Raw genomic sequence first — 173,983 nt, 5'->3', positions numbered from 1 at the left:
TGGCTTAGCCTGTCTTCTGTGCTTCGCTTTAGAAGCGGGTGCAAAGGTAAGGACTTCCTTTCTCTTTGCAATACTTTTCAAAACTTTTTTTTTATTCACTCTCCGCCCTTCCGGCAAGAGAAGCGATCCGTTTCACAGCCGTTAGGCTTGTCATTGAAGCGGGTCGCAAAGGTAACAAGAAGCTTCCTTTTTACAAGCGGTAAATCGAAGTTTTTTTTCTTTTCTCGCTAACCCTGCCGGTCAGCGAGCCTCCTTTCGGAAGGGAGTGCAAAGGTAAGGAATCCTTTTTGCTTTGCAATAGGTGAGGGAAACTTTTTTTCTTTTCCCTTCTAAACTAGGTTGGTCTGGCATTATCCCCCTCCCCTGCCGGGCGGGATGCAAAGGTAGGCATTGTTTGACGGTTTCCAAACGAGACCGGGTAAGTTTTCCTTTTAAGGGGCTTTGCAACCGCAGCCTAGATGGGAACCACCTTCAGGGCCAGGCAGTTCCAGATTTAGGAAATATTCCCCGCAAGGACTCCCTTTCGGAGCCTTGATTAGGATCAACCTAGGCCGCCAGAAGTTCCGCCTACCTAAAAAACAAAGGGAGGGAAGGCGGCTCCGCCTTCCCTCCCTTTCTACTAAGAACAATCAATTATTTTACCAGAGTACTCTTTCTATCTGGGCCAACGCTGATAATGTTTACGCTTACGTTAAGCTGTTCCTCCAAGTACGCTACGTATTCCAGAACCGCTTTAGGTAAAGCATTATAAGATTCATACTTTCTCAGCTCTTCTCCCCAACCTTTCATAGTAATATAGACTGGGGTGATATCAGTTTTATCTAGATCATGGGGAATCTGGTCTGTCACTGTGCCGTCGGCTAACTGGTAATGGGTACAGATACTGATCTCATCAAAGTCATCCAAGACATCGGCTTTCATCATGTTTAATTGGGTTACCCCGTTCAACATGATGGCATACTTCAACGTGGGCAGGTCTATCCAGCCACAGCGACGAGAACGACCTGTCGTAGAGCCAAATTCTCTGCCTGCCTGGCGAATCTTCTCCCCTACTTCATCATGCAGCTCAGTAGGGAAAGGGCCGCTACCCACGCGGGTACAGTACGCTTTGAAGATACCATAGACTTCGCCAATATGACGTGGAGCAATTCCTAAACCGGTGCAAGCTCCCGCTACTAATGTATTGGAAGACGTTACATAAGGATAGGTACCGAAATCAATGTCCAATAGGGATCCTTGAGCGCCTTCGGCCAGAATCTTTTTGCCTTCTTTGATTGCCTGGTTGATCATGTACTCAGAATCTACCAAGATGAACGTGCGCAGGAACTCCACGGCACTGAAGAATTGCTGCTCCAGTTCTTCTAATTCAAGCTCTTTTTGGTAAAAAGAGGCTATTTTCTGATGCTTCTCAACAGTGGCCTGGTAACGTTCCTGGAAATCTGGCAGCAGGATGTCTCCTACCCTAAGTCCGCTGCGACCAATTTTATCCTGATATGCAGGTCCTATCCCTTTTTGGGTGGAGCCGATTTTAGAGGTTCCTAAGGCTTCTTCAGAGATTCTGTCCAGGCTTTTGTGCGAAGGCAGAATCAACTGGGCTTTCTTGGAAATGTAGAGGTTACGGGTGGCATCTACTCCTCTAGCCGTGAGTTTCTCCACTTCCGTCCGGAATACGATTGGATCTAGAACTACTCCGTTGCCTATGATATTGGTAATGTGCTCATGGAAAATACCGGAGGGTATTTGATGAAGGACATGTTTAGTGCCTTCAAACTCCAGGGTATGTCCGGCATTGGGGCCACCCTGGAAACGGGCTACCACATCATATTGAGGAGCAAGTACATCAACGATCTTACCTTTTCCTTCATCGCCCCACTGGAGGCCTACTAGAATGTCAACTGGCATTTAAACAGATTCTTTTAGAAGTTGAACGGCGTTGGAATCATCTTCGGCAATGGTGAAGATGGCGTTCAATTTTGTGATGATTAATAACTTACGAATGTGCTCTGATGGATTGATGAGGATCAGTTCCCCGCCCCTGTTCCTGAATTTGGTTAACAGGGAAACCAAGACGCCAATACCAGTGCTATTGATAAACCGCACGTTAGATAAATCTACGGCTGAAAGCAGCATGGAGTCATCAATAGTGGTGTTGGCCAAATCCATGAGGCGCTGGGTTTCTGGCCCTCCAATCATATCGCCCTCTAACCTTATAAACAGGATGTTATTTTCTAACGTGTGGTCAATTTTCATGGAAAGGTGCGTTTAATTTAGCCTGGCAGTCGCCACAGATGCCGTACAAATTTAGGGAATGGTGCAGAATATTAAAATTCAGCAATTCTCCTACCATGGTTTGGATGTTGTGCACCCGGGGGTCACAGAACTCCACCACTTTGTGGCAATCCGTGCAAATCACGTGGTCATGCTGCCTACGGCCGTATGATTTCTCATATTGGGCCAGATTACGGCCAAATTGGTGTTTGCTTACCAGATCATTTTCTACCAATAGATCAAGGGTATTGTATACGGTAGCCCGGCTCACCTGGTAGTTCTTGTTTTTCATGCTGATGTACAGGGACTCTACATCAAAATGACCGGTGCGGGAATAGATCTCCTCTAAGATAGCATAGCGTTCCGGGGTTTTCCGGAGACCCTTGCTTTCTAAATAGGCGGTGAAAATCTTCTTCACCTCCAAAAATTTCGCTTCATCTAGTGCCATACGCCTTCTTCTGCTACAAACTTAACAGTTTTATGTGGGAATGCTAAAAACCTACCCAAAAAGGGAATCCTGAAAAGCTAACCCGCTAAGCATCTTTTTAAACCGAACGCAAAAGAAATGCTCTTCCACTAAAAGGGAACCGCAATAAAAGCTATTGTCCAGGATCACTTCCCTCCTTTGTTAGCAGAACACTTCCAATGCCTGTTTTAGGTCATTTTTTGTAAAATCAGGCAAAAAACCGGCAGAAGGCCATCCTTTCCGGCGCCCTGCTACTCGGGGAAAAACAAGATTCTCAGGGCTTTTTCTGGCTGTACATGGGGCAGAAGGATATTGGTTCTCTAAATTTTTCAAGGAAAAAGTAGGGGTAACTTCTTTTAACTGTGTCTAAAGAAGCAGGAACAGAAATAAGAATTGTTAAGAAAGGCCTTTCAAACATTCTCATAACTCTCGCATTCATTTTAACCCCTTCCACACATTTTTTTACCCTTTCTGAAATCACAGTTATGAAAAAGTTAACCTTTTTGCCAGGATTGCGCGCACTTACCTTAACCGGTATGGTATGTTTGGCATCACTTAGCGTTTCTGCGCAAACCAAAACAAAAACGTCTACCCCGGCAGTGCAGGCAAAAGCGAAAACCGCATCTGCCACCGCTTCCCCTGCAAAAGCAAAGTCGGCTACAGTGGCATCGGCGAAGCCGAAAACGGCCGCTACGGCTTCAACGCAGAGAAAACCAGTGGCTCCAACGGCTGCTACCCAGAAAAAAACCACGCCTCCGGCAGTAGCCGTTGCCCCTGTACAACAAGCAGCAGTTGCAGAACCCGTAACCACCGTAGCAGAAAGCCCGACAGAAGTGAAAAAACAGCCTTCCGCGGCATTTTCTGGAGGCACCAACGTAGTAGGCATCGGCTTTGGATTGGTAGACAAGATAGACACCTACGGCAGCGGCGCAAACACCCTCAAGCCCCTCACCTTCTCCTATGAGAGAGGTTTGAATGTGGCCGTTGGGCCGGGCGTAATTGGCGTAGGCGGGGTTTTCTCCTACGCACACGTTAAATGGGAGGAAGATTTCAAAGTTTCCTTCATGTACATCGCCGCCAAAGGAGCCTATCACTACAACTTCACCCAGAATGAAAAATTAGACACGTATGCTGGTTTGACGTTGGGGTACGCCAGATCAAAAGCTGACTGGGATGATACATTTTTGTCTGACTATGAAGAAAGTACGGGCGAAGTAAAAGTAGGCGTTTTGGCCGGTGCCCGCTATTACTTCACCAACAACGTAGGAGCGCACGTAGAACTGGAGAGCGGCCCCATGTCAAACATCACCATTGGCTTAAATTACAGATTCTAATTACTAGAGGCTATATAGAATAAGAAGTTATAACTATTCGAGTCTCACATTTCGGCATAGCTAAGCAATCAATTCCACTTGATCAGCTTTTAGAGCAATTACATAACAGCCTTTTACAGAGTTTTCTGCCTGTTTCATAAAAACAGGCAGAAAACGGCGGCGCCGGCAGCTTGCGGCAGTGTACAGATAAACCACCTGTTTAAGGCCTGTTTTCATGAAAGTAGGCGCAAAACAGAGGCCACTATTGAGGCATTTACGTTGAAACAGAAACGCCCACCTACGTTAGGTGGGCGTTTCCGTTTTTAGCTCTATTTTAGAAACTATGAGTCAAAACGATCAACGCTTAAGACCCCGTTCACCTTCAATAATTTCTGGATCAATTTCTCCAACTGGGCGGTGTCATTCACGAAAATCATCAGCCTACCTTCAAACACCCCATCATGAGAGTCAATGGTGATGGAGCGCATGTTCACTTTGAGGGAGTTGGAGATAATCTTGGTCACGTCATTCACCAGCCCTACCCGGTCTGTTCCTTTGATGGCAATACCAGCCAGGAAAGAAAGCTCTTGCTGCCCTGTCCACTTGGCTTTCACAATGCGGTGCCCGTAGTTTGACATCAGTTCTACCGCTTTGGGGCAGGTAGTGCGGTGAATAGTGATGCCGTGGTCTACCGTCTGGAAACCGAACACATCATCGCCCGGAATGGGGTTGCAGCAGTTGGCCAGTTCGTAGTCAATCTTGTCAGTGCCGCCGCCAATCACCAGTAACTGCGAGTTGATGCCGCGTATTTTCTCCACCTCTTTGTCAAAAGAGGAGCCTTGCAGCAATGAAGCAGGACGGTATTTCTCGCTCTGCGGATTGAAGATGTATTCTTTGATTTCCTTCAGGTCAATCAGGTTCACCGCCACTCTATAATAGAAATCCTGCAGTGACGAAGCATTGAAATAAGCCGCCAATCTATTCAAGTTGGCGGGCGACTCTTCAATAGATATCTGTTGTAGCCGTTCTTCCACCTGTTGCTTTCCTTCTTCGGCCTTGCTTTTCCGTTCTTCGCGCAGATACTCTTTTATCTTAGACCGGGCTTTGGAGGTTGTCACAAATTTAAGCCATTCGCCGGTTGGTTTCTGCTTCTGGGAAGTCAGGATTTCGACCTGGTCACCGTTGTGCAGCCGGTAACTGAGTGGCACCAGTTTTTGGTTCACCTTCGCGCCCAGGCTTTGGTAGCCAATGTGCGTGTGAATCTCAAATGCGAAATCCAAGGCGGTGGCGCGGTCAGGCAGAATGATCAACTCGCCCTTGGGCGTAAACACGAACACCTCCTCCACAAACAGGTTAGTCCTGAATTCATCCAGGAACTCAATGGCGTTGGTGTTGTTCACGTCCAGCATGTCGCGCACCTTGTTGATCCAGTTGTCCAAGCCAGACTCAGAAGGGCCGGTGCTGCCGGTTTTGTATTTCCAGTGGGCGGCGTAGCCTCGTTCGGCAATGTCATCCATGCGTTTGGTTCTGATCTGCACTTCCACCCACTGCCCGGTCTTGCTCATCACGGTGGTGTGCAGCGCCTCATACCCGTTGGCCTTGGGCGTGCTGATCCAGTCGCGCAGGCGGTCTGGGTTGGGTTGGTAGAAATCTGTCACAATGGAATAGACGCGCCAGCAGACGGGTTTTTCCTGCTCATACGGCACATCCAGAATGATTCTAATGGCGAACAGATCATAGATTTCCTCAAAGGTGACGTTCTGCTTCTTCATCTTCTTGAGGATGGAGTAAATAGACTTGGGACGTCCTTTCACCTCAAAATTCTGGAAGCCTTGCCGTCGCAGCTCCTCCTCTACCGGGCCAATGAAATCAGCGATGAATTTGCTGCGGGCCGCCTTCGTTTGCCTGATTTTGTTGGAAATGTATTTGTACGTCTCGGTGTCTGTGTACTTGAGGTGCAGGTCTTCCAGCTCAGACTTTATAGCATACAAACCTAATCTATGCGCCAAAGGGGCGTACAGGTACATGGTTTCAGAAGCGATCTTGAGCTGCTTGTCACGGGCCATGCTGCCCAGCGTCCGCATGTTGTGCAGCCGGTCGGCGAGTTTGATCAGGATTACCCGCACATCATCTGAGAGCGTGAGCAGCATCTTCCTAAAGTTCTCGGCTTGCTGCGATGTGCCGTATTCAAAAACGCCGGAAATCTTGGTCAGGCCTTCAATGATCTTGGCCACGCGCGGCCCAAAGTCGCGCTCAATGTCGGCAATTTCCAGGTCGGTGTCTTCCACCACGTCATGCAGCAGCGCGGCTACAATAGACGTGGTGCCCAGGCCAATCTCCTCCACCGCAATCTGGGCCACGGCCAAGGGGTGCAAGATGTACGGCTCGCCAGATTTGCGGCGCATGTCTTTATGGGCCTCTAAGGAGGTATTGAATGCTTTCTTAATGATCTTGGCGTCATTGTCTTTTAAGAAAGGCTTGGCGTGGCGCAGCAACTTTCTGTAATGACGCAGGATCTCTTTTCGCTCGGCTTCGTGATCAATCATGTGGGTAGGTACATCAAAATACGGGGTCTGGCAAGCGCCCATCCGTTTTTGAGGTGTTTTTTATAAATTTCAACAAAAAAAACGAAAGAGAGTTGCATAAACAAAAAAGTGTTTGCTACATTTGCATCACCAAATACAAAAACACATTGATGCGGATGTGGCGAAATTGGTAGACGCACTAGACTTAGGATCTAGCGCTGCGAGGCATGGGGGTTCGAGTCCCTCCATCCGCACAAAAGTCAAACCCTCAATCCCAACCGGGGTTGGGGGTTTTTTCAATTTAACCGTAGCACAATTAAAACCTGATAGCTTTGAATATCACCCTGAATCAAACCGATGGCCAGAATGCCAGCCTAAAAGTGAGCCTGCAAGAGGCTGACTACGCTCCCCGTGTAGACGAGCAAATCAAAGAATACAGCAAGAAAGCCAACATCAAAGGCTTCCGCCCTGGTAAGGTTCCGGCTGGTTTGATCCGTAAGATGTACGGCAAAGGCATCTTGGTGGAATCCATCAACCAACTTCTGCAAGAGTCTGTCAACAACTACATCAAAGAAAACAAACTACGTATTTTAGGCGAGCCGCTTCCTGACCGCCAAGACGAAAACTCCATTGACTGGGATACCCAGAAAGAGTTTGAGTTCAGCTACTCGGTGGGTCTGCTGCCAGAATTTGAATTGCCGTTAAGCGAAGTTTCTGTGCAGAAATATGACATTGAGGTTGACCAAACCACCGTTGACGAAGCCTACGAGCAGATGCAGCGCCAGTTTGGGCAGACTACCAACCCAGAGGTTTCTGAGGCCAATGATTACCTGTACGGCGACCTGAAACAAGTAGAGGGTGAGTTCGAAACCAAAACCTTGCTTCCTATCAACAAAGTTGTTTCTGGCGTAGACACGTTTGTAGGCGTGAAACCCGGTGACACCATCACCTTTGACATCCGCGCAGCGTTTGGCGACGATGCCGCTTTGGCGCACGTAACCGGTCTGAGCAAAGACGTAACCAAAGACCTGAATGGCCAGTTCTCGTTCACGGTAGAGAAAATCAACCGCACCCAGAACGCCGAGATGAACCAGGAGTTCTTCGACAAAATCTTCGGGCAAGGCAACGTGACCACCCAGGAAGAGTTTGACGCCAAAGTACGCGAGGTGATCAAAGAAAACTATGACCGTGAGGCCGTAAACGTGCTAGACCGCGACGTGATTGACCAACTGGTGGAGAAATCTTCCATTGAGATTCCTACTGAGTTCTTCAAGCGCTGGTTAGCCGTGACCAACGAAGGCAAAATCACCGCTGAGCAGATTGACGAGTTCTACGACCAATATGTGAAAGAGCTGAAATGGTCTATGATCCGCAACAAAGTGGTGGAAGAGAACGACCTTAAAGTAAGCAACGAAGATGTGGTGAACAGCGCGCGTCAGAAAATGATGGCCCAGTTCAACATGCCGGAGATTCCTGAGGAGATGGCCGATACCTTCAACAACTTCCTGGACAACCATTTAAAGCAAAACAACGGCAAGAACTTCGTGAATGAGTACGAGGCGTTGGTTGCTGAGAAAGTGCTGGAATTTGTGAAAGACAAAATCACCATTACTGAAAACACCATCACGGCTGACGAATTCCGCAACAAAGTAGGTGCGTAGTTGTCAGAAATGGTTGTAAATAAAAAAGTCCTTAGCAGATGCTAAGGACTTTTTTATTTACAACCATTTCTGACAGGTCACACGTAGTGGCTATCAGGTATTAAGACCCTTTCTTAATTTCATTATCAGCATAGCTACGAAGCTGTTTAGAGTTTTGCGCCTGTTTTTATAAAACTAACCTTAAAACGAGGTATGAGCAGATGCTTGCGGCAGTGTACAAGTAAACTTCTTGTTTTTGGCTTGCTTTTATGAAATATAGCCTAAAAACTCTGGTGCAAACGGAAGCTTGCACCAGAGGAATTGCTCTAACTGCCGGTTAATGAAAAACTCTAAACAGCTTTTACATGAAAACACCATGAGTCATTAAGTAAATACTTTTATCTTGATACCTGATTCACGATACATGATACCGTTATTCGGCCATAATGGCAGTTAAAAGTCCCTTTTCGTTTTTGGCCTGATTTTAGAAAAACAAACCCGAAACAGGCAAGCTCCGTTTGCCCCTTTCGCTTAAATCTTGTAACCAACGCGTTTCTTTTTAAGTTAAGGCATCTAAACAGAACCCTTATGTACAACAAAGACGAATTCAGAAAATTTGCCGTACACGGCCTTGGCATGAGTGGCCTAGGCGTTGACCAATACCTGACCCACCTGGAAAGCAAAACCAACATGCACCCCACCAGCATGACGCGTTCCGTGATTGAGGAAAGACCTACCAATTTCCGTGAAATTGACGTGTTCTCCCGCTTAATGGTAGACCGCATCATTTTCCTGGGCACGCAGGTAGATGACTATATCGCTAACATCATTACCGCCCAGTTACTGTTCCTGGAAAGCGTAGATGCCAAGAAAGACATTCTGCTGTACATCAACAGCCCGGGTGGCTCTGTGTATGCCGGTCTAGGAATCTATGATACCATGCAGTACGTGCAGCCTGACGTGGCTACTATCTGTACCGGTTTGGCCGCCTCCATGGGCGCCGTGTTGTTGTGCGGTGGCGCCAAAGACAAGCGCTCTGCCCTACCCCATGCCCGCGTGATGATTCACCAACCCATGGGTGGTACCCAAGGCCAGGCCTCAGACATTGAGATCACCGCGCGTGAAATCCTGAAGCTGAAGAAAGAACTCTATGAGATCATCTCCAGCCACAGCGGCAAGCCGATTGAAGATGTAGACAAAGACAGCGACCGTGACTACTGGATGATTGCCCAGGAAGCCAAGGAATACGGGTTGATTGATGAGGTGTTAACCCGTCATAAATCATAATTAGCCCAAACGTTATAGTAGAAAAGGCCCGCTTTTAAGCGGGCCTTTTTTTGTATTCTAATCCCTTACACAATCTTACAGCCTTCTTTTCTGAGAGTTAAGCTGTAGCCGTAAAAACAGGTAAAGAGTAATTGATAAGCCATTCATTCAAGCTGTTTTAAGGCTAATTTTTAGAAAGAAGGCTTAAAAGGCTAGCACCTTTCACCTTGTTCTTAAATTCTTTTGATGTATTTTCTTACTAAACAGAATGTGTATTTTTCTCATTTAGCTAACACAGTGCATTCTCCTTCAATCAGATACAACATATACTATATTTTATAATCACCTAATGCCCAATCACTTCCTGCCCTACTCTGGAAAACTTGTGTAAAAATATTTTGGCGTAGTGCTTAACCTATTTTGTAACTTTGCCGTAGCCGTCCCATCTTAGGGCCGGAAATAGAATATCCCACTCTCGGTTTATGGCAGAAATCACGTGCTCCTTTTGCGGAAAAAATAAAAAAGAGGTGTCTGTAATGATCTCAGGCATTAATGCGCATATCTGTGAGCGTTGCATTGGGCAGGCCCAGCAGATTTTAAATGAGGAGAACCGCTTACGTGCTACCAACCGTGCGCCTAAATTCAACCTAATGAAGCCGCGCGAGATGAAAACCTACTTAGATCAGTTCGTGGTAGGTCAGGACGAGGCGAAGAAGGTGATGTCGGTGGCGGTGTACAACCACTACAAACGTCTTATGCAGAAGCCTAAAACAGATGACGTGGTGATTGAAAAATCAAACATCATCATGGTAGGCGAAACCGGTACCGGGAAAACCTTTTTGGCCCGCATGCTGGCCGGCGTCTTGCAAGTGCCTTTCTGTATTGCAGATGCTACTGTTTTAACCGAAGCCGGTTACGTGGGCGAAGACGTGGAAAGCATCTTGACCCGCTTATTGCAGGCCGCCGATTACAACGTAGAGGCCGCCGAGCGCGGCATTGTGTATATTGACGAAATTGACAAAATAGCCCGTAAAAGCGATAACCCTTCCATCACCCGTGACGTGTCTGGCGAAGGCGTGCAGCAGGCCTTGCTGAAATTACTGGAAGGAACCTCTGTCAACGTTCCCCCGCAAGGCGGACGCAAGCACCCGGAGCAGAAAATGATTTCGGTGAACACCGAGAACATTCTCTTCATCTGCGGCGGCGCCTTCGTAGGTATTGACCGTCTCATCAAGAGCCGTCTGAACACCAAACCCATCGGGTTCTCCTCTACCAACCTGGACGAGAAACTGGACACCGAGAACTTCCTGCGCTACATTACCTCACAAGACCTGAAATCCTTCGGGTTGATCCCGGAATTGATTGGTCGACTGCCGGTGGTGACGCACCTGAACCCGCTGGACAATGAAACCCTCCGCCTGATTTTAACAGAGCCTAAGAACTCGCTGGTGAAGCAGTACAAGCGCCTGTTTGAGATGGAGAACATCAACCTGGACTTCGCCGAAGACGCGCTGGAATACATTGTAGAGAAAGCCGCCGAATACAAGTTAGGGGCCCGCGGCCTCCGTTCCATCTGTGAAGGCATTATGACCGATGCCATGTTTGATCTTCCGTCTGAAGAGCAGGAAGGCGGCAGCACTGACCTGGTCATCACGCTGGACTACGCCCGTGAGAAATTTGAGAAATCGGCGGTGAAGAAACTGAAAGTAGCCTAAACAAAATTTAGCTATATAAAAGAGAAGGCCTCCTTTACATCATGTAAAGGAGGCCTTCTCTTTTATATAGCACTCTGAGCGGTTTCAGGGCTGCTTTTCAGAAAGTAGGGCTAAGACGCACTCTCCAAAGTCTTGCTGGTGTCTGGGGTGGTTTTTCCTTCGCGCAGGTATTCCACCATCAATTTGGCCGCGGTCTGGGACGTGTTGAAATCACCAATGAGCGATTGCACGTGTTTGTAGCCTTCCAATTGAGCCGCACGGCCTTCAGGGTTCTGGAGGATGTTCTTCAGTTCTTTTACCAGGTTCTGCGCATTCATGTTGCCCTGGATTAATTCTGGCACTACTTTGCGGCCGGCAATCAGGTTCACTAAGGAAATGAAAGGCACTTTAATGACGGCACGGCCAATCCAGTAAGAGACGGCGCTGGTACGGTAGCACACCACTTGCGGCACGCTGAACATAGCCGTTTCTAAGGTGGCGGTTCCGGAGGTTACCAGAGCGGCCTGGGCGTTGGCCAGGAGATCGTACGTCTGGTCGTAGACGATTTTGATGAAGGGCTTCCGGTTGAAGTTTTCGTAGTATTCCTTAGAGAAATTGCTCACGGCGGCTACCACAAATTGGTAATCCTGGAAAGGAGGCAGAATACTGAGCATGATGTAGAGAATGTTCTCTATCTCCTGCTGCCGGCTGCCGGGCAGTACCGCAATAATGGGCCTGTCATCCAAACCATTTTCCTGCCGGAAATTAGGGTTTAGTTGGTGGGCCGCCACGGCATCTGAGACTGGATTCCCTACATAATCGGTTTTGTAGTCAAACTGTTGGTAGAAGTCTTTCTCAAACGGCATGATGACAAACATCTTGTCCACCAGCTTTTTGATGGTGTGCACGCGTCCCTGGTTCCAGGCCCAGATTTTGGGGGAGATATAATAGAATACTTTGAGGCCGTGCGCTTTCGCGAACTTGGCGATGCGCATATTGAACCCGGCGTAGTCCACCAAGATCACCACATCGGGCTGGAAGACGAGCAGGTCATCTTGGCACTCTTTCAGAAAACGCTTGATTTTGAAAAGGTTTTTGGCGGCCTCCAGAAAGCCCATAAAGGCCATTTCCTGGTAGTGCTTCACCAATTCTGCCCCGGCCGCTTCCATCATGTCACCGCCCCAGCACCTGATGCTGGCCTGGGGGTCTTGCAGATGCAATTGTTTGATCAGGTTGGAGGCGTGCAGGTCGCCGGAGCGTTCTCCGGCAATAATGTAATATTTCATTGAATGTGTCTGAACGGTAACGGGGCTATGACAATGAAAAGCCGATATAAACCCTTCAACACAAGGTTTGTGCCAAAACGCTACTAATCAACAATTATTGTACTTTATATAAAATATATTTTGCCGGGTTGTTCGTCCGTTAGGAGTGTGAGGGGTTTCTATTCACCAAAATATTCCACAAAGTTACGGGGCGTCTCGTATAATTTCAGGCTGTGCAGCTGTGCACCAGATATACGAGGAATGAGGGGGTTCAGGATGTTCCAAAATTCCATCACCAGGTTTTCTGTGCTGGCCAGTTTGCCTTCCATAAAGGCGACATCCATGTTCAGGTTCTTATGGTCTACTTTTTTGATGATATGCTCCCTGATGAGCGTGCTCAACTGCTTTAAATCAATCACGAACCCTGTGTCTGGGTCTGGCTTTCCCTTCACCGTTACTATCAGTTCATAGTTATGCCCGTGCCAATTGGCATTTGCGCAGGGCCCAAAAACTTCTTTGTTCTTAGCCAGCGACCAATTGGGGTTATGCAGCTTGTGCGCCGCATTAAAATGCTCTAATCTGCTTACGTATACCATTAACTGAATCGGTAGTTCTTTCTTCGCAGCAAATATACGAAGAAAGGCACACCAAAGAACGAAGTTACGATACCAACTGGCATACCGGCGGGCGGATAAATCCATCTGGAAATCAGGTCACAGACTACCAGAAACAAACCTCCGGCCAGGGCGCAGGCCATTAAGTTAAACCGGTTGGTGGTTCCCAGCAGGGCGCGCGTAATGTGCGGCACCATTAACCCCACAAACCCTACCGGCCCAGAGAATGCCACGGCAAACCCCGTCACCACAGAAACCGCAACCAACATCACCCACCGGATAAGCCGTACATCTACGCCCAAGGTCTCAGCCCGGTCTGCTCCCAGCAGAAGCACACTCAGATGCCGCTGCAAGAAGAAAAACAACACCAGCCCTAACGCCAAGGCCGTAGCCGGATATGCAAGGTTAGACCAATCTGCCTTCTCAAACCCACCCATGCTCCAGAATACCACAGATTTCAACTGACTTTCAGAATCTGACAGAAACATAATCAAACTGACCAGGGCCGTGAGCAAAGAACTCAACGCCACCCCTACCAACAACATCTGGCTGGGAATCAACTGCCCTCTTCTGGAGCCCAACAGCACTACCACCAAGGTCACGGCAAAAGAACCCACCAAGGCGAAGAACGGCGGCAGGTACAGCCCCATAAACGTAAGGTCAGTGAACAGGAAGAAACTGAAAGAGGCCCCCAAGGAAGCTCCCGAGGCGGTGCCCAGCAGATAAGGGTCAGCGAGGGCGTTGTTGACTAAGGCTTGCATGAGATACCCAGAGAAAGCCAGCGAGGCACCCGTCAAAAAAGCCAGCAATAACCGGGGCAATCGCAAGTGGATGATGCTGTAGTGCGTGGCATTGGTGGGCTCATAGGCAAAAAACGCATCGGCTATTGTGGCGAATGACGTAGGAAGGCTCCCTACTTTCAGGCCCAGGAGAAACCCTACGGCCAATAGCACCAGCAGGAACAGCAGGAACGGCAATGCTTTTCTCACCTTAGCACGGCTTTAATTTCGGCAATGCTTTCTACCACGCGCGGACTGGGGCGGGAAGTCAGGTCATCATCCAGATGATAGATACGTTTCTGCCGGTAGGCTTTGATGCGGCGCAGTTCTGGGTACAAAGAGAAAAACGTTTTCTCCATCTGCTCAAAATCGCCCCCAATGATCACCTCCGGATCCATTTTCAAAATGTACTCGCGGGTAAGGGCGGGGTACGGTTGGGCAAACGTTTCCGTGACGGCGTTTTGGGCCCCGGCGTAGCGGAGTTTGTCGGTGAAAAGGGTATTGCGGCCGTACACGTAAATGGGGTCTCGCCAGGTAATGGCCAATACGCTGGGGCGGGCTTTCCCGGCAGAATCAGCAGATAATTGGTTTAGCTGGTGTTGGAGGGAATCGGCTACGGCATTGGCTTTTTCTTCGCGGTTAAGCAGAAAACCCAAGGTTCTGAGTCCGCGCAGAATATCGGCCACACTGTCATACGCCTGGAAATAGATAGGAATGCCTAGTTTCTGTACCTGCGCCGCAGTCTCCATAGAGATAATGCCTTCGGTGGCAAATACCACGTCTGGCTTTAGGGAGAGCAACCGTTCATAATCCATGGGGTAATTATTGACGACTGGCTTGGGCAACACGGCGGCCGGATAGTCACAGTTCTGGGTGCGGCCTACAATAGTGGCGGTGTCGGCTACGGCGAAAAGCATCTCGGTCATGGAAGGTGCCAAAGCCAGAACGCGGCGCGGCTGTACCGGGAGCTTTATTTTCCGGCCCAGGTCATCGGTCACCGTATGGAAAGTGGCGGAAGCGGTGGCAGCTGGTTTCTTGTTTTCGCAGCTTGAAAAAACCAGCGCACAGAAAAGCCACCAGAAAAGCCTTTGTTTTTGAAAAACGCACCTAAAACCCGTGCGTGTCACAGAGAAGTTGTTTGTCATAAATACCATGAGTGGCAGGACGAATTAGAATATCCATTTTGTCATCCTGAAAGGATCTTGTGGGCGAACTAGAAAAGCAGTACATAAACGCCGTTGCCGTTCGCCACTAAGATCCTTTCAGGATGACAAAGAGAGAAGAAAAGTATAGTTATTTCTGTCCAATCACTTAGCATCAAAGATACAGAATTGGATGGAAGCTAAATTCCAGCACTTCCCTCCTATTTTCCTGTTTTAGAGCTTCTTTTCCAAAATCAGACCGAAAACAACAACTCAAGGCAAAAATGTTTAGAAGCTGTTTTCAGAAAAACAGCGTTAAAACGAAGGTTTTCGCGCGGCGCTGAAGTGGGCAGCGAAAGACCTACCGTTCAAAACTTTCGTACCTTTGGGTAGCTTTGCACCCAACTTAAACCCCTATTTGCATGATAGTAGTCACCGGAGCTGCCGGTTTTATCGCCAGTTGCCTTGTTTCCCGTCTCAATGCCGCCAATTTCAATGACATAGTGGTGGTGGACAACTTTTCTGTGGCGAAAAAGCTGCCTAACGTGGAAGGCAAAAAAATAAAGGAGTTTGTAGACCGCCATGATTTCTTCACCTGGCTGGACACGCACTACGAAGACGTGGAATTCATTTTCCACCTGGGTGCCCGCACCGACACGACCGAAACCAACCGCGAGGTTTTGGATCTGCTGAACCTGGACTACTCCAAACAAATGTGGAACGCCTGCTGCGAGTACCAGATTCCGCTGGTGTACGCCTCCTCGGCGGCCACGTACGGCTCCGGAACCTTGGGGTATGACGATGACGAGTCTTTGATTTCCCTGCTGCGGCCGCTCAACGCCTACGGCGATTCCAAAAATGAATTCGACCAATGGGCGCTGGAACAGACCGCCAAACCTTTCTTTTGGGTAGGGCTGAAGTTCTTCAACGTGTACGGCCCCAACGAGTACCACAAAGGCAGAATGGCCTCGGTGGTGATGCACGCGTTCAACTCTATTAAAGACACGGGCCGTTTAACCTTGTTCCGCTCGCACAACCCAGACTACGAAGACGGCAAACAGATGCGCGACTTCGTGTACGTGAAAGACGTGGTGGACGTGCTGTACTGGCTCATGCACCACCGCAAAAACTCGGGCATCTATAATCTGGGCAGCGGCGAGGCCCGCACGTTTTTGGATCTGGCCTTCAACACCTTCACTGCCATGGGCGCTGACATCAACATAGATTTCAAGGACACCCCCGAGGATATCAGGGACAAATACCAGTATTACACCCAAGCCAACATGGCCAAACTAAGAAGCATTGGCTATGACAAACCCTTCCATACGCTGGAAGAGGGCATTCAGGATTACGTGCAGCATTACCTTTTATCAGGTTCCTACTATTAAAAATCAGCAGAGCAGATGTACCGTCTGCTCTGCTGATTTTTACGTGATTTAGAGAAAACAGCCCTTAAACGGCTATTTCTCCACAAACCTGCACGTGGGCAAACAACCGGCCATGCCCCTTTCGTATTAGTACTTAAACGCTTGAATTAACCCGTAATCTGTTACCGCACCAGAACTCCCATGGCCTACAACATCGTAGAAAACGACATGAGTGAAGAAGCGTCATCTGCCTCATTGGCCATGCCCAATGACTTACGAATTGAAACCTGGGAAGAGCTGCAGCGTGAGCTTTTCAGGGATTCCTGGGATGATAAGCTAAACCGTTACCGTTCTCCTTATGTGTTCAGGGGCTTATGGAACAAAGGCTATAATCTGAAAACCAGCCTTATGCGTATTGGCGGAGATTACCAAAAACTGGAACCGCACCTTCTCCGGAACTTCCGCAAATACTCCCGGGGCACCATGGAAGTGGGCGAATCTTTCTGGAACTGGCTGGCCGTAGCCCAACACCATGGCTTGCCCACCCGCTTGATGGACTGGACGTATTCACCATATGTTGCGCTGCATTTTGCCACCTCAGACCTCAGCAATTTCCATGAAGACGGAGTTATCTGGTGTGTGAACTACGTGAAATCAACGGAGTACCTGCCCGAGAAACTTCAAGACGCTATCCGGCAGGAAGGTTCCAATGTATTCACCCCAGAGGTGTTGGAACCTATTGCCAGTTCTCTTAATAGTTTAAGCGAATTTCAGGAGAAACCCTTCGTGCTGTTTATGGAACCGCCTTCCTTAGATGAACGCATTGTGCACCAATACGCACTTTTCTCCATGATGTCTACGCCAGCCGCCATGCTCTGCGACTGGCTTTTAGAGCACCCAGAACTTTATTACCGCATCATCATTCCGGCCAAACTGAAATGGGAGATCAGGGACAAACTGGATCAAGCCAACATCACCGAGCGGGTTCTCTTCCCCGGCCTCAGCGGCATTAGTGCCTGGCTCAAGCGGCATTACACCACCACGTAATTAAGAATCAGGAATTTAGAAATAGGAGTGGGCATTTGCGTTTAGGGGCTGCTTTTGGAAAAACAGCCCCTAAACGCAAGTAGCACGTATGATTTTGCAGTAAAAAAGCTATCTTTCTATTCTCTACTTTCCTTATTATACAATGCTATGGGTGACAACCTTGAACCAAAGCCGGTACTTGTTTTTTCTGGCAATGCCATGGAGGCAAATGTGGTGAAGAGCATGCTGGAGAACGCCAACATCCCAGCCTTCCTGCAAGACCAGCACATAGGTTCTATTGCTCCCTGGCAAGTGTCTGCCGGTGGCGGCGGGGCCGTAAAGGTGATTGTCTCTTCGTTAGACCAGGAAGAAGCCCAGGAAATTATTGCGCGCTATGAAAGAAATGAAAACCAGTAGATTGGTGACAGCCTAGGTTTTCCGTCTTTGCTTTCTACTTATGCAATGGTACTGAAATCACTACATCTTCTTCTCTCTTTGTCATCCTGAAAGGATCTTGGTGAAAACAGTACTGGCGTTTATTTACAGCTTTTCTAGTTTGCCCACAAGATCCTTTCAGGATGACAAAGAGATATTCAAAGTGTCTGCCGCGTAGTTTCTGAAGACTAGCTTAACTGCTGATGAGCTTTAAAAAAGAACCGAAACCTGCATACGGCCGGTGTGAATAGTTCTGATGCCCTGCGGTTTACGGCCATCATAATCTACGGTAATGTTGAGGCCGCTGCTGAGGCGTTGTTGCAGGGCCAGGTTCCAGGTGAGGTTGTTGCCGGCCCTAAACCCGTTCAGCATTTCATAGGCCACCGGCGAAGTGTCTAACCCGGTGTAGTCTATTTTGATGTACCGCACAATTCCGGTGACGGTGCGTTTCCCTACCTGGCTCAACCGGGTTTCTGTGCCTAGTTCATGGAACTGCGCCCGTTCCTGCGCGCCCTGTTCATTTTCTTTGTTCATCCACTGGTAGGTGCCGGTAAACCGGATGGTGGGATTGGGCTGGTAAGAAAGCTCCGGCATGGCCTCCCAGGAGCGGATCAGAAAGTTTTTGGTGGTAAGGTAATTAGAGGCGCTTTCGCGTTTAGAGCGGGTCACGTTTAACTGGCTGGAAAAGACTTCCGTTAAGTTCACCCGCGCCAGCACCTGCTGGCTGGTGTTATTGCGCACATCGGTACCGTTGGTAAGCAGGATCTTCTGCAAGCCTTGCTGAAACGTCCACTCAAGGCCGTATTTGGGGTTACTTCGGTTAAAATAGAGCGTATTCCGGTAAGACCTGTTGAGGGCCAATAAGCTGGTATCGGCAAAGCTCAGGCTGAAGGGATTAAAGCGGTGGCGCAGATTATCATCAGTAGTGCGTTTGTCAATGGTCACAAAAGACAACGCCGAAAACTTGGAGACAATCCGTTTAAATCTGGCCTCTGCCGTTTGCCAGGTGCGGGGCAGACTGCTGTTCAGCCGAAACGTGAACTGGTTGGTATAGGCTATCACGTATGCATCCGTAGGAATGAATAGCCTGATGAAGTTTCGCCGGTACGGTGGGTCTGACGGCTGCGACTCAAAGAATTCATTCAGATCCTGCCGGCCATCCTGGTTCAGATCCTCAAAAAAGTGTGTGCCCTGCCCCGGAATGGTTTCTACAAACAGATATTCCCGTTTCAGTTCGCGGCCGGTTCCAATGGCATAAGACATCTCAGACCGCAGGTGCCTATCCAGGAAATCACCCGTCCAATCTACTTTTGAGAGCACCGTCGTTTCCCTAAGGCTATCCCGCGCCTGAAGGTTGCGGAGGGTGATCAAGGCCGTCACCTGATGACTTTTCCTGATGACCGCGGCAGTACTGAAGTTGAAGGTGTTGGCAATCTGTTTATTGCCTAATTCTCCGTTTTCAGGCCTGAAATCAACCCGGCGGCTGTACTCGGCGCGGTACTTGAAACTGGCGGTGTCGCGGCTTTCTATGTAAAACAGGTGGTCATCAAAGTAGTTGGCCGAACCCAGCAACGCCTCATTGAGCTTGGAGGTAATCCGGTTTTTGTCAAACCGGTACACGTAACCCGGCGTAAAGAAACGGGTAGGATATTGGATGCCTACTTCGCCCCGCACCCAGTCAGAAGTACTTTCGGCCTGCTCGTTCTTCAGTAGAAAGAAGTTTCCGCGGAGTTCCAGTCCTTTGATTTTCTGCGCCAGTTCCACCACATGCTGCACACCGTCTACCTCCGTGGGGCGGTACCGGCGACTGATACGGTAATTGATGAAATGCAGCGCGTCTTTCACCCCGCCCACCGTGAACGTGAAAATATGATCCTCAATTCTGGATTGTCTGGCCAATGTGGTATTGGTGGGGCTGCTCCAGTCACGGTCAAACTCAATGTCGCGGTAGCGGTCAATGGGCGTAAAGTTCGGATCAGTGTACTCATAGGTCATGGTACTACGGAGTTTGTAGTCGCCTAAAAATTTAACGGTACGGTCATTTAGCTGGTACCCTACCCTAACGCCTTTCCCCTGATCATCGCCAGAGTCCAGATTAGAGTAGCGGTTCAAGTCGTTTTTAGAACCGGCCACTTCCAGGAACACACTACTTTTCTCATCTAAAGACCAGACTCCGCCCAGGGTCATCATCTGTTTCTGGATGGGCGTGGGCAGAATGCGTATGGCCTCGTAATTTCCCTTCGGAACCCCGTTCACCGGTTCCACCCACTGGAAAACGCGCCCGTTCACGGTGGTGTTCTGCAGAACATAATTTCCGCCGGTCGCTACTTCGGTAAAACTGACGGCATAGTAGGCCTGGGTAGAATCAGTGGAATACTGGAAGATGTTGTAGGTGCCGCTGGCGGTCACCGTGTCTTTGCGCTGGTACAAGACCTGGTTGCGGTCAAAGCGTACCGAGTCTCCGCTGGGCGTGGCGGCTAAGTCCAACCGGTCGCCAATCTGGGAGAGCAGGCGTTTCTCATCGGTGCTCAGGTTGAGCGTAAGCGGATTGTTGGGATTGTCGGCTTCGTTGTAGAAGTTGCCGTACACGTTGAACTTACCCATTTTCTGGTAGTGGCTGGCATGCACCACGCTGCGGGTGTAGTTTAGGTCTGAATATTCAAAATCAACCCGTATTCGGGAATTTCTGGTGATGATCCATTTGGGCGTGAACGTGATTTCGGCCTGGTTGTAGTCAATGACATAGTCGTAGTCAAACCCCCGCACCAGCAGTTTGCCGTCTAAGTACACGCGTTCTGAGTTGGCCAGCACAATAATGAAGCGCTCGCCGTTGGGGCCGCGCAAACGGTAAGGCCCCTGCACACTCTCAAGGGGCGTGATGTTCTCTGACGCGAATTTCCCCTTCGCCACCGAGGCCGCCACCGTGGTCGCGCTTTCCCAACCAGGTTTGCCCCGGTTTATCTCCAGCGCGCCGCCCTGTACGTTTTTGTAGAACCGTAGAAAGTGCGAGGTGGGGCGGTTGCGCAGCACCACATCTCCGCCGGTCAATGTCCAGAGCCGGTGCTGCAGCGTAATGAACACCCGGTCAAACTCCTGTAGCTGTTGCGTATTGCCTTCGGGCTGGAACGGAATATTCTGGTCGGTAATGGAGGCGGTGAGGCTTATCTCGTCCGTCAGTTTTCCCTCCAGCTGTAAATTCAAGGCCGAATTCACAAACACGTTCTGGGTGTTCCCAATGGAAACGCCCCGGGAAATGCTTCCGGTTTTGTTTAGGCCTGGAGTTTTGAAAAGCTCCTCGCGCGGAGCCGCCTGGTTAAGAACGTACGAGCGTTCAAACGAAGTAGAGTCCCAGGTACGGATGTCGCGCTTGAAGCTGGGCGAGGCCATATTCAGCGGCAGCACCCTATAACACACCAGCACCGAATCTATTGTAGGGCTGTTTTTAGAAAATCTGGCCGAAAACGCACCGCTACTGTCTACGGCAATGCTATCGGGCCGGAAGGCGGGCGTGGGTTCTGCTTCGGGTACCCCGATGAATTGGAATAGATTGGAAACCGGATCATAGTGGAAACCCAGCGGACGACGGATCTGCCGCCTATCCAGAATTTCAATGGTGTTTTCGGCAATGGTGAGAGAATCCAGCTTAAAAACGCCCGGCTGTACTGTCACCCATTGGCAACGGCGGTTAGACAGTTCCTGCCCCTGGGCTTGCCCTGCCCCCAGAAGTACTGAAACTAAAAAGAATATGACTCTCCAGCACCTCATGCGGGCATCACAGGCAGTTTCAGGAAAAAGGTAGTGCCCACATTCTCCTCCGTCTCAAACCAAATAGAGCCGCCAATGGCTTCCACGCCTTTTTTCACTACTGCCAACCCAATGCCAGACCCCGTGTATTTGGTGCTGAAATTGGGGATAAAGATCTTGGGCTGCACCTCTTCGGGAATACCGGTTCCGTTGTCCTGCACCGCCACCAACGCCCATTGCGGACTCACCAGTTCCAGGGTTACTTTTATTTCTGGGGTTCGCGAAGAAGGAACGGCCTGTAGTGCGTTTAGCAGCAAGTTGTTGAAGATTCTTATGAGCTGGTTTTCATCGGCGCGTACGTACACTGGTTCCTGGGGCATGGTGACCGTTACCCGGTGCTGTTGCGGGTTCAGGTGCAGATCTGTGGTTCTGCGGATTAACTCCTTCAACTCCAGCGTTTCCAGTTTCAAATCAGGCATGGCCGTAAAGTTGGAGAACGAGGTAGCAATATCGCTTAGTACATCAATCTGGGTGATAATGGTGTTGGAGATTTTCTCAATGAGGTCTTCCAGGTTGCCGCGCCCTTCCTGCATGGCTTTGCGCAGGTACTGCAACGAGAGCTTCATGGGCGTAAGCGGATTCTTGATCTCATGCGCCACCTGCCGGGCCATTTCTTTCCAGGCCGCCTCTTTTTCCCGCAGCGTGAGTTCCTGCTTGCTTTCCTCCAGCTTTTGCAACATTTGGTTGTACTCGTGCACCAGCAAGCCAATCTCGTCACGGGACTGGTACACCAGTTTCTCGTTGCTGCCCGTCAAAGAAGTCCGTTTCAGACGCTCGGTTAAGAGTTGCAGAGGAACCGTGAGCGCGCGGGTAGCCATATAGCTCATGAGCACGAACAACAGAAACAGCACCGTAAAGATATTGAGAATGGTAGTGATGAGCTGAATGAGCTTGGTATCCAGTTCTTTCTGGGAATCAAAGAAAGGGATGCCCAGGTAACCCTGCGGATTGGTGGTGGGGCTTGACCGTAAGGGTACGTAGATGGTGCTGTACGGCAGTTCACCAGCCTTTTCCTGCAACAGAATACGGTTGAGGCCTTGCTCCTTTAGCACTTCATACGCTTGGGGGTTCAGCCTGGTAGAAAGAACCCCGGCCTCAAACAGGGCGGGCTGGCTGGAAATACGCAGCACTCCATCGGCATTGTAGATATTCAGCTCGGCTTGGGCAATCACGGCCAGTCGGTTTACCCGGCGGGTCAGCGAATCTGCTCTTCCCTTGAACAGGTTGGCGCCCCAGTTACTGGTAAGAATGTTTTGCCGCACAAACTCGCCTTGGTCGGTGTAGCCTCTGATTAGATCCTGGCGGTAAGAGTTGGTCACCAGACTGCCTATGGTAAGGCTGACCAGCACCAGGGGCACCAACACGCCCAGGTTCAGAAACAGCTGAATCTTAGTGCTGAACGTAGACATGATGGTTTCAATGAGCTGCCCCCGGGAGAGCATCACCAGCAACAGCAAAGAAAACAGCGAGAAGGTGTGCAGCAGAAAAAGGAAAGAGAAATTAGACAACCATGAACGCCCGCCATACGAAGGCGTACTCACCAAAGCCACGGTTCCATTTGTTGCCCGGGCCCCCAAATGGTGATACCCTTCAATGGTCAACCCTTGGGTATACAACTGCGGAACATTGAAAAGCCTGGGAGGAAACTCTTGTCCGTACTCAAAATACCCTTCTGCTTTGAGCCAGCGGTTTCCTTTCCTGAGCGCGTAGCTACTGGACGGAATGGTGTTTACCTGAGAGTTTCTGCGTTCTACCAATAATTCTGGCAACACACTGTTGGGAGCGGTTATTTTAGGGCTTACCTCCAGCACCACCGTGACCCACTGCTGAAAATTGACGGGCACCTTTATCTCCTGCAGGTAAGTAAACCTCCCCGGGTCAGTCTCAGAACCCACCAGCAATTGCCCGCGTTGGTTTGTGTTTCTGGCTTTGGGGGCCCAAGCCTGGGCATACGACCGCAGATTGGTGAGACTATCTTCCCGGTACTGGAAGCTTTCGCCGTTAACATCAAATAAGCGCACCATCACCGCGTAGTTCTCAGTGATATTGCGCAGGTGGTGCCGCTTGATTTTCTGCTCCACCAGATTCAGATTGCCCCAGGGCGCACTCACCACGTACTGCACCAACGGATCATGCCCTATGTCTTCGGCGGCCTGCGCCAATAAATACTCGGTGAGATCATCCCGGTCTTTGAGTAGCTGCGCGGCAATCCGTTGTTTGTCGGCCCTAAGTTGCACTGTGTAGAGATCATAGAGCGCCGCTGCCCCTAAACTGGCACTCAGAATATTCAGCAGAAAAATACTGGAATAGATACCGGCCCGCTGCCCTAGTTTGCGGTGCAGTTGTTCCCAACCCACCAGCGCGGCACTCGCGAACAACACCACCCAATTTCCGCTGGGAGCATCGCGCCAGAAAGCCCATCCTAAGGCCAGCACCAGAACCGTTATCCAGGCATACGCGAACGGGAGTTTCCCATGGGCGGTAAACGGAAGCGCGTTCAGCAAGAGCCGCAGAATCCAACTGAGGGCGAGCGTGTGCAACACCATGACCAGGTATAGCAACAGCTTCTGGGGGCCAATCTGAATGTTCTGGGTGATGTCAAAGCTAGGTTGGGAGTTGACAAACAGGCTTCGGTACGTTTCATACCAGCTAATGATGAGCACCGTGATCACCACCCCTGTCACCACGCATATCCAAAGCCGTTTCTGTGCCATTTTCTGAAAAACAGCACAGAAACGGGTGGCTCTGGCGAAACGATACACCAGTACGGACATCACCAGAAAGCAAACCTCGTTGAGCAAAAGGTCGCCCAAAGATGGCGACCACCAGGCGGCGGCGTACACCCGCGGGCTAAACAGTTCCAGTTCGTACACATTGTTTGGGAACTGCGATAACAGCATTACCAACCGCAGCAGCAACAAACCCAAAAGGAACGTCCATAAGGCCGCCACTTCCTTTCCCGTGCTTTTAAGTTTCTGGTAAAACGTCACCAGGCATAGTACCCCCGCCATGATAGACAGCAGATAGAGCACCAACGCTAACTTGCCGGCGTGCAACCACTGACCGGGGTCTAAGGCACGTAAAGAAAAAAGGTAATTGCCTTTGGCGTCTATAATAGGAATGGCCCCGCCTCCTGGCTCCAGTTGCATAAAGGCGACATGCTCTTCAAAGATCTGGGGATTGAGGCCGCTGCGCAGATAGGCATTGCTGATCCCGTACCTGATCTCCAGCGGAATAACCGCCAGCACATGATACTCCGGTTTGGGCTGCTGGTGCAATACTATAAAACGCCCGAACCGGTTTTCTACCACCTGTTGCGCTTTTTCTAAATACCGTGGGTCAAGTTCGGGGCGCAAAGAATGCTCTGACCAGAACACCAGTTTGTTCTGCCGGTAGATAAAAAGAGGGGTGCTGGTTTTGGGGAGATTTCTGGAAAACAAGCCAGAATCTGGCGACAGGTTCTGGGAAACAAAGGCCATTTCCTGCTCAGCCTGCTGCACAAGACCTTGCAGCCTGTCCTGTACTTCCTCCACCATCTTCTTTTCTGGAGCCGCCAGCAAGTCTCGCTGCACACTCAGCTGCAAAATAGCCGCCCCTCCCCAACAAAGAAGAGAGATGAATAAAAAAAGGAAGGGAAGGATGTACCTGAACTTCAACTCTGTTTTTTTACGAATTTAGCCATAATACGCGCAAAAATCCCGCCAGCACGCTAAAAAGTAAAATGATTAAGTGAAAGATGCCGTTTTAAGCCTGTTTTAGGGAAAACAGCCCTAAAACCAATGCGCTACAGGTTACCCGCAGGTAGAAACGTGAGGAGGAGAATTGATTCTGGCAGCCCAGGCTTGTTTAGGACTGCTTGTACTTGGGGTCAAAGGAAACACTCCCGAAGAAATAGAGCATCATCACCCTGGCATACCTAAAAAGTAGGGGAGTAAACAGAATGACCACAGTAGCCACCGTGGTGAGGTACACCCAGGTAGGCGGGTCGTTGGCGAGGAAATAAAGGGTAATACCCACTAAAAATACGATGACCACCGAAAGCCCGTAACTCATGTACATGGCTCCCCAATAGAAACCCAGCTCAATTTCATACCGGAAACCGCAGACCGGGCATTTCTCGGGCATTTGATCAAACTTGCTCAGGTTGAGAGCAGAATGGGAAAACATAGGCCCTTGATGGCAACGCGGGCACTTCAGTTGCAGCCCGGCGGTAAGATGCTCAATGGCACCCACTATTTTTTCCGGCTGTACTTATACCAGAAAAACCCCACGCACCCGGCAATCACGTACGGAATAGCCATCAGGTAGAGAATTCCTTTGTTCAAGCCATTGGCAATGCTGTCACCAGACTCATTGCTGGAAGATTGAACCGAAGCGGTACACATAGCACATTGGGCTTGTACGGGTTCAGCCTGCAGCGCTAGAAGCACCATTAAGCAAAGGGCACCCAGCCAAAAAATATGTTTCTTCTTCATCTCTCTCGCCTTAACTCTCTTTTATGAACACCTTTGTCACCGTAAAGTTTCAACTATAATACGGCGAAATCATCAGGTACACGACTACACCGGTAATAGCCACGTACAGCCACAGCGGGAACGTCCATCTGGAAACCTTCCGGTGCCGCACGTACTGCTCAGACACCGCGAAATAAACCGATAACAGCACCAGCGGCACAATGATCGCGGCCAGAATAATGTGCGTGATCAGAATAAAATAATAGAGGAGTTTGATGGTTCCCTCCCCCCCGAACGACGTTGGCGCGGCCTGATAATGGTACGTCACATACGAAATCAGGAAAAAGGCCGAAAGCACAAATGCCGTGGTCATGGCAAAACGGTGCCCCCGCCGGTTCTGACGCTTGATCTGGTAATACCCAACCATTAGGGCAAGAGCCGTAAGCGAGTTGAGCACCGCGTGCAGCTTAGGTAAGAAAGAAACGTCCAGGTCACCCAGTTTCCCGGTTTGCGGCATGAACAGCAGAAATGCCACCAGCAGTGGCACTATAACTGAAAGTACGGCAATAATGATCAGGTAACGAGTATCGTTGGGGTTGCCTATGGCTTTATTTTCCATTGTCAATGTTGTACTCAGAAAGGAGTACGTTAATCTCTGTAATCAATCTGTCAACGTCGGCAGGGTCGGTTCCATTGTAGATTCCCCTCACCTGTTTTTCCTTGTCTACCAGAAAAAGACGCTTATCCTGTTCAGAAGATGTGTCTTGGGAGGGTAAATAAAATGCTTGGGCTACCCTCTGGAGCTGTTCTTTTGGCCCCGTCAGGAAAATCCACTTAGTAGGCTCGGCCCTGAAACTCTCTGCGTACTGTTTGAGCACCTCGGGCGTATCTTTCTCCGGGTGAATGGTATAGGACAAGATTCTTACGTCCGGCCTCAGTCTGAACGCATCCTGCACTCTGGAGAGTTGCGTGCTCATCTGTTTACATGGCACACCGCAGGAAGTATCAAAGAAGTTGGCCACGTAGATTTTCCCTTCCAGCTCTTGCTGCGAGAAAGGAACCCCGTTTTGAGAAATGAGGCGGAAATCAGGCACTTGATGGTAGGTGGTATCATACCGCCACTGCCCCTCTACCATAGTAGAATCTACCGTAGCCGGAAAATAAGTTCGGAGTGAAAATCTATTCACTCCGAACATCTTCAGAAACAAAAACGCCAGTACGGGCAACAACAAAAGTGTACCCAATACCAGCGCCTTTTTGGGACTCATTAATCGAAGTAATTGAAAACAGACTCTCCGTAGAAAGTACCTTCTACCAATAAGGCTACCAGTAACCAAATCAATAACACCGTAGGTACCAACACTGCCCAGATGAGGCCTTTGGTTTCATGCTTCAAGTGCATGAATTCAGCTACTATGTAAAATGCCTTGAAAAGGGTAAGGCCAATGAAGATTGCGTTACGCAGAGAACCGGGCTCCATCATGAAAGCGAACGCGAATTCAATGGCGGTTAACCCGCAGAGAATAAAGAACGTCTTCCAGATAACTCTTGTCTGCGGCTTTGGTATTTCACCAGAGTGGGCAAACTCGTCAGTATGATGTGAATGCGATGCCATGTCTATTCCGTTTTAATCAATTCAACAATTACACTAAGTAGAAGAAGGTGAACACAAATACCCACACTAAGTCTACAAAGTGCCAGTAAAGACCTACTTTCTCCACCATTTCATAGTGTCCTCTTCTGTGGTAAACCCCGTTCACGGTATTGATGAAAATCATGATCAACAATACTACCCCACTGAATACGTGCGTGCCGTGGAAACCCGTGATGAAGAAGAACAGATCTGCAAACAAGGGTGGCCCATATTGGTTTACGATCAGATTGGCCCCATGGATTACACTGCCGTCTGCCAGCTTCATTCCTTCCTCTGTACCAGCAATAAAGTGAGACCACTCCCATGCCTGGCAGCCAAGGAACATTGACCCAAACAAGATCGTCCACAACAACCATTTCTGCACATCGTTTTTATCCATTCTGTGTCCTGCTTCCACCGCCAAGACCATGGTCACGGAAGAAAGAATGAGAATCATGGTCATTAAGGCAACAAACGCCAGTGGCCAGTCTACCCCATGGAACCCAGGGAAGGCATTGAAAACTTTATCTGGGATTGGCCACCATTCCGTGGAAAAAGTGAACGCGTCAGCTGTTCCTTCATAGGCTCTGTGCCGATGACGGGCCAAACCATAGGTTGTAAGAAAAGCCCCAAAGGTGAAGGTGTCTGATAAGAGGAAAAACCACATCATCAGTTTACCATAACTTACCTTGAAAGGCTCGTTCCCTCCATCCCAGGTGCCGGTGTTCGGCTGCTCAAAGGTTGTTGTTTGCGACATATGTGTTACAGGATTATTAATGGTTCAAAACTAAGAATACGTATAAGTAGATCCAAAGGGCCCCTAAGAAGTGCCAGTAAATGGTGCACAGTTCAATACGGGTCAAATTCCTGGAATGCACTTTGTAGCTGAGGGCCGAAATTACTACAATAATTAGAAAAATTAACCCCGTGACCAAGTGAAATGCGTGCACACCGGTTAATACATAAAGAAAAGAACCAGATGGATTAGCCGTGCTTCCTCCAAAAAAGACATTGTTGCGCACCAGTTCTCCCCATCCCTGCCATTGCCCAATAAGAAAAGCAGTACCGGCCAGAATGGTTAGCACCAAAGCGATCTTCAGGTTCTTCAGGTTGTCGCGCTTGGCAGAGACGTACGCCCACTGCATAAAGATACTGCTCAGCACCAGCACTACCGTATTGAGCAATAAGATCCATGGCAAGTCAAACTCAAGCCAGTTTCCTTCTTCACGGCGCACAATGTAGGCACTGGTGAAAGCTGCAAACATCATGACAATGCTTACTATTAATAAGATCAGCATGAACTTCAAGGGATTCACCCGTCGTTGCTCTGCCTGTATTTCGGGATTCATTATCATTCCTAACTCCTTTATAAGCTGTCTACCACAAACGCAATCTGCACAATAGGCAAGTATAAAAACGAACCAAACATGATGTTCATGGCTGCCCTTTTAGAGCAGGTATGCATGAGATAGAACGTCTGCATCAAAAATAAAACACCACATACTACCGCTATAAAAGCAGAGGTTTTCCCTGCCATCCCAAACTGCATGGGCAGCAAGCCCAGCGGAATAAGCAGTAACGTGTAGATCATGATCTGGATGGCGGTTTTCAGGTTCTTGCCCCCGGCCATGGGTAACATCCTGAATCCGGCTTTCTTGTAATCATCGTCCAGCACCCAGGCAATGGCCCAGAAATGCGGGAATTGCCAGATAAACTGAATTCCAAATAGTATCCAGGCCTCTACTCCTATATAACCGGTTCCGGCTACCCAACCAATAAGGGGCGGTAAACCACCGGGTATTGCTCCTACAAATACACAGATAGGAGAAAGCCGCTTCAAGGGTGTATAGAAGAAGCCGTACAGAAGCAGCGATAGAAAGGACAAGGCGGCCGCTAGCCAGTTGAAATACAATCCCAATAACCCTACGCCAGCCAGACAGAGCAAGACACAATAGATAATTGCTTCCTGCACAGAAACCGCGCCGGTAGGGAGAGGACGCTTAGCGGTTCTCTTCATCAACTTATCCAGGTCTTTCTCTAAAATCTGGTTGATGATATTGGCAGAACCGGTTACTAATAAACCACCCAGTATCACAAAAGCAGTATCCATCCAGGCAGCATCAGGTCTGCCTAAGAGAAAGCCAATTGCACTGGAGAAAGCTACCGTGGCGGAAAGCCTGAACTTCAAAAGTTGAAAATAAGCGGTTGCTTTACTCATAGCCGATGATGCCTGGGCACTGGAAGTTACGTCTTGTACGTACATAAACGTGTTTATGCCACCAATTCGGGTGTAGGTTGATTAGGTTTCTGAGCGTAATAATACATCATGAGCAGCAGAAATTGCAGCCCAAACAAAAGGGTTCCAAACAGTAAATGAAGCGGTTGCGCAAAAGCGGGCAGTGCCAGATAAGCGAGCACGATCCCTAAAAGAATCTCCGCTGCAATTACCCCTAGTATAGACTTCACAATCATCATCAGGCTTGGGTTCCCTAGCTTCTTCACAGAAAAATACAGCCCCACATTAAGAAGAACCAGCAAGATTGAAAGCGAACGGTGCACGTAAAACGAGGTGCCTAATTGCTCAATCCAGGTTTCTCTCGCTTGATTATTCAAATCAAAGGCTACCAGATCTACCTCCTCTCTTACCTGGGTTCCAATGATTACTTGCACAAAAGTAATGGCAAGCACGGCTACCAATAAGAACTTTAAGCTGCCAGAGGCGAGTGCAAAATGACCATACAATTTCTCGCGTTGGACTCTCACGACAATGTAGATCAGAAAAGCCAACAGTACCAAAGCCAGCGCCATGTGCAACGTTACCATCTCTGGAAGCAGGTTGGTTGATACCACAAGTGAACCAAGCCATCCCTGGAAAAGAACCAGCACAAAAGAGGCAACTGCTCCCCAGAAAATCTTTGGGTCTGTTTTAAGAAAGGGAAACGAGTAAAGAACTGTCAAAAAAATCAATAGCCCTATTACCACTCCTACCAATCTATTCACATATTCAATCCAAGTTTTAGTGGCATTGAATTCCGTCTCTATGTACTGAGACGGATGAGCAAAAATTTTCTGGGCAACTTCAGCAAAGCCAATCTCCTGAAGAACTCTGCCTATTCGTTCATTCTTCTGAATCCGCTTTTCTTTGTATACCTCCAGGTAATCAGAAGGTAACTGTTCTAAACTAGTGGGGGGGACCCATGATCCGAAACACTTCGGCCAGTCTGGGCACCCCATCCCGGAACCTGTGCTGCGAACGATCCCCCCTACTAAGATTAAAATATAAACCGAAGCAATAGTAAGTACTCCTATACGCTTAAACCTTTTATCAATAAAAGATTTATCTCTCATTACTATTCAGTGTCTCTCTCATGCGGCAAGTTAGATGACTGCGTCTGAGAGTAAGGTACGTTCTGCGGAATAAAATCTTGAGGCGCACCTGGTTTGCTATAGTCATAAGGCCATCTGTACACCACTGGTAGCGGACCTGGCCAGTTACCGTGGCCCGGGTTCACTGGGGTTGTCCATTCCAATGTATTTGATTTCCATGGGTTTTCGGTGGCTCTTCTGCCTCTGAAAATGCTGTAGAAGAAATTAAATAAAAAGATGAACTGGGCAGCAAACGCTATAATGGCGGCTACGGTAATGAACGTGTTCATGTCCATGAACTTGTTGAAAGTCTCAAATCCAGTCCAGGAATAATATCTTCTCGGGAAACCAGCTATCCCAATATAGTGCATCGGCATAAAGATCAGGTACACGCCCACAAAGGTAATCCAGAAGTGCACGTAGCCTAGTTTCTCATCAATCATGCGACCAAACATCTTAGGGAACCAGTGGTACACCCCGGCAAACATACCGAAGAACGCGGCACTCCCCATTACCAAGTGGAAGTGAGCCACCACAAAGTACGTATCGTGTAACTGAATGTCCAGAGCAGAGTTACCTAAGATGATACCTGTTACCCCCCCAGAGATAAACAGGGACACGAAAGCAACGGAGAACAGCATGGCTGGGGTGAAATTGATATTACCCCGCCAGAGCGTAGCCAGCCAGTTAAATACTTTCACCGCTGACGGTACTGCAATAATCAACGTTAGGAACATGAAGACAGAACCTAAGAAAGGGTTCATCCCAGAAACGAACATGTGGTGGGCCCATACAATAAAGGAAAGCAGGGAAATACCTAGCATTGATCCAATCATGGCGCGGTATCCGAAGATAGGCTTACGGGCGTTGGTCGCAATCACCTCAGAAACGATACCAAACGTTGGCAGAATCACTATGTACACTTCAGGGTGACCTAAGAACCAGAATAAGTGCTGGAACAATACAGGGCTACCACCAGTATTCGTCAATGCTTCACCAGCCACATAGATATCAGACAAGAAGAAGCTGGTACCAAAAGAGCGGTCAAAAATCAACAGCAAAGCGGCAGACAACAGCACGGGGAAGGCTAACAAGCCTAATACAGCTGTCAGGAAAAATGCCCAGATGGTTAAAGGCAGCTTAGTCATGGATAAACCACGCGTTCGCATGTTGATGACGGTGGTAATATAGTTTACTCCTCCTAACAACTGTGACACAATGAAAAGCGCCATACTTATTAACCACATGGTCATACCGGTTCCTGAGCCTGCTATTGCCTGTGGCAAAGCACTTAACGGCGGGTATACCGTCCATCCACCACCGGCGGGGCCAGTTTCTAAGAACAAAGAGTAAAACATGATCACACTGGCCACAAAGAAAAACCAGAAGGACAGCATGTTCATAAAGCCGGAGGCCATGTCACGGGCTCCAATCTGCAACGGAATTAAGAAGTTACTGAAAGTACCACTTAACCCGGCAGTAAGCACGAAGAATACCATGATGGTTCCGTGCATGGTGACCAAGGCCAGATAAAACTCTGGATTAAGCTTTCCTCCGTCTACCCACTTACCCAGAAGTGGCTCCATGAAAGTGAACGTAGCCTCTGGAAAACCAAGCTGCATCCGGAACAAGCTGGAGAGAAGCCCTCCAATGATTGCCCAGAAAATACCTGCGAACAAGAATTGCTTCGCAATTACTTTATGATCCTGGCTAAAGATGTACTTCTCTAGGAAGCTCTGATCATGATGATCATCATGATGATCGTCATGTTCTAAGTGAACATCTTTATGTAAAATATCAGTACTAGACATACAATACTTTTAAAAGATTATAATTATTGTTTTGATGCAGATGCAATTGCTCCTGCGGCACCAGAAGTGGAATTCACAGCCACAGCGGCGGTGCTGTCAGCAGGTGCTGCCTGTAACTGAGTCGAGAAAGTTTTCTTCTGTTGGCTAGCCACCCATTTCTGATACTCTTCGGGCTCATCTACAATCATCGTCATCTTCATGGCGAAGTGACCACGACCACATACTTCTGTACACGCTAACTCATACTGAAAATTCGCGTTTCCAGTTTCTGACTGCATTTCAGAAGTAGTTTTTGTAGGAATGAACCAAAATGAAGTAGGCATACCGGGTACAGCATCCATCTTCACCCGGAAGTGAGGCAAGAATACGCTGTGAATGACGTCTCTGGCTCTGATTTTCAATAACACCGGAGTTCCTTTTGGCACGTGGAACGCACTTGGTTCTCCCGGGAAATCGTCTTTTGCGTTCTGGTCATTCAAATCAAGACCGAACTCGTTAGTGGCATCAATCAAGGTGTGCTTCACGTGACCTAGCTTGTTATCGGCACCAGGGTAGCGAACCAGCCAGTTGAACTGTTTTCCCATTATTTCCACCACTACGGCGTTCTCTGGCGCAGGGCTGGTGATTTTGGCCCAGGTTTTCCATCCTGAAAACACTAACAGAGCCATCACGACCGCTGGAATAACCGTCCAGATAATCTCTATTTTATTATTATGTGGATAGTAGTATGCTCTCTTACTTTCTTGGTGCTGATACTTATAAGAGTAAATAAACAACAAGATGTGAGTCAGGGCGAATACGAATCCAATCACCGCCATGGTCAGCCAGAACATGCTGTCAATGTCTACACCATGCACAGAAGCAATTGGAAGAACCATATCATCCCATGAATCCATGAAAGACCAGACAAAAAGGGCTCCCATAACGAAGAGAAAAACCAGCATTAGTATGGCATTCACTTTATTGCTCTTACCAATGTCACGTCTATAGCTCCCTTTGAAGATAGAAGCCAATACCTGGATCCTAAATAAAAGGTATAGGACGACCAGTAAAAGGAGGATTGATAGTGCTACTACAATTGTAATCATTATCCGTATCTTTAAATGTAAGTCTTAAACGTGGTGGTGAATACTTTCTTCCAGGAACGGATGGTTTACAGGAACCAACGAGGCCTTGCTTAATTCTTTTGTGAATCTCAGCAAGAAGATACCCAGGAAGGTTAATGCCGTACCAACCTCAATTAGCCCAAAGCCACTCTCTCCGCGCATCGTTCCAGGCATGATCATCAAATAGAAGTCAAACCAGTGACCAATAAGGATAGCGATACACACGATCTTTAGCATGATCATTTGACGCTTTGCATCTCTTGTCATTAAAACCAGGAAAGGGAACGCAAAGTTTATAACAAGGTTAAAGAAGAAAATCCATGTATAATGGTTGTTGTTCCCTCCTAGACGCTCCTGGAAATAGATTACTTCTTCTGGTATGTTGGCGTACCAGTAAAGCATGAACTGAGAGAACCAGATATACGTCCAGAAAATACTGAAACCAAACAGGAACTTTCCTAAATCATGCAAGTGGTTAGAAGTAACCATCTTCATGTAGCCCATTTGCTTTAGGAAAATGATGGTCAATGTAATAGCAGCCAGGCCAGAAACCCACCAGCTTGCAAATACATACCATCCAAACATGGTACTGAACCAGTGTGTGTCAATTGACAAAACCCAATCCCAGGCAGACATAGAGGAAGTAACCCCAAAAACAACCAGGAAAGTAGCTCCTAATCTAATGCTTTTATTATAGTGATCTAAACCGCCGTTCAAATCCTCAGCCATTGATTCTTTTCTCAACCACTTGAAGAACAAGAACCATAAGGTGAAATAAGCGACCATTCTAATCACATAGAACGGAATGTTCAAGTAACCGCTTTTACCAACAATGATTGGATCATAATTCGGGTTTCCTACTTCATGAACAGAATGATCTGTCCAGTGGAACAAGGTGTTATGTCCGGTGAAAATGATTGGTAGTAAGAATACCAATAACATAATCACTCCACCCACTAACAAATAGCTTCCTAACGCTTCCGGAACACGCTTTATCAATACGGACCAGCCCGCATAAGCTACATATTGAATGGCTACGAATAACACTCCTACAACGGCAATACCAGTAAAGTACACGTTGTTCAGCCAGAGGTTAGCTAGTAAGCGCTGTCCCCAGCCAGCGGCATGATGTCCTGCCGCTGCCCCGTGTGCTTCTCCATGTCCTCCGCTGAAATTTGCAGCGATGATAAGACCGGCTACTAAGAGTACCAACCCAATAGCTATCATGTAGAAGAACCGCTTGGTGGCTCCTGCAGGGATACTTAGTCTTTCTTCAGTTATCATTTCTAAAATACCTTTTTAGGTTAGTTACGCGTGTCCTTGGTTGGGTCTGCCGTAGTACCTGTTACTGGATTTGTATTCTCGGTCGTACTTGCGCCAGCTGGAGCATCGGTAGATTGAGAGCCTGTATCTGTCGCATCAGCTCCGCTGGCATCTGTGATGCCCTTTTGCAACTGCTGCACATACATGGCAATCTTCCAACGTTCCTGTGGATTCACCTGGGTTCCGTGGGGCATCATACGTCCACGGCCATTTGTGATCACGTGAAAGATATGGCCTGCAGGTAAGGTCACGTAACGTCCTTGGGCAAAGTTTGGCACCCCTTTGAACTTGGCTCCTACTAGTCCATCGCCCTGACCTGTTTCCCCGTGGCACGGCGAACAGAAGCGGAGGTAAAGTGTCTTGCCTTCTTCAATGTTTTGTGTGCTTCTGGCTATAGGGTTCACCAGTTCACGGCCTGCTGCTTCAGCACTATCTTTGGAAATATGGATGTAATACCCAAGTTTCCCTCTTGCGATAGTATTAGCCGCTGGAACCCGCATGTTCAACCCACCTGGATTGATGGCGTTTTTATTGTCCGCTAACTGCTTCAGTGGCTCATATGAGACGGGATAATACATATCCGGTGCGTACTCAAGCCCAGGGTCCTGATCGTTATTGCCACAAGAAGCAAGAAGAGCAGAAGAGAAAAGAATCAAGGAGGCCTTTGCCCCTGTTCTAAAGAAATTGTCCATTATTTAACTACCTCCTTCTCGTTAACTTCAATAGCCCCGTTTGAACGGAGAAGATCATTCAATTTACTGATATCAGTCCCTTCTTTCAACTCAATTGCCATCACGTATTTGTCATCTGTAGACCGCACATCCATTACCGGTACTTTCAAGGTAGGACGTAAGCCACTTATGATGAAGAACGTAATTACCATCCCAAAAGCCGCAAAAAGTACCGTTAACTCAAAGGTTACCGGAATAAAGCTTGGCAATGCAATGTGTGGCTTTCCACCAATAATCATTGGCCAGTCAAACCCCAGCATGTAAATTTGCATCCAGAGGGCGAATGACGTCCCGCAAAGCCCACAGAAGAAGGCTACGATGGGTAGTCTGGAGCGCTGGATTCCTAACACATCATCAATTCCGTGAATAGGGTAGGGTGAGAATACATCGTAGATCTTAGTGCCTGCCGCGCGCGTTTTTTCAATGGCGTCCAGCAGCACATCCTCGTCTTCAAATACACCGAGTATATATTTCTTACTAGTCATGTTTGTGAGAGTTATTAGGTGCTGTGCCATGCAAGGATGCGCCAGGGTTATGCGTGTGGCTCACCCCAGAAGATGACTTCAAAATAGATTTCACTTCGGCCATGTTCACCACCGGGAAGAACTTGGCGAAAAGAAGGAACAAGGTGAAGAACAAGCCTATGGTTCCTACATATACTCCCACATCAATGCTGGTTGGGGAGAACATTACCCAGCTAGATGGTAAGAAGTCACGGTGCAGAGATGTCACGATGATCACGAAGCGTTCAAACCACATCCCTATGTTTACGAAGATGGAAATGATGAACGTAGCGGTTAAGCTCCGGCGGATTGATCTGAACCAGAAAAGCTGCGGTGTGATTACGTTACAGGTCATCATAGACCAGTAAGCCCACCAGTATGGGCCGGTTGCCCGGTTGATGAACGCGTACTGCTCATACTCTACCCCTGAATACCAGGCGATGAAAAACTCTGTGATATATGCCACCCCTACAATAGAACCCGTTAAGGTGATTACCTTGTTCATGGACTCTACGTGCTCTAACGTGATGTAATCTTCCAGTTTGAACACTTTGCGGGTAATGATCATCAACGTCAATACCATCGCGAAACCGGAGAAGATCGCACCTGCCACGAAGTAAGGGGGGAAAATAGTGGTGTGCCAACCTGGAATCACGGAGGTGGCAAAGTCCATAGATACAATGGTGTGTACCGAAAGTACCAGTGGGGTAGCCAGACCAGCCAGGATCAGGGAAACGGTCTCATAGCGTGACCAGTGTTTGGCAGAGCCTGTCCAATTCATGCTTAACAAAGCATAGGCTCTGCGCGCGATGGGCCCGGTAGCTCTGTCACGAATGGTAGCAAAGTCCGGGATCAAACCAATGTACCAGAAAACAAGAGACACAGAGAAATAGGTACTGATCGCGAACACGTCCCAAAGAAGCGGGGAGTTGAAGTTCACCCACAGGGAACCAAACGTGTTAGGAAGCGGCAATACCCAGTACGCCAGCCAAGGACGGCCCATGTGCAGTACCGGGAACATGGCCGCGCAGATTACCGCAAAAATGGTCATCGCCTCAGCGGCGCGGTTGATGGAGGTTCTCCATTTCTGACGGAACAACAGCAAGATAGCGGAGATGAGAGTACCGGCGTGGCCAATACCCACCCACCATACGAAGTTGGTGATGTCCCATGCCCAACCTACCGTTTTATTCAAGCCCCACTCCCCTATACCAAACCACAGGGTACGGTATACGGAGTAGAGAAAGACACCTAGAAAAACCAGAGAAACCCCCAGGGCCATCATCCAGCGCACATTCGGCTTGGCTTCCACCTGCCGGCATACGTCTTCCGTGATGTCTGCATAAGTTTTACCCCCAGTTACTAAGGGCTCTCTTATCGGAGATACGTGCTGCATATATCTTTTTGAGTTAAATTAAGCTTGGTTTCTGATTTTGGTTAAGTAAGTCACGTTGGGTTGAGTGTTCAACTCTTCCAGTACGTGGAAAGCACGCTCACCTTGCTCGCGTTTCAAAATTTGTGATACCTGGCTGTTTGGATCCAGCATATCTCCAAAGATGATGGCGTTGGTTGGACAAGCCTGCGCACATGCGGTCACGATTTCACCATCAACCGGACGGCGGCTTTCTTTCTTCGCCTCTAATTTACCATATTGAATACGCTGAACGCAGAAAGAACATTTCTCCATCACCCCGCGTGAACGTACGGTTACGTCTGGATTCAACACCATTTTGCCGAGGTCGTTGTTCATTTGGTAATCGAACTTCTCGTTGTTGGCGTAGTTGAACCAGTTGAAACGACGTACTTTATACGGGCAGTTGTTTGCGCAATAGCGGGTTCCTACGCAACGGTTATACACCATTTGGTTGATACCTTCTGTGCTGTGCATGGTTGCAGCTACCGGGCATACCGTTTCACATGGCGCGTGGTTACAGTGCTGGCAAAGCATGGGTTGGAAAATAACCGATGGGTTCTCAGAAGGATTCTCCATCTTCTCGAAGCCGCCGTCTTCACGGGTTGCATCACTGCTGTAGTAACGGTCAATACGCAACCAGTGCATCTCGCGACGGTTCAGTACCTCTTGCTTTCCTACTACCGGTACGTTATTTTCTACCTGACAGCTGATGGTACAAGTACCGCAACCAATACAAGAGTTAAGGTCGATGACCATCCCCCAATGGTGGTTCTTGTACTCGTAGTCTTGCCAGAGCGATATCTTCTGAGGCTTTTGCGGCCCGTCTGGAGTAGCGATGCGGATGTATTCAGTGACACTCTTAGGATCTTTCTTGTAGTTTGCAAGGGTGTTTTCCTGCACCACAATACGACCCATTACCGTGTGGTGCGTCTGCGTCTGGGCAATTGGCTTATCAGCACCTACCTTGGTCAGTTCTACCGTGTTGGAGAACAGCAAGCTGTCTCCAGCTACAGCTGCCAACGGATACACGTTTGCTCCTACATTGTTGGCGGCCTGTCCGGCATGCGTACGACCATACCCAATAGCAATAGCGATGGTGTCAGGGGCTTGACCCGGCTGAACAAGAGCTGGCAACTCAATTGATTTGCCTTTCGCTGTTACTCTTACAACATCATTCTGCTCAATCTCTAATCTCTTAGCCGTGGCAGGTGAAATGGCAACATAGTTGTCCCAGGTAGCTTTAGTAGTTGGATCAGACATCTCCTGCAACCATGGGTTGTTGGAATGTTGGCCTGCTCCTATAGCTACTTTCTCATAGATTTCCAGTTCAATGGCATTGCCTCCGGTTCTACCTGCCCTGTTAAGGCTTACCGCAGCAGCGGCTAAGGTCATAGGGGCAGCAGGCGCCGTTGGCTCGTTGGCCCCGGTAGTGCCAGTGGCTACACCATCATGTGCCGCTCTATCCCAGGCGGCACCTCCGCCTACAATACCAGACCAGGTACGCTGAATAACAGTGTAGAAATCAGAAGTAGAGCCAGTCCACTTCAACAATGAATCCTGAGCCTGTCTTGTATTGAAAATAGTGGTAATAGTTGGCTGAGCCAAGCTTAAGAAACCTCTCTTGGGTTCATAGTCATTCCATGACTCTAAGAAGTGGCTGTCTGGGCAAACATAATCCACCAGACTAGCTGTCTCATCTACTCTGTCTGCAAAAGAGATTTTTACACCTACTTTCTTAAGACCATTTACTACTTGTTGGCTAAGTGGGTGATCATATACCGGGTTAGCACCGTAGAAGATCACTGCACCAACGCCACCATTGTTCATGTCATTGATGAGGCGCAACATGCGGGCATCATCTCCCTGACGAACATAGGAAGGGGCAGCGGTATTGATGGTAGTTCCGTTTGCCCCTAAAGCACCATTGATAGCGGTTACCAAGGTTTGAACAGCTGGGTCGTTAGAGTCAGAAACCACCAAGGCACCCCCCCGGTTAGCCAGCAATTCATTGGCGGCGGCATCAATTTGTTTGGCTACTCTGATAGATGGCGCCTGAATAGCGGCTCCACCGGTTCCACCGGCTACTCTGTTATATAAGGCAGCTATGACCGCCCCGTATTCAGAGGGCTTAACAGGCACTCTAACATCAGCGTTAGCACCAGTCATAGACAAAAACGTCTCAAACTGGTAATGACGGGACATAGTTGGCTTGTCAGCGGTTACTTTACGGTTAGTGATGTATTGTCTTGAATACTCTACGGGAGAAATCCAGGTTCCCAGGAAATCAGCGCCAATTGATACAATTACTCTGGCCTTGCTGAAATCATAGCCTGGCACAAGTCCGCCGTTTGCTCTAAGTAATGCAGAAGCAGAATTAGCATCATACGTAACGTGCTCAAAAGCCGGGAACTGAGCGCCGAAATCACGAATCACCGCTTTTGTACTTGGGCTGATGATGGTGTTGGACACCAGAACCACTCTTCCTTGTACCCCGGTTAAGCGGGTGCGGATCTCCTGGTCAATGGTTTTCCACGAAGTTTCCTTCCCTTTGGCAAGTGGCCCTTTCAAGCGGTTATTATCATACAGGCTCAACAAAGATGCCTGTGAACGCGCGTGTGTACCGCCCCCGGTAATTGGGGAAAGGGTGTTCCCCTCTATTTTGATAGGACGGCCTTCCCGGGTTTTCACCAACACCGGGTTGTAGATATCCCCCATGAAATAAGTAGAGGCATACCAATTAGGAATACCTGGCTCTACTTCTTCTGGCTTGTTCAGGTACGGGATAGCTTTACGCACCGGTGCCTCGCAGGAAGCCAGCGTAGCTGCTGCCACACCAAAGCCTAGTAGTTTTAAGAAATCTCGTCTTGGAGCCACTGGGGAAGAGGTATCCCCTTCACTGGTCTCACTTACTGGCAGGAACTCAGGAAACTCGTTATGAGCATGCTTCTGGAATTCCGGAGTATTGTTTAACTCCTCTACCCCTCTCCAGTATTTAATTGTTTCTTGCATATATCTCAAAAACTCAAATTCAGGATATGGAATTAATTAGTAGTGGCACTTAGAACATTCTGTACCACCCTGTGACGCAACCACGAATGCGCCTTTAGATTGCTTCTCATGCAACTTCACTAAGTTGTCATAGTAAGCGTTACCTTCGGTATTAAGAGGGGTATTCCGGTGACAGTCAATACACCAGCCCATGGTCAATGGCGAGTATTGGGCTACCACTTCCATGGTTTCAATAGGGCCATGGCAAGTCTGGCATTCTACGCCACCCACTTTTGTGTGCTGGGAGTGGTTGAAGTATGCCAAATCTGGAAGGTTGTGTACCCGCACCCACTCAATTGGCTTGTTGTTCTCAATTGCACGATAGATTTTCTGGATTTCGGGCGATTCTTTTTTGATCTGGCTATGGCAGTTCATACAGATGTTCGCCGAAGGAATATTGGCACTGGCACTCTTATAGACAGAGGTGTGGCAATAGTTACAGTTGATCTGGTGGTCACCAGCGTGCAGTTTATGGGAGAAAGCGATGGGCTGTCTTGGCGCATAGCCTTGCTGAATACCAACCCCCATTACTTTATCAATGGAAATATCTACCAACACTACTACAAAAATAAGCCCTACAATAATTCTTACCGCTTTAGACTTATAGATATTGGCAAAGTTAGTTCTACGCTCCAGCATCTCTTGCTCAGCCCCGGTTAAATCACCTTTGCTTTTGAGGTAATTCTTAAGAACGGAGGCAATAATCAATAGGGTAATCACCAGCACGATCAACACTACTACCAACACTATTAGCAGAAGGTCTACGGTACCCCCCACATTGCCTACCGCGTCAGTACCCACATTTTGACCTGCCTCTGTGTCTGGCCCGCCAGATGGCGCAGCGGACACCTCTGCCGGGGTGGCACTTTCGCTGGCTATGTAGGCGATAATAGACTTAAGCTCCTCATCAGAGAACGCGAACGCAGGCATCTGCTGCTTGCTGTACTCGTTGAAAATGGCAACCGCATCTTTGTCTCCGCTTTGGATGAGCGCGCTAGGATTCTTGATCCATTTTATGAGCCAGGCCTCTGATCTCCTTTTGTGCACATCATGCAAACCGGGCCCCACCACCACATCTGTTCCCACTGAGTGACACTGGACACAGTTGTTTTTGAAAAGAGTCATGCCGTTGTCAATAACACCGGCGTCTGCACCGCCTCCTGCGCCAGCCGCCGGCGCTGCCGGAGCCGGAGTCACACCAGCCGTCCCTTCAACCCCCATCTCTTGCGTCCCTTGCGCGAAGGCAGATGAAAGGACAAAGAAGATAAAGAGAAAAGGGAGTAGGAAAGTATATTTTGCTCTCTTTTTACAGCTAATCATAGCTAAATTGTAGTGTTTAAGAATAGTGAAAGTACATTACGGCCACAAACTTACTATCCGCACACCATTAATCAAACACAATATTCCTTATTTTAGGGTATTAAAACCCTCTGGCAAAAAGCTGTTTTTCTAGCATAAACCTTTGTTACAGCCTATTTAAGCCCTATTTAGAAACTTTATAAATTACTACTACTATTCAGCAGCAACCAAGAAGACAGTGATCATGCGGTGGTGGGCCAAACTCTTCTACTCTTAATTATTGGTTAAGTTTTATGGTTTAAATCATATTATTTTCTTGCTATATTTTAGCGTATAACTACGTACCCTCCTATAGGTATATAAACTCTACCATAGTATATACCCGCGCCCTCTTTCTTCTTCCTTGCGGAGGATTGATTCATTTTCACTTCTGTGCGGTTCTCTTCTTTCTTCCCCTATCCCTTTGAATACTTCTTCCTGCCCCGGCACTACTCACTCTAAATAGTTCTATCAATCGTTTGTAAGGAGGTTCCGTCGCTTTCATCCCGTTTCTTGCCTCCAAGATCATTTTTAGTTTTACGATTAGGCATCATCCTTTTCGGCAGTCTATGCCCCTTTACAACTATGGTCTATAATAGGATTACTAGGTAGAGTTGTGTAGACTCTATATTAGTAATTGATCTTGTACAGGAGATGATGCGTTTGGGGGCTTTTTTGCGGAAAACGGGCTCAAAACACATCACCTGTGAGGCATCCAAGACCTCACGGGTGTAAAGTAAACTGGCGCGAGTCTCCAGACTCGTCGGAGCCTCCGGCAGGATTGCGTGGTCAGTTGTAGAGCCAAGACAGCACAAAGTTGGCAGGCTACATATATAAACTTTTAGAGCGGTGCCCCTAGTTTTCTGGATACCACCTGTCTCTTATTCCATTAAAGACAGAGCAATTTTTATCAGTGGCTCTCCCCTTTTAATTGGTTTGCAGTTTTCCCTTAATTTCTAAAAAACAGCGTTAAAACAGTCTTGGAGTAAGCCCATCTTCTCTGACGCACTTTATCTTACCCCTTTCTTGGTTTCTGTTGGATATTGCCTTACCTTTGCCCCTTCGAACCAAAATCATTTTTTCAAATGACTTTAAAAAATTACGAAGTACTCTACATCATGACCCCGTTGCTGAACGAGGCGCAGATGACAGAGACGGTCGAGAAGTTCAGACAGGTGCTTAAGGAAAATGGCGCCGACATTATTCACGAGGAGAACTGGGGCCTAAAAAAACTGGCGTACCCAATTCAGAAGAAGAACACAGGCTTCTATCACCTCGTTGAGTTCCAAGGCCCTTCTACTATTGTAGATGCATTGGAACTTGCTTTCCGTCGTGATGAAAAAATCATCCGCTTCTTGACCACCGCCCTGGATAAGCACGCTGTTGCTTACAATGCGCGCCGCAGAAACGGTGAATTCAAATCATCTAAAAAAGAGAAGGAGGCCCAAGCGTCATGAGTTTAGTAAACGAAAAAATCCACAAGCAAGACACGCGCAAGAAATACTGCCGTTTCAAGAAAAACGGAATCCAGTACATTGACTACAAAGACGGTAACTTCTTATTGAAGTTCGTGAACGAGCAAGGTAAATTATTACCGCGCCGTTTAACCGGAACCAGCTTAAAGTTCCAGCGTCGTGTATCTCAGGCGGTTGCCAGAGCACGCCACTTGGCTATTTTGCCTTACGTAACAGATTCTTTAAAATAAGGAGGTAAAAAGAGATGGAAGTTATTCTTAAAGATGACGTGAAAGGCGTTGGCTACAAAAACGACATTGTCAAAGTAAAGCCAGGTTTCGGCCGTAATTATTTGATCCCACAAGGCTTAGCCGAAATGGCTACCCCTTCTGCCCGCAAAGTGGCGGCTGAGAACACCCGCCAGGCGGCGCACAAAGCAGAGAAATTCCAGAAAGACGCGCAAGACTTAGCCAACCGTATTGGTGACACTGTGTTGGAAATCCCTGCCAAAGCAGGTGAGTCTGGCAAAATCTTCGGTGCGGTGACCACCTTGCAAGTTTCTGAGGCCCTGAAAGCCCTTGGCTACGATGTAGACCGTAAGCGCGTTGATTTTGACCAAGAGGTGAAATCATTAGGCGAGTACACCGCTACCTTGAACCTGCACAAAGAAGTGAAACACCAAGTACGTTTCAATGTGGTAGCCGCCTAGGTTCACGCAACTTCTTATCCATTACAGACATCCTGCCGCACTCCGGCAGGATGTCTTGTTTTATGCCTTCTCCAGTTTGCCAAAGATTTACAGAAAACACCCCAGAAACGGATCTCCTAAAGCCAGTCGCCCCGTTTTTTATCTATTTTCAGGAAAACAGCTTAAAACCGCTGTATCTGAAAGATTTACTGGCCGCATTATAAAGCCCAGCAAACAGCTCAACAACAAAAGCGAGTGCGCTGGAGTATTGGGTTGTTTACTCCTTTCTTCTTTTCTATGCTTCCCTACCCTGTAGTCATCTTTGATTTTGACGGTACTTTGTGTGCCACAGAGAACGCCATTCTTTATTCTTTCAAGCAGGCGTTTGACCAGAAAGGAATCACGCCGCCATCACCAGATGCCATTAGACAAGCCATTGGTACCGGCGGAAACCTTTCAGAACTATTGCCCTTGTTGCATCCGCCGCTGCAAGGCAACCCCGAGGAACTGGAAGATTGGGTACTTCATTACCGTCATATCTATGACACCGATGGGGGCCGGCTTACCACCTTGTTCCCGGGGGTGGAGGAACTGTTGCCTCGTCTGAAGAAAGAGGGAATTGCCTGCGTGGTCATCAGCAACAAAGGCCAGCGCGCCATAGAAGACTCCCTGGAGCGCTTCCATCTTCGGCAGTACTTTGACATGATTGTGGGCGATAATCCTAAAAAGCCGCTCAAAAAGAAACCAGACCCAATGGCGTACGAGCAGGTGATAAAGCCGCATTATTCCCAATGTTCTGCTTCCCAGATGCTGATGGTGGGCGACACCGAACCTGATTTGCTTTTCGCGAAAAACGCCGGGCTTGCCTCTTGTTGGGCCGCGTACGGGTACGGAGCAGAAGAAATCTGTTTAGCCGCCCAGCCCACGTATACCATTCATTCTTTAGAAGAACTGTACCCGCTGGTGGCAGCCAAAGCGTAACAACAGAAATAACTATCTTCGCGGGCCACTTCGCCCCTCCTGCCTATGCAGTTCCGTACCGAATTAAACGTCCCTACCGCTCCTTCCCGGTTCTCCCGCACCAAAGGAATCTTCACCATCGGGTCTTGCTTCGCCGAAGTCATGGGCCGAAAGCTTCAGGAAGTAAAAGCCAATACGCTGGTGAATCCGTTCGGGACTATTTTCAACCCTTTGTCCATCCATAAACTGTTGCGGGCCGCGCTTACCCAGGACGAAAGCAAGTTAGAAGCCGGATTGGTAGAGCAAAACGGGATTTGGTACCACTATGACTTCCACTCGTCCTTCTCCCATTCTCAGCCAGAAGCGTTGTTACAGATGCTGCGCGCGCAGATACAAGAGGCACACACCTTCTTGAAACAGGCCCAGGTAGTGATGCTTACCTGGGGAACTGCGTACATCTATGAACGCCAAGACACCGGCGGTTTAGTAGCCAATTGCCATAAAGTACCCCAAAAACAGTTCACCAAACGGCTTCTCACCCTAGCCCAAATAACCCATGATACCCAGCAGACGCTAAAACTACTGCAAACCCATTGCCCAAGTTTACAGGTACTCCTGACGGTAAGCCCGGTGCGCCACCTCAAAGACACCCTTCCCCTGAACAGCGTCAGCAAAAGTCTGCTGCGGGTGGCGGCGCACTTAGCCATGGAGCAGCACCCCCGCATCACGTATTTCCCCGCCTATGAATTATTGCTGGACGATTTACGCGATTACCGGTTTTACGCGGCAGATTTGCTCCATCCCTCAGAAATGGCCGAGAACTACATCTGGGAGAAATTCGTCCAGGCGTACGCCGACCAAGCCTTTACCAACTTCATAGGTCGTTGGGCAGAAGTACAGCGCGAATTAGCCCATAAATCCTTCCACCCAGATAGTCCCGCGCACCAGCAGTTCCTTCAGAAACTCTTACAGAAATTAAAAAGCATGACCCCGGAAGCCGATGTACAGGCCGAAATTGACACGGTTCAGCGGCAGCTGCGTATGAACTAACGCCGTTTCAGGCCTTATTTCTTAAAAAGAGGTCTGAAACACTCATCATCTCACATTTAGAAAAATGGAAAGAAAGTCCAACCGCCTTGCTCAGGAGTCTAGCCCGTATCTGTTGCAACATGCCTATAACCCGGTAGATTGGTACCCTTGGGGAACTGAAGCCCTGCAGAAAGCCAAAGATGAGCAGAAACCTATTCTGGTGAGCATTGGGTACGCGGCCTGCCACTGGTGCCACGTGATGGAGCATCAATCCTTTGAAAAAGAAGAGATTGCCCAGGTCATGAACCAGCACTTTGTCTGCATCAAGGTAGACCGCGAGGAACGGCCCGATGTTGACCAGGTGTACATGGATGCCCTTCAGGCCATGGGGGTACAAGGCGGCTGGCCCCTCAACGTGTTCCTGAACTCAGACGCGAAGCCTTTCTACGGGGGCACGTATTTCCCGCCCCAGCACTGGAAACAGTTGCTCCAAAACATAGCGGAAGCCTACACCAAAAGCCGCCGAGAGTTAGATACATCTGCCGAACAGTTCGTGCAGCATTTACAGCAGAGTGAACTGGCAAAATACGGCCTCCGGCAGGGCAATCCTGACTTCAATTCAGAGGCTTTTGAGCAGATGTTCACCAACTTGAAGCGCCGCTTTGACTTCAAACGCGGTGGCACCAGCCAAGCCCCCAAATTCCCCATGCCCAGTATCTGGCGCTTTCTGCTACGCTATTACCATTACAGCCAAGACCCGGCGGCGCTGGAGCAAGTAAACCTCACGTTGGAAGAAATGGCCTTCGGCGGAATCTATGACCAGATTGGCGGCGGGTTCGCCCGTTATTCCACCGATGAGGAATGGCTGGTGCCGCATTTTGAGAAGATGCTCTACGATAACGGACAACTCCTTAGTCTTTACGCCGAAGCCTACCAGGTGACCCGCAATGAACTATACCGGCAAGTAGGCATGGAGACCATCGGGTTTGTGGAACGGGAACTCACCAGCCCCGAGGGTGGCTTTTACTCGTCGCTGGATGCCGATAGTGAAGGCGAGGAGGGCAAGTTCTACGTGTTCACCCAAGCCGAACTAAATGAAATACTAGGCGCAGAAGTTGAAGTAGCGAGCAAATACTACCACACCTCTGAAGAAGGAAACTGGGAAAACGGCATCAACATTCTGCACCGCCGCCAAACCGATGAAGCCTTCGCCGCCGACCAGGGACTTTCTCTGGAAGAACTGCAGGAGCACGTCCAGAACTGGAAAGACACGCTTCTGCAAGCGAGAGCCCAGCGCCCCAGACCGGGCCTGGATGACAAGATTCTCACCTCCTGGAACGCCCTCCTGCTCCTCGGCCTCACCGATGCGTACCGTGCCTTCGGTGAAGCTAAAATATTGGAACTTGCCTGCACCAACGCCCATTTCCTCCTGAATAACTTAAAAAAAGGAGACCGACTCTTCCACAACTACAAAGAAGGCAAAGCCACCATTGACGGTTTCCTGGAAGACTACGCCCTCCTGATTCAAGCGTTGCTGGGCATGTACCAGGTCACTTTTGACGAGATTTGGCTAAAAGAGGCCAGAAACCTCACGGATTATACGCTCACCCATTTCTTTGATGAAACCGAAGAGCTTTTCTTCTTTACCAGCAACGCAGGGGAGCAACTGATTGCCCGCAAAAAAGAGATTTTTGACAACGTGGTACCCGCCTCCAACTCAGTGATGGCCATGAACCTGCACGTTTTAGGCTTGTTTTTAGAAAAAGAGCGTTATTCCAGCCTGTCAGACAGAATGCTCTCCAAAGTGCGCGACCTGGTAGTGCAAGAACCCTCCCACCTAGCCAACTGGGCCTCGCTCTACTTCCTTAAACTGAAACCTACCGCCGAGATTGCCATTGTGGGCCCGGAAGCCCATTCTTTCAGGAGCCTCTTGCAGCAGCACTTTCTACCCAACGCCCTTCTGGCCGGCACCAAAGAGGAAGATTCCTCCACCCTGCCTTTATTGGAAGACCGCACCGCGCAGGGCGGACAAACCACCATCTATGTCTGTTACAACCGTGCCTGCCAACTGCCGGTACAATCCGTGGCCGATGCCCTGGAACAAGTCCGTCGTATTTGAAACAACATTTGACAATCAACACCCAAAGTAAATTTTTCCTCAACATACAGAACTGGCAATAGACTGCTGTTGTTGCTAGCCGAGAACCTAAACCCAAATTACGTACGTGAAGAAATTATTGATACTAGGCGGCCTTTGGCTTGCCTGCTCGGCTTCGGCCTTTTCCCAGAACGGAGACGGTTATTGGAAGCGGTTACAGAAAACCCATCCTGAAACCACCTTAGAAGCCTTACAGAACGTTACCCCGGCGGTTTCCCAGGTTCCCTCGGGCCAGCCGGAGCTTCCAGCCTGCCGTTTATCGCTGGTGTACGGTGGCAAGACCCGCAATATTTCAGAGGAGAATATTCAGGTGATGAAGAAAAAGGGTTTGAAGGCAGCCATTATCCGGCAATTCCGGAAAGAGATGCTTTTCACCTCGGCGGAGAAGGAAGTTTGGCTGCCGGTAAAAGAAACGCTGGTAGATCAGATTGAGATAGAGGTTGGCGCAGACGAACCCGTGTTGCTGTACACCACGGTGTTACAGAACCCAGACCCTCAGCACAATCATATCACCTTATTGGTAGAAGACTACCAAGTGAAATAAGGAAAGTTTCCGTTTACGGCCTGTTTTTCCGAACTTTGGCCCAAACCGGACGCTTTTGACACCAGAATTAGAATTTCATATTCCAGCTGATGACGTCCCTGAACGAATCACCTTGTTCGCGGACGTCATTTTACCGTTACCGCTTCCCAAGCTTTACACGTACCGGGTTCCTTACCAGATGAGTGACGAGGTGTTGGTGGGTGCCCGCGTACTGGTGCAGTTCGGCTCCAAGAAAGTACTGAGTTGTGTGGTGGCGCGCGTGCATGAGCAACCCCCCAAAGAGTACCAGGCCAAATACATTCTGGAGGTCATTGACGAGAAACCGGTAGTGACCGGCCCGCAGTTGCGCCTCTTCCTCTGGATGGCCGAGTATTACCTCTGCACCCTGGGCGAAGTCATTAATGCGGCCCTTCCCTCGGCCCTCAAACTCAGCAGCGAATCTAAAATTCAATTGCACCCGCAGTTTCAGCCGGAAACCAATGAATGGCCCCTTACCGGCCACGAAGAAAAAATCATTTTCGCGCTTCGTCAGAGACAGCACCTCACTTTTACCGAGGTAGGCCAGCTGCTGCAACTGACCAGTTTCCATAAAATCATCAAATCGCTGTTACTCAAAGATGTCATCATCATCTACGAGGAAATAGCGGAGAAATACGCCCCCAAAGTAGTGAAAAAGGTGCGTCTCGCCCCTTCTTTCGTGACCGATGAGGCTACGCTGGAAGAGCTATTCAATCAGCTCGCGGCCAAGCCGAAGCAACTGGATGTATTGCTCAAATACGTGCAGCTCACGCCCATTCTGCAAAATCTGCGCATGAACGACGAAGGCCTGGAGAAAAACGTACTTACCTCCAATCCGCATTTGTCTCTTTCGGCCATCAACACCTTGCTCAAGAATGGCGTTCTGGAGCAGTTTGACGTGGTGGTGAGCCGCTTCCCAATGGCGGAAGGCCGGGGGCCATATTTAAGTTCTGACTTATCACCGGCCCAAGCTGCGGCCCGCGATGAGGTGCTGGAGATCTTCAACGAAAAAAGCACGGTGCTGCTGCACGGCATCACGGGCAGCGGTAAAACTGAGATTTACATTGACCTCATACAGAAAGCCGTGGAAGCGGGCGGACAGGTACTCTATCTCCTTCCCGAAATTGCGCTCACGGCCCAGATTGTAACCCGCCTGAAACGCGTTTTTGGTGACCGTTTGGGCGTGTACCATTCCAAATTCTCAGACAATGAGCGGGTGGAAGTCTGGAACGGGATTCTTTCGGGCCGGTTCCAGGTAGTGGTGGGCGTACGGTCATCGGTGTTTCTGCCGTTCCATTCGCTTTCGCTCATTATTGTGGATGAGGAGCACGAACCGTCTTACAAGCAGCACGAACCCGCGCCGCGCTACAATGCCCGCGAGGTGGCGTTTATGATGGCGCAGTTCCAGGGCGCGAAAACCTTGCTGGGATCGGCCACGCCTTCCATAGAATCATATTACCACTGCCAGAGCGGCCGCTGGGGATTGGTGAACCTGCACGAACGTTACGGCGAGGCTACCTTGCCGCAGGTAGAATTGGTGGACACGCGGCAGGAAAGCCTGCGCAAGAACATGCTCAGTCACTTTTCCAATAGGCTGGTACATGACATTGAAGACACGTTGTTCCGGCACGAGCAGGTCATCTTGTTCCAGAACCGCCGGGGTTACGCGCCTTTCATAGACTGCAATGACTGCGCCTGGATTCCCAAATGCCGGAACTGCGCCGTAAGTCTCTCCTACCACAAGTTCTCCAACGAGCTCCGCTGCCATTACTGCGGCTACACCGAGCGCAAACCCAACGATTGCCCCGCCTGCGGTTCTACCATGCTGAAAACGGTGGGTTTTGGGACGGAGAAAATTGAGGACGAGCTGAAGCTGATTCTACCGGATGCCCGCATCCAGCGCATGGACTTGGACACCACCAAAAAGAAGAACAGCCACCAGCAGATCATTGAGGACTTTGAACAGCAGCGCACCAATGTACTGGTAGGCACCCAAATGGTAACCAAAGGGCTGGACTTTGAGCACGTAAGCCTGGTAGGAATCCTGAGCGCCGACAGCATCATCCACTTCCCAGATTTCAGGGCGCATGAACGGGCCTACCAGTTGTTTGTGCAGGTGAGCGGCCGGGCCGGCCGGAAAGGCAACAAAGGAAAGGTACTGATCCAGACGGCCAACCCAAACCAACCCATCTTCCAGCGGGTGATAGAAAACGATTACCAGGGCTTGTACGAGCAGGAAATCGCGGAGCGGCAGAAATTCAGGTATCCGCCTTTTGTGCGCATGATAAGGTTAACGGTCAAGCACCCCGAGGCCAAGCCCTGTGAGGGTGCCGCTATTTTACTGGCCAAAGAACTGGTAGACCGCTTAGGCAGAACCGGCGTTTTAGGCCCCGAGGCCCCGCACATCTTCAAGATCAGGAATCAGTTCCTGCAGGAAATTCACGTGAAACTAGACCGCGACAGTGGTCACTTGCGTGCGTCTAAAGTCCAGGTACTGGAGGCAGTGCAGGCCTTGCTGCAAAACAAAGAACTCAAACAGATTAGGGTAGTCATAGATGTAGACCCTTCCTGATCGCTCACGTTTACCCATCTGTGAACCCTTGCTTGTGAAAAAGAGACTTTCTCTTCCACAAGCAAGGGTTCTCTTTTAATATCACTAGTATAGGTGCTTACTTGCACCTGAACAGTACCTGTTTTCACTCCCATAAAACAGGTAAAAACCGAAGTCCTTTTCATCCTCAAAAACTTCGGGCTCAGTTTCCGTATCATCGGCTTCATCCTCATATTAAGCCTTTTAAGAAAACAGTAACATACAACCAAGCAACGTTTTGCCCAACTTTGCATCTATATAATCAAAAGGGCTACTCCAGAATGGACGCACTCTTGCTCTAACGTTAAAAAAATATAACCATAAAAAATCATGAAAACTCAATTCACCACCGCCTTCTTTTCGGTTTGCCTTTTGTTGAACATGGCTCCTGCCTTCGCCGGAAACACGCCTTCCAACGGATCGGCTCCCCGCTCCCCCAAAGTTTTCTCTCACGTACTGAAAACGAACAACCTGCGCATCATGTCTCTGGAACTGAAGCCCGGTGAGTTCCTGGATTTCCATGCCTCCCCTGAGCAGGAAGCTTACGCCGCCTCTGACGGAACCTTGCGTACTGTGACCGCAGATGGTCAGGAGAAAACCCTACACGTGAAAGCCGGCGACCGTCTGTGGATGGATCTGACTCAATTCCAAAACTGGAACACCGGAGAAAATACGCTGAAAATAATGCTCCTGGAGCGCCCTACAGAGGTTCTTGAAAAAAAATCTAATTTTTCTTTCTACTCACTTAAACCTTAAGGTTTTAGCCCCGTAAAAACTGATACATTCACACTCTATTTCAGCTTAAAAGTAGTCTGCGTCTATCCGCTTGCGCTCTGGTTCTAGACTACTTTTAAGTATTTTTACTCTTACTTTTTTATAGCCATTCTTCCCAGAATGGCTTTTTTTTTGCCCCACGGCCAATTTTCTGAAGGGAGAAGATGTTCCGGTTCGGTCAGGCTTTTCCCGGTTCACTCCTTCTTTATCAGGCTTCAGTTAGGAAAAGGCGCGCTTCTTCTTATTTAGGTTGTGGTAGGCGTTAAGTCACTGCATATTTGTATCATCAATCAGCACGAAAGCGGTTGAGTCGCCTACAAAAGGCAGATTCCCCATTAGACTGGTTGCCCGCTGCCTAGAGCAGCAGTTCTGTAGAATTTAGGTTTTGTTTGTTAGTTTGGTGTAAGGGGCCCGGTCTTTCCGGGCTTTTTCATGCCCGGCACTTTCCCGTTTGGGAACCTTAGAAAGTAATAAGAACACTCGCTCGCGTCCCGCGAGGGTGAGCTACCTGCGGCGTCCCGCCGCTTTATGATTACCTAAGTAGCGGCCAGCGTCCGTGCGTATCCCACCCTCGCGGGACGCGAGCGAGTGTTCTGTTTTAGGTTATCATTACTTTTCCAGGACTACCTCCCGTTTCATTGCTGCCCGTTTATAGGCTCTTTTCAAAAAAACAGCACAGAAACGGACTTGGGATTTTTTAGATGATTGAACGTGACACGGTGGTAAGAAATAGAGCGGTCGTCCTCATTCCAGGTAGGCCGTAAGCGGTCTCACTCCTGTGCTTTCCACTTCACTCCGGCTTTGTCTAGGTTCAGACAGGAAAAAGGCCGCTTCCTCATCTTTGGGTTGGTCATGGAGGAAACCCGCTGCATCTTTGTATCACTAAACGAGACCACAGCCCCTGAATCCCTCTCAGCCCGCTGCTTTTCCAGGTTCTTGTTTGGTATTTAGGTTTGTTTAAAGTTTTGTTTGTTAGTTTGGTGTAAGGGGCCCGGTTTTTCCGGGCTTTTTCATTTTACAGCTTTTTCAAACCGCTCTAGCCGTTTTCAGGCTGTTTTCTATAAACTGGGTCTAAAACAGCTTCGCTCTTTCCGCGTACGCACTCCTATGCAATGGATTAAACTCTTTGACAGTGAGGCCGAGGCCAAAAGCCAGATTCCGGTAACCCGTTCCAAGGCCGTGGTAGTGGCCGGAAAGGAAATCTGCCTCGCGCATACGCCTGCCGGACTGTACGCCGTGGAGAACGTGTGCCCCCACCTGGGCGATGCGCTTAGCCGGGGAACCATCAATTACCTGAACGAGATTATCTGCCCCTGGCACAGCTACCGGTTCCATCTGGTCACGGGCGAAGAATGCAAGGGCCGGACGCGACCTTTGAAACGGTTCCCGCTGGAAACCAGGGCAGACGGGGTCTACGTGCAGCTACCCGATTAAGGCACGTTTCCATCAAAACACTTCAGAAACGGAAATCAGGGGCTCCCTTACGCAAAGGCAGTTTGCTTCCCTTTTCCTGAAAACAGGCCAAAAACGCAGACCATTAGGTACTAGAACTCTTATTGTGCCCTATTCCTTGACCGGCACCAACCGGTAGATGACGCCTGGGTTCTCTACCGCAATGTACACGTACCCATCGGGACTCACGCGCACATCGCGCACCCGACCGATGTCCTGGAGCAGGCGCTCTTCCTTGACAATGGTGTTTCCTTTCACGTCTAAGCGGCTCAAAAACTTGAAGCTGAGCGAACCTACCAGCAGGCTGCCCTCCCACCCTTTGTAGCGGTTTCCGGTCACAAACGCCATCCCCGAGGGGGCGATGGACGGCACCCAGATTTTGATAGGGTCGGTGATGCCGGCTTTCTGTTTCAGGTCAGAGATTTTGGTGCCGTTATAGTCAATGCCGTGCGTGACATCGGCCCAGCCGTAGTTAGCGCCTTTTTTGATGATGTTCACCTCGTCGCCGCCTCTGGGGCCGTGCTCGTGCAGCCATAGTTCTTTGGTAGCGGGGTGGCGGGCCATGCCCTGGGCATTTCGGTTCCCGAAGGTGAAGATGGACGGCATGGCGCCTGCCTGGTTCACGAAGGGATTATCGGCGGGGATGGAGCCGTCTTCTTTGATGCGGTGGGTTTTACCGGCGTGTACGGTCAGGTTCTGCGGATTCACTTTGGTGCCGCCCCTGTCGCCCATGGTGAAATACAGCAAGCCATCTTTCCCGAACTCGATGCGGCTGCCGTAGTGGTGGCGGGTTCTGGCGTACGGCTGCGCCTCGAAAATCACCTTCTGGTCTTTCAGGCTGTTGCCGTCCAGGCGGGCGCGCATGATGGCGGTGGTAGAAAGCGTCTGCCCCCCATCTTTTTTGACCGCCGAATAAGAAAGGAAAATCGTGTTGTTCTTGGCAAAATCCGGGTGCAGCTTGACATCCAGCAAACCGCCCTGGCCTTGCGCCAGCACCTCGGGTGAGCCTTCAATCTTAACTAAATCTCGGTTCTGGGTGAGGCGGTACAAGGTGCCGGACCGCTCGGTGACCAGCATGTCGCCGTTGGGCAGGAACGCCATCGCCCAGGGCACATCTATGCCGGTCAAGACGGTTTCCAATTGGAAGTTGAGTTTCTCTGAGCGGTGCACCGTGGCGTTGGTTTTGTCCTTGGGCTTGTCTTTCTGGGCCACCACTCCCTGCTGGATGAAGCTGACCAATTGGGTGATTTGCGCATCAGAGAAGGTGCTGGCGTAAGCGGGCATGCCTTGGTCGGGGTAGCCGTGCTTGATGCTTTTGAACATCGCCTCGGGCGAATTCCCGTGCTGCCACTTGCGGTTCACGAACGTCTCCAATTCCCGCCCGTGACACCCGCCGCAATAATTGACGTAGTTGCTGCGGGCATCGGCTACCTGCGCACTGGTTAACTGCTGTTCCGTCGCTAAAGGAGCACTCCCGGCTTGATTAGCCGTGGAGGAAGCCGTTTTGGTACAATTGGTCAGGCTGACAAGGCCCACCAGAAGAACGGACGCAAGTTTGAACGCAGAGTGCATAGGGTATCGGGTTAGCGGTTCATGGATTTCGCTTCTAAATTTAGAAGGAAACCATTGAAGTTTCATACGCACAAACGTCTTTTGAGGCTGTTTCCTAAAAAATGGCTCATAAACAGGAACGCCCGCAAGTGGCGGGCGTTCCTGTTTGATTGATTACGCCGTAGTAACTAGGCTATTCTAATTACCCCTTGTCTGCACGTAAAGCTCTGGCGTTTGTACCGTTATTTCAGCTTTCTTATAATCTTTTATATTTCTAGTCAGTAACGTGGTCAAGCCTGCTTCTATAGCTGTGAAGTACTGAATGGCATCTTCAAAATCTTTAAAATCAGAATGTAACGCTAACTCAATCACTTTATCATCAACAGGTAGAACTTGCACCAATACTTTGAACTTGCTTAAAACCCTTCTCGCCTCCGGCATAGAAAACTGTCTGGAAAGCAGGTAGTTTAGATTTGAGAAAGAAAGGGAAGAGACAAATAAGGTAAGTTCGCCTTTATCTGCCAACGTGAACAAAGTAGCCGCGTAGGCATAATGAGGCTCCCTTTGGGCTAATAAATCCAGACAGACATCGGTGTCAATGAATACCTTAGTCATTCAGATATTTTTTTGCTAAATGGCTAGCATACGCATCTTTATGACTAGAATTTTCAGGAATAGAGATAACGCCTGAAAGGCTTTTTACCAAAGGGGAAATTTCTTCCTTCGATTTTTCTTCTGCCGTAATTCTGTCCAGGTAAGACTCTATCAACTTTGATAAACTGGTCTTTTTGGTAGAGGCATACAACTTAGCTCTTTCAATAATATCCTTGTCTAGTAGCAACGTTAGCTTAGTATCCATACGTGTAAAATTATATAATTTAATACGTATAAAAGCAACTGAAAGTTCTTTTTACGCTTGCTTACTGCCCCACCAGGAACACGGCATTCCCGAACATCAGCTTACCGCCTTGCCAGAACGCTCTGAACAACGGATTGTCCACCAGGTACACCACTTGTCCGCGGCCCAATTCCTGCACGCCCAGCACCAGGCCGTTCTGCAGGTTGCGCTGCACTTTGGAGCCCACAAAGCCGGTGGCGGGCGCTTCATTTTTCACCACGCCCACGTTCCAGCCGTCTTGCAGGAACTGCGGCAAGGTACTGGTTCTGATTAAGGCCGGATAGGTGGTGCCGTAACCGAAGGCCAGCGGATGGGTGTTGTCCAGGTTGATTCTGAACACACTGCCCTGCACTTCCTCAGAAATGGATTCGCGCTCGCGGTTGCCATACTTTTTCAGGTCATCGGCCGAAGGGCCTTTTTTGGCGTTAGTGGTATCAACGGTTTTCTTCTTGACCGCGAAGTCTGGTTTGTCAGCTAGAAAGGTGACGGCGCTTTCCAGGGCGATCAGTTTGCCGCCGGCGCGTACCCAGTCTTTCACTTTGGTCAGGGTTTTCTCTTCCAGAATGCGGCCGTAGTTGCCGGTGGGCAGAATGAGCACGTCAAACTCCGTGAGCGGCACGTTGGCGAAATAGTCGCCGCCCAGCACCGTGACTGGATAGCCAATCTGCTGCTCAAAGTAGTGCCAGATTTCCCCGAAACCGTACGCCGACACGCCTTCGCCGGTGAGCAAGGCCACACGGGGTGCCTTCACGTACCGGATGCTGCGCGACCCGAAATCGGCGCCGTTGGTCACAAAGCCGGTGGTGGTAGATGCCAGCTGGATGCCCAGTGAATCGGCGGCGCGGGTCACCAGTTGGTCAAATTTAGCGCCTAAGCCTTCGTTGCCGGTGCGTGTGATGATGAGCGTTCCTGGCGCGTATTTCACCTTGTTCTGCTCAAAAGGCACCTCAGAGTAGCGCACGCGCACTTTTGATCTCAGCAAGGCGGCCAGAAACTTCAGGTCTTGCACGCCGTTCCATTTCGCCAGGTACGCGTACGCCGCCGGGGCCGCTGTGTTGGTGATGGCTGCGGTGGCTGGTTTGGCCTCGTTTAGGGAAATTCGGCCCGTAAACGCGGCTCCTTTTAAGCCATAGGCGTAGGGCAACGACCACGCGGTAATGTCATACGTCACGGAGTCTTCCAGGCGGGCCGAGGGCTCAAACAGCACGTTCAGCAAGGTAGATTTGGGTTGATACGCACTGATGACCAAATCCCCACTCTCGTACTTCACCGATTCGGTTTTGCCGGTCTGGTAATTAAAGCCCTTGCTGCTTCCGGCGGCTTTGGCATACCCGTACCGGATTTGCTGCCGCTCCAGATAATCGGTCAGGTCTTTGATGCGGCCTTCCTCGCCTTTCACCTTGAACACGTAGCTGCGGTACTGCCCGAAGGGTTTGGCTTGGGCATCAGCGTAAAACTTCTTGAATTCGGTTACCACCTGGTCGGTTTTGTCAGAGATGGCTTCTACCGTGGCCAGGCTGGCGGCGTGGTGGTGAGCGATGCGCTGGCGCAAGGTCAGGCTGTCGCCGTCGGATTTCTGGATGACCACTCCGGCCCGGCCCGACCCGCCTTGTTCGTAGGTCATCGCAATGGCGCCCTGGTAGGTGGGCCAGGTATCGCCGTAGCTGGGATAAAACAAATCAAAGCTCTCGCGCGTGAAGTACAGCCAGTTGTTTTTGTCAAAGTACTTGCGGTTGTAATCACCGATGATGCCCTGGAACTCGCGCTGCCACGGCGTGATGGCATCGTGGTAGGGCTTCGCCGAGGGCGCAAAATAATACGGGTTATCTACGCCCTGCTCGTGGAAATCGGCGTGCAGTTGCGGCATCCACTGGTTGTAGACTACGGCGCGCTGCTTGGACTCAATCTGCGTTTGCCAGGCCCAGTCGCGGTTTAGGTCAAAGTAATAATGGTTGGGCCGCCCACCCGGCCAGGGCTCCTGGTGCTCCCAGGCGTACGGCGAGGCATTGGGGGTCTGGTTGCGAACCCGGTTGTACCACTGGGTGTAGCGTTCGCGGCCATCGGGATTCACACATGGGTCAAGCATCACCACCGTATTCTCCAGCCACTTCTGGGTTTGGGCGTTGTTGGGGTCCAGCAAGTCATACAACACCTGCAGCACGGCCTCAGAGGAGACAGATTCATTTCCGTGAATGTTGTAGCTGAGCCACACAATGGCCGGTTGCTTCCCTCCGGTAGGCTGACCGCTCAGGAGGCCGGTATTCTTCAGGTTATTGGTTCTGATTTCCTCCAGGCGCTGCATGTTGGCCGGGGAGGAGATGGTGGCGAGCAGCAGCGGCCGTTTCTCATAGGTCTGGCCGTAGGTCTGCACCTGCATCTTGCCCGGGTTCTGGCTGGCCAGATACCGCACGTAGTCTACAATGCGGGCGTGGTAGGTAAACTGGTCGCCCAGACGGTAGCCCAGGAATTGCTCTGGCGTCTGCAAGGGGATTGTCTGGGCGTGGCCCACCGACATCCCATAGAAAAGCCCCCCCAGACAAAGGGCATGCTTTACGAATGATTTCAACATAATGATTGGCTTGTGTACGCGGAACCCGGGTGTTACGCAATCTCCAAAGTTTAAAAAAATAGGCGAAAGAATAAGGTGCGGCAGGTGCGTTTTGGGGCTGTTTTTTAAAAAATACCCTAAAAACGCTTTCCCCTAAACCCTCCTACGGCTGGTAAAAGAATCTGCTTTTTATTTCAGGGCAGATCATGGTTGGATGGCGAAGAGGATTTCATTCCACCTCTCCTGCTTCTGTCGCCTTTAGATTATACAGATGTTGCTACAGATAAATATAACTAAAAAAAGTTGGGATAGCATTAGGGGTAAAGAGAAGTCACTGTGTCTATACTCTTGAAAATGCATAAAAGCGCTTTGCATCTCATTCAAAAAAAGACAATTCACTTCTTACTCAATTTTACACTACCATGAAATTCCCCAAATTACTTTCCATCTTCTTTGCTCTTTCTCTGTTTGTTTTAGGCTCCTGTTCTGAAGATGAAGACACAGACCCCATCACCGGCATCAAATCTTGCCAACCGGTTAAACTAACTGATGATGAGGGTTTTGCCACTATCACCTACACTAATGATAAGATTGCCAATTTCACAAACGAAGAGTACGGCACCGTAACGGTTCAGTACCACTCCAATGGCAACAAAGCCGGAAAGCCCTCCAAGATGATCTTTGGAGACGGTGAAGAAGGAGGCTTAGAGTATTTGTATGACGAGCAAGGCAGATTGATTGGCACTCTTTTGTCGTCTTCAGATCTTGGGGGAGCCGCCCAGATATCTGAATTTGAATATACCAATAACCGCATCTCTAAAACCTCCTACTTCCTGGCATTCCCGTCTGAAGAGGAAGGGGAAGACCCCACCTTTATTTCCACGGGATTCACCACCTATGAGTATGATTCCAAAGGAAATGTGCTGAAAGCAAAAGTATACTACGACAATCCTGCTACGGAAGAAGATGAGTCTACGGTTGTCCAAAGCACCACAGACTACACCTATGATACAAAAAACAGCCCTACCTCCGCTTTTCAAAACCTCTTTGTGGGTATTCCCAGCATGAACCCTGCCGGGGAGAACAATGTGCTGACCGAGATTCGCAGAGAAGGGAACACCGTTGACAAAGATCTTTCTTTCTCCAATGTGTATGTTTTCAACGAAAACGGGTACCCCACCAAGACCACCAGAACATCTCAGAACGGTGACGTTTCCGTCATCAACATTGAATACAGCTGTAAATAGGCCTGTACTAAGCTATAAAACAGAAAAGCCCGGGTATGCCGGGCTTTTCTGTTTTATAGCTGGTTCTCCGTTTTGAGGTTGTTTTTCTGAAAACAGCCCCCAAATAGATGTTGTCTCCCGCCGGTAGATTCTCTAATTTCCCGTACCAAATCACACCAAACAAACACGTATGAAACCAAACCTCTGGCAATGGCTCTTGTTGGTCATTTTGTGGCCTTCGCTTACTGCCTCTGCCCAAACCCTTTCAGATTCAGCCTACATTCGGGAGAACTACACCAAGACCGAGCACCAGGTGGCCATGCGCGACGGCACCAAACTCTACACCATCGTGTACGCGCCCAAAGCCAGTAACCAGAAATACCCCATCATGCTCAACCGCACGCCTTACGCCATCGGGCCGTACGGCGAAGGCAAATACAAAACCAGCATCGGGCCGTCTTCAGACATGCTGCGCGAAGGCTACATTTTCGCCTACCAGGATGTACGCGGCAAGTTCATGAGCGAAGGTGCGTTTGTGAACATGGCCCCTCTCAAAACCAAAAAAGGCAAAAATGACTGGGACGAAAGCACTGATACCTATGACGCCATCGCCTGGCTAGTGAAGAACATCCCCAACAACAACGGCCGTGTGGGCCAGTGGGGCATCTCGTACCCCGGATATTACACGTCCGTGGGTCTGGTAAACAGCCACCCTGCCCTGAAAGCCTCCTCCCCGCAAGCCCCGGTCACCGACTGGTTCTGGGACGATTTCCACCACCACGGCGCGTTCTTTCTGCCCCACGCCTTCAACTTTCTGGCCTCGTTCGGGCAACCACGTCCGCAACCCTCTCCTACCGGCGCCCCACGCTTCAACCACGGCACCCCCGATGGCTATGACTTCTTCCTGCGCATGGGGCCGCTGAGCAACGCCAACACGCTGTATTTAAAGAACAACGTCTCTTTCTGGAACGATATCATTCAGCACCCCAACTATGACTCCTTCTGGCAAGCCATGAACATCCGGCCGCACCTGAGAAACATCAAGCCCGCCGTGATGACCGTGGGCGGCTGGTTTGATGCCGAGAACCTGTTCGGGGCCTTGGAAACGTATAAAACCATCGAGAAAAACAACCCGAAGACGTACAACACCATCGTGATGGGGCCGTGGTTCCACGGTGGCTGGTCGCGTTCTACCGGCGAAAACCTGGGCAAGGTCTCGTTTCGGCAGAACACGTCTGAGTTTTACCGGCCCAACATCGAGGCCAAGTTCTTCCGGCACTACCTGAAGGAAAACGGCAAAGGTACCCCAGCTTTGCCCGAGGCGTACATGTTCAACACGGGTGCGAACCATTGGCGCGAGTTTGCCGCCTGGCCGCCTAAAAACACGCAGGAACGGAACCTGTATTTCGGGCCGAACGGGAAACTCAGTTTCGAGCAACCAGCCGCAACCAGTGGCACCGGCTTTGACGAGTTCATCAGCGACCCAAACAAACCCGTGCCCTTCTCGGAGGAAACCACCGTGGGCATGACCCGCGAGTACATGACCGATGACCAGCGTTTCGCCAGCCGTCGCCCAGATGTACTAGTCTACCAAACCGATGTCCTGACGGAAGATATTACGTTAGCGGGAGAGATTTTATCAGCGCTCAACATCTCCACCACCGGCTCAGACGCCGACTGGGTAGTGAAGCTGATTGACGTCTACCCTGACACCGCCCGCCAGAATGCGCATAATCCGGCCAGCGTGAAAATGGGCGGGTACCAGCAGATGGTGCGCAGCGAGGTGATGCGCGGCCGCTTTAGAAACAGCTACGAGAAACCAGAGCCGTTCACGCCAAACCAAGTGACGCCCGTGAACGTGCCGCTGCAAGACGTGCTGCATACTTTCAAGAAAGGCCACCGCATCATGGTGCAGGTGCAGAGCACGTGGTTCCCGCTGGTAGACCGCAATCCGCAGAAGTATGTGCCCAACATCTATGAAGCCAAAGCCGAGGATTTCCAGAAAGCCACCCACCGCGTGTACCATAACGCCCAGCAACCTTCTTATTTGAAGGTGAAAGTGCTGTAAGTAGAATTTACTTTAAACCAGAAAGGCCGCTCTTGTATAAACAGCGGCCTTTCTGTTTCAAAGCCGTTTCCCAAGAAATGTGCCTGAAACGAAGCTTGGCGTGTACCACTTGCGTCCTGCATCCGTAAATTCCTACTTTCGTGCGCACCAAAATCAGAAAACATGAACGTAGGATTTATAGGATTAGGCATTATGGGCAGCCGCATGGCCGCCAATCTGCAGAAAGCAGGACATACGTTGGTGGTCTACAACCGCACCCCCGGGAAGGCCGAAGCATTGGTTTCCAACGGCGCTACCTTAGCCGATACTCCCGAAGAAGTGGGAAGGCAGTGCCGCGTAGTGTTCACCATGCTGGCCACTCCCGAGGCGGTGGAAGAAGCCGCATTAGGCCAACACGGCTTCCTGAAAGAACTTCCCGGCCACTCCCTCTGGATTGATTCCAGCACCGTAAACCCGTCGTTCAGCCAACGGATGGCACATGCGGCCCTTAAAATGGGGCACCGGTTTTTGGATGCTCCGGTTTCCGGCTCGCTTAAACCCGCTGAGACCGGTCAATTGATATTTCTGGTGGGCGGCGAGGAAAAAGATGTGGAAGAAGTTCGCCCGTTGCTGGATACCATGGGCAAAGCGGTGCTGCACATTGGGGCGCACGGCCAGGGGGCCAGCATGAAAATGGTCAACAACATGCTCTTCGGGCAGATCATGGCGGCGTTCGCCGAGGCTTTGCGGTTGGGCACGTCACTGGGCATTACCGAAGAGGTGCTGTGCCAGACCTTGCTGAACGGCCCCGGCGGCGCACCTTTCCTGAAGCTGAAGGAAAACAAACTTCTCACCCGCGACTTCTCCCCGGAGTTCCCGCTGGAATGGCTGCACAAAGACCTGCACTTGGCCGCAGTCACGGCATACGAGCAAGGCATCGCGCTGCCCACGCTGGCCACGGTGAAAGAACTCTTCGCGCAGGCCAAACAAGCCGGACATGGGCAGGAAGATTTCTCGGCTGTTTATCAGTTCGTGAATCCTACATAGGCGCTTCCTGTTTGGGGCCTGCTTTCAGGAAAACAGGCCCCAAACAGAAGTTAAATCAGATCCTGTAGGTGCAGGATGGTTTCAAAAGACTTGTACTGCCTGCTCACTTTCAGCTGTAGCCGCCTACGAGGGTATTTCTGGAACATCTCCAGTAGTTCGCCCAAGCTTTGGTCAATGCATTGTACGCCGTTGATACTGAGAATGGCATCGCCGGGCTCCAGTCCGGCGCGTTCAGCCGGAGAGTTAGGCATTACCACGGCAATGGTGTAAAAATTAAACCCTGGAATGGGGCTAAGGATCTCTAAGCCGCTTAAGTTGTAATAAAATGGTTTCTTGAACTTGTGGTTAGGCCGAAGAAGCATTCTGGAGTTGGCGTAGTCAAACACCACCTTGAACCGCTGCAGCACATCGGCCCCTAGGTTTCCGTTGCGGTTGTTGAGCCCCAGCGCGTGCCTGATGGACATAGTATCTGGGAAGCTGGCCGGTGGCTTCTGCAACGTGAATTCCCCTAGCTGCAAGGCCTCTATACGGGCAATCTCACCGTGAATGTCTCCGTTCAGCCCCCGGCCCAGGTAGGCCTCAATCTTTTTCTCGGGTATTCTGGCGTCTGGCAAGGTAGGCGGGTACAGCAGCATAGACGTACTCATGCCGCTGTCCACAATCAGCCGTAAGGCATGCTTGGTACCATCTGGGAAACTTGCCTGCGCCCTTACGTACGGCTTGGAGGCCTCAATTTCCAGCGGCACCACAGAGCTTTTCCTGGCTTTCCGCTCGGGGTAAGTGCCGGGTTTATACAAGGTCATGATTTTGTGCTCGTAATCAATCTCCACCACAAAATCTTTGAAAAGCGGGTACCCGATGATGCCGTGCACCTCCATTCCTAGCCGGGAGGATAGGTTGAAGATGTTTTCCTCCAGCATGAGCACTTTCTGGTTTTTGGCTTCTACCCCAGAGAAATTGACGCTGTTGCCCGAAGACAGCATGGCCTGAATACCGGCTCCCCTCCCCAGTCCGCGCAGGAAAAGCTTTTCTACGTTGTTGAGCGTGATGGTGTCAAACTGCCCTATTTGCATGAGCAGGGTTCTGTCTACCCCCGTATCTACCACAAAATTGAGCGGATTGGAATTATTGATCTGAATAGGGATGATGACCAAGTTATGAACCAGTTTAAAGGGTATTCTAGTCCTGTTCCGGCCCAACTGAAATTTCATACCATCCTCGTCCGCCGGTAGTTCCTGTCCCCAAAGCAGCATCGGAAACAAAAACATAGCGCAGCAGAAAACAAGGATCCAAAATCCTGGGAAAGAATGGTTCTGCAGAGACATACCCATACCTGGCTTATTCAGTCTTAGTAAGTTAGGCAAAATAATGCGTAGGACAAGGCATCGGTTTTTTTGTTTTTTCTGAGGAAAATGCCCTTCTTACTCCCATGCTCTTATTAAAAATAATAAGTGACCCGTGCATTTTTGTAAATGGGCGTAGAGAGGGCGAACCCCGATGATGCGTTTTAAGCCTGTTTTGCAGAAAATAGGCTTAAAACCATTTGATAGTTGTGCGTAGAGTTAGCGCGAGCGCTCTACGCACCCTTGGACAGCCAATCTCCTGATTGGCGAGCTATCGGCGCAGACACCCGCAGGTCTAAAGACGCTGCGAGGTCTTCTGGAGCGAGTCTCCAGGCCCCCGGGAACCACCGGCAGGTGGCGTAACGTCAGGTATGAAATCTGCTTTTTTGACAAAGCTTCCGCTTTCCAGCACTTTCCCTATCACCCAAATGGCGTTTTATGCCTGTTTTCGCGAAAACAGGCATAAAACGCACGCTTTCTTTTCCTAACTTGCCGTAGTTTCATTTGTTTTGTGCCAGTGTTATGAATACCTCTCTTTACCAACAGCTTCTCTCGCACACCTTTCCGCCCGCCGAAGCGGCGTGGCACCAGAGGCTCTCTCCGTTATACCAGGAGTTGGAAGATGCGTTGAAAGAGGCCCGCCCGGGCCGGAAAAGCCAGGAAGAAGTGAGTTTCAGGTTTGAGCGCCTCCGGTTAGGCGTAGGGATTACCCTGTTACAGTTGCTCACAGATCTGGGAGGCGACGAAGAAAGTGCCCAGGTGCGTGACCTGCTCCAGGATGCCCTGGAGGCAACCACCGTGCAGGGCATAGATGGGGTCATCCAGAAGAAAAGCCACCTGTTTGAGGAACTCTACACCGACCTGTACGTGAACGCCGACGCTGAACACGTGCTGGCTTTGTTTGAGGAAACCCTCAACGCCTCCACCAAAGACGAAATGGACGATTTGATTGACCGATCCCTGGACATTGCCGAAGACCTGGAGTTTCAGCCCGAAGATGACACCTCGCCCGAAGAGTAAGAGCATGTTTACTTTTGAGGTTTGCTGGCTCAACTAGTCAGAGAAAGGTTCTGCGGAAGCGTTTTTTGAGCCGCGTAGCAGCGCTACGGGGCAACGCAACCATGAACGCAGGTTCTTTTTTTGGCCGTTTGCAGCGCAGAGATGAAGTGTAAACAGGCTCTAAGCCCACCACCTATTCAGCCCCGCTTTAATTCACTGCCATGGAAATCACGCTTACCACTCCTGCCCTGCTGTTTCCGGCGCTTTCACTGCTCCTGCTGGCCTTCACCAACCGGTTTCTGTCTTTGGCCAAACTGATCAGGGATCTAAAGCACGTGTACAAGGCCAGCCACAGCCATCTGGTGTACGGGCAAATCCAGAATCTCAGAACCAGGCTCGTCCTCATCCGCAACATGCAGGCCTTCGGGATCGCCAGTATGTTCTCCTGCGTGCTGTGCATGTTCATGATCTATGCAGGCTGGCAAACGGCGGCCGAGGTCATCTTTGGGGCGGGTTTGCTTTTGCTGATGGTGTCCATGGCGCTGTCTTTATGGGAAATCCAGATCTCGGTGAAAGCCCTGGAACTGGAGCTTAGCGACCTGGAGCATGACGAAGAAATAGCCCCGGTTAGTCCTTCTTGAGGAAAAACTTGTTCTTAACCGTGTTTTTAGCACAAATTTTAGAAAACAGTAGTAAAAAGGAGTACCTTTCTGCCATTAGAATTGTCTTTGAAGGCATTGCCATTCTTTGCTTAGGTTAAATAACAGCAGTTATCCTTACCAAAGAAGCTTAAACAAAGTATGGTTATTCATGTTCTTGAGGGCAATGGCATTCATAGGAAATACCCCCGCATTTCCATCTGTGTTTCAGTTCTGGTTTTCATGGAAACCACTATTTTCCTGCTTTCTATTTAGTGATGCCGGGGTACGCTCCTTTATCTTTGTTTTCCATAGTGCTTGACGTTCATGCCTACTAATCATCCAAGACAACTGTCCATTTCAGACTATTCGTATCTCCTTCCGGAAGAAAGAATTGCTCAGTTTCCGTTAGAGCAGCGCGATCAGTCTAAGCTTCTGTTGTATAAGAAAGGGCGCATCTCAGATGCACAATTCAAAGATTTTCCTTCGGCCTTGCCCCCTAACACGCTGTTGGTCTTCAATGACACCAAAGTAGTACAGGGCCGTTTACGGTTTCAAAAACCCACGGGCGGCACAATTGAATTATTCTGTCTGGAGCCTCTGGAACCGGTGCGCGAAGTGCAGCAAGCCATGCAGCAAACCTACTCCGTTATCTGGAAGTGTCTGGTGGGCAACAACAAACGCTGGCGCGATGGCCGCCTGGAAATGCCCCTGGGCCCTTTCCCCGCCGACGGTTCGCTTTGGGCCGAACGGCTTGCCCCCGCCGAAGAAGGATTTGCCATTCACTTTACCTGGTCTCCCGGCCATAAAACCTTCGCCGAGATCCTGGAGCTGGCGGGTTTGCTTCCGCTGCCCCCGTACATGAACCGTGATGCCCAGGAAAGCGACCAGGAGCGTTACCAGACCGTGTACGCCGCTGAGGCCGGTGCCGTAGCGGCGCCCACCGCCGGATTACACTTTACGCCCCAGGTTCTGGATAACATTGCGGCCAAAGGGCACCAACACGGCTTTGTAACCCTGCACGTGGGCGCCGGCACGTTTAAACCCGTGAAAGCGGAGTTGATGGAGTACCACTACATGCACGGGGAGCAACTCTCGGTGAGCCGTGCGTTTGTGGAGAAATTATTATACCATGGCCCACATCCGGTAATCGCCGTAGGCACCACTTCCATGCGCACCCTGGAAAGCCTGTATTGGCTGGGCACCGGCATTTCTCTGGGCATTCTGCCCGGTGAAGGAGACGACCTCTACGTGCCGCAATGGTTTCCGTATGACGTACGCACCAACCTCTCAGTGCAGGAAGCGCTGGAGGCTCTCCTGTACTACCTGGACTGCCACAAACTCACCCACCTGCACGCCACCACCCACATCCTGATTGCGCCCGGCTACCAGTTTAAAATCTGCACCGGTTTGGTGACTAACTTCCACCAGCCGCAAAGCACGTTGCTGTTGCTGGTCTCGGCCTTGATTGGCCCCTCCTGGCAGAAAGTGTATAAGCACGCCCTGGCCAATGGCTACCGTTTCCTGAGCTACGGAGACAGTTCGCTCCTGCTGCCGTAAGCAGGTCGTTTTGGGGCTGCTTTTAAGAAAACAGGCTTGAAACGGAAAATAGCTCTCTAAAAGGAGCGCCTTGAAAGTCAAGGCGCTCCTTTTATTTTAGGGGGAAGTGAGCCTGTTTAAACTTTGTCTTCTGTGTTGCAAACGGCCCAAGTGAGAACCTGCGCCCGCGCTTTTACCGCCTTATCAACGCTGCTACAGGGCTATAAACCAATCTGCAGAACCTTACTCCTGCCTGTTGAGCTTACGAATTCAAAAGTTAAACAAACTCTCCGTTGTTAGGCGATGCTGCTGCTTTTCCTTAATATTACACCTGGAAAATTTTGCCTTAAAACTGTAAGACATGAAAAAGATTTTAACCCTGAATTTGGTATGGGCGCTTGCGTTTGCCATGTTCCTGATGGGCCCTGCAGCATCTGCTCAAATCAAGATGCCCGCTGCCAGCCCCGCCGCCACGGTGAAACAGACCGTTGGCTTAACTGATGTAACCGTTGAGTACTCGCGCCCCAGCACCAAAGGCCGCAAGATCTTCGGAGATCTGGCTCCCTACGGAAAACTGTGGCGCACCGGGGCCAATGCCTCTACCAAACTGACCTTCTCAGATGAGGTGATGCTGGAAGGAAATAAGGTTGCGGCCGGTCAGTACGCGTTGTACACCATTCCGGGGGAGAAAGAGTGGACTGTAGTCATCCACAAAAACACCAAGCACTGGGGCGAGGGCGGAAACAACTACAAAGCCGAAGAAGACTTGGTGCGTTTCAAGGTGACCCCTAAAAAACTGAGCGCTAAAGTTGAAACATTCACCATCGGCTTCGCCGATCTGACCAACAACGGCGCCACCCTCCAGATTATGTGGGAGAACACCCTGGTACCGGTAAAAATCACCACTGAGGTAGATGCCAAAGTAATGAGCCAGATTCAGGAGAAAGTTGTAAACGGAACCAATGTAACCCCCGCTTTGTATGCGGCGGCGGCCAATTATTACGCTGAAAACAACAAAGACATGAAGCAGGCGTTGACCTGGATTAAACAAGCCAACGAGAAAGACCCTAAGTTCTACACGCTGCACCAACAAGCCAAAATCCAGGCACAGTTGAAAGATTACAAAGGAGCTGCTGCCACCGCTCAGAAATCCATTGAACTGGCCAAAAAAGAAAGCAACGCAGACTACGTGGCCTTGAACGAGAAGCTTCTGGCAGAGATCAAAAACAAGAAATAACGTTTTCGGCCTAGTTTCAGGAAAACACCCTAAAAATCGACTCCCCGCGGAAGAAGCTCCTTCCGCGGGGAGTCGATTTTATATTATAATTGCTGTGCCGGTGGTTCCCGGCGAGTCTGGAGACTCGTTTCATCCTGTGTCACGAGACTGGCGTCTCGCGCCAGTACTTTTTTCCAAAGCCCGCCTCCGTAGTACCGCTCGTTCCAAAGACCTCGTAGTGGGCACAGCTCCTACGAGCGTCTGCGCCCATGCCGTTTACGGCCCGATTCCCGCAAGTTACATCCACCGCACTTTCTCGGGGAGGGGCGTCAATCTTTTACCGGCTGTTTCAGGGTGGTCTGAGTAGCCTAGATACAGAACGCCTAACACGGTATCTTCTTCCCGTAGTTGCAGCATTTCTTTCATGGCTGGTTTGTAGGCCATGCCGCCGGAGCCCCAGTAAGAAGCAATTCCCAGGGCGGTGGCTCCCAGCAACAGGTTTTGGATGGCGCATGAGGTAGCGGCAATCTCCTCCAGTGCCGGAATCTTAGGCAAATCGCCGCGCTGCATATAGGCCACAATCACGTGCGAGGCCTGGTCGCCCATGTGCAGCAGCTTTTCATAGTTTACCTCCATAAACTTCTCTGGGGCAGTATGTGCCCGGTAGAGTTCAGCGTGGGCAAGGCAAAAGTCTTTCACCTTCTCGCGGGCATACACCACAAACCGCCAAGGCTCGGTGTGGCCGTGGGTGGGGGCCCAATCTGCCAAGGCCAGCATCTCCTTTATTTGCCCATCGGGAATAAGGCCGCCGTTCATTTTGGGCGGCTTTACGGTTCTCCTGCTTTGAATAATATGCTGTAAGTCCAAAAATGGCTGGTTCATGTAAAAGTAGATACAGGTGACACAAAAAGAATAAAGCTTATGCCGGTTTACGCAACAGGGGCTGTAGCAGGAATCCCAAACTCACCACCAGAATAGTCCCAATGAGATTATACCAGAGATAGGCGATACTGGTGTACTGATATAAGAGAAAAATGATGATCTGCGTAAGCACGGCGGCCCAGAACACGGCATTCCCCCTCAGCCGCTTGAAATAGAAAGCGGCGATGAAAATCCCCAGAATGGTGCCGTAAAACAAAGAGCCCAGGATGTTGACCGCCTGAATGAGGTTTTCGAGCTGCGAGGCGAAAAGGGCGAAGAAAATAGAAACGGCTCCCCAGCCCACCGTAAACCAGCGCGAGGCCCGCACATAATGCCCGTCTGACGCGTTGGGCCGCAACGAGCGTTTGTAGACGTCTACCACCGTAGTGGAAGCCAAGGAATTGAACGCCGAGGCGGTGCTTCCCATGGCGGCGCAAAGCACCACGGCCAGCAGCAAGCCCACCAAACCACGGGGTAATTGCTGGGTCACAAAGGTCAGGAACACGTAATCGGTGTCTTTCAGGTCGGTGCCTTGGTTGTAGGTTTTCACCAGAAGCTGGGCTTCCTGCCTAATTTCTTTGCGTTTTGCTTCGGCTTGCTGCATCCGGTGGGCCGCCTGTTCCTCTCCGGGCTTGTTTTCGGTTTGGTAGGCCTCTACCAACGCCAAGGTCGCTGCTTTTTTCTCCTGGAAAATTTGCTGGCTGCTGATTTCCAAATCGCGCCAGGCGGGGGCTGCCTCAGAGGCTAACACGTTACTGGCTTGCTGTTGGTTGAAGTAAAGCGGCGGCGCGTAGAACTGGTAGAACACAAACACCAGCACGCCTACCAATAGAATCAGGAACTGCATGGGCACTTTCACCAGCCCGTTCATGAGCAAACCCAACCGGCTTTGGGCAATGGTCTCGCCCCCTAAGTAGCGTCCCACCTGAGACTGATCTGTCCCGAAATACGACAAGGCCAGAAAGAAGCCGCCAATCAAGCCAGACCAAAGGTTATAGCGGTCATTGGGGTCAAAGCTAAGGTCTACGAGGTTCAGTTTCCCGGAGGTTCCGGCCACGGCCATCGCCTCAGGAAAACCCACGTTGGCGGGCAACAAACGCACCACCACAATGGCCGCTGCCAGCATGCCGCCCAGCATCACGGCCATCTGTAGCCGTTGGGTCTGGCTTACGGCTTTGGTGCCTCCTACCACGGTGTAAAAAGTTACTACCACGCCAATAAAGAGAATGGTAGCCGTGAGATTCCAGCCCAGAATGGCGGTGAGAATGATAGCCGGGGCGTAAATGGTGATGCCGGTGGAGAGCCCGCGCTGGAGCAAAAACAGAAGCGCGGCCAAGGAGCGGGTTTTCAGGTCGAAGCGGCTTTCCAGGTATTCATAGGCGGTGAATACCTTCAGGCGGTAGTAGATAGGAATAGCCGTAATGGACAAAACCACCATCGCCAGAGGCAACCCGAAATAGAATTGGATGAAGCGCATGCCGTCATCAAAGGCCTGCCCCGGCGTGGAGAGAAAGGTAATGGCGCTGGCCTGGGTAGCCATGATGGACAAGCCCATCATCCACCAACGTTCGGTGTTATCGGCCCGCAGGTAGGCGGACATCTGCTGGGTCTTGCGCGTTTTCCAGACGCCGTACAGCACAATGAACGCTATGGTGCCAATCAGCACTCCCCAATCCAAACCGCTCATGTATATGCCCGGGTAATGAGATAAAACAACAAGATGAACCCCGCCAGCACGCCCAACACCAGCCAGTACATAGAAGTCCAGCTTTTGAAGAAGGGGGGCGGGTCAATATCTCCTTTGGTCATACAGAATGAGTTGAATACGGTAGGTCTACTTCTACAACGCTACAATTTACTTTTGGTATAATTTTGAAAAACGAGGCGATAATCAGGTTTGAAAAACTGATATTCGTGATTCCTTTACTTCAATCAGGTTTTCTTTTACTGCCCTGCTATAGTGCAGATTTTCGTCCTTCCAGTTCGCCCACAAGATCCTTTCAGGATGACAAAAGAGTTTATGAATTTCTTTGTCTTTACGCTTACAAACTGTTTCAAGGCTATTTTTACAAAAACAGCCCCAAAACACTACTTCCCTAAAGAGAGCAGGTTCACGAACAAGCGGTACGCGCCCGGCACACCCGCAGGTAGTTCCCGGAAGAAGGAATAGCCGGTGTACACGTAATACCCTTTCCCGTATTTGGCCACCAGCAACCCGCTGTCTTTGGGCGTTTCGCCGGGATCGTTAGACGAAAGAATTGCCTCATATTCCGGGGCCCACTGGCCGGGGAAATACAGGCCGCGCTCCTGCACCCAACCTCTGAAATCCTGCTGGGTGATCTTGTTGGGCGTATTGAGTACCGGATGGTTGGGTTTCAGGAAACGTACGGCAGCGTCTTCCACCGTTACCCGGTCATTGGACAGCTTTATGGGGTACGGCCCTACGTTGGGGGTCACCAGACCGTTGCTCACATTGTACTGCACCACCAGGGTACCACCGTTCTGCACGTACTGCAGGAGCTGCGGCTGCTGGAATTTAAGACGATCCAGGGTGTTGTACGCCCGCACCCCCACCACCACGGCATCGTATTTCTGCAGCGTCTCCGCCGATAAAGCCTCTACGTGCAGTTGGTCTACGGCATACCCAATCTGTTGCAAACTGGCAGGAATTTCATCACCGGCCCCCATCAAATAGCCAATGTGCTGCCCTTTGCGTTCCAAGTCCAGTTTCACCGCTTTGGCCACGGCCTCGGGGAACAAGGTTTGGGTAGGAATATGCGGATAGGTGATGGCGCTAAAGCTTTGGGAATAAGTCCTGCCCCGGGTAGTCACCACGGCGCTGATGGCACTTTCGGTTTGGGCGGTGCCCGGATGTACCATAAACGTGAAACTCTGTTCCTCGCCTTTCTGGGTTAGCTTGAAAGTTCCGGTAGCAGGTTCAGAACGCCAGCCTTCGGGCAGACGCAGTGCCACCGTTCCTTCCATCTGGTCTTTCCCGGCGCGAACGCGCACCGTGACGGGCTTGGGCTGGGCATCGGCGAAGACGTACACTTTCTCCGTGATGTTCACGAAAACGGGCGGGGCAATCTCGAACGGGCGGTACTGCTCCCCCTCCACGGGGTCGGTGCGTTTGTAGACCACCGGCAACGTGTAAGAAATGGGCTGCCCCTGCACGGTAAGATGTACCCTCAACTGGGCGGCCGCCGGGTTTTCAGGCAAACCAATCAAAGCGGGATCATCTACCCGGAACATCCCAGTGGAGCCTGGCACACGTAACCAATACGGCTGGGAATAAGGAGTAGCCAACGGGATAGTTCTGGAGGTTCTGATAAACAGCGGTTGGTTCAGTTCCAGTTTCTGCTGCAGGGTGGTGTCCTGATGAACGAACAGGTATTCTACTTTGGTGAGCGTCACCGGAACGGCAGAACGGTTGGTTGCTTCCAGCGATACCGCCACCGGTTCGCCCGGCGACACCGAATACTCCCTCACCGATGTCGCCTCCAGGTACAGACCCAGGCAGTTCTTGATGACTTCCTGCAATTCCTGCTCTTTCAGGTTTTTCCAGTAAGAAGCCGGCAGTTTGGCCAAGGCCGAATTCGCCTTTAATAAGGTGGGCACCGAAGCAGCCGGATTAGCCGAATTATAATTTTTCAGCGCCTCCTGCAAGAGTTTGTCTACGTCTTTGCTGCCCGGCACGCGGCTCCAGGTAGTGTTTACGCCTTCCAGCACATCTTTTTTGGCGGGAGCGCCTTTCAGGAATTCAAAATATTCTACGGCCTCACCCCTGGTGCCGCTGCTCCCAAATCCCTGGCTTTTGTGCATGCTTCGGCTCTGGGCCGAAATCTCATTATAGGATCTGCCCAGCAACGGGTTGTAGCCTCCGGCGTCTAGCATGATCTTATCTGAAGCGTCAAATTGCTGCCCCTGTCCGTAGAAAAAAGAAGACGTATTCCAGAGCAGGCGTTTGGCTTGCCACGGCTCCACCGCTTTCAGTTGCTCGGGAAAGCGTTTGGGGTCAGCGGCGGCATCAAAGGCTTCCAGGGCAATCATGGCCGAGGCGGTGTGGTGCCCGTGCGTGCCGCTGGGCTGCGGCGAGAAACGGGTAATGATGACATCAGGGCGGAACTTACGGATGATCCAGACGGCATCGGCCAGTACCTGTTCTTTGTTCCAGATGGTAAACGTCTCGGCGGGGTGCTTGGAGAACCCGAAGTCATTGGCCCGGCTGAAGAACTGCTCGCCACCGTCTATGCGGCGGGCCTGCAGCAGTTCCTGCGTCCTAATAATGCCCAGTTCTTCGCGTATTTCGGGGCCAATCAGGTTTTGGCCGCCGTCGCCGCGCGTGAGGGACAGGTAACCGGTGCGCATTTTCCGTTCGTTGGCCAGGTAGGCAATGAGGCGGGTGTTCTCGTCATCTGGGTGGGCGGCAAAATAGAGAACGCTGCCCAGCACATTCAGCTTTTCCAGCGCCAGCCTGATATCAGCGGCATTGGGTTTCTTGGGAGCCTGGGCCATTGAGGTGGAAGTTCCCAATCCCCAGACCAGGAGAAAGAAGGCCACTAACACACGTACAGGGGTCATGTCAATCAATAGAAGTTCAAATTAACCAGAGGATTCCGGAAGCAATATTTACCCCAGGCATCCCACGGTAAAGCTATGGAATTTTACTGCAAGTGCGGAAAGATTAAGAGCTTGTTTAACTCAACGCCAGACGGTGCCAATCTTGCTGGTGGTTCCCGGCGAGTCTGGAGACGCGCTTCCTCCTTAGGCACGAGACTGGCGTCTCGCGCCAGTTCATTCTAAACCGATGAGGTCTTGGAGACCGCACAGGTTTCTTCGTTTTGGGGCTGTTTTCCGCAAAACAGCCCCAAAACGAAGAAACGGAACTCCCCTCTCCGTGGGAGAGGGGCTGGGGGTGAGGTTTCTCCGCAAGGCTTCCACCACCGGAGGAAAGAGGCTGGAAGTGCGTCTCCTGCGGAAGGTCAGTTTTCAGTCGTTTTCAGAAAAAAAGAGCGGAAACCGAAGCCGTACCCTAGCTATTATAAATTGACAACACCCCTCTTTTATAAGGATGGATTAAATCTAACATAAGAGAGCGGTCTATGTCTGGCTGTTTATAACTTTTTTGGGGTTTTGGCAGTTAGAGAATCTATTAAAGCGCTCAAAAACCGAAAGACGATGAAAAAGCTACTCATGATATTGGCGATGGCTGGCATGACCAGTTTTGTTGCCTGCAATTCGCAAAGCGGAGGAAACACGAACGCGGGTACCACCGAGGCAGAACAGAATTCTGATAACCCCAACAATAACAGCAGTGTGGTTAATCCGAACCCGAATGACACTACCGGAGCAACCGCCACAGAGATCACCCAAAGCCGGGTAGGGAATTCCCAATCTCGTGGTGAGGAGAACAACTCTAAGTCCAGAACAACTGAAAACGTCACGTTGAGAGACAGCGTAGACTAGTAGAACAGAGGGGCGTTTTCTGGCTAGTTTTTGTGAAACTAGCCAGAAAACGCCCCTCTTACTTATTCAATATTATTGGGAATTGTCCAAAGCCCTCCTCCGCTTGGGCTACTAATTCCTACTGTTTCCTGGCTTTTTGCTGCTCCTTGAACTCCTGCCCCGACCGCAGGGTGTGGAATTCCCCAATCAAGGTTCTGATTTTGATTTCGTCCAAGGTAGTGAGTTTTTCTTCTACCGCGGCTTTGCGTTTGCCCAGGTTCTGCAAGATATAGTCGGCGTAGTCCCAGTCGCGGGAAGTCCAGGCCTGGCGTTTGGCCCGTACGTTCTGCATGAACCTGATGTAGGCTTCGCGCATGTGAATGGCGCTGATGTTCTGCACATTCCCGAAGGAGCCCAATAATTCTTTCTCTCGCAAACGCACTTCCTCGGCCTGCAAAGGCACCTCGTCGGCCATTGGCTTGGCTTCCAGTTCCTGGAAACGGGTTTTCAGCTCCAGGAAATCGCGTTGAGAAGTCTCAGACAAACTCTGGAAACTGTTTTCAATTTTATTGGCTTGCCGCGCGAAGTCACTTTTGATGGTGGGCCATTCTGCGCGGGTGGTGGTGGCAATTTTGTCAGACTGGGTCTTCATCCACTCCTTGAAGTTCCGCAAGTCCTGTTCTGCCGGAGATTCCTGGGTTGCCTTGGTTTTCTCCTGCTCCTGGGCCCAGGAAACAGATGAAAATGAGGTTATTATCCCCAGAACCAATCCTATGATCTTTCCTTTTTGCATGGTTTGTTTTTTCAATTTAGAGCATGTCTCTTCAAAGGTAAAAACTTTCCTGAAGGGACAACTATCCTGCCTACTGCAAGAACAACGCCAAAACCGGCGGTGCATTATACCTTCTAGCGGGCAATATCCTTTTTACCCTATATTACTAAAAACAGGCCAAAAACAAAAGCCCTGCCCAGATATTTCCAGCAGAGCCCATCAATGAATCAAGAACGATACAGGGTAGTAAGTAATTAGACAGAAGTAATTTAGCTTCTTCCCTCCCTGTCATCTTGGAAGGATCTTGGTGGCGGGTGGTAATGGCGTTTATTTACCGCTTTTCTAGTTCGCCCACCAGATCCTTTCAGGATGACAAAAGGAATAGTTTAGTTTGCCCTGCTACTTAGTTCTGCTCCAGAATCTGGAAGAGCTCATCTAGTTTAGGCGTGAGGATGATCTCTGTGCGGCGGTTTTTCTGGCGGGCATCGGCGGTGGTGGCTGGGTCAACGGGCACGTACTTTGACCGTCCGGAAGGGGTTACGCGCTGCGGGGCCAGGCCTGCCTGCGTGAGGATGCGCGTGATCTCAGTAGCCCTTAGCACGCTCAAGTCCCAGTTGTCCTGCATACCGGCCGTACCACGGGAAACCGGCACGTCATCTGTGTGGCCTTCCACTACTACATTCACCTCTTGCTGGTTTTGCAACGCGGCGGCCAGTTTCTTGAGGGCTTCCTGCCCCTGGGCGTCTACTTTTGTAGAACCAGACTTGAAGAGCAACTGGTTAGACAAGGACACATACACTTTTCCGTTGCGCACTTCCACAGATAGATCTGAGGCTTTGAAGCCCAGAAGCGCATTGCTCACCACTTGCCGAAGGTTATTCACCGCTTTGTCTTTTTCATCCAAAATGCGCTGCATCTCGGCCAGGCGGGCTTCGCGGGCCTGCAAATCGGCGCTGAGTTTGTCTACCTGCTGGTTTTTGGTGTTGAGGTTGGTACGGAGCGAGGCTTCGGTAGAGGCTTTTTCAGTGGCCAAATCTGCTTTCTCCTGGTTCAGGCGTTCTTTGTCTTGCTGCAGGCGGGCCCGTTCGCTTTCCAGTTCGGCTTTCTGGCGGGTAAGTTCATCCTGCAACACCACCAATGAGCGGTTTTCGGCCAGGGCCGCCTCGTATTTTTTGGATGACACACAAGATCCTAGCAAACCCATTGCCAGCATGGCGGGTAACAACACAGGGGTCAAAAAGCTTTTTTTCATAGTCTTCTTAGATTTTAAGCAGTGATTTAAAACACAAGCCTAGTATTTATACGTACGTAGCGGCGGCTACCCAGGTTAAAACACCGAAAAAAATAGGCTACTTGCAAATCTAATTGATTGTTCCTCCCCTACTTTCCAGAACTTCCCATCCCGTGACACCGACCCCATCTCTGGTTTTGGGGCGGGAAAGAAGGGCAAGTTCTAAGGCAAGAACCTGCCCATGGATGAAAAGCTTTGGGCAAAAATACTATCTTTGAATCGAGGCAAACCTGCTTTCCTGCTATTGAGCCAGGACTGACCGCGTTCTTTGTCTCCTGAGAGCATATTTAAATTTCATCTTTGCGCTGCAAATGACCATAAAAACGCTTCCGCAGAACCTTTCTCTGGTCATTTTCGCTTGCGAACCTCAAATGTAAACATGCTCTCATCTATTTACCGTTTTACCTCTATTTTTTTAAAAACAGCATGAAAACCAAAGTAACCGTGAACAATAACGGCTCCCTGAAGCTTGAAGGTGAGTTTATCATCGTAGATCCGCAAGGCAACGAGTACAATCTGCAGGGCCGTGAAGTGGTCTCTATCTGCCGCTGCGGCCTATCCCAGAACAAGCCTTTCTGCGACGGCTCACACAAAGGTCACTTTGAGCACAATGCCGTGGCGTTTGACTTACCACCGCGCAAGGTTTAGCTATACAGTCTTGAGTCAAGGCTAGAATAAAGAATTGAGCGGAGGATTGGTCTTCGCTTTCTTTTAAGTAACAGGGCTACTTAAAATATCTATTTTTTTCCTGGAAGGATCTGGCGGGCGGACTGTACAAGCGGTGAATAAACCGTATTGCCATTCGGCGCTAAGATCCTTTCAGGAAAACAAAGAGAGAAGTTCTGCCCTATTCCTTACCCCAATCCTTTTTTCATCTTCCTTCCCTATTACGTCCACTTTCATCCGTTTCTATGTCTGATACCTCTACGGGATTTAAGCGCGAGATCAAATTATTTGATGCCGTCATGTTGGTGGCCGGATCCATGATTGGGTCTGGTATCTTTATTGTGAGTGCCGATATTGGCCGATCCGTGGGCAGCTCGGGCTATTTGCTGCTGGTGTGGGCCTTGACCGGATTGATGACCCTGGCCGGTGCCTTGAGCTACGGTGAGCTAACCAGTTTGATGCCCCGGGCCGGTGGCCAGTACGTGTATCTGCGGGAGTCTTACGGCCCCTTGGTGGCTTTTCTGTATGGCTGGACGCTTTTTCTGGTCATCCAGAGCGGCACCATTGCGGCGGTAGGCGTGGCTTTTGCCCGGTTTACCGGTGTTTTGGTGCCCTGGTTCTCAGAAGACAACGTGCTGCTGGATCTGGGCTTCTTCCAATTCACCTCGGTGCAATTGCTGGCCATTTCTTCTATTGTGCTGCTCACGTTGGTGAACCAGCAGGGGGTGAAAAACGGAACCATTATCCAGAACATCTTCGGGAGCACCAAGATCATTGCCTTGTTTGCGCTGCTGGGCTTCGGGTTGCTGCTGGGCACCAATCCCGAGGTGATTGACCTTAACTTCTCCAACTTCTGGGAGGCGCAATCGGTGGTGGTGGACAAGGAAACCGGCGCGGTTGCCCGCACCACTCTGTCTGGCTGGGCTTTGATGGTAGGCATCGGCACCGCCATGATTGGCTCTCTCTTCTCTTCTGATGCCTGGAACAACATCGGGTTTTCGGGCGATGAGATTGTCAACCCCAAACGCACCATTGTGCTGAGCATGGCTATTGGCACGGCCATTGTCACTGTTTTGTACGTCTTGATCAATGTGGTCTACCTCACCATTCTTCCTTTGCAGGGAGACCCGGCGGGAACAGACGCCTTGAGCCGGGGACTTCAGTTTGCCAGCAATGACCGCGTAGGCACGGCCGTGGCCGAAGTCATTGGCGGCGCCCCGGCCACTATTGGGATTGGTATTTTGATCATGGTTTCCACGTTTGGCTGCAATAACGGCGTGATTCTTTCGGCCCCGCGGGTGTATTACGCCATGGCGAAAGATGGCTTGTTTTTCCCCAGCATGGCCAAACTGAACAAGAACGGCGTACCGGGCGCGGCTCTGGCCATCCAATGCCTGTGGGCCAGTTTGCTGTGCCTTTCGGGGCGTTACTCAGATTTGCTGGATTACGTGATTTTTGCGGTCTTGCTGTTTTACATTCTCACCATTGCCGGTATTTTCATCCTGCGCCGCACCATGCCAGATGCGCCCCGGCCGTACAAAGCCGTCGGGTATCCGGTTTTGCCGGCACTGTACATAGCAATGGCATCGTTTATCTGCACCATCCTGCTTGTTTACAAGCCTAAATACTCGTGGCCGGGATTGATTCTGGTGGGTGTGGGCATACCGGTGTACTACCTGGTTGGCAAGCGCTTCAAGAAAATAAAGGACTGAGTGCTTGTTTGAATTGGAGTCTTAACCTGATTCTTTGTCGTGCTGCCTGGTTGCTTGAACCAGGCAGCACGACTTTGTTTTTAGCCTGTTTTACAGGGAAAAGGCTAAAAACGAGAAAAGCCTTCCCCGTCTGGGAAGGCTTTTCTATATTGATTAAATAAATTCTAGCCACTACTCCTGATGCGGCTTTCGCCTTTGTCTTACGTTGCGTACTGCTCCCGTATCCCTTAAAACTAAAACCAGTTCGGCTTCTATTGTTTAAGTTTCAACGCCAGCGTTTCCGCTTCGTGTCTACGGCATCTTTTTTCGTGACATTATTTAACCAACTTATATGCCTTCTTTAACGACTGCAAAAATGAAAGGTTTCAGGTTTATCGTACATTTACGGTGGTTGTTTCTCACGGCAGGGTAATAAAGTCTGCCTTGGCTAGTTCGTTCACCAGTCCCTTTCAGGATCACACTAGGGCAAATACGTTGTCCTCAATAGTCGCCTTTAAGGAAGATCTTAGAATATACAAAGAATCAGATGCTTCCAGGGCCCAAGGCTTTATCCTTCCCGTGTCTTTCGCGTATCTTTCTCACCTAATTCTTCATAGTCGTTTATTTGCATGAAAAAGATTTTGTTGTTGGTAGCCGTGGTGCTGTCTTTTGTGGCGGCGGCCGAGGCGCAAACCAGGCTGGGCATTAAAGGTGGGCTGAATGTTGCCACCATCCGGTTTCCTAACACCGACATTGATCCCCGGCTTGGGGTGCACGTGGGCGGGTTCGCCTCCACGCCTATCTCCAGTAGATTTGCCATCCAGCCCGAAGTGGTGTACTCGCAACAGGGCGTAGAAACCGGTGAAACCAAGCACACTTACCATTACCTGAACGTTCCGCTTATCTTCAAAGGCACCATTTCGGGCGGACTGCACGTGCAGGTAGGGCCCCAATTTGGCATTTTGCTCGCCGCCAATGAAAGAAAAGGCAACGTTACCGTTGATGTCACTGAATCTAAGAACCGGTATGATGGAGCCATAGGCCTGGGCTTAGGCTATGATGTATCTGGGTGGCAGATTTCTGCGCGGTACAACCTGGGCCTGTCAGACACCCGGGATGACAGCGACAGCGGAATCAATTTCGCCAACAACGTCTTCCAATTATCGCTGGGCTACAAATTCAGATAAGCAGAGTGCCGTTCCCCCGTTACAACATTGATTGATTGATTGATTGATTGATTGATATTCGCCTTGGAAGGGGATATTGGAGCGCAAGAACCCACCCCCTCCGAGGAGGGGAATACGCCTTTGCAGGGGAAAGGAATGCGTGGCAGGGAAGTTCCTTTCGTGACTTTTTATAAAGCTTCAGTAAGTCACGGAAGTAAATCCGCGCCATAGTAAATGTGAGTTCTCGAACAAACTTCTGCTCCTTCCCCAGTTCCAGTCTTCCCCGAGCGCGCCTCGCTTTTGGCCCTGGACAGACCTCAGCTAAGAGCAAAGGACTTCCCAGGCCGAAAGGGCAGTGCGAGAGGGGAAGACGGGGCCCCGCGGCCGTGAGCGCTTAGCGGAAACTATGAAACAATACCGCACCTGCACCCACGCAAAAAGCGGACAATCCGAGGGAACAGCAATAGGCGTGCACTTACTAATACCAGAATAATCGGCTAAACCCAAGGACACCGCAGGGCATACACCTGCTAACTGTTCCAAAGAAGCCAACTCTAAGCAGAGACCAAGCGCAGAAACCAACCAACACCGGTATAATTTGGCAAAAACGCTTCCTATGCAGCAAGGCTCCTGCTCCATTCACTCGGAAGGCGGCAGGAGCCTTTTCATGTATTGACCAGCGTTTTTGAGGTGGTTCTGCCAAAAATAAGTAAAACCATTTCCCACTTCCTTCGTCCTTCACTCAAACCGGCCCCTTACAGAAAACCGAAGGAAAAGATTTTCCTGGAGCCAGGGGTTTACCAAATTGTCTCTGTCTATTCTATAACCCTATAACTCAAAAGGCTGTCCATCAACACAATACCTATTGGAACGGTTTCTCACCTGTGAAATCTGCCCAGCTAATTTCCTTTACGCACCTATGACTCCGCTTACCTCCCCCACCCAACCCAGTACCATTGAAACCACCACAGACACTGCTATCATCCATGCGCTAGCGCACGCCACGTGGTATCCTACGTACGCCAACATTCTCTCTCCCGAACAGATAGACTTTATGCTCACGGAAATCTACTCTCCGGATTCCTTGCAGCGGCAGATGGAAAGTGGCCAAACGTTTCTGCTGCTGCGCTACGGCGGTACCCCGGCCGCTTTTGCCGCGTATTCACTTCTAAATGCCGAGCACCAGCATTTCAAATTAAACAAACTGTACATCCACCCTGCCTGCCAGGGCTTGGGTTTAGGCAAAAAACTCCTGCAAGAAGTGATACAAACCACAAAAGCACTAGGAGGTAAAAAATTGGAATTAAACGTGCACCGCCAGAACCCCGCCCAACACTTTTACTTCAAGCACGGCTTTAAAATTTCTAAAATTACCAACATCCCTTTTGCGCAATTCACGCTTAATGACTACATTTTGGTTCTAAATCTGGCCCAAAGCCCCTGATTGGCGATAGAACTAGATTTAGCAAAAGCTGTTATATCCATTTTGTAAAATAGTGATATTATCTAAATCTATGTTTTGCCACCGCATCAGGAAAATTCTATTACTACTGGCATTTATTTTTACTGCACCCATTTCTGGATTTTCCTGGGGATTCTTCGGCCATAAAGTGATTCAGCAATTGGCTATTTACGGGCTGCCCAAAGACATGCAGGTGTTGTACCACCGGCACATGGCGCTGCTGGTGGAAACAGCTGTGCGGCCCGATGAGCGCCGCAACGCAGACCCCAAAGAGGCCCCGCGCCACTTCATAGATTTAGAGGCCTTTGGGGAGCACCCGCTGGAGAACATGCCGCATGCCTGGGACGCGGCGGCCGCCAAATACAGCGCAGACACCCTGCAGAAATACGGGGTGGTGCCGTGGCAGGTCATAAAACTGAAAGAACGCCTCACCCAAGCCTTCTTCCGGAAAGACCTGGACAGCATTCTGTATTACTCGGCCGACCTGGCACACTACATTCAGGATGCCCACGTACCGTTACACACCAGCCTGAACCATGACGGCCACCTCACCGGCCAAACCGGGCTCCACAGTCTCTGGGAATCTAAACTGCCCGAGCAGAACCTGTCTGCGTACAACCTGAAGCACCGCAAAGCACAATACCTCAAAAACCCCGAGCAGGAGATTTGGGAAGTTGTGCGGGCCTCACACGTATTGGTGCCGCAGCTGCTGGCCATAGAGAAACAGGTGAGCCAGAATTTCACCCAGGACACCAAGTACACCGTGACCGAACGGAACGGACGCAGCCGCAAAACCTACACCGACGCCTTTGCCACGGCCTACAACCAGGCGCTGGGCACTATGGTGGAAGACCGTATGCGGGCCGCTGCCGAGCAAACAGCCTCGTTCTGGTATACCTGCTGGGTAGACGGCGGCAAACCCAAACTAGACCGCTTGCTCGCCACTCCGCGCACCAAGGCCGAAAGCAAGCAATTGCAGCAAGAGCAGAAAGCCTGGAAAAAAGGCACCTTGCAGGAAAAAGACCTGCTCCTCACCAAAATCAGGATTTCGCTCATGAACGTGGTGGAGTGGGTGAGCAGTCCCTTTGTCTAGGCCGTCTGCCACTTCCTGTTTTTTCCCCCGGTCTGAATACACTGCCTGAAATCTGGGGTGAAACGCGTACTTTTGCCCTCCGCGTTTAACAACAGTAAAAGAGCACATGCATATTGCAATAGTAGGCAACATTGGGGCCGGCAAAACCACCCTGGCCACTAAGCTGGCCCAACATTACAAATGGGAGGTTTTTCTGGAAGCCGTAGACAACAACCCGTACCTGAAAGACTTCTATGAAGACATGCCCCGGTGGGCGTTTCACCTGCAGGTTTTCTTCCTGAACAGCCGTTTCAACCAGGTCCTGAAGATCAATGAGCGCACCACGGGAGTTGTGCAAGACCGCACCATTTACGAAGACGCCTACATCTTCGCCAAGAACCTGCACCATTCAGGCATGATGAGCGACCGCGATTTCCAGAACTATTTCAGCCTGTTTGAGTCAATGACCAAGATGGTGAAAGCCCCCGATCTGCTCGTTTACCTGAAGGCCGATCTTCCTAAACTGATAGGGCAGATCCAGAAACGCGGACGCGATTACGAAGACAACATCTCGCTGGCTTACCTGAAGAACCTGAACGAGCACTACGACCAATGGATCGCCAACTACAAGCAAGGCAAACTGCTGGTCATTGATGTCAACCACATGGATTTCGTGCAGAACCCCGAGGATTTGGGCCTGATCATTGACCGCATTAACATTGAACTGTTCGGGTTGTTTTAAACTTCCGCCACTAGAGCCTCCTATTTCAACCCCCGGTTCTGTTTCGGGGCTGTTTTAAAGAAAACAGCCCCGAAACAGAACCGGGGGTTTGCTTTGCACAGCCCACGGGAAGTATCGTTTCCAGAACATTTCCTTTCTTCCGTTTTCAGGCTATTTTATGAATTCTATGCCTAAAACACCCTCTTTGAAGACAGGCCATTCCCTGAGAGAACCATCGTTCCCCTGAATCTTGCGTATACATAGGAAAAAACCGATATGATTCCTACCCCTACAAAGTTTCTGGCCACCGGTGCCCTCCTGCTCACGCTGTTGGGTGGCACCTCTTGCGAGCGCACTTCCTCCAATGAGACCAATGACCAACCCCGCACCCGGGCAGAACAAGACCTGGCCGAACTACGGGAATGGATGAAAGACAAAACCGACAGCACCAAAAACCCAGATACCAGATGGCCGCAGGTCAAAGAGGAGTTCAAGGAGAAAACCGCCCAACTAGATTCCAGGATGGACAGCCTCTCGGCCAAATCCAAAGAAGAATACAAAGAGCTTAGAAGGGAATACCTGAACTGGGAAGCCCGCAACCAGCAAAGAGTAGAAATGCCGCTGAGCCCAGAGACCTTGCAGCGCTTTGAAGAAGAACTTTTTGGGTCTGCCAACGCCTTGGACGCTACTTTCACCGCCCCGCAGATGCGCGAAGCCTACACCCAGTTCCTGCAGAACGTACGCGCCCGCCGCACTACCTGGACCGCCGCCGACTGGGATTACGTAGATGAACTCTACAGCCGCCTTAACCAGAAGAAAAATCTGGTAGAAGACCAGATCTCAGCCAAAGACAAACTCAGAATCAAAGCCCTGCAAGCAGAATTCCTCGCGCTGGAAGCCCAAAAAGACGCCAAAGACCTCTACAGGGAAATAAACCAGTAATGGCTGCTTTCAACCAACCTAAGCATGCAGACAACATCCGTTTGAAGGAGATGGTGGAGAACCAGAACCCACCCCTCCCGGGAACTAATCCTGTAGGGGAAAAGGAAGTCCTTGGCTTGTCCCCTGGCAAGCCAAAATCCATGGATTGTAGCCTAGGGCGCTTTTCTGCCGTCCTGTAGGGGGAAGCGGGTTGGTGCGTTTTAGGTTCATTTTCCGCAAAACAGGCCCAGAACGCGCAAAACACATCCCCACTCTTTTGGAGTTCCACTCCGCAGCAGCGACATCAGCAAAAGTTTTCCTATAAGATGAGCTGAGGAGGGGAATACGCTTTTGCAGGAGAAGAGGGGCTATACAGCTAGTACAACCCTAAATCACTACCCTTGCTGCTCGGGAGTTCCTTGCTGTTCGGGAGTTCTACTCCCGAACCTACCTGCTGCGGAGTTCCACTCCGCCGGGAACCACGGGCAAAAGAAGGGGAGTAAAACTCCGGAAAAGCGGGATTGGGTATAATAAGATTGGGTATACTAACTGCCTGCTATTACTTTATCTAAGTACGGAGACAGCATTACGTTATACTATTTGTCATCTGAAAGGATCTTGAGGACGAACTAGAATAGCTTTGATGGAGCGCTATTGCTGTTCGCCACCAAGATCCTTCCAAGAGGACAACCAAAGAGTAGGACAAACTATTTTGTCCGCATACTTACTTTCCCCAGTTCCAGTCTTTCCCGAGCGCGCCTCGCTTTTGGCCCTGGACAGACATGAGCTAAGAGAGATAGACCTCTCAGGCCGAAAGGGCAGTGCGAGAGGGGAAGACGCGGCCCCGCGGCCGTGAGCGCATACCGCCAAAGATGAAACAACACAGCACTTGCACCCACGCAAAAAGCAGACAAGCCAAGGGAATAGCAAACTGCGTGCACCTGCTGATACCCACACTAAAGCGGACAAGCCAAGGAAACACAGAAGGCGTGCACCTACCAATCTCTCCAAAGAACCCAGCTCCAGCCGGATACTAAACCAATACCAATATATGCGCTTTTCTAGTCAGCCCACAAGATCCTCTCAGGAGAACAAGGCAGCGTACTACAAACCTATCCTGCTACTTAGCAAGTAAGCGTCTGCCGTATATCTGTGGGTTTAGGGCCTGAAAGCCATTGGGTAGCGGCAGCCAGATCACAGAACAGCGCCACGCTACAGACAGAGGAAAGCCTGCGCTGCAGCTCCTGGGAGGAAGTTTGGTCATGCATGTCATGGGAGAGCACCAGGGCGAGATACTGCAGGCCGGTTTGCTCTACCTGCGGCATCCATTCAAACTGCAGCCAGTAGTTGGCCTCCTCCCACTCGCCGGTAACCTCGCTTTTGTCGTTCAGAAGCTTGGGACACCGTTTCTCCTGCTGCAGTTCCAGATACGTTTGGGCAACGGCAACCACCTCATCTGAGTTGATGTGGCCGCTCCATTTCAAATAAAACCAATCCTGCTCCTTTACATATTCAAGGGAGATGCAGGAATGCGCGCTTTTGACTGTCCATAATTCGGCCATATAACATAACATTCGTTTGCCTGGGACTGATGGAAAAGGGTATGGTCAGAAGCGTTGTTTGTCTTTACAAAAGTACGTGCCAGGCAGGTGAATGTTCAGCCCGTCTGGGAGGCAATGCCTTACCGCGTGACTTCGGCCGGAATCCAGCCGGTGGTGCCGTTGGTATCTCTCACCAGCCAGTACTCGTCCTGTTTGGCCAAAACCCGCACGGTAGAATCAACCCTCAGGCTTTTCTGCGGAGCGGCCTGGGCCGAAGAGGCATCCAGCAGCGGCGCTTCCTGGCGCAGCCTAACCGATTGAATGGGTGTATCCAGCGTTTCCACCAATGAGGCCGCTAAGTACCCTTGCTGGCCATTGGAGAGCATGACTCTATACCAGGTGGCAGACCCCGCCAAAACTTGCAGGGGAGTGTGCTGCGGAAGGGTTTGCAAAGCAGTTGCCTTGGAAGAAGCTGCCTCCCGCAAAGAAGCGTTTGACTTGGCCACCCGCACCCAACTTCCCAGCTTTTTCTCATCGGCTTGCAGCGGGGCGGGTTTGGTGCGATCCTGATGCACGTACGGATAGGGATCAACCGCCCCCTGGCCAAACCGGTAAATCCCGAAGTGCAGGTGCGGCGCAGTGGTTTTCGCGTTACCGGTATTGCCCAGCAAACCCAAGGTATCACCAATGGAAACGCGTTGGCCGGGTTGCACCAGTTGGCTGTCCAGGTGGGCGTAATACAGGCTTTGCTGCCTTTTCATGTCTGAGAGCCACACTACCTTGCCGCCAATGGGCGTGGTGTTGACGCGGGTCACCACCCCTTCCACGGCGGCCACTACGGGCGTGTTGCGGGGCGCAAAGATGTCAATGCCTTCGTGTCTTCGGGCACCGGCATCACGGTCTTGGCCCCAGAAACTCTGCACGGCCCGGCTGTCTTTGCCCTGCACCGGGAACGCGAGCAAGGGCATGGTCTCAATGGTGACGGTGTACTGTCCGCTTCTCAGCAACTCGGGCTGCACGCGCAGGAGATGCGGCACCTCTTCGTCAATCTCATACTCCAGGCTTTGGGAAGTGGTGTCTGCGTAAGCAACCTGTTTGGGCTGGGCCGGATTGTCTGGGTCCGTTTCAAACAAGTCAAGAAACACCTGCGCCACTTCTTGCCCCTGGGTCTGTACTTTCACGGCCACTTTCTGGCCCTGTTTGACCGTAAACCGGTAACTGGCCGCCAGGGGCTTGTCTGCCGGAAAGTAGCCGGTTTCCCTAAAAGGAAGCGTCACGGGCACCGATTGCTGCAAGGCCCGTTCGCCGGCGGCCATCCATTGCTGCCCCAGGGCTGTCTCGTCCAGTTTGGCGGCCTTCAACCCTGCCTGGTACTTCTCATACGGAGACTGTTTCTTGAACACGCCCCGTAACGTGTTCTGCGGGCTACAGGCCGTGAAAAGCAGAAGGCCCCAGACTAAAAGAAAAACCTGTGCTCGTACGCTACTAGAAAATACAGGATAATGCATCTTTCAAACCTCTTTAAAGAAATAACCCGCCCATGCCCCCGAAGGTTCTAAGGGAACAGGATCGGCTTATACTACGCAGGAAGTTCTGCAAAGTGTCCTATTCGTGCTGGTGGCTCCCGCCGAGTCTGGAGACTCGCTTCATCCTTTGTCACGAAACTGGAGTCGCGCGCCAGCTGATTTTAAACCTGTGAGGGCTCAGAGACCTCACAGGTTTCCGCGTTTTGGGCTTGTTTTCCAGAAAACAGGTCTAAAACGCAGCAGCGAGGCTTCTTATAGGGAAAAGGAAATGCTTTTCTTGGCTTGTTCCCTGGTAAGCCAAAAAGAGGAATGGCAGGCTGAGACGCTTATTCTTCCGGCCTGTCGGGGGACAGGCCGGGGAGGTGTGTAAGGTTCAAGCGTTTCGGGCCTGTTTTCCGCAGAACAGCCCCGAAACGCCCCAGCCCCTCATCGCGGGAGAGGGGCTGGGGTGCGGCTATCTCCGGCGGAAGGGCGGATTCTTTATTCTTCTTCCTGGCGCTGGTGCGGATGGGCATATTCTCTCGCCGCCGCTTCTTCAATCACCTCATAGTGGTCTAGCATCAGGTTCAGGTTCCCCGAGTTGGTTCCTTTCACAAATACACCTTCGGGGGTGTGGTAAATAGCGTAGTTGTGCAGGCCAAACGGAAACAGATTGTTGCTGCGTAACTCCTTGGCGTACGTGAGGTCTATCTCTTCGCCGGTGGCGGCAGTTACTAAGTAGCGGCTATGTTGCGTCATGTTGCGGTTTACAGGTAAAGTTGGGGTTGATGCCCTAAACGCTGCGCTTGGTTTGCTGCGTCAGCCAATGTTTTGCTTCAGGGGCCGAGTAGAAGTGCCGGTTCAGGCAGATTCCTTTCCCGTTTGAGATGTCCTCAATGCTGGTCACCGCTAGTTTGGTGAAGATCTTTTCAGAGACCAGCAGGGCAATGTACAGGTAGTTGCCGGGCGCATTTTTAGCCAGTTGCAGCACAATGGTATTCCCCACCCATTTCTGGTCTTCGGGCGATATCACCCCCATGCCTCTAACATCAACAAACAAACGGTGCGAGGGGAATCTGGCAAGGGTGCTCACCAACCTGGTATTCGCCTCCCTGAATTCAGGCGAGGTGCCCTGGCGCTTGTAGACCAGGTAAGCCGCTTCCAGCACCTGGTCATAACCGGTAGTAGCGTAATCATTATCAGTGTGCACCATTCAGCAGGAAGCGTAAATTGTAAAAAGCGAAGGCAATTTACATGAGAAGTACAGTCTCTGCAAGCTGCCCGCTAGCGGCACGTTTTTAGCCTAGTTTTTTTAAAAACAAGCCAAAAAATCACGAAAGGGCCCCGCCCCTTTTCCTGAGTAGCTTATGAACCGGCTTCCATGATAGAGATACGGTCTCCTACGGAGACAGTGCCCGTTGAGAGCCCAATCAGGTTCATGCCGAAGATGACTTTGTTTCCTTTCGCCTGATACGTGGCCAGGGTTTTCAAGGGTTCTGCACCGGCCTGGGCGGTGTTCTGGTCAATGGTGGTCACGTTGCAGCGGCCGCAGGGCTTGGCGCCGTAGAACAGGACATCGCCAATTTTAAAGGTTTTCCATTTCTCCTCGGCGTAGGCCTGGCCCCCGGTAAACACAAACGTAGGCCTGAAACGGTTCATGGGCACCGGCTCTTCTAACCGGCTGTTCAAATCATTCAAAGACTCTTGCCCAATGATGAGGAACGGGTAGCCGTCAGCGAAACTTACTTTCTCGTTGTGCTTGGCGTAGTTGGGGTCAATGAGCCGGATGGAGTTTTCTGGCATGTACACCAGGCGGCAACTGATGCCCAGCGCCTCAGAAAACCAGGCATTCGCCTCGGGGCTCACCAGGTAGGCAAAGCAGATATCGTCCCAGACGGTGACCAGGGTTGAGCGGGTGCTGTTGGATTCATAGGGCACCAGCAAAGGCGTTAGTTGCCGGGTTTTGTGCGTTACCTGCAAGCCTTCGGGCGTGAGGGCCACCTGCAGCAGGGCCATTTCGGCTAGCTTGCGTTGGGTCAGGAAAATACCACTGTCATCAATCAGCATCCAGCGACGGTCATATTGCAAGCCCCGTTCCTGCACCTGGGCAGAAGTCAGGGAAATGCCACCTAATGATTTAATTGGGTAAATGTAAATCTCGCTGAGTACTAGTGTTGACATAGAGTAGTATGGATGTGCGTGGTTCCTGAAACCTTCTAGCAATAAAGGTAGGAATGATTCTTAGAACGGGAAGACCCCTTGCAAGGATTTGTACTTTTAGAACAAATTCACCTGATTCAGAACCTAATCTACCCATAAGGTACAAACCTACTCTTCTTCAGAAGAAAATTCTTACTTTACAGAGCTAAATAGTTTTCTATGCGTCTTATAAAAAAAGTAAAGAAGTACATGGCTATCCACTTCCCCACGGAGAAGAACGCCACTAAAAGGGTTATTTCGTTCTGGGAAAAAGGAGGCCCTGATTTTGAGTACTACGCAAGCGCAGATCAGGAAGATTGGATTAAGGTCTTTTGGGAAGAAAATACGGTATTCTGCAAGCTGTTTCAAACGTTAGATTTAAAATACACCCTTGAAATAGCGTGTGGAACCGGAAGACATTCTGCGCAAGTTTCAGATAAGATAGAAAAGCTGTATCTCTTAGACACTTCTAAAGCGGCTTTAGATTTGGCAGAGCAGAGATTTGGCAACCAAAAAGATGTAGAGTACATCCATCATCAAAGTGGCCTTGGGATACCGGTGGACAGGATCAAAGACAACGCGCTCACGGCGGTCTTCTCGTATGATGCCATGGTTCACTTTGAAAAAGAGGCCGTAGAATCTTACCTAGCTGATAGTTACAGGGTACTCAAGCCTGGCGCTTATGCCCTATTCCACCATTCAAATTATGACAAAAACCCTGGAGGTAAATTCTCTGACAACCCAGGCTGGAGAAACTACATGACCAAGTCTTTGTTTTGCTCTCTCTCTGAAAAATACGGGTTCCAGGTAGTTCACTCAGAAGTCTTCTCTTTCTCCACCACAGACTCAGACTGCGTTACCTTATTGAAAAAACCTTAGAGCATGTTTGAATTTGTCCAGGTTCCAAAATCTAGCACCAAATCATTCTGGCTTTAAAGCTTGTTTAAATTTGAGGTTTGCCGGCGAAGATGACCAGAAAAACGCTTCCGCAGGCTTTTCCCATGGTTGTTTGCAGCGCAAAAATGAAATTCAAACATGCTCTCAGCCTAGGCATCAGAAATCAAGTAAAATTGCTTTACTTAGAGGAAGAACCGTACTTGGTGTACCGTCACTTGCCGAGGGCTAAAAGAGCACAAGCAAAATGCTTAAATTTTTAGCAAAATAATTGGCGGCACACATAAAAACCGTAATTTTAGCACACTGAAATAAAGAGGAGCGCACACGGCATGGGGACAAATTTTCAGAGGAGCAGGGAAGAGATTTCGTTTACCGTAAGTACCAACAGGCCTTTCACGCTCTACGAGTTCAACCGGAGGTTGCGCGAGGAGATTGAGAATGCCCTGCCCAACAAGTACTGGATTATTGCGGAGATCTCGGAGGCCCGGGTGCACCACCAAAGCGGCCACTGCTACCTCACCCTCACCGACAAAGAACCCGGCTCCAAAAGCACCCTCACGGCCCAGGCCCGCGGCACCGTCTGGAAACGCCAGTACCAGGAGATTGCCCAGTACTTTGAAGCCCAAACCGGGCATCCGCTCAGGGCTGGCCTTAAAATCCTGTTCAATGCCAGCCCCCGGTTCCATGAACTGTACGGGTTCAGCCTGGACATCCATGACATTGATCCCACCTATACCTTGGGTGATTTGGCCCGGCAGCGGCAGGAAACCATTGCCCGCCTGCAAACCGAAGGCCTCTTTGACCTGAACGCCAAACAAGTGCTGCCCCAGGTGCCGCAACGGTTAGCGGTTATCTCGTCGCCCACAGCGGCCGGGTACCAGGACTTTGTAGCGCAACTCCAGAACAACCCCTTCGGCTATGATTTCAAGCTGACCCTTTTTGAGGCGAGCGTGCAGGGCATGGAAGCGGTTTCTTCCGTCAAGGCAGCTTTGTCTAGGGTGAGTTTGCAGCGGCAGGCGTTTGATGCGGTAGTCATCATCAGGGGCGGCGGTTCCCAGACCGATTTGCTGTGTTTCGACCATTATGAGCTGGCTTCGGCCGTGGCCCAGATGCCTTTGCCGGTGCTCACCGGCATCGGGCACGAGCGCGACGAATCCATCACCGATTTAGTGGCCCATACCCCTTTGAAAACCCCTACGGCGGTAGCGGCTTTCCTGATTGACCAGTTAGCGGTGTTTGAGGCCTCTGTGGAGGAAGTGTTTTTACAGATAAGAGACGCGGCCACGGCCTTGGCAGTCGCCGCCGAACGCCGGGTTGCCTTATTGGCCGCGCAGGTGCAGCAAAACACCAACCTGTATTTACACCGCAAGCAGCACCAATTGGAATGCCAGACCCGCACCCTGTCTGACAAGCCCCAGAAATTCCTGACCGAAGAGCAGCGGCACGTGATGTGCGAAGAACTGCGGCTCACCCATTCGGTAGAGCAATTGTTGCGGGTAAAGGAAACCAAACAGCAGAAATACCTGGTGCACCTGGAAACCAACAGCCTCAAAAAACTGGAAGCGGGCCAGCGCAAACTGACGCACGTAGAGCATTGCCTGCAACTGTTTTCCAAGCAGCGCATTCAGAAGGCCCAGATGATTTTCCAGAAAAACCAACAGCGTTTGTTGTACGGGGCCAAAGACCAGTTGCAGATCAAAGGGCACCAGTTGCAGCTTCTGGAGATGGATGTCAAATCCCATGACCCCGAGATCATGCTCATGCGCGGCTACACGCTCACCTACGTCAACGGCAAACTGCTGCGTTCCCTGGATCAGGTAACCCCCGGCAATGTCTTGCAAACCCGCCTATTGGCCGGCTCCGTGCTCAGTAAAGTCACCAAAACCAAAGAACCAGACCTTTTTGACTAACCGTAAATAAATCAGGAATTAAGAATTAAGAATCGGGCATACGCTGCTACAAAGCATCCATTACCACTTCAACACTTTTCTAGTTCTTAATTCCTAATTCTTAATTCTTAATTACCTAGCCATGAGCAACCTTACCTATAAACAAGCCACCCAGGAATTAGAGACCATCTTAAAAGCCATTGAGAACGATGACGTTGACGTAGACGAACTGACCCAAAAAGTACAGCGGTCGTCAGAACTGCTTAAGCTGTGCAAGCAGAAGCTCCGCAACGCCGAAGACGCCATCAGCCAGGTATTCAAAGACATCAACTGCGAAGACCCCAAGGCGGAGTAAAGCGTCGCTGGTTTTAGGGCTGTTTTCAGAAAAACAGCCCTAAAACCAGCGACGTGGGGCATGAAGCGTGTTTGCAAAACGCTAGCACCTCTTTCACTTCTTCTGTTTTGCCTCTGTTTTCTCAAAAAGAGCCCAAAAACAAAAGGCCGCCCTTGGTTCAGGGGCGGCCTTTTCAATGAAGCTCGAAAACTATAAGTGAATGATGGGATCTGCGTTACCGTCTGGGTCATTTTTCACAAAACCACTGGTGGTTGGCTTACCGCCCGTGAGCAGCATGACGCCCGCCGCGTGCGGCGTGGCCATAGACGTACCACTGATGGTATTGTACCCACCAGCTTTCCAGGTAGACTTGATACTGACACCAGGTGCGCAGAAATCAACGGGCGGGTTGCCGTAGTTGGAGAACGATGCCCAGGTATCGGTGTTATTCATGGCCGAGATGGTGTACACGTTCACCCCGTTGGCCCGGGCCGGAGAATGGTTGTTCGCATCATCGGTTTCGTTGCCGGAAGCCAGGCAGAAGATGACCCCGCCTTTGGCCGCGTTTACAACCGCCGCATCCAGAGCAGTAGAGACGCCGCCACCCAGGCTCATATTGGCGACATCGCCGGGTTTCCCGTTAGCGCCTACATAGTCTATACCGGCAATCACGCCAGAGTTTGAACCACTTCCCTGGGAGTTAAGCACCTTTACGGCTACCACGGTAGCCCCGAAGGCTACGCCAACTACCCCAATGGTGTTGTTTTTGGCCGCAATGGTGCCGGCTACGTGCGTTCCGTGTCCGTTCCCGTCATCGGCACTGCGCGCATCCTGGCCTGAAGTGATGAAGGTGCGGCTGCGGGCCACGTCAACGGTAAGGTCTGGGTGGTCTAAATCAATTCCTGAGTCAATAACCCAGGCGGTTTTACCAACACCGCTCGCGTACCCTACGCGGGTAATGCCATAAGGTACTTCCTGCGCGGCCGGGGCAGTCCCGCTTCCGCCTGGTTTCCCTAAACTTATCACTTTGTCCTGCTCAATATACGCTACCCGTGGGTCACGGCGCAGTTTTTCTGCCTCAGCCTCAGAAAGGCTAGCCGCGAAGCCTTGGATGGCTTTCCCGTAGGACAACTCAATGGCTTCGGGATCCATGCCCCGCTCCCGCAGAATCTGCTGCCCAAAGCTTTTCACCTGGCGCAACCGCTCTGGGTAAGAGGCATTTTCTGCCACGCGCAGGCCGCTCTCTTTCTTGAGCACGACAATGTATTTACCGGCAATGAGGTTACCGCTGTCAGAGATACCCACTACTTCTTCTGGCTGCACGGCATCTTCTACCTGTTCGCAGCTTTGGAACGTACAGGAAGAAGCGATGACCGCGGCTCCAATCAGCATTTTGAATGGGGGACGGGAAAAGTAATTTTTAAACATAGACAAAATTTGTTTTAACTGTTACAAGTAAGTGACACACAGGGTTAAATGTCATCCAAGATAGAAAGAAGAAATCCCATTCTCAACCTAAAACCTGTGAATCTTTCAATTATTTTCTACGTTCAAGGCACTTTTATATAGAATTTTACTATACTCCGCTACCGTCTGAATACCGGCCAAAACCGGAATAAAAGGAGAAGGAAATGGAACCCCGGGCAGCTTTTGGGATTCTGCGTTGCTTCTTCTAGCTTTACCAACCCCAAAAAGCAGTTAACAGAAAGAAGATGTTTCGTTTTAGAGCCTTTGGTAGTACAATGTTTTCGCTCCTTTTAGGTCTGGTTTGGTTGGGAGCCTGCCAGCAGAAACAGGAGCAGCCCGCCGTAGCCCAGGAACCCACTCCCCCACCGGCCCCGGCCATCCTCACCCAGGAAACCGTGGTGGATTCCCTCACCGCCTATGGGCAGGCGCACCCCCATGATACCCTGGTGCTCATCAGCACGCCCAAAGGCGATATCAAGATCAGGCTGTACCAAGACACTCCCCTGCACCGGGCCAACTTCGTGCGGCTAGCCAACTACGGGTTCTTTGACAAGACGGTCTTCTTCAGGGTGGAGAAAGATTTCATGATCCAGGGCGGAAGGTCAGATTTCCAGACCATGAAAATAGGCACGTACCGGATTCCGCCGGAGATAAAACCGCATTACTTCCACAAACGGGGAGCCGTAGGCATGGCCCGCTACGGCGATGAAGAAAACCCCGAGCGGATGTCGTCCAACAAAGACTTCTACATAGTGCAGGGCCACCCACTGCCCGGCTACGAACTAGAGGCCAACATCAAGGAATTTAAGCTGAACCTGACGCCCGCGCAAAAACAGGTGTACCGCACCCAGGGCGGCGCGCCCAACCTGGATCAGACCTTCACCATCATTGGCGAAGTGCTGGAAGGCCTGGAAGTGGTGGACAGCATTGCCGCCGTACCCGTAGACCAACAGAAATGGCCCATAAAAGATATAGGAATGAAAGTACGGGTGATCCGGTAATAAGCACGGAGACAGCATTCCTTAATACTGTTTGTCCTCCTGGAAGGATCTGGTGGGCAAACTAGAATAGCTTTGATGGAGCGCTAGTGCCGTTCGCCACCAAGATCCTTCCAGGAGGAAGCCAAAAGAGTACGTCAACCTAATTTTGTCCGCGTACTTAGCCCCCCTTTCCTGTTAGTTTTCAGGCTTGTACCCGTATTTAGCCTGAATTTCTAAAAACAGGCCAAAAACAGACCCTCTCGAACGCAGGGGCAACCCTTGTGGTTGCCCTTTTCTTTTGTGGCGGTCGCCAGTACGCATCTTCCTCGTTTCACTGGCCCGGCGCAACTACTCCCGGAAACGTAAACCCACCCCCACCCCTCCCAGGCTCATCTTGTAGGGAAGCTTTTACGAATGGCGCTGTTCGGGATTGATAAATCTGAAAAAGCCAACCGAGTGGTTAGAACTCCGGAAGGGCAGTACCCAACAATATTTTCCCAGGAGAGGAAGTCTACTTACAACATCAGCCCAAAGACGCACATCTCCACTCCTATCTGCCCAAGAAAAAAGCGCACCCCAGGTCTGAGGTGCGCTTTTCCTGTGTTTTAGCTAAAATAGCCCGAAAACGGAATCTACCAGATATGCACGCGCTGGGCGTCTGGGCGGTACATTTTGTTGCCCGGGCCGCAGCCGAAGGCTTTGTAGAACTGCGGCATGTTGGACAACGGCCCGTTGATCCGGAACATGGCCGGGGAGTGCGGGTCGGTCAGGACCTGCTGGCGCAAAGCGGCGGGGGTAGAGTTGTTCCGCCAGATCTGGGCCCAGGCCAGGAAGAAACGCTGGTCTGGGGTGAACCCGTCAATCTTGCCTACGTTTTTGCTGGCGATGGCTTTCTGCAGGGCAGAGAACGCGATGTTCAAGCCCCCAATGTCGGCAATGTTCTCGCCCATGGTCAGCTTCCCGTTCACAAACACGCTGTCTAAGGGCTGGTAGGCACTGTACTGGCGGTCTACCAGGTCGGTGCGCTGCTTGAATTTGGCTTTGTCCTCGGCCGTCCACCAGTCACGCAGGTTGCCTTCCTGGTCAAACTGGCTGCCCTGGTCGTCAAAGCCGTGGGTGAGTTCGTGCCCGATTACCGCGCCCATGCCCCCGTAGTTCACGGCATCATCGGCTTTGGGGTCAAAGAACGGCGGCTGCAGAATGCCGGCGGGGAACACAATCTCGTTCATGCTGGGGCTGTAGTACGCATTTACGGTGGGCGGGGTCATGCCCCACTCGGTGCGGTCTACCGGCTGGCCCAGTTTGGCCACGTTGCGGCGGTAGTTCCACTGCGCGGCGTTCATCATGTTCTGCAGGTAAGACGTGCGGCTGATGTCAAGTCCCGAGTAGTCCCGCCACTTGTCTGGATAGCCGATTTTCACGGCGAAGGCATTCAGTTTGGTGAGGGCCTGCTGTTTGGTAGCCTCGCTCATCCAGTCCAGGTTCTTCACGTGCTCTTGGAACGCCGAGCGCAGGTTGTTCACCATCTCCAGGGCTTTGGCTTTCGCCTCTGGCGAGAAGGTCTTCTCTACGTAGGCCTGGCCCAGGGCTTCGCCGATGGTGGCGTCTGTGGTGCCCAGAATGCGTTTCCAGCGCGGCTGCATTTCTTTGGTGCCGTTCAGGAATTTGCTGTTGAAGTTGAAGCTCTCCTGCACAAACGCCATGGGCAGGTAATTGGCGGTACTGCGTACCAAGTGCCAGCGCAGATAGGTTTTCCAGTCGGCTACCGGCACAGCGGCCAGCATGGTGTTCGCTTCTTTGAAAAAGTCAGGCTGAGCCACAATCATTTCGGTGGCTGCTTTCGCGTTCAGATGGCCCAGCAGAGAGTTCCAGTTGAAGTTGGGGGCCAGTTTCTGGACTTCGGCAATGCTCATCTTGTTGTAGGTGGCGTACGGGTCGCGCTGCTGCACGCGGCTCATGGAGGCTTTGGCCAGGCGGGTTTCCAGGGCTACCACTTTGGCGGCGCTCTGCCGGGCCTTGGCCTCAGAGTCGCCCAGCAGTTGGAACATGCGGCCCACGTGGCGCCCGTATTCCTCCAGCACGCTTTTAGAGCGGGCATCGGTGTTCAGGTAATAATCCCGGTCGGGCAAACCAAGGCCGCCCTGCCGAATGCTGGCAATGTGCCGGGAACTGTTCTTCCGGTCTTGGCTTACCCCAAACCCAAACAGGGCGCTGCTGCCCAGCATTTTCTGGCGGGCAATGGTCTGCAGCAAGCTTGCGCGGTCTTTGATGGCGTTGATACGGTCTAACTCAGGTTTGAGCGGCGAAATGCCCGCCCGTTCAATTGCGGCCGAGTCCATGCCGGCGGCGTAGAAATCGCCCACCATTTGCGAGCTAGACCCTTTAGGCGCATTGGTTTGCGCCACCGCGGCATCTACCACCGCCCGCAATGCGGCGTTGTTGTTATCCCTGAGCTCGTTGAAACTCCCCCACCGGCTTTCTGCCGCCGGAACCGGGTTGTTTTTCAGCCATCCGCCGTTGGCGAATAGGTTAAAGTCCTCGCAGGGCGACACGCTGCGGTCTAGGTTGGCCATGTTCAGCCCCACGCCCTTCACCTCCGGCTCAGACTGACTTACCGCGGCCGTGTCTGTAGTGGCCGTTTGCTGCACGGCTGGTTTAGAGCAACCGGCTGCCACTACCCCACTCAAGGCAGAGGCCAGCCAAATTAGATTACGTTTCTTCATAGGTTCTTTGATTGACAATACGTTAGCTCAAAAGCATCTTTCTTGCTAAGGCAATATAAAACAGCCTCGCGCTTATTACAAACAAACGATAGTAAAACTGCGCAAGAACCATTCACGGAACTTACGCCATCCTGCCAGCAAGTCTAGAGTCTCGCGCCAGTTTTTTTATTGGTTCAGCCTGCCATGGCGCCCGCTCCAAAGACCTTGTAGTGTCTTTAGACCTACGAGTGTCTGCGCCAATGCCGTTTGGGGCCTGTTTTCCGCAAAAAGACCCTTAAACGGCAGGCAACGCGTTAGGGCGAAGGGCTATGATCTGTTTCGCGCCACTCATAGAACGTGGCAAAGGATTTAGGCCGCAACGGCAGGTTCATGTGCCGGGCGTACACCAACGTAAAACAGGCCCCAAAGAAAAAGATCATGGCCGAATAGAAGATGAACAGCAATAGCACCACAATGGAACCGGAGGCCGCGTAAAGAGAGCCCAGATCACTGTTCACCAGAAAACGCGCCAGCACCATTTTGCCTAGCAGAAACAACACCGCCGTCACGGCAGCGCCTACCCACACCGCCCGCTTGGGCATGTGCGCGAAGGGCAGAAAACGGAATATGATGGCAAACCAGGTGGCTTCCACCGCAAACCCTAAAATGCGGTTCAAAACCCGGAGCAGGTGTAGCTGAAACTGCTCGTCTACCAGCAGGTAATGGTCATTGAGGAAGGCCAGCGAGGCGTCTAGCACCAGGAAGGCCAGAAACAGCAAACCGCTGGAAAGAATAATGAGCAGCGCCCTAAACCTATTGCGCAAAGCCCTTTTCAGATGCTGGTGCCCGCGTACTCTTATGCTCCAGAGTTGGTTCAGCGAGTTCTGGATCACGGTGAACAGCGTGGTGGAGACAAACGTCAGAAACAGAAAGCTGAGGACAGCGGCCCACCCGTTGCCCTGTAAGTCCAGAAAGTTGGTGAGGATGAGTTCTATCTGGCCAGCCACCTCTTCGCCCACCAAGGCGGTCAGTTTCTCAAACAACTCGCCGGTAATCAGGGCATCGTTGAACAGCACCCCCAGTAAAGAGATCACCAGAATGAGGGTGGGCGGCAGCGCGAACAAGGTAAAAAATGCTACCGAAGAAGCCAGCCGCAGCGGGTCGTTCTCCCGGAACAACTCAAGAGCGTTTCTGAAAAGCCGTGCGAGGGGCTGCACTCTGGGAAGGATTTGGGAAGGCATACGAGCAAGCATCTCGCCCCAATACGTAAAACCACGTTTATGGGCTGATTTTTAGAAAAGAAAGCAAAGACATTACAGATGCCTCCTTTGGGATTGCGCTGGAGCTGGCATCAGGTCAACTAGCTAGAAGTATTGTTTGAATTTTAGCCAGATACTCGTTAGAACTAGCTATATTATTACTCATAACATTGACTTTGATGTTTCTATTAGAGAAGCTAAATCTATTCGCAAAAAATAAACTTTCGATTACAGGCAGAAAGTAGGATTTGTATAATAATCTAGGCATCTTATTTTAAACCAAGCAACTATCATTGCATTGCCAAAATTTATTATTCAATAAAAAATCAGAAAAGGGAATTTATTGCGTTGACATATATTAAGCACAGAAGTACAAGAAAAAAAAGACTTTCAGAACTACTTAAACTCATAAATTAGGGGGCAATGAAGACTCTTGAGGAAAGCAAATTTTGGAGATTCCCCAATAGAATTAAAGGTTTAAAGTTTGTAATTGACTCCAAACCCTAATGATTGAAAAGCATTTACCCCTTTTATGTCTTTATTGTTATTGTTAATTATTATCACTTCCCCAAATCCGTCGAACCTTTTGTTTAAACGGTAGTTTAGGCCAAGTCCAATAGTAAGAAATGAATTCAGCCCAGAGGTGCTGCTGGAAGAAGTTGTTATAGCATTTCCTTGCTTTTCGGTTTTGTTCAAGCTAATAGACCCGAAAGCGGGAATCAGCGATGCTGACCCGAAAACCTGTAACCGCTTATCTGAATTAGAAAAAAAACTGCTGTAGTGTTATGGGAAATAATATTGCCTTTGTTTTTGAATATTCATGGTATTGTAAAAGGTCTCCGTTTGAGTTGACACTTTCAGTTCCGCGGTTTAGGCTGTTAGCTCCATAACTTATCCCAATTTGAATGTTTGTACTTCTAAAGAGACGGCAACCTAAATGGAGAGATGGAATAGCGACGAAACTTCCAGAAGAGGGCTCTTTTTGTTTATTATATAATAAGGTATGAGACGTGGTATTCAACCTAAAGCCTATATAGAATTTCCTTTCTAAAAGACCCGGAGAAGAAAGTTCCTGTGCGGATGCTCCTGTGCTAACTAAAAGAACAAGTAAAACAAATCTAAGGGTTGTATTTGCTTTCATGAATTTATACAATAAAATTAAAATTACATAATAAGCTATATTATTTGAGGTGCAATTTCCGAGAATAGATAAGCAAAAAATGCTACCGAAGAAGCCAGCCGCAGCGGGTCGTTCTCCCGGAACAGCTCAAAAGCGTTTCTGAAAAGCCGTACTAGGGGCTGCACTCTGGGAAGGATTTGGGAAAGCATACGAGCAAGCATCTCGCCCCAATACGTAAAACCACGTTTAAGGGCTGATTTTTAGAAAAGAAAGCGAAAACAGGGCATCGGGCAGAAGTAAAATCCGCGTCTGGTTACAGCAGTTCCTGGGCCGGATCCCAGAAGAGTTTCTCAAAATCCTGCACCTGGTCGTCTTTGATGGTGATGCCTTCGCGCTCCAGGTGCTGCTGCATGGCATTGAACGACTCAAAATGCTGTTTGCCCGTGAGCAGGCCGTTGCGGTTGACCACGCGGTGCGCCGGAATGGGAACGCCTTGGTAGGTATGCGAGGCAATGAGCGCCCACCCCACCATCCGGGCAGAGCCCTTCGCCCCCAGGTAAGACGCAATAGCCCCGTAAGAGGTCACCCGCCCCGGCGGAATCAGTTTCACTACTTCGTAGACATCCTGAAAAAAGTTGGTTCTTTTCTCAGAGGCATCAGCTTTTGGCATATGTTTTGCATTTAACCTCCTCTTATGGAGCCCGGTACGCAGAAATATATTTTTTGTGTACCGGGCGTTAAACCTTCGGAGCGTTTTTAGGTCTAATTTCTAAAAATAGCCTAAAAACGCGATACATTTACTTTCTGCCGTGGTGTTTCAAGGGACATTGCTTCGTTTGCACGGCAGTTCCTTGCCATTTATACTAGCCCCTAAACCTGAGTTCGGAATGAAGAACATGCCCCTTCCCCTGGTACTAGCCTCGCCTTCTGGCAGCTTACCACCGCCTACCCCTTTGTCAGAACCCACGGCCACCTCAAGGTTCTTTTCCCTCCCAGACAGTTCTCTTCGTTAGAGGCAAATTCTAAGTAAAGGGGCCGTAAACGCATTTGCTGGCGCACCTCTTTTCCCGGGAAGGAACCTACCGCCTATGGCCGGGGGTTAGAATAGCTGCCCATGGGCAAGTTATAGTTAAAACAAAATCCTACCAACCACCTGTTTCACTACAAAAGAAAGAGTTTAGTATTACCATTCTATGAAAATCAAACACATTGTCTATGCGCTGCTCATCATTGGTTTAGGGGCCCTGGTGTATTACCGGATCAACAGTAACAAAGAATTAGCCGGGGCCAGTGGCCCGGGCGGCGGAAGAGGGCCGGGTGGCCCCGGAGGCGGAGGTGCCCCGGCCATGCGGGTAAGCGGCATAGTGGCTACCCCGCAGGAGTTTGCCAATTCCCTTTCGGTGACCGGTTCCATTGAAGCCAACGAGCAGGTAGAAGTAAGGGGCCAGGTTTCTGGCCTGGTACGCGCCATCAATTTCCAGGAAGGCAGCAACGTGCGCAAAGGCCAGGTGCTGGTGAAGATTGATGATTCTGAATTGCGCGCGCAGTTAGCCCAGGCCCAGACCAGACAAACGCTGGCCTCTGAAAACGAAAGACGCGCCCGCCTCCTGCTGGAGAAAGAAGCCATTAGCCGCGAAGAATATGACGTGGCCCGCGCCGAAATGAAAACCGCCCAGGCCCAGATCCAACTGGTGCGGGCGCAACTGGCCAAAACCTCTATCACGGCCCCGTTTGCCGGTAAAGTAGGGTTACGGGCGGTGTCTGTGGGAAGTTACCTGTCACCAGAGACCATAGTCACCAACCTGGTGAGCATCAATCCCATCAAAATCACGTTTGCCGTACCAGAGAAATACGCGGGCCAGGTAAAGCTGAATACCCAAATCACGTTCACCGTGGCCGGCACGCAGGACAAATACACCGCCAAAGTGTACGCCATTGAGCCCAGCATTGAAGCCTCCACCAGAACCTTGCAACTACGCGCCCGCGCCGACAACTCCAGCGGTGCTCTATTACCGGGTTCTTTCGCCAACATTCAGTTACCATTGACGGTTATCAATGACGCGCTGCTGATCCCTACCCAGGCGGTAGTACCGGTACAGAACGGAAAGAAGGTATTTATTGCCGAAAACGGCAAAGCCAAAGAAGTGATGATTGAGACCAGCACCCGCACCGAGAGCGATTTGCTGGTGACCTCTGGCCTGAGCGCCGGCGATACCGTGTTAACCACGGGTGTCATGTCCCTGAAAGCAGGAAGCCCAGTGCGCGTAGCCCTGGCCAAAGAACAAAAAATGTAGTTTACAAGATGAGTTTATCCACCACAAGTATAAAACGGCCCGTCTTCACCATCGTGCTCAACCTGCTCCTCATGTTGTTTGGGGTAATTGGGTACACGTTCCTGGGGGTGCGGGAATATCCGTCTATTGACCCGGCCATCGTGTCGGTGCGCACCACCTATTCTGGGGCTAACTCAGATATTATTGAGTCTCAGATCACAGAGCCGCTGGAGAAAGCCATCAACTCCATTGACGGGATCAGAAACATTTCGTCTACTTCCAACCAGGGCTCCAGCAACATCAACATTGAGTTCAACCTGGAGAAAAACCTGGAAGAGGCCGCCAATGACGTGCGCGACAAAGTATCGCAGGCGGTAAGAAGCCTGCCCGAGGACATTGACGCGCCGCCGGTCGTTTCCAAAGCCGATGCCGACTCTGAGCCTATCATCACCATGACGGTACGCAGCGCCAGCCGTGACGCCTTGCAGCTCTCTGATTACGCTGAAAACGTGATTTCGCAGCGTCTGCAAACCATACCGGGCGTGAGTAGCATCCAGATCTGGGGGCAGAAGCGGTACGCCATGCGTTTATGGCTAGACCCCATGAAACTGGCCTCCTACGGCCTTACCGTGGGCGATGTACGCACGGCCCTGAACCGCCAGAACGTAGAACTGCCCACCGGTAAGGTGAGCGGCAGCAACACGGAACTCACCGTGAGAACCCTGGGCAACCTGTCAAACGAAGAGCAGTTCAACAACCTCATCATCTCTTCCCAAGGCGAAACCATTACCCGTTTCAGTGACATCGGCCGGGCCGAACTGGGGCCGGAGAACCTGGAAACCAAGATGACCGAGTCTGGCGTGCCCATGGTGGGCATGGCCATCATTCCGCAGCCGGGCACCAATTACCTGGACATTGCCGGTAACTTCTATGACCAGTTTGAGAAGCTCAAAACCGACCTTCCGCAGGACTTGCAGTTAGACATTGTGATGGACAACACCCTGTTCATCAAACAATCAGTGATTGAGGTGGCCGAGACCATCCTTATTTCCCTGGTGCTGGTGATCCTCATCATTTACCTGTTCTTCCGGGACTGGGGCATCGCCTTCCGGCCGTTGATAGACATTCCGGTTTCCTTGATAGCCACGTTCTTCATCATGTACCTGGCCGGGTTCTCCATCAATGTATTGACCTTGCTGGCCATTGTACTGGCAACCGGGCTGGTGGTAGATGACGGGATTGTGGTCACGGAGAACATCTACAAGAAAGTAGAGGAAGGCATGTCTCCTATTGAAGCGGCCGTCAAAGGCTCCAATGAGATCTTTCTGGCGGTAATCTCTATCTCCATTACCCTGGCGGCGGTGTTCTTACCGGTCATCTTCCTGGAAGGCTTCGTGGGCCGCTTGTTCCGGGAGTTTGGGGTGGTGATTGGCGCGGCCGTGTTGATCTCGGCGTTTGTGTCCCTGACCTTGACGCCAATGCTGAACGCCTACCTGATGAAAGGGGGCGAGCAGAAGAAATCTAAGTTCTACAACTGGACAGAGCCTTTCTTCCAGAAAATGAACAGCGGCTACGCCGAGGCCTTGGCCGGGTTCATGAAGCATAGATGGCTTAGTTTCCCCATTATTGGGGTTTGCCTGGGTCTGACAGTGCTGTTCTACATGAACCTACAGAAAGAAACCGCTCCGTATGATGACCGCAGCATGCTGCGCGTTTCGGCCACGGCCCCAGAAGGTGCTTCCTTTGAGTACATGGAACGCTTTATGGAAGAACTAACCCAGCTGGTAGACGACTCTATCCCAGAGAAAAGCGTGAACCTGGTCATTACCTCTCCCGGGTTTGGCGGTTCTGGCTCAGTGAACAGCGGGATGATGCGCTTGGCCCTGAAACCGCGCGAAGAACGCGAACGCTCCCAGAAGGAGGTGGCAGATCATTTGTCTAAAATGGTGCGCCGCTACCCAGAGGCCCGAACCAACGTGATTCAGCAACCCACCATCTCGGTGAACCGCCGGGGCGGTCAGCCTATCCAGTACATCATTCAGGCCCCTAACTTCCAGAAACTGGAGGAGAAAGTCCCTGAGTTCATGGAAGCGGTCAACAATGATCCAACCTTTGTGATGCCCGATGTGAACCTCAAGTTCAACAAACCAGAGATCAACATCACCATTGACCGCGAGAAAGCCCAAAGCCTGGGCGTGTCAGTGATTGACGTAGCCCAGACCTTGCAGTTATCATTGAGCGGTCAGCGCTTCGGGTATTTCCTAATGAACGGCCGCCAGTACCAGGTCATGGGCCAGTTTGACCGCCCAGACCGCAACGACCCCATGGACTTGACCTCCTTGTTCGTGCGCAGCTCTACCGGCCAGTTGGTGCAGCTAGACAACGTGGTAAGCATGGAAGAACGCAGCAGCCCGCCGCAATTGTACCACAACAACCGGTACCTGTCGGCCACGGTGTCAGCAGGGCTGGCCCCGGGCAAGAGCATCGGCGACGGTATTGAGGCCATGGATCGCATCAGAGACCAGGTGCTGGACAAAACCTTCTCCACCGACCTGGGCGGCGAATCGCGGGACTTTGTGGAAAGTGGGTCAAATACCATGTTCGCCTTCGGGTTGGCCCTGTTGCTGATCTATTTGATCCTGGCCGCGCAATTTGAAAGCTTCGTGGATCCGTTCATCATCATCCTGACCGTACCCATGGCAGTAGCCGGAGCCATGCTGTCCTTGTGGCTGTTTGGGCAAACCTGGAACATCTTCAGCCAGATTGGGACAATCATGCTCATTGGTCTGGTAACCAAGAACGGTATCTTGATTGTGGAGTTCGCAAACCAGTTGCGGGAGGAAGGCAAGTCTAAGATGGACGCTATTCTGGAAGCTTCTGAAGCCCGTCTGCGCCCAATTCTCATGACCAGTTTGGCCATCGCCCTGGGTGCCTTGCCCATTGCCCTGGCCTTGGGTGCCGCGGCCCAAAGCCGCATGGGCATGGGGGTGGTGATTGTGGGAGGCACCATTTTCTCCCTCGTGCTTACGTTGTTCGTGATTCCGGCCATCTACTCTATGTGGTCTAAAGAACGCAAACACCACCCAGAGTTTGACCACATTGAAGAGTACGAGAAAGCAGTGGCCCACTAATTATTTGTCTGAACGAAATCCTTTATGTTACAAAATAGATTTGGTCTCCTGAGCCTTTTCCTCCTCACCCTGTTCCTGGGGGCCAGCGAGGCAAAGGCCCAGGAAATCCTGACCCTTGAAGATGCCGTCAGAATTGCCCTGGAGCGTAACTATGACATCAAGCTATCTGCCAATGATGCGCGCATTGCTGAAAACAACGTGAGCCGCGGCAACGCCGGCATGCTGCCCAACGTGAGCGGTACCTTAACGAACAACAATACCCTCCAGAACAGCTCCCAGACCAGGTCTGATGGCCAGGTGAACGAGGTAAGCTGGGGACAGGGCTCCAGCCTGAACTACGGTGTGGGCCTGAACTGGACGGTTTTCAACGGATTTGCCATGTTTGCCCGGTATGAGCAGTTGCAGGAGTTGGAGAAATTAGGCGAAGCGAACCTGAAGTTAACCATTCTAACCCGCGTGGGCGATGTGACGAGCACGTTCTACGAGCTGGTGCAGCAACAGCATCAGCTTAAAGCGTATGACACGGCCATCTCCCTCTCCCGCCTGCGGGTGACCACCGCCCAGAACCGGTTTGAGATTGGGCGGGCAGCCCGGCTGGAAGTTCTGAATGCCCAGGTAGACTACAACACAGACACTACCAACTTTTTACGCCAACAGGAGCTGTACCGCAACACGCAGATCAGAATGAACGAGCTGCTAGTACGTGATGTGAACATCCAGTTTAGGGTACCAGATGCGATCACAATTGATGACCAACTGACACTGGAAGGCCTGTCTTCTCAGGCAGCCCAACTGAATCCGTCCCTCAAAGCCGCCGTTCTGAACCGCAGAATTGCCGAACTGGACGCAAAGCAGGTAAGAGCCAACCGTTACCCGGTGGTAGGGGTGAATACGGGTTACAACTTTAACCGGAACCGCTCTGCCCTGGGTTTCTCTACGCTCTCCACGGGGAACGGCTTGACGTACGGCGTTTCCGCCTCATTGCCTATTTTCACGGGTTTCAACCAGCGCCGCCTGGAGCAGAACGCCAACATTCTCATCAACAGTGCCCAGTTGCAGCTTGAGCAGGTAAACCAGAACATCAACGCGCAGCTCGCCTCGGCCTACCAGACGTACCTGACCAACCTGAGTTTGGTGCGCTTAGAGGAGAACAACCAGCGCATCGCCCGCCAAAACCTGGACATTACCATGGATAAATACCGGTTAGGCAGCATTACCACCGTAGAGGTACGCGACGCGCAACTGAACTATGTGAACGCCACCGTGCGGTACAGCAATGCCCTGTATCTGGCTAAAATTGGAGAAGTAGCCTTAAAAGAGATTGCAGGTACGTTAACTCTGTAAGGCCCTCTTGTTGCTTAAAACCGTTTAGGGGCTGTTTTCGTAAAAACAGCCCCTAAACGGTTCTGCTTTTTAGACGAATGGGAAAGCAGAACTACCCCCTCTGAGGAGGGGAATTTTATCAGTCCTTCCCTCCTTTGTCATCTTGGAAAGATCTTGCGGGCGAACGGTAATCGCGCTTACTACAAGGCTTCTCTAATTTGTTCATAAGATCTTGCCAAGAAGCTGTTTAGAGTTTTCAGGCTACTTTTATAAAAGTAGCCTGAAAACGACGGTACAAGCATCTGCATGCGACAGCGTACAACTAAACCTCTTGTTTTTGGCCTGTTTTCATAGAAATAGCCTCAAAACAAGAGTATAACCGGATGCTTGCCCCAGAGGAATTGTTTTAAATACCGGTGAATGAAAACTCTAAACAGGTTCCAAGATGACAAAGAAGGAAAGCAATGTTCTTTTCTCAATCATGGGAAAAGACGAGAAGGAAACTCGGTTTACCGCCTCTTTTTTGAAAATTAAGCCCTAAACGGCAGTTCTCTCAGGAAGGCTTTTGGCCACTAACCGCCTTCATCTGCTCCCGCAGTTGCCTCACACGGTCTTCAAACAAAGCGGGCGTTTCCTCCTTCACTACCACTTCCGCAAACAGTTCCATCAACTCCGGTTCATGGGTGGCGCGGGCGGTTTTCCGGACGTCTATGTACACCAACTTCGTCCAGAGCACGGCTTTCAGTTTCTCCTTTTTCTCGTCAAACATGAGGTGCTCCACCAGCATGCTGGAATCGGTGACCTGCCTAATGCTGGTCTGGATGGTCACCAACTCCCTTACCACGGCGGGGTTCAGGTACACAATCTGGTTTTGGCCCACCACCCAGGAGCGGCCGGTCTTCCGGAAGTAAGCGTGAATGTCCAAGCCGTACGCGGCTTCTACCTGGTCTTCGCGCTCGTTCTGGAAATAGTTGAGGAAGGCGCTGTTGTTCAAGTGCCCAAACGGATCGCAATGGTCGAAGCGGATGCGGGTCTGGCTTTCCAGTACCGAGGGCTTGGGAGAAGTGGTTTGGGGTATCATAGTTTCAAGTATGTTTTAGGGGCGATTTTCTGAAAAGAGGATTAAAACGAACCCAGTTCCTGTTGGAGCCAGCGTTCCAGTTGGTCTAGCACGGTCTGTAGCGGTTTTTCCTCACCGTAGGCTTTGGCCAATAGAATGCCGCCCTCCACGCTGGAAATGAAGAACGTGGCCATGGCAGAAGTATCGGCGGAGGCCCGAAAGGCTCCCTGCGCTTTGCCTAACTCCAACAGGTTCCGGACACCTTTGTGCAGGCGGTTCAAAACGTGCACCACCCGTTCATGCAGGGCTGGGTGGTTGTCATCGGCTTCTACGGCGGTGTTGAGCAGGGGGCAGCCGCCCGCAATGATGGGGTTGGTGAGGTAGGTGCGGTAAAAGCTGAGCAAGGCCCGTAACCGCTCGCCCGCTTTCTCATACGGCGCAATGGCGCTGCCCACCCGGTCAATCAAGGTCTGCGCCACAAACTCGAAGGCCGCCACGGCCAGTTCCTCTTTGCTGGAGAAATGCCCGTACAGGCAGCCTTTGGTCACGCCGGTGGCCTGCATCAAGTCTTGGTAAGAGGTTCCCGCAAAGCCTTTCTGGTTGAACAGCTCCGCCGAGCGCTCAATGATCAACCGGCGCGTACGCTCTGATTTGGTGGGCTGGGCTAATTTCATGGGGCAAAATAAACCAAATGGTATATTACTTCCTAGAATTCCCAGGAAAGAATCTTACGTGCATTTTATCTACGGGAAAATCGTAGAACCGCCTCGCCTATTCTCCACGACTGGCGCAGGCGTCCGTTTCTTATGTTTTTGACCTACTTTCTCAAAAATCAGTCAAAAACCGACAGGGAAATGTGGGCATCAGTTTTTTGCTCCTTTCAGAAAAACAGCCCTAAAAGGTCATGGTCTTAAATTGAAAGAGGCAAGCATTGTACATGCTTGCCTCTTTTAATGACACTCCACTTTCTCTGTTTACTTTGCCAACAGCCCGTCTAAGGTTACCGCCACGTAGTACAGTCCGCCAATGGTGGGCCCGGCGGCATATTGGATGTAGCGTTGGTTGAAGAGGTTGGTGCCCCCCGTTTTGATGGTGATTTTGCTTTCCGGCACCCTAAGCGAGACTTGGGCATCTACGGTGCTGTAGCTTGGCACGGTTCCGTTGGCCAGCGGGCTTTCCCACAGAAAAGAATCCTGCCAGCGCCACACCACGTTAAAGCCCAGGTTCTTCAGAACTTCGCGGTTCCCAATGGACACGTTGGTGATCCAGTTGGGCGTGTTGAAGGCCGTCACGAAGATGTCTTTCTCCTCATTGGTTTTGATGGCATTGTAGTTCACGTTCCCAGACAGGGTGAATTTCTGGTAGAAGTTGTAGGTAAGTCCCAGCGAAGAGCCGTAGTTGTTGTACTTGTTTTTGGCATTGGTGTACACGCGGTAGCGGGTCTGCTGCCCGGTGCGGTTAGCGGCCAGCATGGCAATCACGGCTTCGTCGGTGCCCACCTGCACGGTATTGCTTTTCGGCACCGCTACTTCCACCTGCCCTAAAAAGCCGTCGTACACGTTGGTGTAAGCGTCAATGTCCAGCACCAGTTTATTGTCAAACAACACGCTCTTGTAGCCCACCTCAAAAGAGTTGATCTGCTCCGGCCGGGTGGCCGATAAGCTGGTCACCTGCAACACCTCGCGGTTTTTCAGGGCGGCTTCGTTGGTGGTTAAACCGGCGGTCACGTCTTTGTTCACGGCGGCGTTGAAATCGTTCACCGAGGCCAGCGTGTAGGAATTATCTAGGTAACCCAAGCCTTCGTTGATGAACGGCAAGCCCCCTACCCGGCGCACGTTTCCGTTGTTCACGTAAGAAACCGCCTCAAACAGGGCCGGAAAACGGAACCCGTTCTGGTACGATACCCGGAAGTTGTGCGACTCAGACAGCGTGTACACGGCCGCAATCCTCGGATTGATTTTTGGGTCAAACTCGGGGTTGTAATCTACCCGCAGGGAGCCGAACACCTTTAATTTATCGGCCAGGAACGTCTTAGTCACCTGCGCGAACGCCCCGAATTTCTTGTAGTACACGTTGTCTCCGCCGGGCTGCGTGCGCTGTTCAATGGGCCGGGTGAAATCCACGAAGTTGTTCCCGTCTGGGATGACCTCATACACCCGGGCATCGGCGCCCACCAGCACGTTGGCAAACTTGATCCGATCCGCGAAATCCCATTGGGCATCTGTGTGGTAAAGGCGGCTTTTCTGGGTGAGCAAAGCGCCGCCGGTGGCCGGGGCCCCTGGAATCACCTTGCCATGATCCCAGTTGTTGATGCCCCTGATGGTGTTCTTCAAGGCATTGAATGCCGGGGTTCCCGGCTCTACCCTACCGACATCGGCGGCTTGCCGGGCCAATTGCATGGCAGTGGCCAGATCTGTTCCGGCGCTCAGTTGGGTTTGCAGAACGGTCTTGAATTTAGCGCCCCACTCGCTGTTAGCGCCGCCGCTGGTGATGTCCAGGTTGTCTACCATGGGCTTCACGTTGTACGAGTCGCCGGTATTCTCAATGGACAGGTAAGACCGCAGGAAGTAATTGGCTCCCCGCAGTTCTAAGCGGTGGTTCTGCACCACCACGTTGTCTAACTGAATCTTGTTGCCACGCTGGAACACGCCATCCATCTTGCCAATGCGGTAACCGTAAGAAAGTTCGGCGTTATCACCAAGGCGGTAATGCAGGGCGGCATCAACCTTCAGGTTGTCTACCCTGGGGCTCACAATGCCTTTCTCCCAATATCCGGTTCTACGCACCAGAAAGGTCTGGTTCTTGCCACCGTAGGGCACGCCACTGATGGTCACGGCATTGTTGTTCTCGTCGCCGTACTTGTTCCAGGCATCATAGGCGGGATTGTTGGCTCCGGCCAGTTCCGGAAAAGATGGGTTGGCGGTATTCAGGTGGTTGGGGTTCTGGTCAGTGGTGGTGTTGGAGCGCCAGTCGGTGCCGTTCATGTAGCTGGCGTTGATCTTGAAAGCGAACTTGTCCTTTAACACTTTAGCGTACCGTACGGCAAACTCAGACAAGATGCTGGGCTCGGCGTCAAGGCCGTCTACGTGGTTCACGCCGGTTTTCTGGTACACGCTCAATCCCTGGTACAGGAAAGGACTTTTGGTGATGAGGTTGGCCATGCCGTTGATGGCGTTCATGCCGTACAGCGCCGAAGCCGCGCCCGGGGTAATCTCCACGCTTTCAATGTCCAGTTCGGTGGGCCCGATGGCATTGCCCAGCGGAACGCCCAAAGTGGCCGCCTGCATGTCTACGCCATCCACCAACTGCATGAACCGGAAGTTATTGGGAATGTTGAAGCCACGCGTATTGGGCACCTTAAACGTGAGGCTACTGGTGGTCATCTGCACGCCTTTCACGTTCTCCAGGGCATCATAAAAGCTGGGGGCGGGCGTTTCCTTGATGGCCCTGATGTCCAGTTTCTCAATGGCCACCGGCGATTTCAAGATGCTTTCCTCTACGCGGGAGGCGGTCACCACCACTTCTTTCCCCAGCAGGGTTTGGGTGACCAAGGCAATGTCCAGCCGGGAACCGGGCTCGGTGATGGCAAACTCCTGCGGCTGAAATCCCACCAAAGAAACCACCAGCGTAAACGGAAACTTCAAGCGGGTTTTAAGGGTGAAATCACCGGTGAGGCTGGTGGCGGTGCCGGTCACGGTGCCGCGCACGTACACACTCACCCCGGGCAAGGGTTCTTTGCTGGCTTGGTCGGTTACCCGGCCGCTGATTTCCACCAGATTGGTTTCCTGCGCGCGCAGGACTGCCAGAGGAAGAAAAAGGAAATGAAGGAGAAGTAAATATTTTGGTTTCATGGAATGATGTCTTGTAAAAATAAAGAAGGGAAAAACGGGTTGAAGGCGATTAGCGGCAACAACAACAGCCAAAGCCAGAGAAGTGGCCCTGCATTCGTTTGTGGGTTCTCTTTGAGAAGACATCGGTTTTCATAGTGGTAAAAAGTTAGTGGTGATTAGGTTGGCGGTTGGCTTTGCACGGGTAATGCCATCATATCATTGTTCTGGTTTTGGCGGGTTAAACCGTAGGGCAATTGCGGGTAGTAGGTCTTTGGTAGTTTTCCAATTGGTGTTTTAGAGTTTGGTTTTCAGTAAGGCGGCAGAGACGGATCGTCCAAACCTGCAGATGGCTTGCCGTCTCTTGCCCACCCTACTCCTCCCTACCGTTTCAGGGCTGGTTTTCTGAAAACAGCCCTGAAACGCTTCGCGGTAGGTTTCTTCCCCACTGCCGCGGAGCACTTTGGGTGCAGGCGGTTTGCGGTCATGGGCGGAATGGAACCGCTGTAAAAGACTTTGCCGGTCTTTGCTTCGCTACTCAGCCACACGCCCTTGGTTCCTAGTTCCACACCAGAAGAAGAGAAAAGGCCAGGCTTCACCTGTTTTGTTGTGCCTTAAACCTCTGAAGCAACTTAGATACTCTTAATCTCTATAGATGTAGTAGACAAATAGAGTAGTTTCCTACGATACATGCAAACAAAAGATTAGGAAATTTTAATATACACTCCTCAACCTTCTAAAGATCAGGCAAATAAATTTTAAAACAGATAGCCAGTTTAGTCTTCTTTTCTGAAAATCAGGCGGAAAACAGGAGATAATGCAGCAGGCCAGCAAGAGCACTAATGCTAATCCAGAGCACCATGCCTACCTTAAAGCGGTACATGGCCAGAAAGGAAATGTTCATCCAGAGAAGGGCGAAGTAATCTAAGGCCCGCAGGTTGATCCCCTGGGGGAAAAGGACGGCGGTGCCGAAGTAGACGGTCAGGTTCAGCACCACGCCTACCACGGTGGCGGTCACCACGCCAAGAATTGATTTTACAGCGGCGTTCCCGCGGGTGCGTTCAATGATGGGGGCTCCGGCCAAAATGAAGAAAAAGCAAGGCAGAAAGGTGTAGAAGGTGGTGGTGAACAAACCCAGCGCACCCATGGCCAGCGAGCCGCCGTAATGGTTGAAGCCCGCCATGAATCCCACAAAGGTCAGCACCATGATGAGCGGGCCGGGCGTGGTTTCGCCCAGGGCCAAGCCGTCTATCATTTCAAAACGCGAGAGCCACCCAAACTTCTCCACCGCTACCTGGGCCACGTACGGAAGCACGGCATAGGCGCCGCCAAATGTGACGAGGGCGGCTTTGGTGAAGAACGTGATGAGGTGGTCCCAGAAAGGAAACTCCTGGGTCAGGTAGTAAAACAGCCCCACTGGTACGGCCCAGAGCACCACCGTAATGCCCAGCCGGAGCAGACTTTTGCCCCAGCTAAAACCGTTGCCCACCACCTCGCTGCCGGCGTGCAGGAAATAGGTTTCCTCATCCTCGGCTTGCTTTTGGTTTGTCTCTTTTTCCTGGAACAGATTTGGGGCTACTTTTCGCAAAATCACCGCCAACATAATCGCGCTCAAGATGATCAGCGGAAAAGGTACTTGCAGGAAGAAAATGGCCCCGAAACTGAGCAGCGCCAGCACGTAATGCACCCAACGCTTGAGCGACTTTCCCGCAATCTTGAACAAAGCCAGCCCCACAATGGCCACCACCGCCGGTTTCAAGCCATAAAACAGCGCCGCTACCCACGGTATGGTTCCGTAGCTCACGTACGCGGTGCTCAAGCCCAGCAGAATGAATACCGAGGGCAGCACAAAGAAAATGCCCGCTACTAGTCCGCCGCGCACCCCGTGCATGAGCCAACCCAGGTAGGTGGCCAACTGCTGCGCCTCTGGCCCGGGCAACAGCATGCAGTAATTGAGCGCGTGCAGAAACCGGGTGTCTGATACCCAGCGTTTCTGCTCCACCAGATAAGCGTGCATGATGGCAATCTGCCCCGCCGGCCCGCCGAAACTGATAAAGCCCAGTTTCAGCCAGAACAGGAAGGCCTCTCTAAAAGTAGGTTTCGCTGGGGCAGAACGTTTGGTTTGGGGAGGTGAAGTGTCTGGCATTGTTGTTTCTAAGGCAATCCTGAGTTCCTCTACAAGATTACGCCAATCTTTATACGAAAGCTGGAACAGAGTGAACCTTTGGAATCTAGCTTACTTTCCCGCAAACTTTCTTGGTACCCCAAAGGCCCTCTTACCAACTCCCATATATAAATCCGGCTATCTTGCAATGACCAGGATCACCTAAACCACTGGATCTCCTCATCTTCCCCACCCCCTTTCTCCCCTACCTTGTGCCCACTTCCAACCTAGAGGAAATTCACCTTTTTCTTGCAACACCATGTCCTTCCAATCGCTCCATACCTTCCACATCCCAGTCATGGGATTAGCCTTTTCCATTGATTCACCTTTAAAAGTAGCCCGGTACGGCATTTCCTCGGTGCTATCACTGGCCGATGACCGCCTTCTGGAAGAGATGCGGCTGTATTACGCCTCGTTGTACCAAAAACCTTTTGTGCCTGTTTCTGAAAAACAGGACGATTACCGCGCCCAACGCGTCACGGCTTACCTGAATTTGGTAGATGAGCTGGTGAAAGAGCAACTGGAGAAAGTGCGCGCCGAGGAGTTTGCGCCCGGCACCCAACTGACCAAGTATTTTGAGCTGCTGCCAGACACCTCGCCCCTCCGGGTTTTGTACCGGCAGATGCTCCAGACCACCGATGAACCGTACCGTCACTTCTTGCAGGGTCAACTGCGTGAAGCAGTGGTGCCCGGCAGCATTGACGTGAACATCATGACCAAGCTGGACAAAACCAACTACGCCCCAGACGGCTCGCCCCTGCCCCAGGAATATTCAGATGCCCTGGCCGCCCTCCGCGGATTTGCCCGGAGTACCGTGCGTTCTTCCATTGTTTTCTCGGCGGGCATGAACCCGCGCCTGTTCAGTTACCTAGAGCAGTTCCCGTGTTTTTACCCCAATGCGCAGGGCGAGTTCGAAAAGCAGGTCATCATCAAAGTAAGCGATTACCGGTCAGCGGCGGTGCAGGGCAAGATTCTGGCGAAGAAAGGCATCTGGGTGTCTGAGTTCAGGGTGGAGTCTGGGTTGAACTGCGGCGGCCACGCCTTCGCCACCGATGGCATTCTGCTGGGGCCCATTCTGGAGGACTTCAAGAATAACCGTGCCGCGCTGAAAGCCGAACTCTGGGCGATGTACCAGGCGGCCTTCACCGCCAAAGGACTGGAACTACCCGCCGCAGCCCCGGTGCAACGCTTTACCGTGCAAGGCGGTATTGGCACAACCGCCGAGCACCACTTCTTACTGGAACACTACGGATTTGACGCCACCGGCTGGGGAACCCCGTTCCTGCTGGTGCCCGAAGCCAGCACCGTAGACGCTGCAACCCTTACGCAATTAGCCAAGGCCAAAGCCGAGGATTTGTACCTGAGCCCCATTTCGCCCCTGGGCGTTCCGTTCAACGCCCTGCGCGGCACCACCAGCGAGCAACTCACCCATACCCGCATTGACAAAGGCAAACCTGGCAGCCCCTGCTTGAAGAAGCACCTGGTCTCCAGCACTGAATTCACGGATGAGCCTTTGTGTACCGCCTCCCGCAAATTCCAGCGCCGTAAATTAGAGCAACTGCAGACCCAGGGTTTAACCCCAGCCGCCTACAAAACCGAGGAAAACAAGATTCTCGCCAAGGAATGCCTCTGCGAAGGATTGGCGAATACCGCATCTTTGGTATATAACCTGGGGAAGAAAGCCGTGAGTAAACCCGTCGCCATCTGCCCTGGCCCCAACCTGGCCTTTTTCTCGGGCATCTTCAAACTGCAGGAGATGGTAGACCACATCTACGGCCGCTTCAATGCCTTAAACCAGACCTACCGGCCGCATGTGTTCATCAACGAACTGAAGCTGTACATTGACTACTGGAAAAACAAAAAAGCCGAGCAACTGGAAACCCTCACCGACAAACAGGAAAAGTACCTGCAGTCTTTCTGGCAAAACCTGCAACAAGGCATCGGGTATTACAAGCAACTACTGCCCACGCTGTTTACCATGGAAGAACTGGAGAAAAGAGTGATCATGCTGGAAGAATTACTGGAGGCCGAAGACCAACTGCTGGAAGCGGCCTTGATCCGTGTAAAGTAAAACATGACCCGAATTAGATTAACCCGCCGCTTCACCTTTGAAGCGGCGCACGCCTTAAGGCATTATGACGGCCCCTGCCGCCATATTCATGGGCACTCTTACAAACTTGAAGTAACCATCATCGGCACCCCCCTAGTCAAAGAAAAGCATCCCAAAGAGGGCATGGTACTGGATTTTGGAGACTTGAAGGACATAGTGAACACGCACGTGCTGCAACAAGTAGACCATGCCCTGCTGCTGCGGGAAGGAGGCTCTGAAGCTTTGATCTCGGTACTGGAAGAACAAGGCCACAAATTGATGCTCACCTCCTTTCAACCTACCTGTGAAAACCTGCTCCTGTACATCAAAGACCAATTGCAACCGCAATTACCAGCGCCAGTACGGTTACATAACCTCAAACTCTGGGAAACCGAGAACGCCTTTGCCGAGTGGTATGCCGCGGATAATGCGTAGATGATAAAAACCCTACAGAAATCAACTTCGGCGCAGCATTTAGCCAAAATAAGAACCCAACAATTCCTTTTAAAACGTAAACTTCCTGTTCGTTTAGTGAGTACAATCAGGTCTGTAAAAACTACTCCTATTCTGCATGCTAACCCTACAGAACTTTGAAACCCAGACCCCTCCTTCCATTCTACAGCGTGGCCAGCAATACTATAGTGCGCAGGCTGTCACTATGCTGGAGGAAACGGATGCACAGGTGTGGCAGGCCGAGGTAGAAGGCACCGAGTTGTACCAGGTTGAGCTGAAGCTGGGCAAGAAAGGAGAAGTGAAAGAGTACTTCTGTGATTGCCCCTATGACGGTGACCTCTGCAAACACGTAGTGGCGGTTTTATATGCCGTAAGGGCCGAAAGCAAGAAGCCCACCAAGGCCCCACCCACAGAAAAAAGGGGGAGAAATGTATTTGAACACCTGCTCAAGACCATCACGGTAGCCGAATACCAGGATTTCGTCCGGCAATACGCCGCTAAAAACAAAGGCTTTAAATCTGATTTCGAGCTACACTTTGCCGACAAAGACGACCGGATTGATGTAGCGAAAAAGTACGCCGAAGTCTTGAAAAAAGCCATCCGCCAACACAGCGACCCCGGTTACATCAGTTACCGGGGTGCCAACGGAGTAGCCAAAGAAGTAGGCAAATTGCTGGCCATGGGCCACCAAAACATCACCAGGCAAAATTTTGTAGATGCCTTTGCTTTAGCCAAAGCAGTCTTGAAAGAAATGCTGGAGGTGGTAAAATATGCCGATGACTCTTCTGGCAAACTAAGCGACACGCTTTATGACACTACTGAACTTTTAGCCAGCATTGCCCAGGCTCCCCAGGCCGCCACAGACCTGAAACAGGAGATCTATGCATTCTTGCTGCAAGAACTCAACCACCCAGACTACTTCAACTACGATGACTTTGGGTATGAGCTGTATGACATACTTTCCGGTTTGGCTCTGCTGCTGCAAAAATCAGATGAGTTCCTGAACTATCTGGACAACCAGATCTCCAGGCTCACCGGCCGGTATGATGATTACCAGAAAGAATTCTTCCTAACCAGAAAAGTTACGTTTCTAGCTTCCATTGGCAGACCCGAAGAAGCCGAAGCCCAACAGCAACAGCACTTAGAGGTGGTGGCCATTCGGAAGGCCCAGGTAGAAAAAGCCATCAGCAACAAAGAGTACGCCGGGGCCAAAAAACTACTAGCCGACGGCATCTCCCTAGCCGAAAGCAAAGGCCACCCCGGCACGGTCATGGAATGGGAAAAACAACTCCTGCGCATCGCCTATCTGGAGCAGGATACCCCCACCATTCGGCGGTTAGCCCGTCAATTCGCCTTTGACTCCTGGTTTAACTCAGACTACTACCAACAATGGAAAGCCACCTTCCCGCCAGACGAGTGGGAGAAAACCATTGAAAAATACATTTCAGATACTATCAAGGAGATTACCCAGACCTGGGAAAAACAGAAGAGCGGTTACTGGCGGCCCGCCCACCCACCGCTGCTGCCCAAACTTGGCCAGGTGTACATCCAGGAAAAGTACTGGGATCGCCTGCTGGCCCTGGTTCAAAAAGAAAATAGTTTAGACGCCACGCTCGCGTATCACCCGTATTTAGCCCCGCATTATCCCTCAGAATTACTAAGATTGTATCTTCCTGCCTTTGAGGCGTACGGTCAAAAAGCCAACGGCCGAAGCGAGTATGCAAGTTTGGCCCGTAAAATGGAACAGGTCATGGAAAACCTTCCGGAAGGAAAAGAAAAAATAAAAGCCGTGGCCCAACGCTTAAAAGAGCAGTTCCCCCGCCGCCCTGCCATGCTGGAAGAATTGGAGCGGGTATTAAAGAAGTAAAGTGCCCTTCGCAGCAAGCTTCCGTTTTTTAGCCCTTTTCTTAAAAACAGCGCATAAACGCCTCTGTCTTCCTGGAAGGATTTATTTTGGTGGGGCACGGATGAACACTCTTTTGAAGCTATGCTGGTTTGCCCGCAAGATCCTTTCAGAAGGACAATAGCGCATGAAGTAATTCTGTTCTTATATCCAAAAAGCGGCTACTTTTCTGAAAAGGGGCTTAAAACGCTGTTGGTTTCCTTTCTGCGCTTTAGCCTTTGCCTGGAACCGCTTCTTTGGAGAGATTAGCAGGGGCATGCGGTTTGCTGTTCCCTTGGCTTGGCTGCTTCTGCGTGGGTATTAGCAGGGGCACGCGGTTTGCTGTTCCCTTGGCTTGGCTGCTTTTTGCGTGGGTGCACGTGCTGTATTGTTTCATCTCTGGCGGTAAGCGCTCGGGGAAGACTGGAACTGGGGAAAGTAAGTAATGGCAGCAGTAAAAGTACCAAGAAAGATAGCAGCTATTGGTTGTATTGCCCACCCGCTCTTCCGGAGTTCCACTCCGGAAGCAACCTGCCGGGGAGTTCTACTCCCCTTCTTTTGCCCGTGGCTCCCGGCGGAGTGGCACTCCGCAGCAGCGACATCAGCAAAAGTTTCCCTGCAAGAGGAGCCTGGGAGGGGTTGGGTTTTGCGCCCTGCCATCTCCTCACAGGCACATACATCATTTAATAGGGGGTAGTAGCTACTACGCTGAACGCATGGTTTATTGGTGCGCCGGTTTAAGAAGAGCATTTTCTCTACCTATTCGTACTTGAGGCTGCCAAGGCCTGCCATAGGATCTCAGCGGGGTGCAGGGCTTTTTTGGAGGTTCCATCCTTTATCTGGTGGCGGCAACTGGTTCCGGCGGCGGCGATGAGTACCTCTGGGGCAGCATTCCGCACCGCCGGGAAGAGCACCAATTCCCCAATCTGCATGGAGACATCATAGTGTTCTTTTTCATACCCGAAGGAACCTGCCATGCCGCAGCAGCCAGAGGGAATCATCTCCACCTGGTAGTTCTGCGGCAATGAAAGGATTTTCTCTGTGGGCGCAAGCACCTGAAGCGATTTCTGGTAGCAGTGGCCGTGTAGTTTGATCTGCTTTTTCTCCTGGGTGAAAGCGTCTGCGGTGATGTTTCCTTTTTCGGCCTCTTTTAGCAAAAACTCCTCTAAAAGGTAAGAGTTGGCGGCTACTTTGCTGGCGGCAGGCACCAGATCAGCTGGTACCAGATCCAGGTATTCATCGCGCAGGGTCAGAATGGCCGAGGGCTCAATCCCGATCAACGGAATCCCCGTTGCCAGGGCTTTGCTCAACAACTGCACATTTTTGATGGCAATCTCCTTGGCATCGCGCACTAAGCCCTTAGACAAGTAGGTACGGCCGCTTTCCAGGTGCTCTGGAATCTGCACTTCGTAGCCCAGGGCAGTAAGTAATTTGACGGTCGTCTGGCCTATTTCTACATCATTGTAATTGGTGAACTCGTCGCAGAACAGGTACACCGGCTTGCCGTTGTTAGTTTGTCCGGCATGCTCCTTCTGCCATTTCTTAAACCAACTCTTCAGCGTAGTCTTGCCAACGGTTGGCAAGGAACGTTCTGTTGCGAAGCCCACCGTTTTCTTTATCAGTTTACCGGTGGTAGAATTGGTGATAAAGAAGTTGTAGACCCCGGGCACAAGGGAAGCCAACTGCTGCATTTTGGTAAAGTTGCCCACCATGCGGGTGCGCAGCGGAATGCCGTTGGCGTCATGGTAGTGCTGCAGGAACTCGGCTTTCATCTTGGCCACGTCTACGCTGGACGGACATTCAGATTTGCAGGCCTTGCAGCTCAAACACAGATCCATCACTTCTTTGATTTCCTTGTGGTCAAACTTGTTGACTTTGTCTGAATTGGTCAAGAACTGGCGCAGGATGTTGGCCCGGGCGCGGGTGGTGTCTTTTTCCTGGCGGGTAGCCATGTAGCTAGGGCACATGGTTCCGCCGCTCACGTGCGTCTTGCGGCAATCGCCGGAGCCGGAGCATTTTTCAGCCAACCGGAGAATGCCTTCCTGTTTGGAGAAATCAAACAGGGTCTCAACGGGGATAAGTTGCTGGGCGGGTCGCTCCTCGTACCGCAGGAACTCGTTCATGGGCGGCGTGTCCACAATCTTGCCCGCATTGAAAATATGTTTAGGGTCGAAGATCTGTTTTACCTCTTTCAGGAGTTGGTACACTTCCTGCCCCAAGGCCTGCGGGATGAACTCGCCGCGCAGGCGTCCGTCGCCGTGCTCGCCGCTGAGGGAGCCGTTGTATTTCTTGACCAGGGCTGTGGTCTCTGCCAACACCGTGCGGAAGAGCCGCTTTCCCTCGTTGGTTTTGAGGTTGATCATGGGTTCCACGTGCAGCTCGCCGGCCCCGGCATGGGCGTAGTAAGAAGCCTGTAGGTTGTGCTTGTCCAGTACTTGTTTCAACTCAGCAATATAGGCGGGCAAGTCCTCCGGCGACACGGCACAGTCTTCAATCAAATTGACGGGCTGGGTATCACCGGGCAGGTTCCGGATCAATCCCAGACCGGCTTTGCGAACATCCCAAACGGGTTTGGTGAGCGCGCCGCGTACCACCGGATAGGCATAGCCCAAGCCCGCGGCTTTCAGATCGGCAATCATGGCGGCGGCTTTCTCGGTGATGGTATCCTGGCTGTCGGCCATGAACTCTACCATGAGCAATGCCGCCGGGTCGCCTTCAATGAAGAACCGGTTGGCATCATAGGTGCGGTGGCCCTTGGTGAAGTCCATGATGTACTTGTCCACCAACTCAGAAGACATAGGCTGGTGCTTCAGGATGATGATGTTGGCTTCCAGGGCTTCGGCCAATGAGTTGAAGTGCACGCACACCAACCCTTCCTCTTTGGGCGGCAGGGGAATCAGATTCAATTTGGCTTCGGTCACAAAGGCCAAAGTTCCTTCAGAGCCGGCCAGGAGCTTACATAAATCAAGGGTCGTCTGCCCTTCGGGCCCGGCACCTGCATCTACCAGAAAATCCAAGGCGTAGCCGGTGTTCCGGCGGGTCAGCGTTTTCTTGGGGTAATTCTCTTCAATAAGGGTGCGGTTGCGTTGGTCACTGATCAGGCCATAGACTTTTCGGTAGATCTCGCCTTCCAGGTTCTGGAGCGTCAGTTTCTGCTGAAGTTCCTGGTGGGTCAGCGGCTTGAACTCGGCCTCAGAGCCATCACTGAGCAATACCTTGGCCGAAAGTAAATGCGTTCTGGTGTCTCCCCACACTATGGAATGCAAGCCGCAGGAGTTGTTCCCGATCATGCCGCCAATCATGGCCCGGCTGGCCGTTGAGGTCTCCGGCCCAAACAACATTCCGTGGGGCCGGAGCGTGGCATTCAGGTCATCCCGAATCACGCCGGGTTGTACGCGCACCCAGTGTTCGGCTGCGTTCACTTCCAGAATCTGGGTGAAGTTTTTAGAGATGTCCACCACCAATCCGTTCCCTACCACCTGGCCCGCCAGCGATGTTCCGGCCGCCCTGGGAATAAGCGTGATCTGGTGCTGGTTCGCAAACTGGATAAGCTGCTTCAGATCGTCCTCCGTCTTGGGAATGGCGACCGCCACGGGCTTTTCCTGGTACACCGAGGCATCAGTGGAATACACCATTTTCTGGGCCTGGTCTAGCGAGGAGGCATCATTGTAAAACAATTCACCTGTCAAAGAGGCTTCAAGCGCAGCGAAAGCAGATAAAGAAGGGGCGGCGGTCATAATTAAAGGGAAATATCAGGCAAATATAGGGATGCCTGAAAAGGATGTCTAAGAGCTTGTGTTCTTTTTTCAGGAACAAGGATTTAGAGAAGGCCAGTGTTCCTTCTTGGGTTAGAGGCTACTTCAGCGGTATTGTTTTAACGCTTATTTCTCAAAAACAGCATAAAAACAGCACCTTTATCTGACTTGGCGGTGCTGGGAAGGAAACACGCTTCCGTATCTAAACAGAAGATGACATACATTCTGTCCTCCCGGGAGGACAAAGAAAAAAATGTATCATCATTTGTGTCTTAGTGCTTATACCTTGAATTTAATGCGGCAGGCCGAAGTGAGTTTGTACACCAACTGCCCGGTTTTGGGGTTGAGCAACGTGATCTTGCCTTGTTCCTTCAGTTTCTCGAAAGCGGTTTGGTAATTGGCTTTGCTGTAGGGCTTGCCCACGTTGTGCTTTTCATAGATTTTCTCCAGTACCATGCTGTTGTAGACAGACGCATTTTGCACAAGGTCTTCCATTAGGTTCACCAAAGAAAATTCTAAATATTTAGCGTATTCTGGCACCAGCAAACGCACCGTTTTCAGGTTAGCGCCAAATACCGGAACGCCGTCTTCCTGCACCTCGCAGAAGGGCAACAGCAACTCTTTGAACCTGGTATGCGCCAGGTCACTTTTAGAGACAAACCATACCTGGTGGCTGCTTTGGTCTTTGCCCGGCACATTGATTCTGAACCGCGACGAATTGAGGCCTTTTTCCTGTAAACAGGCTGAAAACGCTTTCAAGGCGTAGGCCTCTTTTTTGGCAGGATTACTGGTTTTGGCAAAGTAGCGTTGCAGACCAGAAAGCCGTTCGCCCAACAGGGCTTGCAAGTGATTGGGGGCTTTTTGGTTGCTCAAGGCAGCCGCCACTTTTTTGTAGTCAAACAGCAGCAGAAAATCGGTTTTCCCGAGTTTTAAATGACGTGCCCAGAGTTCCTGGGAGAATTTATTCCCAAAGGGGTCTACAAACAGGAAAACCGCAGAAGCCTTCGTGTCCTGTTCCTGTAGCACAGCCACGTTCTCAGGCTCATGCAGGAACAATGGTTTTTGGTGGAGTTCTGGGTAAAAGGGAAGCTCTTCGGCTAACTGCGGAAGCGTTGGGGCCAGGGCTTTGTTTCCTTCATACAGAAAAGGCTGCACCACTTTGTTCAGGTCTATGCGACCACCCGTGCGGGCGAAAATACTTTTCAGAACCTTAAACGAGACGGGCCATTCGCCTGCTTCCTGCAAACCCAAACCAGCGCTGGCATCTACGTACAGTACTGGTTCCACCGGCTCCTGGACAGCGAACAAGGTTTCACACCAGATTGGGAAAAACGGCAGAAAAACAGCCTCCTTTATTTCGGCGGGGCTTCTTTTCTGCTTGAAAAAATCTTTGGGTTCAGTACCGGTCACTACTTCTTGTATTCTTTTCTCCACTACTTCTCTCTTTCTCAAAGAGCTTGCACCCAGCATTCCCTTAAGGCACTTTCCTGTACTTCTTCCTGATGTTTGATGTTACGCTATCCTACTTACTGGTGGCTCCCGGCGAGTCTGGAGACTCGCTTCATCCTTTGTCACGAGACTTTAGTCTCGCGCCAGTTGCGTCTAAACCTGTGAGGTCTTGGAGACCTCACAGGTTTTTGCGTTTTAAGGCTGTTTTCCAAAAAACAGCCTTAAAACGCATCAGTAGGGTTCCCCTTCTTTACTAGAGGCCTTCTGCGGAAGGCTAAAAGATCCTGTTATTTCTGCCCAATTACTTAGTGGTGGAAAGCGGGCTACAAATTTACTTCCATTTTTGGTATGAATCAGGAGAATTTTGCTAAAAATATTCGCAACCAGAAAAGACCGGCTCCCCTTCTGGTGAAGAGTTAGGCGGCAAATAGAGATACTACTTCTTAAAGGGCTCGGTCTAAATGAACATAGCCGCCATCTACGTGAATGAACTGCCCGGTGGTGTGGCTGGACTTATCTGACAGCAGAAAGGCCACCGTGTTGGCAATCTCCTCTGGGCTAGTCATGCGGTTCCCCAGGGGAATTCTGGACGTGATTTCCTGGAGCTTTCCGGCTGAGTTTGGCAGCGTCTGAATCCAGCTCTCATACTGGGGCGTCCAACTCTCGGCTACCACAATGGCGTTTACCCTTATTCCGTACTTCAGCAGTTCTACGGCCCACTCGCGGGTGAGGGCGTTACGTCCGCCGTTGGAGGCGGCGTAGCCAGAGGTATTCCCTTGGCCCGTCTCCGCCACTTTAGAGCTTATGTTTACAATACTGCCTTGGGATTGAATCAGCGCTGGCAGGGCGTGGTGGGCGAGCAGATAGTAATGAATAAGGCTGCGGTGCAGCGAGGTGAGAAACCCTTCATAGCTGCCGTTCTCCAAACCGATTCCGTCGTTATGCCCCGCGTTGTTCACCAAGCCATCAATCCGCCCAAACTGTTTCCGCACCGCCTCAATGGCCTGCTTACATTCCTGCGGATCGCTAAGTTCGGCAACTACCTGAAATGCTTTTCCGCCCTCCTGTTTTACTTCGTTTATGGCCTCTTCATTATCGGCCTCGCGCCTACCAATGATGACCGGAATGGCATTTTCCTGCGCCAAGACTTTCACGATGGCCTTTCCAATGCCCTTTGCGCCACCAGACACAATGATGATTTTCCCTGCTAAGTGTAAGTCCATACCTGTTGTTGAACGCCCCAGTGTTGGGTGGCGTTTATGGGTTAAGTTTATAAAAACGGTTTGCGTTCTCCCCCAACACAAGCGCCTGCTCCTCTTGGCTGAAGGCCGAGAAATAGTCTTCCACAATTCCCAGCACTTCCTCATACGCTCCGGCCAGGAGGCAAACCGGCCAGTCTGAGCCGAACATGAGCCGCTGCACCCCGAAGGTTTCCACCACCGTATCCAGGAAAGGAGTAAAGTCGCTCCGTTGCCAGCTTTTCCAATCGGCTTCGGTCACCATTCCTGATATTTTGCACAGTACATGCTCATGCTCCGCGAAAGCTTTTATGTCTTTTCTCCAGTCTTCTAGCCTTCCTTGCTTTATGGCTGGTTTAGCCAGGAAGCCATGTTCAGGATAACGCCGCGGCCTTGTTCTTTCATGAGCGCAACGGCCGCTTGCAGGCAATTATAGGCTCCCTTTACATTGACTTGGTAGATTCTGTCTAAATCTTCCTCCGTGGTTTTCTCCAGATTTCCTACGTGGGCGATACCGGCGTTATTCACCAGAATGTCAACGCAGGAAATAGATAGGAAAACAGCCTTCACCTGTTCTTGCCGGCTTACATCACAGGCATGGCTTCTGGCCGTACCACCAGCGGTTTCAATCTGGGAGACGGTTTCCTGCGCGTTGTCTGCGTGGAGTTCCAGAATATGTACTTCGGCACCTTGTTGGGCGAAGAGGAGGGAAATGGCCTTGCCTATCCCGCTTCCGCCTCCGGTGATTACGGCTGTTTTGCCTGTTAACTTGAACATGTGATCGTTTTGTTTTACTCAGTCTTCAGAAGCCCCTTTCCTCAAAAAAACTGTTTTGAGCCTGTTTTAGCAAAAGCAGGCCCAAAACGAAGGGTGGAAAATATGTAAAAAGGCTACTTTACTGTTCTAGAAAGTTTCCAGAAGCTTCCTAAGCAAGAGCAGGCAGCTTCATCAGGGAAGTACCCCATGAAGCTGCCTGCTCTTTGTCTTAGCATTCTGTTTTAAGGCTATTTTCTTAAAAACAGCCTTAAAAGGGCTTTTCCAATTCGGGAAGAACAGAAGCTGTGATTAGCTACGTGATGGGACAGAAATACCTAGGCTATCCCCTCTTTTGTCTCGGAACTAAGCCGCCGCGTACCGCGAGTCATTCACTCCCTTCTTTTTACGGGAGCGCATGTAGAGGAAGAGCCCCCCGAAAGCGAAAGCCAGGATAATGGGAATGATTAAGGTAGCTTGCAGTACCTCGGGGCCCGCCAGGTTTTTGGCGTTGTCCAGGGCATTCGCCATCTCGGTGCCGGGGGCGGCTTTGGCGTATTCTTCTAAATTTGCGCCAGCTGGCAAACGTTCGGCTAGAATCCTGTCGTAGAAATTACCCATGAACATGGTGTAAATGGAAACCGCAAACATACCGGCGCCCCCCACCAAATTCAAGCCTAAGGCTCCAGACTTGGGGATGTTCTCGGCCACGAAACCGATCATGGTTGGCCAGAAATAGGTCACGCCTAACCCAAACACGATGGCCGCCAAAAAGATGGAGTTGCCGGTTAGAGTACTCAACAGATAAAGGCCCAAAGCAGAAAGCACCGCCGAAAGGAACAGCACGCCGGAAGGGCTGAACTTGTGCACCACTGGTTCGGCAAAGGCTCTACCCAATACTTGTACGCCTGCCGTAAGGGTAAGAATCAGCAACGCGTTGTCGGTGACGTTTCTCAGGAGCACATCAATCCACTGGCCGGTAAACAACTCAGTGATGGCCGTCCCGAACATGCAGATGAACATGAAGAGGAACAGCGGCGACAATACGGCTTTGTACATGTCTCGGGTGGTGTACCCAGAGGCCACCCGTTCGGTCACCGGGAATTCCAGTTTGGAGAACAGGAAGCCGTAAATCACCGTCGGGATCAGCATCACGGCCACTTGAATTTGCCAGCCAATGCCCAGATTAGTAAAGAATACCACCAGCAAGGTGCCAATCACCGCGCCGCCCGGGAACCACAGGTGGAAGTAGTTCAGACGCGTCGTTTTGTTTTCTGGGTACAGCGTGGCTACCAAGGGATTACAAGCCGCTTCCACCGTTCCGTTCGCCAACCCCACGCACAAGGTGGAAAGAAACAACGTCCAGTATCCCTGCGCGAAAATGGTGAGCAGAATCCCGGTCAGGTGCAGGATAAAGGCCGCTACCAACAAACGTTTCATGCCAATGGCATCCACCACAAAGCCTCCCACCACAATGGCCAGAGGAAAACCCCAGAACGCCGTTGCGGTGATGGTACTCAACTCAGAGGCGTTCAATTGAAACTCTACGCCCAGTTGGTTTAGAATCCCGGCCCTAATCCCGAAGGACAGCGATGTCACCAAGAGGGCCAAACAGCTTGCCCAGAAAAGCTTTGATCGTTGGATGTTTTGCATAAAACAGAAGTTTGTTAGAAGGTTTGCTTGTTCGTAATAGATGCGGTTTATCTTTCCTGATGTTACTTGAATTGAAGCTGATTTCCGGAAAGCAGTTTTGTTTAGGAGCTGCTTTCCGGAAAACGGCTAAAAACTAGGACAAGCCCAGAATCTGCTTGTTCAAGGCTTCGTTCACGCCCGTAGCCGCGAAATCATCAAAGGCTTTATCGGTGACCCGGATGATGTGGTCTTTGATGAAGATGGCACCTTCACGGGCCCCGTCTTCGGGGTGCTTAATAGCGCATTCCCACTCCATCACGGCCCACCCTTTGAAGTCGTACGCGGCTAGTTTGCTGAAAATGCCCTTGAAATCAACCTGACCGTCGCCTAAAGAACGGAAACGGCCCGCGCGGTCAATCCAGCTTTGGTAGCCGCCGTACACGCCCTGTTTTCCGGTGGGGTTGAACTCCGCGTCCTTCACATGGAACATCTTGATGCGCTCATGGTAGTGGTCAATGTAGGCCAGATAATCCAAGCACTGCAACACAAAGTGCGAGGGGTCATACAGCAAGCAAGCCCGCGGGTGGTTGTTCACCTTCTCCAGAAACATCTCATAGGAAATGCCGTCGTGCAGGTCTTCCCCCGGATGGATTTCATAGCACAGGTCTACCCCGTTCTCGTCATAGATATCCAGGATGGGCGTCCAGCGTTTGGCCAACTCAGTGAAACCGGCCTCCACTAAACCGGCGGGGCGCTGGGGCCAAGGGTACACCGTATGCCAGAGCAACGCACCGCTGAACGTGGCACTGGCAGTTAAGCCCAGGTTTTTAGAAGCCTGCGCGGCATACGTTAACTGCTGCACGGCCCACTCGGTTCTGGCTTTGGGGTTGTTGCGGTAGGCTTCCGGCGCGAACCCATCAAACAGCTGGTCATAGGCCGGGTTTACGGCGACCAATTGCCCCTGTAAGTGCGTGGACAGCTCGGTGATTTTCAGGCCGTGGCTTTCCACCAGGCCTTTGATTTCATCGGCGTAGGTTTTGCTTTCGGCGGCTTTCTGTAAGTCAAAGTAGCCCGTGGCCCAGGTAGGAATCTGAACTCCTTCAAAGCCCAGGCTCTTGGCCCATTTGCAGATAGATTCTAAATCATTGAACGGGGGGTTGTCTCCCAGAAACTGGGCCAGGAAAATAGCGGGGCCTTGTATGGTAGTCATGGTCTATGCTAGAGGTTGAATTCGATCCATTTATTTTCTGATCTGCCCGAGGCGATCACGTGTTCAATAAAAGCCATGCCGCGCACGCCTTCCAGAATACCCGGATAATCCAGCCACTCGGCCTGCGGCTCTTCCCCGTTGAGGCGGGCTTTCACGCACAAGGCGAAGTTGCGGTACAGGTTGGCAAATGCTTCCAAATAGCCTTCGGGGTGGCCACCCGGGGTGCGGGTGTTTTGCTGGGCGTAAGAACTTACCTTAGCGCCGCCGGTGCGGTAAATTTCGGCGGGTCTGTCCAGCCATTTCACCAGCAGTGTATTGGCGATGTCCTGCTGCCAATCCAAGCCGCCTTTCTCACCGTACACGCGTATTCTGACGTTGTTTTCCTCGCCGGCTGCCACCTGCGTGGCGAACAGCACGCCGCTCGCGCCGTTGTTGAATTTGAGAAGGGCCGCTCCGTCATCGTCTAACTGACGGCCTTCTACCACCACGTTGATATCGGCACAGAGTTGGGTCACTTCCAGGCCAGACACGTACTCCGCCAGGTTGAACGCGTGGGTGCCTATGTCGCCCATGGCCCCGGCAATGCCGCTTTGCTTGGGGTCAGTGCGCCAGGCGGCTTGTTTGTTGTCGCCGCCTTCCTCAAAGGTGCTCAGCCAGCCCTGCGGATACTCGACATACACTTTCCTGATTTTGCCCAGTTTCCCCGAAGCCACCAGCTGCCGGGCTTCTTTCACCATGGGGTAACCGGTATAGGTATGCGTGAGGCAGAAGAGATTGCCGGTTTTTTCCACCACTTCCCTTAGTTGGAGCGCCTCTTCCAAAGAGAAAGCCATGGGCTTGTCCAAGATAACATGGAAACCGCTCTCCAGCGCCAGTTTGGTAGGCTCAAAGTGCACGTGGTTGGGCGTCACAATGCTGATGACCTGCACCCGCTGGCCTTCGGGTAGCTGTTGTTCTTTCTCGTATAGTTCCTGGTATGAGCCATATACTCTGTCTGGGGAGATGCCCAGCAACTGGCCGCTGGCTCTGGATTTCTCTGGATTGCTGCTGAAAGCGCCGCAAACAAGCTCGTATTCTCCATCTATTCGGGCCGCGATGCGGTGGACGGCCCCGATAAACGCGCCTTGCCCCCCACCTATCATCCCCAATCTGAGTCTCTGGTGTGTCATTCGTTTTATTTGTTAGGTTATGGATTGTTGCCCTCTAATTTATTAATTCCGCCGGGAATAGCAGGAATGTTTTAAAAATCTATACAGTCCACATTGGTTCTGTTGAGATTCAGAAAATTCCTTTTCTCCGGTTTTTCGTTTACAGCCTGTTTTGCGCAAAACAGGCTGTAAACGAAAAACCGGAGAATGGAGGCCAGGCACTGCCTTGTCTCGGGCACGCCTTGCTTTCTACCGGTGGTTTTCCCGCAGGTGCAAACATCCTTTCTTCGCCCCAGCGTTTTAGGGCTGTTTTAGGGAAAATGGGCTGGAAACGGCATGGGCGCAGACACTCGTAGGAGCGGCGCACACTTTGAGGTCTTTGGAGCAGGCGGTGTTGCGGAAAACAGGTTGGAAACGCGAAAACCTGTGAGGTCTCCAAGACCTCACAGGTTTAGAGGGTACTGGCACGAGACTACCGTCTCGTGACAAAGGAGGAAGCGCGTCTCCAGACTCGCCGGGAACCACCGGCAGTAGGTGGTAATTACTGCACAACCAACATAGAAGACAAGGAGGGGCCTTCCGTTTTTAACCTGTTTTTCGCTAAACAGCCGTAAAACGTCCTTTTTATTAAAGCTTAGTTGATTACCTGCTCTGGCTTTCGGTTTTGGGAACGGAGCGGTTTGCCAGCAATCAGGACGGGGATGAAAAGCGATTCAATGCCTAGCAAAGCCAACCAGGATGCTGCGGATTTATGATTCTAAGCTTTCAACTCTTCGGTTCCTGGGGAGGCCGTCAGCAAGGGTTCAGTGCCGTAGTATCTCCTCCGGAACCAATACGCCAGGTTCACCAAACCAATCAGGGCCGGTACCTCAATCAGAGGGCCCACTACCCCCGCAAAAGCCTGTCCTGAGTTCAGCCCGAAGACCCCGATGGCAACGGCAATCGCCAGCTCAAAATTGTTGCCCGTGGCCGTGAACGCCACTGAGGCGTTCTGCGCATAGTTGGCTCCTAATGCTTTCCCCATGTAAATGCTCACCAAAAACATGATGGCGAAGTAGATCACCAAGGGTACCGCAATGCGCACCACATCCATCGGGATATGCACCATCAGGTTCCCCTTCAGGCTGAACATTACCACAATGGTAAACAAGAGCGCAACCAAGGTAAGGGGACTGATGGCCGGGACAAATACCGTCTGGTACCACGCATCGCCTTTAAGGCGGCGCAAAAAGAAGCTGGACAGAAAGCCCAGCAGAAACGGAATGCCCAGGTAAATGCCCACACTTTCTGCAATGGCGCCCATGCTGATGTCCACCACGCTGCCTTCCAAACCGAACCAGGTTGGCAGGATGGTGATGAACACATACGCGAAAACGCTGTAAAACAGCACCTGGAAAATACTGTTGAAGGCCACCAATCCGGCCGCGTATTCCCGGTCGCCTTCGGCGAGTTCGTTCCAGACCAGCACCATGGCAATGCAGCGGGCCAACCCAATGAGGATGATGCCGACCATGTACTCTGGATAGTCCCGCAGGAAGAGAATGGCCAGCAAAAACATGAGAACAGGGCCGATGATCCAGTTTAACACCAGGGAAAGGGTAATCACTTTTATGTTCTGGAAAACCCTCCCCAACTGGCCGTATCTGACCTTCGCCAAAGGCGGGTACATCATCAGAATCAGGCCAATGGCAATGGGTACGTTTACGGTGCCCGCCTGGAAGGAATTGATGAAGTCCTGGGTGCCGGGGTACAGGTAGCCCAACAGAACACCCGCCCCCATGGCCACAAAAATCCAGAGCGTGAGAAACCGATCCAGCGTGGAAAGCCTCTTTCTTTTAGCTACGGCGCATTGACTCATATCAAATTGTTTTAAATTGTTTTAAGCGTCTTAAGTGGTTCTCAGCATCCCGGCAAACGCATTGGGCAATGGACTGGCCTCTCTGGCTTGAGTGGTGTGACGGTTTATGCGTGTGCCCGAAAAGCAGGCAGGCGCAGGAAGCTTTCGTTCCGCTGATCCATGTCTGCCAAGCCCGCTTCAAGGGCGGGCTGGTTCGCGTGTATGTTCCTGACTAATGTGATTCTCCTGGTTTGGTAAGTACCTAGACAGCATTACGTTATCCTCTTTGCCCTCTGGAAGGATCTTGTGGGCAAACTAGAATAGCTTTGATGGAGCGCTATTGCCGTTCGCGACCAAGATCCTTCCTGGAGGACAACAAGAAAAGGAAGTCAACCTAATTTTGTCCGCGTACTTATCAAGAGTTGGCAGTGGTGGGGATGTGCTCAGCGACGAACTTTTGGGAGAAATTTTTTATCTCATCGCGTACGGCCCTGAATGCCGCCGCTATCTCTTCTTCCGTCCCGGTGGCTTTGGCAGGGTCTGTGAAGTTCTGGTGGAACCTGGTTGCCTTTGCCGGGAAATACGGGCAGTTTTCCTGGGCATGGTCACAGACGGTGAGCACAAAGTCAAAGGGGATGCCCCGGTACTCGTCTATCTGGTTGGAGGTGTGGCCGGAAATATCGATGCCGTCCTCCGCCATGGCGGAGATCGCTTTGGGGTTAACGCCGTGGGTCTCAATGCCCGCGCTGTAGATGTGGGCGCTGCCGCCCGAGAAATGCCGAAGGTACCCTTCCGCGATCTGGCTCCTGCATGAGTTTCCAGTGCAGAGAACGAGTATGTTTTTCATATTTGTCAAGTATGGTGATCAATCATTTCCGGCCACTGGGCTGCGCCGCTCCAGAAAGTAGACGTTGCGCCAAACCCCATGGTGCTTCGCCAGCCGCTCCCTTAGGCCAACAATGCGGAAGCCGTTTTTCTCGTGGAGTCTAACACTGGCCACGTTCTCTGGGAAGATGCCCGCCTGTATCGTCCAGATGCCGTTGTGCTCGGCCTGGGTAATCAGGTGGTTCAGCAATTTCTCGCCGATTCCTCGCCCTCTGTGGTCTTGGCCTACGTAGACGCTGACCTCGGCCACGCCTGCATAGACACATCGGCTGGAGACGGGCGAAAGCGCAGCCCAACCGCAGACTTCATTTCCTTCCCTGGCCACGAAGCGGCAGCTGTCTAGGTGGCCTTTATCCCAATCCTCCCATGTGGGGGCATCGGTCTGGAAGGTGGCCTGTCCTGTGGCAATCCCCTGAAGGTAGATCCTCCGTACCTCCTCCCAATGCGACGGTAGTAACGGTGCTATATCCATGACCTCTGGTTTAGCAGCAGCCAGAACCTGGGGTGCAACTGTTAGCCGAAAAGTTGGTTAATTCTACCAGTTGCACTTTCTGCTTTTCTGGGGCTGGGGCGCAGCATTCCTCCCCTTTTTCGTTGGTTCCGCAGCTGCCTCCGCGCTCAATGGCTTTGCACTGCACAAAGTCAGGGCTTAGGTTCACAACCAGATTGTCACCTGACACTAAAAACTGGCCGGGGTACATCTGGCGGGTGTCAAACTGGGAATTCCCGAACTCTATCTTCACCATAGCCAATGGATTGATGGGCAGCACCTTTTCCACCACTCCAATAATTGAGAGGGCCTTGCTAGCTTTCATTTCCCGCTCACTGTCTCTCTGCTCCGGCTCCCACAGTTGCACGATCACCTCAGTCCAGGAATTCATTACCCCGCCGCAGTCAACCGACACAATTGGGGCCTGCTTTATTTCTGTGATATGGTAAGAAGCGTCAACCAATTTTGCCTGGGCGTACTGAAACTGGAGATGTAATTGGGGGTGCTGTAGCAGTTCGTTCTTGAAGTTCTGCCAGTTCATGAAATCTGTCCTGTTCATATTATCGTTATTTGACGATGAATTAAATCAATTTTTTTAGCAGCAGTTGTCCTGGCACGCCACGGGGCTGGAGAACAGGTGCAGGAAAACATCGCGCATTTTTTCCCACTGGTGTTTGTCAATGCAATAGCAAACGCTTGCCCCTTCCACGGTTCCCTTTATGAGGCCAATAGCCTTCAACTCTTTTAGATGCTGGGAAACCGTGGCCTGCGCCAAAGGCAGTACCTCTACCAAGTCGCCACAGATACAGGTCTGCCGGTGTAGGAGGTGTTGGAGAATCGCCACGCGGGCAGGATGCGCCAGAGCTTTGGCCAATGCTGCCACCTGGTTTTGCTCCTCCGTGAAATCCTGTGTTTTAGTGACTCCCATGATCAGCCTTGAATATTCATCGCAATAATACGATTAATATTCTTAAAAGCTACTTTTGGCGCTGTTTTGAGTTTTTCATCAACCGGCATTTAGAGCAGTTCCTCTGGGGCAAACGTCAATTTTAGGTTGTTTTTATGAAAACAGGTGAAAAACCAAAGGCTTAGCTGTACACTCCCGTAAGCATCGGCTTGTACTGCCGTTTTCTGCCCGTTTTCATGAAAACAGGCAGAAAACTCTAAACAGCTTCAGCTTCCTGTTTGAAAGAAAACAGTGTGCACTTTGGTTGTTTATCAAGGGGAGCTTGGCCTCTGACGAGAAAACCGGTTAAGAGCCTGTTTACATTTCATCTTTGCGCTGCAAACGGCCATAGAAAGAACCTGCGTTCGCGGTTGCGTCGCCCCGTAGCACTGCTACGCGGCTCAAAAAACGCTTCCGCAAAACGTTTCTCTGGCCGTTTTCGCCTGTAAACCTGAAATTCAAATATGCTTAAGAAATGCTTTAAAACACAAAAAAGCATTCAATGCGTAAAAGAAACCGAGATGGGAATGGAGGGTTGGTTACTCCATAACAAGTACCCCCAAAACACATCAAAACAATGCATAATTATTCTCTTAGATAACCAGTCTGCCCACCCATGAAACCAAATGACAACCCACAGAACAATAGCCGCCGAACTTTCCTGAAGGGACTGACCTTTACCGTAGGTTCTTCTATCATTGGCTTTCCTCTCTTATCCTGCGGCTCTGAGCAGGCCGGGAATGTTACCTCTAGCCAAGTAAGGCCCCCTGAGAACGCCGGTCAGCAAAACCGGAAGTTGGGGATTGCCCTGGTGGGGCTTGGCGGGTACAGCACCCACCAGCTTGCCCCTGCGTTGCAAGAAACCAAGAACTGCTATCTGGCGGGCATTGTCACCGGTACTCCTTCCAAAGCCGAGGCTTGGAAAACCAAGTACAACATCCCTGACAAGAACATTTACAATTACCAGAACTTTGACCAGATCGCCAACAACAAAGACATTGATATTGTGTACGTGGTCTTGCCCAACGCCATGCACGCCGAGTACACCATACGGGCGGCCAGAGCCAAGAAACACGTGATCTGCGAGAAACCAATGGCTACGTCGGTGGCAGACGCGCAACGCATGCTGGAGGCTTGCCGCCAGAACAATGTGCAACTGGCTATTGGCTACCGCCTGTACTTTGACCCTTTCCACCAACGTGTAATGGAGTTGGGACAGAAACAGGTCTTTGGGAAAGTGCAGAGCATTAGGGCGCATAACGGTTTTGAGATGGGCGAAAGATCAGCTGGCAGTTGGCGGGTAGACCAAGAACGCGCCGGCGGCGGGCCTCTCATGGATATGGGCATCTACTGCGTGCAGGCCGCTTGTTACACCATGGGGAAAGCACCCATTGCCGTTACCGCTACGTTTGGCGAGGTGACCAAGCCAGAATTATTCAAGGAAGTGGAGCAATCCATCAGTTGGCAGATGGAATTTGACAATGGGGTACTTGCGGAATGCCACAGCAGCTACGCCCAGAGAGAGGATTTACTGGAGGGCAAAGCGGAGAAAGGCTGGTGGCGCCTGGGGCCTGCCTTCGGGTATGAGGGCAAACAAGGCGAAACCAACCAGGGCAAGATGAACTACCCCAACATCTTTGAGCAGGCCCTACAGATGGATGGCCAGGCCGAAAGCTTCAGAAACAACAAACCCTCCATTGTGCCCGGTGAGATGGGTTTGCGGGACGTAAAAATTTTGATGGCCATTTATGAATCTGCCAGGTTAGGAGGAAAACGGGTCGCCATTTCCTGATAAGTGCCATCAAAGTAAGATCAGAAGAAAAGGGTACTCTGGGCCAAAGATGCTTTCTCCCCAGAGAACCCTTTTTGACTATGAGTGATTTCCTTCTAAGGCTGAGGTCTACAAAGGCTGATGGTGTAAGAATAGCCGCAAAGGTGTTGCTTGGGAGTTACGCGCGAGATAACTACCCAAGTAAACGGCCTGCACTACTACGGGCTAAGCGATCAGAAGCGCTTCAGAATTACCTCTGCTTCTCTTCCATCTCATCCCAATAACCCTGTTTCATCTTCCTTAGAAGCGAAAACATGCGAACCTAAACGGGTCCGATATATGTCCGAACCCCAAACAAAAAGCCCTGTAAGTAAACTTACAGGGCTTTTATCTATTCACTTGCAGAGAGAGAGGGATTCGAACCCCCGGACCCGCAAAGGTCAACGGTTTTCAAGACCGCCGCAATCGACCACTCTGCCATCTCTCTAAATGTGACACAAAAGTAAGGGGTAGAAGGGTTCCTGTCAAGTACCAGGCACGCATTTTTCGCTTTTTTCTGGTAAAACACGCCGTTAAAACAGCTTACGCCCTGAAAACCATGTTTCTAGAACTCAAATTATTTTTCAATGAGGTCTACTCTCGTTCTTTCAGAGCATGAAGTGACAACTGTTTTAGGCCTGTTTTCCCGAAAACAGGCCTAAAACACCCTATACCTTCCCTCTTACCAGGCGTTTGGTCAACGCGTCTATGCTGATGTTCACCTCAAACCCCACAATCAAACTCATGCACACAAAGTCCAGCCAGACCATTAAACCAATAAGGGCGCCTATGGAACCGTAGAACTTATTGTAAGAGTCAAACTTGCCTATGTACAGCGAGAATAGCCAGGAAACCAGAAAAATGAGCACCGTGGCTACCACAGAACCCGCCGAGACGAACGGCCACTTGTCATGTACCGCCGGCACATAATAGTAGATCATGGACGTGGCCAGAAAGAACAGCAGCACCACCGCCACATATTTCACGGAGACAATCAGCCCGTAGGTGAAGGATTCTGTGACGATCTCATAAAAGACCAGCGCATCCAGAATATACGTCCCGAAGAAGATGGCCGCAATGGCCAGAAACAGAATCAGCGCCAGGGCGATGGTCAGCAAGGTGGCAATCACGCGTTTGCGCAGGTACGTGCGTCTCCTAAAGGTCTTGTATTTCTTATCAAAGGCATCCATCAAACTCATGATCCCGTTGGTAGACAGCACCAGCGCAAAAAGAAAACCGAAGGACAGCAAGCCCCCGCGCGGTTTGTTCACAATGTCTTCAATGGTATCAGCGGCCACCACGTAGATTTCGGCGGGCATCATATCACCTAACAAAATGAGGATATCACGGTCCAGGTTGCCTATGGGAATGTAGGGAATGAGCGTAAACAGGAAGATGATGGTGGGGAAAATAGCCAGCGTAAAGTTGAAGGCCATGTACGAAGACCGTTTAGTGAGCGAGTCCATCTTCAGCTCGTCCAGCATCACCTTGAGCACATGGTACACAGACACCCGGTCCTCCCCAAAACGCAGCCGTTTCAAGAGAATGATGAATTTCCGGTACCACCGGTACTCGTGCAGGCGCTGGGTCAGGCTCATGCGGTAAAATGCGGGGCTATCTTCTCATGAATATACGCCGGAATAGCCGTGGGCCTACTACTTTTCATGGCAACAAACACCATCACCGTTTCGCCAATGTTCAGAAGTTCCTGCGCCTCATTGTACACCTCGTATTCAAATTTGATGCGGGCTCCCTGGGGTTTCGTCTTTAGAAGCAGCCTGACGGTGAGCAGATCATCATAGCGGGCGGGCCTTATGTACTTGCACCTAAGTTCCAGCACCGGCATCATCACGCCCTGGGCCTCCATCTCTTTGTAGTTGATGCCCAACTGCCTAAACGTCTCGGTACGGGCCACTTCATAGTAAGCGCCGTAGTTCCCGTAGTAGACGTAGCCCATCTGGTCGGTTTCGGCGTAGCGCACGCGAATCTGTACTTCTGATGTAAACACAGTTTTTCTTTTTAGCGACAGTCTCCGTTTTGGCGGTGTTTTCAAGAAAACGGCCCTTAAACAGGAGAAGGAAACGAAGATCTAACGTTGAGGTAAGTATACGGTCAGATTAACCCTCCATTTCATCCTCCTGACAGGAAAAATGGAGGGTTTATGCGTTTTGAAGCCCATTTCCAGAAAACAGGCTCAAAACCCAGGTCTTACCGCATGATGTTGCGCTGGTTCATGGCCGCGTGGAACCGCTGGGCGTTCCGCCGATGCTCTGCTTCGGTCACCGCAAAGGCGTGGTAGCCCGAGAAGTCTTCCTTGGCGCAAAAATACAAGTATTCGTGTTCCTCGGGGTTCAGGACAGCGTTGATGGACGTGATGGACGGCAGATTGATAGGCCCCGGCGGCAAGCCTTTGTTCAGGTAAGTATTGTACGGTGACGGGGTTCTCAGGTGCACGTTGAGCACCCGCCGAATGGTAAAGTCACCGGTGGCGAACACCACGGTGGGGTCGGCTTGCAGGGGCATGTTGCGTTCCAGGCGGTTCAGGTACACCCCGGCAATGCGGGGCCGCTCATCGGCATGCACAGATTGCTCGGCCTGCACAATAGAAGCCAAAATAGACACCTCTTTCTGCGAAAGCCCCACGTCCTGCGCTTTGGCTTTGCGCTCCTCGGTCCAAAAATTGTCGTATTCCTTTTTCATGCGCTTCATCATGTCTGGGGCCGAAGTAGTCCAGTACATCTCATAGGTATTGGGGATGAACATGGTGAGGATGGTGGTGGTGTCAAAGCCCAACTGCTTGGTGAACGAGGGGCTGTTGAGCAAAGAATCAATCTCAGCGGGCGAGGCACTGATGAAGGTGCTCAGTTTCTGGGCGAGGTCTTTTTTCAGGCGCACGTTGGTGTACGTCAGCTTTACGGGGTCTTGGTCGCCGGAGCGGAGTTTGGCGATGAGTCTGTAGTTGGTCAGGCCATCTTTTAACTCATAGCGGCCGGGTTTCACCAGCTCGGGGTAGTCCATCAGTTTGGCCATGAACCTGAGCGACAGCCGGTCAATGACTACTTTTTTGGCGTCAATAGAATCCATGGCCTGCTCATAGGTGGCCCCGTTGGGAATGAGCACATACACCGGTTCTCCCTTGTTTTCCACGTTAGCGGTATAGACAATCTGGTAGGCATAGTAAGAGAAGCAAACGAAAAGGAACATCAGCAGCACCAGGACATAAGTCCACTTGCTTGTCTTACGGGGCGTACGCGACCCTCTGGGGCCACGCCTGACAGGTATGTTTTGTTCTGACATAGTAAGCAAAGGTACAAATTTAATGTGCTAATGGGGAAATGTGCAGAGGTGCTAATTCATTAGAAAGACATCCTTTTGCTAGCGCAAAAGGTATGTACCTCCTGCTTTTAACTCATTTTCTACAAATCAGCTTAAAAACGCAAATTTACGTTTAAGCGTATGGGTTGAATGATGACAGGAAGTTCAGACTCAAAAAGCTGTGCTTTCAACTGTCTTTGCGTGAATCTGTCTTGACTTGTTACCCCATTCACGAAACAGCATATTTGCACTTTCACCCATTAGCACATTAAACCCATGGCACAGGCTACGCTCCTAAGAATACACCCAGACAACCCGCAACCCAAAGCCATTGCCCAGGCAGTGGAAGTTCTAAGAAAAGGAGGTTTGGTCATTTATCCTACAGACACCATCTATGGCTTGGGCTGCGACATTCATAACGCCCGGGCCGTGGAGCGGCTGTGCCAGCTACGGGGCATCAACCCGGCCAAGGCGCATCTTTCGTTTATTTGCCATGACCTCACCCACATCTCAGATTACGCCAAAATCTCCACCCAAACCTACAAGGTGATGAAGAAGGCCCTGCCGGGCCCGTTCACATTTGTGCTGGAGGCCAGCAGCAGAGTACCCAAGGTAGGCGGCAAAAGAAAGGAAACGGTGGGCATCCGGATTCCGGACAACAACATTTCCCTGTCGCTGGTACGGGAACTGGGCAACCCCATTGTTTCCACTTCCATCCATGATGAAGACGAAGTGGTGGAGTATACCACTGACCCGGAACTGATCTATGAGAAATACCGCCATCTGGTAGATTTGGTCATTGACGGCGGGTTCGGCAACAACGTGGCGTCCACGGTGGTCAACTGCGAAAACGACGAATTTGACGTGTTGCGCCAGGGAGCGGGTGTTATTGAAGAATTTCTGTAGAAATTCTCAGTCCTGAGTTCTGAGTTCTGAGTCCTGGGTTCTCAGTCCTGAGTTCTGAGTCCTGGGTTCTGAGTTGAGAACTGCTTTTAAGCCAGTTTCGGGAAAACAGCCTAAAAACGGAACGCCTTGCCATGAACTGCAAGGCGTTCCGTTTTTGATTGATGCCAAGAGTCAACCGGTGATGTAAACCCTTACTTCAATGGCTCGCTGCTCCTGAGTAGTATTATCTACCCGTACCCTAAAGAAAAGCCGAATGACATCACCTACGGCTAAGGTAGGCATTTGAGCATCGGTCAGCACTGCCGGGAAGTTTGCGGTAGAAATAGTATAGGTAACCATGTTGCCGGGTGCCCCGGTCAAAGTAGTTGGCAGATTACCGGCTGTGTTTAGGTGGATAGGCGCATTTGGAACCAGGTTGGCCGCCGTTGTAGGTACCGTTGGGCTGTAATTTGGAGCGGTTGGGGTGCCGTTTCGGAAACGTTGGCCTGTCACACTCGTCAATTCCTGGATGGTTCTGCCTTCTGGCACCTTTAGCTGGACAGAAATCTGCCCCGCCGCAATAGAGTTTTGCTTGATGATGTAGGCATTGTCCTCCATACGCGCCACGCCGTTTGACTCCACGGCCTGCGGAAAGGTGATGGCCGCCGCAGGAGCTGGGTCTGGGTTCAGAAGCCCGTCATATTCATCATTTTCACATGCACTAAGGGCTACAAGCGCCATGCTAAGAAATCCCAGGTATATTTTTTTGATTTTCATATCTTTCTAAGGAGTTAGGTCTACTAAGTGATTGAACAGTAATAGCTATATCTTTTTCTCTCCTTGTCCTCCTGAAAGAATCTCGGTGGCGAACGGCAATGGCGTTTATCTACCGCTTTTCCAGTTCGCCCACAAGATCCTTTCAGGAAAACAAAATAGATAGTTTAATTTGTCCTGCTACTTATGTTACTGCATCCACCAAACAGGAACCAAGAAGCCCGCCGGATACACGTCAAGCCCCGCAGGAATATTATCTCTATTGGCCTGCAGCTCGCTAAGGGCGTAGGGCCATCTGGTTGGGATTCTGTTCACGCCTACCAGCGCATTCTGCGGCAATGCCAACCTGGGGTAACCGGTACGCCGGTAATCGTTGTAGGCCTCGTAGGCATTACCAGCCGAAGACACCCATTTGTCCCTAATCAGCACGTTCAGCTTTCCTTCGGCGGTTGGTTTTGCATTGAAGGCGGCCACCCGGGAGTTTGTATAGGCCTGGGCATCTGCCGCAAAGTTGGCAGGAGTGTAAGTGGCCCCCAAGAATGTGGAGATGTCACTGAAATTCGCCTCCAATGCCTGACGGTACAGTGCCGCCGGATCACCCGTGGTGCCCAGGGTAAGAGCGGCTTCCGCCAGCCAGTAGTACACCATGTAAGAGGTAATGAGGCGCATGGGAGCCTGGTCGTTCGCTGCGGCTACATTGATGGTTCCGTCTAGGTTTGTCTGCCCCCTACCCACTATATACAGTCCCCACCGGGACCGGTTAGGCGAAGTAAAGTTCAAGAGAGTATGGGCTCCGTTTTCGTACCCTATATAAGTACGCGTGGCCGCGCTGGTTCCCGTCTGGGTGAGAATGGCTGGCAACCGTGGATCATTGAGCACCCGCATAGAATCCAGAAACCGCGTGCTGGCAATCATGTCGTTAGGCCTAGTCAAGTGATTGTACTGATACAAGGGGTTCTGGGCACCGGAGGAGGCGAAAAAAGGCACGTTGAAATTATCAGCGTTGGAGGCGATGAACTTGTTCTGGGTGATCAGTTCATTTATCCGGGCGGTGGCATTGGCTGCGTCTTTTTTTCGGCTCTGGACGTAAAGTTTCAGTTTTATAGAATTGGCCACCCTAGTCCATTTATCAATATTCCCGCCGTATATCAAATCACCTTCCCCTGCAGGAATCGCGTTCGTCTTGTTCAGATCGGCCGCTGCCTCGTTTAAGATGGTAATGATTCCCGCATAAATATGTTGCTGCGGATCATACGCCGGGGTAGCCGATCCTTCAATGTTAAGCGCTTGTGAGAAAGGTACGTCTCCCCATATATCAGTGGTAACGGCCCACACATACGCCTGTAGAATTCCCGCCATGCCCGCATGGACGAAGTTTCCTTCTTCCCGCCCCTGTACCTTCACTTGCTGTAAATCATCCAGCAGATTGGAGTACATCACCGTCCACTCATTGTCCAGTTCTGCAGGCCCAATGCTGTACCGGTCATAAGGGTCTGACTGGGTACCGGTGCCCGCCATCTGCTGCACCCACAATGAACTCACGAGCTGAATGGTGTTCCCCATCACAAAGCCTACCCCCAGCTCTGAACCAGGAAGTATGTACTGCACCCCTGAAGTAGGCAAGTTATTTGGGCTGGTGTTTACGTCCAGAAATTCGTCACAGGAGCTAATCACCACCAGGCCGGTTGCCACCAGTACATTCATTGAAGCTTTTATAAATCTTTTCATAATACTGTTCTCCTAAGTGCTTAGAATGTGAATCGAAGATTTAAACCATAGTTGCGCACCGACGGCGGTGAGTTGAACTCAAAACCCCGGGTATTGGCACCTAACTGGTTAGACTCCGGATCAGCGTGCGGAAGATTGGGGGCGTAGAACAACAAGTTGCGGCCCGTAAGAGAAACATTGATGCCTTTGAAAGGCGTTCTGGCCAGCAAAGCGGTGGGCAGGGTATAGCCAATGCTCACTTCGCGCAACCTGAATACGGAGGCATCAAACACCGCAAACTCTGAGGCATTATTAAAGTGCGCCCAATATTGCTGCGCCGTAATCTGGATGTTATTAGGCGTAGTAGTGGCTTCGCCCGCTTCATTCGCCAACACCCCTTCAAACAGATGGGGCTGCTCCCGGTTTTGGGCAGTTTCTTCCAAAACACCCCTAAAACGGGCTATCTGCGTCTGCCTTGAATAGAAGTCACCGCCATGCACATATTGCACCAGCGCACTTACGCTAAATCCTTTAAAGGAAAAGGTGTTGGTCAAACTAGCCCACCAGTCAGCGTTAGGGTCTCCAATAATTTGGGGGTTGGGGTCTACAATGGGCAAACCATTGGTAGGGTTAATGATTAATTGCCCTTCTGGGGTTCTTCTGAAGGTACTGCCTTGTAAGATACCAAAGGGCATGCCCGGCTGTAACAAGGGGCTTAACCCGGTAAACCCGGCACCGCTGCTACCGGTGGTTGGGTCCACATAGCCAGTTGACAAGTTGAACTGATCCAACCCTGGGGCAAGTTCTACCACCTTGGTCTCCAGTCTGGTAAAGTTGGCCCCTATGTCCCACCTGAACCCTTCTTCTATGCTCACAGGAGTGACATTGGCTGAAATCTCCCAACCTCTGTTATCAATTCTACCGGCGTTTGTGGTGAAGGTGGAGAAACCGGTAGAACTAGGCACCGTCAGGTTCAGGATCTGGTCTGTGGTACTGTTGTTGAAATAGTTCACGTCTAAGGTAGCCTTGCCATCATAGAAGGTGAATTCAGCGCCAATCTCATACGATTTCTTGGACTCTGGCTTCAGGTTCTGGTTCCCGCGTCTGTTGTTTCTGGTAAATGCGACGGTTGAACCATTGAAAGGGAAATTGAGACCGGCCACATTATTGCCAAAACTCTGGGTCACATAGAAAGTGTTGGTTAAGTAGGGGCTTGTATCATTTCCCACCATGGCATAGCTGGCTCTCAGTTTACCATAACTCAAGATACGGTTACTGATCCCCAGGGCATCTGTAAAGACAAAACCAACACTAACCGATGGGTAGAAGTAACTGTTATTGGCAACTGGCAAGGTAGAAGACCAGTCATTTCTGGCGGTGAATTCGGTAAACAGCCAGTTTTTGTAATTCAAGCCCAACTGCCCGTAAAGCCCCACTAACCGTCTTTCAGAAGTGGCGTTGGTGGCGAAGGTGGTAGAAGGCAAGTGGTTGGCCAGGTTGTAAAAATCTGGCACCAGCAAATCTTCTGCCCTAATGGAGTTCTGTCTGGTCTGAATGGTATTGACCTGAGTTCCTACCAATGCCCTAACATTGAAATCTGGGGTAATGTCTTTTTGGTATACCCCAAATAAATCATGGTTGACAGACATAAACCTAATGTCATCATAGAGTTGTGATCCTTTGCGGTTTGTGGCGGTGTTCCCATTGGAGTTGAAAGAACCATAGCCGTAAGCCTCCAGACGATCATCAGAATATTGATCCAGCCCAATGCGGTAAGTGGCGGTGAAATCTTTCAAGAACTGCGGGTTGTAGTTAAAGGTGGCACTCACAATAGACCGGTTCACCTCGCTATCATAGAAAGATTCATTAATACTCCACATGGGATTATCCCGGTTGAGCTGGGTAAACAAGGTAGGCGCCTGCACCCCTGACCGAAGCTTGTACGGCACATTCTGGATGTCAAAACTTCTGGGAATGAAGGGCAACGTAAACCAGGGGCTGGCACCGGAGTTCCCCTGCAGTGACCCCTCCTGGTTTGTCTTGGCATACAGAATGGAAGCGTCTACTGAGAACCCATGCCCCAAGGTGGCATTACCGGCGGCCCGCAGGGTGTATCTGTCTAAGCCGCTGTTGGGGATAATTCCTTCCTGGTTGGTGGTGTTGGCACTGAAGATGTACCGCATTTTCTCATTCCCGCTGGAAAGCGTGATGCCATTGTCCCAGATGCGACCCGTCTGGAAAAAGTCTTTCACGTTGTCTTCATAAGCGCGATAAGCCAATCGTCTCATTGGATTGTCTGCCACATTGGGCACAGAGTCCAGGCCAGGTGTTCCGAAACGGGGCCCCCAGCTATCTGTGGAAGCCTGATTGTACCGGCCGTTGATGCCCTGCCCATATTCGTTCTGATACTTAGGTAGCCCATACACCTGCTGTAAGTTATAAGAAGATGTTACCGTTATTTCCACATCGCCAGCCTTGCCTCTCTTGGTGGTGATAATGACAGCCCCATTACTTGCCCTAGCCCCGTACAAAGCGGCCGCGGCAGGCCCTTTCAGTACCGTCATAGACTCAATGTCATTGGGGTGGATATCAAGGGCCCGGTTAGAGTAAGCCGCTCCCCCAACCGTTGGGCTGGAAGAATAAGTAGTATTGTTGCTGATGGGCACCCCGTCCACCACAAAGAGCGGTTGGTTGTTACCAGTGGCGGAGGATAGCCCCCTGATAAAGATCTGCGACCCGGAGCCGGGCATCCCGTTGGAAGAAATAATTTCAACCCCGGCCACCTTTCCCTGCAGGGCGTTTATCACGTTAGGCTCAGACTTCTGGGCAAGCTGTTCTCCCTTTACATCCTGCACCGCATAATTTACCTCCCTTCGTTGGCGTTCAATCCCCACTGCGGTCACCACCACCTCGCCTAGTTGCTCAGAATCTTCAGCCATGGTCACGTTTAGGGCAGACTGGTTCCCTACTTCCACCTCACGGTTTAGATAGCCAATGTAGGTAAACACCAGTGTTCCACCCTGCGCCGGTACCTGAATGGAGAAATTGCCGTTGGCATCCGTAGGAACGGCGGTAGCGGTTCCCCTCACTTGCACCGTAACACCGGGCATTCCCTCTCCGGCAGGCGAAGTTACTTTTCCTGTGACAGTTCGTGTCTGAGCCCATACCTGGCTAAGCAGGCAAAACACCAACACAAATGTGATTAGTAGATTCTTCCTCATAAGATTTAGGTTTGTTTGTAAGATAAAATGAATGCCTTGGTGATCGTTCCTGCAGAGACGTTTAAGGCTATCTCTCTTCATGGACAGCAAATACTCATTACAGGCTGCGGCTTCGCACAAATTATTTTGCCTTAACTTGAAGCCTTGTAGCCCTTGAATGAGACCACAAAGCCAGTTTAAGAGGGAGATCGAATCTAAAACCTAGTAAGGGAAACCCCTTTCATTAAGCCTGCATCAGGCACAGAAAGGGCTAAGATTTTAGCGTAAAAATTCTGGGTCAGGCATTTTATGCCTTTTGCGATATTCTTTAGGGATAGTTGGGCGAGAACCGCTTACTGGCATACCCAAAGTGCGGCATTACCTTACAGGCACTATGTCAGGCTGTTTGCTTCTTTGTAAACCAGCGGCTTATAAAGCTTCCTAAAATTTAATTGATACTGATCTTTCCGTTCCAAGAACCCGCCTGTAGCGGGCTGTTTCTGCGCAAGCAATAAAATTTGGTTAGTAGCCCTATGCCCAGCCACTGCACTTGCGCCCCTCGTGTCCTATAATTCCAATTCTATCTTTTAGAAATCTAAGTACATCAACAGCTAACAACTTAGCAAAATATTAACATTACTTAACAGATCCGTTAAAACGGCCTAGTGCTTTGTAGTAGCTAAAGAGTAATTGTATGCACCTCAGGAAGTCTCTTCTTTTCAAAGACAAGAGAATTAACAAGAGGCTGCATGTCAAGAGGGAAAAAATTCAAAGAGGACGAACTTTGTTTCCTTTGTCCAATGGGTGGATGTACTGAAGAGGGAAGTCTTTCCCCTATGAAGTTTCAGGCTGCTTTGCCAAAAAGACCCAAAGAACACAGGTGAAGTTCCGCCAAACCTGGCAAACAGATTCCTAGTTCTTACTCAGGACTCAGGACTCAGGACTCAGGACTCAGGACTCAGGACTCAGGACTCAGGACTCAGGACTAGCGGCCTTCGGCCGCTGATGTTTCCAGCGCTTGTGTGACCACAGATAGTCTGCGGGGTACTGTTCTACCCACGCTTCCAGTTTTCGGGCGAAAATTTCTGTGAGGGGATGTCCTTCTTCTTTGGTACCGGCTTTGGGGGGGGACAGCAGTTCTTGAAAGACTACTTCATAGTACCCGCGCTTTACGTGCCGCATGCCTACAAAGAAAGTAGGGTAGTGAAAGGAGGTTCTAAGCTTGTCTGCCCCCACGTAAAAGGCGGTGTCTTGGTGCAGGAAGTTAGTCCAGTATTGGATTTCGCCGTAGGGTGGCACCTGGTCAGAGAGCAGGGAAAGGATTCGGGGTTGGCCCCGGTGGCGCAGTAGGTGACGCAGGGTCTCTTTCATCTTCACCAGAGTAATCCCGAAACGGCTCCGCAGAAACCACAGAAAAGACTCAAAGAAAGAACTGGCCAAAGGCTTATACACGCCATCTACGGGAAAGGTAAAATGCCTGTTCCCCGCCCCCGACATATACTCCCAATTACCCAGGTGCGCCCCCAAAATCATAACCGGAACTCCCTGGCTCAAATACACCTCTATCTTTTCGCTGCCGTGCAAGTGCACCCGCTTCTTCAGATCTTCCGCGGAGAGCGAAACCAATTTCAGGGTCTCTACCATGATATCGGTGAGGTTCAGGAAAAACTGCTTTTCGATTTCCCGCAGCTCAGGAACACTTTTTTGGGGGAAGGATTTCTCCAGGTTTTGCCGTACTACTTTTTTCCGGTAACCAATGAGGTAGTACAGCACCAGGTACAGAAAAAAGGAAAGCGCATAAAGCACCGGAAAAGGCAACAGTGAAATCCCCTTGAGCAACCACCAGAGCGGGAACTGACCCGGGCGCAGGTCAGGGCGAGACATAGAGAATTGATTTTGATGCATTTTCAGAAAACTGGGCCAAAAACAGGTGTGCCCCTCCCACGCTTGCAAAGGTAACAGCAATTATAAATTTACCTGGCCTGCTCCTTCGGCTTTTTCTAAAACCAGCGCGCCGCTACCGGAAGCAAAATCTCCTGATAGCGGCACCGAGCCTACAGATTCTAAGAGCTTGTTTCATTAACCGGCACTTAAAACACTCCTTATGGGGCAAGCGTCCGCCTACGTCCTTGTTTTGAGGCTACTTTTATGAAAACAGGCCAAAAACAAGAGGTTTAGCTGTACACTGCCGCATGCAGGTGCTTGCACCGTCGTTTTCAGGCTAATTTTAGAAAAACAGGCAGAAAACTCTACACAGGTTCCTTGCCATCCTCCCAAGATGACAAGGAGAAAGCAGGTCAAACTCATGTAGCCCCCTACTTACGCTGAGAAAATCAGGCTGACTTCTGGAAGAACTCTGAAATGATTTCATAGGAGCGCACCCGGGCAGCATGGTCGTAGATATTGGAACCCACCATGATCTCGTCCACGCCCGTCTCGTCCAGAAACGCCTGCAACTCTTCCTGAATGGTTTTTGGGCCGCCTATGAAGGAGTACCGGAGCATCTGCTGCACGGCGTATCGCTCCTGCGCATCCCAGAGGCCGTCCATGCTTTTCACCGGCGGCTGCATGGTTTTACCGGTGCCGCGCACCACGTTCAGGAAAGACTGGTACAGCGAAGTGGATTGGTAAATGGCTTCCTCATCTGTATCGGCGGCGATCACGTTCACGCAGGCCATGGCGTACGGCTCCTTCAGATCACCAATGGGCTGGAAGCTTTCTTTGTAGACCTTAAGGGCCGCGTGCAGGTGCGATGGCGCAAAGTGACTCGCGAAGGCGTACGGCATGCCCAGAATTCCGGCCAGCTGCGCCCCGAAGGTGCTAGAACCCAGAATCCAGATGGGTACATTGGAACCTTCGCCGGGCACCGCCCGCACCCTGGCCGTGGGGTCAACAGGCCCCAGGTAATTCTTCAACTCCACTACGTTCTGCGGAAATTCATCTACCGAGCCGCGCAAATCACGGCGCAAGGCATGGGACGTTAACTGGTCGGTGCCCGGGGCGCGGCCTAACCCTAAATCTATGCGGTTGGGGTAAAGCGTAGCCAAGGTTCCAAATTGCTCGGCCACCACCAAGGGCGCATGGTTGGGCAACATAATGCCGCCCGAGCCCACCCGTATTCTGGAGGTAGCCCCGGCCACGTGCCCAATCAACACCACCGTGGCCGAACTGGCAATACCGGCCATGTTGTGGTGCTCGGCCATCCAGTAACGCTGATACCCTAACCGCTCTACCTGTTGGGCCAGGTCAACGGTGCTCTTAAAGGACTCGGCAGCCGTTTTGTCACTGAGAATGGGCACCAGATCCAGCACCGAAACGGGAATATCTGAAAGTTTTTTAGTAGACATAGTTATTCTTGATCTAATCCACCTACTTGTACGATGGAACTCCTAAAAGGCAAAAGTACCCCCAGAAAGTTCTGCTCTCTCCTCTTCGGCCCGTTACCTTTAGGATACCACCGGCGCAGTTTAGCCTTCGTTTTCAGAAAACAGCCTGTAAACCACATGCCGCCAAGCACGCAGAAGAATAACCGGCAAAGCCAGGTCTCTTCAAAGTCATAACTGCGTTTCGTACAAATCTCAGGAAATTCCCTTACTTGCACTTATTCAATTTTCCGTTTGCATGCAGTTATTAACCGAGCTTCACCACAACCCCAGTATCCTCTATTTTCAGAAGGCTTTTGAAGCCGATGAAATCTTGCTTGAGGCCCATGAGCACTACCAGAAACAGAGTTACCGCAACCGCTGCCACATCCTCACGGCCCAGGGCGTGGTGCCGCTGTCGGTGCCCGTGGTGAAGGGGAACAGCAAGATTCTGGTGACAGAACTGCAGATTGATTACAGTCAGCGCTGGCGGGACATCCACTGGCGCACCATCCAGAGCGCGTACGGCAGCGCGCCGTTTTTTGAGTTCTACGCAGATTACCTAAAAGACATCTATGACCGCCAACCGGCGCTTCTTTTTGAGTTAAATATGGATTTGCTAAAACTTTTCGTTAAAATGCTGAAGCTGAAGAAACCCATAGCCCTCACCCAAACGTATGTAAAAACATACGAGGCACCGGTGTTGGATTGGCGCGGGACACTTCACCCCAAGAAGGAGCCTGACATTTTGCGCCTTACGCCATACCGGCAGGTGTTTGGCAAACAATTTGCAATGAACCTGAGTATACTGGATTTGTTGTTTAACCTTGGCCCAGAGGCATCTACTTATCTTCAGAATCCTGCGGCTTTCTGTTGAACATTTGCCCCACTCATTTTGTTATTTTTTTAATGCGTAGCCTTGGCAGCACTTTGCAGTACACGCACAACAACAACTTACTAGACAAGAACTTACATGGAAGCCAAATTCTCAAATAGAGTGAAAGAGGTGATCTCTCTCAGTCGCGAGGAAGCCATCCGCCTGGGCCATGATTACATTGGTACGGAGCATTTGCTCCTGGGGATGATCCGCGAGGGAGAAGGCACGGCTATCGCTTTGCTTAAAAAACTGGGGGTACCCATGGAGGAACTCAAGTACGCGCTTGAGCAAGCCACCAAGAATACCGCCAGCCCAAACACCAATATAACTGGTAGTATTCCGCTTACTAAACAGACGGAGAAGGTCCTGAAAATAACGTATTTGGAGGCTAAAATCTTCAAGTCAGACATCATAGGTACAGAACACCTGTTGCTGTCCATTTTGCGGGATGAGGATAATATTTCATCGCAAACCTTAGCCAAATTCAACGTGAACTATGAAGCTATCCGGGATTCGTTAGACTATCATGCTAACAACCCTCTTGCCTCCTCAGATACTGATGACAATGACGACAACGACAAACTCTTCGGCTCTTCCTCTAAAGGAGGCGCTGGCGCCGCCGCCAAGAAGGGTGCCGAGAAATCCCGCACTCCGGTGCTGGACAACTTTGGCCGTGATCTGACCAAACTAGCCGAGGAAGGCAAACTGGACCCGATTGTGGGTCGTGAAAAAGAGATTGAGCGCGTGGCCCAGGTATTGAGCCGTCGTAAGAAAAACAACCCCATTCTAATTGGAGAGCCAGGTGTTGGTAAAACGGCCATTGCCGAGGGTCTTGCCCTGCGCATCATCCAGAAGAAGGTTTCTCGGGTGCTTTTCGGAAAACGGGTGGTAACCTTAGACTTGGCTTCCTTGGTAGCCGGTACCAAATACCGCGGTCAGTTTGAGGAGCGCATGAAAGCCGTGATGAACGAGCTGGAGAAATCTCCGGACGTGATTCTGTTCATTGATGAGCTGCACACCATTGTGGGTGCTGGTGGCGCCTCCGGATCACTGGATGCCTCCAACATGTTCAAACCTGCGTTGGCCCGGGGCGAGATTCAATGCATTGGGGCTACTACGCTGGACGAGTACCGTCAGTATATAGAGAAAGATGGCGCTTTGGCCCGTCGTTTCCAGATTGTGATGGTAGACCCTACCACGCCCGAGGAAACCATTGAGATCCTGCACAACATCAAAGACAAATACCAGGACCACCACCACGTCACCTACACCGACAAAGCCATTGAGGCCTGCGTGAAGCTGAGCGACCGCTACATGAGCGACCGTTTCCTGCCAGACAAAGCCATTGATATCTTGGATGAGGCCGGTGCCCGCGTGCACATCAACAACATTGTGGTGCCGGAGGATATTCTTCAACTAGAGCAACAGATTGAGAACATCAAGGACGAGAAAAACCGCGTAGTGAAAAGCCAGAAGTATGAAGAGGCGGCCCAACTGCGCGACAAAGAGAAAAAACTTCTTGACCAACTGGAAGCTGCTAAAAAGAGCTGGGAAGAGGAAACCAAGAAGAAGCGTTACGCCGTGAAAGAGGAAAACGTGGCCGAGGTAATCGCCATGATGACCGGCATTCCGGTGAAACGTATCGCGCAGAAAGAAAGCCTGAAGCTTTTGAACATGGGCGAAGAGCTGAAAGGCAAAGTGATTGGCCAGGAGAAAGCCATCACCCAGTTGGTGAAAGCTATCCAGCGGACGCGCGTGGGCCTGAAAGATCCTAAGCGCCCCATCGGTTCGTTCGTATTCCTGGGCCCAACCGGGGTTGGTAAAACCGAGCTGGCCAAAGTGCTGTCTACCTATCTGTTTGACAAGGAAGATTCTTTGGTGCGCATTGACATGAGTGAGTACATGGAGAAATTCAGCGTATCTCGCTTGGTGGGAGCGCCTCCCGGCTACGTGGGGTACGAAGAAGGTGGTCAGCTGACCGAAAAAATCCGCCGCAAGCCCTACTCAGTGGTATTGCTGGATGAGATTGAGAAAGCGCACCCAGACGTGTACAACCTGCTCTTGCAAGTACTGGACGACGGGGTGTTGACCGACGGTTTAGGCCGCAAGGTGGACTTCAGAAACACCATCATCATCATGACCTCCAACATTGGGGCGCGTGACTTGCAGGATTTTGGGGCCGGGGTTGGTTTCGCGACCAAAACCCGCCAAGACAACATGGACGACATCATGAAAGGCACCATTGCTTCTGCCTTGAAGAAAACGTTCTCCCCTGAGTTCCTGAACCGTTTGGATGATGTGATCGTGTTCAACTCCCTACAGAAAGAAGATATCCATAAAATCATTGATATCTCCCTTGCCAAGCTGTTGAGCCGCATTAAAACGCTGGGTTACACCATTGAGATCACTGACAAAGCCAAAGATTTTGTGGCCGAGAAAGGATATGACTCCAAGTATGGTGCCCGTCCGTTGAACCGCGCCATCACCAAGTACATGGAAGATCCCATCGCAGAGGAAATCCTGAAAGCCGAACTGGCCCAGGGAGACACCATCGTGATTGACTACGAAGAAGGCAAAGAGGAACTCACCTTCGCCAACCGCAAGGGCGAGAACGTGATGCCAGACACGTCTGATGATCTACCCGAGGCCTCTTCTTCTGAAGAGGAAGAAGCCACGCCTTCAGACGGCAAGAAAAAAGACTAAATACCACCTGATTTTTGGAAAGGCTGACAGACAAACTGTCAGCCTTTTTTGTTTTCGGGCTCATTTCTGGAAATGGGCCCAAAAACGCATATCAGAAAATGTAGCGTCGTTACCCTGTAATGACGTGTCTCCATGAAACAACACCGCCTAACCCAAAAGCAATCTTCACGTCCTGGCCAAAAAAGAAGGCACTAGTTGCAAAGAATGGTTCTTAGTAGTCAGGGGCGTTTTAGGGGCGTAGAAGCACGTCGTTACAGGGTAACAACGCTACAGTTCAGTTTTAGGCCTGTTTTCCCAAAAACAGCCATAAACAGGCGTAGCAAGGGCTCCCCTCTCCGTGGGAGAGGGGCTGGGGGTGAGGTCTTTCTTTCCGCGGTAAGACTGTTAAGAAAAACACAACAAAAATTTCACACTGCCCTAATCTTTCCTAAATTTGATTTCTTGTACCAACAGCAAACTGCTTCAATGTCAGACCAGAATACCCCGAACAGCAAATTTGAGATATTAGACCGCAAAAATGCCGAGGCGCTCTTAGGAGGTGGCCAAGCACGCATAGATGCACAGCACAAAAAGGGGAAACTGACCGCCCGCGAACGCATTGACTTACTCCTGGACGAAGGTTCTTTTGAGGAGATCGGCAAATTTGTGATGCACCGCTCCAAAGATTTCGGGCTGGACAAAGAATACTACCTGGGCGATGGCGTGGTGACTGGTTACGGTACCGTAAATGGCCGCTTGGTCTACGTTTTCTCCCAGGATTTTACGGTGTTTGGCGGCTCCCTTTCAGAAACCCACGCCGAGAAGATTGTCAAGATCATGGATCTGGCCATGAAAAACGGCGCCCCCGTGATTGGCCTCAATGACTCGGGCGGCGCCCGTATTCAGGAAGGGGTGGTTTCCCTGGGCGGCTACGCCGATATTTTCTACAAGAACACGTTGGCTTCCGGCGTTATCCCGCAGCTTTCGGGCATTATGGGGCCTTGCGCGGGCGGCGCGGTGTATTCCCCGGCCATCACAGACTTTATCCTGATGGTGGAAGACACCTCCTACATGTTTGTGACCGGCCCTAACGTGGTGAAAACGGTAACCCATGAAACCGTGACTTCTGAGGAACTGGGCGGCGCCAGCACCCACAGCACCAAAAGCGGCGTCACGCATTTCTCCTGTGCCAACGAGGTAGTCTGTATCCAGAACATAAAGCAATTGCTCAGCTACATGCCGCAGAACTGCGAAGAGCTCCCTCCTGCCCTGCCGTACGAATCTTCCGGAAACGAAACCCGTGAAATCCTGAATACCATTATCCCGGAAAACCCCAACCAGCCGTATGACATTAGGGAAGTGATAGAAGGCATCATTGACAGCGGCTCATTTCTGGAGGTGCACAAGAATTTCGGGGAGAACATTGTGGTGGGCTTTGCCAGATTGGCAGGCCGCAGCATTGGCATTGTAGGCAACCAGCCTGCGGTTTTGGCTGGGGTATTGGATATTAACGCCAGCACCAAAGCCGCCCGCTTCGTGCGCTTCTGTGACTCATTCAACATTCCGCTTCTAGTGCTGGAAGATGTTCCGGGCTTCTTACCTGGCACCGACCAAGAGTGGCGCGGCATCATCACCAACGGGGCTAAATTACTGTACGCCTTCTGCGAGGCCACCGTGCCGCGTGTAACCGTTATTACCAGAAAAGCGTATGGTGGCGCCTATGACGTAATGAACTCCAAGCACATTGGCGCTGACCTGAACTACGCCTGGCCTACGGCCGAGATTGCCGTGATGGGCGCCAAAGGAGCCGCTGAGATCATCTTCAAACGCGAGATTGCCGCCGCCGAAGACCCGGAAGCTAAGTTAGCCGAGAAAGTGGCGGAGTACCAATCAAAATTCGCGACGCCGTACCGAGCCGCCCACCGCGGTTTTGTGGATGAGGTGATTTACCCGTCAGAAACCCGGGCTAAGCTGATCAAGGCGTTCAAAATGCTGGAAAACAAAGTAGACCAATTACCCAGGAAAAAGCACGGCAACATTCCTCTGTAAGGAAAGGTCTTTGCGGTTAGGAGCCCGAAACCCCGTTTTACAGCTACTTTCCGGCAACTGACGTACTTTCAATAGACTACATTCAATATTCAATTGCGCCTGTGGCTGGTGATGACAAAGCACCCCAGCCACCTTACTACTACTTCAACCGACAAACAACCAGCGGAGAGTGCTTTGCTCCACCTAAACAGAAAGCTATGAGAGAAGAAAGCTTTGAATTCTTGCAAACCTACCTCAACAACGCCGCGCCCACTGGCTTTGAGTCCTCGGGCCAAAAACTGTGGCTAGACTACATTAAACCGTACATTGACGAGTACTTCGTGGATACCTACGGCACAGTGGTGGGCGTCATCAATCCCGAGGCAGAGTATAAGGTGGTCATTGAGGCCCATGCCGATGAGATTGCCTGGTTTGTAAACTATATCACGCCGGAAGGCTTCATCTACGTGCGCCGGAACGGTGGTTCTGATGCCGTGATTGCCCCTTCCAAGCGGGTGAACATCCACACCAAGAAAGGAATGGTGAAAGCGGTCTTTGGGTACCCGGCCATTCATGTGCGCAAGCCAGACCAGGACAAAGCCCCCACTGTTGAAACCATTTTCCTGGATTGCGGCGCAGCCAACAAACAGGAAGTAGAAGAGATGGGCATTCACGTGGGCTGCGTGGTCACCTTTGACGATGAGTTCTGGGTGATGAACGACAAGTTCTATGTGGGCCGCGCTTTGGACAACAGAATCGGGGGATTCATGATTGCCGAAGTAGCTCGTATGCTGAAAGAAAACGGAACCAAGCTTCCGTTTGGGTTATACATTGTAAACGCGGTGCAGGAAGAAATAGGCCTGCGTGGGGCCGAGATGATTGCGCACCGCATCAAGCCAAATGTAGCGGTTATCACAGACGTAACCCATGACACGCAGTCACAGGGCTACGAGAAGAAAACCAACGGCGACCTGCATTGCGGAAAAGGCCCGGTGCTTACCTATGGCCCCGCCGTACAGAACAACCTGCTGGACATGCTCATTGCCGTAGCCCAAAAGAACGAGATTCCGTTCCAGCGCGCCGCCGCCACCCGCGCCACCGGCACTGACACCGATGCGTTCGCGTATTCTTCTGAAGGCGTGGCCTCTGCCTTGATTTCCCTGCCGCTTAAATACATGCACACCACCGTGGAGACCGTGCACAAAGACGACGTAGACAGCATCATTAAGCTGTATTACCAGTTCTTAACGCAACTGCAAAGCGGCCATGATTTCCGGTATCTGAAATAAGCGTTTCTGGCTCGTTTTTTAGAAAACAGACTGAAAACGCCAGAAGTTAACAGACCTGTGGGGTTTCCAAAGCCTCACAGGTCTTTGTGTTTACAGGCTACTTTTTAGAAAAGGCCCACAAACAGCATTACGGTGGTTCGCATGAAGACCAATAGCTGCGCATCAAAACGAAACCTCGCACCTCTATTCATGTAAGTAGCCGCAACAGAAATCACATTATTGCCTATCTTCACCGTCAGCACTCTTTTGCTTACCCATGGAATTACACACTTCCCGTTTGCTTTTGCGCGAATTCAAAGAAGAGGACTGGCATTTCACCCACTTGTATGAGTCCCATGAAGAGGTGATGCGGTACCAGACCAGTGAAGTGCGCAGCAGCCAGGAAAGTCTGGAATACATACGGCACTGCCTGGAAGAAGCCGAAGAATACCCGCGCACGCTGTTTGATCTAGCCATTGTTCTGAAGAAAACAGATATGCTGATTGGACGGGTAGGCATGAAAGTGGACTATGATGCCGAAGAAGCGGTACTCTGGTACATCCTCAACCAAACCTACTGGAACAAGGGTTACACCACAGAAGCGGCGGCGGCCCTGATGCAGTACGGCTTTGAGGAACTGCACCTCCACCGTATCTGGGCCGATTGCGATCCCCGCAACATTGGCTCTTACCGTATCATGGAAAAGCTGGGCATGCGCCGCGAAGCCCATTTCAAAGAAAACATCTTCATCAAAGGTGCCTGGTGCGACTCCTATGTCTATGCCCTTCTGGATTATGAGTGGAAGAATCAATTAAGAAGTAAAATTTAGGAATTAAGAATCAGGCAGGAGTTCACTTCCTTTTTTGTCTGTTTTCTGAAAATCAGACCAAAAACGAATTCCACACGATTGAACAATCCTCTTGGCAAAATTTCATTACTTTTAAAGTGATCCTAATTCCACAAAAGTGTTTTTTATTGACCAAATGAACCGCCAATTGCATTTACCGCAGCCGCCGAAGCGGATTGTGTCGCTGGTTCCTTCCCAAACCGAGTTACTGTTTCATGTAGGTTTAGGGAACAGAGTGGTGGGGGTCACTAAATTCTGCATTCACCCTACAGAGCAGGTAAAGCAGAAAAAGAAGATCGGAGGTACCAAGGACTTCAACTTTGACGCTATTGACCAATTGCAGCCCGATCTGATTATTGGCAACAAAGAGGAAAACTACCACGCAGGAATTGAACGGTTACAGCAGAAATACCCGGTTTGGATGAGCGACATCTATACGCTGGAAGATACGTTTCAGATGATGGCAGCCATTGGTCAGTTAACCGGCACAGAGCCACAGGCCGGGGAATTGGTCTCTACTCTTCAACAACAGTTTGCTTTGCTACAGCCAGTTACTCCGCCTCTCCCAACGGCGTATTTCATCTGGCGCAACCCGTACATGGGTATAGGCAACCAGAACTTTATAGACCACCTCCTTTCCCGCTGCGGCTTTCAAAACGTGCTTGGGCATTTGTCCAGATACCCAGAAGTCACACCTGAGCAACTGCAGGCAGCTCACCCAAAGTTGATTTTGCTTTCCTCAGAGCCTTATCCTTTCAAAGAAAAACATATAGCCGAGTTCCAGTCCATTTGCCCAAACGCCCAGATTAAAGTAGTAGACGGAGAATTATTCAGTTGGTACGGTAGCCGCTTATTGTACACTGTGCCTTATCTACAGCGCTTAATCAGCGAGGTAACAGTGCAAACAGGAACAACTTCTTAAAGCAAACGAAGAGGCCCGTTGCAGTGACTGCAACGCGCCTCTTCGTTCCTGTTTTTTTGAAAACTATCTGGATTTCTCAACCTGCGCTACGGTGTTCTTCAACTCTTGCGCCTCGGCCAAATGCTCTTTCAAGACAGGTAATATCTGGTCAATGAAAGACTGCACATCTGGGTCGGTTACTTCTTTGTCTGCTTTCTCATAAAGGGCAATGGCCTCTTCGTGGGCGGCTACCTCTACTTCGGCGAAGGTTTGGTCAAACTCCTCTCCTTCTTTGGTTTCCAGACTATCTACCAAGGCTTTTTTCTCACTCCCCATTTCAGCGGGCAGCGTCACGTCTTTTTTCTTCGCTATCTCGGCCAAAACCGGAGTTGTTCTGGAATGCACATGGTATATTTTCTGCCCCAAGGCCCCAACTGCCCCTTTCTCAGCCTGGTCTTCGGCCATCATACCGGCCATTAGCTGAAAGTTATCGTTGGTAGCGGCCTGCTTTAGGAACTGCTCTACCTTTTCTTGGTCTGCTGCGACGGCTTCTTTATCTACTTTATTACAAGAAACCAATGTCATACTGCCCATAACGAACGATGATGCAAGCATCCAAACATTGAATTTTTTCATAGTCGTATTTTTTAGTGCTTCCTGAGGTTTTCGATCAGTATAACCCTAAAACGAGGCACATATTGAAAAAGTTCAGAAGCATTGTTGCAACGCCCTCAATATTACAATTAACAAGAGAGAATAATTACATTTCACATTCTTTCACTATCTCTTCAACACAAATGGAATAAGCAGATAAGACGAGGTAAAACTCTGATTTGTACTCCTTCCAAAGCAATTCTTGAAGTGGGATCACTTTAAAACTGAGTAAACTGAATTCATCAAAAACTTTTTTCTGAAGTGAACCTGTTTAATAAAGAAATGGCACCGGAGCCGCCCCGCTTACTGGTGGGAACACACAGCAAGCGGGGCGGCTCCGGTGCTTGGAAAACCCAGTAGCTGTTTAGAGTTAGTTTACCGAACACTTACCCTGTTAGAGAACGCTAGCCTTTATGGCCGTTTTCGGCCTGTTTATCAGAAATCGGGCCGAAAACGGCAGCGCATACGTAGTCTTCGTGGTAGGGGAAACAACACTTCTTTAAAACTCTAAACAGCTCCCATAAAACAAGAAAATCCCCCTGCTACCGCAAGGGGATTTTCTTTCAAGCAGCAGATGATTATTGTACCTCGTTTACTATAAACCCGGCTTTTTCCAGTTCCTCCCAGTACTTTGGGTAGGACTTGCGCACCACCCTAGGCTCCTCTACTACCAAGGGCTGTTTCAACGCTAGCGGTGCAAATGCCATGGCCATTCTATGGTCTTCATACGTATGGATGGTGGCCTCGTTTTGGGGCTGTTTTGCTAGAAAGACCTTGAAAACGTCTGGCTCTGTTTCGCGCAACTCCGCTCCAAGTTTCACTAATTCGGCCTGAAGCGCGGCAATACGGTCGGTTTCCTTTATCCGGAGGCTTTCCAGGCCGGTCATTTCTACTTCTACGCCCAGCCCAGCGGCCAAGGCGGCTACGGTTTGGGCCAGATCTGGGCAGGCGAAGAAATCAATGCGCTCCAGAGATTCCTGTACCGGCTGTTTGGTTAACTGCACGCCTTTGGGGCTGAATTCTGTTCGTACGCCAAAGGGAGCCATCAATTCCGGCAGCACACTGTCGCCCTGCAGAGAATCAGCCCGAAGCGCGGGCAGGAAGAGGTCGGCTTCTTTGGCGAGGGCCGCAATGCTGTACCAGTAACTGGCCGCTGACCAGTCAGACTCTACCGTGTACTCCTTCGCCTGGTATTCTTGTTTGGCAACCGTTATTTTCTGCCCTTCAAAGGTGGCTTGCACGCCAAAATGCGCCATCTGCGCCAACGTCATTCTGATATACGGCTCAGAACTGATCTTACCTTCCAGCGTTAGCTCCAGGCCTTGCGGCAACAGCGGAGCAATCATGAGCAGCGCCGAAATATACTGGCTACTGATATCAGCACGAACAGTTAACCGATTGGTACCCGACGGCTCAAACCCGTTCATTTTCAACGGCGGATATCCCTCCTGCCCCAGATACTCAATCTGCGCACCTAGCTGTCTGAGCGCGTCTACCAACACGCCAATGGGGCGTTGGCACATGCGGGGCGTTCCGGTTAAGGTAAGCTTCTGGCCGGTGGCCGCGTAGTAGGCCGTTAGAAAACGCATGACGGTACCGGCATCCTCGGCACTTACCTCCTCGCCAGCCGGCGTGGAAAGCAAGCGGTTCAGGAGTTGGGTGTCATTGGCGTCTGACAGGTTATGGACGGGGAAATCTTTCCCAGACAGAGCCCGGATGATGAGGGCGCGGTTGGCTTCACTCTTAGAGGCGGGCAAGGTCACGCGTGCGCGCAACACGCCCGTGGGGTGCGATACGCGCACGGCAGCAGCTGAAATCATAGTAATTGGTAATAGCGCAAGGCACTCTGTACCTCGGGTAAGGTGATAGGTTGGTCATAGACGGCTTCGCCGATGTTCTGCAACAAGGTGCAGTTAATGGTAGTGCCGTCGTTCTTTTTGTCGTGCAGGCACAGATGGCTGATCGCCTGGACATCAGCTTCCGGAACGTTCACTTTCTCGTAGATAGATTGCAGAAAGGTTTCTATCTGCGTTAGCTCTTCTTCCCGCAGCAAACCATGCTGCACCGATAGCCAGGCTTCACACAGCATGCCTACGGCAATGGCTTCGCCGTGCAGCAGCATCTTCCCCGGTTTTTCCAGGTAAAAGCTCTCTACCGCGTGCCCAATGGTGTGCCCGAAGTTGAGGATCTTGCGCAGGCCGTTTTCCAGCGGATCGGCGGTGACCACGCGTGATTTAATATCAATGGAATGCCGGATCAGACCTGTCCAGTCTTGGGTGAACATGCCAATGTAGCGTTGCTCAAAGAACTTGTCGGCATCCATGATAAGCCAGTGCTTGATGATTTCGGCGTAGCCCGATTTCATTTGGCGCATGTCCAGGGTCTGCAGAAACGCGGGGTTCACCAGCACCGCCAGGGGCTCCTGGAAAACCCCGATGTGGTTTTTGAAGCCCATGAAATCAATCCCGGTTTTGCCGCCCACGCTGGCATCTACCTGCGCCAGCAAAGTGGTAGGCACGTTCACGAACCGGATGCCGCGTTTGTACAGGCTGGCGCAGAAACCGCCCAAATCGGTGAGAACGCCGCCACCCAGGTTCACCAGTAAGCTCCAGCGGTCTAGCCCCTGCTGGGTGAGTTCACGCCACACGTGCTCGCAGGTAGCCAGGTTCTTGTTCTCCTCGCCGCTTTGAATCTGCACCACGTGGTGGTTCTGGGGCAGGGAAGGTTTCAGGAGTGGGTAGCAGTGCCGGTGGGTGTTCTCGTCTACCAGCAGCACCACTTTTTTAAAGGCCCGGTTCTGCAACAGTTCCCGGAGCTGGCCTACCGCTTCCTGGCCTATGAAAATCTCTTCGGTCAATGTATTTCTAGTTATGGTTTTGGGGCTGTTTTTTGGAAAACAAGCCTAAAACAGGATGATGCCCTAAAAAAGGGAATGTCTGCTGTAGTTCAAAATAAAACGGGCAGAAATTCTTCCGGCTACAAACATAATCTTGTAGAGGCTGTTGCAAGATACTGCCAACTTGCGGTAAGTAGCCTCACCTATTTTGAGAAAATAAGCTTTAACTGCGTAAGCGTTGCTGTTACCCTCGTTTAAAAGGCGGAAACAGCCGTCATGAGAAATCAGTATCTTTGAGTAAAGTAAACAACAATGGCTGAGTTCACAGAAAGATATATAAACCCGTTCACCGACTACGGCTTCAAGAAGCTGTTCGGGGAAGAGCCAAACAAGGACTTGCTGCTGGACTTCCTAAACGTGCTCCTGCAAGAGGAACAGGGCGAAATCATAGACTTAACGTACCTGAAGAGCGAACACCTGGGAACGGGCGAACTGGACAGAAAAGCCATCTTCGACCTGTACTGCGAGAATGAGAAAGGTGAGAAGTTCATCGTGGAACTGCAAAAGACCAAGCAGAACTTCTTCAAAGACCGCACCGTCTACTACTCCACCTTCCCCATCAGGGAGCAGGCCAAGCGGGCCGACTGGAACTACGAGCTGAAGGCGGTCTACACCATCGCCATCCTGGACTTCGTGTTCGACGAGGACAAGCAAGACCCCGCCAAGTTCCGGTATGACATCAAACTCTCTGACACCGAAACAAAAGAGGTGTTCTACGACAAACTCACCTTCATCTACCTGGAGATGCCCAAGTTCAACAAGACCATTGAGGAGCTGGAGACCAGGTTTGACAAGTGGCTGTACGTGATCCGGAACCTGAACCGGCTGGACAAGGTGCCCGAGAAGCTGCGGGAACGGGTCTTCGAGAAGCTGTTTGAGACGGCCGAGATAGCCAAATTCACCCCAGAACAGATCCGCTCCTACGAGGACAGCCTGAAGTATTACCGCGACCTCAAGAACTCTCTGGATACAGCAAAAGAAGAAGGAAGACTAGAAGGAAGACTAGAAGGGATAGAGGAAGTTGCCGAAAACATGTTGAAGAAAGGAATATCAACTGAGATAATTGCAGAGACTACGGGGCTGACTGACCAACAAATAGAAAGGCTGAAAAAGAAAAACGAGGGGTAACCCTGTCTATGCAAAAGCCTTGTTCCGCTGCGGCCTTTGCATATACTAGACGATAGCTACAGTTTTAGGCTGGATTTCACGAAACATCCAAGAAACAACTAACAATAGTTTTTACGTTATCTTTGTACAGCTTAAATGTAGCCCATACTCTATGACCCCTGCACCAAAAGTTTCTTTTGAAGATACCGCCATTGCATTTGCTGATAAATCAGATGCAGAACTTTACAAGACCTACCTCCTGTTTGCGGCCATGAACAACAATTCTATGGTGAAGATGGGCGGCGGACTCATGAAAAAGGCCCTGAGCTGGAACCTGCCGGTCAAGTTCCTCATCAAGAAAAGCATTTTTGAACAGTTCTGCGGCGGCGAAACCATTCAGGAATGTAGGCCCACCATTGAAAAACTGGGCAGATCTGGTATTGGCACCATCTTGGACTACTCAGTAGAAGGCGAAAGCAATGAGGAGAGCTTTGACCACACGGTGCAGGAAATCATCTCCACCATAGAAATGGCAGCCACTTCAAGCCATATTCCGTTCAGCGTTTTCAAGGTGACCGGAGTGGCAGATCCAGCTTTACTGGCCAAAGCCCAGACCACGCAGGAACTTACCCAGACTGAGAAAGCCGCTTTCGGGCGGGTGCGGGTAAGAGTGAAAGCCATCTGCCAACGGGCTTTTGAACGCGGGGTACGCGTATTCATTGACGCCGAGGAGAGCTGGATGCAGGAAACCATTGACCAACTGTGCCTAGAGATGATGGAACTCTACAACCAGGAGCGCCCCATTGTCTACAACACCTACCAACTCTACCGCCATGACCGACTGGACGTGATCAAGCGCGACTACGAGCGGGCTCAGAAACTGGGCTTTTACCTGGGCGGAAAACTGGTGCGCGGGGCCTATATGGAGAAAGAAGGACGGGTAGCCCAACAACAAGGCCTTGCCAACCCCATCAACCCCACTAAAAAAGCAACTGACGCGTTGTATGATGAGTCTCTGCGGTTCTGTGTAGCGCATGTTGACCGTATTGCCATTTGCGCCGGAACGCACAACGAGCAAAGCTGCTATTACCTGTTGGAACTCATGGACGAGTTCAACCTTCAGCCCTCAGATGAGCGCGTCTACTTCGCGCAGCTTCTAGGCATGAGCGATAATTTATCTTACAATCTGGCGCACGCCGGGTATAACGTAGCCAAATACGTGCCTTACGGCCCGGTTGAGGCCGTGATGCCGTACCTGCTGCGCCGCGCCGACGAAAACACAGCCATTGCCGGCCAAAGCAGCCGCGAATTCTCTTTGGTGAGGAAAGAACTGGAACGCCGTAAACGCCGCGCCTAAAGCAAAAAGCGTTTTAGGTCTGTTTTTGACTAAACAGGCCTAAAACGCTTCCTCTAAAACAGACTAAAAAAGTAAAAGCGTCTCTTACGCAAACCGTATGAGACGCTTTTATCTTGCTTAATAAGAAGGTGTGCCAACGCACACCATTAATTACTGAGCGGTAGTTGCACCAGTGGTGGTAGCAGTAGTGTCAGCACCAGTTGTAGTGGCGTCAGTACCAGTAGTGGTAGTGTCAGTGCCAGTTGTAGTGACATCAGTAGCACCTTCAGTGGCAGCAGCATCAGTAGAAGTAGCTTCAGTAGAAGTTCCTTCAGTTCCTTCAGCAGATTTAGACTCGCAAGAAGCGAAAACGAACATACCAGCAACTAGGGCAAGAGAAAATACCTTTTTCATGGTGATTTTTTTTAAAGGGTTTTAGCGTTAATTTCAACCTTTATACCACTACCCCCCGTGAGGTAACCCATCCTTTTCAGAAATTTTTTATTTTTTTCCTGTGGGTTACTAAATGACTGAAACTGTATTAATTGACAAGCATGATTAGTAAGGCGCTAGTGACCGATGCGGCCATAATAGAAGGGATTCTTCAAGACGATGATGCGGCACTGAGTAGGTTGTACAAGCTCCACTTCCCCATGGTCTTGTTCTTCGTCCAGAGTAACAACGGCACGGAGGATGATGCCAAGGACATTTTCCAGGAAGCGGTGATTGTCTTCTATGAGAAGATTAAGGCGGGTCAGCTGGAACTGAACTGCCAGATCAAAACCTACCTCTACTCCATCTGCCGCCGTCTTTGGCTGAAAAGGCTGTCCAGAAGCAGCCGGTTCAGCCATGGCATGATTGAAGACACCGAGTCTGAGTTAGCACCCCAGGTGGACGGCGATGCCGAGCAGGCTGAGCAAAACGAGCTTAAGTTTGAAGCCATGGGCAACGCCCTAAGTCAATTAGGCGAGCCCTGCAAAACCCTGCTGGAGGACTTCTACCTGAGAAGCATGGGCATGCCAGAGATCACCGAGAAATTTGGGTACACCAACGTTGACTCGGCCAAAAACCAGAAGTACAAGTGCCTCATGCGTCTGAAGAAACTGTTCTTTTTAGACTATCAGGTGCCTTCCTGAGAAAAGGAATACGCAAACAAAAGCATCCGGGACGGGTGCATGTCTATATATGAGTGACCGGGAATTACTTGAATTGATTGAACGCTACCAACAGCACCAGGTGACCTCTACAGAGCGCCGGGAGTTGCAGGAACGCATGGCGTCTGATCCTGTTTTCGCCCAGCGGGTACAGGAGGCGAGGTTATTTACCTCAGCGTTGCAAAACCACGCCCGGCAGAAATCGCTGCGTGACCGTCTAAACCAGCACCACCAGGAGTGGCAGCAGGAAAACCAGAAAGTGGCCCCGGCTAGCGCTCCGGTACTGCGGCGGCGCACCCCTATGCAAATCTTTATGCGCAGGTACGCGGCCACCATGGGCGTGGCGGCCACTGTGGCCATTGTCACGGTATTCAGCAGTTTGCTGGGCATGGAGATGTGGCGCTCTGCCACCAAGCAGCAGACCGCCCGTTACGTAGAGCTGCGCCGCGAGGTAGACGACCTTAAGCGTAAACAGAACGCTCTTCTGAACACAAATACCGTTGCCCCCAAAGCCAATGCCTTGAACCCCGGGCAGTTCTCGGGCACCGGTTTCGTGCTCACCTCAGACGGCTACTTTGTAACCAGCTACCACGTCATTGAAGGCGCTGATTCTTTGATGATTGAGAACAAGAGCGGCACCAAGTACAAAGTGGAGGAAATCTACTCAGACCAAGTGCGTGACCTGGCCCTGCTTCGGGTGACCGATACTGCATTCACCGGCTTCGGCAAATTGCCTTACTCTTTCAAACAGAAGGAAAGCGAACTGGGCGAACGCGTTTTCACCTTGGGCTTCCCCAGGGAAGACGTAGTGTTTGGCGAAGGCACCTTGAGCTCTAAGTCCGGCGTTTACGGTGATACCGCCTCTTACCAGATCTCTATTCCGTTGAACCCCGGCAACAGCGGCGGCCCGCTGCTGGATGACCGCGGCAACATGATTGGGATCATCAGCGGAAAGATGCTGGGGGTTGACGGAGCCGCCTTCGCGGTGAAATCTGCCTACCTGCTCACCTTGCTGGATCAGTTACCGGAACACCGTTTACCTAAACCTATTTCGTTGCCAAAAGTGAATAATCTGGCCGGAAACCCACGCCCGCAGCAGCTGAAGAAATTACAGGAATTTGTGTACATGGTAAAGGTCTATAACTAAAAAACAAGGCTTTCATTTTACGGCCAATTTCATGAAAACGCCCTTAAAACGCCAGTGCAATGCACTGGCGTTTTCATTTTCCGTAGGTTGGGCGCATGTAACTAATACGTATTGTTTGCGTTATGCTAACTACTAATTGTCAGTTGCCAGTAAAGCAGCTGCCCTAGCAATTACCACTATGTTACATCTACTAAACATTAAACAACGAACTATGGAAAACACAACAGGAAACACTTACGGCAGCAACATGAATAGCAGCGGAATGAGCACTGGCGGAGGTATGATGACGGGCATGTTCAGAGACAGAGACAGCGCTGAACGCGCCTACAATTCTTTACACAGCCGTGGCTATAACAGAGATGACATCAACGTGATCATGAGCGATGATGCCCGCAAGCGCCATTTCTCAGACAGCGAAAACAATGACACTGAACTGGGTAGCAAAGCCTTAGAGGGAGCCGGTGCCGGTTCTGCCATTGGCGGTACACTGGGGGCTATTGTAGGAGCCATTGCTGCCATAGGCACTTCCGTGGCGCTGCCAGGGCTTGGCTTAGTAATTGCCGGCCCGTTGGCAGCTGGTCTGGCAGGAGCCGGAGCAGGTGGTTTGACAGGTGGTTTACTGGGTGCACTGGTAGGTTCAGGAATTCCAGAGGAGCGTGCCAAAGTATATGAGTCTGGCATCAAAGAAGGAAACATTGTTATGGGCGTAACTCCCCGCTCACCTGAAGATGCTGATTATTTTGAAAACGAATGGCGCACCAACCGCGGTGAGCACATCTACCGTTAATCTGTAGAAATAGCTATACCTAAAAACGCCCCGGCTCCTCTTGGAACCGGGGCGTTTTTAGGTAAAATAGATTTTAGATTATGTCTTTCCTTTTTGCTTCTGTCTTTAGGCTGATTTTGCGAAATTAAGCTAAAAACAGAAGCAGTATTTCAAGCCTAATACTCTTTATTATTTATAGGTTTATTTCAGCTCTAATCTGATAGGCAACGTCATTCTAACGGGTACGTTTCTGCCGTTCTGGTTGCCGGGTTTCCAGCGGGGTAGCTTCTTCATGACCCGTATGGCCTCTTCCTCGGTGCCGTAGCCCAACCCTTTCAGCACCTGAATGTCGGTGATGTGGCCGGTGGTGGCTATCACAAAGCTTACCACCACAGTTCCCTCTATGCCACTGGCCTGCGCTGCCCTGGGGTACCGGAGGTTCTTGCTTACAAACTCCATCAGTTTAGGCAACCCGCCTTCAAACTGGGGCATGTTCTCCACGCTTATAAAAACCTCTGTTTCCGTTGCCCCAGATTCCACTCCCGTTGCGGTGCTAGTGCCGTTCCCTCCGCTTGGTTCGGGGTTGTTCAGGTTGCCGGTTCCGTCTCCCGCAGAGGTAACCAGCCCAGAACTGGCGGTCTGTAGTTGGTCTTGGGTGGGAATCTCATCGGTGACGGGCTTGGTTTCCTCCACTACTTTGATGGTAACGTTTTTCACCGTTGGCCCCGTTGGCTGGGCGGCGGCTGGCACTACTGCTTTCACTTCCTTTATTTCTTCCACGTGGGGTAAGTCAATGTCTACCCAGGTTCCGGTATGTGGCTTGATCATACGGGCTGGCACTTCGGCCTTGGGTAGAAGCCTGTTCACTAGTATTGGGACAGAAAAGCCAATCAGAAAAAGGGCGATGGCGTAAAGAGTTGCCTGGCTGATGTGCCGGTCGTACAGCTTGCGTAAGACATAGGCTCCGTACGCTTTGTTTCGGCCTTCAAAAATGAGGTCATCCAGGGTGGCGGCGTAAGCAGTGTTTGTTTCCATGGCGTTGGTGGTTAGAGAGTGAGGTAAGTTTCATTTTCCTCATGATGCGCCAAGCCGCCTGTTTCCACATTTCCGCGCCCAGAAATAAAATACAGGAAACCTCCTATTCTGTTCTTTATTGATACTCAGCGAGAAACAAAAACCGCGCTGCCATTGTTAAAAAAATAAGCGGCAAAAAGAACAACTACTGCTGCGTTCTGCTTACTTGCAAGAGTTTAGCAAATATTCTTGAGACGTTCACACCTTTCTTGTGCTTGCCTACGTTTAACGTAATGAATTGCACCCGCAAAAACAGGCACTACTTTTGTATATACACCAATAGACATTCCTTAGAAATAATATATGTTTTCATTTAAGAAAAAACTGGTTACGTACGGTACTGCCGCCTCTGTGGTGTTCGGCATTGCCTCCTATAAACTTCTGGAGACAGATGGCACAGTACGGGATCAGAAAAACGAAGTACTCACCAAAGTGCTCATGCAGGGCTTAAGCTCGGCCCACTACTCACCAGAGCGTTTAGACGATAATTTTTCCAAAAAAGCCTTTGACCTGTATCTGGAGCGGCTGGACTATAACAAGAAGTTCCTGTTGCAGTCAGACGTAGACCAGTTGGCGGCTTACCAGACCCAACTGGACGATGAGTTCAAGAACGGTTCTTTCAAGTTCTTTGACCTTTCCATGTCCATTTTTCAGAAAAGGCTGAAAGAAGCAGAAAACTATTACAAAGAGATTCTGGACAAACCGTTTGCGTTTGAGAAAGAGGAAACCATTGAGGTAAAACCAGAGAAACTGAAGTTTGCCTCATCACCGGCCGCTTTGAGAGAAGAATGGCGAAAATACCTCAAATACCAGGCGCTCATAAGAGTGGCAGACGCGGTAGACAGCCAGCAGAAAGCAGACACCGCGGGCTCCAAAGAACCCAAAAAGACCATGCCTGAGATGGAGGCCGAAGCCCGTAAAAAGCTGCGCGAGAACTATGACGATTTGTTTAAGCGGATGGGCCAGATGGAGAATGAAGACTACCGTTCTTCTTACCTGAACTCTTTCGCCAACATTTACGATCCGCATACAGAATACTTTGCCCCTAAAGAGAAAGAAGACTTTGATTTTGAGTTTTCTGGTCGTTTGGAAGGGATTGGCGCCACTTTAACAGAAAAAGACGGTTTCATCAAGGTGTCAGACATTACCCCGGGCAGTCCGTCTTACCTGCAAGGTGAGTTGAAACCGGGTGACGCTATTTTGAAAGTAGCCCAGGGAAATCAGGAGCCGGTAGACGTGCAGGGCATGCGCTTAGACAAAGCCGTTTCCATGATTAGAGGTAAAAAAGGCACGGAGGTACGCCTGACCGTGAAAAAGGTAGATGGCAGCATGAAAGTGATTTCCATTATCAGAGATGTGGTGGTGCGTGAGGAAGGGTATGCCAAATCCTTGATAATCAAAGGAGCCAAGCCCATTGGCTACATCCATTTACCGGCCTTCTACGCCGATTTTAAGAACGCCGGTGGCCGTAACAGCGGAAAAGACGTGGCGGCCGAGATCCAAAAGCTGAAGCAGGAAAACGCCCAGGGCATTATCCTGGACTTGAGAAACAACGGCGGCGGCTCTTTGCAGGACGTGGTAGACATGGTGGGTCTTTTCATTAAATCTGGCCCGGTGGTACAGGTAAAATCAGCAAATGGCCCAGCGGCGGTGCTGGAAGACAGAGACCCGCAGGTTCAGTTTGGCGGCCCGTTGGTGGTATTGGTGAACGAGAACAGTGCTTCGGCCTCTGAGATCATGGCCGCGGCCATCCAGGATTACAGACGCGGCGTGATTGTGGGTAGCTCTACCTACGGAAAAGGCACCGTGCAGCAGTTCTTTGATCTGGATCAGGTACTACCGGCTTCTTTTGACGCCGTGAAACCCCTAGGCCACCTGAAACTGACCACCCAGAAGTACTACCGCGTCAGCGGAAAAACCGTGCAGCTGCGTGGGGTTACCCCAGACATCATATTACCAGACACCTATACGTATCTGAAGTATGGCGAGAAAGAGCAGGAATACGCGCTTCCGTTTGACGAGATCCAATCAGCGAGATTCAGCCCCTGGAACAGCCCTACCTTCTCCATTGACAAGCTGAAGGCGACGGCAAAAACCAGAATTTCCGCCAGCCCAACGTTCTCATTGATTAATCAAAGCGCCTTGCGTTTGAAAGAAAGAACGGAGACTTCTACCCGCTCCCTGAAGTTAAGCTCGTACTTAGCCGAAGAACGCCGGGCGCAGGAAGAGTCTAAAAAACTGGAGAATCTGCGTAAGAACATCCCGCAGTTAGACGTGGTCGGCCTGAAACCAGACGTGACCAAACTAGCCGGTGATACCGCTGCCTCGGCCCGCTTCCAGGCTTTCACCCGCAATGCAAAGAAAGACCTGTACATTCAGGAAGCCGTTTCCATCCTGAAAGACGCGTTATAATCTTTATTCCACTTCAACCAAAAAGGCCGCTATCCCAAGTAGCGGCCTTTTTGATGCTCTTTTCCTGAAAACAGACCGAAAACAACGGTTAGTGATTGGAGCGCCTTTGAAGGAGAGATGGAGAGCGAAACCCATCCCTACCCCTCCGAGGAGGGGAATACGCCTTTGCGGTAGAATACAGATAATGCTTACTATGGCGCGGCTTTACTACTTTCCCCATTTCCAGTCTTCCCCGAGCGCGCCTCGCTTTTGGCCCTGAATAGACAATAGCTAATAGAGACAGACTTCACAGGCCGAAAGGGCAGTGCGAGAGGGGAAGACGGGGCCTCGCGGCCGTGAGCGCATACCGCCAAAGATGAAACAATGCAGCACTTGCACCAACCGAAAAAACAGCCAAGCCAAGGGAACAGCAAACTGCATGCACTTGCACTCACGCAAAAAGCAGCCAAGCCAAGGGAACAGCAAACGGCACGCACTGCAAGATCATGTAAGTGCCCAACTCTCCTAAGAGGAAAATCCCTTGAAAGAAGTCACTCTAACCCAGCAGCTAAAGCGCAGTAAAAACCAATAGTTTATCCCACCATCTTAGCAAATGCCTGCCCTAAATCCTTGATTAAATACTCAGAGTCTTCCAGCCCAATATAAAACCGGATGAGCGTAAAAGGCAAAGCAGATTTGTAGCTCCCTTCTTTATAAGTGGCAGCCGCCGGATAAATCAACGACTCATGCCCACCCCAGGAAGCCGCCATGAGAAAATGTTGCAAACTGTCACAGAACGTCTCTACCTGCTTGAGGTCATCAGTTTTCAGCTTAATGGTGAATTGCCCCGTATTGTTGCGTAGCTGCTTTTGGGCAAGTGCATACTGCGGGTGCTGAGGCAGGAAAGGCCAGATAATCTCAGCCACTTCTTCTCTTTGCTGCAAATAGGCCACTACCTGGCGGGTAGTTTGCGCCACCCGCTCCATCCTGATGGGCAGGGTACGCAGCCCTCTCAACAGAAGCCAGGCATCGTGCGGCGACAACACCGCACCCAACGCCATATACTCCATCTTAAAGATCTGGTGTATCCGCTCGCGGGTGCCGCAAACCACGCCACCCAGCACATCACTGTGTCCGCCAATGTATTTGGTAGCCGAATGCACCACCAGGTCAATACCAAGAGCCGCCGGGTTCTGGTACAAAGGCGAGGCGAAGCTGTTGTCAACCACCGTCACAATGTTTTTTGCCTTGGCAATAGACGCCACTTGGGCTAAGTCTTGTAGCTCAAAGGTAAACGAGTTGGGGCTTTCCAGATAGTACAACACCGTGTTCTCTTTGCTGGCTTGTGCGAAGTTCTGGGCATTGGTGCCGTCTATCAGGGTTACCTCCACGCCAAAACGGGGCAGGAAATGGCGCATCAGCTTATTCGCGCCTATGTAGGGCTTCTTGACGCACACCACATGGTCACCTGCCTTCACCTGTGACAGCACCGCCGCGGCAACGGCCGCCATCCCGCTCCCAAACGCAATGGCCTGTTCCGTGCCCTCCAGTGCCGCCAGCTTCTCTTCCAGCATGCTTACCGTAGGATTGTTGCCCCTGGAGTAGAGGTTCACCTCGGTTTCATGCTGCAGCATATACCGCATTTCTTCCACGGTTCTACACGCAAAGTTGCTGGACTGGATAATGGGTGGAGTTACGGCATTGAAATACGCGGCCCGGTCTTCGCCAAGTTCATTCAGGATATAGGAGAGATCCATACAGCAGAGAGTGGTTTTTCCTTTTTACTGACCGCCCGCAGAAAGGGTTTTCAAGGATAATCAGCCGTTTCCAAAAAGGAAGACCAAATAAAAAGGCTTGCCGTACGGCAAGCCTTTTTATTTGGTGGTTTCCCAGTACTAGAATCTAACCCTTAGGTTTGCTTCTACCTGTGGATCTGGTTTCTCAACTCCGGAGGTTTCTGTTACTATATCAAAGGTAGTGGTGAGTTGCACGTTGTCTTTGATATTTAGACCGGCACTCACGTTCCAGGGAGCGGTCTTGTCAAACTGCCCGCGGTAGTTGACCCCGGCCGTCAGGAACTTGATGTTAGCCATTGTCCCGAACTGGTATTCCTGTTTTCCGTCTTTGAGGGGTTGCCCCATGAAGAATGAGGGAGTCAGACTGAACTGATGGGCAAAGACTATTTTGTAACCCGCGGTCACCAGTACTTCTCTGATGCCTTCGTGCTCAGCATCGCCTACTAAGTTGTAGGTAGGGCTCAGTAAACTGGCAAAGGTGGCACCGGCATAGAAATTATGCACGTTCAACCAGACACCCGCGTCAACATCAGGCCTGAGGTCATTGTCATGGCCCACCATCTTCTTCTCATCGCCCCGGGTTTTCTCCGCCAGGTCTACGTTCAGGTATTCAGCGGCAAGCTGCGCGCCAACAGCAACGCTGCTATTGTTCCCCAGCCTAAAACGTTTGGCATAGGTAAACCCTAACTTCCCTAACCAATACGGGCCGAACTGATCATATACCCCCACTATGCCAATACCGTTGGGATTAAGGTCATTTACAAAGCCCTGGTAATGCACCATCACAGACAACGGGGCCGAGGAGGTTCTTCCGGTAATGGAGTTGAGGTGTCCGGTTACCCCTAATTCCTTTCTTTTCTCTGCGCCCGCAAAAGCCGGGTTCAGGTAAAAATAATTTTGTTGGTAGAGGCGCGGGATCACCATGCGTTGGGGGTTCACCTGGGCCTGAGCTACACGAGTAGCCAGCAGGAGCAAGCCTATGACAGCAATTTGCTTCAGATTCATTGTCTAAGGTTAATAAAAGGGAATATAAGTAATTAAGCTAAGCGTAGAGCGGGGGAAATAAAATTAAGAACTGCTGTGTTTACAATAGATGCAGAAACAACTGACTACTGAAAATTTAAGTTCATGCAAATGTAACCTTCTATATACACCCATAAAAATATATACATAAAAAATTAGCCTTGTAGCTTCACTAATCTTTTAAGGATCAACGACTTCTTGCTGCATCCTGAAATAAAATCGTCTTGAAAAAAAATTAAATGAATTAGCATCTTTTGTAATAGAGCACTTGGCGTTTCCCTCACACCAGTTGCTCAGAATGGGGCTTATTACAAGAAAAGAGGCTTAAAACAAATGCCTCCTCTTCAAGCAGGGAAGGCATTTGTTT

The 173,983-nt window shown here is 50.9% G+C and carries 138 protein-coding genes and 2 tRNA genes; 57 read left to right on the top strand and 83 right to left on the bottom strand.

Annotation, left to right across the window (positions count from 1 at the left end; translation table 11 throughout):
- Positions 1-633 precede the first annotated feature (633 nt).
- The 4 genes from HHO50_RS10415 to HHO50_RS10400 form a co-directional block, all read right to left on the bottom strand.
- Positions 634-1,902: an adenylosuccinate synthase gene (locus HHO50_RS10415; protein WP_181305947.1), complete on the bottom strand. Its 1,269-nt coding sequence runs from the start codon at positions 1,900-1,902 to the stop codon at positions 634-636.
- Positions 1,903-2,250, bottom strand: a complete 348-nt coding sequence (locus HHO50_RS10410; RefSeq protein ID WP_181305946.1) for an STAS domain-containing protein — start codon at positions 2,248-2,250, stop codon at positions 1,903-1,905.
- Complete coding sequence (locus HHO50_RS10405; RefSeq protein WP_181305945.1) at positions 2,240-2,716, bottom strand: Fur family transcriptional regulator; 477 nt, start codon at positions 2,714-2,716, stop codon at positions 2,240-2,242. The genes HHO50_RS10410 and HHO50_RS10405 overlap by 11 nt, the downstream gene beginning before the upstream one ends.
- A gap of 292 nt (positions 2,717-3,008) precedes the next feature.
- Positions 3,009-3,605 (bottom strand): hypothetical protein, encoded by a 597-nt coding sequence (locus HHO50_RS10400; RefSeq protein ID WP_181305944.1) that lies wholly within the window; start codon positions 3,603-3,605, stop codon positions 3,009-3,011.
- Between HHO50_RS10400 and HHO50_RS10395 the strand changes: the two genes are divergently transcribed.
- Entirely contained in the window at positions 3,568-4,068 is a 501-nt protein-coding gene (locus tag HHO50_RS10395; protein ID WP_181305943.1) for a hypothetical protein, read from the top strand. The genes HHO50_RS10400 and HHO50_RS10395 overlap by 38 nt on opposite strands.
- Before the next feature lie 60 nt (positions 4,069-4,128).
- Here HHO50_RS10395 and HHO50_RS10390 read toward each other — a convergent pair whose 3' ends face one another.
- Together HHO50_RS10390 and HHO50_RS10385 are read right to left on the bottom strand one after the other, a co-directional pair.
- Positions 4,129-4,284 carry a hypothetical protein gene (locus HHO50_RS10390; RefSeq protein WP_181305942.1) on the bottom strand — a complete coding sequence of 52 codons (156 nt, stop codon included), beginning with the start codon at positions 4,282-4,284 and terminating at the stop codon, positions 4,129-4,131.
- Between the two features lie 104 nt (positions 4,285-4,388).
- On the bottom strand, positions 4,389-6,593 hold the full coding sequence (locus HHO50_RS10385) for a bifunctional (p)ppGpp synthetase/guanosine-3',5'-bis(diphosphate) 3'-pyrophosphohydrolase (RefSeq protein WP_181305941.1): 2,205 nt from the start codon (positions 6,591-6,593) through the stop codon (positions 4,389-4,391).
- 151 nt (positions 6,594-6,744) lie between these two features.
- Here HHO50_RS10385 and HHO50_RS10380 point away from each other — a divergent pair.
- The 4 genes from HHO50_RS10380 to clpX all read left to right on the top strand — a co-directional run bounded on the left by HHO50_RS10380 (position 6,745) and on the right by clpX (position 11,193).
- Positions 6,745-6,826 (top strand) — tRNA-Leu (locus HHO50_RS10380).
- A 78-nt stretch (positions 6,827-6,904) separates the two neighbouring features.
- Positions 6,905-8,233, top strand: a complete 1,329-nt coding sequence (tig, locus tag HHO50_RS10375) for a trigger factor (RefSeq protein WP_181305940.1) — start codon at positions 6,905-6,907, stop codon at positions 8,231-8,233.
- A 567-nt stretch (positions 8,234-8,800) separates the two neighbouring features.
- Entirely contained in the window at positions 8,801-9,499 is a 699-nt protein-coding gene (locus tag HHO50_RS10370; protein ID WP_181305939.1) for a ClpP family protease, read from the top strand.
- 461 nt (positions 9,500-9,960) lie between these two features.
- A complete protein-coding gene (gene clpX / locus HHO50_RS10365; protein WP_181305938.1) occupies positions 9,961-11,193 on the top strand; it encodes an ATP-dependent Clp protease ATP-binding subunit ClpX in 1,233 nt (410 codons plus the stop codon).
- A 110-nt stretch (positions 11,194-11,303) separates the two neighbouring features.
- Here the strand turns inward: clpX and lpxB are convergent, their stop codons facing one another.
- From lpxB to HHO50_RS10345, 4 genes are all read right to left on the bottom strand, one after another.
- On the bottom strand, positions 11,304-12,458 hold the full coding sequence (gene lpxB / locus HHO50_RS10360) for a lipid-A-disaccharide synthase (protein WP_181305937.1): 1,155 nt from the start codon (positions 12,456-12,458) through the stop codon (positions 11,304-11,306).
- 158 nt (positions 12,459-12,616) lie between these two features.
- Positions 12,617-13,033, bottom strand: coding sequence for a 6-carboxytetrahydropterin synthase (locus tag HHO50_RS10355; protein ID WP_181305936.1), 417 nt, complete (start codon positions 13,031-13,033; stop codon positions 12,617-12,619).
- Positions 13,033-14,040, bottom strand: a complete 1,008-nt coding sequence (locus HHO50_RS10350) for an iron ABC transporter permease (protein ID WP_181305935.1) — start codon at positions 14,038-14,040, stop codon at positions 13,033-13,035. The genes HHO50_RS10355 and HHO50_RS10350 overlap by 1 nt, the downstream gene beginning before the upstream one ends.
- On the bottom strand, positions 14,037-14,828 hold the full coding sequence (locus HHO50_RS10345; RefSeq protein WP_370457569.1) for an ABC transporter substrate-binding protein: 792 nt from the start codon (positions 14,826-14,828) through the stop codon (positions 14,037-14,039). The genes HHO50_RS10350 and HHO50_RS10345 overlap by 4 nt, the downstream gene beginning before the upstream one ends.
- Before the next feature lie 566 nt (positions 14,829-15,394).
- Here HHO50_RS10345 and rfaD point away from each other — a divergent pair.
- From rfaD to HHO50_RS10330, 3 genes are all read left to right on the top strand, one after another.
- A complete protein-coding gene (rfaD, locus tag HHO50_RS10340) occupies positions 15,395-16,360 on the top strand; it encodes an ADP-glyceromanno-heptose 6-epimerase (protein WP_181305933.1) in 966 nt (321 codons plus the stop codon).
- A 180-nt stretch (positions 16,361-16,540) separates the two neighbouring features.
- Positions 16,541-17,386, top strand: coding sequence for an FRG domain-containing protein (locus HHO50_RS10335; protein WP_255478677.1), 846 nt, complete (start codon positions 16,541-16,543; stop codon positions 17,384-17,386).
- 147 nt (positions 17,387-17,533) lie between these two features.
- Entirely contained in the window at positions 17,534-17,782 is a 249-nt protein-coding gene (locus tag HHO50_RS10330) for a DUF2007 domain-containing protein (RefSeq protein ID WP_181305932.1), read from the top strand.
- Between the two features lie 228 nt (positions 17,783-18,010).
- Here HHO50_RS10330 and HHO50_RS10325 read toward each other — a convergent pair whose 3' ends face one another.
- The 19 genes from HHO50_RS10325 to HHO50_RS10235 all read right to left on the bottom strand — a co-directional run bounded on the left by HHO50_RS10325 (position 18,011) and on the right by HHO50_RS10235 (position 42,214).
- On the bottom strand, positions 18,011-21,565 hold the full coding sequence (locus tag HHO50_RS10325; protein ID WP_181305931.1) for a hypothetical protein: 3,555 nt from the start codon (positions 21,563-21,565) through the stop codon (positions 18,011-18,013).
- On the bottom strand, positions 21,562-25,176 hold the full coding sequence (locus HHO50_RS21550) for a HAMP domain-containing sensor histidine kinase (protein WP_181305930.1): 3,615 nt from the start codon (positions 25,174-25,176) through the stop codon (positions 21,562-21,564). Before HHO50_RS21550 ends, HHO50_RS10325 begins: the two co-directional genes overlap by 4 nt.
- 274 nt (positions 25,177-25,450) lie before the next feature.
- On the bottom strand, positions 25,451-25,771 hold the full coding sequence (locus tag HHO50_RS10315; protein WP_255478676.1) for a DUF983 domain-containing protein: 321 nt from the start codon (positions 25,769-25,771) through the stop codon (positions 25,451-25,453).
- A gap of 65 nt (positions 25,772-25,836) precedes the next feature.
- Positions 25,837-26,079 (bottom strand): hypothetical protein, encoded by a 243-nt coding sequence (locus HHO50_RS10310; protein WP_181305929.1) that lies wholly within the window; start codon positions 26,077-26,079, stop codon positions 25,837-25,839.
- Between the two features lie 49 nt (positions 26,080-26,128).
- Positions 26,129-26,677, bottom strand: a complete 549-nt coding sequence (locus HHO50_RS10305; protein ID WP_181305928.1) for a DUF420 domain-containing protein — start codon at positions 26,675-26,677, stop codon at positions 26,129-26,131.
- A complete protein-coding gene (locus HHO50_RS10300; RefSeq protein WP_181305927.1) occupies positions 26,667-27,326 on the bottom strand; it encodes an SCO family protein in 660 nt (219 codons plus the stop codon). The genes HHO50_RS10305 and HHO50_RS10300 overlap by 11 nt, the downstream gene beginning before the upstream one ends.
- Positions 27,326-27,673 carry a cytochrome C oxidase subunit IV family protein gene (locus tag HHO50_RS10295; protein ID WP_181305926.1) on the bottom strand — a complete coding sequence of 116 codons (348 nt, stop codon included), beginning with the start codon at positions 27,671-27,673 and terminating at the stop codon, positions 27,326-27,328. The genes HHO50_RS10300 and HHO50_RS10295 overlap by 1 nt, the downstream gene beginning before the upstream one ends.
- Positions 27,674-27,701: 28 nt before the next feature.
- Positions 27,702-28,448, bottom strand: a complete 747-nt coding sequence (locus HHO50_RS10290; protein ID WP_181305925.1) for a cytochrome c oxidase subunit 3 — start codon at positions 28,446-28,448, stop codon at positions 27,702-27,704.
- A 16-nt stretch (positions 28,449-28,464) separates the two neighbouring features.
- On the bottom strand, positions 28,465-29,040 hold the full coding sequence (locus HHO50_RS10285; RefSeq protein ID WP_181305924.1) for a cytochrome c oxidase subunit 3: 576 nt from the start codon (positions 29,038-29,040) through the stop codon (positions 28,465-28,467).
- Positions 29,041-29,057: 17 nt separating this feature from the next.
- On the bottom strand, positions 29,058-29,954 hold the full coding sequence (gene cyoE, locus HHO50_RS10280; protein WP_255478675.1) for a heme o synthase: 897 nt from the start codon (positions 29,952-29,954) through the stop codon (positions 29,058-29,060).
- Between the two features lie 8 nt (positions 29,955-29,962).
- Complete coding sequence (locus tag HHO50_RS10275; RefSeq protein WP_181305923.1) at positions 29,963-31,039, bottom strand: heme A synthase; 1,077 nt, start codon at positions 31,037-31,039, stop codon at positions 29,963-29,965.
- Between the two features lie 2 nt (positions 31,040-31,041).
- The gene (locus HHO50_RS10270) at positions 31,042-32,868 is read right to left on the bottom strand and encodes a cbb3-type cytochrome c oxidase subunit I (protein WP_181305922.1); all 1,827 of its coding nucleotides are present in this window, start codon (positions 32,866-32,868) and stop codon (positions 31,042-31,044) included.
- Between the two features lie 23 nt (positions 32,869-32,891).
- Complete coding sequence (locus tag HHO50_RS10265; protein WP_181305921.1) at positions 32,892-33,956, bottom strand: cytochrome c oxidase subunit II; 1,065 nt, start codon at positions 33,954-33,956, stop codon at positions 32,892-32,894.
- A 24-nt stretch (positions 33,957-33,980) separates the two neighbouring features.
- Positions 33,981-35,258, bottom strand: coding sequence for a quinol:cytochrome C oxidoreductase (locus HHO50_RS10260; protein ID WP_219921504.1), 1,278 nt, complete (start codon positions 35,256-35,258; stop codon positions 33,981-33,983).
- Between the two features lie 20 nt (positions 35,259-35,278).
- Positions 35,279-35,989 (bottom strand): cytochrome c, encoded by a 711-nt coding sequence (locus HHO50_RS10255; protein ID WP_181305920.1) that lies wholly within the window; start codon positions 35,987-35,989, stop codon positions 35,279-35,281.
- Entirely contained in the window at positions 35,989-36,513 is a 525-nt protein-coding gene (locus HHO50_RS10250; RefSeq protein ID WP_181305919.1) for a DUF3341 domain-containing protein, read from the bottom strand. Before HHO50_RS10250 ends, HHO50_RS10255 begins: the two co-directional genes overlap by 1 nt.
- Positions 36,506-37,927 carry an NrfD/PsrC family molybdoenzyme membrane anchor subunit gene (gene nrfD, locus HHO50_RS10245; protein WP_181305918.1) on the bottom strand — a complete coding sequence of 474 codons (1,422 nt, stop codon included), beginning with the start codon at positions 37,925-37,927 and terminating at the stop codon, positions 36,506-36,508. The genes HHO50_RS10250 and nrfD overlap by 8 nt, the downstream gene beginning before the upstream one ends.
- Positions 37,928-37,945: 18 nt before the next feature.
- Positions 37,946-40,954, bottom strand: a complete 3,009-nt coding sequence (locus tag HHO50_RS10240) for a TAT-variant-translocated molybdopterin oxidoreductase (protein WP_181305917.1) — start codon at positions 40,952-40,954, stop codon at positions 37,946-37,948.
- Between the two features lie 36 nt (positions 40,955-40,990).
- Positions 40,991-42,214 carry a c-type cytochrome gene (locus HHO50_RS10235; protein ID WP_181305916.1) on the bottom strand — a complete coding sequence of 408 codons (1,224 nt, stop codon included), beginning with the start codon at positions 42,212-42,214 and terminating at the stop codon, positions 40,991-40,993.
- A gap of 1,202 nt (positions 42,215-43,416) precedes the next feature.
- Between HHO50_RS10235 and rpsF the strand changes: the two genes are divergently transcribed.
- The 10 genes from rpsF (at position 43,417) to HHO50_RS10185 (ending at position 53,980) form a co-directional block, all read left to right on the top strand.
- Positions 43,417-43,788: a 30S ribosomal protein S6 gene (rpsF, locus tag HHO50_RS10230; protein WP_181305915.1), complete on the top strand. Its 372-nt coding sequence runs from the start codon at positions 43,417-43,419 to the stop codon at positions 43,786-43,788.
- Positions 43,785-44,036 (top strand): 30S ribosomal protein S18, encoded by a 252-nt coding sequence (gene rpsR, locus HHO50_RS10225; RefSeq protein ID WP_048921044.1) that lies wholly within the window; start codon positions 43,785-43,787, stop codon positions 44,034-44,036. The genes rpsF and rpsR overlap by 4 nt, the downstream gene beginning before the upstream one ends.
- Positions 44,037-44,050: 14 nt before the next feature.
- Entirely contained in the window at positions 44,051-44,494 is a 444-nt protein-coding gene (rplI, locus tag HHO50_RS10220; protein ID WP_181305914.1) for a 50S ribosomal protein L9, read from the top strand.
- Between the two features lie 276 nt (positions 44,495-44,770).
- Entirely contained in the window at positions 44,771-45,454 is a 684-nt protein-coding gene (locus HHO50_RS10215; protein WP_181305913.1) for an HAD family hydrolase, read from the top strand.
- Between the two features lie 45 nt (positions 45,455-45,499).
- The gene (locus HHO50_RS10210) at positions 45,500-46,483 is read left to right on the top strand and encodes a GSCFA domain-containing protein (RefSeq protein ID WP_181305912.1); all 984 of its coding nucleotides are present in this window, start codon (positions 45,500-45,502) and stop codon (positions 46,481-46,483) included.
- A gap of 64 nt (positions 46,484-46,547) precedes the next feature.
- Positions 46,548-48,581, top strand: coding sequence for a thioredoxin domain-containing protein (locus tag HHO50_RS10205; protein WP_181305911.1), 2,034 nt, complete (start codon positions 46,548-46,550; stop codon positions 48,579-48,581).
- Between the two features lie 106 nt (positions 48,582-48,687).
- Entirely contained in the window at positions 48,688-49,164 is a 477-nt protein-coding gene (locus HHO50_RS10200) for a hypothetical protein (RefSeq protein WP_181305910.1), read from the top strand.
- Between the two features lie 55 nt (positions 49,165-49,219).
- Positions 49,220-51,754 carry a primosomal protein N' gene (gene priA, locus HHO50_RS10195; RefSeq protein WP_181305909.1) on the top strand — a complete coding sequence of 845 codons (2,535 nt, stop codon included), beginning with the start codon at positions 49,220-49,222 and terminating at the stop codon, positions 51,752-51,754.
- Between the two features lie 348 nt (positions 51,755-52,102).
- Positions 52,103-52,528, top strand: coding sequence for a hypothetical protein (locus HHO50_RS10190; RefSeq protein ID WP_181305908.1), 426 nt, complete (start codon positions 52,103-52,105; stop codon positions 52,526-52,528).
- Positions 52,529-53,653: 1,125 nt separating this feature from the next.
- Positions 53,654-53,980, top strand: a complete 327-nt coding sequence (locus HHO50_RS10185; RefSeq protein ID WP_181305907.1) for a Rieske (2Fe-2S) protein — start codon at positions 53,654-53,656, stop codon at positions 53,978-53,980.
- A gap of 129 nt (positions 53,981-54,109) precedes the next feature.
- On the opposite strand, the gene HHO50_RS10180 is transcribed toward HHO50_RS10185, so the two are convergent.
- From HHO50_RS10180 to HHO50_RS10165, 4 genes are all read right to left on the bottom strand, one after another.
- Positions 54,110-55,570, bottom strand: coding sequence for a PQQ-dependent sugar dehydrogenase (locus tag HHO50_RS10180; RefSeq protein WP_181305906.1), 1,461 nt, complete (start codon positions 55,568-55,570; stop codon positions 54,110-54,112).
- Between the two features lie 177 nt (positions 55,571-55,747).
- The gene (locus HHO50_RS10175; RefSeq protein ID WP_181305905.1) at positions 55,748-56,164 is read right to left on the bottom strand and encodes a PIN domain-containing protein; all 417 of its coding nucleotides are present in this window, start codon (positions 56,162-56,164) and stop codon (positions 55,748-55,750) included.
- Positions 56,157-56,408, bottom strand: a complete 252-nt coding sequence (locus HHO50_RS10170; protein ID WP_181305904.1) for a DUF6364 family protein — start codon at positions 56,406-56,408, stop codon at positions 56,157-56,159. Before HHO50_RS10170 ends, HHO50_RS10175 begins: the two co-directional genes overlap by 8 nt.
- Before the next feature lie 61 nt (positions 56,409-56,469).
- Positions 56,470-59,016, bottom strand: coding sequence for a M14 family metallopeptidase (locus HHO50_RS10165; RefSeq protein WP_255478674.1), 2,547 nt, complete (start codon positions 59,014-59,016; stop codon positions 56,470-56,472).
- A gap of 401 nt (positions 59,017-59,417) precedes the next feature.
- Between HHO50_RS10165 and HHO50_RS10160 the strand changes: the two genes are divergently transcribed.
- The 3 genes from HHO50_RS10160 to HHO50_RS10150 all read left to right on the top strand — a co-directional run bounded on the left by HHO50_RS10160 (position 59,418) and on the right by HHO50_RS10150 (position 63,315).
- Positions 59,418-60,242: a hypothetical protein gene (locus HHO50_RS10160; RefSeq protein ID WP_181305903.1), complete on the top strand. Its 825-nt coding sequence runs from the start codon at positions 59,418-59,420 to the stop codon at positions 60,240-60,242.
- Positions 60,243-60,411: 169 nt separating this feature from the next.
- Positions 60,412-62,289: a CocE/NonD family hydrolase gene (locus HHO50_RS10155; protein ID WP_181305902.1), complete on the top strand. Its 1,878-nt coding sequence runs from the start codon at positions 60,412-60,414 to the stop codon at positions 62,287-62,289.
- A 162-nt stretch (positions 62,290-62,451) separates the two neighbouring features.
- Positions 62,452-63,315, top strand: coding sequence for an NAD(P)-dependent oxidoreductase (locus HHO50_RS10150; RefSeq protein ID WP_181305901.1), 864 nt, complete (start codon positions 62,452-62,454; stop codon positions 63,313-63,315).
- Positions 63,316-63,365: 50 nt separating this feature from the next.
- Here HHO50_RS10150 and HHO50_RS10145 read toward each other — a convergent pair whose 3' ends face one another.
- Positions 63,366-64,583, bottom strand: a complete 1,218-nt coding sequence (locus HHO50_RS10145; protein ID WP_181305900.1) for an aspartyl protease family protein — start codon at positions 64,581-64,583, stop codon at positions 63,366-63,368.
- Between the two features lie 597 nt (positions 64,584-65,180).
- On the opposite strand from HHO50_RS10145, the gene HHO50_RS10140 reads away from it, so the two are divergent.
- The 4 genes from HHO50_RS10140 (at position 65,181) to HHO50_RS10125 (ending at position 69,071) form a co-directional block, all read left to right on the top strand.
- Complete coding sequence (locus HHO50_RS10140) at positions 65,181-65,678, top strand: hypothetical protein (protein WP_181305899.1); 498 nt, start codon at positions 65,181-65,183, stop codon at positions 65,676-65,678.
- A gap of 200 nt (positions 65,679-65,878) precedes the next feature.
- On the top strand, positions 65,879-66,298 hold the full coding sequence (locus HHO50_RS10135) for a DUF2721 domain-containing protein (RefSeq protein ID WP_181305898.1): 420 nt from the start codon (positions 65,879-65,881) through the stop codon (positions 66,296-66,298).
- Positions 66,299-66,622: 324 nt separating this feature from the next.
- Complete coding sequence (locus HHO50_RS10130) at positions 66,623-67,855, top strand: S-adenosylmethionine:tRNA ribosyltransferase-isomerase (RefSeq protein WP_181305897.1); 1,233 nt, start codon at positions 66,623-66,625, stop codon at positions 67,853-67,855.
- Between the two features lie 340 nt (positions 67,856-68,195).
- Positions 68,196-69,071, top strand: a complete 876-nt coding sequence (locus tag HHO50_RS10125; RefSeq protein ID WP_181305896.1) for a DUF2911 domain-containing protein — start codon at positions 68,196-68,198, stop codon at positions 69,069-69,071.
- 276 nt (positions 69,072-69,347) lie between these two features.
- Here the strand turns inward: HHO50_RS10125 and HHO50_RS10120 are convergent, their stop codons facing one another.
- The 4 genes from HHO50_RS10120 to HHO50_RS10110 form a co-directional block, all read right to left on the bottom strand.
- A complete protein-coding gene (locus tag HHO50_RS10120; RefSeq protein WP_181305895.1) occupies positions 69,348-69,932 on the bottom strand; it encodes a nitroreductase in 585 nt (194 codons plus the stop codon).
- A 37-nt stretch (positions 69,933-69,969) separates the two neighbouring features.
- On the bottom strand, positions 69,970-71,658 hold the full coding sequence (locus HHO50_RS10115; RefSeq protein WP_181305894.1) for a sodium:solute symporter: 1,689 nt from the start codon (positions 71,656-71,658) through the stop codon (positions 69,970-69,972).
- Positions 71,655-71,780 carry a hypothetical protein gene (locus HHO50_RS21270; RefSeq protein ID WP_255478673.1) on the bottom strand — a complete coding sequence of 42 codons (126 nt, stop codon included), beginning with the start codon at positions 71,778-71,780 and terminating at the stop codon, positions 71,655-71,657. The genes HHO50_RS10115 and HHO50_RS21270 overlap by 4 nt, the downstream gene beginning before the upstream one ends.
- A 279-nt stretch (positions 71,781-72,059) precedes the next feature.
- Positions 72,060-74,552: a PIG-L family deacetylase gene (locus HHO50_RS10110; RefSeq protein WP_181305893.1), complete on the bottom strand. Its 2,493-nt coding sequence runs from the start codon at positions 74,550-74,552 to the stop codon at positions 72,060-72,062.
- 597 nt (positions 74,553-75,149) lie between these two features.
- Between HHO50_RS10110 and HHO50_RS10105 the strand changes: the two genes are divergently transcribed.
- Positions 75,150-75,437 carry a hypothetical protein gene (locus HHO50_RS10105; RefSeq protein WP_181305892.1) on the top strand — a complete coding sequence of 96 codons (288 nt, stop codon included), beginning with the start codon at positions 75,150-75,152 and terminating at the stop codon, positions 75,435-75,437.
- 118 nt (positions 75,438-75,555) lie between these two features.
- Here the strand turns inward: HHO50_RS10105 and HHO50_RS10100 are convergent, their stop codons facing one another.
- Both HHO50_RS10100 and HHO50_RS10095 read right to left on the bottom strand, forming a co-directional pair.
- Positions 75,556-76,209 carry a hypothetical protein gene (locus HHO50_RS10100; protein WP_181305891.1) on the bottom strand — a complete coding sequence of 218 codons (654 nt, stop codon included), beginning with the start codon at positions 76,207-76,209 and terminating at the stop codon, positions 75,556-75,558.
- 382 nt (positions 76,210-76,591) lie between these two features.
- Positions 76,592-77,440: an OmpA family protein gene (locus HHO50_RS10095; RefSeq protein WP_181305890.1), complete on the bottom strand. Its 849-nt coding sequence runs from the start codon at positions 77,438-77,440 to the stop codon at positions 76,592-76,594.
- Positions 77,441-77,905: 465 nt separating this feature from the next.
- On the opposite strand from HHO50_RS10095, the gene HHO50_RS10090 reads away from it, so the two are divergent.
- The 7 genes from HHO50_RS10090 (at position 77,906) to HHO50_RS10060 (ending at position 85,199) form a co-directional block, all read left to right on the top strand.
- Positions 77,906-78,127 (top strand): CDGSH iron-sulfur domain-containing protein, encoded by a 222-nt coding sequence (locus HHO50_RS10090; RefSeq protein WP_181305889.1) that lies wholly within the window; start codon positions 77,906-77,908, stop codon positions 78,125-78,127.
- Between the two features lie 263 nt (positions 78,128-78,390).
- Positions 78,391-79,857, top strand: a complete 1,467-nt coding sequence (locus tag HHO50_RS10085; RefSeq protein WP_181305888.1) for an APC family permease — start codon at positions 78,391-78,393, stop codon at positions 79,855-79,857.
- A 608-nt stretch (positions 79,858-80,465) separates the two neighbouring features.
- Positions 80,466-81,023 (top strand): porin family protein, encoded by a 558-nt coding sequence (locus tag HHO50_RS10080; protein WP_181305887.1) that lies wholly within the window; start codon positions 80,466-80,468, stop codon positions 81,021-81,023.
- Between the two features lie 898 nt (positions 81,024-81,921).
- The gene (locus HHO50_RS10075; RefSeq protein ID WP_181305886.1) at positions 81,922-82,446 is read left to right on the top strand and encodes a GNAT family N-acetyltransferase; all 525 of its coding nucleotides are present in this window, start codon (positions 81,922-81,924) and stop codon (positions 82,444-82,446) included.
- Between the two features lie 52 nt (positions 82,447-82,498).
- On the top strand, positions 82,499-83,557 hold the full coding sequence (locus tag HHO50_RS10070; RefSeq protein WP_181305885.1) for a zinc dependent phospholipase C family protein: 1,059 nt from the start codon (positions 82,499-82,501) through the stop codon (positions 83,555-83,557).
- Between the two features lie 106 nt (positions 83,558-83,663).
- Entirely contained in the window at positions 83,664-84,278 is a 615-nt protein-coding gene (locus HHO50_RS10065; protein WP_181305884.1) for a deoxynucleoside kinase, read from the top strand.
- 255 nt (positions 84,279-84,533) lie between these two features.
- Entirely contained in the window at positions 84,534-85,199 is a 666-nt protein-coding gene (locus HHO50_RS10060; RefSeq protein WP_181305883.1) for a DUF6565 domain-containing protein, read from the top strand.
- Between the two features lie 1,103 nt (positions 85,200-86,302).
- On the opposite strand, the gene HHO50_RS10055 is transcribed toward HHO50_RS10060, so the two are convergent.
- From HHO50_RS10055 to HHO50_RS10035, 5 genes are all read right to left on the bottom strand, one after another.
- Positions 86,303-86,740, bottom strand: a complete 438-nt coding sequence (locus HHO50_RS10055) for a hypothetical protein (RefSeq protein WP_181305882.1) — start codon at positions 86,738-86,740, stop codon at positions 86,303-86,305.
- Between the two features lie 119 nt (positions 86,741-86,859).
- Complete coding sequence (locus tag HHO50_RS10050) at positions 86,860-88,122, bottom strand: M23 family metallopeptidase (RefSeq protein ID WP_181305881.1); 1,263 nt, start codon at positions 88,120-88,122, stop codon at positions 86,860-86,862.
- Positions 88,123-88,725: 603 nt separating this feature from the next.
- On the bottom strand, positions 88,726-88,983 hold the full coding sequence (locus HHO50_RS10045; RefSeq protein WP_181305880.1) for a hypothetical protein: 258 nt from the start codon (positions 88,981-88,983) through the stop codon (positions 88,726-88,728).
- A 34-nt stretch (positions 88,984-89,017) separates the two neighbouring features.
- Positions 89,018-89,437, bottom strand: a complete 420-nt coding sequence (locus tag HHO50_RS10040; RefSeq protein WP_181305879.1) for a hypothetical protein — start codon at positions 89,435-89,437, stop codon at positions 89,018-89,020.
- Between the two features lie 152 nt (positions 89,438-89,589).
- A complete protein-coding gene (locus HHO50_RS10035; RefSeq protein ID WP_181305878.1) occupies positions 89,590-90,405 on the bottom strand; it encodes an MOSC domain-containing protein in 816 nt (271 codons plus the stop codon).
- Between the two features lie 198 nt (positions 90,406-90,603).
- On the opposite strand from HHO50_RS10035, the gene HHO50_RS10030 reads away from it, so the two are divergent.
- From HHO50_RS10030 to xseB, 3 genes are all read left to right on the top strand, one after another.
- Positions 90,604-91,302 carry a class I SAM-dependent methyltransferase gene (locus HHO50_RS10030; RefSeq protein WP_181305877.1) on the top strand — a complete coding sequence of 233 codons (699 nt, stop codon included), beginning with the start codon at positions 90,604-90,606 and terminating at the stop codon, positions 91,300-91,302.
- 347 nt (positions 91,303-91,649) lie between these two features.
- Positions 91,650-93,230 (top strand): exodeoxyribonuclease VII large subunit, encoded by a 1,581-nt coding sequence (xseA, locus tag HHO50_RS10025; RefSeq protein ID WP_181305876.1) that lies wholly within the window; start codon positions 91,650-91,652, stop codon positions 93,228-93,230.
- Between the two features lie 121 nt (positions 93,231-93,351).
- On the top strand, positions 93,352-93,564 hold the full coding sequence (gene xseB / locus HHO50_RS10020; protein WP_181305875.1) for an exodeoxyribonuclease VII small subunit: 213 nt from the start codon (positions 93,352-93,354) through the stop codon (positions 93,562-93,564).
- 189 nt (positions 93,565-93,753) lie between these two features.
- Here xseB and HHO50_RS10015 read toward each other — a convergent pair whose 3' ends face one another.
- The gene (locus HHO50_RS10015) at positions 93,754-94,935 is read right to left on the bottom strand and encodes a S8 family peptidase (protein WP_255478672.1); all 1,182 of its coding nucleotides are present in this window, start codon (positions 94,933-94,935) and stop codon (positions 93,754-93,756) included.
- Between the two features lie 350 nt (positions 94,936-95,285).
- Here HHO50_RS10015 and HHO50_RS10010 point away from each other — a divergent pair, with 350 nt between their 5' ends.
- On the top strand, positions 95,286-96,011 hold the full coding sequence (locus tag HHO50_RS10010; RefSeq protein WP_255478671.1) for a peptidylprolyl isomerase: 726 nt from the start codon (positions 95,286-95,288) through the stop codon (positions 96,009-96,011).
- 611 nt (positions 96,012-96,622) lie between these two features.
- Here the strand turns inward: HHO50_RS10010 and HHO50_RS10005 are convergent.
- The 4 genes from HHO50_RS10005 to HHO50_RS09990 form a co-directional block, all read right to left on the bottom strand.
- Positions 96,623-98,713, bottom strand: a complete 2,091-nt coding sequence (locus HHO50_RS10005; RefSeq protein ID WP_181305872.1) for a M13 family metallopeptidase — start codon at positions 98,711-98,713, stop codon at positions 96,623-96,625.
- A gap of 293 nt (positions 98,714-99,006) precedes the next feature.
- Positions 99,007-99,909 (bottom strand): YihY/virulence factor BrkB family protein, encoded by a 903-nt coding sequence (locus tag HHO50_RS10000; protein WP_181305871.1) that lies wholly within the window; start codon positions 99,907-99,909, stop codon positions 99,007-99,009.
- Between the two features lie 802 nt (positions 99,910-100,711).
- Entirely contained in the window at positions 100,712-101,092 is a 381-nt protein-coding gene (locus HHO50_RS09995; protein WP_181305870.1) for a hypothetical protein, read from the bottom strand.
- Positions 101,093-101,384: 292 nt separating this feature from the next.
- Entirely contained in the window at positions 101,385-101,741 is a 357-nt protein-coding gene (locus HHO50_RS09990; RefSeq protein WP_181305869.1) for an MGMT family protein, read from the bottom strand.
- Positions 101,742-102,264: 523 nt separating this feature from the next.
- Between HHO50_RS09990 and HHO50_RS09985 the strand changes: the two genes are divergently transcribed.
- The 3 genes from HHO50_RS09985 to HHO50_RS09975 are packed head-to-tail and all read left to right on the top strand — an operon-like array spanning position 102,265 to position 107,819.
- Positions 102,265-103,365, top strand: a complete 1,101-nt coding sequence (locus HHO50_RS09985) for an efflux RND transporter periplasmic adaptor subunit (protein WP_181305868.1) — start codon at positions 102,265-102,267, stop codon at positions 103,363-103,365.
- 8 nt (positions 103,366-103,373) lie between these two features.
- The gene (locus tag HHO50_RS09980; RefSeq protein WP_181305867.1) at positions 103,374-106,475 is read left to right on the top strand and encodes an efflux RND transporter permease subunit; all 3,102 of its coding nucleotides are present in this window, start codon (positions 103,374-103,376) and stop codon (positions 106,473-106,475) included.
- Positions 106,476-106,499: 24 nt separating this feature from the next.
- Complete coding sequence (locus HHO50_RS09975; RefSeq protein WP_181305866.1) at positions 106,500-107,819, top strand: TolC family protein; 1,320 nt, start codon at positions 106,500-106,502, stop codon at positions 107,817-107,819.
- 532 nt (positions 107,820-108,351) lie between these two features.
- Here HHO50_RS09975 and HHO50_RS09970 read toward each other — a convergent pair.
- The 4 genes from HHO50_RS09970 to chrA all read right to left on the bottom strand — a co-directional run bounded on the left by HHO50_RS09970 (position 108,352) and on the right by chrA (position 114,831).
- Positions 108,352-108,879, bottom strand: coding sequence for a thioesterase family protein (locus HHO50_RS09970; protein ID WP_181305865.1), 528 nt, complete (start codon positions 108,877-108,879; stop codon positions 108,352-108,354).
- 41 nt (positions 108,880-108,920) lie between these two features.
- Positions 108,921-109,532, bottom strand: a complete 612-nt coding sequence (locus HHO50_RS09965) for a TetR/AcrR family transcriptional regulator (RefSeq protein WP_181305864.1) — start codon at positions 109,530-109,532, stop codon at positions 108,921-108,923.
- Between the two features lie 300 nt (positions 109,533-109,832).
- A complete protein-coding gene (locus HHO50_RS09960) occupies positions 109,833-112,709 on the bottom strand; it encodes a TonB-dependent receptor (protein ID WP_181305863.1) in 2,877 nt (958 codons plus the stop codon).
- Between the two features lie 772 nt (positions 112,710-113,481).
- Positions 113,482-114,831 carry a chromate efflux transporter gene (chrA, locus tag HHO50_RS09955; protein ID WP_181305862.1) on the bottom strand — a complete coding sequence of 450 codons (1,350 nt, stop codon included), beginning with the start codon at positions 114,829-114,831 and terminating at the stop codon, positions 113,482-113,484.
- 277 nt (positions 114,832-115,108) lie between these two features.
- On the opposite strand from chrA, the gene HHO50_RS09950 reads away from it, so the two are divergent.
- The 3 genes from HHO50_RS09950 to HHO50_RS09940 all read left to right on the top strand — a co-directional run bounded on the left by HHO50_RS09950 (position 115,109) and on the right by HHO50_RS09940 (position 119,258).
- A complete protein-coding gene (locus HHO50_RS09950; protein WP_181305861.1) occupies positions 115,109-116,920 on the top strand; it encodes a hypothetical protein in 1,812 nt (603 codons plus the stop codon).
- A 3-nt stretch (positions 116,921-116,923) separates the two neighbouring features.
- Positions 116,924-117,373: a 6-carboxytetrahydropterin synthase gene (locus tag HHO50_RS09945; RefSeq protein WP_181305860.1), complete on the top strand. Its 450-nt coding sequence runs from the start codon at positions 116,924-116,926 to the stop codon at positions 117,371-117,373.
- 136 nt (positions 117,374-117,509) lie between these two features.
- On the top strand, positions 117,510-119,258 hold the full coding sequence (locus HHO50_RS09940; RefSeq protein WP_181305859.1) for an SWIM zinc finger domain-containing protein: 1,749 nt from the start codon (positions 117,510-117,512) through the stop codon (positions 119,256-119,258).
- A 770-nt stretch (positions 119,259-120,028) separates the two neighbouring features.
- On the opposite strand, the gene HHO50_RS09935 is transcribed toward HHO50_RS09940, so the two are convergent.
- The 13 genes from HHO50_RS09935 to HHO50_RS09875 all read right to left on the bottom strand — a co-directional run bounded on the left by HHO50_RS09935 (position 120,029) and on the right by HHO50_RS09875 (position 134,598).
- On the bottom strand, positions 120,029-123,010 hold the full coding sequence (locus HHO50_RS09935; protein ID WP_181305858.1) for an FAD-binding and (Fe-S)-binding domain-containing protein: 2,982 nt from the start codon (positions 123,008-123,010) through the stop codon (positions 120,029-120,031).
- Between the two features lie 297 nt (positions 123,011-123,307).
- Positions 123,308-124,480 (bottom strand): hypothetical protein, encoded by a 1,173-nt coding sequence (locus HHO50_RS09930; protein ID WP_181305857.1) that lies wholly within the window; start codon positions 124,478-124,480, stop codon positions 123,308-123,310.
- 440 nt (positions 124,481-124,920) lie between these two features.
- Positions 124,921-125,700, bottom strand: coding sequence for an SDR family oxidoreductase (locus HHO50_RS09925; RefSeq protein ID WP_181305856.1), 780 nt, complete (start codon positions 125,698-125,700; stop codon positions 124,921-124,923).
- 34 nt (positions 125,701-125,734) lie between these two features.
- Positions 125,735-126,145, bottom strand: a complete 411-nt coding sequence (locus HHO50_RS09920; RefSeq protein WP_181305855.1) for an amidohydrolase — start codon at positions 126,143-126,145, stop codon at positions 125,735-125,737.
- Positions 126,061-126,492, bottom strand: a complete 432-nt coding sequence (locus tag HHO50_RS09915) for an SDR family NAD(P)-dependent oxidoreductase (protein ID WP_181305854.1) — start codon at positions 126,490-126,492, stop codon at positions 126,061-126,063. Before HHO50_RS09915 ends, HHO50_RS09920 begins: the two co-directional genes overlap by 85 nt.
- A gap of 342 nt (positions 126,493-126,834) precedes the next feature.
- Positions 126,835-128,121 carry a sugar MFS transporter gene (locus HHO50_RS09910; protein ID WP_181305853.1) on the bottom strand — a complete coding sequence of 429 codons (1,287 nt, stop codon included), beginning with the start codon at positions 128,119-128,121 and terminating at the stop codon, positions 126,835-126,837.
- Positions 128,122-128,254: 133 nt separating this feature from the next.
- Entirely contained in the window at positions 128,255-129,310 is a 1,056-nt protein-coding gene (locus HHO50_RS09905) for a sugar phosphate isomerase/epimerase (RefSeq protein WP_181305852.1), read from the bottom strand.
- 8 nt (positions 129,311-129,318) lie between these two features.
- Positions 129,319-130,479 (bottom strand): Gfo/Idh/MocA family protein, encoded by a 1,161-nt coding sequence (locus HHO50_RS09900; RefSeq protein ID WP_181305851.1) that lies wholly within the window; start codon positions 130,477-130,479, stop codon positions 129,319-129,321.
- Positions 130,480-131,215: 736 nt separating this feature from the next.
- The gene (arsB, locus tag HHO50_RS09895; protein WP_181305850.1) at positions 131,216-132,316 is read right to left on the bottom strand and encodes an ACR3 family arsenite efflux transporter; all 1,101 of its coding nucleotides are present in this window, start codon (positions 132,314-132,316) and stop codon (positions 131,216-131,218) included.
- A 394-nt stretch (positions 132,317-132,710) separates the two neighbouring features.
- Positions 132,711-133,142, bottom strand: coding sequence for an arsenate reductase ArsC (locus HHO50_RS09890; RefSeq protein WP_181305849.1), 432 nt, complete (start codon positions 133,140-133,142; stop codon positions 132,711-132,713).
- A gap of 18 nt (positions 133,143-133,160) precedes the next feature.
- Positions 133,161-133,652: a GNAT family N-acetyltransferase gene (locus tag HHO50_RS09885; protein WP_181305848.1), complete on the bottom strand. Its 492-nt coding sequence runs from the start codon at positions 133,650-133,652 to the stop codon at positions 133,161-133,163.
- A gap of 10 nt (positions 133,653-133,662) precedes the next feature.
- Entirely contained in the window at positions 133,663-134,229 is a 567-nt protein-coding gene (locus HHO50_RS09880) for a DUF6428 family protein (RefSeq protein WP_181305847.1), read from the bottom strand.
- Positions 134,230-134,265: 36 nt separating this feature from the next.
- On the bottom strand, positions 134,266-134,598 hold the full coding sequence (locus tag HHO50_RS09875) for a helix-turn-helix transcriptional regulator (RefSeq protein WP_181305846.1): 333 nt from the start codon (positions 134,596-134,598) through the stop codon (positions 134,266-134,268).
- A gap of 634 nt (positions 134,599-135,232) precedes the next feature.
- Between HHO50_RS09875 and HHO50_RS09870 the strand changes: the two genes are divergently transcribed.
- Complete coding sequence (locus tag HHO50_RS09870; RefSeq protein ID WP_181305845.1) at positions 135,233-136,408, top strand: Gfo/Idh/MocA family protein; 1,176 nt, start codon at positions 135,233-135,235, stop codon at positions 136,406-136,408.
- A gap of 381 nt (positions 136,409-136,789) precedes the next feature.
- On the opposite strand, the gene HHO50_RS09865 is transcribed toward HHO50_RS09870, so the two are convergent.
- The 4 genes from HHO50_RS09865 to mltG form a co-directional block, all read right to left on the bottom strand.
- Positions 136,790-136,874, bottom strand: a tRNA-Ser gene (locus HHO50_RS09865).
- A gap of 220 nt (positions 136,875-137,094) precedes the next feature.
- A complete protein-coding gene (locus HHO50_RS09860) occupies positions 137,095-138,024 on the bottom strand; it encodes a YihY/virulence factor BrkB family protein (RefSeq protein WP_181305844.1) in 930 nt (309 codons plus the stop codon).
- Complete coding sequence (locus HHO50_RS09855; RefSeq protein ID WP_181305843.1) at positions 138,021-138,434, bottom strand: thioesterase family protein; 414 nt, start codon at positions 138,432-138,434, stop codon at positions 138,021-138,023. The genes HHO50_RS09860 and HHO50_RS09855 overlap by 4 nt, the downstream gene beginning before the upstream one ends.
- Before the next feature lie 200 nt (positions 138,435-138,634).
- Entirely contained in the window at positions 138,635-139,723 is a 1,089-nt protein-coding gene (gene mltG / locus HHO50_RS09850; RefSeq protein WP_181305842.1) for an endolytic transglycosylase MltG, read from the bottom strand.
- 294 nt (positions 139,724-140,017) lie between these two features.
- Between mltG and HHO50_RS09845 the strand changes: the two genes are divergently transcribed.
- Positions 140,018-140,647 (top strand): L-threonylcarbamoyladenylate synthase, encoded by a 630-nt coding sequence (locus HHO50_RS09845; RefSeq protein ID WP_181305841.1) that lies wholly within the window; start codon positions 140,018-140,020, stop codon positions 140,645-140,647.
- A 171-nt stretch (positions 140,648-140,818) separates the two neighbouring features.
- On the opposite strand, the gene HHO50_RS09840 is transcribed toward HHO50_RS09845, so the two are convergent.
- The 5 genes from HHO50_RS09840 to HHO50_RS09820 all read right to left on the bottom strand — a co-directional run bounded on the left by HHO50_RS09840 (position 140,819) and on the right by HHO50_RS09820 (position 149,654).
- A complete protein-coding gene (locus HHO50_RS09840; RefSeq protein WP_181305840.1) occupies positions 140,819-141,403 on the bottom strand; it encodes a hypothetical protein in 585 nt (194 codons plus the stop codon).
- A gap of 186 nt (positions 141,404-141,589) precedes the next feature.
- Positions 141,590-143,128, bottom strand: coding sequence for a SusD/RagB family nutrient-binding outer membrane lipoprotein (locus HHO50_RS09835; protein WP_181305839.1), 1,539 nt, complete (start codon positions 143,126-143,128; stop codon positions 141,590-141,592).
- A 20-nt stretch (positions 143,129-143,148) separates the two neighbouring features.
- The gene (locus HHO50_RS09830) at positions 143,149-146,328 is read right to left on the bottom strand and encodes a SusC/RagA family TonB-linked outer membrane protein (RefSeq protein WP_181305838.1); all 3,180 of its coding nucleotides are present in this window, start codon (positions 146,326-146,328) and stop codon (positions 143,149-143,151) included.
- Between the two features lie 951 nt (positions 146,329-147,279).
- Positions 147,280-148,191 carry a lysophospholipid acyltransferase family protein gene (locus HHO50_RS09825; protein ID WP_181305837.1) on the bottom strand — a complete coding sequence of 304 codons (912 nt, stop codon included), beginning with the start codon at positions 148,189-148,191 and terminating at the stop codon, positions 147,280-147,282.
- Between the two features lie 449 nt (positions 148,192-148,640).
- Entirely contained in the window at positions 148,641-149,654 is a 1,014-nt protein-coding gene (locus HHO50_RS09820; protein ID WP_181305836.1) for an LLM class flavin-dependent oxidoreductase, read from the bottom strand.
- A gap of 274 nt (positions 149,655-149,928) precedes the next feature.
- On the opposite strand from HHO50_RS09820, the gene HHO50_RS09815 reads away from it, so the two are divergent.
- The 6 genes from HHO50_RS09815 (at position 149,929) to HHO50_RS09790 (ending at position 158,293) form a co-directional block, all read left to right on the top strand.
- Positions 149,929-150,546, top strand: a complete 618-nt coding sequence (locus tag HHO50_RS09815; RefSeq protein ID WP_181305835.1) for a WbqC family protein — start codon at positions 149,929-149,931, stop codon at positions 150,544-150,546.
- Positions 150,547-150,642: 96 nt separating this feature from the next.
- Entirely contained in the window at positions 150,643-153,249 is a 2,607-nt protein-coding gene (locus HHO50_RS09810; RefSeq protein WP_181305834.1) for an ATP-dependent Clp protease ATP-binding subunit, read from the top strand.
- 465 nt (positions 153,250-153,714) lie between these two features.
- On the top strand, positions 153,715-155,277 hold the full coding sequence (locus HHO50_RS09805; RefSeq protein WP_181305833.1) for an acyl-CoA carboxylase subunit beta: 1,563 nt from the start codon (positions 153,715-153,717) through the stop codon (positions 155,275-155,277).
- A 197-nt stretch (positions 155,278-155,474) separates the two neighbouring features.
- Positions 155,475-156,545 (top strand): M42 family metallopeptidase, encoded by a 1,071-nt coding sequence (locus tag HHO50_RS09800; protein WP_181305832.1) that lies wholly within the window; start codon positions 155,475-155,477, stop codon positions 156,543-156,545.
- A 256-nt stretch (positions 156,546-156,801) separates the two neighbouring features.
- Positions 156,802-157,353, top strand: a complete 552-nt coding sequence (locus HHO50_RS09795; RefSeq protein WP_181305831.1) for a GNAT family N-acetyltransferase — start codon at positions 156,802-156,804, stop codon at positions 157,351-157,353.
- Positions 157,354-157,507: 154 nt separating this feature from the next.
- Positions 157,508-158,293: an ABC transporter substrate-binding protein gene (locus tag HHO50_RS09790; RefSeq protein WP_181305830.1), complete on the top strand. Its 786-nt coding sequence runs from the start codon at positions 157,508-157,510 to the stop codon at positions 158,291-158,293.
- Between the two features lie 63 nt (positions 158,294-158,356).
- Here HHO50_RS09790 and HHO50_RS09785 read toward each other — a convergent pair whose 3' ends face one another.
- From HHO50_RS09785 to aroB, 3 genes are all read right to left on the bottom strand, one after another.
- Complete coding sequence (locus HHO50_RS09785) at positions 158,357-158,908, bottom strand: DUF4142 domain-containing protein (protein ID WP_181305829.1); 552 nt, start codon at positions 158,906-158,908, stop codon at positions 158,357-158,359.
- A 596-nt stretch (positions 158,909-159,504) separates the two neighbouring features.
- A complete protein-coding gene (locus tag HHO50_RS09780) occupies positions 159,505-160,746 on the bottom strand; it encodes a 3-phosphoshikimate 1-carboxyvinyltransferase (RefSeq protein ID WP_181305828.1) in 1,242 nt (413 codons plus the stop codon).
- The gene (gene aroB, locus HHO50_RS09775; RefSeq protein ID WP_181305827.1) at positions 160,743-161,783 is read right to left on the bottom strand and encodes a 3-dehydroquinate synthase; all 1,041 of its coding nucleotides are present in this window, start codon (positions 161,781-161,783) and stop codon (positions 160,743-160,745) included. Before aroB ends, HHO50_RS09780 begins: the two co-directional genes overlap by 4 nt.
- A 291-nt stretch (positions 161,784-162,074) precedes the next feature.
- On the opposite strand from aroB, the gene HHO50_RS09770 reads away from it, so the two are divergent.
- Positions 162,075-162,950 carry an Rpn family recombination-promoting nuclease/putative transposase gene (locus HHO50_RS09770; RefSeq protein ID WP_181305826.1) on the top strand — a complete coding sequence of 292 codons (876 nt, stop codon included), beginning with the start codon at positions 162,075-162,077 and terminating at the stop codon, positions 162,948-162,950.
- A 151-nt stretch (positions 162,951-163,101) separates the two neighbouring features.
- Positions 163,102-164,286 carry a proline dehydrogenase family protein gene (locus HHO50_RS09765; RefSeq protein WP_181305825.1) on the top strand — a complete coding sequence of 395 codons (1,185 nt, stop codon included), beginning with the start codon at positions 163,102-163,104 and terminating at the stop codon, positions 164,284-164,286.
- A gap of 150 nt (positions 164,287-164,436) precedes the next feature.
- Here the strand turns inward: HHO50_RS09765 and HHO50_RS09760 are convergent, their stop codons facing one another.
- Positions 164,437-164,643, bottom strand: a complete 207-nt coding sequence (locus HHO50_RS09760) for a hypothetical protein (RefSeq protein ID WP_255478668.1) — start codon at positions 164,641-164,643, stop codon at positions 164,437-164,439.
- 176 nt (positions 164,644-164,819) lie between these two features.
- Between HHO50_RS09760 and HHO50_RS09755 the strand changes: the two genes are divergently transcribed.
- The 3 genes from HHO50_RS09755 to HHO50_RS09745 all read left to right on the top strand — a co-directional run bounded on the left by HHO50_RS09755 (position 164,820) and on the right by HHO50_RS09745 (position 167,353).
- Positions 164,820-165,401 (top strand): RNA polymerase sigma factor, encoded by a 582-nt coding sequence (locus HHO50_RS09755; RefSeq protein ID WP_181305823.1) that lies wholly within the window; start codon positions 164,820-164,822, stop codon positions 165,399-165,401.
- A 49-nt stretch (positions 165,402-165,450) separates the two neighbouring features.
- A complete protein-coding gene (locus HHO50_RS09750) occupies positions 165,451-166,566 on the top strand; it encodes a serine protease (RefSeq protein WP_181305822.1) in 1,116 nt (371 codons plus the stop codon).
- Positions 166,567-166,828: 262 nt separating this feature from the next.
- Positions 166,829-167,353: a hypothetical protein gene (locus HHO50_RS09745; protein WP_370457570.1), complete on the top strand. Its 525-nt coding sequence runs from the start codon at positions 166,829-166,831 to the stop codon at positions 167,351-167,353.
- A 180-nt stretch (positions 167,354-167,533) separates the two neighbouring features.
- On the opposite strand, the gene HHO50_RS09740 is transcribed toward HHO50_RS09745, so the two are convergent.
- The gene (locus HHO50_RS09740; RefSeq protein ID WP_181305821.1) at positions 167,534-168,367 is read right to left on the bottom strand and encodes an energy transducer TonB; all 834 of its coding nucleotides are present in this window, start codon (positions 168,365-168,367) and stop codon (positions 167,534-167,536) included.
- A gap of 342 nt (positions 168,368-168,709) precedes the next feature.
- Here HHO50_RS09740 and HHO50_RS09735 point away from each other — a divergent pair, with 342 nt between their 5' ends.
- Entirely contained in the window at positions 168,710-170,818 is a 2,109-nt protein-coding gene (locus HHO50_RS09735) for a carboxy terminal-processing peptidase (protein WP_181305820.1), read from the top strand.
- Positions 170,819-171,390: 572 nt separating this feature from the next.
- Here HHO50_RS09735 and HHO50_RS09730 read toward each other — a convergent pair.
- Both HHO50_RS09730 and HHO50_RS09725 read right to left on the bottom strand, forming a co-directional pair.
- Positions 171,391-172,554, bottom strand: a complete 1,164-nt coding sequence (locus HHO50_RS09730) for a PLP-dependent aspartate aminotransferase family protein (protein WP_181305819.1) — start codon at positions 172,552-172,554, stop codon at positions 171,391-171,393.
- Positions 172,555-172,692: 138 nt separating this feature from the next.
- Positions 172,693-173,598: a PorP/SprF family type IX secretion system membrane protein gene (locus HHO50_RS09725; RefSeq protein WP_181305818.1), complete on the bottom strand. Its 906-nt coding sequence runs from the start codon at positions 173,596-173,598 to the stop codon at positions 172,693-172,695.
- Positions 173,599-173,983 lie beyond the last annotated feature (385 nt).

This window comes from Rufibacter sp. XAAS-G3-1 (assembly GCF_013623775.1).
GTDB lineage: Bacteria > Bacteroidota > Bacteroidia > Cytophagales > Hymenobacteraceae > Nibribacter.
The sequence above is the reverse complement of the archived record's forward strand: the minus strand, read 5'-3'. Positions and strand labels throughout refer to the sequence as shown.

Excerpts from the sequence above, each read along its gene's own strand:
- HHO50_RS10250 (WP_181305919.1), bottom strand. The coding sequence starts at position 36,513 with ATGACTAGTAAGAAATATATACTCGGTGTATTTGAAGACGAGGATGTG.
- chrA (WP_181305862.1), bottom strand. The coding sequence starts at position 114,831 with ATGCCAGACACTTCACCTCCCCAAACCAAACGTTCTGCCCCAGCGAAA.
- HHO50_RS10300 (WP_181305927.1), bottom strand. The coding sequence starts at position 27,326 with ATGAGTCCCAAAAAGGCGCTGGTATTGGGTACACTTTTGTTGTTGCCC.
- HHO50_RS09815 (WP_181305835.1), top strand. The coding sequence starts at position 149,929 with ATGCAGTTATTAACCGAGCTTCACCACAACCCCAGTATCCTCTATTTT.
- HHO50_RS09960 (WP_181305863.1), bottom strand. The coding sequence starts at position 112,709 with ATGAAACCAAAATATTTACTTCTCCTTCATTTCCTTTTTCTTCCTCTG.
- HHO50_RS10285 (WP_181305924.1), bottom strand. The coding sequence starts at position 29,040 with ATGAATCCCGAAATACAGGCAGAGCAACGACGGGTGAATCCCTTGAAG.
- HHO50_RS09740 (WP_181305821.1), bottom strand. The coding sequence starts at position 168,367 with ATGGAAACAAACACTGCTTACGCCGCCACCCTGGATGACCTCATTTTT.
- HHO50_RS10390 (WP_181305942.1), bottom strand. The coding sequence starts at position 4,284 with ATGAAAACAGGCCTTAAACAGGTGGTTTATCTGTACACTGCCGCAAGC.
- rplI (WP_181305914.1), top strand. The coding sequence starts at position 44,051 with ATGGAAGTTATTCTTAAAGATGACGTGAAAGGCGTTGGCTACAAAAAC.
- HHO50_RS10405 (WP_181305945.1), bottom strand. The coding sequence starts at position 2,716 with ATGGCACTAGATGAAGCGAAATTTTTGGAGGTGAAGAAGATTTTCACC.
- HHO50_RS21270 (WP_255478673.1), bottom strand. The coding sequence starts at position 71,780 with ATGACCAAAGGAGATATTGACCCGCCCCCCTTCTTCAAAAGCTGGACT.
- HHO50_RS10145 (WP_181305900.1), bottom strand. The coding sequence starts at position 64,583 with ATGTTTTTGTTTCCGATGCTGCTTTGGGGACAGGAACTACCGGCGGAC.
- HHO50_RS10160 (WP_181305903.1), top strand. The coding sequence starts at position 59,418 with ATGAAATTCCCCAAATTACTTTCCATCTTCTTTGCTCTTTCTCTGTTT.
- HHO50_RS10065 (WP_181305884.1), top strand. The coding sequence starts at position 83,664 with ATGCATATTGCAATAGTAGGCAACATTGGGGCCGGCAAAACCACCCTG.
- HHO50_RS10270 (WP_181305922.1), bottom strand. The coding sequence starts at position 32,868 with ATGTCTAGTACTGATATTTTACATAAAGATGTTCACTTAGAACATGAC.
- HHO50_RS09770 (WP_181305826.1), top strand. The coding sequence starts at position 162,075 with ATGGCTGAGTTCACAGAAAGATATATAAACCCGTTCACCGACTACGGC.
- HHO50_RS09730 (WP_181305819.1), bottom strand. The coding sequence starts at position 172,554 with ATGGATCTCTCCTATATCCTGAATGAACTTGGCGAAGACCGGGCCGCG.
- HHO50_RS09840 (WP_181305840.1), bottom strand. The coding sequence starts at position 141,403 with ATGAAAATCAAAAAAATATACCTGGGATTTCTTAGCATGGCGCTTGTA.
- HHO50_RS10095 (WP_181305890.1), bottom strand. The coding sequence starts at position 77,440 with ATGAAAAAAAGCTTTTTGACCCCTGTGTTGTTACCCGCCATGCTGGCA.
- HHO50_RS09755 (WP_181305823.1), top strand. The coding sequence starts at position 164,820 with ATGATTAGTAAGGCGCTAGTGACCGATGCGGCCATAATAGAAGGGATT.
- rfaD (WP_181305933.1), top strand. The coding sequence starts at position 15,395 with ATGATAGTAGTCACCGGAGCTGCCGGTTTTATCGCCAGTTGCCTTGTT.
- HHO50_RS09985 (WP_181305868.1), top strand. The coding sequence starts at position 102,265 with ATGAAAATCAAACACATTGTCTATGCGCTGCTCATCATTGGTTTAGGG.
- HHO50_RS10185 (WP_181305907.1), top strand. The coding sequence starts at position 53,654 with ATGCAATGGATTAAACTCTTTGACAGTGAGGCCGAGGCCAAAAGCCAG.
- HHO50_RS10310 (WP_181305929.1), bottom strand. The coding sequence starts at position 26,079 with ATGAAGAAGAAACATATTTTTTGGCTGGGTGCCCTTTGCTTAATGGTG.
- HHO50_RS09750 (WP_181305822.1), top strand. The coding sequence starts at position 165,451 with ATGAGTGACCGGGAATTACTTGAATTGATTGAACGCTACCAACAGCAC.
- HHO50_RS10045 (WP_181305880.1), bottom strand. The coding sequence starts at position 88,983 with ATGACGCAACATAGCCGCTACTTAGTAACTGCCGCCACCGGCGAAGAG.
- HHO50_RS10240 (WP_181305917.1), bottom strand. The coding sequence starts at position 40,954 with ATGCAAGAAACAATTAAATACTGGAGAGGGGTAGAGGAGTTAAACAAT.
- HHO50_RS10315 (WP_255478676.1), bottom strand. The coding sequence starts at position 25,771 with ATGTTTTCCCATTCTGCTCTCAACCTGAGCAAGTTTGATCAAATGCCC.
- HHO50_RS09965 (WP_181305864.1), bottom strand. The coding sequence starts at position 109,532 with ATGAAATTAGCCCAGCCCACCAAATCAGAGCGTACGCGCCGGTTGATC.
- HHO50_RS09980 (WP_181305867.1), top strand. The coding sequence starts at position 103,374 with ATGAGTTTATCCACCACAAGTATAAAACGGCCCGTCTTCACCATCGTG.
- HHO50_RS09975 (WP_181305866.1), top strand. The coding sequence starts at position 106,500 with ATGTTACAAAATAGATTTGGTCTCCTGAGCCTTTTCCTCCTCACCCTG.
- xseB (WP_181305875.1), top strand. The coding sequence starts at position 93,352 with ATGAGCAACCTTACCTATAAACAAGCCACCCAGGAATTAGAGACCATC.
- HHO50_RS09905 (WP_181305852.1), bottom strand. The coding sequence starts at position 129,310 with ATGACTACCATACAAGGCCCCGCTATTTTCCTGGCCCAGTTTCTGGGA.
- HHO50_RS10190 (WP_181305908.1), top strand. The coding sequence starts at position 52,103 with ATGAAAACTCAATTCACCACCGCCTTCTTTTCGGTTTGCCTTTTGTTG.
- cyoE (WP_255478675.1), bottom strand. The coding sequence starts at position 29,954 with ATGTACGTACAAGACGTAACTTCCAGTGCCCAGGCATCATCGGCTATG.
- HHO50_RS10290 (WP_181305925.1), bottom strand. The coding sequence starts at position 28,448 with ATGTCGCAAACAACAACCTTTGAGCAGCCGAACACCGGCACCTGGGAT.
- HHO50_RS09925 (WP_181305856.1), bottom strand. The coding sequence starts at position 125,700 with ATGGACTTACACTTAGCAGGGAAAATCATCATTGTGTCTGGTGGCGCA.
- HHO50_RS10385 (WP_181305941.1), bottom strand. The coding sequence starts at position 6,593 with ATGATTGATCACGAAGCCGAGCGAAAAGAGATCCTGCGTCATTACAGA.
- HHO50_RS09970 (WP_181305865.1), bottom strand. The coding sequence starts at position 108,879 with ATGATACCCCAAACCACTTCTCCCAAGCCCTCGGTACTGGAAAGCCAG.
- HHO50_RS09880 (WP_181305847.1), bottom strand. The coding sequence starts at position 134,229 with ATGAACAGGACAGATTTCATGAACTGGCAGAACTTCAAGAACGAACTG.
- mltG (WP_181305842.1), bottom strand. The coding sequence starts at position 139,723 with ATGTCAGAACAAAACATACCTGTCAGGCGTGGCCCCAGAGGGTCGCGT.
- rpsF (WP_181305915.1), top strand. The coding sequence starts at position 43,417 with ATGACTTTAAAAAATTACGAAGTACTCTACATCATGACCCCGTTGCTG.
- HHO50_RS09820 (WP_181305836.1), bottom strand. The coding sequence starts at position 149,654 with ATGTCTACTAAAAAACTTTCAGATATTCCCGTTTCGGTGCTGGATCTG.
- HHO50_RS10055 (WP_181305882.1), bottom strand. The coding sequence starts at position 86,740 with ATGGCCGAATTATGGACAGTCAAAAGCGCGCATTCCTGCATCTCCCTT.
- HHO50_RS09800 (WP_181305832.1), top strand. The coding sequence starts at position 155,475 with ATGAGAGAAGAAAGCTTTGAATTCTTGCAAACCTACCTCAACAACGCC.
- HHO50_RS09745 (WP_370457570.1), top strand. The coding sequence starts at position 166,829 with ATGAGCACTGGCGGAGGTATGATGACGGGCATGTTCAGAGACAGAGAC.
- HHO50_RS09935 (WP_181305858.1), bottom strand. The coding sequence starts at position 123,010 with ATGACCGCCGCCCCTTCTTTATCTGCTTTCGCTGCGCTTGAAGCCTCT.
- HHO50_RS09995 (WP_181305870.1), bottom strand. The coding sequence starts at position 101,092 with ATGAAAGCAAATACAACCCTTAGATTTGTTTTACTTGTTCTTTTAGTT.
- HHO50_RS10175 (WP_181305905.1), bottom strand. The coding sequence starts at position 56,164 with ATGACTAAGGTATTCATTGACACCGATGTCTGTCTGGATTTATTAGCC.
- HHO50_RS09825 (WP_181305837.1), bottom strand. The coding sequence starts at position 148,191 with ATGTCTCGCCCTGACCTGCGCCCGGGTCAGTTCCCGCTCTGGTGGTTG.
- HHO50_RS10100 (WP_181305891.1), bottom strand. The coding sequence starts at position 76,209 with ATGCAAAAAGGAAAGATCATAGGATTGGTTCTGGGGATAATAACCTCA.
- HHO50_RS09835 (WP_181305839.1), bottom strand. The coding sequence starts at position 143,128 with ATGAAAAGATTTATAAAAGCTTCAATGAATGTACTGGTGGCAACCGGC.
- nrfD (WP_181305918.1), bottom strand. The coding sequence starts at position 37,927 with ATGCAGCACGTATCTCCGATAAGAGAGCCCTTAGTAACTGGGGGTAAA.
- HHO50_RS10035 (WP_181305878.1), bottom strand. The coding sequence starts at position 90,405 with ATGTCAACACTAGTACTCAGCGAGATTTACATTTACCCAATTAAATCA.
- HHO50_RS10210 (WP_181305912.1), top strand. The coding sequence starts at position 45,500 with ATGCAGTTCCGTACCGAATTAAACGTCCCTACCGCTCCTTCCCGGTTC.
- HHO50_RS10105 (WP_181305892.1), top strand. The coding sequence starts at position 75,150 with ATGAAAAAGCTACTCATGATATTGGCGATGGCTGGCATGACCAGTTTT.
- HHO50_RS10125 (WP_181305896.1), top strand. The coding sequence starts at position 68,196 with ATGAAAAAGATTTTAACCCTGAATTTGGTATGGGCGCTTGCGTTTGCC.
- HHO50_RS10180 (WP_181305906.1), bottom strand. The coding sequence starts at position 55,570 with ATGCACTCTGCGTTCAAACTTGCGTCCGTTCTTCTGGTGGGCCTTGTC.
- HHO50_RS10005 (WP_181305872.1), bottom strand. The coding sequence starts at position 98,713 with ATGAAGAAACGTAATCTAATTTGGCTGGCCTCTGCCTTGAGTGGGGTA.
- HHO50_RS09785 (WP_181305829.1), bottom strand. The coding sequence starts at position 158,908 with ATGAAAAAATTCAATGTTTGGATGCTTGCATCATCGTTCGTTATGGGC.
- HHO50_RS10215 (WP_181305913.1), top strand. The coding sequence starts at position 44,771 with ATGCTTCCCTACCCTGTAGTCATCTTTGATTTTGACGGTACTTTGTGT.
- HHO50_RS10415 (WP_181305947.1), bottom strand. The coding sequence starts at position 1,902 with ATGCCAGTTGACATTCTAGTAGGCCTCCAGTGGGGCGATGAAGGAAAA.
- HHO50_RS09990 (WP_181305869.1), bottom strand. The coding sequence starts at position 101,741 with ATGCCAAAAGCTGATGCCTCTGAGAAAAGAACCAACTTTTTTCAGGAT.
- HHO50_RS10120 (WP_181305895.1), bottom strand. The coding sequence starts at position 69,932 with ATGAACCAGCCATTTTTGGACTTACAGCATATTATTCAAAGCAGGAGA.
- HHO50_RS09950 (WP_181305861.1), top strand. The coding sequence starts at position 115,109 with ATGTCCTTCCAATCGCTCCATACCTTCCACATCCCAGTCATGGGATTA.
- HHO50_RS10015 (WP_255478672.1), bottom strand. The coding sequence starts at position 94,935 with ATGCTGATTGGAGCCGCGGTCATCGCTTCTTCCTGTACGTTCCAAAGC.
- HHO50_RS10165 (WP_255478674.1), bottom strand. The coding sequence starts at position 59,016 with ATGTTGAAATCATTCGTAAAGCATGCCCTTTGTCTGGGGGGGCTTTTC.
- HHO50_RS10030 (WP_181305877.1), top strand. The coding sequence starts at position 90,604 with ATGCGTCTTATAAAAAAAGTAAAGAAGTACATGGCTATCCACTTCCCC.
- HHO50_RS10060 (WP_181305883.1), top strand. The coding sequence starts at position 84,534 with ATGATTCCTACCCCTACAAAGTTTCTGGCCACCGGTGCCCTCCTGCTC.
- HHO50_RS10080 (WP_181305887.1), top strand. The coding sequence starts at position 80,466 with ATGAAAAAGATTTTGTTGTTGGTAGCCGTGGTGCTGTCTTTTGTGGCG.
- HHO50_RS10085 (WP_181305888.1), top strand. The coding sequence starts at position 78,391 with ATGTCTGATACCTCTACGGGATTTAAGCGCGAGATCAAATTATTTGAT.
- HHO50_RS10260 (WP_219921504.1), bottom strand. The coding sequence starts at position 35,258 with ATGATAACTGAAGAAAGACTAAGTATCCCTGCAGGAGCCACCAAGCGG.
- HHO50_RS09885 (WP_181305848.1), bottom strand. The coding sequence starts at position 133,652 with ATGGATATAGCACCGTTACTACCGTCGCATTGGGAGGAGGTACGGAGG.
- HHO50_RS10305 (WP_181305928.1), bottom strand. The coding sequence starts at position 26,677 with ATGGAAAATAAAGCCATAGGCAACCCCAACGATACTCGTTACCTGATC.
- HHO50_RS09860 (WP_181305844.1), bottom strand. The coding sequence starts at position 138,024 with ATGAGCCTGACCCAGCGCCTGCACGAGTACCGGTGGTACCGGAAATTC.
- HHO50_RS09765 (WP_181305825.1), top strand. The coding sequence starts at position 163,102 with ATGACCCCTGCACCAAAAGTTTCTTTTGAAGATACCGCCATTGCATTT.
- HHO50_RS10150 (WP_181305901.1), top strand. The coding sequence starts at position 62,452 with ATGAACGTAGGATTTATAGGATTAGGCATTATGGGCAGCCGCATGGCC.
- rpsR (WP_048921044.1), top strand. The coding sequence starts at position 43,785 with ATGAGTTTAGTAAACGAAAAAATCCACAAGCAAGACACGCGCAAGAAA.
- arsB (WP_181305850.1), bottom strand. The coding sequence starts at position 132,316 with ATGAGTCAATGCGCCGTAGCTAAAAGAAAGAGGCTTTCCACGCTGGAT.
- HHO50_RS10370 (WP_181305939.1), top strand. The coding sequence starts at position 8,801 with ATGTACAACAAAGACGAATTCAGAAAATTTGCCGTACACGGCCTTGGC.
- HHO50_RS09900 (WP_181305851.1), bottom strand. The coding sequence starts at position 130,479 with ATGACACACCAGAGACTCAGATTGGGGATGATAGGTGGGGGGCAAGGC.
- HHO50_RS10040 (WP_181305879.1), bottom strand. The coding sequence starts at position 89,437 with ATGGTGCACACTGATAATGATTACGCTACTACCGGTTATGACCAGGTG.
- HHO50_RS09760 (WP_255478668.1), bottom strand. The coding sequence starts at position 164,643 with ATGTTCGTTTTCGCTTCTTGCGAGTCTAAATCTGCTGAAGGAACTGAA.
- HHO50_RS10330 (WP_181305932.1), top strand. The coding sequence starts at position 17,534 with ATGGGTGACAACCTTGAACCAAAGCCGGTACTTGTTTTTTCTGGCAAT.
- HHO50_RS09910 (WP_181305853.1), bottom strand. The coding sequence starts at position 128,121 with ATGCAAAACATCCAACGATCAAAGCTTTTCTGGGCAAGCTGTTTGGCC.
- HHO50_RS09810 (WP_181305834.1), top strand. The coding sequence starts at position 150,643 with ATGGAAGCCAAATTCTCAAATAGAGTGAAAGAGGTGATCTCTCTCAGT.
- HHO50_RS09795 (WP_181305831.1), top strand. The coding sequence starts at position 156,802 with ATGGAATTACACACTTCCCGTTTGCTTTTGCGCGAATTCAAAGAAGAG.
- xseA (WP_181305876.1), top strand. The coding sequence starts at position 91,650 with ATGGGGACAAATTTTCAGAGGAGCAGGGAAGAGATTTCGTTTACCGTA.
- HHO50_RS10115 (WP_181305894.1), bottom strand. The coding sequence starts at position 71,658 with ATGAGCGGTTTGGATTGGGGAGTGCTGATTGGCACCATAGCGTTCATT.
- HHO50_RS10135 (WP_181305898.1), top strand. The coding sequence starts at position 65,879 with ATGGAAATCACGCTTACCACTCCTGCCCTGCTGTTTCCGGCGCTTTCA.
- HHO50_RS10235 (WP_181305916.1), bottom strand. The coding sequence starts at position 42,214 with ATGGGGGTTGAAGGGACGGCTGGTGTGACTCCGGCTCCGGCAGCGCCG.
- HHO50_RS09945 (WP_181305860.1), top strand. The coding sequence starts at position 116,924 with ATGACCCGAATTAGATTAACCCGCCGCTTCACCTTTGAAGCGGCGCAC.
- HHO50_RS09780 (WP_181305828.1), bottom strand. The coding sequence starts at position 160,746 with ATGATTTCAGCTGCTGCCGTGCGCGTATCGCACCCCACGGGCGTGTTG.
- HHO50_RS10335 (WP_255478677.1), top strand. The coding sequence starts at position 16,541 with ATGGCCTACAACATCGTAGAAAACGACATGAGTGAAGAAGCGTCATCT.
- clpX (WP_181305938.1), top strand. The coding sequence starts at position 9,961 with ATGGCAGAAATCACGTGCTCCTTTTGCGGAAAAAATAAAAAAGAGGTG.
- HHO50_RS09725 (WP_181305818.1), bottom strand. The coding sequence starts at position 173,598 with ATGAATCTGAAGCAAATTGCTGTCATAGGCTTGCTCCTGCTGGCTACT.
- HHO50_RS09870 (WP_181305845.1), top strand. The coding sequence starts at position 135,233 with ATGAAACCAAATGACAACCCACAGAACAATAGCCGCCGAACTTTCCTG.
- HHO50_RS10090 (WP_181305889.1), top strand. The coding sequence starts at position 77,906 with ATGAAAACCAAAGTAACCGTGAACAATAACGGCTCCCTGAAGCTTGAA.
- HHO50_RS09875 (WP_181305846.1), bottom strand. The coding sequence starts at position 134,598 with ATGGGAGTCACTAAAACACAGGATTTCACGGAGGAGCAAAACCAGGTG.
- HHO50_RS10325 (WP_181305931.1), bottom strand. The coding sequence starts at position 21,565 with ATGAGGTGCTGGAGAGTCATATTCTTTTTAGTTTCAGTACTTCTGGGG.
- HHO50_RS10170 (WP_181305904.1), bottom strand. The coding sequence starts at position 56,408 with ATGGATACTAAGCTAACGTTGCTACTAGACAAGGATATTATTGAAAGA.
- HHO50_RS10140 (WP_181305899.1), top strand. The coding sequence starts at position 65,181 with ATGAATACCTCTCTTTACCAACAGCTTCTCTCGCACACCTTTCCGCCC.
- HHO50_RS10075 (WP_181305886.1), top strand. The coding sequence starts at position 81,922 with ATGACTCCGCTTACCTCCCCCACCCAACCCAGTACCATTGAAACCACC.
- HHO50_RS10295 (WP_181305926.1), bottom strand. The coding sequence starts at position 27,673 with ATGGCATCGCATTCACATCATACTGACGAGTTTGCCCACTCTGGTGAA.
- HHO50_RS10155 (WP_181305902.1), top strand. The coding sequence starts at position 60,412 with ATGAAACCAAACCTCTGGCAATGGCTCTTGTTGGTCATTTTGTGGCCT.
- HHO50_RS09805 (WP_181305833.1), top strand. The coding sequence starts at position 153,715 with ATGTCAGACCAGAATACCCCGAACAGCAAATTTGAGATATTAGACCGC.
- HHO50_RS09830 (WP_181305838.1), bottom strand. The coding sequence starts at position 146,328 with ATGAGGAAGAATCTACTAATCACATTTGTGTTGGTGTTTTGCCTGCTT.
- HHO50_RS10110 (WP_181305893.1), bottom strand. The coding sequence starts at position 74,552 with ATGACCCCTGTACGTGTGTTAGTGGCCTTCTTTCTCCTGGTCTGGGGA.
- HHO50_RS09735 (WP_181305820.1), top strand. The coding sequence starts at position 168,710 with ATGTTTTCATTTAAGAAAAAACTGGTTACGTACGGTACTGCCGCCTCT.
- HHO50_RS09790 (WP_181305830.1), top strand. The coding sequence starts at position 157,508 with ATGAACCGCCAATTGCATTTACCGCAGCCGCCGAAGCGGATTGTGTCG.
- HHO50_RS09915 (WP_181305854.1), bottom strand. The coding sequence starts at position 126,492 with ATGTTCAAGTTAACAGGCAAAACAGCCGTAATCACCGGAGGCGGAAGC.
- HHO50_RS10410 (WP_181305946.1), bottom strand. The coding sequence starts at position 2,250 with ATGAAAATTGACCACACGTTAGAAAATAACATCCTGTTTATAAGGTTA.
- HHO50_RS10255 (WP_181305920.1), bottom strand. The coding sequence starts at position 35,989 with ATGGACAATTTCTTTAGAACAGGGGCAAAGGCCTCCTTGATTCTTTTC.
- HHO50_RS09890 (WP_181305849.1), bottom strand. The coding sequence starts at position 133,142 with ATGAAAAACATACTCGTTCTCTGCACTGGAAACTCATGCAGGAGCCAG.
- HHO50_RS10205 (WP_181305911.1), top strand. The coding sequence starts at position 46,548 with ATGGAAAGAAAGTCCAACCGCCTTGCTCAGGAGTCTAGCCCGTATCTG.
- HHO50_RS10130 (WP_181305897.1), top strand. The coding sequence starts at position 66,623 with ATGCCTACTAATCATCCAAGACAACTGTCCATTTCAGACTATTCGTAT.
- lpxB (WP_181305937.1), bottom strand. The coding sequence starts at position 12,458 with ATGAAATATTACATTATTGCCGGAGAACGCTCCGGCGACCTGCACGCC.
- HHO50_RS10275 (WP_181305923.1), bottom strand. The coding sequence starts at position 31,039 with ATGAGAGATAAATCTTTTATTGATAAAAGGTTTAAGCGTATAGGAGTA.
- HHO50_RS10010 (WP_255478671.1), top strand. The coding sequence starts at position 95,286 with ATGTTTTCGCTCCTTTTAGGTCTGGTTTGGTTGGGAGCCTGCCAGCAG.
- HHO50_RS09845 (WP_181305841.1), top strand. The coding sequence starts at position 140,018 with ATGGCACAGGCTACGCTCCTAAGAATACACCCAGACAACCCGCAACCC.
- HHO50_RS10265 (WP_181305921.1), bottom strand. The coding sequence starts at position 33,956 with ATGATTACAATTGTAGTAGCACTATCAATCCTCCTTTTACTGGTCGTC.
- HHO50_RS10355 (WP_181305936.1), bottom strand. The coding sequence starts at position 13,033 with ATGGTATACGTAAGCAGATTAGAGCATTTTAATGCGGCGCACAAGCTG.
- HHO50_RS09940 (WP_181305859.1), top strand. The coding sequence starts at position 117,510 with ATGCTAACCCTACAGAACTTTGAAACCCAGACCCCTCCTTCCATTCTA.